Consider the following 230,686-nt stretch of genomic DNA (forward strand, 5'->3'; position numbering starts at 1 on the left):
GCTTCAACAAGTCCTGAGAAAGTTTCAATAAAATAATTTCCAGTAATATTAAATGTTAAATAACCAATAAGGCCCCCTAAAGCAGCTGTTCCTTGCCCAATTCTTGCAACTCCAATAGAAATTCCAATAGAAAAAATTAAAGGCATATTGAGAAGAATAGCATTACCTATAGCCTTCATTAAACCTAAAATATTTTGAATAAAAATTTTATCAACATAAACAACACTAGAAGAATTTGAAAATACAGATCCAATACCAACTAACAAACACGAAACTGGTAAAATAGAAATAGGCACTCGTAGTGCTTTAGAAAATTTTTGCAAACTTGAAAAGTTAATTATTTTAATAAAATTAATCATGCTAAGCCTCTCCAATGCTAATTTCAGCAAACACTATTTATTATAAAGCTTTTTTTGCAAAAAAAAAACTTTACCCATCAAACAAGCCAAATAATAAGACTGGATAAATCAAGTAAGATTTAATTTGATCTTGAGAAAAACTTACAATTAAAGTAATGTATTATATATTTTTATAAATAAATGATAAAACAACGGAGGTAAAGATGTGCTTTAAAGAAAACAAACTTAAAAATCATTCGTTAAGCGATGTTAATACAAGCAAAATACCAAAAAATGAACTCTTTAGTTCAATATCGCATCTTTTTGGAATTATTTTGTCTGTTATTGGAACAACAATTCTTGTTACAATATCTACTCTTAAGAAAAAAGATTTACATATACTTGTATTCTTTATTTACGGATTTTCAATGACCTTATTATATGTAATGAGCACTCTTTACCACATATTCCCAAAAGGAAGCAAAATAAAAAAAATATTTAGAAAATTTGATCATATTTCAATATTTATTCTAATAGCAGGAACATATACTCCTGCATGTGCAATTCTTGTACCAAACAAGTCGGGGCTAATAATCTTATGTATAGTGTGGAGTCTGGCTATAATTGGAATCATTTTTAAAGCAATATTTACAAATAGCCCTGGGTGGCTTAATGGATCTATATTTATAATCATGGGGTGGATTATCCTTTTTAAAATTAATCCCATCTACAAGGCCCTTAACGGAAAAGGATTTTTTTGGCTAGTTTTTGGTGGAATTGTATATACAATAGGCGGAATAGTATACATATTAAGTAAAAAATTTAATCCAATAATTAACATGAAAATGCATGATGTATTTCATATATTAATAATAATCGCATCAGCATCTCACTTTTGGCTTATGCTAAAATACATTTCTAATTTTTAATATTTAATTAAAATATATTTAAAAAACCTTTCAAATCGTTAAAAAGGCCCAAACCAAAAAGAAACATTCCTAAAAAAATACCAAAGCTATAAAAAGAATAAATGGTTTTGGCCTTAAATCTTTTTCCACGTAAAAGTTCAATAAAGCTGATAAAGATTTGTCCCCCATCAAAAACAGGTATTATAATAAAAAACAGATTCATACCAGCAAGAATTAAACTCAAGAAAGAAATGCTATTAATCCAATACAATAACCCCAAAGAATAAGATGAAGAAAGTATACTTACAATTCCAACAGGGCCTGATACACTCTTAGAAGTATTTAAAAAATTTGTTATTAATAAAAAAATAGAATACAAAATGTCTTGCAAAGTATTTACAACCTTAAAAAAAGAATTTTTAATGGCACTTGAAACATTTTCTACTTTAACTATCCTTTTTAAAGGTGGTGAAAAATATATGCCAATAATCTTATTTTTATCATGAAATACTAATTTTGAAGAAAAAATCTCTCCATTTCTAGAAAACTTAATCTCTACAACATCCGAATTTAAATTCTTAAGAAAATCATCTAAATCTCTTTTATTTTTCAAAAGAATATTATCAATGCTAATTATTTCGTCACCCGATTTCATTCCCGCAATCTTAGCAGGAGAATTTAAAACCACATCTGCTATTACAAGATCAACCCAGGGTCCAATTTCTTTTAAAAAATCTTGCAAACTAATAGTCTCTTCAAAAGTAATATTTTCATTTTCTCTTAAAACATCAAAAGTAACTGTAGATTTTCCATCAGGAATAATTTTTCTCAAATCAGAGAAATATTCAATTTTTTTATTATTAACCTTTAATATAACATCACCATCTCTAAATTTATCTTTTAAAAAAGAATCTTTATTAAAAATACTAACCCTTGAAGAATAATCAAAATACATAACACCCATCATACTTATAAAAATGAAAACAACAAATGAAAAAATCAAATTAAATAAAGGACCTGCAAAATATATTAAAATTTTTTTAAAATGTGAAATTCCAAACAAAGAATCTTTATCTGCTTCTAATTCTTTATTTGCTTTAAGTTCCTTTTCTAAGTGATCAAACCCCTTAAGCTTACAATATCCTCCTAGAAGGATTGGAGAAAGTCTATACTCAGTATTATTAATTTTAAACTTTAATATGCTAGGGCCTATACCCACAGAAAAAACTTCAACCTTAACTTTAAAAAGTTTAGCAAATAAAAAGTGCCCTAGCTCATGAATAAATATTATAAAACTAAGAGCCAGCACGCTAAAAAGAATATACATAAATTCCCTCCAAAAATCACTAAGATAAGTATAAATAAAATATTGGGCCTGTTAAAAGAAAAGAATCAATAGAATCAAGGGCCCCACCTCTGCCAGGAATGATTTTCCCAGAATCTTTTACTCCAGCACTTCGTTTTAGCCCAGATTCAAACAAGTCGCCAATAATGGTAAAGACTCCAATCAAAATGCCAAAAATAATAGATTCTCCATAGCTTAAATTTATTAATCTAAAAACTACAGCAAATATAGCAGTAAACACAGAAAACAAAATGCCCCCAAAAAAACCCATTAATGTTTTATTTGGACTAATAATAGTGGGGCGATAACTGTTTTTCCCTAAAAAATAACCAAAAAGATATGCAAAAGTATCGTTTCCACTTACCATAGCAAAAAGTATTAACATTAAAAATGGCGCCTTAGGCAAAGTTGTAATAGAAACTGTAAAAGACATTAATGTCCCAGGATATATAAGTATAAAAAGTATTGAAGTTGCTTGAGACAAAAAATTTCCAATCTCATGTTCTTTAATAAACACCAAATTAACAATCCAATTGCTAAAAACTAACGCTATAGCCAGGTAATATATTACATTCATACCTAAATAAAAAACATTAAAATGAATATACGTTAAAATTGGGGGAACAAGCCCTAAAAAAAAAGATAATATACTAGAAAGTCCTGATGATTTGAATTTTAATTTTATTAAATCATTAACTTCTTTTGCCGCAAAACCACTAAATATAAAAATTAAAATATTAAGGAATAAATAATTTTTAAAATCTAAAAATATTAAAAATAAAATCAAAGGAACAAAAAATAAAAATGTTCCCAACCTTGCAAAAAAAGCGAATCTCTTGGCATTACTCAACAAATCATCTCCCAAAATTTCTTCTTCTAAATTGGAAACATTCCAAATCCTTGCCATATCTATTGTCATAATATTCAGGCCACAAAACATTTGAAAAAATTAATTCAGAATAAGCAATCCTCCATAAAAAAAAATTACTTATTCTAATATTTCCACCTGTACGTATTAAAAGATCAAGATCGGGCAATTCTGGATTGTCCAAAAAATTGGAAAAAGTATTCTCATCTAAAGACTCTAAATCAAAATCGCTTAAAACAAATTTTTTAACAGCTCTAACTATTTCATTACGGCCCCCATAATTGATTGCCAAATTTAAAATAAGGTTGTTGAAATTTTTAGAAAAGCTAATAGAATCTTTTATAGAACTTTTTACTTCTTCACTTAAAAATTCAACATCTCCTGAAACTATTATTTTTATTCCATTTTTTTTGTAAAAATTAAATTCGGTTCTCAAATAGTTAGCAATTAAAAACATTAACTTTTCTATCTCACAGTCATCCCTTTTCCAATTCTCAGTAGAAAATACATAAAAGGATAAATATTTAATACCCATCTTTAAAGAATGCTTAACTATTTCTTTTGCTCTTTTAAGGCCCTCTTTATAACCCTCCAAAGAAGACAATCCTTTATTTAAAGCCCACCTTCTATTGCCATCCATAATGATTCCAACATGACCTGGAAGAGAACCTTTATTCATGGGCTTAAGCTTCCATTATTTCTTGAATTTTAGATTCTAAAATAGAATCTATCTTTTTAATATAAATATCTGTAGATTTCTGAATATCATCTAAAATTCTTTTTAAACTATCCTCAGTGATTTCAGATTCTTTTTCTTGCTTTTTAATCCTGTTGTTTAAATCCTGTCGTATATTTCTAGTTGAAATTTTATGTTCCTCTGCTATTTTTTTAGCATGCTTTACAATTTCTTGCCGCCTTTCACTGGTTAAAGTTGGAACCTTAATTCTAATAACTGAACCATCACTTGAAGGGTTCATAGAAAGATCAGAATTAAGTATGGCTTGCTCTATTTTATTCAAAATACTTTTATCCCAAGGCCGAATAACAACAAGCCTTGCCTCAGGAATTCTAATACTTGCTACCTGAGTTATGGGTGTTCTTCGATCGTGGTATTGAATACAAATTTTATCAAAAATATTACTACTAATTCTACCTGTTCTTAACGTTTTATATTCATTATCAAGTGATAAAAGAACTTTGCTCATCTTTTCATCTAGAAAAGCCTTATAATCCTCCATATAAACTACTCCTTGCTGATAAAAAGCAGCGCATTATCTACCCTATTCTCAAATACTTAAACTCAACTAATTCTATCTTGCTTGAAATTGCTTTTGAAATCTCTTCTAGCATTTCCTTTACAGTGATTTTATCATTTTTTACAAAACTTTGTTCAAGAAGAGAAATCTCAGCAAGATGTTTTTTAATTTTTCCCGCAACTATACCTTTGACTATATTTTCTGGCTTACCGCTAGATTCTAATTGTTTAGCAAATATCTCTTCTTGCTCTTTAATATAATTTGGACAAACATCATCATTTCTCAAATAAACAGGAGCAAAAGCAGCTACATGCAAAGCTAAATCCATAGCAAAATTTTGAAACACTTTATCTTCAGTTTTAGAAAAATCATCTACTTTTAATTTAACTAAAACACCTATCTTAGATTGTTCACCATGCAAATAAATTTTTACAAATTCATTAGATTGAATTTCAGTAATAAAAATTTTTTTAACCTGAATATTTTCTTTTATTGTAGCTGCTAAATTTTTAAGCTCTGACTCTTGAAAAGTAGTTAAAGAATTTTTTCCGCTTTCTACTAATTCCTTAATTAAAGAATTGCCCAAATTAACAAAATTATGATTTAAAGCAACAAAGTCTGTTTCACAAGAAACAAGCAAAAGCCCAGCATGAACATTGTTTGAATATGAGAATACTCTACCTTCTTTTGCATCTCGGTCAAGTCTTTTCTCAGCAGATGCGATTCCCATTTCTCTAAGTTTCTTTTTAGCTAATTCAAAATCTCCACAAGCAGCAGACAAAGCTTTTTTACAATCTCCAAAACCAGCATTGGTTTCTTCTCGAAGCTTTTTTACATCTTGAGGACTAATAATGCTCATAAATTACTCCCCCCTTTCTTCAATAGAATCACTTTTATCATTTTTAATTTCAATTTCTTTCATCAAATCTTCTTCATTTAAATTTTCAATTATTTGAATACCAACCTCTTTATCACTTTCTAAAATAGCATCGGATATTATTTTGGTAAACAAAGCTACAGAACGAATCGCATCATCATTACCAGGAATTGGACAATCAATAACATCTGGATTACAATTCGTATCAACCACAGAAATAATAGGGATCTTTAATTTTCTAGCTTCATTAATAGCTATCTGCTCTCGATTAGGATCAATGATAAAAATAGCACCAGGAAGTGTTTCCATATCCTTGATACCTGTTAAATTCTTAGCTAATTTTAATTTTTCACGATTAAGCTGTGAAATCTCTTTTTTACTTATCATATCAAAAGTTCCATCAACTTCCATCTTTTCTAGCTTTTTTAATTTTTGAACAGATTTTCTAATCGTATTAAAATTAGAAAGCATGCCCCCAAGCCACCTATTGTTCACATATGGCATATCACTTCTTCTTGCTTCTTGTTCTATTATCTCGCTAGCTTGCTTTTTAGTTCCAACAAAAAGCACCTTTTTACCATCTTTTATTACCCTTTGAACAAGCTCATAAGAATCTTTAATGCCCTGTAAAGTCTTTTGAAGATCTAAAATATGTATTTCATTTCTCTCAGAAAAAATAAATCTTTTCATCCTAGGATCAAGCCTTTTTACTTGATGGCCAAAATGAACCCCGGCCTCCAACAAGCTTTTCATCGTAACAATTGCCAAATCAACCTCCTATTATCCTTCTCTTTTACTCACCATGAAAACACACGGCGGAAATTATTCCCTCTTTTATAAGAATATAATAAAACAATCCAATTAATAAGTCCACCTATTAAAAATAAACATCATTCTCTTTAATAAAATTATTAATAAATTTTTTTAATAAAAAATATTAAAAGCAGAAATTAATATCTAAATCTTTAAAAAATGATTATTTTACAAATCGTTCTTATTTCTTTCAGAGAATTTAATCAAACCTATTAAAATAACTGACCCCAAAATAGGAAACAAATAAAGAATAAGATCTATTTGTCTTTCATAATAATCTGAATAGAAAAAAGGGATAAAAAATAGAAATACAATTCCGCCTAAAAAACTTATTAAATAAACTACTAAAAACTTAAAATTCAATATGTTTAAAAACATAACAAAAAAGCTTACCAAAAAAGAAATAACAATGTTTGTTAAAATCAAATGAGAAAAAAATACTATCATGCTCCCCCTTAAAAACAACTAATTAGATAAACTAAATCCCGACAAATCCCCAAGATTAATAAGAACACTATAAGCATCATCAACAATGCTGCCCACACTCATAACAAAAATTGCCAAATTATACTTAGGGGCAATATCTTTTGTAAAAAAATCGTCATTTATATGTTTTAGATCAATTGGCCTTTTCTCTTTGTCTGAAAAATTAGACTTTTTAATAGATTTTGAAAAACCTATATATTTCCCTTTGTCAATATAGGACCTATATATATTTTTCTTCTCAAGAATAACAGATGAAGAAGTGTTTCCATTTCTCACAATAATGAAAGCCTCACCGGGAACATCTTTTCTTAATTCTCCAAAGTTTATTTCAAAATATAAAGGCAATTTATTATCGACCCATTCTTTATTTAATTTAAAAACAGGTTTACCTGAATAAATAGTAGAACTCAAATTTATTTTATAAAACCCTCTATTATTAAATTCACTAACATTGTCAAAAACACCCTTTAGGGCTTCAAAATCTTTTTCCACGCTTTTTTGGAAACTGCTTACGTGATAATTAGCACCTTCTGGATAAAACTTGTAATATATATCAAAACCTCTTAATTTACCAGCTGCTTGATTAGAAAAATAACCTGCTGGTAAAAAAAAAGCCACAGAATCTCTTGAAATTCTATTATCAACTTTTTCTGGTGAAGGAAGTATTAAAATATTGTCAAGACCACAGCCAAAAAACCCCATACAAAATACAAAATATAAGATAAAAAAAATTATAAAACCTCCCCCAAAAAATATAAATTAATTTTGCTTAAGTTCTAAAATTTTATTATTTGCTATATTTATATATAAATTATTTTCATACGGAAACTTAACAATCTCTTCATATACTTTTACAGCAAGATCCTTATCTTTTTCTTCAATCAATATTGCCTTACTCAAAAGAGCTCTTACCTTTAAAAAATCCAAGCTAGTACTATTAATAAGATCCTCATAAACTAATAAAGCATCTTCTTTTAATCCCATTTTTTCATAAACTGCAGCTTTATTAAGAAAAGCAATCTCACTTTCAATACCTTTTACCTTAATAACAATATCTAAATCTTTAATAGCCTCATCATACTGTGCTTGACTTTGCAAATAAACAGCTCTGGCCAAATAAAACCTTGAAATAAAATAAGATGAAATTTCTTTTTCCTTTAAAATAAGTTCCTTTATCCTAAGAGATATTTTTTCCCTCTCTTTGATATCATTTTCTTTTAAATAATCATTTAAATCCTTTTCAAGATTTTCTACTATTTCTCCACCACTCTTTATATAATCTTTACCCAAAGAATTATAAATAATAATAATAGATACAAACACAAAAATAATAGCAATAAAGAAAACTAAAAGTTTATTCTTAGCCATTACTCATCCCTCTTTAGTAAATTTTCAAATGGCTTATAAGATTCCTCATCATTGCCCTTAAATAAATAAGAAGAAATCTCTTCTCTTGATCTTTGATTTTCATACTCCCTATAAGAGAGCAACACTGACTTGTCTTTAGAATCAATGCTTGTTATTACCACTTTAAGCTTATCTCCAACGCTTAATTTCTCAAAAGTTTCTAAACTAGATTCTTTTGTATCTCCTAGTTGAATTTTACTAATAAATCCCATTATTTTATTATAAACTCTTACTTGAAAGCCTTTTGACTTTTTCTCTACAATTTCAACTTCAATAGCATCGCCTTTTTTATAACTTTTAGAAAAATCTTCCCAAGGGCTCTCTTCTAGCTGCTTGATTCCTAATCTAACATTTCTCTTTTGCCTGTCAACCTCAAGCACTTTCCCATTTACTAAATCACCTATCTTGAAATATTCTTCAGGATCAACCTCTTCAAGCCAAGAAATATCAAACTTACTAACATAAGCATCTATACCTTCTTCAATATTTACAAAAGCGCCTGTTTTTGTAACATTGATAACAACTCCTTGAATAACTCTCCCAATAGGATATTTCTCAGTTAATCTCTCCCAAGGATTTTCATTAATCTGTTTAATACCTAGCGATATTTTTTGATTCTCTTTATCTATCTCTAAAATCTTAACTTCTACAATCTGACCAAGCTTTACTAATTCTTGAGGACTTTTTATTACTCTTATCCAAGAAAAATTACTTATATGTAAAAATCCTGACAATTCGCTGTCAAGTTCAATAACAGCCCCAAAGGGTAAAATTTTTACAACTTTCCCTTTTACAATGCTATCAATTTTATATTTAATATCCACAGAATCCCAAGGATTTGCTTTTAAGGCCTTAAGGGATAATTCCATTTTGCCTGTTTGTGGATTTATCTTAATAATTTTCAACTTTAATTTATCACCAACTCTAACGAAATCTTCAATATTTTCAACTTGATTAAAAGCAATATTTCTTTTATGTAAAATTCCTGTAACAAAATTTTTAATTTTTACAATCGCACCATATTCTGTAATACGCTCAACCACGCCATCAACCACATCGTCTTCATTATAAGAACTTACTAGCTCTATTCTCTTAGCAAGATCTTTTTCTTTTTCTAAAGTGCGCCTATCAAGAATAAGTCTCAAACCGTCTGCTTCACTTGCTTCAAGGATATAAAATTCAACAATAGACCCTCTTTTTAATTTCTCATCCTTAGATTTAGAGCTTAAATAAAAAGGCATAAAGCCAGAAACATTTTCATTAATTTGAATCTTATAGCCATTTGGAAGCTCAACCAACACCTTGCCTTTAATTACTTTTTTATTTTGAATATATTCATATACTTTATCTTTAAAATTTAAAGAATCAAGCTTTTCAACACTCAAAATAAGACCCAATTCTCCACCTATTCTTGCAACGATTGCTTCAAGTTTATCACCAATTTTGGGAACATTTTCAAATTCTTCAATCTTGATAAAGCCTTCCGATTTATAACCAATATCTACTAGAACATAATCCTTCATAATATTAACAACCGTCCCAGAAACACGACTTCCAAGCTCTACTCTTTCAAGCACTTTCAAATAATTTTCTTGTAAATCTTTTTGATTTTCCATTCTCACCTCTCTCTTACTTTTTTCAAATTAAACTTTTCTATTATAATATTACATACATCGTCTAATCCTTTATAGCTTGTATCAAGGTAAAAAACCCCTTTTGATAATTTCAACTTACCATATTGTTTTCTCTTGTCAACATCATCTCTTCTTTTAAGAGTACGCTCTAATTCTTCTAAAGTCTCATTCCCATTTCTTTGTTTATATCGCCTCAAAGCTCGAACTTTAACAGAAGCATCAAGATATATTTTAAATTCAGATTCTGGAAAAACTACAGTAGTAATATCTCTACCTTCTATTATATAATTATCATCGCTAAATTTAACAACCTCTCTTAATTTTTTATTCACAATGTTTCTTATTCCAACATAAGAAGAATAAAAAGAAACTTGAAAATCAATCTTATCGTTTAAAATTTGACTTTCTACATTCTCTCCATTAAGCAAAAAGGTGGAATTATTAAAACTTATATCATTCTCAAGAATCAAATTTAAAAGACTACTCTCACTAATAAAATCGCAGCTACTCATAATAGATCTTTGAGCAATTAAAGTTATTATTCTATAAAGATGACCAGAACTGATAAATTTATAGTGCAGCTTCACACCAAGCTCTCTTGCAATTGAACTTTTTCCTGATGCCGAAGGCCCATCAATTGCTATTATCATTTAACTTCTCCAGCCTGGATTTCAACCTATTTATCTTAGCCAAAGGAACAATTTTTACTTGACCTTCCTTTAAACTATCCAAATTAATATTGCCAATTCTAATTCTATGAATTTTTTTTAAAAAAATATTTTTACTTAAAAACACTTTTCTTATTTCCCTATTTTTTCCTTCATCTAAAATCAATCTAGCAGAATTTTTATTTAAAATTTCATAAGATTTTAATTTAAAAAATTCTTTTTTTACCTTTATACCCGATTTAAAAAAAATAAGCAAATTTTCATCAATATCTTTTTTTGATTCAATAATATATTCTCTTTCAACTTTTTGCCTTGGATGAATAATATCGTTTGCAAATTTACCATCATTAGTGAATAATAAAAGTCCAGAGCTCTTAAAATCAAGTCTACCAATTGAAAACACACGCTCTTTAAATAAAGGCTGAACTAAAGATATTGCCAGCTTTCTTCCATTAACATCAAAATTGGAACATAAATAATTTCTAGGCTTGTTAAGAGCCAGATAAATTTTATTATTACTTTGAAAATCTTTAAAAACAAAAATCTGTTTCTTATAAATTATTCTGTCTCCTAAAGCTACTTTATCTCCAAGCTTAGCAATAGATTCATTAACTCTTACAAGCTTCTTTCTTATCAGCTCCTCACAAAATCTTCTTGACCCTACTCCCTTTTCAGCTAAAAAAACGTGAACTCGTGGGGTTTTAAGTGCAATCATTAATTTTACAACCTCGATATAATACTAATTTATTATTTAAATATCCTAAATTTACAATATTAAGCATTTTGCACTCAAGAGATACCAAAAAATAAGAAAATCTCTCAAAAGAATAATTATCGGCATTAAAATCTAAAAGAGAATCAAAAATTAAGCTACTCTCTTTATTTAAAATAGAAATAATTTTCATCTTTTTCTCAAAAATTCTCAATTCATATTTATTACAAACGGCTTTAAATTTTTTATCACACAAAAAATTTTTATTAACAACTTTTTTCTTTAATGTACCAGACTTTCTCTTCAAATTTTTCTTTTTATTATTATCATTAGCAATAGCATTAATATTTTTAACAAAATTACCACTATCGCTAAAAATAAAATCTTCAATAATTTTTGAGTCATAGAATTTAAAATTCTTTGCTTGATTTAATTGTAATTTTTCATTTTCTCTATTCTTACTATAATATATTAATCTTTGCACAACTTTGTGTTCCGCTTTATCTTTGCATTCAGGCTTCGGTAGAGATAAAATTTGAGTTTTCCAATAAAACAAATTATTAGCAAAATAAAAAAAATCTATCAATCCTCTAATGCTTATATTAAGGGCACCTGAAGCGACTACAAATTCTTCAATTATTTGATTTAAACTTAAAGATCTCAGAACATGTCTATTCATGCTAACATATTCAAAAAAAAGCTCTATTCCGCCTGTAAAATTATCAAGGCTAATAGAGTAACTACTCAATTCTGACATTTAAATTTTTCCTACTGCTCAGATTTATCTTCTTTAAATTCAATAAAATTATCATCCTCTTGATCAAAATTATTAAAAATTATTTTTCTAAGCCTCTTATCCAAATCATTTGCAAGTTCTACTTCTTTTGCTAAGATACTCAATAACACTCTCTCCCCCTTGTCCCAACTTATTATCTCCTAATGAATACCAAGAGCCTGTTTTTTGTATTAAATTATGCTTAATAGCAGCATCTAAAATACCAGCTTCTCTTGAAATACCTTTCCCAAAATAAATTATCAATTCTACTTTACGAAAAGGTGGAGCAACCTTATTCTTCACAATCTTAACTCCAATCTTATTACCAATAACATCATCACTTGAGCCTGATCTAGTTACTTGTTCAATCCTTCTAACCTCAAGCCTAAGAGATGCATAAAACTTTAAAGCATTTCCACCAGCAGTAGTCTCAGGATTGCCAAACATAACACCAATCCTCATCCTTATTTGATTAATAAACATAATGCAAGTATTGGATTTAGAAAGTATACCAGTAATCTTTCTAAGAGCTTTGCTCATTAATCTCGCTTGAAAACCAATCTGAGAATCCCCCATTTCTCCATCTATCTCTAATTTAGGGGTTAAAGCTGCTACAGAATCAACTACAATCAAATCAACACCACCACTTCTGATTAAATGCTCAGCATCAATAAAAGCGGCTATTCCGCCTTCTTTTTGCACCTCAGCAATCGCTTGAAGAGTCAAAGTAGTCTTGCCAGACGACTCAGGACCAAAAATTTCTATTATGCGCCCCCTAGGATATCCACCAATGCCAAGAGCTTCATCTAATACAATAGATCATCCGCTTGACATACTCTTTATACCTTTTCCGACAGGAGATTCTCCCATCTTAATAAGACTTCCTTTTCCAAAAGCTTTTTCTATTTGAACTCTTGCAATTGCAAGCTCAATAGCTTCCTCTTTGCTTGCTCTTTCTATAATAAAAACAGCTTTTTCTCTTTTTTCCTTTAACTTTGACATTCTTAAATTTTTCCTAGTTAAATTTTATGGGCTCTATTTTCTTTACAACATATCTAAAATTAGTATTATTTATAACAAAATTGAGACTATCCCCTTCCCTAGAATCAAGCAAATTTTCTCCAAAAGGTGATTTATATGAAATAATGCCTTCATCAGGGTTTGATTCCCAAGGTCCAAGTATTAAATAAGATTCATCTTTGCCTGTAAATTCATTTAAAATGACAACCTTCGTCCCAAAACCAACAACAGAACTTTGAAGATCCTTGGTGTCTATAACTTTTGCATTCTCTATTTCCAACATTAAAGAGTTTAATCTTTTTGTTAAAAACTGTTGTTTTTCTTTAGCAGAATGATATTCAGCATTTTCTTTTAAATCGCCAAGTTCGCGAGCTTTTCCAATTTCTTTTGAATTTTCTGGAATTTCAACTTCCTTTAAATGCTTAAGCTCTTTTTGCTTTTTATTCAAAGAACTCAATATAGTTAAAAATCCAATTTCCATTCTATCGCCTGCAAGCTGCATCTTTTCATCTTCAAACTCAACAGAATCAAATAATTGCCTTATTATAGATTTAATCTCTAAAAGATCCTTTGGAGGGAAATCTTTTACATAAAAACAAGTCATATACACTCTTTTTGCAAGCTCTTCATCTCTCATGCACCCTAAAACCGATTTAAGATATCCATCTTTAATTAAAAGATTAATTACCATTTTATAAATTCTTTTACTTGCAACAGAATTATTTTTATTATTAATTTTGATAACACTGTCAGTTAAAATTTTAATCAAATTGGATAAAAGATCTGAATCTGAATAACTTAGTTCAATGGAATAAGTTTTAGAGTGCTTCAAAATCCAAATATAAGCATCTTTATAGATCTTATAATTTTTTATAACATAATTAAATAATTTTTCCACTTCTCTGGGATCTTCTTTGTAAAGTGATTCAACCAATCTCTTGTTAACAGAATGAGGAAAAAGTTCTTTGTAGTACAAAATCCAATTGCTAAGTTCTTTCTTGATTAAAACAACTAATTCTTTTTTGATTTCTGCATTCAAAATTGAATCAAAAAGATCCACTATTCCTTTTGAATACTCCTTTAAAAGAGATTCTAAATTAACATCTTTTTCTATATTAACTTTTGATGACAATTCTTCAGAAAAATTACCTAAAGATTTAAGAATAACGTAAGAACTTATAACATGATGATCAACCTTTGTAAAATTATTAACATAAATTAAAAAATAGTTAAGCATCTCTTCTTCAATATGCAAATCCTTAACAATTCCCTTGACATTACAATAGTTTATAAATATCTCGTACCTTTTATAAAAATCTTTTTCAATCTTAAATTTATCATACATCTTTTCATTCAAATTAGAAGATCTCTCATTATATATATAACAATCAAGCTTACCAGAATCCATAACAAAATGGGGATTATCCTTTAAGATTTGCTTTGCTTTCAAACTCCATGAATTCCACGAACTTTGAGTCATCAAGCTTGGGACCAACTCTTTTTTTATTCCCTTTAAATCAATAGCTTTATAACTTTTTATAATAACCTTTATAGCCCACTCAATATCTTTTTTTACTCTATCTGCAAGTTCCTCTTTAGGAGTTATAGCCTTTAATACTCTAATATCCTCTCTGCTAAGAGGAGACAAAGCCGACATCGCCATATCAAAACCAATAAAATGACCTCTTTTAGAAACAAAATCAACAGTAATGCCATGATCATTTACATCCCTTACTATTCCAACAGACCAAGTCTGATGATAAACAAAATTACCCTTTGCAAAAAACAAATATTTTTCAAAGTCTGAATATACATCAACAAAATTTTTATCTAAGTTTTCAATATTTGACTTTACAAGATAATCCTCAATATTCTTTACATCTTTATATCTTTCTCTTAAAAATTTAACTAAATTTTCTCTTGCCTTATGATTTTTATTGTCAAGCTTTAAAATACCTTTTAAAATTTCTATTGTCTCATCAATATTATCAGTCAAAGAGTAATGATCAAATAAATCCTCATAAAGAACTATGGCCTTTTTAAATCCAAGATCTTTTTCAATTTTTTGTAAAATAAGCAAAAAAGAATCAAAATCATCTGAAACATAATGAATAAGCTTAGCCCATACCTCTCTGATTCCTGACATTTGTTTTTTATCAATAAAACGATAAATAGCCTTTCTAAAATAGAATATTGATTTTTGCAAATCAATATTTTCATAATAGGTAGCAAGCTGTCTTACAAACACAGTGTCATCAATATCCGCTTCAACAATTCTAGTCCAAATGCTTGGAAGCTTATCATTTTCATTATTCTGAGCATATATTTTTGCAAGAGTATAAAGAGCATGTTTATTCTCAGAAATTAAAAGCATTTCATTACATATATGCTCAACAAGAGCCCATTTTAAATTTTGAGAAAACAAATCAATAACGGCAAGCAAATTCATATCATTTAAAGGTCGCCTACTATATATAAGCATTCCAGAAATATAAAGACCTGCTATGCTTTTTTTAACATCCTTTAAATGCCTTCCGCAAATATCAAGCACATCTTCTGTTAATCCCTCATCAATTATATTATCTATCAAATCATCCAATTCTTTTATTTTGGCAAGAGAATAATTATTAACAATTGTTCTTGTCCACTTATCTTCTTGTAAAATACTATCTAATTTCTCTATGGTAGTAACATTAGACATCAAACTCTCCTAATATCGATTTTTTAGCATCAAGCAACTAATTTACATACTGTTGATAAATACCTAGGTCTATTTCTTTTATGTATAACAAAATCTCATCAATACGTGCTCTATCTTCTTTTATCCTTACATAATGATCAATAAGCCAAAAATATTTATTAATAAGCCTTGGGAGTAATATGCTCTCATTTATTGATCTATAAGACTTTTCTTTAAGTTCATTGCGCAAACTGTAAACAGACTGCTTTAGCTGTCCAAGCTCTATAGGCCTTAACTCTCTTTTAATATTAAAAACACCATTAAGAGAGCCATAAACAGGAATCCATTCTTTTATAAGATCATCTGAAATATTTCTGTCAGACTTAATAAGATCTATTAATCTTAAAATCATATCAGACTCAAGAGAATATATATCTATCTTTTGAGGATTAATAAAAAAAGCCTCTCTGAATAAGACTTTAGCCTCTTTAATTTCATCAACCAACGCATAAGAATCAGCAAGCTCTGCAACAACATCTGAGTTATCTTTAAAATCTCCTAATATTTGCAAAAAAACATTAATTGCTCTCTCGTAATTTCCCATACCTTTATAAGACTTAGCAATTTTTATTAAAAGGTCCAAATTTTCTGGATGCATTTTGTATATATTTTTATATATATAAAGACAGGTCTGAAACACAAAATATTTTATAGAATTGCGACCTTGCAAAAAATTACAGCCCATCTTTTTCAAATATCGTCCTGCAAAATTATTCCACTCTCTTATTAAAAATTCTGCCTTTTCATAATCCTGCCCTATTCTATCAAGGCTTTCAACTTGGCCATTCCAATACACAGAGCTTTTCAAAGCTGTTAGAATTTCAATATTATCAAAATCAATAGAATGAGCCTCTTCGGATTTTACTAAAGCTTCTTTGAAATTGCCTTTTCTAAAATCTAAATAAATCTCTTTAATCAATTCAACGATTCTTTCTGATGACACATCCCCACCATTTTAAACAATATATACAAACCCTCGTTACACTTTATATAATTATATCATTTATCAATTTTTAGTCAAACAAGAAATTAAGGCAAAATAACAATATTTTATTTATTATTCTTTTAAAATAAAATCTTATATTATAATATTAAAAAGAAAATTGTGGGGTCGAATTCTAGCTATATGGAACCTAATAAAATTATTAACAAGTCTATTTATTACTATAATTCAAAAAAATATTCACAAGCAATAAAACTCCTAGAAAAAGAAATCTTTTTCTACAAAAATTACTACTTGTACCACTATGTTTTAGGAATGTCTTATCTTCGCATTGGGAACCTTAGCAATGCTCAAATATATCTTAAAAAAGCTTACACTTTAAACCCAAACGAATCAAATATAAAACAAGCTATTGCTATACTTTTAGTAAGCCAAGGCAAAGAAGAAAAAGCTATTCAGATATGGCTTAAAATGATAGAAGAAAATCAAGAAGTAGATCGATCAGAGCTGTCTCTTGAAATTATTCGAAAAAATCCTATCAAAGGTTCTGCTTTTTTTAAAAATAACAACCTATATGAAAAATTGTTCCCAACAATTAAGGCAATACCCGATAAAAATTCAACAAAGTTCATCATAATAATTACCATTGGAGCAATTGTATTTATTTCAATATTGGCAATCTATTTTATTTTTTATAGACAAAAAACAACATCCGCAAATCTAAAAGCAGAAATAAACAAAAATTTAAACAATATTGTTGCTTACATTGATGACATTAAAATAAATAACAAAGAAAAAATAAAAAATGAAGAAGGCCAATTCATATTAATACTAACCAGCGACGAAATTAAAAATTCTTTCGAAAAAATCAAAATTTATTTAAAAAAGGGAAAAGATAATTTTGCAAGAGTAGAAATAAATAAAATATTAAATTCAAATGCATCAGAGTCCATAAAACTAAAAGCCAAAAATCTTGCAAGTTTTATCTCAAGACCAGATTTTATTAGCTTTAATGAACATCTAAGCTTAAAAGATATTAAAAAAGATCCATCAATCTATTCAAACGTATATGTAAAATGGGAAGGAGTAGTAAATAATATCGAAAAAAAAGATAACATAATTCAGTTTGACTTTTATGTAGGATACAACAAAAATGTACTCTCAGGAATTATACCAACAAAAACAACCTTTGATATTGATATTGATTTTAAAGACAATGTTGAAATACTTGGACAAATAGAATACAAAAAGAACAAACTTGCCCTAAATGCAATAACAATTAGAAAAATAGATAAAAATTCAAATTGATCCAATATCTTTGCCAAAATTTCAAAAAATAATTAACATTTAAGATTAAAACGGGGTGCATAGTAACTTTTCATTACATTTGATAAGATTTATTGATTCTTCAAAAGAAAGCAGCAACTCTTCTTTTTTTGTCAAATCTCTTACTTTCATTTTATTTTCTTTATATTCTTCTTGACCAACAAAAATTAAAAATCTTATTTCTTTGCTTAAAGCATATTCTATTTGCTCTTTAATATTTTTACCATTTTTGTTTTTAAAATAGACTTCACAAGAAATATTTTTAACCTTGGAATAATCATGATTTCTAAACCTAGTAGCAAGCTCATAATAATAATTTTGCAAAGCACTATCTAAATTTACAATCAAAACTTTAGATCTAGCCTTAGTGACAAATATTTTAATATAACTAAACTTTTCAAGATCAATTATATCCTTTATTCTGTCAACACCAAAAGATCCCCCAACTCCTGAAACTTTTTGAATAGAGTTTGAGAACGAAGAAATCAAATTATCATATCTTCCCCCACTACAAACACTACCCATATTGCTACCAAACACCTCAGATTCAAAAACAATCCCTGTATAATAATCAAGCCCACGCGATATTTTAAGATTTAAGTTAAAAGAATCCTGAATTTTCAATAAGCTAAGATGTTGAAAAACATCTTCTACTCTCTTGACAGACTCATTATCGCCTAAAATACTTTTTAAAGCTTGTATTTTATCTTTAAAAGTACCTTGCAAGTTCACTAAACTTAAGATTGAATCTACTGCTTCTTTTTCGATCTCAAGAAGCAACCCTTCTTTAACCTTATCAATTCCTATTTTATCTATTTTATCAATATTTCTTAAAATAAAAAGAGACTTTTCTTTAAGTCCTAATTTTTCAAAAAAAGAATTCAATATGCCAAGATGAGAATAATGGATAACAAATTTTTTATTAATGCCTTCTATAAAATTCAAAAAAATCTCTTCAAGTCCATAATACACAACAGAAAGAATCTCAGCATCACCCCTAAAACTATCCTCTCCAACTATATCAAAATCGAATTGCATAAATTCTCTGTATCTACCCTTTTGAGAATTTTCTCCCCTAAAAACTTTTCCAAATTGAGAACGTCTGAAAGGAAATTTTAAAGCAGAAATATTTGTAGCAACAAATCTGGCAAAAGGAACAGTTAAATCAAATCGCATGGAAACATCTCTGCCTCCATTATCTTTAAACCTATAAATTTGCTTTTCGGTTTCATCCCCACTCTTTTTCAAAAGCAAATCTGAATATTCAAGAACTGGAGTATCTATTAGATCAAAATTATAAGAATTAAGAACGCTAAATATCTGCCTAACAATATGAATTCGAATCAAAGAATCCTTTGGCAAATAATCTTTAAAGCCTTTTAAAGTTTTAATGTCCATTATATTATACCCTCTGCTATATAGTAATTTACTTTTTCAGAATATAATAACATATAATAATATAGATGCAAAAAAAAATGAATAATTTTTTATTTCATATAATCATAAAATAATTTAAGAGGTCCAAAATTCATGACCAAAAGAATACTTAATAACAAGTATCGAATAAAAATAATATTAACAATCTTCTTGGGTATAACTTTGCTAACTATTTACAAATATTTCACACTAATGGTCTTTAATAATAGTCCAGACAACATGATATCTTTAAAATCAAATGATATTGCCAAAAGAGGAACAATTTATGATAGAAATGGCAAACCAATAGCATTCTCTTCAAAGTCCTACTCAATCGGAACAAATCCTCAAAAAATAGAAAATATTGTCAGCACATCTGAAACTCTTGGCGCAATACTCCAAATTGATTCAAGAACTTTAAAAGAAAAGCTTTCTTCTAATAAAGGATTTTTATATATAAAAAGAAAAATAAAAAGGGAAGAATCAGATTTAATTAAAAGAATCCAAGCCGAAGGCAGACTTTCAAATATTGCTTTATACCCTGATTACACAAGAATTTACCCCTTTAGACATGCCACAAGTAATATTACTGGTTTTGTAGGAACAGATAATCTTGGCCTTGAAGGCATTGAATTTTCTCTAAATAGCATATTAGGAAAAGATAAAACCAAACAACAATTTTTAAATGAAGAGTTAGAAACAAACAACATCTACTTAACAATAGACATGGATATACAACAAGGTGTTAGCAAAATAGCTAAAAAATACTTTAAAGAAAATAATCCTGAAAGTTTAATTACTTTGGTAATGAACTCACAAAATGGAGAAATATTGTCCATGGTTCAATTTCCTCAATATGATGCAAACTTTTATTATGAATATCCTGAAGAAATACGAAAAAACTTTTCTTCATCTCTAACCTATGAACCTGGCAGCATTAATAAAATTTTTACAGTTGCAATAATATTAGAAAGTGGAAAATTAAATTTAGAAGAAAAATTTTTAGACAATGGAATATATCAAAAACAATTTTCATCAGGAGAAAAAATTACAATCAAAACATTAAATCCTCCCTATAAATATATCGATTCTACAGAGATTTTAATTTATTCATCAAATGTTGGAATAGCTTACATTACTGAAAAAGTTAGCAATGAATACTTTTACAAAAAACTTTTAGATTTTGGATTTGGAGAAAAAGTTGGATTTCCATTTCCCGGAGAAACAAAAGGATTGTTAAATCATTATTCAAAATGGTCAGGACGAAGTAAAGCTACAATTGGATTTGGACAAGAAATAGGAGTGTCAGCAGTTCAAATATTACAAGCTGCAAGCATACTGGGCAATAATGGAATAATGTTAAAACCTAGAATAATAAAAAAAATAAGCAACGATAAAGGAGAAAATATTAAAGAATTTGATAAAGAAGAAATAAGAAAAGCAATATCCAAAAGTTCAGCACAAAAAGTTTTAAAAATGATGAGAGAAGTTGTAAATAAAGGTGGAATTCCAAATCTTAAAATTAAAAATCTTGACATTTCTGCAAAAAGCGGAACATCTCAAGCCATTGATAGAAAAACTGGCAAATACTCAGAAGAGGACTATACATCCTCTATATTAGCAATATATCCCACAGAACAACCCAAATATACTATTTATATTGTATACAGATACCCCAAAAAAATAATATACGGAACAAGAATAGCAGCTCCAATGGCAAAAGAAATAATAGAATTTATTGAGCACCAACAAAATACCATCACATATAAAAAAATCAAAATGCCATCAAAAATCAAGATCCCTAAAACTGCCACCAATTATAAAAACAAAACATACTTGCCAAATTTTATCAACCTTTCCAAAAGAGAAGTAATAAACATACTAAAGCACTATAAAAACACCATGAAAATAAAAATAAATGGCGACGGATTTGTTTACAAGCAAAGTATATCTCCCAATACAAAATTAGAAGATATAGCAGAGCTTGAACTGTATTTGAAATAATTAGGTTTAATTAGATAAATAAATTTTTAATTTCATTTTTATAAAAATTTAAAATATAGCTTCGCTTAATGTCCATTTTAATCGATATTTCTTTACCAACTTCAAATGGTTTTTCTAAAAGAGCAAACTTTAATATCTGCTCAAAAGGCTTAAATCCATTAGCTTTATTGATTAATTTTTTTATTTCATCATTTATGGCCTTAAGAACAATATTATTTGCAATAATTTGACGCCTATTATTAGCATCAAAAATTTTTTGCCCAACACTTTCTAGATATTTATTTATTTCTTCAAAATTTGGAAGAATAAGAGCGCCTAAGAATTTTTGATCTTGACCTACAACAACCGCTTTTTCTATTAATACTGATTCTTCAAGCTTAATCTCAATTGGAGCAGGCTCAACATTCTCTCCATTATTCAAAACAATTGTATCTTTTTCGCGACCAATAATTTGAACAACATTATCCTTAGATAATTTTGCAATATCACCTGTGTTTAAAAACCCATCAGAACCAATAATTCTACAGGTTGCCTCTTTATCCTTGTAATATCCAAGCATTACTTGAGGCCCTTTTACAAACAAAATCCCCTTTCCAGGCTTTTTAAGTTTATTACCATCAGCATCTCTAATCTCAGCAACAGTTCCGGGCAAAATTTTACCACAAGTTCCAATAATCACCTTTTTATACTTATTAGAAGCCACTCCGGGTGAAGTTTCTGTCAATCCATAAGCATTGGCAAGTTCAATGCCAATTGAATTAAAAAATCTAACAGCAGACAACGGCATACTCCCCCCACCAGTAATTCCAACAACAAAATTATTACCCAATATCTTATTTATTTTATTAAAAATTAAAATATTCCCCAAAGCCTTAAAAGGAAATAAACAGATTAATCCACATACTCCTAAAATTTTCTTTATAGGGAAAAATAAACTAACCCCATTATCTGGATAAAGCCCCATTATCACTCTATAGCAAATATCATTAAGAAATGCCGATTTTACAAAAAAATGAAAAATCATTCTAGAGATAAACGGCTTCTTAGAAACTTCTTTGTAAATATTTTGTCTTATTGCAATCCAAAGCCTAGGAACAGCTGCAATATAATGAGGATTAATATTTTTAATATCATCAAGCATTGCCCTTGGAACAATGGTAGAAAATAAACAAACCATACCCTTGAGGAAAATATTGTAAGAAAAAGACCTTTGAAAAGAATGCCAAATTGGCAAAATGCACATAAATATTTGTCCCACTTGCGTATCAACCATCAAACTAAAACTAGAAACCTGATAAAGAAGGTTAGCATGGCTAAGCATTACTCCTTTTGGATGGCCTGTTGTTCCAGAAGTATATATTATTGTTGCCATATCATTAGAATCAACTTTACTTGCAATCTCAATAATTTCTGAATCTTTTCTTAAATTGTCTCCAAATAAAATACAATCGCTATAAGTATAAATTTCAAAATCACTATATTTTAGTCTATCTTCTTGATTTAAATTTTCAATAATAATAAATATTGGCTTTACTGTAAATTTAATTTGAACAAACATATCAAGGAGATTTAAATTTTCCAAAACAACTACACTTGGAAGAACAGAGTTAAAAATAATTTCAGCTTCAAAAAGAGTAACATCAGAGCCCTTTGGAACATCAACAGCACCTAAAGATAAAATTGCAAAATCTATCACAGTCCACTCGGCCCTATTTTCAGAACAAATAAATATTTTATCTTGATGCTTAATATTGATTGACTTTAAAAAGGAAGCAAGCTTTAAAACATTGTTTTTTAAGTCGCCATAAGTAACATGGGCATATCCATTGCAAACTTTATATATTTGAGCAATTTTATCTTTTTGCTGATCAGCCACTTCAAAGAATGCCTTTGCTATTGACATATAATCCTCCTTTTAACAAAGTTAAGATGATTTATTATATCATTATTAACCATAAATTCATAAAGATTATTTATAAAGCCTCCCTACTGTAAAAAGCATACAGAAAACCAATAAAAATAAAAATCTAAAAAAGCAAAACAAAGTTTAAAAAAATATTAAAGAAAAGAATAATTGAAGATCTAAAAATAAATTTCAATTTTAATATCTTAGCAAGCAATATTTTTTCTCAAAATACCTAAAACATTAAATATCATCCAATTATTTTCACAAATATAAAAACAGTGTTTAGACCTATTTTATAACTTTTAAATAATCAGTTATTCTTTCTGAAAAATTTCCTTATTTTTTCTTCAGAAATAAAAGAAATATAATTTTCATAGTCTTTGAAATTATATTTATCTGATTTTGCTTGAATGCGATGAATAAGTTTATAAAATATGCTTACCCTAGCTTTAATAAAAGAATGAAAAGGAGAAATTTCTGTAACTATTAAAATAAAATGGTAAAATTTATTTTGCAATAAATATTTATCATTGTTTATCATTTAAAACAAAATGCCTGCAGACCCATCAACATAAATTTAACAGCCTGTCTATAATATTCTAAATTTTTTTGAAATATTGCCACCTTTTACTTCTAGTATTGATAACTTTAAAAAAATAATTAGATACTCCTGTTAGCCAAAATAGCAAATAAAATTTTACTCTTAAGCATTAATTTTTCAAAACAAAAAAATTAATCCCTTCTGTAGGGTAAGAACGATTCAAATCATCTACAATGTCCTTTAATCTATTAACAATAGATTGATTGGAGGTATAAATAATTAAAATAAAATTTTCTTCAGGCCAAACGCCATTACCATGCTTTTCTCCCTTCTTACCTTTTCCATAAACATTTTCTATCTTAGAATAATATATGGACTCTTCTAACTCTTGCTCTATTTTTTCCATACATTCAAAAACATCAAGCTCTAAAGATAAATTAGAAATTATTTCAATCCTATACCTATAAAATTTAGTCATATCATTCTCCATCTTCTTCAAATAGATTATCATAACTACTTTTAGCTGAATTATTAATTTCGAATGATTTTTCAAAATCTATATTAGGCGCCACTCTTTTTAGCCTAGATTTGAAACTTGAAACAATATTGGAAAAAATTTCAAAAAGCATGGGAATAAAAAATAAAGTAAGAAATGTACTAGCTGTCATTCCACCAATAAAGGTGAATGCAATTGGCTTTACAAGCTCAATCCCACTCCCACTAGAAAATGCCATTGGAATAAGCCCTATTATTGAAGTCAGAGAAGACATTAAAATTGGCCTAAACCTTGAACGACAAGATTCAATAATTGCCTCTCTAAGACCAAATCCCCTCTTGATCAATAAACCAGTATAGTCCACAAGAACAATTCCGGTATTCACCACAACACCAACAAGCATAAGCATTCCAATCGCAGCAAAAATAGAAAGTTTTTCTCCCGCAAGAAAATGTATAAGAACAACTCCTATTGCTGTTAAAGGAATTGTAAAAATAATAATAAAGGGTTTTAAAAAAGATTCAAATTGAGAAGCCATAATGCCAAGCACAACAATAATAGCCATCAAAATGATTATTTTAAACTGATCCATGATATTTGAAAATTCATTATATTCTCCTTCAACCTTAAGCGCTATACCTTCTTTATGCGGTAACTTATTATTAATAAAATCTATAACTTTCGCAGTTACTTGAGTTAAATTATCATTTGGAGAAATGCCTGCATTAAGATAAATAGTTAAAGCTTGATTTTCTCTGTAAATAGATTCGGCTTTATTGGTTTTTTCAAAGGTAGCTATTGATGAAAAAGGAATTTTAACTCCAAATGAATTTATAATAAATATTTTTTCTAAATCTTTTAAATTTTTAACATCCATTCTATCAAGTTTAAGAACAATATCATAATTAAGCCCATTCTCCACATATTGCCCAGCAACAACACCATTAATACTGGCTTTAAACTCATTTAAAATGGTATTCATGTCAATGCCATAATTATAAGCTAGCGCTCTGTCTATTTTAACACCAATTTGAAGTTGGGAATCATTTATACTAAGTCTTGGATTTACAAGTTCAGGAATTTCCTTTTTTAACATAGAAACTAAAATTTTTCCATAATCTTTTATATATTCGAAATCATTAGCTGAAATTTTAATTTTAATAGAATCTCCACCACCTAAAGCATTGCCACTGGAAGGCTCAACATTAAATTCGGGATAAAGATTTCCAATACGATTCATAATTTTATATTTAATAGCATCGTAATCTATGCTTTGGGTCCTTGATTCTTCTTTTAGAGGAAACAATACATTAAAAATTATTCTATCAGCATGCAAAGTAGCAATAATACTTTTGTATCCTTTAGCTTCACTTTTTACAATGTCTAAAAATCTATTAGAATAAAATTTTGCATATTCCAAATTAGTTTTATGGGGAAAGTTCAAATTAATAGTAATTGAATTCTCTTTGCCTCTAGCAAAAGTTGTAACATCTAGCAATAATCCTAAAAACAAGCTACCAATAAAACTAAAAAAAACAAAAAGCCCAAAAATTAATTTATGATTTAAAACTATATTTAATAAATTGATATACAAAAATTCTAAAAAATAATAAATACTAGCAAAAAAAACATCGATTTTCCTAATAAAAACATTCTTAATATTTTTTTGAAAACTTGTGTACAAACCGACATAATGGCTTGATAAAACAGGAACCAAAAAAATCGCAACTAAAAGAGAAACTCCTAAGGAAATAACAATCGTAAATGCAAAATCTTTAAAAAAATCTCCATATACCCCAAGTTCTGATTTGAAAATAAGAAATGGACCAAAAACGCAAATAGAAGTAAAAGTTGAAGATGTAATAGGCAGCATCATCTCTTGGGCTCCAAGAATGGAAGATGAAATAAGCTTTGCTCCTTTTTGCCTATATTTATATATATTGTCTATTACAACAATTGAACAGTCAACAACCATTCCAATCCCAAGCGCAAGACCTGCAAGGCTCATAATATTAAGGGAGATATTTACAAAATACATTAAACAAAAGGTCAGAACAATTGCTATTGGAATAGAAATTCCAATAATTATTGTAGCTCTAAAGCTCCTTAAAAAGAAAAATATAACAAATATTGCAAGCACGGCTCCAAAATAGGCTGAATTTACAACTGTTGAAATGGACGCTTTAATAAAATCAGTACTATCAGAAGCAATCTCCAATCTCATATCTTTAGGCATAGATAATTTCAATTTTTCTATTTCACTCATAACAGCATTAGAAACTGAAATAGAATTGGCATCGCTACGTTTTTGAACCGACAAGGAAATTGAAGGAAACCCATTATATTCAACATATTCTGACAAATCTTCAAAATCGGTTTTAATATTAGCAATATCTTTAAGCTTTATCTCAATAGGAGATGAATTTATCCCAGAAGAAATGTCAGGCATCTTATAAGCTATTACCACATTGCCTATCTCTTCAATTGATTTAAATTTTCCAGAAACCTCAACCAAATATTCCAAGTTATTCTCTAATATATTACCAGCTGAAAGTTCCAAATTTTGAGATGCTATAATTGAAGATATTCTTGACAAAGAAAGCCCATAAGACTCTAATCTGTTTTGAGAAACTTCAATTAAAACGCGCCTTTTACTTCCACCATTAACAGTAACGATTGCAACTCCATCAAGCCTTTCAAGTCCAGGCTTAATGATTTCATCAGCATATCTTTTAAGCTCAGAAACTGGCCTTACAGAATTAATAACAATTTCCATTACAGGAATATTTTTAAGATTGTATCTAAAAATTCTAGGCGTCTGTGATTTACTGGGCAATAAAGATTTTGCCAATTCAAGAGCATCTCGAATTTCATTTAAAACCAAATCTAAATCGGTTCCATGATAAAATTCAAGTGAAACGGTACTACTTTCTTTAGAAGAAATGCTATATATATTTTTTAAATTCTTTACCGAGCTCAAACCACTCTCAAGAACTCTAGAAACACTCTCTTCCACTTCTCTAGGAGAAGCACCAGGATAAACAGTATGTATACTTATTTGAGGAATATCAATCCCCGGCAAAAGGTCTATTTTTAATCTTGAAAAGGTATATAAACTTATCATCATTAACAATGAAAATAAAATCAGCATTGTTATTGGTTTGCCAACTATTCTCTTTACCAACATAACACATCCCCCAATAAATTAAATATTGCTTTCAACTGAAAGACCCTCTTTGGTATCTACCAAATTTATTAGAGTTCCATTAGAAAGAGCAGACATACCTTCTACTACAATTAAATCATTCTCTTCAATCTCGCCCGAAAGAGCTACAATGTTATCTATTTCAAAAAGCACTGTAATGGGCAACATTTGAACACTTTTGCTCTCTAAATCAAGCTTAAATACAAATTTCTTGCCTTCTCTCTCAACAACAGCCTCTCTTGGAATCTTAATTACATCTCTAAAACGTTTAGTAATAAGTTTGATTTTAGAAAACATACCAATAATCAGTTTATCTAAATTACTGCCAATAGGCGTAAGATATACTTCGATAGTTCGGCTTTTAGAATCTAAAATAGGAGATATTTCTGAAATTTTAGCTTTAAACTTTTCATTAGGATAAGCTCCAACTTCAATAATAGCATCATTTCCAACTTTAATATTTGAAATGTATTTTTCAGACACATAAGTTAAAATTTGCTTTGTATCTATTCTTCCTACTACTGCTATGTTGGACTGAAGATTAACTGTTTCACCAATTTTTTTTGTAATATTTAAAATATATCCTGAGATTGGCGCTCTTACCGGACTTTTCAAATATATAGAACCAGGCCTTGAAGGATCAAGAGTTGCAACTATTTGTCCCTTTTGAACATAAGCTCCGAGTTTTATTCTCAAAGAAGTTATTTTGCCTACAGCATCTGGAAAAATATCTGCCTTAACTTTTGTATCTACATCTCCGTTTAAAGACAAATAATCACTCAAGATTCCCTTTTTAACTTTCATAGCAATTACTGGAAATCTATAAGGACCTTCTTTCTCCTTATTGGCGTCATCTAGCTTGTTCTTACTCACACAAGCAACTAGGATCAAGAATAAAACTAAAAAATATTTTTTTAAATATAAGTTAATATTAAAAATCAAATTCATCAAAATACCTCTTAGTCTAATGAATTTATTAAATTCTTATATTCTAGTATAGAATTAGCATAATTTAATTTATCTTCAATGAACTTCAAATCGCTTTGCTTGTAAACAAGCTCAATATCATTCAATTTAGAAAGATCCATGACCCCGGAATTAAAAGCATTAAATGCCATTTGATAATTTTTATTAGCTAATTCTACATTAATTTTAGAAGCATCAAGAATCGCTTTATATCTTCTAATATCCTTTCTTTTTTGCACAATACTAGATTTTAAATTCCTAATTCTACCTTCAACATTGTTCTGTAGTATTTTTAGCTGATAGTTGTTATCTTGTATTTTTGTAAAACTCTTTGAAAATGGAAACATTTCAGTTAAGCTATAATTTAAACTAAAGGATGCTAAAAATCCAGTTGAAAAGCCTTTAGAATCTTCATGAAATGATTTATAAGGAGAGTAAGAAAATGATAAAGAAAGGCTTGGCAAATAAGTATCTAGCCAAAGCGAACCAATAAGCTGCTCTGTCATCTTTAAACGCATATTCAACTCTTTAATCTCTAATGATTCATTAAGATTTAATGCCTCATTAAATAAGGAAAAATCTATTGTCTCATCTGGCAATTCTCCAATAATTTCAAAATCTTGATCCGGATCTAATCCTATTAATAATTTGAAAATTTCTTTTGATTTTTCAAAATTAATAATCTGACCATCTAAATCTGGTTGAGATTTTTTATACTTAAGCTGAGCATCAAGAAAATCTATTTCTGATATTATTCCATTATTATAAGCAATTCTGGCTTGTTCAAATTTAAGTTTACTATTTTGTATTTGGCTCTCAAAAACTTTCAAGGTACTCTTTAAAGCTATCAATTGATTGTAAGACTTAAGAACATTTAGCTTGATATTACGAACAGCGCTCTCCCTCTCTATTTTTGCATTTTCATATTCCAACATAATAAGTTGCATTCTTTTTAAAACAGAAGGTGACAAAGAAAGATTAATCCCAACTCCAAACCCCAAACCCCAATAATCTCTCTCAAGCTCACTCAAAACAGAAGGATTTCTACTAAGTGTAGAGCTAAAGCTAACGTTTGGAACAAAAACATTCCATGCATTATTTTTATAAAGTTTTTTTATATTTTCTTTGTACAGAGCGTTTTCTGAATCCAAGCTATTTTCTAAGGCCATATTTACAGCTTGTTTGGGTGATATTTGAATAACTTCAGCAAAAGAAAAAGAGACGGTCATAAAAATTAAAAAAATTTTTTTAATTCGAGGCCCCCTTACAATAAAAATCAAAACTTTAAAGCTATAAAACTTAATTAATATTTTCAATTCATTTGATTAATTATTATAATTAATTATAATATAATACAATTCTAAATATGAACATTTTCAAAATTTTATTTATCTTAAATTATGCTCTTATTTTTTTAATAAAAATTTACCAACATACTTTCTCTAAAATATTTGGATTACAATGCATATACAAACCTACTTGCTCAAAATATTCAATTGAATGCCTTAAAAAATACAATTTTTTAACAGCCTTAATACTAATGACACTAAGAATAATAAGATGTAATGCATTATTCAAAGGAGGAAACGATTCTATTCCTAAATACAACCCTATTTCAAAATCTTTAAAAGAATTTAAAAAAAGATTAATCAAATAAAGGCTTATATTTTTCTGGAACCCACGTCTTTACAACTTCTTTATTCTTTTCAACAAATTCAACTGCATTGCGGTACTCTTTGCCTGGCTCTTTATCATTTCTATCCATTAAAGGCAATATTAAATCATCACTCCAATAAAAATGATCAAAAACATAATATGCATCATAATCATCATTTTCAAGACCAAGTCTAACAAGAGTATGTACACTCTCAATTCCCCCCATAATTAAATCAGGATCATCAAGAAACTTAATATCATACCTAGAAAAAGCCCAATGAGGCTTCCACAAAGGAACTAAAATCCATTCGTTTCTTTTTATTGAAGAGTCCAAACTTGCAAGCATAACGCTCTCACTTGAAGGAACTAGCTCATATTCTTTACTTAATCCATAATAATCAAGCGCTTGTTCTGTAACAATTTGAGTTCCCGCACCAGCATCTATACCAATCATTTTGTTTTTAAACGCAGCACCTTTACCCTTAAGCTCACTAATGCTAGAAATTGGAACATAACTTGGCACCACGAAACCCTGAATGGTGCCTTCATAATTTGCACCAAGATCAACAAATTTTGTTTTCAGCTTTTCGTAATAAAATTTATCAGCTGTAGGAACCCAAGAAGATACCGTACCATCTACCTTTCCAGATGCTAAGTATTGATACATTATAGATGTGGTAACTGAAAATATTTCTGCATTGTAGCCCATTTTTTCAAAAACAACCTTCAATACATTTGTAGCTGCTGTTTCTCCGCCCCAATTCACATATCCAATTTTTACAGATTTCAAATTCTTTGAACTCTTTTTTCCATCACAAGACAAAAAAATAAGAAAAATACAAATTCCAATGAATAATTTATATATAAAATTCATAAAATAATCTCCATATCATAAAATGGCCTCCAAATACAAAGTCCAATAAATATCAATTTATTTATTATATATTTCTAAAAATCTTTTAAATTTATTTTCTCTCTTTCCGCCATAATGATCTGTATTTAAATAGCTAAATTTAATAAAGATAGATTGCATAATCCTATCTAAAATAATAGCTATAATAACAACTGCTAATCCAGATATTAAACCCTCGCCAAAATTTAATCTTTCTATAGAGTAAATCACAGTCCTGCCCAAACCAGACGATCCAACCATTGCAGCAATTACTATCATAGATATCGCCATCATTATTGACTGATTAATACCTTCAATTATGCTCTGAAGAGAAAGAGGAAGTTGAACTTGAAAAAGAATGCGCAAATTACTACTACCAAAGGACTTAGCCGCCTCTATTACTTCATCTGAAACTTGAACAATTCCCAGCCTTGTATATCTAATAACAGGAGGCATAGCAAAAACTATTGTAGCAAAAATAGCAGAAGCTGTGCCCATTCCAAAAAAAGGAATAGCAGGAATCAAGTAAATAAAAGGGGGCATGGCTTGCATCAAATCTAGAATAGGTTTTAAAAAAACATAAAACCTTGGGAAATATCCCCCCAAAATACCTATAGGAATTCCTAAAATAACAGAAACTAATACAGAAACAAATATAATAGCTATTGTATCCATTGAAGCTTCCCAAAGATTAAAATACAAAATAAAAAAGAATCCGGGTAAAATTAAAAATATTAATCTCTTTTTCAAGAAAACAAAACTTAGCAAGCATACAGTCAAAATAAAAAAAAGTGGATTAACAAAAAGAAATAAATTTTTCAAATTTTCATATAAAAAAATTATACTTTTAGAAAAACCTACCCCATCAGAAATTGAAAAATTATCAACCAAAAAATCAAAAAAATTATCTATTTTTAATATAAAAAAATCTTTATTCATAAATTCCTATCTTGATAATAAATCAGAAATTTCATTTAAACTAATATATCCAACAATAGTTCCCTTTTCTTTTATTATTAAATAATCTTGCTTATTCAAATATTCAACAATTTTTTTTATCTCGTCATTTAAGTCTAAATTTAAGGATACAAGATTATCATACCTTTTATTAAGAACTTTGTCATACAAACTAAAATTTTCACCTTGACATTTAATAATAACATTTAAACCATTATCACTACCAGAGTTTAAATCAAAATCATATTTTAAAATATCTTTTATTTTTAAAATATTTAAAACAGGTAAATTTTTAATAAAATCAGATATAAAATCTGTACTAGGATTGGCTAAAATTTCTAAAGGTTTGCCAACTTGAATAATTTTTCCATCTCTCATAAAAGCAATTCTATGCCCCAATTTAAAAGCTTCAATTAAATCGTGAGTAATAAACACAACTGTTTTTTTAAGTTTAGCTACCAACCTTAAAAGTTCTTCCTGCATTTCTCCTTTAATTAAAGGATCAAGTGCTGAAAAAGCTTCATCCATTAAAAGAATATCTGGATTAACCACCAATGCTCTTGCTATTCCAACTCTTTGCTTCATCCCTCCAGAAAGTTCATTAATATATTTATATTTTGAATCCTCAAGCCCCACAAGATTTAACACCTCAATAGCAAGCTCTTCTCTGATTTTCCTGGGAATATGCTTGACTTCAAGCCCATAAGTAACGTTTCTCAATACATTCATATGGGGAAAAAGTCCAAAGTTTTGAAAAACCATTGCAAATTTATCTTTTCTTAAATTAGAAAGATCTTTTCGATTTATAGCATTCATTTCCATGTTATTTACCAAAATAGATCCTGAATCTATTTTATAAATGCCATTTAAACACCTGACTAAAGTAGACTTACCACAGCCTGACATACCCATAATAACTAAAATTTCATTTTCATAAACATCAAGATTAATATTAGCATTTGCAATAAAAATAGAAGATTCTTTGTAGATTTGCATTCTATCTTTGCCATTTTCATAGTCTTTTATAGCTCTACTTATCTGCTTTTTGTCAACATAATACGAAAACACCTTATAACAATCTTTAATTTTAACAGCAACCCTACTCAAAGCAAACTCCTCAATAAGCCTGCATTATACTTTATAACACATCATTATAAATTATACTAAAATTATTAAATTTTTGCCGATCCGAAATAAAAAAACAAAAGATCCTTTAAAGGATCTTTTGTTAATAATTTATTATACTAATTAAATTAAAATTTTATCTAAGCAATGACAAAACATACTGAGGAACTTGATTAGCCTGTGCAATCATTGCCATTGCAGATTGTGTTAAGATACTATTAGTTGTTGCAGCTACAACCTCATCTGTCATTGTAGCGTCTTTTATTTGAGCATAAGATGCTTTTAAATTTTCAATTGCATACTCAGTACTATTCTTTATAGATTCAAGTCTATTTTGGAAAGCACCTAAATTTGCTCTTTGATCACTTATCATTCTAATAGCATTTTCTATTTTAGCAAGTGATGTATTAGCATCAACTGTAGTTGTAACATTAACAGGAGAATTAACTCCGCCTTGAGAAGGTGCTGTAGCAGGTGCTGGCTGTTGAGCTCCTTCCTGTTGAGCACCTTCTTGAACAGGCGCAACCTGAGCAGTTTGAGTTCCCTCACCAGAAAAAAGATTTGCAACATTAGCTGCATAAATATTTACAGCAATAGCTTCATCTTGATTTGCTCCAACATGAACTCTTAAGGTCCAAGAAGCTTGAGACCCTGAAAGTGATGATGGTGTGTTAATTTTTGCAGGCTGCATTCCAAGCTCTTCAGCTGTTCTTACATTTTGAGAAGCAGATTTGTTTGACAACATGTGCATTTGGTTATATTGAGCTTGATCAGCAATTCTATTAATTTCGTCTGTAAGTTGCTCTATTTCAATTTGTATAGAACCTCTGTCTGCATCTGAATATGTGCCGTTACCTGATTGAACTGCCAATTCTTTCATTCTTACTAAAACTTTTTCTACTTCATTCAAATTCCCTTCTGTTGTCTGAATAAAATTAATGGCTTTTGAAGTATTTCTAGAAGCTTGTGACAAACCTCTTATTTGAGCATTAATCTTACCAGAAACTCCCATACCAGCAGCATCATCAGAAGCTCGATTAATTCTGTATCCACTAGAAAGCTTTTCTTGAGTTTTGCTAAGATTAGCAGCATTAATACCATTATTTCTTGAAGCATTAATAGCTGATGTATTATGATTTATAATCATATATCATTCCTCCATGATAAAATTTAATTATTTATTTTTGGCAAATCCTTTTGCCTGTTAAAAAGAATAGCACAAAAAATTAAAAAAAAGAAACGCAGAAAACAATAGCATTAAAAATAATTACTATTATTTATTTCTTTGATTAAAATCAAAAGCCTTTAATGTGTTTTCCTGATCTTTCATGCGCTTAACAGTAAAGTCTAAGGTATTAAGTTCACCTTCCACTTTTCTCTCTCTATCATCATACTTCTTTTTATAATCTTCAACTTTATTTTTTTGATTAAAAATTTTCAAGTCGTAATTTTTTATTTTATTATAAAAAACTCCTCCTGAAGCCACAAGAGGAGACAAACAATCTCCTAGCATTTTAGCAATTCCATTATCATATACTCTGTCACCATTAAGGTCGAATAAAAAAAGCTCTCTAACATTATCAATGTTATTACGAATTGATTCATCAAACTTTTTCTCATCAAGCCTTAAATATCTAGAAAGTCCACCAGAAGAAGAAATGGAATTGGTAAACACTCCTATCTGATTAATTATTGAAAAATTAGGATCACTAGTAGCATAGGGCTTAAAAATTATTGACTCTAGTCTGGATTTAAGATTTTTCAATAAAAATTCAGACCGCAGAATACCTAAATTTTTATAAGCCTCTTCTTTTTGAGAATCACTAAGATAGGTCAACTCTTCAACTATATTAGATTTTTGATTGCTAAGTTGATCTTCATTGGAACTTACAATATTAATCTCAGCAAGAACCTCATTATAAGCACCAATAAAATCCAAAAGAACTCTCTTAATCCCCTCATAATCAGGCTCAACCTTAGCTTCAACCATATCGCTTGAGGCTTTTTTTAAACTTAATGTTACATTTGGAACTAAATCATTAATAACATTTGAATCCCTCTCAACATCTACTCCATCAAATTTTATTTTTGCATTCTCAGCAAAACTTTTAGCATTTATTGGCAAATGACCATCTCTATTTTTTGGATCAAAAATTTCAACATTGCTAATCACAATTACTTTATTATTTGCTTTATTTTCAATATTTATTTCTTCTAGATTAGAAAGAGCTCCAACATCAATCTCAACCTCTTCAAAATTATTTGAAATATTTACTAAAGGAAGCTCTAAAGAACCTTCCTTGCTACATATCTTAACCATATTCATTTGAATATATTTTTTTTCCAAAGGAGTTTTTAAATCAGATCCAAGATCAACTACACTATCTTCACTATCAACTTTTGCATCTTTAAATGTAGCCCCTCCAGGATTAAAAATAATCTTACTATCAGGCTCTTCTAAACCTGTATCAAAATACTTAACTTCAAATTTAATCTTACTCCTAGATGTAATTTCAATATCTTCAGGAATTTCAATTGATACTTCTGAAAGCGGATTGAGAATAAGGCTATTATTCTCAAAAGCAAGTCTATTATTGCTGCTAGATTGATTTAAAGCAATATCTGAAAGATTAGGATTAAAATTGGTTTTAAGTTCGCTTAAAATTCCAATTTGCTTAGCAAAAGACAATCCTTCTCCCTTGATAACAAGTTTATTTTCTTTGCCTTCCTTTAAGGATTGCAAAACAAAACGACTATTTCCATTTTTATCACTTTTTACTATTTTTGCAGATAAAAAGCCCTTTCCCTTGTTATTAATATCTCTCACAAGTAAATCAATGTTACCATTACTTTTTACATTAATTTCCTTCTTGCCAACTAAAAATATATAATCTCCCTCTGGGATTGTAACTTTTTTAGGATCAAAGTTTGAAGACAAAAAAACATCGGCTGAGGCTATTTGATCAACAATTAATTTGTGAGTCTCATTTTTAGATCCATATCTAGTAGACAAGGTTAAAACTTCGCTATTACTAGAATTTCCTGACATTAGATTAAAAGGACTGTTAAGTGACGTAATTTCTTTTGCAAGAGAATTTAAAGTAGAGATTTTCCTATTAATTAACTGCCAAGCACTTTTCTCTTGCTCTAAAGATTCAAGTTTCTTAAAAGAAGAATCAATTTTAGCTTTATCGGACTTAAGCATGGATTCACGAATTTCTTTAGTATTATATTTACTCTCAAGTCCAGGAACAAAAAATCCCGATGCCAAAATAATGCCCTCCGGGATAAATTATATCATTAATAAAATTGAAAATAAAATACAATATAAAATAAATAAAAAACATAAACTTTAAGCATCTAAACACTTTAAAATAAAAAAGTATAAAAAGTAAAAACTTTAAAAAAAATTAATGTTTATAGTAAAATAAATTAAAAGGAGCATAAAAATGCCAAATTTTTGCTTATTCAACTCAAAATCCGTTTTAACTGGAAATGATAAAATAGATAATTCAGCGGTTCTGATTAAAGATAATAAAATTTTTGATATTGTAACGTCTGATAGGCTTAAAAAAATGGATCTGGGAGAATACAAAATGATTGATACAAAAGGCAATTATATAACTCCTGGCCTTTACGACAATCATATTCACGGATTTCACGGTCATGGAACAGACCAGTGTTCAACAGAATCAATACTTAAAATGTCAGAACATTTAGCACAATACGGCGTAGTAGGATTTTTACCAACTCTTTATCCAAGACCAATAGATGAAATGATTGAAGCAATAAAAGCCTGCACAGCAGCAATTGGCAAAGAAAAGGGAGCTAAAATTCTAGGACTTCACCTTGAAGGACCTTTTTTTTCTCCTGAAAAAAAAGGAGCTCACCCCGTTTCTCATCTTCATGAACCTAGTATTAAAGTTATGCAAAAACTAATAGATGCAGCTGGTGGGGTATTTACAGAACCAAACGGCAAAAGAAAAACACATATAAGCACAATGACTGTTGCTCCTGAGCTTAAAGGCATGAGAGAGCTTGCAATATTTTGCCTTGAAAACAATATAAACCTTCAAGCAGGACACACAAATGCAACATATGAAAATATGATAGAAGGATTTCAAGTTGGAATACTCCATACAACCCATTTTTTCAACGCAATGTCAAAACTTGATCACAGAAATCCAAATGCAATAGGAGCAGTATTAATACACGGCGATGTTTCTTGTGAAATTATTGCAGATGGCCACCATATACACCCAAAATTAGTTTTAATGCTTAGAAAGCTTAAGGATATAAGTAAAATAGTCCTTGTAACTGACGGGCTTACTCCAAATTGTCAAACTTGTGGAAAACTAATTGCAAATGGAGATGAAGTTTATATTGCAGAAGATGGATTATTCCATAGCGTGAAAAGCAACACGATAGCTGGATCAACACTCACAATGATACAAGGTCTTAAAAATTTAGTAGAATTCGGATACAGTTTAAGCGATGCTGTTCAAGCAAGCTCCTACAATCCAACAAGAATCCTCAATATTGATAAAAAGGGATTAATATGCCATGGATATGATGCAAACATCAATGTCTTAGATAAAGATTTTAATCTAAAGTTAACAATGATAGAATCTAAAATAATTTTTAACAATCTCTAACTTTAAACTATTTTAAGGAGATAGCAATGAGATTAATAATCAGGCCTACATATGAAGAGATATCAAGGTGGGCAGCCAATCATGTAGCACAAAAAATTAAAGAATTTTCTCCAACAAAAGAAAAGCCATTTATCCTTGGGCTTCCAACAGGAAGCTCTCCAATTGGTATGTACAAAAATTTAATTGAATTAAATAAAGATAAAAAAATTTCATTTCAAAATGTCATAACTTTTAACATGGATGAATATATAGGAATTGAAAAAAATCATCCTCAAAGTTACCATTCATTTATGTGGAAAAATTTTTTTTCTCACATTGATATTAAAAAAGAAAACATAAACATATTAAATGGAAATGCTTTAAATCTTGAAAAAGAATGTGAAGAGTATGAAAAAAAAATGAAAGGTTTCGGAGGAATCATGCTTTTTGTAGGTGGAATTGGGCCTGATGGTCACATTGCTTTTAACGAACCTGGTTCCTCCCTAACATCAAGAACAAGAATTAAAACTTTAACCCAAGATACAATCATTGCTAATTCAAGATTTTTCGAAGGCAATCTGAACAAAGTTCCCAAAAGTGCACTAACTGTTGGAGTTGGAACAATTATGGATTCACAAGAAATTTTAATAATAGTAAACGGACATAGTAAAGCAAGAGCATTAAAGCATGCTATTGAAAAAGGCATTAATCATATGTGGACAATTAGCGCGCTTCAATTACATAAAAATGCAATCATAGTATCTGACAAAAATGCAACTTACGAATTAAAAGTCGGAACGGTAGAATACTTTAACGACATAGAAAAAGAAAACTTTAATAATGACTTAAAATAAATTACTTAACATTTTAAAGTAAAATACTAAGCCTAAAATTGAAAATCTTTACAAAAATAAAGGCTAATTGTTAACTTCATTGTAAATTTTTGAAACTTCTTCCCAATTTAAAGCCTTAAAAAATGCATCAACATATTCAATTCTTCTATTTTGATATTTAAGATAATAGGCATGCTCCCAAACATCAATACCTAAAATCGGCTTATAAGACTTCATTAAAGGACTATCCTGATTAGGCATTGAAATAACTTTAAGCCCACTATCAGGACACAATACTAACCACGCCCAACCACTTCCAAAAATTTTCATCGCGGTATCTTTCAAATTAGCCTTAAGAACATCTAGGCTCCCAAAAGCCGTATTAATATCATCTTTAAACTTTTCAAAAAGATTACTCTTATTTCCTGGCCTTAAAGTTCTAAAATATAAAGTATGGTTCGAATAGCCCCCAGCATTATTTCTTATTAAAGTTTGAAATTCCTCTGGAAAATCATGAATATTTTTCAATATGTTTGACACATCTGTTAAATGAATTTTCCCCATTTTTTCAAAAATAGAATTCAAGTTCACTACAAAACCATTATGATGTTTGCTATGATGAATTTCCATAGTTTTAGCATCAATATAAGGCTCAACAGCATCATAATCATAACCAAGTTCTGGCAGCTTAAACATAAAACCCCCTGTTTTAACTTTTACCATGACAATTTTTATATTTCTTCCCACTTCCACAATAACAAGGCTCATTTCTACCTATTTTAGGAGAGCTTCTAACCACTTGAACATTAGAAATGCTTTTATTCTCATTAATAACAATTCCAGAAAGTTCTTTATGAATTGGTTTAACATTCCTAGACTTCTTTGTTGGCTTAAAATCGGAAGAATTTTTGCTATCCAATTTTAACTGAAGAACACGCCTTATAGTAGAAACTTTAATGTCTTTAATAAGCTCGCTAAATATTGAAAATCCCTCTTCTTTGTATTCTGTGATTGGATTTTTATTAGCATAAGACCTTAAATAAACAGCCTCTCTTAAAGAGTCTAAATTTGCAAGATGTTCTTGAAATTTAAAATCAATATTTTTCAAATATTCATATCTTAAAAATCCATTAAAAAGATCCCTACCGATCAAATTTTCCTTTTCATCTAAATTTGCCTTTGCTATTTGCATTAGCTTAGCCTTTAAATCAAGAGAATTAATATTTTCAATAGAGCCAAGACTCTCAAACATATAGGCAAAAATTGAATTTACTTCATTTAAAAAAACATTTGAAACTGCATTACTTTTTGTCCCCTCAAGTAAAAAACTAAGATATTCTTCTAAGGAAACAAGAATACGATCCTTAAGAGCCGTATCTTCAAGAATAGAGTTTCTCTGGGCATAAATAAAATCTCTCTGTTTTGTAATAACATCGTCATACTCTAGTAAATGCTTTCTAATTTCAAAATTTCTGTCTTCTACTCTTTTTTGAGCATTAATCAAAGATTTGGTTAAAAGAGAATGCATAATGGGCTCTCCTGTTGCCATTCCAAGCTTGCCCATTAACGACCTTAGATTGTCTCCAGCAAAAAGCCGCATTAAATCGTCCTCAAGCGACACATAAAACCTTGAGCGCCCAGGATCACCTTGTCTTCCACTACGCCCACGAAGCTGGTTGTCTATTCGCCTTGATTCGTGACGTTCACTACCAATAACATAAAGCCCACCAAGACTTTTAACCTCATTATAGTCTTTCAGGTAATTTTCTCTCTCATTTTTAACAGCCTCTTGAAATTCTTCAAGGCTTACATTAGTCCCAATTTTTTTTCTAACCCTGTGTTCAATATTGCCTCCAAGTTTAATATCCGTACCACGACCAGCCATATTTGTTGCTATTGTAACCGCATGTTTTGCTCCAGCTTCAGCAATAATAAATGCTTCTCGAGAATGATTTTTTGCATTAAGAACTTCATGCTTAATCCCTCTATTTTTAAACATGGCTGATAAAATCTCAGATTTTTCAATAGAAACAGTTCCCACTAAAACCGGTTGGCCCTTTTTGTAAGTTTTATAAACCTCATCTGTAATCGCATTAAACTTAAATTCTTCTGTATAATAAATAGTATCATCTTCATCTATTCGTGCTAACAATCTATTTGTTGGAACTACAACTACATCAAGATTATATATTTTATGAAATTCCTTAGCTTCTGTATCAGCTGTACCTGTCATACCAGAAATTTTATCAAACATTCTAAATAAATTTTGAAAAGTAATAGTTGCCATAGTCCTATTTTCATTGGCAACTCTAACTCCTTCTTTAGCTTCAATAGCCTGATGAAGTCCATCAGAATATCTTCGCCCTGTTAAAACTCTCCCGGTAAATTCATCTACAATCTCAACCCCAGAATCCCCAACAATATATTCCCTATTTTTTAAAAAAAGTAAATGTGCTTTTAAAGCTTGGGTCATATAATGAACATAATTAAAATTTGAATCGGTATACATAGACCCACTAATAATACCTTTAGAAACTAAAAGCTGTTCAAGATTATTAAGCCCTTTGGCAGTAAAAGAAATTCTTTTAGCTTTTTCATCAACAGTATAATCGCCATCAAGATCATCTATTTCTAATGGATAATCACCTGTTTTGGGATCCTTTGAACACTCTTTTAAAAAAGATACAAGAGAATTAACCTCAAGATAAGCATTGGTGTTGCCCTCAGTAGGTCCTGAAATAATCAAGGGAGTTCTTGCTTCATCGATCAAAATAGAATCAATTTCATCAATAATACAATAATTAAACTTTCTTAAGGATTTCTCATTCAAGTCATAACGCATATTATCTCTTAGGTAATCAAATCCAAGTTCATTATTTGTAACATAAGTAATATCTTTAGCATATTGAGCCTTTCTTAGCTCATAATCCATATTAGATAAAACAACCCCTACGCTAACGCCCAAAAGATCAAAAACTGGCCTCATCCAATTGGAGTCACGCTCTGCAAGATAGTCATTAACAGTAACAATAATAACCCCATCTCCTGTCAAACTATTCAAATAAGCCGCTTGAACTGAGGAAAGAGTTTTTCCTTCTCCTGTTTTCATCTCTATTATTTTGCCTTTATGAAGAGCAAGCCCTGCAATAATTTGAACATCATAAGGCCTTTCTTTAAGGCGCCTTCTAGCAGCTTCTCTAGACAGAGTAAAAGCTCGCTCTAAAATATTCTCTAAAGAACTACCCGATTTTAATTCATCTTTAAGCTTTTCCGTCTCCTTTGAAAAATCTTCATCTGCCAACAATAATGCCCAACGCTCAAGCTTATTAATATTTCTTAAAGTTGGAAGATAATCTTTTAAATCTCTTTTACTTTTTGAGCCAATGGTCGTCTCAAGTACCGCTTTTAACATGTTAGGCATTAATTCTCCTAAATAATTGACTTAAAGTCATTTTAAATAATAATATAAAAATATGAAAAAACACTATAAAGCTCTTATATTAAGCTTGCTTTTTGCAATTATATCATGTAATACTAAAACTTTAAACGAACTAGGAGAAGAACAATTCAAAATACCATTTGGAACACTTCCTGGTGCAATAATGCCCCTGAATAACAAATTTACAAATTCAAAATTTGATATCAAAACGTATAACGGGCTAGTGTACATTGCAGAAATAAAAACAAATAAATTAATGATTTTTAACTCATACGGAAAGCTAATACAAACCTATCAAAATGGAATATTTAAAACAAATCCCAATTTAAAAATAAAAAAAATAGATTTTGAAGGAATTCAAGCAATATACCCGCTAAAAGATTTCATTATTGTCGCAGACAAACTAAATAATAAAAAATCAAAATTAAATCAAAAAGAAAATATTGCCTACTTCATGAGAATACTAATACTAAACAAAAACTCGTCTGTAGAAATTTTGGGTCAAGAAGGTTTAAATGGAATACCATTTCCACAAATTTACGATGTTAATGTTGATGAAAATGGCAACATTGCAATAATATCAATATATAGCGAAGGATATATAATATATTCTTATAATAAAGACTTTTCTCCACTTTATAAAATTTACGTCAATAAAAACCTACTAGAAAAAATAGAAAATCAAAAGAAAAAATACAATATTTCAATAGACAAGGTTTTTTTTGAAGTTAACAAAAAAACTCTTTATGTAAAAACTACTTACTATGAAAACATTGGTGACAATGAAAATATAAACGATATTGGAATTAAAATTAAAGATCAATATATCTATAAAATGAGTTTGAAAAAAAACAAAGAATTAGAAGTAATAAGTAAAATAGCTCTTCCTAAAAACTTACTAGATGATAAACAGGAGAGCTTTATCAACATTATAAAAATACAAAAAGACAAAATAATAGCATCTACTAACATGAAAAATCTATCTAACAATTTAATATGGAAATTAGACAATAAAGGCTTAATTAAAGAACAAATAGCTTTAATTGAGCCTGCAAATTTAATGTTTCTCTCTGAGAGTTTATCTAAAGATGGAATACTTAGTATACTTTATGGCGGAAAAACTGGTGTTAGTGTTTACTGGTGGAATTTAAATGAGTTATTAAAATTATAATTATAAGAAGGTTGAATTTGCAAATACAATGAAAAAAATTAATTGCAATCAACAAATAGAAATTGAATACCAAAAAAAATTGAAAAAACATATTATTATTGGAATAATTTTTGTTATAATTCTTTTATTTTTTAAAATTTTATTAATTCCCAGAATTCAAAATCACGAAAATAATAAAACCAATATCAAAATGATAATAAGCCACAAACAAGACAAAAACAGATTATCGCTAAAAATAAACATAAAAACAAAAAAAATTACCAACCTAGGAAAAGCTAAGCTAGACATTTATCTAGATAATAGATTAATTGAAAGCAATATGTTTTATATAAACAGAAAAAACTTTACAACATATGCTAATATAATCTATCAAAATGAAGGTTTATTAAGTATAATATTAAAGAGTAATGGCAATAATAATGTTTTTTATACTAAAAGAATAAAACCTAGAGGATAAAATATGATACAAATATACTTCATGTCTGTTTTGCTTAACATCTTAGGGGGAATAATACTTGCATTTCCAATATTAATAGAAAGAATAAGTTTTTTTAAAATTTTTGAAGATTTTGTAAATTTAATAAACGATAACAAAAAGGTAAAAAGCATTTTTGGATTATTATTTTTAATAACCAGTGCCCTTGAAATAATCAAGCCCTACAAATTGCCAATAATTGGAAATTTGATTCCAGCTATAAGTTTATTTTTAATTGGATTTATCTTGTTTTTAAAACAAAAATTACCAACAGAAGTTCAAAATAATAAAAAATATGGAAAATTTAAATCAATGCTTGAGAGCAATCAGCAGCTAATTGGCATTATATCAATAATTATAGGAATAATTCATTTTTTAGCAGCAGAAATACCTTTATTGTAAGATGTTGCAAGGTTAAAAATAAAGATACAATTTTAAAAAACTACTAAAAAGCAACTTGACTTTAACATAAGCATTCTATATTATTACTATAATTTAATATAAATTTTAATTACTGGCCCAATAAAAGCCATAAATGGTATAAAGGAAGAAGATATAATGTTATTTAGAACATATAAACATTTGAAATTAATAATACTGCCCATGTTAATGCTGAGTTGCGTTTTTTTTAAAAAGCCACAATCTGTACATCAAGAAAGCAGTACTGGCAAGCCAATAATCGACGGGAAATTACATTTAAAAAATTCACAATCTACACAACAAGAAAGCAGTACTGGCAAGCCAATAAGCGATGAAAAATTAAATTTAATATCAGGCAAAATTTCAAATAAAAAATTGCCAATCATAAATGGTAATCATGACGTAACTTGGATAAAAACAAGGGCAATGACAATCTTAGATGAATATGGAAAAGAAATACCAGAATTTAAAAACAAATTTGGATATTCTTATATACTATCTCCTATAAAAATGGATAATGAATATAGTTATTACACATCACTATTAATACTTTTTGAAACCACTAAAAATGGAGACAAAGAATATGAAATCGAAGATATTAAATTTGTAACAGCTGGTTCCAACCTAGAGCTTAAAAATTCCCTTCTAATTATTGAAAATTCACAAGAAGAAGGATATGTTACTGCATACCCATTTGGAATATTGATGAGCGACGAAATTAAAAATGCTTTTAAATTAACATATCAAAATGGTCATTGGAATTATATGCTTGCAGATTTAACTGTTAAAAACAAACTTACCCAAGAAACTAAAATTTATAAAATTTCTCTTAATTCAAAATTAATTATTGAATTTTTAAAAGAAGTGCTAAAAGAAAATTCCATATTAAAAGACATAGCTGGAGATCTATTTGAAGATATATAAATACACAAAAGGAAACATCTTATGAGCATTAGAAAATTTATTTTAACCTTGATAATTCTTTCTCTAGCTCAAAATATTTTTTCTAAAAACGAAATTAATATCTTAGAAAATGAAAATTATATTGTAAAAGAAAATATAAAAACAGAAATTAAAAAACTAAAACAAAGTTTTTTACTTGCATCTGTTGATGTCGCCATTAGCCAGCCCTACATAGAATTATTAGATTTAAATGGAGACCTGATACAAGAACTTGTTGGCATTAGTTATTCATTTATAAATGTATTTTCAAAAATTGGATCTTCTGCTATTATTTCATTTGACCTATCAAACGAAGCTTCAAAAAAATACAAAATCACAAAATTAGAATTTTTAAGTTCAGATAAAGGCAATTTTATTAATAGTCTAAGTAGTCTTACTAGTGGAAAGCAACAATCAAAAAAAGAGCTTGCAAAAGATGCTTATTCATTTGGCACATTAAGAACTGAATCTCTTTCAAAAACAATTGCAGAATATTACAAAAATAATAACTGGTATTATATTTTAGCAGCAATAACAGTAGAAAATAATATAAATAAAGAAACTAAAAAATACGAAATTAGAATTAACCCTAAAATATATAATGATTTCCAAAAAAATTTGAGATTACATTTTAAAGGAAACCAAACAAAAAAGTTCCCAATACCCATTATAGAATAAACCAAAAATTAATATAAAAAATATTTTTACTTCTCTAAGAGAGCTAAATATATGATAATAAAACAATGAGCAGCAACAAAACAATAATAATAAATTTAAATAATTTAGAACATAACCTAAATTTAATTAAAAATAAAATTGGTGAAAAAGAAATAGTGGCCACCTTAAAAGGCGACGCATATGGTCACGGGCTTATAAATATCTTTAAATTTTTAAAATCAAAAAAAATAAATTATTTTGGACTCTCTAGCATTGAAGATGCTAAAACACTTAAAAAAATTGATAAAAATATAAAAATATTGATGTACATTAAAGTGGATAAAAAAGAAATTAAAAATTTGATTAAACTTGAGTTATTACCATTTGTTGCTGATTTTGAATATCTATTTTTAATAGAAAAAGAATGTGCATTGCAAAAAACTAAAATAAAAGTCCACTTAAAAATTGATATTGGAATGAATAGATATGGAATAAAAATAGATGGTGCCCTTGAAATAGCCACATACATTCAAAATTCAAAATTTCTAGAACTAGAGGGAGTTTGCTCACATCTCCCATCAACAGAAAACTTTAAAACCACACAAAAACAAATAGAACAATTCTTATTTTTTTTGGAAACGCTAAAACAAAAAAATATTAATCCCAAATTTGTCCATATTTCTAATTCAGGACACATTATCAACTACAAACTAAGTCCACAATTTAATATGGTAAGACCGGGTCTTATTCTTTACGGTTATTACCCATCGCTAAAAAACAAAAAACCTGCTTTAAATTTTAAGCCCGTATTAAGTTTATTTTCAAAAGTAATATTTATCAAAAATATAAAAAAGGGTGAAAAAATTTCATATTCAGGCATATTCCAAGCAAAAGAAGATATGAAAATAGGAATTATTCCAATCGGATATTTTGATGGAATACCTCAAAATATAAGTAATGATTTTTATTTTTTAATAAACAATAAAAAATGTAAAATAAAAGGAAAAGTTTGCATGAATCTAACAATAGTAGAAATTCCCAAAGACCTAAAAATTAAAACAGGTTCAAAAGTAGAAATTGTATCAGAAAAATTAAGTATAGATGAAATGAGCAAATTTTCTAAAAGAAGTAATTATGAATTACTATGTAATATAGGAAAATATGAGAATAAAAAATACTTAGATTAAATTGCCCAAAGAATCAAATTTTTGAAAATCTATCAAATTACCTCTAGAATCATAAATCCACTTATAAATTGAAAATCCCCCAACATCATCTCTTAATCTCAAATCCGGACCATAATTTGACTGCTTTGATATTTTGCCAAATTTATTGTATTCATATTTATAAACACTAACTCCATGAATATCCTCTTGCAATTGTCCCAGGCTGCCAAAATTTTTTTGAGAAATAAGCCTATTTTGTTTATCATATTCATATAAATATTCAAAAACAAAATTAAAATCAGCAACCAAAACTCCATCCTTAGAATAATTTTTCTTTGAAATCATATTGCCATTAGAATCATAACTAAATTTATACTTTGAAACTCCTTCAAAATCATCTATTGGATTAACAAAATCCCCGCCAAAATGTTCTTGAGCAATCAAAAATCCTTCTTTGTCGTAAGAGTACCTGTAAATCATCACGCCTTTAACATCAGCTATTAAATTAAAATTTTTATCAAAAAAAATATTTTCTATTAGATAAAAATTATCATCATATTTATAACTATAAATAGCAATGCCTTTAAAATTATCCATTATTTCATACTTTTCCTCATAAACAGTAGGAATATCTCTATTATAGTTTTTATTAATCTTATTACTGTAGTTTATTATCCTTTTTTCATTATTTTGGATATAAAAAATAGTCTTCTTCATGGCATACCCATTTTGACTGATTGTTAAATTATTATTATTGTCATAATTATATTCTTTATAATAACAATCTTTCTCTTTAAAATAATATTCATAACGATAAATTGCTACATTATTTTCATCAGGAGTTAAGTTGTTATTAATATCATAATTTAAAATCTCAATAACTTTTCCATCAACATCATAATGATATATTTTAGTAGCTACAGAAAATGGATTTGAAACAGTGTGAGCTGATTTATCAAGATATTCCTCTTTAATAAGATTATGATTAGCATCATAGGTTAATCTAAACCCACAAGTACCATTTTTTGATCTTACAATATAACCATTCTCATCGCAATACAAAACCGTTTTAACAAATTTGTCATGATCATAGCTGATCTTTGTAAAATATACATTATTTAAATCTTTAATTTGAATCCCTGATTCATTAAATCTGTAAACACTAAACTCTCTCTCATTATCGTATAAAAAATGGTAATAAGAAACACCATATTTATCCCTAACCATTTCATTAGACCTATTATAATTAAAAATATTTTTAATCCTGCCATCACTCATATACTCTATATGTTCAATGTAAACACCATTATTATTTTTAAAAGCAAATCCCCTATTTAGAAATATGCGCCTCTCACTGTGCTTGGATCTTTCTATTTTAATTTGGTTTGCATTAAAAAAAGAAGGCATTAAAATACTAAGCTTACCAATATAATCAACTAAAATAAGATTATTATTGCGATCATAAGTAAATTTATATCCGCACTCTTCCTCAGACTCTTCTTTTGTAATCTCATATTTGCCTACTATACTGTAATTAACAGAATAATCTGCAAACTTATAATAAACTTCTTTTGAAAAAAGAGGAGCACTAATAAAAAAAATTATAAATAACATGAATAAATTCCTTGATAAATCAACCCTATTTTGATAGATTTATTATACAATAAATCTATCAAAAGGAGCTTAAAATGGCTAAAATTTCTAAAAACGCTCAAAGATCGGGTTCAAAAGAACTAATAAGTCGATGGGGAGGGAAAATTATAATGAAATCAAAATTTGAAAATGGAAAAATAAAGCATTATGCAGAATGTCAAACTTCAAAAAATATAGCAAGAAAGCCAAGGGATTTATTTTAACAAATAAATCCACTTACCTGTAAACGCTATTTTTTTTGCATTCTATCACTAAATTTAACCCAAGCTTCATCTTGCTCTTGTTTTGTATAGTTCTTATTTGTTACTTGCTTAAAAGCTGCGCCTTTTTTTGGGAAAGAATTTCTAACCTGTTCTTTTATTTCCTCTCTTTGCTTTCTAATTTTTTCCAATTGCCTTTTAACTCTTTCATTTGAATCAAAAAGGCCGCTTCCACTTTTATTCAAACCAGCTCTAAAATCCAATCTAGACAAAGCTTCTTTATAGCTTTGATGCTTGCCTGTCAAAAACAAAACAATTCTTTTAAACAAACTTAAATCCTTATAAGCAGTATTCAAAAGCGAATACAAGTCAAGTTTATATATTTTATATAAAGGCAACAGTTCATTACTATTTTTAAAGTATTTAGCTGCTTCAACTTTAATCAAATCTTTAAGATGAACTTGAACACTTTGTGTTTTATAAATTCTTCTGTAATGAGAAACAATAAGGTCAAGAAACTTGACTTTATTTTTTAAGCAATACTCATTCATAATATATCTAGATACTAATCTATTAAGAAGCTCTTCTAAGCCTTCTTCTGTGAAAATAGAAGAAGGATCATCTCCAAAGCTAAGAATTTTAAATATACTAGCTCTTAATTCACTATTAAGAAATTGCAAAACCTTTTCATATTCTTCTAGAAAAAACTCATATGCAAAAGGCTTGTACAAATAAAAATTTTCTTTTACTTGAAATATTTTTGGCAAAATATCATTAATTTTAGATTCAAAAAAATACATATTAGCAACTAACAAAAAATTTTTAGGATCACTCAGCCCTTCAGAATAAACTTTTAAAACCCCAAAAAACTCTTCTGTATCAATTGAACCTTTTTTAAACTCTAAAGTCTTTTCAATTGCTTTTAAAGATTCATCAATTTTAATAGCTTCTATGGCCTTAAGCTCTTCTAAGTCTTTTTCATTTTTAATAAAAAGATTAAGAAACTCCAAAAAAACAAAATAATTTTTTGAAAAAGTAATTCCTTTCTTACCAAGAACTTCATCCTTGATTTCAATTATGCCATAGAGAATCTTGGAAATAGCACCAATAATATTCTTGCCCTCTTCTAAAACCCTCTCATAATCAATAAGTTTTAATCCTTTTATTCTAACAAAAACATCTTTTACAACATTATTAGAAGCAATATTAAAAAATATTTTTTTAACAAACTCAATAAAATATAAAGCCCTGCTAGATGGAATTATCAATGATTTCCAAACTAATATTTCTTTTAATTGTGATTTTGTTTCAAAAAATTTATAGTTAATATCTGAATCTGCAATAGTTATAAATTCATTCTGAAAAACCAACAAACTAGATTCTATATTCTTAACAGTAAGCAAAGAGCTAAAAAGCTCTATTCCTATATAAGTTTTCAAAAATAAATCATCAATAGAATAATAATAAAAATCATAACTGGCCTCATCGGTTAAAATTATGCTATCTGGCAAAAATTCTCCATCTGTTGCTATTTTATTAGTAACTATTCCTCTTCTAACTTCATAAAGTTTACGAAATAAAAAATCAAGCTCCCCTTTTAAACCTCGTATTCTTACAGAATGCTCTTCTATAAAAGAAGAATAATCTATAGCTTCCTTTTTATAAGACAAAATCGTTTTCAAAATTGATTTTTGGGTATCAGAAGATATTCCTAGTTGAGAAATCAAAATATCTAATTCTTTGCTACTCATATAAAAAATTTCTGGTAATTTTTTCATATTGTTCCTTATATTACATTTAAATAATAAAACATATTACATTAAAAATATATTAACAAGCCAAAATTAAGATCAAACAATCAATAAAAGTTAAATAACATTAAATTATATAAAAAATATAAAAGCAAAAAAATTAAAGAAATGCCCCTACTGAAAACTCCTTTAAATTTAACCACTAAAAATAAAACTAAAGTTATAAATACCATTATACTAAAATCTAAAATATAAATATCTTGCAACAAGATAGGTCTGAAAAAACTACTACTAGCTAAAATAAACCCAATATTAAAAATATTGCTACCAATAATGTTGCCAAATGCAATGTCTGATTCTTTTCTAATTATTGCAAAAAGAGATACAACAAGCTCAGGAACACTTGTCCCAAAAGCTACAACTATAATTCCAATCAACTTTTCACTAACATTAAAAACATTGTTGGCAATGTAAAGAGCCCCATCTACCAATAATTTCGATCCTAAATAAAGAAAATACATGCTAATAAAAAAACTTAAAGAATTAAAAAATACAAAATTTAAACTCTGATTTAAATTGCTTGCACCTTCTTGAAAAGAATTTTCCAAGCTGGCATGCTCTTTTTCTTCTTTATAAAAGAATAACAGATAGGATAAAAACAAAATTAAGATACTAAATGAGCTAAAACGATTATAAGGTGTTACAAAAAAAGAGTAAGATCTAAAATCAAATGAAAGCAATAAAAGAAGAAACATTAATAAAAACAGAAACATAAAAGAAAGCTTAAGTCTTTTAAAATCTGCCTTAATCTTTAAAAAAAATCCCGCTAAAGGTAGAGCAAGCAATATATTAATAATATTGCTGCCAATAACATTAGAAACAACAATTTCATTTTTACCCTTAAAAGCTGCCACCAAACTTGTAAAAAGCTCTGGAGCACTTGTTGAAAAAGACACTATTGTAACTCCTATTAAAAGTGTTGGAACTTTTAAATAAGTAGCAATACCAACTGAACTTTTTAAAAGCAAATCACCACCAAGATACAATAAAAAAATCCCAAATCCTACATAAAAAAATTGAATTAAATGTTCCAAATGAATCTCCTTTATAAGAAACAACAGTTTAAAAAGAATCTAAATATTCTTTTAAACTGCCTTTAACCATATAATAAACATTAGATGCGTTCCAAAGACTAAAGCCACTACCAAATGACTCTTTGACCCCTTTAAGCTGAAACTTTAAATACTTTAAATAAATCTCATCATTCACAAATCTTTCTTTTCCTAGCAAAAAAGCTTGAACATAAGGCCTAATGACAGCCCTATCTAAAGAAAAAGCAAGTGCTCTATCGCTTCCCTCTTTATAAATTCTATAAGCTCTTTTTGTATAATAAAAATTGCTTGGCAAAAAATCATCAGTATAATGCGAAGGATAAAACATAGGAGATATAACATCAACATAATCTGATAACATTGCAATATTTTGCCCAATACTGTTAGTAGGAAACCAGCCATTGTACCCATAAATATCAACAGAAATAGGAACATAAAGATGTTCTCTTGCCATAATCAAAAAAGATTCAAGAGCATCAACGGGTTGCATCTCATACTTATTCATTCTTGAGACTGCAAGAGATACAGGCCCATCTGATGGAAATCTGATATAATCAAATTGTATCTCGTCAACTCCAAAAGATTGTATTTCTTTTGCAATAGAAATATTATACTCCCAAGTAGCAGGAGAAAAAATATCTACCCAATGCTCTACTTGCACATATTTCATAAGACCACTAGAATCAACTTTTTCAATAAAATAAGCCCAGGGTTTATTGGTCTTTTTATTCCAAAGAGCGTGCTTAAAATTATCATGATAATACAATTTTGCATCTTTAAATACAACACATCTAGCAATAACATAAATTCCAAGCTCTTTGGCTTTTTTAACAATATAAGAAACATCAATAAAGTTTTTAACAGATCTCAACTTATTGGGCAAAGAAAGCTTGCTAGAATAAGTCAAATTACCATTATCATCTTTAAAATCAATTACAACGGCATTCATACCCGAATCTTTAATAAATTTAAATCTTTCATCAACTGCTCTCTTATTACGCAATGTATATGCTGTTAAATAAATAGACCCCTTATTTTTAGCAAGCTGCATCCTTTGTGATTTTTCAAAAAAATCTTGATCCTGTAAAGATAATTTTCCAATAAATACCCATTGCCCATTAAAATAAGAATAAAAATGATTATCATATGTTCTAACTAAAATTTTTTCTACATTCTTGCTAGATAAGTCTAAAATACGTATTATTTGCTTTTTAAAAGGAAAAGAAATTTTTTTAATAAATCCACTTTTCTGACTAATTAAAAAAATATCTCCATAAACTCCAGAAGAAAAATATAAATTATTTGTCTCTTCTTTTGAAAATTCAATAGCGCTAATAATGTCATAATATCCTGCGCCTAAATAAATCTGTGGAATTAAACGATTTAAATTTTTAAAACTAACAGCTCCATTAACACTAAGATAAATGCCATGAATCGCAGTTCCAATAGCAATGCGTTTATACTCTCCTTGAGAAAAGGCGCTCGATGTAATATACGCACTACTGTTAAATTTGTCAATTCCCACTAATTTTTTAAAATTTTTTGAATAATCATAAGAAACGTAAAGATTGTTACTTGTAGTCAAAAAGGAATTTGAAGAATAAACATCTTCATAAATAGAAGTAATTCGACTAGGAATAAGTTTATGAAAAGGATAAACCCACCTAGAATCTATCCCATTAACTTGAACTTTGGTTATTTTCCCATTAACATTTTTACTCAAAAATCCTTTATGAACAAAAAATAAACTATATTTTTTAAAAAATTCTTCATCAATTAATGAATATATAGTAAAAACTTTAAAAACAAAAAAGAAGAAAATAACTATCCAATAGATAAAAATCTTCATATACATTAATACATGATACTTGCAAATCAAAAAATATTAAATAACAATGATCTTTATTTAACCAATTGAATCTCAATTAAATTCAAAAATATTAAAATATTGTAACAAATTTGCTCTTAAAAATCTTAAGCCCTGCCATAAAGCCTTGTAATAAAACTTATATTTTTACTCAAAGCAGTATCTAAATCACTTTCTAATAATCTAAAAATACAATTATCTAGAGTACTTTTTGGAATATTTACTCTAAATTCATCTCTTAAATTAATATAATCTTGCATTGGCACTATTACATTGTTAGAAACGCTATTCATAGCACTTCTTATCATGTCCCAAACAACAAAATTTTCATTTGTATTTAAATAATCAAAAATGTACTTTTTATGCAAATCATCTAAAGAGTCAACAAATCCTCGTATTGTATCATTATCAGTAATTCCTGTATAAACTATACAATTTTTGATATAATTATGAGGAAGGTTCTGATTGTCTGAATCAAAATCAAAGGCAAGCTTCATCATTTTCATTCCTGGAAAATTAAAAAAATCTCTTAGTCTTGAAACATCTTCAAGATCATTTTCAAAATCTTCAACCCAAATTTTTAAATCTTTAATTTCATTTAAAATAAAATTGAAAAAATCCCGTCCTGGTGACTTTACCCACAACCCATTAAGAGCATAAGTCTCACCGGCACTAACTTCCCAAGTAGAAACAAAACCCCTGAAATGATCAATTTTAATTATATCTGCACACTTTCTTAAAATCCCAATCCTTTTGGCCCACCATTCATACTTAAATTTCTTTAAAACATTCCAGCTATAAGCTGGACTATCCCAAGCTTGCTCTTGTTCTAAAAAATAATCTGGAGAAATTCCTGCAACCTTATCTTTGCTTGCATCAAATCTCAGCTTAAAATATTTTTGATGTGCCCAAACATCAGCAGAATCATAAGCTATAAAAAGAGGCATATTAATAACTAACTCAATCCCCTTATCATTTGCATAGCGCTTTAAAGCTTGAAACTGTGAAAAAAAGAAATACTGCAATACCTCTTGCACTTTAATCTCTTTTGAAAGAAGATTTCTCAATTTAAACAAATCTTTTTCATTTCTTTTAAGAATTCCTCTATCAAAAAGAACATTAAAAGCATCCTTTGACTCTTTAAAAAAATATTCTTTAAATACAACAAAACTTGCAAAATCTAAAAGCCAATAAGAAGAGTTTTTTTTAAATTTTTCAAAGCTTCTAACCTCATCAACCGAAGCTCTACTAATAAAATTTAAAGCAGCTTCTTTAAGAAATTTATCTTTAAAGCTCAATTTTTTTAAATCAGAATATCTAGTTTCATTTCCCTTTAAAAGACTCAAATCCGAATCTATAAATTTATCAATTGCCTCTAAATCAATATAATAAACATTACCAGCAAAGGCTGAAAAAATTGAATAGGGAGGGGATCTTGTAAAATCAATAGGAGAATAAGCAAACATTTGCCAATAACTTTGAGAAGATGCAAATAAAAAATCTATAAATTTATAAGCCCCTTTGCCCAAATCTCCAATGCCATATTTAGATGGCAAAGAACTTATGTTAAGCAAAATACCGCTTTTTCTTTTTAAATTTAAATTAATTCTTATTTTTTCATATTTCATATAAAACCTCTATTAATTAATAATTTAAATAATTTCTTACTGTATTATAAATTATAATCAATATCAAATCAGAACAACATATCAAATAGCAATTTTAAAAAAAATTTAGAAATTAAATACTTTTATGATAAAATCTATTAATGAGTACCAAGTTGACTACACTATTGTTGCTATTATTTTTAGTCCAAAGCTTGGCTTTTTCTTCTGAGATCTTTGAATTCAAATACATCAAAGGCTCAAAGTTTAGATTAGAAGGTATAGATAATCAAAAAATATATTTAAACGGCCATTATAATTCAAGCTCTACGACCAATATTCAGATTTCAAGTGAAATAAAAGACATAAAAGAAAAATTTGCAAACATTAAAGCTTTTTTTAGAATCTTAAAAAGAGAAAATATTAATGAACCTTACCTATTAGATGAAGAATTTGAAGAAACCTTCATCGTAAATAAGCAAGGAGAATATGTAATAGGAGCAAATCAAAAAAGACCCTCTGTTAGAGGCATTCCAAGATTTCCAAAAACACCAATCAAAATAAATGAAAAATGGACATATCCTGCAGAAGAATATATAGAAGCATCAAAAATAGATAAAAGCATAAAAGATTTCGTTGTAAAATTTAATGTTAACTACGAATATAAAGGCAAAGAAGAATACAATGACAAGCATTATCACATAATTCTTTCGAATTATGAATCACAATATAATGTAAAAAACATCTCTTTCTATCAAAAAGTAGACCAAAAAATTTATTTTGATAATGAAATCGGCAATACATATAAATATAGCGATAAATATATATTTGAAATAAATCAAAACAACAACCAACATTTTAAAATGATTGGGAATTCTATTGGAAGAATAGTTTCAATTGAACTTCCGAATGATAATCTTATTGAAAATGAAGTTGAAAATTACATTCAGGAAAAAAAAATAAAAGCTATTGAAGTTGAAAAAAATAATAAAGGCATTAATTTAAGCTTTGACATTGAATTTTATCCTAACTCATTCCAAATACTACAAAAAGAATATAAAAAACTTGACCTTATAGCTAAACTTCTTGAAAAATTTAAAAAAAATAACATATTAATAGAAGGGCATACTGAACAATTTGGATTAGAAGAAGAGATGCACGAGCTCTCTGAAAAAAGAGCTCGTGCAATTGGAAATTATTTAATAAAAATGAAAGTAAAAGACAAAGACCAAATACTATTTAAAGGATGGGGATCTCAAAAACCAAAATATCCTAAATCTTCCCCATTAAAGGCTAAAAATAGGCGAGTAGAAATTACAATATTAAATAACTAGCTTAAGATGTATCATCTTTTTTTCTTTTTTTCTTTTTTTGTCTGACAACTAATACATAAAAAAGCATAAGGAATTGCTAAAAGCCTCTCTCTAGCAATCTCTTTTTCACAAGCCAAGCACTTACCATAAGAATTTTGAGAAATTCTATAAAGAGCTTGATTTATTAAATTCAACTTTCTCTTTTCAACAAAACCTAATGCTTCAAGATTATTTCCATCCATATTATCAAAAGCAATATCTACAACATCCTTTGGATACATGTCATTATTAATTATTTCCTTTTTGCTATTTTCTACAGACTTAATAGAATCTAATATCTCTCTTTTTTCAGCCGAAAGAAATTTTTTTATCTCTTCGATAAACTCATGCTCAGAAATAGCTTTTTGCATGATACCTCCCTATAAATTACATTTTTAAAAAACTTCGTGTAATTATATAAACAATTTCTTATAATGTAAACAAAAAATAATGCTTTTATTCTTAAAAAGAATAATTGAAATGATATGTTTAATCATGTAAAATTTATCCTATTAGAGAAAATTATGGAGGTTGTCTTGAATATTAAAGAAGAAGCTATTGAAACCGAAGGAGTTGTAAAAGAATCCCTTCCAAATACCATGTTTAGAGTAGAGCTTAAAAACAAACATATTGTACTTGCCCATTTATCTGGCAAGATGCGAAAACATTTCATAAAAATAGTTCCTGGTGATAAAGTAAAAGTTGAACTATCTCCTTATGATCTTACAAAAGGTAGAATAGTATACAGGGAAAAATAAAATTAACCCCCCCTAAAAAACTTTCAAGTGTTGTAAATATTGATCTTTTAGATCAAATTATCTTTTAAGGACACAATAAAATTCTTATGAATCCAACCTTGAAGTCCATAACTTGTTTCAATAAGAACAAAATCGTCTTTGCTGTCAAGAATATAAACACTTGCATTTCCTTTTAAAAATCTCCAACTCCTTGAAAAGTTGTCAGGAACTTTATAAAGAGAGACTAAATCACCCTTAATTATTCCTACCTCAGATTGTTGCTCAGAATAAAAATAATATGTTTCAAATATAGTAAAACAAACTGAAGAAAAAAGTAAAAATATAATTATTTTTTTCAAATTTTTTGCCAAAAATCTATAAGAAATAGATACGACTAAAAAATTTATCAAAAATAAGCTAATAATAAAAAAAATGTTGGAAAAAATAAAACTATTGTTACGAATATTATCTGTAACTCCATTTTTAGCTTCAATTAAATCAATAACCTTATAAGAGGTTTCATTATTTGGAGAAGCCAAAAAGGCCTTATAAGCTGAATAAATAGCATCAAAATCTCTGTCCATTTTACTTAAAACAAGAGCTCTATTTAACCAAAGTCCTGAATAATTTGGATATTTTTTAAGAATATTATCAATCTTAATAAGTGCAGCATCATAATTTTTAGTATTATAGTTTTCAATTAAATCATTTATATTTTTTTCCGACAATAAACCATCATTTACAGCATTTAAACTAATGCCAACAGCTAATATTAAAATAACCAGCCCAAAACTTGATGCTGCAAAAAATTTTTTATAGTTAATTAAAATAACTAAAGATAATAAAAATCCTGGAATCAAAAGTAAATAATAGTATGAAACAAAAAACAAAAAAGTTTTATTTTTGTAATTCAAAATATCAGCATAAGATAACAGTTTAAAATCAGAATCTACATTATTTTGTACTCTGTTTATATTGTTAAACTCTCCTGAATATTCGTACTTCAATTTTTTCCCTTTAAGGGTATAAACTGTATCATTATCGGGATTTAAATAATTAAAATCACCAATATTCAAAAATACACTGCCTTTAGTGTCAGGCTTAACTGTATAAATTTGAGAAATACTGCCCTTGTATCCACTTTTAGAAGGCTTAAAACTATAATTCTTCTTTTTATTAAGAATTTTAGAATTGTAAGTTTCAATCTCTGGAAAGTAAAAATGTGGAAAATTCCCTTGACCTGTAATTTTTATTAAAATAGTAAATATATCTTGCTCAATTGTAGAATAAGTTGGAGCCTCATAATCAATTCTAAAAGTTCCCACTGCTAAAGATTTAACCTCTTCAGGAATTGGTTTAACCTTTAATAAAAGCTCAGGAGCATTCCTAACAAGGCCAGAATCAATATTAAAAGAAAAACTAGGAATCAAAACATTTTTTGAACCCTTAAGAGGAGTTAACACAAAGTTATAAAAAGGCATATCTAAAATTTCTTTATTATGAAAAGTTCTATATTTAATATCCCCAAATATAGGCATCTTTTCAACCATTGCATCCTTAATAGCAGGCAAAAATCCAGACATTTCATTAGAATTACTATCTGAAAGCCAATTTGAGCGCAAAACAAGCCCAATACTTTGATATTCATAAACTTCTCTTTTATCAAGATCCCAATATAAATCAACTGGTAAACCAAAAGAATTTATTTCATCAGCCCTTAGCACACTAACTTCAACTTCCGAAGATAGATAAAAATCACCCTTATAAATTACTTTTAATGGAGGAATCTTAATAAATCCTAGGCTCTCAAAAAGATATTCAACTTTGATCTCAACAAAAGAAAAGTTATTATTATCTGTTGTTCTAGATATTGATAAAACATTGGAATTGGATTGAATTTCTTTATTTATTTCAACTTTTAGCAAACTTGCGTCAATATCTTGCAAAGGATTGTTAAGCCTTACGATCTGAATAAATTTGTCGCCCTTTAAAACTTTAACATTCTTAACAAAATCAATACCCGTAAGCGAATAAAGTCTTGCGATTGAAAAAAAATAAATAAAAAATATTACCAATCTTCTTTTGGAGCAACTAGATCCTCGTCTATTTTTCTCAACCATACAACCCTCTCAAGATTTTCAATATACCTTAAAAAATTTTCATTGCTTTCAACAAAATTTTTACTTTTTTCTACACTTAAAGAATTCAAACTATCACGCACCGTTCGTTTTTTTATTATTGCAAGTTCAAGATTATATTTAGCATTATAACTGCTAGGATTAATCTTTAAAGCTTCCTTAAAAGCCATTTCAGCTTTATGATAAAGTCCTTGATTATAGTATATTATCCCCTCGTTATAATTGACATTAAAATTTAAAAAAATATCATTGGTCTTCTTTGCATAAGAGAATATTCTAAGAGAACTTTCATACTCACCTAAAGAATAATATACAACACCAAGATTGTAATATCCCCAAGCAGAATATTTTTTATCCTCTACAAGATTATAATAATTTGAAATTGCATTTTGATAATTTCCTCTAACATATTCGTAATTGCCAATAGCCATTAAAGACATGGACTTGACATTTGAACAAGACAAAAAACCTAACCACAAAAAGCAAGAATATAAAACTACTAAAAAGTTTCGTCCCACTTTATCATCCTGACAAATAAATACATAAAAATAAACAACAACGAAATAACCAAAAAAATTTTATATCTTGATACATCAACAAGTATAATATCGTTTGACGTTCTTCTTATTATACCATTTCTTATATCATTGACAACAAAGTTAATCCCTTTTAAATACAAATTATAATATGATCCTTTAAGAGAAGAGGCAAGAAGAAGTAAATTTTCTTCATTTATCCCCGTTTTAACAAGATTCCCATTTTTATCTTTAATGCTTGAATTTTGATTAAATAAAACGGGATTACTCCCTCCAATCCCAACCACAAAACTTTCCAACTTTAAATTATTGACAAATTTAGAAAACCTATAATAATTATTTTCTCCCCAGTCATCGCCATCTGTTAAAATAACTAAAAAATTATAATAAGAGTCATCCTTAACACTAGAGATTACACTAAAAACAGCATCTCCTAAAAAACTCCCCGGGGAGCTTATTAAATCAGGCTCTATATAATTTAACATCTTGTTTAAACTGTTTTTATCCTTAGAAAAAGGTAAAACCAATACAGACTTTCCTTTAAAAATAGTAAGAGAATATTCTGCATTCTCAAAATTACTTAAAATTAAACTAATCATATTTTTAGCACTCTCAAGCCTATTAATAATTTTACCTTCATCCACACTTAACATGCTAAGAGAAATATCAAAAATAAAAGAAATTCTTAATTTACTTCTTTCATCCTCAACAGCTTTTTGTCCCCAAGAAATATCCAAAATGGATAAAATTAAAAAAATCAAGCTCAAAATAAAAAACATTGTCATGAGAACTTTTTTAATGTAATAATTTTGAATATAGGAATTGTCTGCATACATAAAGCTTAAGGTTTTAAAAAACGGAATATTTCGTCTAAAATCAAGCACACATACAAAAAAAATAAACAATAAAATTAAAAAAAAGTATAAAGCACTATAATTATTTATACTCATAGTATCTCTTTTAAGAAAATTTTTGAAAAAATAAAATAAATAAGCAATAAGCAAAGCGCTAAAACTAAAAATTCTTTATAAATATCTTTATTGTCAACAGCTATTTTAATTTTTCTCTCCAAATTTTCCTTTTTTGAAAAATCTTGAATTGCAAATTGAAAAGAAAAATCATCATTAACCGAATAAAAAAGCCCCCCCGTTTTATTTGAAATCTCAACAAGCATACTAGGATCATAAACCTCTTTAAGACTTCCTTGATAAAATTTTCCAGATCTTAATTTAAACTCAGCACTAAATTCCTCAGAACTTCCAATACCAATAGAATAAATCTTAACATTTAAACCTTGAGCAAGATTGATCACTTGATCTTTATAAATCTCATCTGAATTAACAACCCCATCTGTTAAAACCACTATTGATCTTTTAAGAGCTTCAGAATACTTTAAATGAGATAGCGCAATAGAAATACCTAACCCCAAAGCAGAACCATTGCCAAGATCCATAATATAAATATCATCTAACTTTTTATTAAAAAATTCTCTATCTGTTGTTATAGGCACTACTATTGAAGCATCTTTTGCAAAAGCTACCAAACCAATATTATCATTTTCACGTTGAGAAATAAAACTTCTAATCAATTCTTTTGAAAACTCAAGTCTATTCTTAGAAGAAAACTCAACAGCCCCCATACTAGGCGATATGTCAAGAACAATAACAATGTCAGCACCAGCGCTAAGATGTATCATCTTCTTTTTTGAAACTGAAGGACCTGCTAAAGCAAACACCATAACCATTGCAGCTAAATATAAAAAAGAATAAGTAAAAAAATACATCAAATTTAATCTATAATCCTTAAGTTTTAAAGAGTTGAAATTGCCGTAAAGTGATATTGGAAACTTTATCTTGCCCCCTCTATTTTTAAAAAAATGATTAAAATAAATTATTAAAGGAAAAATTATTAATAAAAACAAATATAAAGGCTCATTAAATGTTAACATTGGCGCTCCTATTAAATTCTTCAAAATTCGATGCTGCGGTTCTTAAATCCTCTAAAACAAAAGACAAGCTATCGAATACTAAATCAACACCACTAAATTTGCTAAAATCAGAAAGCCTTAACGTATTGATAAAAGTTGAACGAATCTCGTAAGGAACCTTAAGATCTTGCAAAATTATAGAAATTTCTGTTGTAGTAATCGCATTAAAATCAAAACCTGTTTTTTTAGATAAATAAACTCTTAAAGAAGAATTTATTAAATTATAAAATGTACTTTGATCTCCACCTTCTCTAACATACTTAGATAAAATAGTAAACTGCCTTTGCAATACTTTATAAGGCTTTCTAAGTCCGTGCTTAACTATCAAGTAAATCAAAAGCCGATTTAAAAGCTTTAAAAGCTTAACAATCAAATAAGGAATCAAAAACAAAACAAGAATAAATAAAAAGAAATAGGTGTTTGTTCCAGGAATAAATAAAACGCCTTCTATATTTTTAATTTTAAAATCAGAATCATTAGATACTAGTTTATCTGTATTGATTTTTATATTCTCTAGAATAACCTTGTTTTTCTTGCCATTACTAATTACATCCCCAATATAAATAGAAGGAAGAGAGCTACTTCCAATATAAAAAGAAACAAAATTAACTATTATTTCATTTGTTGTGTCATTAAAACTAATTGAATTTACTTCAACAAATTCATCTTTAATATTAATATCTTTAAAATCTACAGGAAAAAACTCTTCACCATCATTTAAGATTAATGAAACTTTAAAATCAACAGAATCACCTACATAATAACGAGTCGGCATAAATATTTCATTTTTTATTTCATAAGAATGCAAAGATAAGGTTAAAAAAAGAAAAAGATTTGAAATAACTCTCTTCAAAATCTATTATCCTTTTTTAAGAAGAATTTTAAGTTTTTTAAAAACATCTTCTTTAGTATCAATCTCAATAAAACTAATATTTTTTTTAATACATTCTTTTTTCCATTTTATTTTATCAAGCGTCCAATAGTTTTTATAATCATTTAATGTTGGCTTACTAAACCCTGAAACTAAAAAATTTTCCCCAGTTTCAATATCTTCACAAATCAAAGTCCCAATTTTAGGAAAATTTTCATCAAAAAAATCTGAAATTCTTATAGCAATAACATTATGTCTCTTGCTTAAAACATTTAAAGATTTAAAATAAGCATTCGCCTTAAAATCAGAAATAATTATAACTAAAGATCTTTTTTTATAATATTCTGCCGTATTTTTAAAAATATAAGCCAAGCTGCTACCTGGCTTAAGATTTCTATTAATCGTTTCACTTAATATCAATCCCAAGTGTGAATGACCCTTGCTAGAGGGTATAAACTTGTCTGTTCCACTTGAAAAAAAGGTAACGCCTATTTTATCATTATTAAAAAATGCCATATGTGCAAAAATAGAAACCAACAAATCCTGAACATCCTTTTTATTTACCTTGTCTCCCAAGCTCATAGAAAGCGAATTATCAACAAGAAGATGAAGATTCATCCCCCTATCTTCTTTGAAAACCTTTGAAAAAATGCTATCGGCTTTTGAGCTCACATTCCAATCAATAAATCTAGCGTCATCAGAATCCTCATACGGCCTAAATTCATGAAATTCAAGACCAAGACCTTTAAAAATTGAACGATAACCACCAAAATTAAGCTCTGAAAGCATTTTCCTTGAAAAGAACTTTAAAGCTTTTATCCTAGTTTTAGTACTGCTACTTATCTCATTATCTTGTATCATTTCAAAATTATTTCCTAAGGAAGCGCTACAGCAGAAAGAAGCATTCTAATAATATCATCAATGCTCATTTCCTCTACCTCTGCCTCATAAGATGGTGTAATTCTATGCCTTAACACACTGTAAGCAACAGCTTTGACATCTTCTGGCAGAACAAATATTCGCCCCTCATAAAGAGCATTAACACGAGCACATTTTAATAAACTAAGAGAAGCCCTAGGAGATGCGCCAAATTCAATATATTTGGCAAACGGATAAGTTTTCTTATCTCTCTCGCGAGATGCTGAGATTAAAGTAACAATATAAAGCATTATTTTGTCATCAACTTTTACTCTACCAACCGTTCTCTTAATATCAGCTAACGAATAAGCATTCATCACCTTTGCAACTTTAATATTTTCAAGACGTCCATCTACTGAAAATATTTTCAAAAGTCTTACTTCATCTTGCACTGATGGATAATGAACATTAACTTTTAATAAAAATCTATCAAGTTGAGATTCTGGCAAATTATAAGTCCCCTCTTGCTCTATTGGATTTTGAGTAGCAAGAACAAAAAACGGATCCGGAAGTCTATGGGTTTCGTCTCCAAGAGTTACTTGTCTTTCTCCCATAGCCTCTAGAAGAGCCGACTGAACTTTTGCAGGAGCCCTATTAATTTCATCTGCTAAAATAACATTTGAAAATACTGGACCTTTTCTAACCTTAAAAGTGCTTGTAGCACTTTTATAAACCATATTACCAGTAAGATCAGATGGTAAAAGATCTGGGGTAAACTGTATGCGCTTGAACTCAAGATCAAGAACATCAGATACAGTTTGAATTGCAAGAGTCTTGGCAAGGCCTGGAACTCCTTCAAGCAAAACATGCCCATCTGTTAAAAGACCCATTAAAATAGCATCTATCATTTCTTTTTGACCAAGAACTCTGCTTGCAACTTCTCTTCTAAATTTATTTATCAAATGTAACGCATTCTCTACTTCTGAATCTATTTGAAAACTACTCTTCATAATACTCCTAGTCAAAATCACTCTAAAATATAAATTGCACTTAAACGATAATAATATTATCTGTAAAGCAAAACCAAATTTCTGTCTACTCTTAATCTTGAATTTAAAGACTTTACTTCTATTTTACTAAATAAATCTTTAATCTGATTGACTTCAAGGTTAATTCTATCAAATTTACCCTTATATGCCATAATCAATCCCCCTCTCTTTAAAAGACTCTTTAAAATTAATGCATATTCATTCATACTTCTAAAAGCTCTAATTGTAATAAACTCATACTTCTTTTTTTCTCTTTCAATCTCATATTCTAAAATTTTTACATTTTCTAAATCAAGTTCTAATTTTATCATTTTCAAAAAAGTAGACTTTTTTTTACTTCTCTCTAAAAGATAATATTTTCTAGAAGTGTCAAAAATAGATAAAATAATACCTGGAAATCCAGCACCACTTCCAACGTCAAGAATTTCAGAAGGATTAATCTCTTTAACAGTAGACAATCCTAAAAGAGAGTCTATAACGTGTAGATTAAGAATAGAATTGAAATTGCTATTACTATTTGAAATTAAATTAAATCTGGTATTTAAAAGCAAAATTCTCTTTATATATAAATTTATTTTCTCAAGATCTTTGTAAGTAAACTGAAAATTATGTTGTGATAAGGCAAATTCAATATCACTTATCATAAAGAAAAATTTATAACTACCTTATTTTTAGGATTTGAAAAATATATTAACAAAACAGTAATGTCTGTACTTCTTATTCCAGGAATTCTACTTGCTTGAGCAAGGGTAGCTGGTTGAACTTTAGAAAATTTCTCTCTAGCTTCTCTTGAAAGACCTTCAATAATCTCATAATTAAAATCAAATGGCAGCTTAACAAGCTCTAGATTATCAAGTTTTTTAATCAAATCTTTTTGTCTATTAATATAACCTTCATATTTAATATCTAGTTCAACTTGTTCTAAAATTACTTTTGAATCACTTAAACTAGGATCAATCTTTATAAGATTATCTAAACTAATAGAAGGATCTTTTAAAATATGGTAAAAATCTTTACTAACATGTTTTTTTAATTGCTCATCAACAACATCTTTTAAACTAAGGCGCCTTTGCTTTAAAAGCTCCTTTATCTCTTCAACTCTCCTCTCCTTAAAAAGATATCTTGAATATCTCTCCTCATCAACAAGTCCAAGATCATATCCAATCTTAATCAAACGTTTGTCACTAGTATCGTGCCTTAAATTAAGTCTGTGCTCAGCTCTAGAGGTAAACATTCTGTAAGGCTCTTTAGTGCCTTTAGTAACAAGATCGTCAATAAGCACTCCAATATAAGAACTAGTTCTTGTTAAAATCATTGGCTTTTTATTTTGAAGCCTAAGAGCAGCATTAATTCCAGCCATTAACCCTTGAGCTGCTGCCTCTTCATATCCTGAAGAACCATTGGTCTGACCTGCTATAAAAAGTCCTTTAACTCTTTTGCTCTCAAGATTTGGGTAAAGTTCAATTGGATTTATATAATCATATTCAACAGCATAACCAGGCCTTGTAATAACAGCATGCTCAAGGCCTTCAATACTGTTAATCAATTTTTGCTGAATATCTTCGGGCAAAGAAGAGCTAAGACCATTAAGATACATTTCTTCGGTATTAAACCCTTCAGGCTCAATAAAAATTTGATGCCTATCCTTATCTTTAAATTTTACTATTTTATCCTCAATAGAAGGACAATATCTTGGGCCATTACCCACAATCTCGCCAGAATAAAGGGGTGACAAGTGCATATTCTCGCTAATTATTTCATGAGTTTTTTTATTGGTATAGGTTACATAACATGAAAGTTGAGATTTGTCTAACTTAGCATTTGAAAAAGAGAAGGGAATAATGTCTGAATCTCCAAATTGAACCTCTATCTTTGAAAAATCCACACTTTTTTTATGAATTCTTGCCGGAGTGCCCGTTTTAAGCCTGCCCATTTCAAATCCAAGACCAAGTAAAGTTTTATCAAGCCCATAAGCAGAAAATTCAGCAAGCCTACCCATATCAGCTCTATACTCACCAATAAATATTTTACCTCGAAGAAACGTACCCGTTGTAAGAACCACAACGCTTGATCTAAACTTATTGCCTCTCTCTGTAACAACACCTTCAATTTCATTTCTCATAGAATTAAGAATAAAATCAACAACTGTATCTTGAAAAAGATCAAGATTACCTTGACGCTCTAAAGTTTCTTTAGCCTTGGTTTGGTACATTAATTTATCAGCTTGCGCGCGTGGAGCTTGAACTGCAGGACCACGACTTTTGTTTAAAACTCTAAACTGAATCATACTAAAGTCAATAATACGACCCATTTCACCACCAAGAGCATCAATTTCTCTAACCATATTGCCCTTAGCAAGCCCACCAATAGCGGGATTACAAGAAAGCTTACCTATTGTATCTAAATTTTGAGTAATCATTAAAGTTTTAAAATTCAACCTTGAAAGAGCAAGGGCAGCTTCAATCCCCGCATGCCCTCCTCCAATAACAATCGCGTCAAAATCCATATTTATTTCCCCAAACAAAAATTCTTAAACATATTGTCAAGAACATCTTCACTGCTAACTTCTCCTGTTATTTCCCCTAAACAGTTAATAATCTCATAAGCATCAAATGCTAACATATCATAACTTACTTGGTGATCAATTTTACTAAGTAAATCTAAAATCAAAGCATAAGCTTTCTCTAAAAGCTGCACCTGACGACTTGATGATATTATTATATCATCAAGCCCAATCTCTACTCTCTCATAAGAGATTAAATCCTTTATTTTTTCATAAAGAATATCTATTCCTTCTAAATTTTTAGTACTAATCATTATTAAATTTGAAGAATTTAAGACGTTTGAGCGAACAAATTCCTCAGTGGATTTATTTATCTTTAAGTCTATCTTATTCAAAACAAACAATATTTTACTATTAGATTTATTTGAATCAATAAATAAGAAATCATCTCTTGTTAAATCTGAACTAACATCAATCACATAAATTACTAAAGATGCTTCCTTTATTAAAGAATTACTTTTTTCAATTCCTAATCTCTCAACAAAATCATCAGCATCTCTGAGTCCTGCTGTATCAAAAAGATTAAATAAAATACCATCAAGCTCAAAACTTGCTTCAATATAATCTCTTGTAGTCCCTGGATATGAAGAGACAATTGATCTATCTTTTTTGAGAAACAAATTAAATAACGAAGACTTTCCAGCATTAACAGAGCCTGCTAAAACCAAAGCAACACCACGATCAATTTTTTCATAAACCTTATAAGAATTAATTAATTTTTTAAGCTCAGCTTTGCTACTTAAAATTAAGTCAAAAGGAATGCTAATCTCATGATCATCAACCTCATAATCAAGATAAACACTAACAGCTGAGAGAAAATCTAAAATACATTTTTTTATTGCATCTATTTTAACAAACAAAGCTCCAGAAAGTTTATTAACTGCAAGAGAATAAGTTTTATTAGTCTTGGCAAAAATAATCTCATGAATTGCTTCTGCCTTTGTAAGATCAATCTTTTTAGCAAGAAATGCTCGCAAAGTAAATTCGCCAGGCTCAGCCATCCTAAACCCACTTTTTAAAAACAAATCTATAATCTTTTTAATCCCAATCACAGAACCATGTGCCATAACTTCAATAGCATCTTGCCCCGTAAAGCTTTTTGGTGCTCGATATAAACAAACAACAACTTCATCTACCTTGCAATCATTCTCATTATCTAATATATAACCATAATGAATCGTATTTCCAGGTGCTGAATTGAGAGCTGAAGGATTTGAAAAAATTTTAGAAAATTTAGATATAGAAGAAGAACCACTGCTACGAATCACACATAAGGCGCTACTTAAAAAAGGTGTTGCAAGAGCTACAATATCATCATCTCTCTCAAAAAACTTACTCATACTTTAATGTATTATAACATAATAAAAAAGACAAAATTGATTTGTAAATATGTTTATAATAGCTTATAATTAATTTTATAAAAATGAAAACAAAACTTGAAACTGAACTAAAAGAAGTCTTAAAAAAAGAACTTCTCTTGGTAGAAGAAATATATAATTCATACTTAAAAATAAAAGAAAATATCGAAAATAAAAATGAAATAGAGCTTAAAGAAGTTGCAAACAAAACAAAAAAATTGCTTGAAAATTTTAAAGAAATTGAAAGCAAAAGAGATGAAATTTGGAAAAAATTTACCAAAAATGAAAACTTTAAGTCAACTTACGAAGCTGTAGAAAAATTGACTACAATTTACAAAAAAGAAATATACGACTATCTACACAAATTGAAAATTGGAATACTGAATATTAAAAATTTAAACTACATAATACAAAACTATGTAAACACGTCCCTTGACATGTTATCAATAATATTCCAAGATATCCAAGAAAGCGTAGAAAATGTAACTTACAAAAACCCTTACGGGCCAAAAATTGGACGCTTAAACGAAGCTTCCGTTTTAATAAATAAAAAACTTTAAAGGAGTTTAGAGTGGATTCAACATTTTCAGGAATAGAAATTGGCAAAAGAAGTTTATTTGCACATAAAGATGCTATGAATACAGTTGGACACAATTTATCCAATGCTACAAAGCCTGGATATTCAAGGCAAAGAGTAATAATGAAAACCGAAACTCCTCTTTATGCTCCACAATTAAACAGAGCCAAAAAACAAGGACAATTAGGCCAGGGAATCGTGGTTCAATCTATAGACAGGGTAAAAGATGAACTGCTTAATACAAGAATTATTGAAGAATCGCACCGACTAGGATACTGGACTTCACAAGACAAGTTTATATCAATATTAGAAGATGTTTATAACGAACCTGAGGATCAATCAATAAGAAAAAGATTAAATGATTTTTGGGAAAGTTGGCACGATCTAGCAAATCAACCACAAGGTTTAGCAGAAAGAAAAATAATTCTAGAAAGAGGCAAATCTTTTTGCGAAGGAATAAGAAATAGATTCCATTCGCTTGAAAGAATTTACATAATGGCAAATGATGAAATAAAAATTACAACAGATGAGGCAAACAATTACATTAGAAACATTGCAAATCTTAATAAACAAATTGCAAAATCTCAAGCAATGAAAGATAATCCAAATGACTTAATGGATGCAAGAGACTTAATGGTTGAAAAATTAGGCAATATAATAAGTATATCAATTGAAAACAAACAAGATCCCAATGAATTTTTAATCCACTCAGAAGGAAGACACCTTGTGCAAGGTTCAATTGCGAATGAATTTAAACTAGAAGCTACAAACGGTCCCACCAGAACTAGATGGAACATTTTGTGGGCAAATAATGACAAAGCTTACCTTAAAACGGGAAAGCTGGGATCTTTGCTTAACATAAGAGATGAAGGGGTTAAAAATGAAATCAATGAACTAAATAATATAGCTGTCAACATTATAGAGATTGTTAACGAAATACATGAAGCAGGACATGGAATGGACAAAAAAAATGGAAGAAGCTTTTTTTCTCAAGAACTAAAACTAACTGATGATCGAGGCAGATATGATACTAACGGAAATGGCCAGTTTGATTCAGTTCATATTTTCAAAATTAACAGCACAAACGAAATATTTCCAGAAGAAAAATTAGGATTTTATGGAACTCTTAAATTTGGGGCTACAAATAGCAATGAGATTATAGAAATACCCTACAATGCTCCAGATACGGTTCAAGATGTGATAAATAGAATAAACAATTCCGATTCACAAGTTACAGCAAGAATTAACTCAGAAGGCAAGCTTGAAATCAAAGCAGTTAAAGAACAAGAAGATGAGAACATAACATTTAGAATTAAACATATAGAAGATTCTGGATTATTTCTAACAAAATATACAGGAATATTAAATACATCTGGACCTGAAGGAGCTTATGATTATAAAAATATTGACACAACAGGCAAATTGGCGCTCAAATCAACTTATTCAATCTCACCTCTAAAAAATCCTGCAGCATGGATAAAAGTTGCAGACACAATAGACTCAGATCCCTCAAAAATAGCATCAGGAATTAGAAATCCAACAAATGAAATATCTATTGGAGATAACCAAGCAGCGCTAAGAATCTCCTCTTTTGGAAATTCTCAGATTATGATTGGCAAAAATTTAACACTAAATGATTACTTTGCAAATACAGCATCAAATATAGCAATAAAAGGACAAATTTCAGAAATCACAAAAGAAAGCCAATCTCAAATACTAAAAGATTTAACAGATCTAAGAATGTCTATTTCTGGAGTAAACAAAGATGAAGAACTTGCAAACATGATCGAATTTCAACAGGCATTTATTGCAGCAAGTAAATTTATCACTGTTTCTACTGAACTAATAGACACAGTAATAAATAAAATGGGAGTATGAGCATGATAAATAGAGTAAGTCATCCATTAACATATGAAAATTTTAAAACCTCTACAGCAGAGCAAGAGTCTAAAATTACAAAACTTTTAGAAAACTTATACAAAGGTAAAAGGATTATAAAACTAAGAAACGATCCAACAGGTGTTAATCACGCAATAAGGCTAGATAACGACATATTTAAAATTAATGTATACATAAAAAATATTGGTATTTCTAAAGGCAACCTAAGGTATACGGAAGGATATTTACAATCTCTTACAAATATTTTAACACGAGCTAAAGAAATTGCCGTTCAGGGAGCAAGCGGAACTTATGAAGCAGATGATAAAAAAATGATATCAAAAGAAGTAAATGCTTTGCTTGAAGATGTTGTTGCAATAGCAAACGCCAAAGGACCTGATGGATACAGCATATTCTCAGGGACTAAAATTGATAGCGAGGCGTTTAAGGTGACTAGAGAGAATAAAATAAGCAAAACAAGCAAAGACGGTGCAGGCCCCCAAATAATCAAAGTAGAATACAATGGCAACCAAGCTGAAAAAAAAACAGAAGTATACAATGACGTGTATATGTCAAATAATTATCCTGGGAATACAATATTTTTCTTACAGAACCAAAATATTATCTCATCAATAAACACTAATGGATTTGCCGTAAAAGAAAATACAAAAATTTATATTGACAATATTGAGATAGGACTAACAAAAGGAGACACTGCTCTTGATATTGTTGCAAAAATCAATGAATCTTCAGCACCTGTTGAAGCAAGCATTGATCCGATTTTAAACTCATTGTCAATCAAAACTACAACTCCACACCAAATTTGGATAACAGAAGAAAAAGAATCAAATGTTTTACAAACACTTGGAATACTTACTAAAAACAATGACACCAAACTACCTCCTTACAACCTTTCTAGTAGTACAGAAGTTAGAAGCAGGTCTATTTTCGATGCGCTTATTGAGCTTAGAGACACACTTTACAATAACAAAGAAGAGCTTGTTGGAAGTAGAAGCCTGGCAGAAATTGACGAAAGCTTAAAAAGATTACTTACATCCGTTGCAGATCTTGGAGCAAAAGAAAATAGACTTGATAGAAGCTATGAAAGAATAAGCAAAGAGGCTGCAGACATGAAAGAAGATATGGTCCAATACACCGATCTTGACGTAACAAAAGCAATAACAAATTTAAATATGGCAAGCTTAGCTTATCAAGTATCTATAGGAATCTCTGCTAAAATAATGCAAACAACTTTATTGGATTTTATAAAATAGAATGATAAATGAAAAAAGCATAGAATTTGATTTTCCCGAAGGAATACTTGGATTTGAAAACATTAAAAAATTTATAATAAAAGACTCTAAATACAAGCCTTTTTCTATTATGCAATCCATCAATAAAGACGTAAGTTTTTTGGTGACATCTCCTTTAAACTTTTTAAGCGAATACTTGCCAAATATCCAGGAAAAGGATTGGTTGGACATTAAAGCAAAAGCAGAAGATGAAAAAGTTATACTATGCATAATTAATATGCATGTTAATGATTATAAAGACATTACAGCTAACCTAAAAGCACCAATCATAATAAACAAAAAAAAATTACTTGGAAAACAAGCTATATGCACAAATGAAAAATACTCACTACACCATAAAGTTTTCAAGGAATAAAGATGCTAGTATTGTCAAGAAAAGTAAATGAAAGTATTAAAATAAACTCTGATATTGAAGTTTTAATATTAGAGATAAAAAAGGATACTGTTAAAATAGCAATTAAGGCTCCTGAAAGCATTAAAATATTTAGATCTGAAATTTATGAATTTATTATAGAAGAAAATAAAAAATCACTACTAAAAGACAAACACAATATAAGCAAAATTAAAAGCCTATTCAATCATTATTTCAAGAATGAAAATTAACCTCTGCATCACTTTGTCTTATGTAAAGAGGTCCTGACAAAATATCATCACTTTTGCGATTTTTTAAATATTTAGCTATCCCAAGTTCTGTCAAAATTCTTCCAAACGAACCTAAATTTTCAATGATTTTAAATTTATAATTAAATTCTTTGAAAAGATCATCAAGATTGTTCCCAATAAGTACTGAATTTGGATTAATCTGATTTAGATATTCAAACAAATCTTCCTTAGAAAAACACAAAATCTTCCCTATCAATTCGCAATTTTTATAATACCCAAGAAAATATTTACCCGCAGTAAAAGTTAATACAATTACACTGGGGCTGTTTTTAACTAAATTTGCAAAAACATCTAATGTGGAAATATTGACAAAAGGAATAGAAAGACCTAAAGAAAGACCTTTGACAAAACTTAAACTAATTCTAAGGCCAGTAAAAGAACCAGGGCCACAAGAATTTATAATTAATTCAATTTGATTAAGATCAATATTATTTTTAATTACAAAATCATTGAAAATTTTTGGAATACTAAAATTAAAATTTGATTTAAGCTCAACCAATGAAAAATTTTTATCATTAATTTTACAATAAACTATTAATGCTTTATATGAATATTCAAATGCAAGTGTATTAATCATTAAATTCTACAGCCCTGCCTGAACCGACTATTTTGAAAGTTAAAGAAAATAATCTGTCTTTTGGAATAATACTTAAAACAATTTGTGGCCATTCAATAGCAATAATTGAATCAAGATCCATAAGTATTTCCAATCCCCCAATAAGCTCAAATTCTTCTAAAGAAAACACCCGATATAAATCAATATGATAAAATTTAAAATCTATAAAATCATAAACATTAACAATGTTGTAAGTTGGACTTGTAAAATAAGAAATTCCAAGATTAAGGGCAAGTCCTTTCAAAAAACTAGTCTTTCCAGATCCCATATCACCAGTTAAAACAAATATCTTACCAATTGGCAAAGGATAAAAAAAAGATTTGGAAAAATTTATCATTTTTTTTTCTGATTTAAATTCTAAAATCAAGGAAGCTTACCTTTAAACTCCAAATCAATTACACGTCTTTTAATTGCAACCATTAGCTTTAAAACAGGATAATTTAAAAGATCTATAAAATCAATGGTGACATGCTTTTCTCCTAAGGGTGTAGCCTCAATTATAAACTTTACTTTTTTACTTTCTAAGGTGTCATTATACTTATAAATAGCATCAGCAAAATATACATTTCTATAATAGATAAAACTCTCTTGCTTTTCAATATTATTAAGAGAAATAAGCTGCACAATAATAATCCTTAAAATAAATTAAACTCCCAAAAAGCCAACATAAGAACATTTTTATTTAGCGCTATTTTTCAAGGCGGAATTTTTATTCTCAACCTCTGAATTGCCTTTGGCTATCATTGACTAAAAATCTTCAAATTCCTAAATTTTATGAGATGTCGCAAAAAAATAACTCTAATTCTTAAAATTAAACCTCCCAGGAGTTTTGATTTTTCATTTTCTTATTTCTAAAACAATTTTTTTAAAAGCTTCAACATCTTCAATCGCCAAATTAGACAAAATTTTTCTATTAATTTTTATATTAGATTTCAATAAACCCTCAATAAATCTTGAATAACTAATCCCAGTATCACTTAAAGCAGCCGAAATTCTTGAAATCCACAAGCGTCTAAAATCTCTTTTTCTAGCCTTCCTATCTCTTGTAGCATACATCATACCCTTTCTCAAGGTATCCTTAGCTTTTTTGTAGTTACTCTTTTTTGTACCCCAAAACCCTTTTGTTTTCTTTAAAATTCGCTTACGCCTTGCAACGTGAACTGTGCCATTTTTAGCCCTAGCCATATCTATCTCCTAAAATTATTTTAACCATAAGGTAATAAAGTTTTAATTCTTTTAACTTCAAAACAAGAAAGATTGCCCGATTTCCTTAAATTTCTCTTACGCTTAGAAGATTTTTTTGTCAAAATATGCCTTAAATTTTGTTTTTTATACTTAACTTTACCATTTACAGTAACAGAATACCTTTTTTTTGCACTTTTGCGTGTTTTCATTTTATTTGCCATTTCATCCCCTTTAATTTAATATTTATTTTTTAAACTTAGGCGCTACAATCAAAAACATTGTTTTTCCTTCCATTTTAGCCGCAGATTCCAAAACATAATTCACATCCCCTACCTTTTCAAGAATGCTATTTAAGATACCATATCCTAAATATGTGTGGGCAAGTTCACGACCTCTAAATCTTATTGTAACCTTAACTTTATTACCATCTTTAAGAAAGCCTAAAATATTTTTTGATTTAAAATCAAGGTCATGAGCATCTATCTTTGGCTGCATTCTGACTTCCTTAAGTTTAATTACTTTTTGATTCTTTTTTTGCTCTTTTTGACGCTTTTCTTGATGGAATTTATATTTCCCATAATCAATAATCTTACAAACCGGAGGAGATACATTAGGAGAAACCTCAACCAAATCAAGCCCAGCTTCTTTTGCTTTTTTAATAGCATCTTCAATTGATAAAACCTCTTGTGTTCCATTTTCAAAAATAACTCTTACCTCACGAGCCTTAATTCTGTAATTAATTTTCAATTCCTTGTCATTTGATCTGGACCTATCCCTATCTCTATTGGCATTTCTATTTATCATCTAAAAAATATATACTCCTAAATCAATTAATAATTAATCTTAATACTTAATTTTAATATACATTCACTAAAAAGTAAATTCTAAGAATAATGTTTGCAAAAAGTAATAAAATTACTACCACTGATAAAATAAATATCCAAATCACACAAGTTTTTAGTCAATCAATTGATTTAAAAAACGTTTAAAAGTAAAATTATACTTACAATGAGTTTATTTTTATTAACAAGTCTACCACTAATATTAAAAATATATATGAATGTTCATTTAAAACAAAGCCAAGCAAAAAATATCCAAGCTCATGTTTTAGTAATATTTCTTGCAATAACAATGTTTTCTTTTCTTTATTTAACTCAGGAATTTATTCTATACAGATCATTTGAATTAGATTACACATCAAGAATAAGCCTGGGGATTTCAATATTCATCAAAGAACATTTATACTACTATATATTCCCATTATTGATATTTATATTTTTTTTTACTCTAAATGAGAATTCTTTATTTCAAAAAAATTTAACAATTCTTATATATTTCGCATTTGGACTAATATTTTCTAAAAACTTAGAAATAATAATTTTAAATAGCAAAATTTTTGGAATCTATGAATATATTGAATTACCAATACTTAATGCAATAGAGCTAATATTTTCAGCCAAAATCTTTGAAAAGAAAATTAAAAAATGCCAAAAATACTCCGCAAAAGAATACAAGATCATTCTTTCTCCTATTCTATTTTTAGGATTATTCATTGCAGCTTTAAAAACATTAATTCTAACTAACATGAGCATCTATGCACTAATAATACTTGGATTGGTTTTAATATTTATAGCCATCAATAATAAGCACACTAGGAAATAAAATGTCTGGCCAAAAAACACTTGCTATAATGGCGATCTTAGCAATTTTAATACAAGGCTGCAAAAAATCTTCCATTATTGAAAAACAATTTAATTATGCAATAATTTTCTCAGATGCAACTGAATATTTTTTTGAAATTCAAAAAACTCCATTCATAAAAAACGAAATACTATTTATAAATGACAAAAATTTAGAAATTATAAAAGACAAGCTTAAAACAACAAAAAAAATGCTTTTGACCCACAAATCAAATAATGAAATACTGAATAACGAAATCCTAAAAGAGAAAATTTTTTATCTATCAAAAATAAAATTTTCTCTAAAAAAATCTATTGATTTTCTGCTTAACGAAAAATCAATAAACTTCCAAAAGACATTACTATTTAGAGACAAATCTCTAAATAACGAAGACCTTGAATACTTGGAAAAAAAGGGCAAAGAAAAAAATGTTAATATTACCCTAATAAACGAAAAAAACATATCTTATATGCAAACATTCATTACTCCTCAAATAAAGACAATAATATTATTTTCTTTAAGGGATAACAATATTATTTTAAAAAAGATATCAAATTCGCCTTTTTTCAAAAATATAAAATTTATATTAATTGGCAATACAAGAAAAGACTTAAAAATTATTAATCTAAAATATCTAATCAGCCTTAAAGAACCTGATTTGATAAAAATAGTAAAAGAAGTTGAAAAAAATTTTCAATATGAATTTAACATATATAAACAATAAAAATAATTAAATTTGCAACTAATAATAAAACAAACAAATAATTATAAATAAAATTTAATGCAACAATAAAAGATCTTTAAAGCTATTGTATACAGCAATAGCAATATCATTAACAGAGCAATTTTTAATCCTTGCAATCTCAAGGCATACATATCCTAAAAACAAAGGTGAATTTATTTTACCTCTCAATGGCACTGGAGCTAAAAAAGGACTATCGGTTTCTATTAAAAGATCGTTGGTATTTAATTTGCCAACAAGAATCCTTAAGGGTTCTGCATTTTTAAAAGTTATATTACCTGAAAAAGAAACTTTAAATCCCAAATCAATAAATTTTTTAGCATACTCATAAGTTCCTGAATAACAATGTAATATGCCCCTATTTAAAAAATTTAAAGACCTTACAATATTATAGGCATCATCATACGCATCTCTTATATGTAAAATAACTGGCTTTTTATATTTACTAGCCAAATACAATTGCTCTTCAAAAACTTTAATTTGAAATCCCTTGTTATCTGCTTTAAAATAATCAAGACCTATCTCGCCAACAGCAACAACATTTTCACTAATCAAAATCTTTTCAAGCTGCTTAATATCATCTTTAAAATGATCACTTAAATTTAAAGGATGAATACCTGATGTTAAAAACACATTAGAATAAGGACTTAAAAGATCTTTTCTATCATTAAAATCACTAGGGTGCAAGCCAACATCAAGAAAATAAGAAAAGCCGTTTTTAAAACATTCATTAATAATGCAATTGACATCCAAAGATCTTTTCTTTAATTCATAAAAATGAACATGGGTATCTATTAATTTATCAAAAAAAATAGATTTTTCAGCTTCAAGCAAGCAGTCCGTCATTCCATTTTTTTCCTAAGAGCCGCAAGATAGTCAATAACAACAATATTTTTCATGCCAAGATGTAAAAAGCTTGACAAAATATCAACAGCATTTCCAATCTGACCTAATGCTTCATAGCATTCAGCAGCACTGACATATAATGCTGAATTTTTAGGATTGTTTTTAATTAAACTTTTAATAGCCATTAATGCTTCTTCATATTTACCCTGTTCCTTTTGAAGAAGAGCAAGTCCAAGTATGGCAAACATATCAAAATCAACATCAAGTGCCTTTTTATAATAAATTTGAGAATTTTCATAATCATTCAAATGGCGATAAGCATCTCCCACTCTTGTAAGAACCAAATTATTTTTTGGATCTTTTTCGATAATATCAAGCCAATATTTTAAAGCCTCTTTGTACTCCTTATTCCCCCTATAACAATCAGCAAGTCCAAAAACAGCATAAAAATTGCTAGGTGAAATTTCTAAAGCTTTTTTAAAAAAATAAATTCCTCTGGTAAATTCCCTAAGCTTACGATAACAATTGCCAATTGAAGTTAATACTCTAACATCAACCTTGGATTGATTTAATTCATACATTTTAAGCCAATACTTTAAAGCCTCTTTATATTCTTTAAAGTCATAATATAAATGGCCAATACCTACAAGCGCATAATCATTCTCAGGCATCAATTCCATTACCTTAAGATAAGTTTGCTTAGATTTTTGAAAATTTTTTAGCTTCCTGTAAGATGCCGCAACTCTTGTTAAAACTGTTATATTCTCAGAATCATATTTTAAATATTCTTCCCATATGTCTGTGGCTTTTTTATAATCATCTAAATTTTTGTAACAATCTCCAAGTCCAAAAAGAGCATAATTATTACTTGGATGCTTTACAAGACATTTTTGATAATAAACTATTGCTTTATCGTAATTATTCTTTTTCCTTTCAATGTCCCCAAGCCCAACAAGAGCATAATTATTCTCATTATCCTTTTCAAGAATATCGGAAAATAAACTTTCTGCTTCAGAAAGTCTTTCTTCTTTGATCAACTGATACCCTCTTTTTGATTTCTCAGTGACATCAAGAAGTTGATCATCAGAAATACTCGAGAGATCTTCTAAAACATCCAAAATTTTTTCATTTAACATAAATACCCCTTTTAAATCGGTTTACCAAAGATATAACTTTAACTACTCTTAAACACACCACAAATAATAATACGTAAAGCTCAATTTATATACAAATACAACAAAATTTAATCTAACTTTAATATCCAACTTAATAACATTCATTATATAAAAAAACATGAAAAAATATAATTGATTTTTTAATCAAGCTTATTATATTTATTTAATAAAGGCAGTTTTAAAAAATATTAAAATAAAACATAAACATGGTCATTCGCACAAAACTTATTAAAAAGTCTAACAAAAAAATCTAAAATTAATATAAACTATTACTATCTTTCAGGAGAAATCATAATGCTTTTAGAAAAATTAAATTCAGCAACAAGTAAGATTAAGTTGATAGAAGAGAAATTGCAAGATATAAATCTAATTAAAGATCAAAAAAAATATTCAAAAATAATAAAAGAATATACATATTTAGAAAAAATAAATAAAATAAAAATTGAATACGAAAAAATACTAAGTCAAATTAATGATAACAAAACCATCTTGGAAGAAGAAGAGCAACAAGAAATGAAAGAACTAATAAAACAAGAACTAATTGATCTGGACAAAAAAAAAGAAGATCTTGAACATCAAATAAAAATACTACTTTTGCCTCAAGATGAAAATGATAGCAAAAATATAATAATTGAAATTAGGGCTGGAACAGGTGGAGAAGAAGCTGCTATTTTTGCAAATAATCTTTATAGCATGTATATAAAATATTCAGAGAAAAAAAAATGGAAAACAGAAATCATAAACTTCAATGAAACAGAACTTGGGGGATTTAAAGAAATAATATTTGAAATTAAAGGAAAAGATGTATTTAAAAAACTAAAATACGAAAGTGGAGTTCACAGAGTACAAAGAATTCCTATAACAGAGTCTAACGGAAGACTTCAAACCTCGGCTGCTACTGTAGCAGTACTACCTAATATTGAAGAAACTGAAATTGATATCAATGAAAAAGATTTGAGAATTGATGTTTACAGATCATCTGGAGCTGGTGGGCAACACGTCAATACAACTGATTCTGCAGTCAGAATAACGCACCTGCCAACAGGAATTGTCGTGCAGTGTCAAAACGAAAGAAGCCAGCATAAAAACAAAGATCAAGCAATGAAAATATTAAGAGCAAGGCTTTATGAATTTGAAGATTCCAAAAAACAAAAGCAAAGATCAAGCAATAGAAAACAACAAGTCGGCTCAGGAGATAGATCTGAAAGAATTAGGACCTATAATTTTCCTCAAAATAGAATAACAGATCATAGAGCAAACATCACTCTTTATAAATTAGAAGAATTTATGCAAGGAGAACTTGATCCACTTCTTGATCCTTTGATGATAGAGCTTCAAGAACAAACATTAAAAAGCAACAACGTATAGCAATGAATGTAAACGAAGTTATAAATTATGCTAAAAGTAAAAATTTAGATACAATAGAAGCTCTACTAATACTTGAATTAATTTTAAAAACCAGAAAAGAATTAATAATTGCAAATATAAAAAAAAGCTTAACAAAAAAAGAAAAAAAACTTTTTTTTGATCAAATAGATAAAATAAAAAAAGGAACGCCTATTCACTACATACTTCAAAAAAAAGAATTCATGGGGATTGAATTCAACCTAAACAAGCATGTATTAATCCCAAGATTTGATACAGAATGTTTAGCTGAAGAAGCCTTAATTCAAATTCAACAAAATGGTTTTAAAAAAATATTAGACTTATGCTGCGGTAGTGGGTGCATAGGGCTTTCTATTGCCTATTACATGAAAAAAAAAGTAATACTCTCAGATATTTCAACAAAAGCTTTACAAATAGTCGCAAAAAATACAAATAAGCTCAAACTTGAAAAATTTGTAGAAATAATTCACTCTAATTTGCTAGAATGTATAAAGGGAAAGCTTGATATAATTATTACAAATCCTCCTTATTTAAATAAAGAAGAATTAGAAATAAAAAATAAAATAAAAAAAGAACCCACAAAAGCTCTTTTGGGATTTGGAAAAGATGGGCTTAATATTTCTAGAAAAATATTAAGCCAAGCAAAAGAAAAGCTTAACCCAAATGGACTAATAATAATAGAATCGGCTCCTTGGCAAATAGAAAGTTTGAAAGATTTTGCAATCAAAAAAGGATTTTCACATTTAAAAACTATTTACGATCTTGAAAAGAGAGCAAGGGCGCTGATATTGGGACAAAAAGATGATACAAGCATACGAGATTGCACATTTAATAAAAATAAATGATCTTGAAAAAGCTAGAAATATTTTTAAAAAAACTGTTGAGAATACTTACAAAGATGAATTTGAACGAAAAAACATATTCAAAGCTCTAGAAATAGCAGAACAGCTACACTATGGCCAATACAGAGAAAGTGGAGAGCCTTACATTATTCATCCAATAATGGTTTCATTATTTCTTGCCAAATTTCAACTAGACTTTAAAGCAACTATTGCTGGACTACTACATGACGTACTTGAAGATACAAATATTGAAAAAGAAGAAATAGTAAAAGAATTTGACGAGGAAATTTTAAGCCTAATCGACGGTGTAACTAAAATTCACGATTTACATAATAAAACAAGAAGCATAAAAGAAGCCAATACTATCTCAAAAATGTTTTTTGCAATGACACATGACATTAGAATAATAATAATAAAACTGGCAGATAAACTTCATAATATGACAACTCTCTCTTATTTACCCAAAAACAGACAAGACAGGATCGCAAAAGATTGCCTTTCAACTTATGTTCCAATAGCAGAACGCCTTGGAATCTCATCTCTTAAAACATATCTTGAGGATCTTTCATTCAAACATCTTTATCCTAAAGATTATAAAGAGATAAAAAATTTTTTATCTGAAACAAAAATAGAAAGAGAAAAAAAATTATACAAAGGTAAATTGTCAATAGAAAAAGAACTTCAAAAAAGCGGGATTGAAGCAGAAATTACAGTAAGATCAAAGCACTTCTATTCAATATTCAGAAAAATGCAAACAAGAACAAACAAGCTTACTCAAATTTTTGATACTCTAGGAATAAGAATAATTTGTAAAAAACAAAAAGAATGTTATGAAATACTAGAAATTGTTCACAGAGTGTGGAAACCAATCCCAGGAAGACTTAAAGACTACATTGCAAGCCCAAAAGAAAATAAATATCAATCACTACACACTACCGTAAGAATACCTGAGGATAACCAACTTATTGAAATACAAATTCGAACAGAAGAAATGGACAGAATTGCTAATTACGGAGTTGCAGCCCACTGGATATACAAAGAACAAATTGCGCTTAAAGCTGATGATCTTTCATTTATAAACCGAATAAAAAAATGGCAACAAGAATCTGCCAACAAAAATCAATATTCAATGAATGATATACACAAAGAGCTGTTAAATACATTCATATATGTTTACACCCCAGAAGGAGAAGTAGTAGAACTTCCTTTTGGATCAAATTCAATTGATTTTGCATACATAATCCACACAGATATTGGAGACCAAGCTCTTTATGCAAAAATAAATGGAAAAATAAGTTCAATCACAAAACCACTTAAAAACGAACAAATTGTTGAAATATTCACATCAAAAGACTCAAAACCAGATGTAATATGGCTAAACAGCGTAAGAACAAAAAAAGCCCGATCAAAAATTAGATCGTGGCTTAACAAAAATGACAACACAATTTTTGTAGACAACAATATTATTGCGTATCTTGTTGGAGCAAACAAAGAACAAAGAAAGCTTTTTAGCTTATTTAAAGCTTATACCAAAACCAAAATAAAAAGAATCGCAATAGACCCTGAATGTAGTCCAACAACAGGCGAAGATATTATTGGAATAATACATAAAGATGAGATAATAGTGCACAATGAAAATTGTCAAAAGATCAAATCTTATAAAAAAAATCAATTAATTGAAGTTGAGTGGGAAGCAACGCCAACTAGAAAAGTGCATCACATTATTTTGCTTTTAAAAGAATTGAAAGGAATATTTAGTTATCTTGAAAACATTTTCACAATCAATGACGTAAGACTTATTAGCGAAAAAATAGAAGACTGTGGAAATGGGCATGGAATAACAAACATAATAGTCTCATCAAATACTAAAAATATAACAAAAATTATTTCTGCTTTAAAAGAAAACCCAAATATTTTACAAATAATGCAAATAGAAGAAGACATTAAAAATTATGACAATTAAGATATTGTTATCATTTTTATTAATTAACTCAACAAGCTCAACCATTGTGCCACAAAATAAAATGGAAAAAAATGTATCCAATTCAAGCAATAATATTGCAAAAATAGAAACTGAAAAGAGTATAAAAACTCATATTAGAAAAATTAATCAACTAAATGAAAGACAAGAAAAAATAATAAACACTTTTAATTATATAAAAAAATATTTTAATACAAATGAAATTAAATATGTGGAATATTCTTTACAAGAAATTGGATTTATTGGATATTCACAAAAAATAATACATTCTAAAATCAAAGGGAAAAACGCAGATATTTATAATATAATCGTCCCAATTAAAATACTAAATAATTTAAAAAATAATTTAGCAATTGGAATTGCAATTGAGCTTTTAAATAAACTTAAAAATACTAACCCTAAAAACAACATAAATTTTTTTTTTGTTGAGGACGACTCTTTAGAGCAAAATACAATAATTAGTAGCAGAATTTTACTTAGCAATAAGTATTTAGGTAAAAATACAAATACAATATACTTATTGCTAAACGAAAACAAAATAAAAAATAAAATTTACTTAGAAAATGAATCTTTCATAATAAATTCAAAAACAAATTTGGGATTTTTAAAAACTATCATAAAAACCTTTGAAAAAAATAAACTTGATTTTAATACATCAAAAATAACTGAAAAAAAACTAAACAACTTATACAATCTATATCGGGATGAATCTATACCCTTTTTAATAATAAATAATAATTTAAATACCAAATTAACTCAAAATAAAAATACTATTTTTGAAATTTACAAATCAATCGAAGAAGCATTAACTAATCAAAATAAAAATACCGATGAAATACACTATATTATCATTGATGCGCCTTTTAAAAAAATAATAATCAATGAAATTGCTTTAATAGCATTAATCTACGTTTGTTATAACTTAATTATAATTGTATTTATTAGAAAATTTAAAGAAGCTGGACTAGTCATGAAAAAAGTAAAAAATAACTACTATAAATTAGTAAGATTATTTTTTACTTTATTTTTAAGTACGTATTTATCCTTATTGCTTACAAGTAAAATATTTGCAGACTATGAAAACACAGTAGTTTACAGCATAGCAAATCCCAAATATCTAATAACTTTTTTTGCAACTTTACTCATACATAATCTTTTATCTCTTTTTACATATAATTTCACAATATATTTAAATTACAGGCAACTTAAATACCTAGCAATATCAACCTCTATTATTGAGCTAATAATATTAATGTTTATTAAAATAGAATTTATCTTAATAATTATCATAAAAAGCATTCTGTTATTAATAAAGCCAAATAAAAATACTATTATTCGAAAAATAATAGTATTAATCATTTGGATAATCAATTTTATATTAATAACATTAATACAAAATACTACATCAATCACAAATACACTCACACTAAGCTATCTAACATCAATTTGTCTTTTCTCTACCATATTTATTAATATCTCAGAACATTTAAAATCTAAACTCTCAAAAATTAAACAAAATTTAAAAAAAGCTGAAAAACTGAGTCTTGTAACTTTTTTTTTAATAACCGCAATCATAATATCTAGCAATATTGATAAAGAAGGACATACAATACAAATAGAACAAACAGTTAGCTTTCCAGAAAAAATAAATAAAATAAAAATTGAATACCCAAAAGGCAATAAAAATCCTATTCAAATAATTTCAAATGATTTTAACCTAACTTTAAAAGCAAATGAAAAAACATTAAAAACTAACATTAAAGCCAATGATGAACTAATGAATATTGATTTTAAAAAAATAGATATAGCAGAAAGAGCTGTTTATAGAATCGATTTGGTTACTCAAAAAATTGCAAATCAAATCGAGCTTCACTTTAAAAACGCATCTAAACTAATAATTTATCAAAGCAATACCCCTTATAAAATATTAGCCAATAAAATTATCTTTTCGCTTAAAAACATTAACTCTAAAAAAACAACAATTGCATTTACTCTTAAATCTCAAGAAGACATAGCATATGAAGCATTTGCAAATCTTCATATTAAAAAAAATCAAGTTAAAATTTACAATAAAACTAATAATACAGAAGAAAAAAAAATAAAAATAAATTACTCTTACAAAATAAAATATTCAGGAATATTGCCTAAATCAGAAAAATATAAAAATCTTGAATACTTTAAACTAAAAAATGATAAAGAGATTGAAAATCTAAAAACTTTAAAATTAAATTAATCTAAATTACTCATCAAAATTAATCCTTTTTTTTCTATTAATGTAACTTTGAAAAGCATAATCGATTAAATTATCTACCAAGTCTTTAAACTTAAGGCCATCATTGCTGCACATTTTAGCAAACATAGATATATCAGTAAATCCCGGAATAGTATTTATCTCATTAAGATAAATTGTTCCTGATTTTTTTTCAACAAAAAAATCAACTCTTGCCATACCTCTGAGTTCTAAATTCTTATAAGCAAGAAAGGCATATTCTTTAATACTTAACAGCTGATTTGTCTCAAGATGTGCAGGAATATTAAAAATAATAGAATTTCCAGGAATAACAGAATATTTAGCATCATAATCATAAAATATAAAATCTTGCACAACAACTTCCCCAGGAGAAAATATTTTCATCTTTTCATTCCCAATAATAGAACATTCGATCTCTCTAGCCTCAATAAACTTCTCTATTACAATGGTAAGGTCATACTTTAAAGCTTCCTTAATAAAAGATTCAATCTGATTTTCACTGTAAGCCACATTTATTCCAATTGAAGAACCTAATACTGCAGGCTTAACAATAACAGGATAGCCCAAAATCTCCTTTACATTTCTTTTTACTTCCTCTTTATCTAAAAAATAATCATGTTGTCTAAATCCAATAAAAGGCACTAAGGGGATATCAAAACTTTTAAGCAAAAGTTTGCAAAAATACTTATTACTAGAAATAGCGCTCCCTATAATACCAGCACCAACACAAGGAATGTCCATAACTTTTAAAACACCCTGAATAGCACCATCCTCACCAGTTCTTCCATGAACAACGGGGAAAACAACATCAATCTCAAGATTTTTGTTATTTGAAAAAATTCCAAGACCTGGCAACAAACTAACAATAGGCAAAGCATCTATATTAATGGGTTTTGGAGGATTAGAAACAGAATCTAATAAATACCAAACACCTGTGCACCTATCAATATAAACAGGATAAATATTGTATTTATTTAGATTTAAAAGGGCTAAATAAATACAATAAGCAGATTTGCAAGAAATTTCATGCTCAAAAGAAACGCCACCAAATATTAACATAAGATTTTTTTTCACATCACTTCTCCTTTTCTAATTTTTTTAAACTTAAAATAGCATTTTTAACTACCTCTTGCTCATTCCAAAAAACTTCTCTATTTTTATAAATTATTGAACTTTCATGTCCTTTACCCAAAGCCACAACCAAATCTCCTGCCTTTGCAAGACTTATTGCTTTTTCAATAGCCTGTCTTCTATCAGGAATAAAAAATAAATCTTGATTTACAACTTTATTCACAATTCCTTTTGCAATGTCTTTAATTATACACATGCTATTCTCGCCTCTTGGATCTTCATCGCAAAGTACTATTAAATCAGAATAAATATCTGAAATTTGCCCTTGCAAAAATCTTTTTTCAATATCTCTTTCTCCCGCAGAACCAAAAACAGAAATCAATCTATTGGTAGTAAATCTTTTAAAAATAGGAAAAAGCTTAGAAAAAGCACCGGGAGTATGGGCATAATCAATTATTACAGAAAAATTTTGTCCTAAATTAATACTATCCATACGCCCATCAAGACTTTTAATGCAAATAAGCTTGTCAACAATGCCTTGAATATCGCTATTTAAAATTTGAGAAACTAAAATAAGAGCAGCCATTACATTCTCAACATTAAAACTCCCTAGCAGGTTAACATTAGCAAAATATTTAACCCCCTTATGATAAAATTCAAACCTGGTAGAATCGGTTTTCTCATCAATAAAACTGACAAAAAAATCTGCTTTACTGCTTTTTAAGCTATAAGTAAAAGATTTTTTAACAGCATTCTTAAAATCAGAAGAATAAAGATCATCAAGATTAATAACGCCAAAACCAGCATCATCACTAACAGCCCGGAAAAGACCTAGCTTAACATTTAAATAATTTTGAATTGTACCATGAAATTCAAGATGCTCATGTCCAATATTGGTAAAAACAGCTGCAAAATAATTAACATCAATAAGCCTTGCTGTTTCAGGGTCAAGTCCATGGGAAGTAGATTCAAGAATTGCATATTGAGCTTTATTTTTAACCATGTTGCTTAAAAATAAATGTATTTCTGTAGACTCAGGAGTTGATTGTCTGTAAGGATTTTTAATTAAGCTCCCGCTCCCATCATCAAAAAATACCGTCGATATAAAACCTACTTTAATGCCTTTTTTTTTTAAAAGCAAATATATATAATAACAAACAGAACTTTTACCGTCAGTACCAGTGACTCCAATAACTTTTAATTTTTTTGAAGGCTCATCATAAAAAATATTTGAAAAATTAGACATAAATTTTCTTATGTTAAAGTTATCTACCTTAATATAAGTAACATTAGGACTGTAAAAATCCACATCTTGTGAACACACAATAACATTACTGCCCTTTTGAATTGCGATTTCAATAAAATCATGCCCATCAAAATGAATTCCTGGAAGAGCGAAAAACACAAACCCGGGCAAAACTAACTTAGAACTATAAGTAACTCCCGATATTTCTAAATCAAGAGAACCTTTTACGCATTTTATTAAATCTTGATCTAATTTTAATAAAACGTCATTAAGTTTTTTATTCATACATTAAAATTTTACATAAAACTAATAAAAATATCTAAGAAATTCAAAATTATGCTTCAATAGAAAATATATTTACAATTTTCTATTTTTTTAATAAACTAAGCAATGTTAAAAGGCGCTGTACCCAAGTGGCTAAGGGAGAAGTCTGCAAAACTTTGATTCGCCGGTTCGATTCCGGTCAGCGCCTTCTAAGGTCAAGTCAAAAATATTTTTATACTTAAAGGCATAATTTAAAGCATTTTTATTAAAGATAAATTAAAATAATACATATATGTTAGAATTAATCACAATACTACTATTTATAATATTATCTGCTATTTTCTCAGCATCTGAAACAGCTTACACTTCATTAAGCATAATTCAGATACAAGACATAAGAAAAAAAGGAAAATCGGGGATATCGGTGTACAATTTAGTTCAATCTCCTTCAAAATTAATTACTACCATTCTTATCGGCAACAATATATCAAATATTGCAGCAAGTACACTTACAGCAAAATTTGTACTTGAAAAGTATGGAAACAACTCACTTGCAATATCAACAGGCCTAATAACAATAATCGTTCTAATTTTTGCAGAAATACTTCCAAAACAAATTGCAATCCTAAATAATGAAATCATTGCTCTATCTACTTCATTTTTTCTAACACCATTAATTTTTATATTAACTCCACTAATATATATAATAAACAAAATAATAAAAAAAATATTAAATCTCTTTAAAGTTAAGACTAGTTACCAAATGACTAAAGAGAGCATAAAAAATATGCTCTCTTTAGCAGGAAGTTTAGGAATTTTAAAAAACGACTCTAGAATATTTATGCAAAAAATGTTAGACATAGATCAAGTAAGAGCTTCTGAGATCATGACTCATAGAACAGAAGTTTTTTCACTCTCAAGTTCATCAAAGCTAAAAGATGTAATCAAATTGATCAAAGAAGAAGGATACTCTAGAATTCCTATATATAAAAGACAAAGCAGAGAACAGATAATTGGAATTTTAATAGCTAAAGATCTCATAGAAGTCAATAAAAAAGATATGAATAAAAATGTTTCTCAATTTATTAAACCAGCTGTATTTGTACAACAAAACAAAAGAATAAAAGACATACTAGATATTATGAGAAAAAAACAAAAAATAATGGCAATCGTAATTGACGAGTACGGTGGTTTTTCAGGAATACTTACAATAGAAGACATAGTAGAAAAAATTTTAGGAGCAATATCTGACGAATACGACATTAAAGAGGAAAAGCCTCTGATTACCCAAATCAACGAAAATACTTACTCAATACTTGGAGAAACTACCTTTGACGAAATTGAAGAGACAATTGGGATATCTATTAAACACAAAGAATATACAAATACAATTGGGGGATACTTAATAGATCTACTTGACAAAATACCAACAAAAAACGAAACCGTAAAAACAAATGATGGAGAATATTTTATTAAGGAAATTCAGAATAATAAAATCGAAACAATAACTTTTATCAAATCCAAAAAGTAGTGATAAAATTCGCTTACTAAAAATAATTTAAAACATTAGGAGAAGCAAATGTTTGACATAAAAAAATTTTTTAATAAAACTTACGAATATTTAATAATTATTATTACCTTAATACTAATATCAATAATAGTTATTGCAAACATATTCATAGTAGGGCCATCAGAAGAAGCAATTGTGCTTCGTCTTGGCAAGCTTAACAGAACTCTTGATTCAGGAATACATGTGAAGATTCCATTAATTGAAGAAAAATTTATTGTACCCGTAAAAATAGTCCAAGAAATTAAATTTGGATTTATAATATCTCCAAACGATATTAGAGAAAATAATAATGCAAGCGACGAAAGCATGATTATTACTGGAGATTTAAATATAATAAACATTGAATGGTTAGTGCAATACAAAATAAGAGATCCTTACTCATTCAAATTTAAAGTAGAAGATCCTGAGACAACAATTAAAGATATTGCAAAGTCATCAATGAATAGATTGATTGGGGATAATACTATTTTTGAAATAATAAATGACAACAGAGTGGGAGTAACAGAAGGGGTAAAATCTTCTATGAATGAAATAATAGATAATTATAATTTGGGCATTGATGTAGTACAAGTGCAAATTAGAAATGCCCTACCCCCAAAAGGAAAAGTTTACGAGGCTTTTGAAGATGTAAACATTGCCATTCAAGACAAAAATAAATACATAAACGAAGGGAAAAAAGAATTTAATCAAATAGTTCCCAAAATTAAAGGTGAAGCATTAAAGGTTATTGAAGAAGCCAGAGGATACAAAGAAAGCAGAATAAACAATGCATTAGCAGACACAGAAATTTTTAATGCCATACTAGACGCTTACCTGAAAAATCCCGATATTACAAAAGAAAGGCTTTACAATGAAACCATGAAAGAAATACTTGAAAACAAAGATAACATTGAGCTAATTGACAAAAACTTCAAAAATTTTCTACCATTTAAAGAGGTAAAATAAATGAAATTTATAATAAATCTTTTATTATCTGCTGCAAAAATTATAACCTTTACAGTAATAGTTTGCTTGACTATTTTGTCTATTTTTCAGCCAATTTATATTTTGAAAGAAAATGAAATTTCAATAACCACTCGACTTGGAAAAATTCAAAGAACTGAAAGTTTAGCTGGACTTAAATACAAAATCCCATTAATTGAAAATGTGCAAATATTTCCCAAAATCATTCTTAGATGGGATGGAGAACCTCAAAGAATCCCAACAGGGGGTGAAGAAAAGCAATTAATATGGATTGATACAACGGCTAGATGGAAAATTGCAGACATAAATAAATTTTATACAACAATAAAAACAATGAGCAGAGCTTACGTTAGAATTGACGCAGCAATTGAACCCGCTGTTAGAGGAGTTATTGCAAAATATCCTTTGCTTGAAATTATAAGAAGCTCAAACGATCCAATTCAACGTTTGTCTAATGGAGTGCTAACGCCACAAGAAACAAAAATTAATGGTATTTATAAAATAACAAAAGGAAGAAAAATAATCGAAAAAGAAATAATTCGTATAGCAAACAATAATACTAAAGATATCGGAATTGAAATTGTAGACGTACTAATAAGAAAAGTTACTTATGATCCAAGCCTTATTGAATCTGTAAACAACAGAATGATTTCAGAAAGACAACAAATCGCAGAAGAACAAAGAAGTATGGGATTAGCTGAAAAAACAGAAATTCTTGGAAGCATAGAAAAAGAAAAACTAAGAATATTAAGCGAAGCAAAAGCCACTGCTGCAAAAATAAAAGCTGAAGGAGATCGAGAAGCCGCAAAAATTTATTCAAATACATATGGCAAAAATATTGAATTTTACAAATTCTGGCAAGCATTAGAAAGCTACAAAACAGTATTAAAAGATAAAAGAAAAATTTTCTCAACAGATATGGATTTCTTTCAATACCTTCATAAAAGAAATTGAAAGTTTATTAGTATAAATTTTTCTTTAAATACTTTTAAAACATAAATTATAAAGTTCTGTTATTACAAGTTAAATAATAATGCAAATCTTTATTTAAATTTAAAAAAAATAAATAAAACCATTTAAAAAAATCTTCAAAAATATATTACTGCAATTCTAAAAAATTAATTAAATTTTTTAGAATTGCCCATTTTAAAACCCAAAAGCTAGCTGTAAATAATTTTTAGCACTAACTTTAAAAGCTAAAATTTAAAAAGAGTTGACAAACATATATACTTATGAAAAAATTAAGGTACTAGAATAAAAATGCTGCTGTAGCTCAGTTGGTAGAGCATAGGACTGAAAATCCTTGTGTCAGGAGTTCGATTCTCCTCGGCAGCATGTTAATTGAATTACAATTGTCGCTGTAGCTCAGTTGGTAGAGCATAGGACTGAAAATCCTTGTGTCAGGAGTTCGATTCTCCTCGGCGACATTTATTTAAAGATTAAAAGGATCTCAAAGTGATACTTAAAGAAATAAAGCAAATAAAAGATCTCAGCGAACAAGACATAATTTTTTCAAGAATAGGAAACTTATCAAAACTTGGCACAAGAGTAAATGAAAAAATCATTAAAATACTTTTTAAAGGCAATACGCCGTACATTCCTGTACTTAAAAAAGAAGAAGATAAATCATATGGGGACCTGATAAAAAAAATAAATGAAGAAATTTTAAATGATGATCTTAACTATTTAAGAGAAAAGCTAATAGATAATCTAAAAGACGTATATAAGCCCTTTAAAGAAGATGACCCAATATTTATTAGCAAGGGTAAAAAACCGCTCATGAAAATAAATACATTAATGGAGGCTGAGCCTAATCAAATTTATTGGAAAGAAATATTAGAAGGAAGCTTTAAAATACTTCCAAGACATAAAATAATATCTTTGCAAAAAATTTTATTAGAAATATACCATTATTTTGATGTTCAAAAGCTTAGGACAAAAGAAAACCTTAAAGATAAAAAAACTTTAAAAAAATTATATTTATATTCTGCTAGAAGGGACTATGAATTTTTTAAGGGAAAAGTCAAAACAGAGGGTGATTCAATACTACTACATTCAGTCGACACAACAATTTACTTTTTAATTACAATTGCAAATTTAAACAAAATAAGGTCTTTGAAAAATGCACCTCGTTCAACTATAAAATTTTTTCTTGATAAAACTGAATATACCGAATTTACAGAATTTTTTTATGCAGAAGACATGATACTGCAAGCCGCACTTGGATCATTGATACACTCAATAGGATTAATGCATACAACAATATTGGAAAATATAGGGAATAAAATAAGCCTTAAAGACAAAAATTCAAAAGAACAGCACAAATTAAAAATAGAACACTTAGAAAAAAATATTAACATTGCTAAAAATTTGTTTAGAACAAGGGAAGATATTTCAGCTATTACAAAAATGATAATCAATGGGCAAAAAGACTACCTTGATGCTACTGGACATCCACAGTTAAAAATCAACAAATTTATTCATGAACTTGTTAGAATTTTCTGCATAGTAGATACTTACGATGAATTGGTAAATCCCATAATAATAAAAGAAAGCGCCAACCCTTTAGAGGCTATTAAATTCCTAATAGAAAATAGTGGAAAATACTACTGGAGCAGAAAAGAGCCAAACGAGCAAACGAAAAACAAAAAATTTGACATTAAGATGCTAGAAAATTTTTTAACAATACTTGCACCTTTTGATTATGGGCAAATAGTAGATGTAAACAAAAAAAATAATAATGAAAATCTTTTTCAAGCTGCTGTTATTGAATACAAAATGAGCATTATGCCAAATCTGTCTATAATAAACAAAAAAAACCAAACTTACAAAATAGGAGAAATAATAATGGATCTTGAAAACAAGGAAATTTTAATAAAAGATGCAAATGGAAATTACAAAAAAAATACATTAAAAAATGTGGATGATTTTTTAATAAAAAACAGTATTTCAGAATTAAATAAAAATGAAATTCAATTAATTCTCTTTAGCTATGAAAAAAAATAAATACTACAATATTCTCAAAAAAATAAGTTTTGATCCTCCATACCTTTTTAAATTATAAACTGAAAATTTTGATGTATTTATGTCCAAATCTTCACCAGAAGGATAATGCATAATGATATTAACTTTATCATTTAAAACTTTACCTTTTAAAATAATCTCAAGCAAATTAATCTTATTTTTATAATTAAAAGGGGGATCAAGATAAATAAAATCATAAAAAAGATCTTTTTTGCCCAAAAAATCCTCTGCTCTTTGAAAAAAGAATTTATAAAATTCCTCAACAAAACTAAAATTTTTAACTAATGTAATTTTAATTTTTTTATCACATTCAACAAGATGGACAAGACTAGCCCCTCTGCTAAGAGCCTCAATAGACATTATGCCAGTACCCGCAAAAACATCCAAAAATTTTGAATTAACAATATCCTTGAAAATAATAGAAAAAAAGGCCTCTCTGACAAGAGACATAACGGGACGAACAGAACCATTTTTGGGAAACAAAATTTTTTTACCTTTATATTTACCCGAACTTACATACATAAATAAAAATTTTAAAACAATTTTAAAAAACAATGAATATATAAAATTAAATTTTTGCTATAATCTTATTTCAAGAGAGAAAAATATGAAAGGCATTATTCTGGCAGCTGGGTATGGAACAAGATTTTTGCCAATAACAAAAACAATTCCAAAAGAAATGTTGCCAATTTTAAACAAACCAGCCATAGATTATATTATTCAAGAATTTATCGATTCAGGAATAAAAGACATTTTATTAATAAGCTCAAGACGAAAAAAAGTTCTTGAAGATTATTTTGACAGAGAAATTGAACTTGAAAATGTTTTTTTAAAAGAAAATAAAAAAGATGAATTAGAAAAGATTAAAAACAAAAAAATTAACATAAGCTTTATAAGGCAAAAAGAAATGTTGGGCACAGGAAATGCGTTACTTTATGCAAAACCCTGGATAAATAAAGAACCTGTAATTGTGGCTTACCCTGACGACCTTTACATTGGAAATCCACCATTAAGCTTGCAATTAATCAAACTTCATGAAAAAACTGGAAAGAATATAATATCTATAATTGAAAATCCAGAAAATATAAACAGATACGGAGTAATAGATCTCTACAAAGACGAAATCCATGTAAAAAACATTGTTGAAAAACCAAAAATTGGGAGCGAGCCTAGCAATAAAGCATCTATTGGAAGATTTTTGTACAATTATGAGTTTTTTGAACATTTGGAAGAAGGATTTAAACTACATCAAAAAGGTGAATACTATCACATTTATGCCTTAAAAAGGCTAATGGATCAAAAAAAGGTATTATATAAAAATATTAAAGGGAAAAGAATTGACATAGGAACTCTTGAAGGTTATTTAGAGGCAATAATAAATTCTGTAAAAAAAGATAAAAATTTAATGGAAATTATAAAAAAAGGAATAAATGAAAACGATTAAAAGGGATTCAGAATTTTATGACTTCCTTGCCATATTAAAAAAGTATATAAACAAATATATAGAAGAAAAAGTTTTAAAATATAGCATTTCTTCCCAGCTTTACAAATTAGAAAAACCTAAAATAATTGAACTTATAAAAATTAGCAATGATTATGAAAAAGAAAAAAATGTATTAAATACTTCACTTGAAGAATACTACTACAAAAAAACTCAAAATGAAGCAATTAAAAAATGGATATTAGAAATAGTAAGAAGCAAAAATTTCACTCAAATAAGTAAGGAAACCAGTATAAACACCAAAAAACTAGGAACAACATATAAACTAAAATCTAGCAACTTTTTAAAACTAATTGCAATACAAAATAACCCTTATTATTCTCAAGAAAAAAAAGATATTTACAAGCAAATTATATTAAATTTTTCCAGCAATATTAATATTGAAAACTTAGAACAAACAATAGACATTCTGGTAGCTGTAAGAAACAAAAATAAAAATGAAATATTAAATATTTTAAATAAAAATTTAAAATATCAACCGGAAAATCAAAAAGTTTTCAAATCAAGCTTAACCAACAAAGAAAGCAGACTAATAAAATTAAAAAGAATACTAATACTTACATATTGGCCGGTTGGGTGTTTGAGTAAAAACATTTTTATCAAAATTTTAATAAAACATTACAAATACTTGGAAGAAGAAATTCTAGCATTAAAATATAATGAAATTTTAAACTACTTACGTGCATTAAAAACTTTAAGTCTTAATGAAATTTTTTATAAAGGCTCGAGTAAAAACATTAACTTTAATTATTTTTTTAGCGATTTTACACAATACACTCCAAAGAATTTTCAAGACGCATTAAAGTGCTATTTATATGTAATTGAAAAAACAATAACAAAAAAATATTTAACTTGGTTTTTCAAGGACAAAATATCTAATAATTGGGAATCTTTCATAAATGCACTTGAATACATTGAAAAACACAAATTAATTAACATAAAAGAAAAAATAAAAGAAATTATAACTGCAAAATTTCAAACAGAAGATTTTTTTATATCTTTTGACAAAACAAATTTCAACCCTTACGAAAGCTCAATATTTAAAGAAAGATACATTAAAAATGCATTCTTAAAAAGTATTATGAATTATGTAAAAAAAAATTCTCAGAATATAGAAACTTATGGATGGATTGCATTCTATATTTATGCTGATAAAAAGGATGAAAAAATTTTTTGTCAACTCATGAAAGAATTTTTCAAAACTAAAACCTTTGAAATACAAAATCAAATATTTGTATATTTTTTATCTTTTTACCCAAATATTGAAAATAAGCATTTCAAATTTATATCAGACATACTACTTTACCTTGACGAAAATAAAATTACAATACCTAAAAAGATAATAAAAATACAAAAAATAAATCCCAACCAACTAGATTACCAAAGATCATATCTTTTAATAAAATCACTAAAAACAAGATCAAGAATTTTAAAAATCATTCTCAAAAATATAAGATTTAATCTTATTGAAAAATTGGAAGATGAAAATGAGAAAAAATTACTACCTGCAATATGCTATTTAATATATTGTGAGAATCTGGTAGAATTAAAAAGCAATAAAAAGATAAAATCTAATGAAAAAAATAATTTATTAGAATTTATTTCTTTTTTCAAAACAAAATTGAAGCAAAAAATAAATTTTAAAAAAAGAGCTTATGAAAGCTAAAGACATTTAATCTAAATTAAGTAGAATGGGAAAAGAATGAGGATTTATTTATTTTTAAATAAAAATTGCAAAATTTTTATTTTATTTTTAATTTTAATATTTAATTCAAAATTGGCATATTCTCAAAGGCTAATTAGAATCGGCAAAGAGGAGATGAAAAACAAAAATTACATTCAAGCAATCGAAACACTAAGCGATGCCATTAAAAAATACCCCAAAGTACAACTCGGCTATTACTTTTTATCAATAGCATACAGAGAAAATAACCAACTAACAGAAGCAGAAGGAGCATTGCTTGATGGAATTGCAGTAGGGGGTGAAATCGATTACATACTATATTATGAATTAGGCAATATAATGTTTAACAGAGGAGAAGGTTACTATCCCCTAGCAATAAAATATTATTCTAATTCTATTAAAAGTAGGCCTAATTATGACAGCGCCCTACTAAACAGAGCTAATGCCTATGTTCAACAGGGCAAAATAACATCTAAAGAAAAAGAATACCAAAAGGCTTGGGACTCTTATACTATGGCTATCCATGACTACTCGCAATTTATTACCCTTAGATCAAAAACAGAAAAAAAAGATAGCATTTTACTTATAATAAGTTATTTAAGAAATGAAAAAATTAATCTTGAAAAACTTGACAAAAGTTTAAAGGGACGAACCGAGCATATTGTATACGCAAAAGAAGATAAAAATCAAATACTTAAAGATAGTTTTAAAGACAACCTAGAAACAAATTCTTTAATTGAACTAGAAAAACTTAATTGGCAAGAGGAGTTATATATAGATGAATAAAAAACATACAAATTTTTCGGTATTATTGCTTTTAATTTTCTTACTTATCTTATCATTTGGAGGCTTTGGTTACTATATATATCAAAGCAAATTAAATGACAAAAATCGAGAAATAATGCTAAACGAAGTTAAAAATAGTGTAATAGATCGAAACTATAAAAAAGCATACTCTGTTGCAAAACTTTTGCAAGACAAATACCCTCAAAATGAAGACATTGAAATGCTTACAAATACACTAGCAGAAATTGCCAACAGTAGTCCTTTTGAATCAAACGACTTACAAAGAGATTCTGCGAATCAAATCTTAGACAAGATTAAAGGTCAAGACAATACAAAAACAAGTGTAAATGAAAATTTTGATATTGCATTTAATAATAGATACATCAAAGACAGCACAATAACAGAAAACTACTCTGACAGGAACGATGATATTGGCATTGAAGATGAAGACATATCTGAATTTAAAAAAAGCAAAATCCCAGAAAAAATAAACCAAAATACAAACCCAAAAGAAGAAGAGCAAACGGTACAATCTTCAAATCCTAAATTAAGCGTTAATGACCAAAAAAATTTATTTAATTTGGAAAAACTAAAAAAAAAATTAAGTGAAAAATCAAATAGTGAAAATATTTTAAACAACTCTCAAAAAATAGAAAATGACAAGCAAAACACAAATTTTTCCAAAGAAAAAAATTCAGAGCATATTTTAAAAACCCTAGACAACAGTAAATATTTAAATAATAATGCTACATCTTTAAAAAAAATTCCTTCAAATTCCCAAAAAGAAAGTGAAGTTTCTCCGCCTAGTCAAACAATAATAGGAAAAATTCATAGGCCATATAATTATTTAATTAAAAAAGAACTCTATGAAATATTAGACGATATTAATACCGGGAGAGCCACACTTGGAAAAAACAGATTAAAAGAATTAATTAAAAAAGGACTAAGCAATAAATTTCAAAAAGTAAATGAGTTGATTGAAAGTTTTAAAAACAAAGAAGCCTCAAATTTACTATTAACTTTAATAAAAAAAGATATTGAGCCAAATCTAATTAATATAACAAAAGATCCTTATAAAAAAGATATTTTTCAATTAAATAAAGAAGACAAGAAACCCCAGGACTTAGAAGAACTTAAATCTAAGGTTTATTCAATAAAGCCTATTGATCTTGAAAATCCAAAAACACGTCAACAAGCTATTAAAAATTTAAACGAATTCTTGACAACCAATCCCAATGACACACATGCCTCTAAAACTTTAGCTCAAGCTAATAAAATACAGCGCCTAGAAGAACTTAAATCTAAGGTTTATTCAATAAAGCCTATTGATCTTGAAAATCCAAAAACACGTCAACAAGCTATTAAAAATTTAAACGAATTCTTGACAACCAATCCCAATGACACACATGCCTCTAAAACTTTAGCTCAAGCTAATAAAATACAGCGCCTAGAAGAACTTAAATCTAAGGTTTATTCAATAAAGCCTATTGATCTTGAAAATCCAAAAACACGTCAACAAGCTATTAAAAATTTAAACGAATTCTTGACAACCAATCCCAATGACACACATGCCTCTAAAACTTTAGCTCAAGCTAATAAAATACAGCGCCTAGAAGAACTTAAATCTAAGGTTTATTCAATAAAGCCTATTGATCTTGAAAATCCCAAAACACGTCAACAAGCTATTAAAAATTTAAACGAATTCTTGACAACCAATCCCAATGACACACATGCCTCTAAAACTTTAGCTCAAGCTAATAAAATACAGCGCCTAGAAGAACTTAAATCTAAGGTTTATTCAATAAAGCCTATTGATCTTGAAAATCCCAAAACACGTCAACAAGCTATTAAAAATTTAAACGAATTCTTGACAACCAATCCCAATGACACACATGCCTCTAAAACTTTAGCTCAAGCTTATGAAAACAATGGAGATTTACTAAAAGCAGAAAATGTATACGAAAAAATTACCAAACTCACAAATACCCAAGAAGATCACTATAAACTTGGAATCATTAGATTCAAGGTTAAAAAGTATGAACACTCAATCGTATCATTTGATCAAACAATAAAGCTAGACCCAAAACATAAAAAAGCACATAATAACAAAGGAATAGCTTTAATGATGCTAAATAAAAACAAAGAAGCAATAGAATCTTTTGAGAAAGCAATACAAATTGATAAAAATTATGACACTGCCTACTACCAAAAAGGAATAGCAGAAGAAAAAAATGGCGATATGCAACAAGCATTTGCAAGTTTTAGAAATGCCTACAATCTCGACAAAAAACCTAATTATGCATTAAAAGCTGGAATAATATCAAACAACTTGGGAAACTTCAAACAAAGTGAAGAGTATTTAAATTTTTTTAATGACAATGCAAAAACCCCTAACGAAATTGCTATTTACAATCTATCAATAGCAAAATTTGAGAACAATAAACTTGAAGAATCTCTTAAAACAATAAACAAGGCCATCAATTTAAATCCAGAAAAAAGCGAATATTTATACTTAAAAGCATCTATAAATCTTAAAAAAGGAAATTATCAAAATGCTATATCACTTTACAGCTTAGTAATTGAAAAAACCCCTGAAAATACTTCAGCCTATATAAACCTAGCAAAAGCATACGAAAAATCAGGAAATAAGAGTCAAGCAATCTCAACTCTTGAAAAGATAATAAACAAAAATAATAAATTAGCCTTAAATAATCTTGGAATACTTTACAAAAAAGAAAAAAATTATAAAAAAGCAATTGAAATTTTTGAAAAAGCAATAATCAATTCAGATATTGAAGCAAAATATAATCTTGCAACCACTCTAATTGAAATTAATGATAACACAAGAGCTAAGGACCTTCTAAGAGAATATACAAAATTAAAACCAAACAATCCAGAAGCATTACATGCACTAGGAATAATAGAATATAATGAAAATAACAATGATCAAACATTAAGAGAACTTGTAAAAAAATTTCCAAATTACAAAAAAAATGAAAATATTAAAAAAATAATAGGAATATAAATCTCAATGAACAAAATAAGATTCTTAGATAAATACTTGGTTCAAAAAATAGCAGCAGGAGAATCAATAGACAGACCATGTTCAATATTAAGAGAATTGCTAGACAATTCAATAGATTCTGGAGCTACCAAAATTGAAGTCTTTCTTGAAGAAGGGGGAATTCACAAAATCTTAATAATAGATAATGGAAGCGGAATAAGCAAAGAAGATTTAAAAATCTGCTATCTACCACACACTACTTCAAAAATATCATCAGAAGAAGATTTAAGAAAAATAGAAACTCTAGGATTTAGAGGAGAAGCTCTCTCCAGTATTGCAATTTGCTCCAACATTTCAATAACAAGCTCAACAAATAGCAATGAAAGCTATCAAATAGAAGTAGAAAATGGAATTGAAAAATGCTTTAAAAAACAACCCGCCATAAACGGAACAATAGTAGATGTAACAAAAATATTTCACAACTTCCCAGCAAGGAAAAGATTCTTAAAGCAAGAACCCATTGAAACAAAAATGTGTCTAAAAGTTTTAGAAGAAAAAATAATAACCCACCCCGAAATCAATTTTGAAATCAATTTAAATCAAAAGCTAAGAAAAATTTACTTTAAAGAATCATTAATTGACAGGGTTCAAAATGTATATGGAAATATAATAGAAAATAATAAATTTAGGGTCTTAAAAAAAGAACATGACAATATAAAAATAGAAATATTTTTAGCACCAGATAACTTTTCTAAAAAAAGCAAAAGACATATTAAAACATTTGTCAACAGAAGGCCTATTGATCAAAAAGATCTCTTAGAGGCAATAACTAATGGACACAGCAGAATACTTTCTCCTGGCAACTTTCCAATATGTTATTTATTTTTAGAAATAAACCCTGAATATATTGACTTTAATGTCCACCCTCAAAAAAAAGAAGTAAGATTTTTCAATCTTCCATTTTTATTTAAACTAATATCTGAGAATATTAATAATTTTTTTGATAAAAACATAAATAACTACCAAGACATAATAATAAAAAGACAATTAACAGAAGATGAGCATTTAATAGAAATGATAAACCAACAAGAAAGCTTTAATAAAACCAGCACATATGATATACCACAAAACAAAAATTTAGAAACAGAAGATAATGTAAACGAGCCAAACAAAAACATAATAAAAAACGATATTGGCCTTATAAAATACAATTCAATTGTACAAAATAGACCAACACTTAAGGAAAACATTGCAAACATTTTCTCTGACAAATTTTTAGAATTTGAAGAACCTCCAAACAAAAATGAAAAAGAAGAAATAAAATTTAACTATATTGGTCAAATATTCTCTGAATTTTTAATCGTTGAAAAAGTAAATGAAATTTACTTCATAGATCAACACGCAGTCCACGAAAAAATAATATATGAAAAACTTAGAAATTCAAAAAAAACTGTTCAAAAACTTCTAATACCAATTGAATTTGCAGTAGTTGATAAAAACATAGAAGAAATTATAGATAGTGAAATTGAAGAATACAAAAAATTGGACATTATAATCTCTAAAATAGGCTCTAAAAAATATCAACTTGAATCTATTCCTAATATTTGCAATCAATATGAAAATACTCTTATTAACTTTTTTCAATCAAGAAGAAGTAGAACAATAAATTCTCTTGAATCTGATTTATATGCAACTATTGCTTGCAGAAAGGCTGTTAAAACAAACGACATATTAAGCATTGAATTTAGCAAATTTTTAATAAATGAATTTTTTAAACTAGAAATCAAACATTGCCCTCATGGACGAAAAATTTATTACAAAATATCTAAATTTGAGCTTGAAAAAAAAGTTGACAGAGCATAAAATAAAATCAGAGTTCCCATGATAAAAAAAATCAAATCCGAAATCAACTTGTTAAAGATAGAAAAAGAAAAAAATTTAATTGAACTTGGAAAAATATTAAAAAATAATAACATAGTAGAATTAAAAAATTTAAACCACTATCCCAATTTAAAATTAGTAGAAAAAGAATTGTACCAAATGAAAAGCAATTTAAGCAAATCAGAAGAAAATGAAAATATATTAAAAAATTTAAACAAAAAAAATTATATTCTTAAAAAAGAATATAAATCTACTAGTAAAGCATATAAAAAAAACCTTAAAGAAATTGCTAAAACAATAATCAAAATTTATCCTCAAAATCTAGAATTAATATCAAAATACAATATGAATTTTTCTAAATTGAAACTTGAAAAATATAAAAAAATAGAATTAGTAAGTGATTATAAAACAAAAAATTATTTACAAATAATAATACTTAAAGTCGACTCAGTAATAAACAATATTATCAACATGATACATGTATATAAAATATCAAAAGAATTTGAAAAGCAAGTATTTACAAAATATTGCCCTTCTGAAAACCTTGAAAGCATAATAAATGAATTTTCATTAAATAAAAAATTAAATAATGTAATTGTTAAAGAATTTAAAATAATAAATGAAATCAAAAAAAATATAAAAAACATAAAAGAAGAAATAATATCTACAAGCAAAAAAGAAAAAATATACAAAAAGAATAAAATAAAAAATGAAATTAATGTTATTACAAAAAACAAAGAAAATATTTTAAAAAAAATTGCTGAAGAGTTTATTGAAACAACAAAAAAAGATAAAAATACAGCCAAAACCAATACAATCAGCTCAATAATCCAAAAAATAGAAAAAACAAATCAAAAAATATTAAACTTAAATAATGATTTAATAAAAATAATAAAACAGGAAGAAATAAAAAACATTCAACAAAAGATGCAAATCCTAACAAAAGAAAAAGATAAAATTAATAACAAATTAGATGCATTAACTTCTAAAATAGAAGTTATTCAAAATGAACTTGACAACGAATAAAAAATAAATATAATAAATTAAAGCTAAGGGCCCATAGCTCAGTTGGTTAGAGCACCCGACTCATAATCGGTAGGTCCCAGGTTCAAGTCCTGGTGGGCCCAATTTAGTCTTTTTAATTAACCTTAAAAAAAAGATTTGAATTTTTTTCGACATAATAAAAACTTATATAATTATCAAATGTTTTATCAATCTCTAGGGTATCTATTGAATCAATTCTAACAACTGAAGAGATAGGATATAGTTTATCTTTAAAAGTTTTAACAAAAAATACTTTAGAATTGCTTAACTTGTTTAACATTGCCATATCTTTAGACTTATATACATAATTGTGAACATCATCTAAATCATATTTTGACATGCCTAAAGAAATAACAAGCTCTCTATTGTAAACCCTCATGCCCTTATCAAAAAGACGAACACACGAAGTAAAATCTTCAAAAGTTTTATCAAAGAAATTAAACCTCAAATCCCTACAATATAGAATATCTTTTCCAAAGCTAGAATCAATAAAAAAAGAACTATAATTATTATTAATCACTTGAATAAACTCATTAGTGTCCTTATTCTCTATTGATAATTTAAAAACATCTTTTGAATTTAGAACTTTAATTGCAAAATCAAAACTCATAAAATAATCTAAACGATTCTCAGTAAAATAATAATTTATCTTATAATCAAGCTCTTTTATTTCTGGATAATTTATTTCGCAAGAACAAGCAAAATAACAAAAAAATAATATTAATTTAGTTTTTAATACGTTCTGCATACTCTTTAGTTTCAGAATTAACTAAAACTTTATCTCCAACGTCAATAAAAAGTGGAGCTTTTACTACAAGCCCTGTATTAAGAGTAATATTTTTCATTGCATTTGTTACGGTGTCGCCTTTAACAGCTGCCTCAACTTCTACAACTTCAAAAGCAATCTTTGGAGCCAGCTTAATATCAATAACCACATTGTCAAAAGTTATAAGAGAATAGATTTCAGATTCCTGTAAAAAAGGCACCTTATCTTGGAAATTAGCACTTTCTTTTAAGTCTAAACTAACTTGATCATAAGTTTCTAAATCCATAAAAACCAAAACATCTTTATCTTTGTATAAATACTGAGCACTAACCTCATGAATTTCAATAGCTTCTGCAGTATCTGCCCCTTTTAAAGTTTCTCTAATAACAAGTTTGTTTTTTAGGTTCTTAAGCTTTAACCTTACTATTGCTCCTCCCCTACCTGTTTTTGAAAATTCTCTTTCAAGAACAATATGGGGAGCTCCTTTGATAAGCAAAAAAGAACCTTTTTCAATCTCACTAGATTTCACTACTGCCATTTAAATACCTCACAAAACTTAACATACAAATCTAGTAGTAATTTATACCAAAAAATTAAAATATTTGCTATTATTCCCCCAATTATAACTTAATCAATAAAACTTATTTACAATTGACTTATTTTAAATTAATGCTATTATATACTTAAACAAAGGAGTTTGCTTGATGAAAAAATTTATTATCTTAATTTTTATGCTATCAACAAGTTTATTATACAACTGCAAAAATCAAGACAATGAAAAAATTGTATCAATTGGGGGATCTACAACTGTAAGCCCAATACTAGACGAAATGATTTTAAGATACAATAAAATAAACAATAATACTAAAGTAACATACGATGCACAAGGAAGTAGTGTTGGCATAAACGGGCTATTTAACAAAATATATAAAATAGCAATATCATCAAGAGATTTAACAAAAGAGGAAATTGAACAAGGAGCAAAAGAAACAGTATTCGCTTATGATGCTTTAATCTTTATTACAAGCCCTGAAATAAAAATTACAAATATTACAGAAGAAAATCTAGCTAAAATAGTAAATGGAGAAATTAAAAATTGGAAACAAGTAGGAGGTCCTGATGCTAAAATCAACTTTATTAATCGAGACTCTTCTTCTGGCTCTTATTCGTCTATAAAAGATCTACTTCTAAATAAAATATTTAAAACTCACGAAGAAGCTCAATTTAGACAAGACGGAATAGTAGTAAAATCCAATGGAGAGGTAATTGAAAAAACAAGCCTTACTCCGAATTCAATAGGATATATAGGCCTTGGATACGCAAAAAATTCAATAGAAAAGGGTTTAAATATACTTTCTGTCAACAGCACATACCCTACAAAAGAAACAATAAATAGCAATAAATACACCATTAAAAGAAATTTAATAATAGTTACAAATAGCAAATACGAAGATAAAAGCGTAACTCAATTTATTGATTTCATGACAAGCTCAACTGGACAAGATATTGTTGAAGAACAAGGTTTTTTAGGGATAAAAACATAATCAAATTAAAGAAAAAAAAACTTGACTTAATATTAAGTCAAGCAATACAATTTAACACTGACATGAGCTTTAAGGGATTCTTTTAAAAAATGCATCTAAGCTTAAAGACAAAAAGAAAAATAATTGAAATTATTTTCAGATCTTTTATTCTTATATCTGCAATAATAAGCTCCCTATCGATATTGTTTTTAGGCATGTTTATATTAAAAACCGGAATAACACCATTTATTAATAACAAAATTAAAATTTTAAACTTTTTATTTAGCACAAATTGGGATCCTACTAGCAATCTACAAAAATCTTATGGTATCTTAGCATTCATTATTAATTCCTTTTTAACTACGCTTTTTTCTATTTTAATTGCTTTACCAATTGGATTGGGATTTGCAATATATTTACTTGAAAAAGCAAAAGGATTTTATAGACAATTTTTACAAACAGTAATAGAGCTTTTAGCAGGAATTCCTAGTGTGGTTTACGGATTTTTCGGAAGCACATTTATTGCCACCTTGGTAAAAAACATTTTTCAAAGAGAAGACAATTTGGGATACAATTTAATAAGCTCATCACTCATATTAAGTATAATGATAGTTCCCACAATAATTAGCGTTTGCTACTCATCACTTAAAGCCGTTCCCAAATCATATAAATTTGCATCTCTTGCATTAGCAGCAACAGACTGGCAAACAATATATAAGATAACAATACCATCAGCTAGTCGAGGTATTTTAGCAGGAACAATATTGGCAATAGGAAGAGCAATTGGAGAAACAGTGGCAGTATTAATGGTCGGAGGGGGCTCTCCTCTTTTTATAAAAAACGTATTTTCCCCCATTAGAACGCTAACCGTAAATATTGCTATGGACATGGGATACGCTTCTGGTGTCCACAGAGAAGCTCTCTTCTCTACAGCTCTAGTGTTATTGCTATTTTCAATAATTACAAATTTACTCAAAAATTTTATACTATCTTCAAATAAAGGGTTAAAGAAAAAGTGACCAAAACTCAAATAAATAAATTGATTAATAAGTTCTATTTCTTTATAATCAATTTTATTGCATATTTTTTAACAACGGTATTAATTTTTCTAATAGCATATGTATTGTACAACTCTTTATTTTATTTCAAAAAAAAACAAACTTTATTTTTAAACAAAACTCAAAATTTTGTGCCATTTAAAACAGAAGACAACAAGGAAATAGAAATTGCTTTTATTGTTAACAAAAATATCAATATAGATAAAATCTCAATAGAAGACATTTACAATATATATAATAACAAAATTTCACACTGGGGAAGCATTTCAGATCAAGGGATCGATATTATACCTATTGCCAATTCGACTAACAGCATATCTAACAAAGCTATTCTAAGAACACTAATCAAAAATAATGTATTTAATAAAAGATACATAAAAATAGAACCATCTACAAAAAAAATACTTCAAACCATAAATAGCACAATAGGCTCTGTAAGCTATTTAACAAAAGAAGAATTCGAATCACTAGATTTTAAATTATATCCAAATATTAAAGCTTTAAAAATAAAAACTATGTCTGTCTTAATAAGTAAAAAAACTTTAACAAAAAATGAAAATGAAATAATCAATACATTAGGTATTGATGAAGTTGAAAAGCTTATTAAAGGCAAAGAAAAATGGATCAATTTAATATCAAAGGATATTAAATTAAAAATAATAAAATATCTTGATCAAGAAGAAAAAATAATACAAACTATAGAAAAAACAGAAGGCACACTAGCAATTGTGCCTTGGCATTATTTTCAAAATCTTAAAGCACCCTTTATTAAAATGCATTACTTTGATAAAAGTAGTCCTTTGAATTTAAATTTCATATTATCTATTCCAAGAGATTCTGGTGCATATGGTGGAATTTCTTATTTAATATTAAATACTTTTTATGTAATATTGCTAACAACTGCTATTTCAATATGCATTGGAATAGGAACTGGCATAATGCTTGCCGAATACACTTCTAGTAAAATATTTTATAAAATACTATCTATGAGCGTTGACATTCTTTCTTCAATTCCTGCAATAATTTTTGGACTTTTTGGACTGATATTTTTTGTGCCAATTTTTGGGATAGGAATACTCTCAGGAGCAATAACAAGCTCACTAATGATATTACCAATGATTGTTAAAACAACCGAAGAAACATTTAAAACAATCCCAAAATCATACAAATATGCTTCATTCGCCTTAGGGGCAAATAAAACAGAAACTATAATTAAAGTTAGTATTCCAGCAGCTATTCCTGGAATACTAACAGGAATAGTTCTTGCAATAGGAAGAGCCTTGGGAGAAACAGCCGTATTGCTTTTTACAATGGGAACAAACTTAGGGCTTGCAACAAATTTAAATGAACCAGCAAGAACATTAACTGTACACTTACTGATGTTATTTCAAGAAGGACACCTAGACAAAGGATTTGGAACAGCCTCAATACTTGTAATAATGGTGCTCATAATAAATTTAACATCAAAATTTTTAATAAACAAATTATATAGGATTAAATAAGTGATAAAAAATAAACCAAAAAATGAAATTATAATAGAAACAGAAAATCTAAATCTATTTTATACAGACTTTAAGGCTTTAAACAAAATAAATATTAAAATACTAAAAAATAGTATTACCGCCTTAATAGGCCCATCTGGCTGCGGCAAATCAACATTCTTAAGAACTCTCAACAGAATGAATGACCTTGTTGAGGGCATTAAAATAGAAGGCAATGTAATATATGAAGGGAAAAACATTTATTCAAATAATTTCGATATCTTGGAGCTTAGAAGAAAAATAGGAATGGTATTCCAAACCCCCAACCCATTTTTAATGTCTATCTACGACAATATAAGCTATGGCCCAAAAATTCACGGAACAAAAGATAAAAAAAAACTAGACGAAATAGTAGAACAATCACTAAAAAAATCTGCACTCTGGAACGAGGTTAAGGACAAGCTTAATACAAATGCCTTAAGTCTCTCAGGAGGTCAACAACAAAGACTCTGTATTGCAAGAACTCTTGCAATAGAGCCAAATGTAATATTAATGGATGAACCTACCTCTGCCCTTGATCCAATATCAACAGGCAAAATTGAAGAGCTAATAATAAACTTAAAAGAAAGTTACACAATAATCATTGTAACTCACAACATGCAACAAGCCGGAAGAATATCTGACAGAACAGCATTTTTCCTTAATGGATGCATTGAAGAAGAAAACTCAACTGATGAACTATTCTTCAATCCTAAAAATACTAAAACTGAAGAATATATCAGCGGAAAATTTGGATAATTTTAACCCAGTGAAACATCAAGAAACATCATTAATGTAAAACCAATAACACCAAATATACTTGGCACTTTATTGTCAATGTCTTTTCTCTTAGCCTCAGGTATTAATTGTTCAATTGACACATAAATCATAGCTCCTGCAGAGAAAGCCAAAGCAAAAGGTAAAATTCGAGTAAAAGAATAAACCGCATAAGCACCCATAAGACCCCCTACAATCTCTACCAATCCTGACATTTGACCATAGTTAAAGCATTTTCCTAAAGCAACATTACCTCTTCTTAAAGGTAGAGAAATAGCTGCTCCTTCAGGAATATTTTGAATGCCAATACCAAGCGTAAGAAGCATAGCTCCAACTAAAGTTTGAATATCTGGATTAGATGCCAAAGCTCCAAAAGCAACTCCAACGGCTAACCCTTCTGGAAAATTATGTAAAGTAACAGCAGTAAAGAGTAAAAAATCTTTTTTACCATGTTTGGTTAAGTCTTCATCAATAAAAGTAAGTTTATCAAGATCTGGAACAAATACATCTACAATATATATAAAAAATGCTCCAACAAGAAATCCAAAAACAGCTGGCACCCAAGTAATGTATCCAAGCTCTTCAGCTCTTTCTATAGCAGGCTGAATAAGCGAAAAAAAACTGGCCGCTATCATAATACCCGCTGAGAAACCAAGCATAGCGTCCATTATTTTATTATCTACCTTTCTAAAGAAAAAAACTGCTGCTGCTCCAAAAGCCGTGGTAAACCAAGTAAAAGTAGAACCCAAAAGTCCTAATAATACAGGATGCAAAGTCAATAAATAATCTAAAATTGATTTTATCATAAAGCCTCCTATTAAAAATAAATCAACAAATAATAAACAATTTTACTCATCAATCAAAATAGCTTTTATTCTTCTTATACCTGAAGATGAGGATTGTTCTTTTTGTATTTTAAAAGTACCAAGTTCATTGGTATTCTCTACATGAGGGCCTCCACAAACTTCGAGTGAAAATCCATCTATCTCATAAACACTCACCAAATTGTCATATTTTTCTCCAAAAAGAGCCATGGCACCTTTTTCTCGAGCCTCATTTAATTCCATTATAATTTTTTTTACAGATAAAGATTTTTTTATCTGTAAATTAACAATCTCTTCAACTTTTTTTATCTCATCCTCTGTCATCTTTTCAGAATGAACAAAATCAAACCTTAATCGCTCAGCAGTAATATTACTTCCTTTTTGTCTAACATGATCACCCAGTACTAATTGAAGTGCCTTATGCAGCAAATGAGTCGCTGTATGCAACTTAGTGGTCTCATAAGTATAATCAGCAAGCCCTCCTTTAAAGACTTTGTCACCCCCTTTCTTTGAAGTCTTTTGATGCTTTTTAAAATACTCATCAAAACCCAACTTATCAATATTAAAGCCATATTCAAGAGCAAGCTCTTCTGTTACTTCGTATGGAAAACCATAAGTATCGTATAGTTTAAAAGCAATATCGCCAGGAATAGTATTGGAGGGCAAATTTCTTGTTATTTTAATAAATTCTTGCTCGCCTTGAGATAAGGTTTTAAAAAACTTTCCTTCTTCTGTGCTCAATTCCTTTTTGATAAAATCTTTTTTTTCTGTTAACTCATTATAAAAAGATCTATAAATAGTTTCTACAGAATCAACAATATCAGCCAAAAAATAGGATTTTATTCCAAGCTTCTTTGCATATCTGATAGATCGCCTTATTAGTCTTCTTAAAACATACCCTTGACCCAAATTGGAGGGGAAAACAACAGAACTATCAGCAAGAATAAAGCAAGCTGCTTTAACATGATCAGAAATTATTCTAATATATCTATCATCGTCTTCTTTTTGTCCATAAATTTTACCAGAAATAAATTCTATTCTCTTTATTATAGGCATAAATGCGTCTGTATCATAAACTGAAGATTTGCCCTGCAAAAAAGCAATTGTCCTCTCAAGACCCATCCCCGTATCAACACATTTTCGATCCAATTCTATGTAATTACCATTTTCATCTTTATTGTATTGCATAAAAACATTATTCCAAATTTCAAAATACTTGCCACAAGAACATGTAATATTACAGTCAAGAGAACACTTAGGTTTTCCAGTATCCACATATATTTCAGTATCTGGCCCACAAGGCCCTTTAGATCCAACAGGGCCCCAAAAATTATGCTCCTTAGAAAGGTAATATATTCTATCTTTAGGAATGCCCAAACTTTCCCAAACTTCAGCCGTCTCTATATCACGCGGAATCTCTTGATCACCTTCAAATACGCTCACATAAAGACTATCTTTTGGAATATTTAAATAATCAGAAGACGTCAAAAATTCAAAACTACACCTTACAGAATACTCTTTAAAATAAGCTCCAAGAGACCAATTTCCAAGCATTTCAAAAAAAGTCAAATGGCTTAAATCTCCAACCTCATCAATGTCACCTGTTCTTAGGCATTTTTGAACATTAACAAGCATATTCCCTGATGGGTGTACTTCCCCAAGAAGATACGGGATAAGAGGCTGCATGCCAGCTGTATTAAAAAGAACTGTGGGATCATTTTCAGGAACCAATGATTTACCCATTATTTCAAAATGTTTTTTTGATTTAAAAAAATCAATATATTTTTTACGCAACTTATCAAGTGTCATTAAATAAATTCCTCATTTTTTCTATATATTATTAAATCGCCTTTTAAAGTTAAATTTTTAATATAATTAACAAAAGATGTTGTCATAGTTTTTAAATCTTTTTTACTTATTTTCCCTAAAAAAGCTTCTTCATCTAAAATAATTTCTTTACGCCTTTTTGAAACATTTGAAAGCATTTTATCTCTAACCTCATCAGTTTTATCCTTAATAATAATTGCAATCTCTTTGTCTGTAAACTCTCTTAAAATATTGTGAAGGTCATTATCCATAATTCTCAATATTACATTGATATCAAATATTTTTTCTCTAATTTCATTATCCACAACAGGATTTAAATCCCGCATATTAATATTATTAAGCAAATTTTTCTCTTCATTAGAGTCCATATAGCTTAAAATATCAACAAGTATCTTAGATCCGTCAAGTTTGTCTGTCTTGAGCTTTCCCTGCATCTTAAATCTATCCTTAAGCTTATTCGAAATTGCCTCTACGGTCTCCATGCTCAATTGCCTTGGCTTAACAAGATCTTTTACAAATTCTCTTCTATCTTCTTCTTCTAGCATTGAAAAAACATACTTTTTTTGATCTTTATTTAAATAATTATATAATATAACAAGCGTTTTAATATTCTCATCTTTAATTAATGCCCAAAGTTGTTCATGCTCAATTTGAGATAAATAATCAAAAGGAACAAAAATATCATTGCCAGTAACTTTTTTATAAATTGATTTTGCCTTAGATTTTCCTAACGTTTTATTTAATAATTCATAAGCAAAATTATCATCAACCTTAACATACCTTTTTTCATTTCTTAGCAACTCTTCAAATTCTTTAATAATATGCTCTTTTTCTTCTGGGGCAATATAACTAATCTTTGAAATTTCTCTGGTAATTAAAATTATATCCGAATCATCAAGCTCAGACATAATCTTTGCAGATTTTTCAAGCCCAATAGCCAAAAAATATTTTGCAATCTTTGTGACCTTGCTCTCTTTGCGAATAAACCCTGGATTTAAATCATTAATATTATTGGATTTGGACTCAACAGATAATTTATTTTTATTACCCTTAATAAGACTTATCCAAGATCTAAGCATAGAGCCTTGAATCTCTGAATCGGAAAAATTTTTATTTAAACTCAAAGTATCAATTTCTTCAACAGTCTTTTTGCTTAAATTTTTAGCATTTTTATATTTAGAAAGCCTAGGATCCTGCATAACTTTAATCTCTTTTAATGTTTGTAATAACTAGTAAATTGGGATGCTCTTTGAGAAGTCTTGCTGGACATTCATTAATAGAACTATTAGAACCTAGAAAATTTTCTAAAGCACACTTTTTATCAACACCCATAAATAACAAAACAACAGCTTTTGAATTAAACAAGGATTTCGGAGTTAAGCTTATTCTTTTACTAGGAAATTTGGGAGAATTGTATTCATACTGATAACCTTCTACATCTGAAAACAACAGTTTTTTTGAAGGGAAAAGCGATGCTATGTGGCCATCCTCACCAACAGAAACTAAAACAAAATCAAAAATATTAAACCTAGAACTAAATTCAATATTATAGTCATGAATAGCTGTGGTTTCGTCCATTTCGCTATAAACAAAAGCATGAAATTTGGAATTACTTATTAAATTTTTATCAACCATTTTGGAAAAAAAATTTTTATTTAAAAGATTATAATTACTATTCTCATCATTTAATGGAACACACCGCTCATCAACTAAAAAAAAATGTGTTCTTCTGAGAGAAAAATTTTGTTTAAGAAAAACACTTAAAAAATTAACTATACTTCGACCACCGCAAATTCCAATACTTGTATATTTATCTTTATCTACATTTATATTAAAAAAATCAAAAAATCTATCTTTTAAATAATTCTCTTCATCAGAATATAAAAACTCCATTTAATTTCCCTTAATACATATTAATCTAAATAATAATAAATAGTTGAAGCAATCCTTAACATTTTTTGAGGATAAAACTTTTGGTTGACAAATTTTCTATTAACTAGAAAAAATTTAAAGTATTCTTGATTTTCATTTTTAATTTTATTTAATTTGGAACCAAAATGTTTTTCAAATTCCAAAGCTGCTAGCTCCGTATTTCTGATTAAATCTGCTAGCATTTCAGACTTTATATCATTAATTTTATTAAAATAATATCTTAAACCTACATTACTGCTAATTAACAGGCCTTGATTATAAAACTCAATAATATTTTTTTCTAGTTTTTTCATTTTTTCAACATCAATTGTACTAGCAATTAAATAAACACACATACATATTAAATAAAAAAGTTTTAATCTTAGATAAATTTAAATTATTTGCTTTAATGCGGCCATCAACCGAATCCCCATTATACTGTAAATTCCAACTCAAAAATGCCAAAAAGATTTCTTCTTCGCTTATACCCTTAACCGAAATATAATCACCATTTTTAATGTCAACGTTTTTTATTCTGCAAAAAATTATAATTGACAATGATAAGAAAAGTATTAAAAAAAATAAATCTTTTCTTCCAGACATATAACAATTCCCCCTAAAAACAAGAACAGATAATTGTTAAATTAGCTCGTTTATTCTAACATATTATGTAATGTTAATGAATCGTAAAATATCAATAGCTCCAATGGTAAACATTACAGACGAGCATTTTAGATATTTAATAAGACTTTTATCAAAAAAAGTTACATTATACACCCCAATGATTTCCGCAAAGTCAATAATTATGGGTGATATAAAAAAAATTGTAAAACAAAAACCCTTAGAATCTCCAATTGCAATTCAAATAGCAACAAACTCCAAAAATGATGCTCTTAAAGCCATTCAAATTCTTGAAAAACACTTTAATTTTGATGAATACAATCTTAATGTTGGATGTCCATCTCTAAAAATCCAAAATGCAAATTATGGAGCTTGTCTAATGAGCAATGCTAATCAAGTAGGTGAAATTTTAAAAACGATGAAAGAAAACACAAATAAACCTATTTCAATTAAACATAGATTGGGTATAAGGCTTTTACCCAGTGATTACAAAAATGAAAGTTATTCTGAGGTAAAAAACTTTGTCAAAATAATCTCAGATTTTGGTATCAAAAATTTTATTATACATGCAAGGATTGCAATATTAAAAGGGTTTTCTCCTAAAAATAATAGAAATATCCCAAAATTAAGACATGAATTTGTATATAATCTCAAAAAAGAGAATAAAAATTTGTTTATTGAGATAAATGGAGGAATCAACAGCTCAGAGCAAATCAAAAAACACTTGTCTTTTGTTGATTCTGTCATGATTGGAAGAAGTGCGTTTGAAAATCCATACTTTATTGCAAACGCCTCAAGAGAATTTTTAAACGAAGCTAATGAAATTCTCACAAGAAAAGACTTATTAATGCAAATGGTAGAATACATTAAAGAATATGAAAATTATTTGTCAATAAATATATTATTTAAGCATCTTATGGGAATAACATTCTCCAAAGAAGGAGCTAAAAAATTTAGGCAAAATTTAACAGCACCATTTCCCAAAAACTTTAAAAAACATGAAATATTGCTAAAAGCTATAGAAACATTGCCAGAGAAAATACTAAATTCTAATTCTTAAAAGGAATGTAATCAAAGCCTGTATACTTAACCAAACTTTTAGGAATTCTAACTCCTCCCTTTTGATCCTGAAAGTTTTCAAGTATGGAAATAATAACCCTTGTTGTAGCTATTGCTGTTCCATTTACCATGTGTGCAAATTTATTTTGCCCATCTTGATCTTTATATCTAATCTTAAGCCTTCTTGACTGATAATCTGTACAATTTGAAGTTGAGGTAACCTCCCCGTAACTACCTTTTCCATCTCTTCCAGGCATCCAAGCTTCAATATCATACTTTTTATAAGCTGGAGCACCAAGATCAAAAGAACAAATATTTAAAACCCTATAAGGAATTTCAAGCTCAGTAAAAATTTGCTCTTGAATGCTTAAAAATTCGTCATGAATAACCTCAGATTCTTCTGCTTTACAAAAACAAAACATCTCCACCTTGCTAAACTGATGAACTCTATAAAGACCTTTTGAAAGCTGGCCATATGCTCCAGCTTCTTTTCGAAAACAATGTGAAAATCCTGCCATTCTTATTGGCAAAGCGAGATCTATTATTTTATTATAATAGTAACCACCAAGCGTAATTTCAGAAGTCCCTACAAGATATTTATCTGTATCTTCAATCTTATAAATATTGCTTTCGTTGCCACGAGGATTAAAACCAATTCCATCAACTATAAACTCTCTTGCAACATCAGGAGTAATAAAAACATCAAAACCCTTTTCTCTTAATTTATTTAAAGAGAAATTAATCAGAGCAATTTCTAAAAAAACTGCTTCATTTTTAAGATAATAAAATTTACTTCCGCTAATCTCACGCGCTCTGTCAAAATCTAGAAGATCTAAATCTCTGCCAAGCTCTAAATGATCTTTTGGCTTAAAATCAAACTTTGGAACAACTCCTACTTTTTTTATTTCAAAATTATCTTCTTCACTGCTACCAATAGGCACATCAGGTGACAAAATATTGGGTACTCGCTTATTTTCAAAATCAAAATCAACAGATACTTTTTCAAGCTCTTCTTCTAAATCAATAATCTGTTTTTTTAAAATCTTTCCGGTTTCTATTAAAGAGATTTTTAAAACCTTGTCAAGATTTTCTCGCATTTTAGAAGAATTTTCATTTCGTTTTGCATTAAGCTCATCAATTTTGGTAATTATTTTTTTTCTCTTATCATCAAGATAAATTAACTTATCAATATCTAAAACAAGGCCCCTTGCTTTAATACTTCTTTTAACAAGATCAAGATTATCTCTAATAAATTTCAGATCAAGCATCCTATCTCCTAAGATATGTCTTAAGTAAAATTTTTAAACAAAATTACAAATAATATTAATTCATATCAAGGTTATTATATAATATCTTATAGCAGGATTAGAATAAATATTGCAGGGAGAAATCATCGCATGCTAAGTCCAAGAACAATAAAAACAACTTTTATATTAATATCTACATTAATGATTTTTAACGGATGTACAAAAAAATTAACCAAGATCAATTTTAAAGATATTAGCTCAAATAGTAACAAAATGAATTCTTTAATAATAAATTCAATGAGTTCAAAAAAAGAATCACAATTTTATGAATACAATATTAGAATACCTAAATTAATAATTGAGGGAAAAGAAAAAGGAAATCTTGAAGAATTAAATAATGAGCTTAATGAATACGTGAGCCAAATTGTAGCAAAACTTGACATTGTTAGTAAAGAGCTTAAACCTGAGAATAAAAAATTCAGCTTAAAAATAGACTATGAAATTTACCACGGACACAATATTTATACAATAATACTTATTGCAACTCAAGAAATCAATGATAGCCCTATTACAAATTACAGAAGCTATTACATTCAAGATAAAGTAAATTATATTCATAATATTGATGACATAATTAAAACAGATGAAGCTTTCCCTTTTTTTATAAAAAAAATTAAAGAAAAAATTTTGCCCAACGAATTATTATTTGATTTACAGCAAGCAGTGATTTACTTTGAAAACAAAAAAATTATTATTAAATTCCCCGAATATACATTTAAACTAGACGACACAGAGGAGCTACCAAACATATTTGAATTTAATGAAAGTGAAATAGCACAATTTGTAAAATAAGGATTAAAGACATAAATGAAAAAGAAAAAAATTTTCAAACTAATTTCAAAAACTTATTTAGAAGAACATGATGCAGAAGGATATTATTTTAAACATGAAAGCGGTCTTGAAGTATTTCACTTAAAAAGTGATTCTTTTAAAGAACATGCATTTTGCATAGCTTTTAAGACAATACCTTCAAACAATACCGGAGTTGCACATGTTTTAGAACACACAATCTTTTGCGGCTCTAACAAATATAAAATAAAAGATCCATTTCTTTACCTATTAAAAGGAAGTCTAAACACATTTTTAAATGCAATGACATTCCCAGACAAAACCATTTATCCGGCAGCATCAACAATTGAAAAAGACTATTTTAATTTATTTAATATCTATGCCGATTCTATATTTAACCCATTGCTCAAAAAAGAGTCATTTATGCAAGAAGGATACAACATAAATCCGAAAGATTTTAAAGTATCTGGAATTGTCTTTAATGAAATGAAGGGTAGCTATTCAAATAAAAATTCTATAATAAACGAAATAGCAAGTATTTCTCTTTTTGAAGAGGGAGTATATAAATATGATTCAGGCGGGATCCCAACAAATATTATTGATCTCACCTATGAAAGTTTTTTAGATTTTTATAAAAAATATTATACACTTGAAAACTGCAAAATATTTTTATGTAGCAACACGCAAACTGAAAAAAATCTAAATTTCATTGAAAAATATATAATAAGGCCTTATAAAAAAGAAAAAAGCAATATTAATATTGACATAGAAAAAGTTAAAAGATGGGAAAAGGGAAAAAAATTAACATACAAAATTCCTAAAGAAAACGATAATTCTCTTGGGGTATATACAATAAATTGGCTTTGCGCAGAAATTAGCAATATTGAAGACAGCATTGGCCTTGAAATTCTCTCAGAAATACTCTTAGACGATTCTTGTTCATTCACAATTAATATCTTAAAAAGCGGGATAGGTGAAGACATAGCCCATATTAGTGGAATCAATACAGATTTAAAAGAATCTATTTTTTCATTTGGACTCCAAAATGTTGTTGAAAACAAAGAAAAAGAATTTAAAAATTTGGTTTTCAGTGAGCTTAAAAATTTAGTAAAAAATAAAATTCCAAAAGAGTTAATAAAAGGAATTCTTTTTGGCTACGAATTCGCCTTAAAGGAAGAAAAAGGACAAAATTTCCCTATCGCTTTAATGATAAAAAGTTTAAAAGGCTGGCTAAATGGACTGCATCCAATCAAAACATTACAAACAAGCTACTATATAAATGAAATTACAAATAAATTGGAAAAAGGAATTTATTACTTTGAAAATTTAATTGAAAAATATCTAATATTTAATAATCATTATACATTAATAAGCTTTATTCCATCACAAGACACAGAAAAGGAAATGGAAGAAGAAATTGAAAAAAAATTAATGGCAAAGGAAATTGAAATCAAACAAAATCCAGAAGAATTTTTACAATTTAAAAAAGACTATAATCAGTTTAAAAAATACCAAAATAAAAAAGACTCTAAAGCTGATATAGCAAAACTTCCCTTGCTAAAAATAGAAGATTTACCAAAACAAATAGAAAAAAGCTTAGATCTTAATGAAACAAAAGAGCTAAATCTACATTCTTTTAAATTTAAGAATAACAATATTTTTAATGTAAATTTATTTTTTAAACTAAATTTTTTAGAAAAAGAAGATTATATATACCTATCTTTATTCAAAAGAGCTCTTCAAGATCTATCTACAAAAAACTATTCTTACATAGATATTAACAATAAAATCCAAAATACTTTAGGACAAATAAATATATCTGAGAGTTACGACGAAGATATTGATGGAAACATTTTAAATTCACTTAATATTAGCTTTAAATCTTTTAACCATAAGGTTAAAGAATCATTTGAACTGATAAAAGAAATTTTAATTAATATCAACTTTCATGATTATGAGAGATTAAGAGAAATAATACTAAGCTTGAAAAACGATTTTAAATCCTTATTAATCCCTAAAGGACATCTTTTGGCAATGTTAAGGTCTAAATCAAAACTCAAATTAAATGAGTATTTAAAAGAATTACAAAATGGAATAACAGGTAGAGAATTTTGGCAAAAAGCAAAAATCGATACAGAATCTTTAAAAGAAATTGCAAATAAATTAGACAATTTAAAAAATAAAATAATTTTAAAAAACAATCTATCTGCACTAATAATGGGGAATAGTGATGATATTCTTAAAAACTTAGAAAATGAATTTTTTAATCTAAAAGAAAGCCTAGAAGAGAGTAATCATTACGATAGATTGCTCAATCTTGATACAAACAACAAAACATTAAGAGAAATAATAATTATCCAATCAAAAGTAGCTTTTAATGCTATATGTTTTCCTAGTTACAAAATCAACGATGAAAATTATCCAAAAGCAAATTTTCTAGAGCATATATTAAGAAGTGGAATTTTTTGGGAAAAAATAAGGGTAATAGGAGGTGCGTACGGAGCAAGCGCATCGATCGATAATGGAATTTTCTCTTTTGCGTCCTACAGAGACCCAAATTTCATCAAAACGTACCAGGCTTTCGAAAACTCTTTAGAAGAATTAGCTAATAATAAAATGACAAATGAAGAGATTTATACCTATTTGATAGGTTTAATAGGAACTAACATCTATGTAAAAACTAAAGCTACAGAAGCTTTGCAAAGCTATAGAAGAAAAATGCTAAATATTAGCGATAGCTTAAGACAAGCTATTCGAAATGCCTATTTTACAATTACACCGCAAGACATTAAAGAAATATCTGCAAAGATTCTAACGCAAATAAGACAACACAATAGCATTGCATCTTTAGTAAATAACCAAACATACGAAGAAGAAAAAAACAATCTAGAAAAATTAATAGGAAAAGAATATAGCGTAAAAAAAATTTATTAAAATCTTCTCAAAATTTCATACAAAAAGATAATTTATTTTTAGGACTTTTTATACCTTTTATTAAATTTATCAATTCTTCCTGCTGCATCAACAAACTTTTGTTGGCCAGTATAAAAAGGATGCGATTTGCTTGTAATCTCCACAGTAATCAACGGATATTCCTTTCCATCAATATATTTAATAGTTTCCTTTGAATTCAAAGTAGACCTGGTTAAAAACATTGCTCCATTTGATCCGTCTTTAAATACCACTAAATTATTTTTAGGATGTATACCTTTTCTCATAAAACCTTCCTCTTAATCTTCAATAAAGTTTAATTTACATTAGAAATAATGTCAATTTATTTAATTACCATTGCTCATTGTCTTTAAGAAAATCTCATTATTTTTGCTTTTTTTCATCTTTTCTATCAGAACTTCAACTCCCTCATAATCATCAACACCTCCGAGTATTCTTCTAATAAGCAAAATCTTAGAACGTTCCTCTTCGCTAAGAAGTAACTCTTCTTTTCTGGTACCTGACTTTTTAATATTAATAGCAGGAAAAAGTCTTCTGTCTGCTAAACTTCTATCAAGAATTAATTCCATATTACCAGTACTTTTAAATTCTTCAAAAATAACTTCATCCATTTTACTACCAGTATCAACCAAAGCAGTAGCTATAATAGTTAAACTTCCCCCTTCCTCAATATTTCTAGCAGATCCAAAAAACCTCTTTGGCTTATGAAGAGCATTAGAATCTACCCCACCCGATAAAATTTTACCAGAAGTTGGCATGGTTTGATTATATGCCCTTGCAAGCCTTGTAATAGAATCAAGCAAAATAACAACATCTTTTTTGTTTTCAACAAGTCTTTTTGCCTTTTCAATAACCATCTCTGCTACCTGAACATGCCTACTAGCCTGCTCATCAAAATTAGAGGCAATCACTTCGCCTTTAACACTACGAATCATATCTGTAACTTCTTCTGGCCTCTCATCAATAAGCAATATCATTAAAATAACATCTGAATAATTAGTAGTTATTGCATTAGCTATTTTTTGAAGCAAGGTAGTCTTTCCCGCTTTTGGAGGAGAAACTATTAAAGCCCTTTGTCCCTTACCTATAGGTGAAAAAAGATTAATAAGCCTTGTAGAAATATTGCAATTTTCATATTCAAGATTCAATTTAATATTGGGATAAAGGGGCGTTAAATTATCAAAAGGTATTCTGTTTTGAGCAAAAGTAGGATCCTGATCATTAATAGATTTAATTTTAACCATTGCAAAAAATCTTTCACCATCTCTAGGCGATCTAATTTGGCCATATAAAATATCGCCTGTTCTTAAATTAAAAAGTCTAATCTGAGAAGGAGAAACGTAAACATCATTGCCTCCTGAAAGATAAGAATTTGATGCAGTTCTCAAAAAACCATAACCATCACTAAGCACATCAAGCACACCTGTAAATAAAACATTAATGTTATTCTCACTTAATATTTTTACCAATAAAAATATTAATTCGGCTTTTTTCATTGTTACAGCAATAGTATGATTGGTCCCAAGGCCTTCAACAATTTTTCTAACCTCTGTAATTGGCTTATCATAAAGTTTTTCAATCTCTACATAATCTTTACCATTAAAAAACTTGATGATATTACTTTGCTCTAAATTTTTAATATTATTTTCTAAACCTGAAGAAGAAATATCATAATCAAATTCAGGAAATACCAAACCGTTTGAATCCTTTGCACTACTTAAATCTGCAGATTTTGTCACGTTAGATGCAGAATCCTTTTTAGCAACAACTTTAACCACTTTTTTTTTCAAATTATCTTCAATCTTAAACTCTTTAGAAACATCTAATCGCCTTATTTCATCTTCTAAATCAAATCCACCATTTTTTTTGTCCATATTTTCCTCTACAAATTAAATTTCTGAGAAAGGATTTTATAAAAATCTACTTATTATTAATTAATAAAAACACTGACCTTATTGCAAAGTATCTTTTATTTGTGAAACAGTAAAAGAAAATAAATCTATAATTTCATTAGACTTTATCATTTCACATTTACCATCAAAAATTATATTATCATTAATAAATATTTTTTTTGTTTTTACATCCCCATATATTTTACAACCGCTGTTTAAATAAACTTTATTAGCAGCATTTACATTGCCCTTCAAAATTCCTTCTACTATTAATGTATCACAAATTACCACATTGGTAATAACCTTGCTGTTCTTACCAATAAAAAGCACACCCCCTTTCGAAGATATTTCACCTTCAAAAGAAGAATCAAGATACAAAGTCCCTTCAAATTTTAATTTTCCTCTAAAAGTTAAACTAGAATCCAGCTTACAATCCCATTTATAAGAATCTACAATATTAATCGGCATTTAACCTTTAATACCCCACACTCTCTCTTTCAAATCTTTGCCTGGACGAAAATATGCAACATGATGATCTAAAACTTTAACATATTCCCCTGTTTGAGGATTACGAGCATTTAAACGTCCCTTTCTTTTTCTAACTTCGAATGTACCAAAAGATCTAAACTCAATAACATTATTCGAACAAAGATTGCTTTTAAGCTCTTCAAAAAAAGCATCTATTACAAGTCTTATGTATTTTTTTTCTAATTTTAGATTATTATTTCTAATATTCAAAGATATTTGATCAACAATGCTTGACTTAGTAACCTTTGGTCTTCTTGAAAAAGACATAAACTAATTTCCTTGCTTTAACAGCAAAATATTTAAACGAGATTTTTTTCTAGCAGCCTTATTTTTATGAATTATTCGCTTTCTAGAAGCAGTATCTAGTTTTTTTGCAACAAACTTAAAAAATTCAATAGCTTCGTCTTTTTTGCCCGCTTTTATCATATTGATACAGCGCTTTTCTATTGTTTTTAATTCACTTTTTACACTTACATTTCTAATCTTTCTTTTTAAATTTTGACGAGAGCGCTTCAATGCAGATGCATTTTTTCTCAAGTTATACTCCTTAATATTATTAAACAATAATTTTAATATACCAACTAATTTAAATATAGTCAATCAAAGCTTTAGGTTAATTTGGTATAATAGTTTTGATTAATATATTCAAAAACCTTTTGCATGGAATAAGAAATTTTTTTATTCAAAATATATACTTTTTTTGTCTGATGACTTCCTTTATACAAAAAGCATAAATAATTTTTATTGTTAAATTCAAATTCTCTAGCAACAAAAATTTTTTCAAAAAATTCATAAAAATAAATTTCACTTTTAAAAATTTTCCTTTCACAAATTGAATCTTTCCTAAACTCGTAAAACAATACTATATTACTAATAACTGAAAAATCCCCCAACAAAACTTTAATGTCAACAAAACAAATAAATAAAAAAATAAATATATTACTTAATGAAATATAATAAACGAATAAAGCAATCATAATGCGAGCTAAAAACATGCAAAGATAGGTATAAGACAAATAATATCTTATTGGAAAATTTTCCAATTTTGGGACAAACAAATCTTTTCTTTTAATTTTAAGCTCTTTGAATAATTCGCTTGAACCATTGCCTATCCAAAAACAAACCTTAATCTTTTTTTTATTTTTTAATTCCAAAATCAAAACATTATCTGACAATCTTTTTTCAAACGAAATAATATCATCAAAATCAAAATTACAACTTAAAAAAATACCCTTATAATAAATCTTAGAGCCCTTAAAAAAGATAGAAGAAAAATATCTTAAATAAAAAAAAAATACAAAAAAATTTACCAAAAGAAGTGCTAAAACAAAGTAAAAAAAACTTGTGTCATAAAAAAACAAATAAAGCATACAAATCACAATATCAAAAACAAACAAACTAATTAATTTTACATTATTGAAAAATAAATTACGCATAATATAAAAATAAATCTATACATTAAATTTAAAAAAGATTACATCTCCATCTCTTACAATATATTCTTTGCCTTCAATTCTAACAAGTCCTTTTTCTTTTAGCTTTTGAACACTTTGAAATTTAAACAAATCCTCACAAGAATAAACTTCTGCTTTAATAAAACCCCTCTCAAAATCACTATGAATTATTCCAGCAGCCTTAGAAGCTCTCATGCCCTGCTTAAATGTCCAAGCTCTAACTTCTTGCAAACCTGCTGTAAAATAAGTTCTAAGTCCCAAAGTATAATAAGCTTTTTTAATTAAATTACCAAGGCCACTATCATTTATTCCAAATAATTCTAACATTTCATTTTTATAAGATATATCCTTTATTTGGGCAAGCTCAGCTTCAATTTTGGCACATAAGATTAAAAAATCATTCCCTTCTTTCAAAGCAATATTTTTTACAATATCTGTATATTTATTACCACTAAGTGAATTTTCATCGACATTACAGACATATAAAACTTTTTTAAAAGTCAAAAGATTTAATGATCTAATAAAGTTGTATTCAAAATCATCAAATTTAAACTCAACAGCAGGATTCATATTGCTTAAATGGGCTTCAAGTCTTTTTAGCATTAAAACAATTGCCCTAGAAGATTCACTAATTTTTTTATCGGTGCTTTTAACATTTTTTTCTTGTTTTTGAAGACTTTTTTGAACAGTTTCAAGATCAGACAGACAAAGCTCAACATTGATTGTAGTTATATCTTTCTCAGGATTAATATCATCATTAATATGAATAACCTCTTTTTCTTCAAAACATCTTACAACATGAACAATAAGAGAAACTTCCCGAATATTAGCTAAAAACTTATTACCAAGCCCTTCGCCTGTTGATGCTCCTTTAACAAGGCCTGCAATATCCACAAATTCCATAACAGCAGGAATGATTTTGCGTGGAACAATGCAATTTGAGATTTTTAAAAGCCTTTCATCAGGAATTTCTACTATTCCTATATTTGGCTCAATGGTACAAAAAGGATAATTCGCGATCTCAACCTTGGATGATGTCAAAGATGAAAATAAAGTAGATTTACCCACATTGGGAAGCCCCACAATCCCAGCATTAAGTCTCATAGCCTAAGCCTCCCCTTAATAAAATCAAAAAGCAATCTAATTAATAAAATATGCAAACTCCCCTCTTCCTGTCTGTTGATTTATATTTGCTTCAACAGATAAATTAAAATATTTATTGGGCTCTTGAGGGCCTGGATAATAATATTCTAGCAAATAAGTACCTGTTTTTTGCTCTAAAATTAAATCATAAACTTTGGATACTCCCTCATAGGATGAAAAAGGAATTATAGCACCACCTGTTTCATCAACTAAATATTGAAGCTTGCTATTAACAGGATCATTACCAAATAATATTAAGTAAAACCTTATATCATTATTTTTATAATAGCTTACTATTGTATCCAAAGAATACTTTTCAAAAGCTTTACGATTTAAAATACCACCACTAAAATAAACTACTGCTCTTCTTGAGCTTTTTGACATAAGCCCAGAACCTGCTAATTTCAAACTAACGTCTGTTTTTACAGCATCTGTGCTATAAGGACCAAGAGAACTTGTGTTTCTAATACTATTTGTCAAGCTTTCAATATTATCTATAATAGGCACACTTGTTGCATTTATAAAACTAAAGTTTTTATTTTTTGACAACTCTATTAAAGCATTTAAACCTACGATTTGATCTAAATCATAATTTTTCATATAAGAAGATTTATCAAAAACAACTGCTATATTAATGTCTTTTGAAGCATTTACATTATATGCTACCTTAGGATTGACAATATAATAATTTTCATTTGAAATTGAAAAATTTTCACTTTTAAGCCCAACAACTGGTAATCCGCTTTTACTGCTAACATTAAGCTCAACATAAATTTTAGGCCCTCCAAGCCTAACTATTCTTCTAACATCAACATTTAAACTATCATAAAGACTTGAATCACTCTTGTAAACTGAAACCTTAGCATTATTAAAATCTGAGACAATCATCTGATTATTGGCATCCAAAATAGATGAAGAAATTTTAGAATTTATTTTATCTGCTTTTAAAATTTTTGTAATTGTCTTTTTAGCAATATTATATTTATAAACACCATCTTTTGAAGATATTATAACATTGCTGCCAATAGAATCACTACTAAGCCCCTCTATTCCTTCAATGGAAGTAAAAACTGAATACAAATGATTACCACTGGTATCAAAAACTTCAATGGTATTTCTCAGAGAATCTGCAACATAAATGTTTTCATTTAAATAAGTAACGCCCGTAGGACCTAAAAGCCCCTTATAACCTGAAGTCCTAGAGCCAAAATGCAAAATAAAATCACCTTCAAGTCCAAATTTACTCACTCTTTTATTTCCCCACTCGCTTACATAAATATAGTTCCTCTTATCAATGGCCATATATTGAGGAGCTAGCAATTCGCCATCTTTTGTACCTTTTTTTCCAATAGATCTCCTTTTAACTCCAAGAACTTTATCATAAACACCAATTTCATCGCTTGAATAAAGAGTCACATAAAGTAAATCATTAGCTTCAATAACATCATAAGGCGATTTTAAGTAGTTAAATCCATCTTTAACTAAAGCATTAACATTATTATTAACATCAAAATACAATATTTCATTACCTAAAAAATTAGCAGCATAATATCCGCCGTATTTATCAGCCCGCAAAGATGTAATCTGATACCCATGTGGCCTTTTATAAATAGAATTATCAAGAGAAGCAACTTTTACAAGTCTTTTAAAATTAAGTTCATAATTTGAAAAAATGCCTCTCCTTTGCTCAATAGTAGAAATCAAATGTCTAAGATAGGGAACCTTATAACCTTGATCTTTCAAATTTCTCCACTCCATTAAAGCTTCTTCAACATAACCCAGTCTATAATAAACATTACCAGTCCAAAAATGATAATCAAGATTATTAGGATCAAAGCTTAAAATTTTTTTAAAAGATAAAAGAGCATCATCATAAATTCCATTATTATAAGAATTAAGAGCCCATTTAAACTCTTCTTGAGCATCTTTATTAGTAACTATTCCTTGGGCATGTAAACTAAAAATATTTAAAAAAAACAAACCAATAAAACCAAAAACTAACATAATCCTCTTTACTCTTTAAAGACCTATTATAAGCATAAATTTTCCAAAAAATAATACAAAAAAATTAATGCTATCATATAAAATTATTAATGATAATGTTAAATATATTACACCATTATGTTACTAATAATAGTAAAAAAGAGGAAAAATGAAAACTAGATGCTTTTGCCTAGCCGCATTTTCAGGAATTCTTACAACACTTGCAATTCCAAATGAAATTAAAGAAACTGGATATTCAATCCTAGGATTTGTTGCTTATGTACCACTTTTTATAGCCTTAAACAAACTAGAAGATAAAAAAACATTAATAGGATTAACAGTATTTTACTTCATAATAGCCAACAGCTTGCAAAATTTTTGGCTTGGATTTTTTCATGCATTTGGATGGATTACATTCATCGGAGTGGTAATAGGATACATTCCATATTCATTAACTTTAGGCTATTTTCTTTATTACTCTTTAAAAAGCTTTAAAAATAAAACGATGACCATAACAACGCTTTTTACATTTTATGATTACTCAAGATCAATTGGATTTTTAGCATATCCCTGGGGGCTTGCAGCTTTCACTGTAAATAACTTCAATAACTTAATTCAAGTAGCAGACATTTTTGGTGTATTTTTTGTATCATTTGCAGTCTACTTTTTAAACTCGGGAATTGCAGACTTTTTAATACATAAAAACAAAACAAATTTGCTAAACATAGCATTTCCAATATTACTAATAACAACATCTTTTACTTACGGAATGCTTAAAAAAACAGAACTAAAAAGCTTATTAGCAAAAGAAATAGACAGCATAAACATTGCAGCTATTCAGATTAACACTGATCCCTGGTTGCCAGGAAATGACAAAAAAGGAATAAGGGATTCTATTGAAATTACAGAACAAGCCTTAAAAGAAAATACAAAAATAGAATTTGTAATCTGGAGCGAAGGGGTACTAACCTACCCTTTTAGCAAAGAAGACCAGCACTTTAAAAGCTCTGACTTACATAATGAGCTTAAAAATTTTATAAAAGAACAAAAAATCCCATTTGCCATTGGAGCTCCCTCAAATGTGGACAAAACTATAGGGATTCAACAAAATTCTATTTATATGATAGAGCCAAACCTCAACATTGCAAACATATACTCTAAAATATTCTTAGTTCCTTTTGCAGAAAAAATTCCATTTTACGAATATGAATTTGTAAGAAACTTTTTTTTTAAAAATTTTAGAATCTTAGGACAGATTGAAGGAAATAAAATTGAAATATTGAAATTGAAAAAGTTTAAATTTGCTCCCTTAATATGTTATGACGATGCATTTCCAGAACTTTCAAGGTTTTATAAAACCCAAGGTGCTAATGCATTGTTAAATTTTTCAAACGACTCTTGGTCAAAAACAAATTCAGCAGAATGGCAGCACTTTGTTGTGGCTAAATTTAGAAGCATTGAAAATGGAATCAAAACTATTAGAGCTACAAATGCAGGAATTACTGCAATCATCAACGAATATGGAGAAAGCATTAAAAAACTAGAAACTTTTACAAAAGGATACCTATTATCAACGGTAAAACTGTCCCCAACATTTACAACCATTTATGAAAAAATTGGAGACTCGTTTATACATATATTAGTGATAATGTTTTTAATCACAACGCTAAGACTTCAATTTATTGAAGACAAAAACCAATTAGTATCATCCTCTTTAGTAAAAATTAAAGTCTGACGTTCTTTCCAAAATGGAAAATTTTTAGTAATATCATTTTTTTTGGCATTCACATTAACAGCAAAAGAAGTATCGTTGGATTTTGAAATTTTCAAAGATTTTAAATCATAATAATCATCAACTGATAAATACTCTAACTCATCAGCGTCAGCCTTAGATGAAGCGCTTGATAAAGTTGATATAAAATCATTTTTTGATTCAAATTGGCCCATAACATTAACCTTATCTGCAACAACAGAATCAAACAAATCAAAGTTTCGAGAAATTAAAGCTCTTGCAAACTTTTCAAATTGAAACTTAATAATTTTATCTTGATTTTTGCTTCTCTCTCTTTGAGCAATATATTCTATTTTAGGAGCATTTGTAAAATCATTAATTTCTATTTTTTCGTGCACTATTCCAGGTATCTCCTCAAGCTTAACATCCTCAAGCATAACAACCTTGGAATTGTCATCCTTAATCCTAGCATCAAGCTCTTTAACTGCAAGCTTTATATCAACTCCCTTTTTCAAATCTGGATAAATCTTTAAAGCTTTTGCTTGAAAAAGCTTTCCCTTCTTAACTTTACCAACTTTTATATATCTTTGACCAACCTCATAATAAAAAACAGCAAGCTCTTTTTGCTTATCAACATAAGAAGAACTACCTTGAGCAAATAAATTTAAAAAAACAAAAGAACATAAAAAATACAGAAGAAATAATCTTCCCATAAGAACCCTCCATTAACACTCAACCTTAAAATAAAACAAAAGAATGTCAATCTACTATAAATAATTATAATACAAGTTTATCTCTAATTAAAGAAATCACTTTATTCTTATCTTCTTCGCTAAAAATATTTATATTATCGTAAGAAAATTTTATTTTTGACGATAAGTTATATTCATCATACCACTTTAAATATTTTCTATTAAGACCCTCAAGATAATCTCTAGGAATATTCATCTCAAAGCTTCTATTTCTATTTTTAATTCTGCGCTCAACCTCATCAATACTGCAATCAAGATAAACAAGCAAACTTGGTCGCTGAGAATGTTCAAGCATATTATCAAGAAGTTCAATATATATTTTATACTCCTCATCAGAGATATGCCCATCACAATTTAAAAGAGATGCAAACACACAATCACCATAAATAGATCTGTCTAGTATGCCCCCTTTTGTTCTAAATACACCTTTTATTAACTTAAACCTCTCATTAAGAAAATTAATTTGAACTGGGAATGCCCATCTGGATTTATCCTTATAAAATTTATCTAATACAGCCAAAGTAAAATCATTATTCAGTTCACTGTAAAAAGGAACTTCCAACTCCTTTGATAAAATATTTCCAAGAGTAGTTTTTCCTACCCCAATTAAACCTTCTATTACAATCACCAAGTCTACCTCCAAAAATAACTTAAATAAATTTACATATAAGCTAAAAAAGAATTGCTAAAACATAAAACTTAATTAATCAAAAATCTAATGTAAAAATTTTAATATAAAATAAAAAATCCTTAAACAAATCTTAGAAAAGAAATCAATAATTTATAAATTAAAATTCTTAAATTATTGACATTAATCTTATTTAAAAATAAGATATTAAATATAATTTAAATAAAGCTTTTATTAAAAATATTAATTATTTTCAATAAAAGAGATAAATTCTACCAAGCTTGCAAAAAACACAATAAAATTTAATTAAAAAATTTAATATATTCGGATTAAAAAATCAAAAATTAAAACTTTTTAATAAAAATAAAATTATTATAAAAATAAGGAGATATAATTATGAATTATACAAAATTCCAAGAATTTATATCGGAATTTTTGGGAACATTCATCCTATTAGCTTTAGGAACTGGATCTGTTGCAATGACAGTATTATTTCCCTCAAGCCCTGAAATACCAGGAGAAATAATAAAAGGGGGATATACCAATATAGTATTTGGATGGGGATTAGGGGTAACGTTTGGTATTTATACAGCAGCAAGAATTAGTGGAGCACACCTAAACCCAGCTGTTAGCATAGGATTAGCAAGTATTGGAAAATTTCCCGTTTCAAAACTTTTACATTACATTGTAGCGCAAATATTAGGAGCATTTACAGGCGCATTAATGACGCTTGTCGTATTTTATCCTAAATGGATAGAAATGGATCCTAGCCTAGAAAATACTCAAGGAATAATGGCAACTTTCCCCGCTATTCCTGGCTTTTTGCCTGGGTTTATTGATCAAATTTTTGGAACTTTTTTGCTAATGTTTTTAATTTCCGCTGTTGGAGATTTTACAAAAAAACACAGTGATAATCCATTTATTCCATTCATTATAGGAGCAGTGGTTTTATCAATAGGAATAAGTTTTGGGGGAATGAACGGCTATGCTATTAATCCTGCAAGGGATTTAGGGCCAAGAATTTTACTCTTACTTACTGGATTTAAAAATCATGGATTTAACAACCTAAGTATATTTATTGTACCAATAATTGGCCCAATAATTGGAGCAATTTTGGGAGCTACAATTTACGAATTTACACTAAAAAATAACAAAGACTAAAAGAAAAGATATTTATTTTTATTAAAGGAAAAGGGAAAAATTATGAAATACATTTTATCTATTGATCAAGGTACTACTAGCTCAAGAGCAATGGTATTTGATAAACATGCAAACATAAAAGGGCTTGCTCAAAAAGAATTTACTCAAATTTACCCACAACCAAGTTGGGTGGAACATGATCCTACCGAAATATGGGGATCACAACTTGGAGTTATAACAGAAGCTATGGCAAATTCAAGAATTTTACCAAATGAAGTTGATGCTATTGGAATAACTAATCAAAGAGAAACTACAGTTATATGGGAAAAAAATACAGGAAAGCCCATCTATAATGCAATAGTATGGCAAGACAGAAGAACTGCAAAAATTTGTGACCAATTAAAAAAAGAAGGAAAAGATAAAATTATTTTGGAAAAAACAGGCTTGGTGATAGATTCTTATTTTAGTGGAACAAAAATAATGTGGATCTTGGATAATGTAGAAGGAGCTAGAAAAAAAGCTGAAAATGGCGAATTGTGCTTTGGAACAATAGATACATGGCTATTGTGGAATCTGACTCAAAAAAAAGTACATGCAACTGATTATTCTAATGCTTCAAGAACATTATTATTAAACATTAAAACATTAGAATGGGACGATGAGCTTTTAAGCATATTAAATATTCCAAAAACAATTTTACCTGAACTTAAAGAAAGTTCCACAATATATGGCAAAACAGACAAAGCGCTATTTGGAGCAGAAATTCCTATTGCAGGAATTGCTGGAGATCAATTTGCAGCAACATTTGGACAGGCTTGCCTTAAAAAAGGTATGGCTAAAAACACTTATGGAACTGGTTGCTTTTTAACAGTAAATATAGGTAAAGAACCAATTATTAGCAATGACAAACTTTTAACTTCAATTGCATGGGGAAGAAAAAAATCTGTAACTTATGTTCTTGAAGGAAGTGTTTTTATTGGTGGAGCCGTAATCCAGTGGCTAAGAGACGGTCTTGAATTTTTCAGAAAAAGCTCAGATGCAGAAACATTGGCAAGCTCTGTCTCAGATAATGGCGGAATTTATTTTGTTCCAGCATTTGTTGGGCTTGGCGCACCTCATTGGGATTCTTATGCAAGAGGAACAATCATCGGAATAACAAGAGGATCAACAAAAGCTCACATTACAAGATCTGCTCTTGAAAGCATCGCATTTCAAAGTTTTGATATACTAAATACCATGAAAAAATCCGTTCCCAACTTTGAAATTCAAGAATTAAGAGTAGACGGAGGAGCAAGTCAAAATAATCTATTAATGCAATTTCAAGCTGATCTTTTAGAATGCAGAGTTGTAAGACCAAAAATAACAGAAACAACCGCTCTTGGAGCAGCTTATCTAGCGGGGCTTGCAACAGGTTATTGGCAAAGCGCTGAAGAAATCGTAAGCCTTTGGCAAGTAGATAAGATATTTACACCTTCAATGCCAAAAAATCAAAAAGAAAGGCTTCTTGAGAATTGGAACAGGGCAATTGAAAGATCAAAATCCTGGATACAGAATTCTAATAATCTATAAAAGTTAAAAATAGGGCTTTAAAGATTATAACAATAATATGCCGGTAGCAAAATTATGCACAATTTATTTAATTTTTTAAAAATAAAACAACATATAATAAAAATGTTTAGCAAGCAAATAAATCAATTATACAAACAGCTCTTAATTTTTTTCATCTTATCTATTGATATTGTACATGTATTCAAGAAATAAGCTGTCTAAAATTTACAAAAAGGTGTAATTATTGGAGCAATAAAAAAATGGTTAATAATATATTAAATCTAAAGAAAAATCACAAAAAATTGAAAAATTTACCAGCGAAATTGGTCTATAGTACTAATTAAAATTAAAACAAATGGACTTTTCGAATTTTTTAAATCTAGTATTTAGCTAAAAAGAAAAGAAATCAACTAAAATGGAGGAATATTTAAATTTCATGAATAATAACAAAGAAACAAAATTAAAAGATCTTGAAAATCAAGAATTTGATCTTATAATAATTGGAGGAGGCGCAACAGGTCTTGGCATTGCAGTAGACGCAATCACAAGGGGATATAAAACAATACTTATAGAAAAATTTGATTATGCAAAAGGAACTTCCTCTAGATCAAGCAAATTAATTCACGGCGGAGTAAGATATTTAGCCCAATGGAATATTTCTTTAGTTAAAGAAGCTTTACAGGAAAAAGCCATTCTTGAAAAAAATGCACCTCATTTAATTAACGAGTGTGCGCTTATCACTCCTATTTATAATATTTTAGAAATACCTTATTATTATTTTGGATTAGTTTACTATCACAATCTTATGGGCAAAGAAAAAACTGCCAAATATAAAACTAAATTACTATCCAAAACATCTACCATCGAAAAAGCTCCTAATATTAAAACAGAAGGTCTTAAATGCTCTGTTCTATATTACGACGATTCATTTGATGATGCTAGAATGGCAATAACATTACTAAGAACTTTTACCGAAAAAGGAGGTATTGCACTTAACTATACAGAACTTAAAAAATTCAACAAAGAAAACGGAAAACTTTCAGGAGCTCTCATACAAAATAAATTTTCAAAAGAACAAATTTCATTAAAAAGCAAATGCATAATAAACGCAACAGGAATATTTTCAGATGAAATAAGAAAATTGGATGATGAAAAAGCTTTAAACATCATTAAACCTTCCCAAGGTAGCCATTTAATAATCAAAAAAGATAAATTTCCCAAAAATCATGCAATATTAATGCCTAAAACTAGTGATAATAGGATTTTATTTGCTATTCCTTGGCATGATAGTGTTGTTTGCGGAAGCACTGATATTCCAATAAAAGAAATAGAAGAAGAACCTAAAAGATTTGACGAAGAGATTGACTTTATAATAAATAATTTAAACAACTATTTAAATATTAAAATAGACAAATCAGATGTAAAAAGTGTATATACCGGAATAAGACCATTAATAATGGACCCAAAAGCTGAAGGCAACACTTCAAAAATCTCAAGAAATGAAAAAATATTTATATCAGATTCAAATCTTATTACAATAGCGGGAGGCAAATATACTACATATAGAAAAATGGCAGAAAAAACTTTGCTCAAGGCCATAGAAAAAAATTTAATACCAAATTGCAAACCAACTACAGAAAATTTAAAGTTGCACGGCTACCTTAAAAAAGAAGAGGCAATGAAAATTCCTGAACCTTTTAGAGCTTATGGCAGCGACTTTGAAATTCTAAAAAATATGGAGGGTTTTGACAAAAAGATACACAAAAACTTGGATTTAAATGAAGCCCAAATAGCTTTTTCAATTGAATTTGAGCAAGCCAAAACTATTGAGGATGTTTTAGCAAGAAGAACAAGATCGCTACCCTTAAATCCTCAAGCTACAATTGAAGCCGCTCCAAGAGTTGCTGAAATAATGATGAAAAAATTAAATAAATCTGAAGAGTGGAAAAATGAACAAATAAAAAACTTTTTAGAAATAAGTAAAAAATATTTAATTTAAAATTAATTTAATTTTTACTATTAAACAAAGGGATTGTTAAACAATCCCTTTTAATTTAAAACTTAAAACATTGAAAAAATCTAAAACCCAATTCACATTAATAAATTCACAAGTAAACCTTGAATCTCTTCAATGCTATCTAAAAGTTTAATCTGAGTCATTTGATTTTGTAAAACAGAATGGGCAAGTTTGTCTAACTTATCGTTAATAATCTTAATAATTCTATACTTGGGTCGCTTAGAATCTCCCAAACTTCCCCCTTTTTGTTCTTTCAAACAAACAGAAGATGATATAATAATAGACATAAACTCTGAAATAACTTTTTTATAAAAAATCACATTTTGCCTAGAAGGCTCACTCAAAAGCCTCTCACCAGTCTCATTAATTCCATCCAACATGCTTTTAATTAAGTCGAGATTAAATTCTCCATTTTCAAGCAAAATAAAATGCTTATCCTCTTTAGCGCTTTCAATCTGAAAAACCGAAGAAAAAACATTGCTTTTATCAAAAAATACCTTTTTGCCACTTTTTTTATAATCTTTTGAATTAAGATTTAATGCCCCAGCAATCAAATTATTTACTTTCATCTATTTTACTCACAACACTTGAAAAATATTTATCATCTTCACCTTCTAAAAGTTGAAAAGATTTTTTTTCTTCTTGATGCTCCTTATTGATTTCAATTAAAAGATCTTCATTAACCTTATAAGAGCCAGTATAAAAAAGGGTGTTTCTTTCAGGAGCTCTAAGGTATTCAGAACCAATATCCATATACCCATCAATAATAGCACCCTCTTCAACTTCAATCGACTTACAAGAAATATTCCCAATAACACACCCTGATGCAAATATTTTAATCTTGCTTTTAGCATAAATATTGCCCACAACCATTCCAGAAATAACAAGTTCATTAGCATCAATACTAGATTTAACTCTGCCACTCTCTCCAATAATTACTCTTTTCGTAGAGCTAATAGTGCCTATAAAATCACCATCAAGCCGAATAAAATTATTTGAAACTAAATCTCCTTTAAAAAAATCACCAACACCCACTATTGTTTTTATTTCGTCAAAAATAAACAAAGGAGAGGCTTTTCTTTCTTTTTTCACATTCAAAAAATTTAACATCTATTTCGAAGCTCCTGTTGCTAAATTCAAATACATATCAGGATTAATAACTTGAGAACCTACACGAACCTCATAATGAACATGTGGGCCCGTTGCATAGCCTGTCTGCCCCATAAATCCAATTATCTGCCCCTTTTTGACATAAGACCCTTTAGAAGTATTAAGACGCGACATATGCGCATAAAGAGTAGCAAGTCCATACTTATGCTTAATTTGAACAAAATTGCCATAGCCTGCTGATTGATAGCTTGCTCTAACAACTTCCCCATCAGCAGTTGCAACAATAGGAGTTCCAATTCTAACTCCTCCAAGATCTATGCCTTTGTGAATATACCACTGCCTAGTAAAAGGCTCAATAGCTGGACCAAAATGCAGGGTAATAATTCCAGATCCACCCGCAAGAGGCCAAAGAGAAGGAATATCATTTAAAAGCTTGTCCTGAGCGTGCAATACCTTAACTATGCTTTTAAGAGGAGGAATTGAACTTTCTATTTTGCTTTTAATATTTTTAAGATCGCTAAGCTCTTTTATTGAATTAGCTTCTAAAATTTGCAAATCAATAAAATCAGAAAGATCTCCATCTAGTTTATTTTTATTTAAATCAACACCATTAGAGTTGATTTTTAAAGAAGTTTTAAGCTCATCTAAAATTTTAGAAAAATTTTTTGCAACAGAGTTAATTTCTACAACTGTATTTCTAAAATCTTCAATCTCAGATTCTGCCAAAGAGTAATTTTTCTCTGTGGATTTCACAATTGATGAGAGAGTAACATAATTAACAGCAAGCAAAACAAACCCTATAAAACCGCCAAAAAAAAAAGTAGCAAAGAAAAATAAAGTCAAAAAAGAAATTTTAATATTTTTTACATTCCCTTTAACATGGGGAATAATCATAAAACTAATATTTTGCTTAAAAAAAGAATGTACAACCTTAAGGGCTATAAACAAAGAATTATAAATAGCTAAAAAAAACTTTAAAATTCCTTTAAAACCCAAAATAATCTTAAATTTAATTCTTTTCTTCATAACAAACCTTACCAAAAATTACCATACTAAAACAAAAAAATTAAAAATTTATTTAAATACCTTAGACAAAAATCCAAATTTTTCTATAAAAACCTAGTACAAAAATGCTCAACAAATATAAAAAATTAAAGAGAATAATATTTAAAACCAATACGATTATGAAATTAAACTCATAAATACTTTATTATTATATAGATGAAAACACTATTTTTTGCAACAACAAATGAAAATAAAATAAATGAAGTAAAAAATATATTAGATATACCTAATTTAAACTTAATAGTCCCCCAAAATTTTAATATAAAAGAAACAGGAAAAACATTTAAAGAAAACTCTTTGCTTAAAGCAAAAGCACTGTTTGAAATTTTAAATAAAAATCAAAATGTTTTTGGGGAAGATTCTGGGTTGTGCATTGAGGCACTAAACTTGGAGCCTGGAATTTACTCCAAAAGATATGACATTTATAAGCTATGTAAAAAATTAAGCACTAATGAAAAAAACCAACTAATTTTAGACTTAATGAAAAATGAAAAAAACAGAAAAGCGTATTTTATATGCAACATAAGCTATATATCAAAAAATAAAAAAATATTAAATTTTGAAGGAATTATTAAGGGAAAAATTGCCTTAAGTTTAAATAATGACAAAAACTATGGATTTGGCTATGATTCAATATTTTTAACTAAAAATAATAAAAAACTTAGCGATCTAACACTTGAAGAAAAAAACAAAATATCCCATCGAGGAATAGCATTTTTAAAATTTAAAAAATTTTTATTAGAATCTTTATTCAACAGCTAAACTTAAAGGCTTTTTATATATAAAGTTTAGACTTTATTGTAAAATAAAAAGCACAATGTTTATAAAATTTCGACTTATTATTTCTTTCCAAACAATAAAAAAAGGAAGAGGAGAATTTAGTGATAAATAGAAATGAAATCAATGAGAATGATAAATGGGATTTATCTTTTCTATTTGAAAATGAAGAAGAATATGCAAAAGCAATCAATGCTATTGAAATCAAAACCAAAGAATTTAAAAAATATGAAAAATTGGAATTAAATTTTGATTTGTTTAAAGAAATTTTAAACAAATATTATGAAATCATGGAAGATTTAGAGAAAGTCTCTTACTATGCAATGCTTCAATTAGAAACAGATGTAACAAACAAGGATTCAAATAAAATATATTCTATATGTGTTAACTTAGCTACAAAAGTATCTAATACTACCTCATACTTCATGCCGAAAATACTAAAAACAGACGAAAAAAAAATTCAAGCTTGGATAAATGAGCCAGAACTTAAGGATAAAAAGATTGCAATTGAAAAAATACTAAGAGAAAAAAACCACATTTTAAGCGAACAAGAAGAAAAAATACTTGCCAACTACACACCTATTTACTCATCTTATCAAAACATATTCTCAGCATTAACAAATGCTGATATGGAATTTGGAGAAATCAATGGTCGCCCTTTAACCAATTCCACTTACACACTATTTCTACAAAACGAAGATCAAAAAATACGAAAAGAAGCTTTTTTAAAATTTTATCAAAAATACAAAAATAATGAGAATACACTTGCTAATCTTATTATTTCAGACTTTAAGAAAAATCACTTTATTGCAAAGACAAGAAAGTTTCAAAATACTTTTTCAATGCAACTCTTTTCAAACAACATTGACAAAAAAGTTTATACAAATTTAATCGAAACTGTCAATGAAAATTTATCTGTGCTTAATGACTATTATGAGTTTAGAAAAAAAGTTTTAAACCAAGAATATCTATATCACTATGATGTTTACGTGCCATTAACAAAAGGAATAACATTTAAAAATTCGTTTGAAGAAGCTTGTGAGAAAATATTAAAATCTTTAGAGATACTAGGAAATGAATATACAAAAACCCTAAGAAATGGTCTTTTAAAAGAAAGATGGGTTGATAAATACGAGAATACTGGAAAAAGATCAGGGGCTTTTAGCGCTGGATCATACAACGGAAAACCTTACATACTTCTTAATTACAAAGACGAATCAATAAGAGATATGTTTACACTTGCACACGAAGCAGGACATTCAATGCACTCTTACTTTAGTATAAAAAACAATCAATTTCCACACTATAATTATTCCATTTTCGAAGCAGAAATAGCATCAATAATTAATGAACAAATATTAGCAGAATATTTGCTTAAAAACGAAACCGATACTAAAAAAATAAAATATATAAAACTCACACAAATTGACGACATGATTTCAACATTCTTCCGACAAACAATGTTTGCTGAATTTGAGTACATTATTCATGAAATGATTAGCAAGGAAGAATCTGTTATAAAAGAAACACTAATAGAAACTTATATGAATTTGCTAAAAAAATACTTTGGACCTAGTCTAAAATTTGATGAATTAAGTCCACTTGAATGCCTTAGAATTCCTCACTTTTATTCACCCTTTTATGTGTATCAATATGCTACAGGCATTGCAGCTGCTCTGTCAATATACAAAGATATTAAAGAAAATAAAAAAGATGCAGTAAAAAATTATATAAAATTTTTAAAAACAGGTGGTTCTAAATATCCACTAGATTCCTTAAATATTACCGGAGTAGATTTAACAAAAAAAGCAACAATAGAAAACACTATTAATATTTTTAAATGTAGACTTGAAGAGATAAAAAAAATATTCCAATAAAAGGAGATTTACTGTGAAAAATATCAATTTGATTTTAGCTTGGCTTGTACATATTTTTACAGCATCTGGCTTGATTGTAGGACTTTACTCAATAATTTCAATTGTAAATGGTGATTATTCTCTTCTTTTAAGGTTAACAGTAATAGGGCTTATAATAGATGGAATTGATGGAACTATGGCAAGAAAGCTTAAAGTGAAAGAATTAATACCTGAAATTGATGGCACTCTACTTGATAATATTACAGACTACATAAACTATACATTCATACCTGTTATATTTTTTTATTTAGGAGAATTCATTGAAGAAAAATATAAAGTCGCCATTTGCATTGGAATTTTACTCTCATCAGCATACCAATTCTCAAGAACAGATGCAAAAACAAATGATAACTACTTTAGAGGATTTCCTTCTTTATGGAATCTCTTTGTGATATTAAACATAATCTTTAAAATAGAGCAAATAACAAATTTTATTGCAATGTCAATATGCATTATAACAAGCTTTATCCCAATAAAATTTATTTATCCATCAAAAACTAAAGAATTAAGGAAAATTACTATACCAATAACAATAATAAGCTGCCCAATATTTGTTGTATCAATATTTTCAGAACTATCCACAACAACGTTAAAAATAGCAAAAACGGTTCTTATCCTTTACTTTGCATATTTAACTTTAGCAAGCATATATTTAACCTATAAAACAAGAAATAGATGACAAAAATGTATATAAACACAATAATAGAATATATTGATTCAAATATAGCTTATTCCCCAATAGTATTTTTTTCTTTGCTAATTTTAGCAGGGCTTAATGTCCCTATTTCTGAGGATGCAATAGTACTAATGGGTGGGATTTTATCTAGTAGAAAAAATGAATATACTGTATTAATATTTTTGGGAATTTTTTGGGGAGCCTATATTGGGGACATAATATCTTTTTACATTGGGAAATTAATGGGGAATAAATTGTTTAAAAACAAAAAAGACAATAACCTGCTTGACAAAATAAATTACTATTATGGTCAATACGGAGTATTAACTTTATTTATAGGAAGATTTATACCCTTTGGAGTTAGAAACGCAATATTTATATCAGCGGGAATGGGAAATATGAAATCCAATTTATTTATTGTTTCTGACTTTTTTGCAACTTTGCTCTCAATAATGGTTTATTTTACTCTAAGCTTTAAACTAGGACAATCATTTGAAATAATATTTTCAAAAATAAAAATAATTATATTTACAATATTTATTATTGTAATAGCTACAACAATAATAATCTACGTAATTAAAAAAAATAAAAAAGTTGACAAAAATTTAAAATAAAAAATATAATGGTTAACAGCGCTGTGGTGGTGGAAGTGGTAGACACGCTAGCTTGAGGGGCTAGTGGGTGCAAACCCGTGCTGGTTCAAGTCCAGTTCACAGCATCAAAATTGTTAGCAGCTTATTGAATAAAATTAGAAAAAATGTGATTTAAAAAGATACTAGAGAATAATTATAGGTTGATTTTCAAGAGGACAAATGTCTAAATACGAATTCATAAAAATTGAAAAAAAATGGCAAGAATTTTGGGATAATAACAAAACATACAAAGTAGAAGAAGATCTAAGCATTCCCAAAGAAAAAAGATTATATATACTTGACATGTTCCCCTATCCTTCTGCCAACGGACTTCATGTTGGCCATCCAGAAGGATACACAGCAACTGATATATTTGGAAGATACAAGCTTTTGAATGGATTTAATGTGCTTCATCCAATGGGATTTGATAGCTTTGGACTTCCTGCTGAAAATTACGCATTACAAACAGGAACTCATCCTCAAAAAAGCACAGAGGAAAATATTAATAAGTTTAAAAAACAAATAAAAGCTTTGGGATTTGCCTATGATTGGGATCGAGAAATTAGAACACATGAGGAAAATTACTATAAATGGACACAGTGGATTTTCTTGCAATTATATAAAAAAGGCCTGGCTTATGCAAAAGAAATGCCTGTATGGTACTGTCCTGAGCTTGGAACAGTATTAGCAAATGAAGAGATTATTCAAACTCCAGATGGACCAAAATCTGAGAGAGGATTTTACAACGTCGAAAAAAAATATTTAAGACAGTGGGTTCTAAAAATTACAAAGTATGCTGAAAGATTGTTAAACGACCTTGGAGAATTAGAATGGCCTGAATCTGTAAAAGAAATGCAGCGAAATTGGATTGGCAAATCAACAGGAGTTGAAATTGAGTTTGAAATTGAAGGCCACAGCGATAAAATCAAAGTCTTTACAACAAGGCCAGATACAATCTTTGGTATCACATATTTAGTGATCGCACCAGAAAATAAACTAATAGAAAAAATAACAAAAAATAACTTTAAAAAAAATGTCTTAAAATATGTAAAGCAAGAAGAACTCAAAAGTGATCTTAAGAGAACCTCTCTTGAAAAAGATAAATCAGGGGTTTTTACAGGATCTTATGCGCTTCATCCAATAACAAATGAAAAAATTCCAATTTGGGTTGGAAGCTACGTACTAGGAACTTACGGAACCGGAGCTGTAATGGGTGTTCCAGCGCATGATGAAAGGGACTTTCAATTTGCTAAAAAGTATAAATTAAAAATTTTACCTGTAATATCAAAATCAGGAAAAAATGAAATATTAGAAAAAGCATTTCTTAATGACGGAATTTCAATAAATTCTCCTAATGAATTTAATAATCTTAAAAATTCTGAAGTAAAAGATAAGGTAATAGAATGGCTTACTAAAAACAAAAAGGGGAAAGAAAAAGTTACCTACAAGCTTAGAGATTGGATTTTTTCAAGGCAAAGATACTGGGGAGAACCTATACCCATTTTGTTTGATAAACTTGGAAATGCAATACCCTTAGAGGAAAATAATCTTCCCTTAAAGCTTCCAGAAATTGCAAACTATAAACCTTCTGGAACAGGAGAATCTCCTTTATCAAGGATTAAAGATTGGGTAAACGTAAAAGATACGGGTTTTACAAGAGAAACAAATACAATGCCTCAATGGGCAGGCTCTTGTTGGTATTATTTAAGATACCTCGACCCTAAAAACCCAAAAGAGTTTGCAAGCAAAAAAAAAATTGAATATTGGATGCCGGTTGACCTATACATAGGTGGGGCTGAACATACAGTATTACACCTGCTTTACTCAAGGTTTTGGCACAAAGTTCTTTATGACCTAGGATATGTAAATACCAAAGAACCTTTTAAAAAGCTAATAAATCAAGGCATAATAACGTCATTTTCTTATCAAAAAGAAAATGGAGTTTTAATACCTAATGACCAAGTTATAGAAAAAGATAATAAATTTTTTGACAAAAAAGATAACAAAGAAGTAACCCAAGTAATTGCCAAAATGTCAAAATCTTTAAAAAATGTAATAAACCCAGACGACATTATTAAGGAATTTGGAGCAGACTCAATGAGAATTTATGAAATGTTTATGGGACCACTAACAGATTCTAAGCCTTGGAATACTAAAGGCATTATTGGCGTTTTTCGATTTTTAAATAAAATTTGGAGCTTAAGAGAAAAAGAACTATCAAAAGACAATCCTCCAAAGGAAATAATATCTAAACTACACAAAGTAATAAAAAAAGTCACAGAAGACACAGAAAAACTAAATTTCAATACTGCAATCTCCGCCATGATGATATTTATAAATGAACTTCTAAAGTATGAAAAAAATTATTTAAACATATTTAAACCGTTTATCGTTATTTTATCCCCTTATGCGCCACATTTAGCAGAAGAGCTATGGGAATATATTGGGGAGCTTCCTAGTTTATTTAAAAATTCAAAATGGCCAAAATTCGATGAAAGCCTTATTATTAAAGACGCAAAAGAAATTGTCCTACAAATAAATGGAAAAATAAAAGACAAAATTTTACTAAACAAAGAAACAGGTGAAGAAGAACTAAAAGAAATAGCAATGAAAAATAGTAAAATACAATCAAACTTATTCAATAAAAAAATAGTAAAAATAATTGTAATTAAAAACAAGCTTGTCAACATAGTAATAAAGTAAAAAGAGGCATGATATGGACTTTGAAAGTCTAAGCATTAGATATAAAGGAATTATATTCACAATATTTATCTTAATTACTATTTTTTTAGGATTTTTTTTTAAAAATCTTAAATTCGATGCAAACATCTTAAAACTTATACCCAAGACCAAAGAAACTGAAAGTTTAATAGACATTGACAAAAGTAATTCACTTTTATCCACAATAGTAATATTTCAAGATAAAAAAAATATTTTCAATAAAAAAAATTTTGAAACAATAAACAGCGTAATCAATGAAATAACTAAAATTTTAAAAGTATCTCCAAATGCCGTTACAAGCATATTTTCTTATTTTCCACAATTTAAAAAAGAAGTCTACACAGATAAAGATATAGAAGAAATAAAAAATAAAATAAAATCAACTCCATTTGTAAAAAACACATTCTTAGGTAACTCAGAAAATTTAATATACTTCATAATAATCCCATCAGAAAGTGATAAAATAAACTTCAGTAGAAATTTAAAAACTGAACTTGATGAGATGGAAAAAACAATCAAAAAATATGAAACAGACGATCTAAAGTTGTATCTTACAGGAGATTTAATAGTAAGAGAAAAAATCTTAAACTACATGGTTGAAGACTTCAAGATCTTAGGACCTCTTGCTACTTTTGTAGTAATAATTTCACTTTATCTTATTATAAAAAATCTAATTGGAGCATTAATTCCTATTTTTATTGCATTATTATCATTGATTTGGACTTTTGGAATTAAAGGACTTATACAATCCCCTATTACAGTGCCAGAAACTTCAATGATTGTTTTACTTATTTCAATCGGATGCGCCAATGCTGTACACATAATAAATGAAATATTTAAATTAATAAAAAAAGAACAACTCTCAAAAGAATCCATAAAAGCAACAATTAAAAAACTTAAAACACCCATCCTGCTAACATCTCTTACAACGGCATTTGGATTTTTATCTCTTACAACCTCTTCAATTAATGCCTACAAAACAATGGGTATTTTCATGTCAATTGGAGTAATTATCTCGATGATAACCTCATTAACCGTTTTACCTGGAATAATAACATTAATCCCATTTGCAAAAAAAAAGTCTTTTGAAAAAGAAAATAAACTAAATAAAATATTTTTCCTTGAAAGACTTGCCAAACTAAATACACAAATAACAAAATCTATATTAAAAAGAAAATATATATCCTCTATAATAGTCCTCATTATACTTGGAATTTCTTTTATAGGTCTTTTAAAGATCGAAATCAATTTTGATGAAAAAGATTACTTTAAAGAAAGCACAAGTGTAAAAAAAACATTAAACTTAATGCAAAAAGAAATGGGGGGAATATCAATTTTCAAAATAGAACTTGAAGGCAGCCCTGGTGAATTTAAAAATGCTAAAGCAATGCAAATCTTAGACTTAATTACAGACAAACTTGATGCATTTTCTGCAAAAACTCAATCTAGCTCTATTAATGGAATTTTAAAATTTACAAATTTTAAAATTAAAAAAGAATCCCCACTAGAGTATAAACTGCCTGAAAACAAAATTATACTAAACAAACTAATAAATTTGGTAGATAGAAGTGATTGGACTAAAGATAATAAAAAAATGTACATTAATGATGATTGGTCATTAATATCTATCATGGTCAGAATTGAAGACAACTCAACCGAAGGAATAAAAAAATTTGAAAAATATGCTATTAAAACAATTAATGAATATATGAAAAATAATAAATACCATTTCTCAGGAGTTTATGATAAGGTATTAATAGCTAAAACAATGGTAAAAGAACAGGTTATGAACATTATAACAACTCTTGGATCAATAACACTACTACTTATGTTTTTCTTTAAATCTATAAAAACCGGAATAATTATTGCAATCCCAGTAGCATGGTCAGTGTTTTTAAACTTTGCTGTAATGAGGTTATTTGGAATAACCTTAAACCCTGCAACAGCAACAATTGCATCTGTAAGTATGGGAGTAGGAGTAGATTATTCAATTCATTTTTTCAATACGTTTATTTTAAAATACCAAAAAAATCAAATCTACAAAACTGCCCTTCTTGAATCAATACCCAGCGTATTTAATGGAATATTTGCAAATTCTATTTCTGTTGGAATAGGATTTTTAACTCTAACATTTTCGTCTTATAAAATAATATCAACTCTTGGAGCAATAATTGCTTTTACAATGCTAACGACATCTCTTGCATCGCTAACCCTTCTTCCATTATTAATTCATTTGTTTAAACCTAGAGTAAAACTAGTCTCAAACAACAATTTAAAAAAATTAAAACAATAATTTAATGACTTCGCGCATATTATCTACAAGATAAAAATTAATACCGCTCCTAATATTAATAGGAATCTCTTCTAAATCCACTCTATTTGCTTTAGGAACAATAATGTGTTCTACGCCACTACGCTTTGCTGCAATTATTTTTTCTCTAAGACCCCCTATCATCATTACATTCCCAGTAAGAGAAAGTTCCCCTGTCATAGCCAAATGGGGCCTAACAACCTTATTAAGAGCAAGAGAGATAAAAGCACTAGCTATTGTAATTCCTGCAGAAGGTCCATCTTTTGGAGTAGCTCCTTCTGGAATATGTAAATGAATAATATTTTTTTCAAAAAAAGATTTACTAATATTTAGATCTCCTTTAATACTATTAACATAAGTATAGGCAATATTAGCAGATTCTTTCATAACATCCCCAAGTCTACCTGTTAATTTAATTCCGCCCACCTTGGATTCCGTCTTTACAGTCTCAATCATTAAAGTTGAACCTCCATAATTTGTCCAAGCAAGGCCCATTACCATCCCCGAATACATAGCATTGGGCATGCTTTCCTTTCTAAAAACAGGCACACCAACATATTCTTCTAGATTGTCATTGGAAATTTGATAAGATTTAACCTCAGCATTCTCAATAAGCTTTCTAGCAACCTTTCTTACAATTTTGTTTAAATATTTTTCAAAATTTCTCACTCCATTATCTCTTGCATACTCTTGAGCAATTTGAACAAGGGCTGAACTTTGAAATTTTAAAGAATCTTTATCAACTCCGTTTTCACTCAAAACTTTGGGAATTAAATACTTTCTTGCAATCTCTATTTTTTCGTTATCAACATATCCAGAAATTTCAATAACCTCCATTCTATTTAACAAAGGTCTTGGTATTGTTTCAACAGAATTAGCAGTTAAGATAAAAAATACATTTGAAATATCAAAAGGAAGGTCAAGATAATGATCTCTAAATCTAACATTCTGTTCAGGATCTAAAACTTCAAGAAGAACTGAAAAAGGATCCCCATAACTTGAAGCAGAAATTTTATCCACCTCATCAATTAAAAAAACAGGAGAATTTGTCTTAGTAATTCTTAAGCCCTGAATAATTTTTCCAGGCAAAGCACCAACATAAGTCCTTCTGTGCCCCTTGATCTCTGACTCATCACGCATTCCACCAACAGAAAATCTAAAAAACTTGGTACGCAAAACCTTTGCAATAGCTGCCCCAATAGAAGTTTTCCCCACACCAGGAGGTCCCACCAAGAGAATAATAGCCCCCTTTTGAGTCTTTCTTAATTTCAGAACAGAAATATATTCAATAATTCTATCCTTAACTTCGTTCATTCCATAATGAGTTTTATCTAAAATTTTTTTAGATTTTTGCAAATCTAATTTATCAAAATTAATTTTCAAATCTCGCCAAGGAAGCTCAGTAATAAGTTCAAGATAATTTCTAACAACAATATATTCAGCTGAGCTTGTCTCAAGAAGTGAAAATTTTTCCAACTCTTTTTCAACTACCTCTAAAGACTCTCCCTTCAGCTCTAAAGCCTTTAGCTTAGTTTTAAGCTTTTCTAAATCACTGTTTTTTTTATCTCCTATGCCAAGTTCAGCTTTAATAGCTTTAAGCTGTTCTTTTAAAAAAAACTCTTTTTGTTGTTTCTCTAATCTCTCTTGAATGCCCTTAGCAATTTTATTTTGAATTTCAATTAAATTAAGCTCTTCATAAATTAGCTCTAAAACTTTCTTAAGCCTATCTTTTACATTTAAAGTTTCAAGAACTATTTGATGATCATTTTTTGAAGATGAAATAGTGCTGGCCACAATATCACATAGCTTTCCCTTATCCTCAATATTAACCATATTTAATTGAACTTCCGGCATTTTTCTATGTGTAAATATCTCTTTGGTTCTAAGCAAGATACTACTGTAAACCGCTTTTGATTGAATATCATCTTTTCTAACCGGAATTTGCTTTAAATAGTCAATCTCAATTATAGGAAACTTGTCATTAAGAACAACTTTAACAAATTTAATCCTATCAAAAGTTGAAACAAATATATTGTAACCACCATCTGGAAGATTAATTTTTTTTATTATCTTTCCAGTAACTCCAACAGAATAAATATCTTTACTATAATCAATAATTAATTTCTGTTGAGCATTATTATTGTTTTTTCCTAAAAATTTATCATTCAAAACAAATAAGGCAATGATTCCATTGCCCTTCATAGCATAATCGACTGCTTTCATATCAGAATCAGAGATTAGAACAATCGGAATAAACATCCCTGGAAAAACTGGATGAGAAGGAACCGCTATTAAAGGCACTCTTGCGGGTTTATTAGAATGAGGCAAAATCCCAGCTACGGCTTTTTCTTTCTTTTTATCTCCTAGCCTAGCTTTTTTAGATTCATCCATAAAATTTGAAATCTCCTAAGCTAATTATAACAAAACAAATATTTTATGGAAATTCATTTAATAATATTTTCTTTTATTATAAAATGATAAAATGAGAATTTTCACAGTTAAAATTATAAATATGAATTTGGATTATGACAAAAATTGCAATCCACTAAAGCTAAACCATTCAACAATAAACACAATAACTACTACTTAAAATTAATTAATCTATGGTGAAGCTAATAAAGAAGAATCCTTGAAAAATCGATTAAAAATGAATTCTAGAGAAGTAAATGAAAATTTGGAAACAAAAAGAAACTAACATACAAGCCCAAAAATTAACTCGCATTGCTAAGCAATATAATATCAATACCTTTGAAGCAACTTTACTTATAAAGCGAGAAATCAAAGAAGAAGATTTTATGTTTTTTCTTGAAGACAGCGTAAATTTATTACACAACCCATTTTTATTAAAAAATATAAATAAATTTATAAAAAGAATTAATAAAGCAATCAAAAATAATGAAAACATATTAATCTTTGGAGATAAAGATGCTGATGGAATTACAGCAACAATAATAATGTATGAAACTCTTAAAGATTTTGGACTTAATGTGAGCTATAAAATACCTTCAAATGGAGAATTTTATGGACTTTCAAACGAATTAATCAACATAGCTTTAGAAAAAAAAATTTCTTTAATAATAACTGTTGATAATGGTATTTCTAGTATTGAAGAAATAAATTATGCAAATTCAAAAGGAATAGAAATAATAATAACAGACCACCATCTTCCAAGCGAAGATTTCAAAACTGAAAGCATAGTTATAAATCCTCATCTAAAAGATGACAAATATCCATTCAAAGAAATAGCAGGATGTTGTGTAAGTTTTAAAACTTGTCTTGCTCTTAGCATATCCTTTACAGACCTTTATTCTAAAAGCCTTGTATTTTTATTTTTAGAAAAAACAAAAAATGAAATTATTCTTCATGCAATAGAAATAAACAACTATATTTTAAAACAATATCTAAGATTAAATAATAAAAATGACCCTTTAATTAACTCAAACAAACTAGAAAAATTCGTACAAAACAAATACATAGTAATCTTTAATAAAGAAGATCAAGACCAATTATTGAATAAACACTTTGCAAGAAGCATAAAGATGAACACAATTGATATTAGTGAAAATTTTATAAAAAAATATCCAAATTTTAGAAAAAAAACATTAAAAGAATTAATCCAATCAATTAAATATTTCAGATATAAAGAAGTTGAGATTAAAGACAAGCTTTACTACATATTTTACAACGTAATTTTTGAAACTAATAAAAATTTGCTCCAAAAATGCTTAAAAAGACTTAGCTTTGTTGCAATAGGAACAATAGCAGACAATATGCCTATTATCAATGAAAACAGAATAATCCTAAAAGCAGGACTTAAAGAAATTGCACTAAGAGAAAGAATGTCTATTAATTATCTATTAAAAGATGCAAACATATTAACAAAACCAAATATAACTTCAATGGATATTGCATATAAAATTGCACCAATATTAAACTCAACAGGAAGGCTTGAAAAAGCAGAAATTGCAATAAATTTTTTATTAACTAACGACATTAATCAAATAGAAAATAAATTTAAAGAAATAAAAGAAATCAACAAACTGAGAAAATACAAAGAAGAAAAAGCTTGGAATTCGCATAATAAAAATACTATTTTTAAAAACGATAAATTCATAGTTTGCTACGATAAAAATACCCCAAAAGGAATAAGCTCTAGAATTGCAACTAGACTTTCTGCTTACTACCAAAAAGTTGCTATTTTTTTAACAAAGCAAGATAATATTATTAAAGGATCAATTAGATCAAACAATAAAATCAATTCAAAAACACTAATATCAATAATACCTTCCCATTTAGTAATAAATTCGGGGGGACATAAAGCTGCTGCTGGATTTACGCTGCATGAAAATTTACTTGAAGACTTTATTAAAGAATTAGAATATGCAACTACAAAAGTTAAATATGATACTACTGATGAAAACAAATCAATATTAATAGATGCCATTCTTCCAAAGAATTTAACAAAAGATTCTCTTTTCAAAACAATAGAAATGTTCGAACCTTATGGATATGAATTTAGAGAACCAATATTAATGATGGAAAATGTTTATCTTCAAGAACTCAAAATAATTGATAAAAATCATAGCTCAAAACATATAAACATGAGAATTAAATCACAAAACGATTACTATAAAGCTATTTTTTTTAACGGAACAAAAAAAATAGAAGAATTGAATATAAAAGAAGATCAATATTTAGACATCATTTTTACAGTTAATGAAGATTTTTATTATCCTAAAGAAAAAATTTTGAAAATCATAGACATAAAAAAGAGTGCTCAAATCAATGTATAGAATACAAAAAATCTTACTTATATTGTGTATTATAGGAATAGAAAATATAAATTCAGAAATAACAAATACTATTCCTAAGGTCCAATATAAAAAAGAAGCATTTCAAGGAGATTACATATATTTTGCAAGTAATCAAAACTTTAAAAGTTTGTCGCTTTTAAGCACAAATAAAAATCCAATCATAAGCTCTTATCCATTTAAATTTACAGTAGGAAGTAAAATTTACTACATAGCATTTATAGGAATTACACCAATGATAAAAGAAGGTAAAAGAAAAATTCAAATAGAATTCGAAAATAAAAACTATATCAAAGAAATAGAAATAAAAAAATTTAACTTCAAAAGAACAAAAATTAGTTTTAATAAAGAAAAAGCCAAGCTTATCACCCAAAAAAAATCAATAAAACAAAAAGAACAGGCCTTGGTTTTGTGGAATATTATTGGCAATACTGGAGACACAACAATATACCACTATGATGCCTTAGTTAAGCCAATAAAAGATCAATACATTGTAACAAGCCAATACGGAGATTTAAGACTTTACATGCAAGGTGACAAAAAAATTTCAAATTATACAATGCACAATGGAATTGATTATGCCCCATTTAAAAGAGAAAATACTCCAATTTTTGCTGCTGGTAAAGGAAAAGTTGTATTTGCACAAAATAGAGAACTAACAGGCAATACTCTTATAATACAACATTTGCCAGGCGTATTTACAATTTATCTTCATCTCTCAAAATTGGGAATAAGTGAAAATAAAATAGTTAGTGCTGGAGAATATATTGGACATACTGGCAATACAGGCCTTTCAACAGGTCCTCATTTGCACTTCGAAGTAAGAATTAATGGTATAGCAATAAATCCAAATTTCCTTTTAAATGGCATGCTTATTGACAAAAATAAAATAATAAATAATATTAAAAGAATAGAATAAAAGGAGGTGATTTTTTGGTAACAGTCACTGTGGATAAAAATGAAAATCTTGAAAAAGCATTGAAACGTTTTAAAAGAATGATTGAAAAAGAAGCAATTATTCGCGAATGGAAAAGAAGAGAATACTATGAAAAACCATCCACAATACGCGTAAAAAAAGAAAAAGCTTTTAAAAGAAAACAAGCAAAAAAAGTAAGAAAATTGAAACAAAAAACTAATAGATAGATCACAAGAGATGTTCAAATGGATATCTCTTTATTTTAAATTAATACCTCTCTTGGTTTTGACCCATTAACAGGCCCTACGTATCCCATATCTTCCATAATTTCAATAATTCGAGCTGCTCTATTGTAACCTATCTTCAACCTTCTTTGCAGATAAGATGCTGATGCTTTTCTTGTGGATTTAACAATTTCAAGAGCCTCGTCAAACATTGGCTCATCAGAAGGTCCAAGAACAACTAAATCTGGCTCTTTCACACTATCAATAAATATTTCATCATCAATATAATTTGGAGAACCAAATTTTTTAACCTCTTCAACAAGCCTATAAACTTCTCTTTCCTTTAAAAATCCGCCCTGAATTCTTTGAGGAAAAGGATTTGAAGAACTAATATAAAGCATATCTCCCTTTCCTAAAAGCTTTTCAGCACCAGAAGATCCAAGAATTATTCTTGAATCCATAGAGCTGGCTACCATGAAAGAAATCCTTGAAGGAAAATTAGCTTTTATTACTCCCGTAATAACGTCAACTGAGGGTCTTTGGGTCGCAAGAACCAAATGAATTCCCACAGCTCTAGCCATTGCCGCAAGTCTAGAAATTAAATTTTCCAAATCTTTTCTTGCAGAAAGAATAAGATCTGCAAATTCGTCAATAATTATTACAAGATATGGCAAGATCATTAAATTCAAATTCTCATCTTTTATTTTTTTATTATAAGAAGAAATATCTCTTACCAATAAATTATCAAGAAGCACATACCTTCTCTCCATTTCATCAAGACACCATCTAAGAGCCTCTAAAGCTCTCTTTACATCTGTAATAACTGGAGTTAATAAATGAGGAATATCATTGAAAAGTTTAAGCTCAACTATTTTGGGATCTATCATAATCAATTTCACTTCATCTGGAGATTTTGAAAAAATAATTGAAGCAATTAAAGAGTTCACACAAACAGATTTTCCTGCCCCAGTTGCACCAGCTATTAATAAATGTGGAGAATTAACAAGATCAAAAACAATATTTTCTCCACTAATCTCTTTTCCAAGAGCAAAAGGAATTCTAAAATCACCTCTGAATTCCTTGCTGTCTATTATCTCTGAAATCAAAATAAACTCACGCCTTTTATTAGGAATTTCAATCCCTACAGCTTCTCTGCCAGGAATTGGAGCAATAATCCTGACCCTAATAGCCGCAAGCCTTAAGGCAATATTATCAGAAATAGAAGTAATCTTAGAAAGCTTAATTCCCTTATCCGGACGAACAGCATACATTGTCACAACAGGCCCTTTAATAATATCAATTAATTTAGCATTAATATTAAACTCTTTTAATGTCTCTTGGAGAATAATTGATTGCTTTTGAATTTCTTTATCATATTCAATATCCTCTACATCATTTTTAATCTCTTTCTGGTCAAAAACTGAAATATCAATAAAATAAAAATCACTTTTTTTACTTGAAGCTACATTTTTATTATAAACATGAGGAATAGCAACCTGACTAATTATACCCTTAGTCCTTATCTCACAGGCTTTAACCTTTCCACTAATAATTAACCTATTATACTCAAGATTGTCCAAATATTTATACTCACAAGATTCATAAATTTTATCTACATTTTCACCTGCATTTAAAGCATTATCATTTAAAATATCCTTATTTAAAGAGCTTGCTTCTCCGGGATCCGAGTCTTCAAAAACAGTTTTGTCTAAATTAATATTGGAAGGTTTTTTATTGTTTCTTAAAAAAGCGCTAAATGACCATAGGGCTTGATATTCCTCATCATTAATAATATTCTTTTTCTCATAAAAAACTTGAGAATCTTTTAAATCCTCTACAGAATCTCCATAAACTTTAATATCTTTTTTTACAGACAATGAATTTGAAAAGGGAAAATAACTTAATATATTTTCAAACAAAATTTTAATCTTAAACTCTAAAAATTTAAAAGAGTCTAAAATAAAATTAACATCTTTGAAAAAGACATAATTCAAGTAAATCCAAACAACAAATTCTAAAATCAAAAGAGTAAAAATAAAAAAATTTCCCAATACTATACCAAAATTAATAAGAAATATCTTAATAAAATAAGACTTTTCAACATTAGAATTAATTTTTATTAAAAATATTAAAGTAAAAAACAATATTACGGTATAATTCCAATTAAATATAAATCGTTTAGTAAAAATATGTTTTTTATAAGCGTACCAATTAACAATTGGATATAATATTAAATAAAATGACAAGAATGAAAAAACATTAAGAAGTATTTGTCCTAGTAGATTGAAAACAAAAAATATAAATACATTGCTCAAAGGAGTCAATGCTACAAAAAGAGAAAAAGAAATAACTGAAAGCATAAAAAAAAACAAAAATTGAAAATACTGATAAAAATCTTTCATATTCTAAAAAAAATAACAAACTATAATTGAAAGTGTAAATAAATATATCGAAAAATAATACAACTTTTTGTTATTAAGCATTTTAAAAAAGAAATTTATTGAGAAAATACCAACAACAAAAGCAACCAATGCTCCTAAGTTTATTTCAAAAAAATTTAAAACCATAAAAATATCATAAAATTCTTTATGTTTTAATAAAATCGCTCCAAAAACTATTGGAATTAAAGATAAAAATGAAATTTCAAATGCACTTTTTCTATTAAATCCCATAACTGACGCAGAAAAGATCGTAACTCCCGAACGAGAGATTCCTGGAAGCGCACCTAAACCTTGCATCAGTCCCATAAAAATTCCTACTAACAAAATATTGCCTTTAAAATCAATTTTTAAAAAATTAAATTCTAACATCAAGATTAAAATCCCTGTTATAATAAAATTAATTAAAACAAAAGACAATGTAAACATTCTCTCGTACTTTGAAATAAAAGTCCCAACAATTCCGGTAACAATAGTTATTATTAATATTAGCAACATTAATTTTAAATTTGTTAAATCGGATTTATTAGATTTTCTTAAAGTAAATCTAATAAAAGTTAAAAAAAGTTCTAAAATCCTTTTACGATAGTAAATAATAATCACCAAAACTGTTGCAAGGTGTAAATAAATATCAAATATTATTGAAAGCTTTAAATTCATAAAATGCCTAAAAAGTAATAAATGACCCGAACTAGATATTGGCAAAAATTCTGTAATGCCCTGAACAATACCCAAAATAATTGCACTTAAAATATTTGTCATTAAATGCTCCAATACTAATTTTTGGGAAATTCGCCCATAATTTTAACTATTACCGAATCTATTCCCTTCTTTTCATACAAGGCATCATAAAATACCGAATAAACTAATATTTTTTTAATATAATTTCTAGTCTGACTAAAAGGAATTGCCTCGATAAAAAGCTCTTTTGATAAATGTCCATAACTTTTTTCCCACTTTCTAACATTACCAATACCCCCATTGTAAGATGCAAGGGCCTTATAAAGACTGCCAGTTGTAGATATTCTTTTTTTCAAATAATATGTCCCAATTATTATATTATCTTTTGGAATCTTTAAATCATAATTAAAATACTTAAGTTCTTTAGAAATATCATTTGCTGTTGATGGCATAATCTGCATAAGGCCAACAGCGCCAGGTTTTGAGACAGCATTTTTCTCAAAGCTACTCTCCGCTTTTATTAAAGAAAATACAACACTGGTTTCAAGTCCACGCCTTTTGGCCCAATATTCCACTAAAGATCCATACAAATAAGGGTAAAGCCTTTTATAATCATTCTCCATTAAAGCAGATTCATCTTGATTTACAAGATAATTAATCACAAGAGTTGCATCATAGTAATTTTCACTCTTTAAAAGTTCGTCGTATACTTTTCGATAAAAATCGAGTGAAAATTTATATCCATTCCTAAAATCCTCAGAAATAAACCCTCTAACATAATTACAAAGATTAAATTTTAAAAACCCTTCCAAAAAAATCTCATAATCAGATTGCTCATATTTAAAATCAGACCCACCTGTAAAAAATTCATCAATATTTTGATCTAATAAGTACCTGCTCATAAACGAAGAATAAGACCATTTATCATAATTAACAGAAGAATGCAAAAGACTCTTATATTCTCCGCTTACATTAGGTTTAATTAATTTATGATATATAAGCCTTGCATTAATAAAAGCAAGTTTAGATAAAATAGAATTAGAAATAACTTTTTGAGCATTAGAATAAAGCTTATAAAGATTGTCATAGTCTTCAAGCTGAATTGATTCTAAAATATAATCTTCTAAAATCTTAATAAAAGTAGAATTTTTTTTATCGCCCTTAGTATAAAACTTGGCTACACTTTCGGCAAAATAATCTCTTGCGCTCTTAGTAAAAATTAAATTACTAAAAGCCGTATTAAGCAAAGCAAGCCTGTTAATCTCATTATTAAGATTTAAACCTTCAAGATATTCTTTTAAAAGAAGAAGCCCTAAATTATTTTTTTCCCTAAGATTTAGAATACCTAAATAATAATTCTTATATTTGCTCCTTATTTTACTAAAAAATGTTAAAGCATTTGAGACTTTACCAGAACTAATAAAAGCCTTATAAGCATCGCTTAATACAATATTGTTGTCATAATAGTCATTTAAACCATTTTTATTTAATATATTTATTGCACTATTAAAATTACCATTTGCCACTTCATACTTAAATCTAACAAGATTTAAAAAATTTGCACCAAAGTACTTAGACTTATTTTCAATAATAAAGTAATCATAAGCTCTTACATGTAAATAATTTGCAGGTAAATTCTCAAAAAGCTTATTAAAATAAATTTTTGACTCACTTACATTAGAAAGATTAAGATAAAGAGCTGCTTTTAACAAAATATTTTCATTTTCCTGATAATCAGGAAATTTCATCTTATCAAGCTTATTTAAAAGACTAAGTGCCTTATCGTTTTTCTTTTGCCAATAAAGACTTTTAAAGTAACCTAGTATAATAAATTTATTATTTTCGTATTTTTTATAAAGCCTCTCTCCAATCAATTCAGATGCAAAATATTCTTTTATTGAGTTAAAATATTCAATAAGCTTAATTCCAGCAAACTGGGATGCAATACTATCCCCATTAGCTATGGCCTTTTTCATATACTCTACAAATTTCTCTTCAAATCCTATTTTTTTAAACAAATAAGCAACATATATATAAGAACTTGGATCTATATTAAAATGCTTATCAAAATTTTTTTTTGAATAATCAAAATTCCATAACCAATTCAAATTATTTAAATCAAACTCTTTTGAATGCGCCCTAATAAAATCACTACCTGAATTTTCTTTTTTTGCAAAGCAAGAAACTAAACTTAAAAATAAAAAAAGAAAATTTTGTAATACACAAGAACTTCTATTAAACATATTGATCTTTTTCAAATCTCTCAATTCTCTTTTTACCATATTCAAAGTAATATGAAACAAAATCTCTAGGCTTTAAAATTTTTGAAAAAACTAAAAACAAAGAAAAAAATATCAAAAGAAAAAGAGAAATAAGACTTAAATACAGCATAGGAGAATGAACCACTCCTTCACTTGAATTTAATTTAAAATTGTTTTTCACCACATCATTCTCAAAATCTTCCCTAAGATCTAATTCAACATCTTCATCTGAAGTATCTATTAAATCTTTGTCAATATCTGCAATAATGTCTTCAACGCTTAAATCACGCAAATCTTCTTCTAAAGAAGATTCTTCTAATTTTTGAAGATCAAAATTATTAAGATTTAAAGACTCTTCATCAATATACTCAATTTTTTTATTTTCTAAATTAAGCTCTTTAGAATCAACATAGCTATCATCATTATCATCGAAACTTTCAAAATCTGAATTATTTGTCTCAATTTTTTGATCTTCTTCGGTTTTTAGATCTAAAGAATTAATAGTAGGCAAACTTATATCAGAAACATCTTTTTTGACAAAATCATCTTTTTTTTCAAAATTTAAATCAAATTCAGAACCCAAATTTTCAACAGATAAATCATTACCAATGCCACTTTTAAAATCATTTAAAAGGTTATCCCTATTAGATCCTTTAAAATTTTGATTATAATCTATAAGACTTAAATCAAACTTCGATTTATCTTGAATCCCATCAGATTCACTATAAACATAAAGTATTTCATCTACAACTTTAAAATAAACATTGACGCTCACACTTTCCTTTTTTAAATTATCCAAGAAAAAAGAACCAACTAAAAAAGGAACCGAAAAATCTTCATATTCACTAAAATAAAAATTCAACTTAATGCTGGTATCACCCGCAACTTTGCCCAATATTATTTTCTTAACAGAATTATCATCTAAATTTAAAACTGAATAATACTCATTGTTAGATAATTTTATCGCCAAAAACCCTTTCAAAAATTATAACCTCTTTGCTTTGTTAATTTTATTAAAACCAAACTTATATAACAATTATAGTTATCATTATTATTATAACTATAATATAATATAAATAATATGATATTCAACTTACAAATTACTTTTATTTCAAGTAAATAACTTTTATTAAAAGTAACTATGATGATGTAAATTAATGGGATATTTTAAATTTAGGAGCAATACGAGTGTTGTCACTATTTATAGTAATCTCTTCGTTGATAGTATTTATTTTAGTATTTTTATTTTTTAAAATAGCACTAAAACTTACAATAGACAAAAATAGAGGGAAAATCAAAAAAGATGACGAGAGAACACGAAAATTAATCGAAAGAGCAATTTCTATATTAAAAACAAATCCAAATGAAACAGGCGCCCTTGAAATTTTAAATAATTACTACTATAAAAATAAAGACCATGAAAATGGTATAAAATATGCAAAAAAACTATGTCAATTAATAGAAGACAACCCAATAAGCCAAGAAATAAACACATTTAAAGCTTTTTTAAGCTATGGATTTTATAATCTTAAAAGAAATTTTAACAGGGAAGCCTTAGAATTTTTAAAAAAAGCTTATCTGATAAAAAAAACAGATGAGGATGCAAATTATTATCTTGGTATAGCATTCTTAAAAAACGAAATGTACAAAGAAGCTTTATACTATCTTAAAAAAGTCTACAAGTTTAATAAAAATAATAAAGATGTCCTAAAACACCTGGGAATAACTTTATTTAATCTAGAAAGCTATAGAAAAGCTGCTGGAATATTTAATAATATAAAAAAATACATACAAGGCGACATTGAAGCTCTTTTGGCATATGCTAAGTCTTTGTCAAAAATGAATCAAGACAATCTAGCACTAGAGATTGCTAACAAAATAAAACAAAAAGACGGAATGATTTATGAGGCTTTGTTGATTACAACTGAGATTCATTCAAAAAATAAAGAATTAGAAAAATTAGAACAAAATATTAAAGAAATAATAAAAGTAAAACCTGATTTACCTAAAAAAATTTTCCTTGAATTATTTTATAATCTTGGAGAACTCCAAATCTCTGTTGAAAATTATCAAAAAGCTACAGAAGCTTTTACCAAAGTTGAAGAGATTGATCCAAATTACAAAAATATTAAAGAAAAATTAGAATTCAGTAAAAGGTTAAACGAAAACATAGCCCTAAGAATATATTTGCGCAGCTCAAAAGAAAATTTTGAAAAAATAGCAAATGAAATTATTTTAAAACTATATTTAAATAAATTTCAAATAAGAGATTCTAAAATAAATGAAATAACATCACAATTTATTGATATAAACTTCCACTTAGCTAACAATCAGTGGGAAGAAAATTTAATAGTACGCTTTGTAAGAACTGAACAAGATACTTTTGGTGAATTATTCTTAAAAGATTTCATTTCAAAAATAAAAGAAAATAAAATAAAAGGACTCTGTATTGCTCCATCAAAATTCTCTTTAAAGGCTAAACAAATGATTGAAGGAAGGCTTATTGATCTAATAGAAGGCAAAAAGCTAACTCAAATACTTAAAAAAATTAACATATCCAAATACACATGAAAAACATTATCTTAAATATTTCATAGGATTTTCAGTTTTGCCATTCTTAAAAATGGTAAAATGCAAATGATTGCCCGTACTATAGCCAGTACTTCCCATATAACCTATTACCGCTCCCCTTGAAACTTTTTTCCCAACCTTGACAGCAAAAGAATTCAAATGCGCATATAAAGTTTGAAATCCGTTGCTGTGAGAAATAACAATATATTTTCCATACCCCCCCGCATTAAATCCCACAGTTACAACAATACCTTCTCTTGAGGCTTTAATAGGGGTATTAGCTAAATTTGCAATATCTATTCCATTGTGAAAACTAATAACTCCTGTAAACGGATCCGGTCGATAACCATATCCTGAAGTAATAATACCCTGCACAGGATAAATAAAAGTCTCTCCTAAAACCTCTTTTAAAAAATCTTTGGGCAATCTTCCTCCAGGAATAAACAATTTTTGCCCCAAAAATAAAACTTCATTATCAAGGTTATTAGAATCTAAAATATCAACCTTGGGGACATTATAAGCACTAGCTATAGATGAAATAGAGTCATTTTTTTTAACAACATAAACAATTCCTTTCATATTGGGAACTTTAATAATTGAATTTGGCTTAATACTTCTTACATCTTTAATTTCATTAAAAGAAATTAAAGTTTCACTGGTTATTTGATATCTAGCTGCAACATGTGAGAGCGTTTCTCCAGGCTTAATTTTATGATCAAATACCTTTAATACAAAATTTTTTTTAAATCCAGGAACATTTGTAGAAACATTGAATTCAGGTAAATAACTACTAATTTGCGCTATATCTTGGTCGCTATAATATAAAAATGTATCAATAAAATAATCTTTGGGCAAAGCAAGCCTATTTAAAAAAACATACGAATTGTAATAAGAAAAAATGTTAATATAAAATGTTAATATAAAAATAAAGATTATTGCATTAAGCTTAAAAACAAGCTTATAATCGAATTTTACACTAAAGATATCAAAAACTTTTTCTCTCAAGCTCCTATAATAATATTTATATTCATAATGATTAATATTTTGTATTTTAAACTTATAGAAAAATAAAGAAACTTTTTTTAAAAAATTGATTTTTTTTTTAAAGAAGTTCTTAAAGTTGAAAACTTTTTTTCTTCTTTTGCCAATATTAGAAATATTGGCAAAATCTTTTAATTCAAAATTAACATTCTTTTTACTATTAAATAAAAAATTTTTTTTACGTTTTTCTACCCTTTGCTTTTTTTTTGGTATAATCATAACATGCTATTTCATTATACAATAGAAAATTGCATTTGAATGAAAGCATCTTTTAAAAGTTATGAGAATATTTAAAGCTCGCAAATATGAACTAATGTCAATTTTAGCCGCCTGCTTATTTTTAATAACCTTAATAAAGTTATTCTTATCATTTTACATAGTAAAAGGCGAATCAATGACCCCAACAATATTGGAAAAAAATTGGATTGTAAATCACAAATTTGCATATGGACTTAGACTTAAAAATCGCCAAAAATACCTTTTATTATGGAAAACCCCCCAAAAAAATGAAATGGTGCTTATTAAAGATCCTATAACAAACAAAATTGCCATTAAAAAAATTTTTGCAATTCCGGGAGAGAAATTTAAACAAATAGAAAAAAATAAAATATGCATAAATGACTTAAACTTTAAAATAGATGAAAATATTTTAAAAAAAAATGCTAAAAAAATTCCTAATGACCACTATTTAGTCATAGGAGAGAACAAACAGACTTCATTAGACTCAAGAGATTACGGATTTATAAAAATTGACAACATATTGGGAAAAATAATTTATTACTTTTAAAAAATATATTTATTTCTTCAAACATTTAATCAATAATACTTGTAAAAGTGCTTGAAAGACTTTCTTTTACTACATTGTCAGATGAACTTGTAATCTTTATTTCAATAAAATTAGAAGAATTAGTCTCTAAATCCTTAGCATTAACACTCAAAATACCACTTTCATTTAAAGTAAAAAGCACCTCTATTTTAGGAATCCCTTTTAAAGCTTTTTGAATATTGCCAAAGGAAAACCTACCTATAGAATAATTCAAAGAGGCTTTTTTATATTCACCTTGGAGTATGTGAATCTCAATTTCATCTTGATAATCATTGGTAGTTGTAAATAGTTTACTCCTAGAAATTGGTAAAGCAGCATTTCTCTCTATTAAAGTAAAAAATTCATTATCCCTTATTTCAAGTCCAAGAGAATAAGGAGTTACATCCTTAAACTTGATAACAGAGTCATTTCTAGAAAGACTACAAGCATGAATACCTGCGCCAATAGCTACAACTTCATCTTGATTTAAAGCATCTAAAATTGAAACAGAGGGAAAGGTTTCCTTTAAAACTTTTTTAATCAAGGGAATCCTTGTTGAACCACCAGAAAGTATGATTTTTGAAACACTATCAATATCAGCTCCAGAATCGGCAATACATTCCATAGACAACTGAACAGTTTTGTTAACATATTCACTTATCATTAAATTAAATTCATCCCTTTTAAGATTATAATTTAAATGCTTGCCATCAAGGAAAAGCAAAGTAATGTCAACCTCTTCCATAACGGATAAATTTTTTTTACCCTCTTCAATTCGTTCTCTTAACTGTTCTATAAGAAAAATATCTTCTAGATTAAAATCGGGGTATTTATTTTTGAAACTATCTAAAACATGCTTTTCAATTATTTTATTAAAGTCATTACCTCCAAGTCGACTTTGCCCTTTAACCGAAAGAACGGTATAGGTGTCACCTTGTTTTTCCATAAGAGTTACATCAAAAGTTCCGCCCCCAAGATCATAAATAAGAAAAATTCCATCAATCTGTCTTTCAAAGGCATAAGCAATAGCAGCTGCGGTTGGTTCATTAAGTATGGCCTTACAATTCAAACCAGCAATGTTTGCAGCCTCAACAACGCCTCTTCTTTGAATCTCGGAAAAATATGCAGGAACTGTTATTACAGCATTTTCAATCTCTTCATCTAAAAATTTTTCAGCGTTCTTTTTAACATTAGATAGCAAATGTGCTGAAATATTTTCTGCTCTATAAAATTCACCATCTACTTTATAAAAATTATCAGAACCTATGTTGGTCTTAAAATCATAAAATGTTTTTTGAGGATTAACTAATATTTGATTTTTAGCAGCACTCCCAACAAGAACATCCTTATCGGAGAAAGAAACAATAGAAGGGGTCATTCGCTCACCCCTTTCATTTAATATTATCTTAGAGCTAACATCAAAATACGATGCTACAGTATTTGTGGTTCCAAGATCAATACCTATCCATTTTTTCATGAATACCTCCCCTATGTATTGAAATAATTAACTCAACCTCACCTAGATCTAACTTAAACTTTTTAGCAATAGCCTCAAAAGACATACCTTGTTCATGAAGTAAAATAATCTGATTGCGAACGTTATAACTTTCTTTTATTATATTTTTTTCAATAGTAGGCATAGAATAATCCAGATTGCTTTTATAAATTCCGTCACTTTTCGATCCAAAACTAGAAGAACTATTCCCAGGAATAGAAGTGTTGTTAAACCCTAATAACCTCTGGTCAAGAATTTCAATTCTCTCGTCAACCTCTTTAATGATTCTATTTAAACTTTCAATTTTTATTTCAATAATATTTATATTCCTATCCGTAGCTTGATTAATTTCAATAATTGTCTTATCTACCTCACTTTTAAACTTTTTAAGTATGCTATTAGATTTTATTTTCAAATTAATATACACATGAAAATATATAAAAATAAATATAATTAAAATAAGATAAAAAACAATAAACATATAAAAGCCCTAAAACATTTTATCTCTTAATATTAACATTTTTACCAATTTTAGGATCTTCAAATTTATCAGAATATAAACCAAGCATTACCTTCTCTTCATTTTTATTTTTTTTAACTGGAAACGAAAGCAAATAATTATCCTCAACTTTACTAATTGCACATACATTGCTAACCTCAGAATCAGTATGACAATCTCTTAAAAATCTAAATCTAGCATTTTGATTAATTTTTAATCTTTTGCGCTTTTCACTTTCACTTAAAAATTGTCTAGCTTTAAAAGATCCAACAACGGACATTTTAAAAACTTCAAATGTATCCATATACAAATCCTTATATTAAAGATCATTCAACTAGACTTAAAAGGAATATAGGTCATAACTTTAATATAATTATCATCCTCTACAAAAGTAACATTGTTGTAATCTTTTGAAAGCTCATAAAAAGCATTCTTAATATAAAGCTTAACACCTGAACAAGCTATATTTTCAACAGAAACTTTACCCTCTATCTTAGTATTTTCAAGCTCATTTTGCAAATCAATTCGCTTAGCCTCTATCATTTTTATTTCCATTCTAAGAATTTTACTCTCATTAACAAATTCATTGTAACTATCAATCTTTAGGGATTTTTCTGACTTATCTGTAATAAGCACAATATTCTTTTTTAAAGCAACAACATCTTTAGTTAAAACTTCTAATCGCTTTTCAATCTTTTCAAGATGGCCAGTAAACCTATTTAGTAAATCTTTAATTTCAGGATCATAGCCAACATCAATGCAAGTTTCACAACTTCTATCAGAGCCTATAGAATAAGCCCTAACCTCTTCTTTGGCATAAACATTAGAACCAACTATTTTTGATTTTTTACCGATACAAAGAACTCTCTTCTTAGAAGAAACTGAAGAATTCACAATGCCTCTTAAAACTTCAACTTCACCACCACAATTTAAAGTAACATTTTCTAAAAACTTAGCCCTAACATTACCCCGAGCATAAATTTTAGAATCACCTTTACCATTCACACCGCTATGAAAAATAATAGACCCATCCGTTTTTAAATTACACCGACCCACTAATCCTTTCACTTCTATTCCACTTTTGGCCATAATATTGTATCCATCTAAAACATTGCCTTGTACAAGAACCATTCCATTATTTACTATATCACCAGTAGCAGGGCCAACATCACCTTTGACCAAATAAATATTATGAACAGATATTACACCATCTGAAACAAACATATATCCATTACATTTTGAGCGAATTTTATAACCATCTCTAAAGGTATTTTCACCCAAAACAAAATTAATATCCTGTCCACTCTCTGATTTTAACACTTTACCAAAAACAGTATAGCCATCTACACCTTTGCCAAAAGGAATAATTCTAGCCAACTCCTCACCTTCAACAACATTTCTAAATCCTATGCTTGAAACCTCATACTCACCAAGCCTATTATTTTCATCAACAATAAAATCAATATAAGAATCCTTGCCCCTTACTGGCTCTAACCCTTTTGCAAGTTCAATAGGCTCACCATAAACAGGATAATCCACAAATCTTGCTACTTTATCCTTAAGTATTGCAATATCTATTACTCCATATTTTCTAAGAATATTGAAAACATCTTGTGCAAAAATTTCAGCCCCATTAATTCCGGGCGCGGTAAATTCAATGGTAACTGACATTGAATTTTCTGATATTTGAACCATCATTGTAACGTTTTCAGAAGGATCAGATTCAAAATCAGCAATTTTTTCATAATATCCACTAGCATTCTCAACTATGCCCTTTACAATGTCTTTATTGAAATTTTCAATATTACTATGTAATTCTAATTTGGAAATAACATCTTGATACTTAATAGGAATTCCTTGTCCTTTTGGTGAGACAACCTTTAGAAATACACCCTTTGAAGATTTCCTGATAAAAAATTCACCATCTGATGAAATTACCTCTTTTTCTCCTGAATCATTTTTTGAATCAAGAGACACTTTAGGCTTGCTAGAAGAATTCCTATAGGCAACTATTTTCCATTTTCTCTTCCCATATCCTAATATACCATTACTACCTTTTAACAAAATCTCATAGTCTAATTCTTTATAAGGCACAGAAAGCTCTAAAGAAGCATCATTTAAGGCTTCTTCAAGAGTATCTGCTTCTATTTCCATCAAATCAATATGACTTTCTCTTTCCAAATAAGATCGCATCTTATCACAAAGTTCAGAAAAATTTATGGCCCTGTCATTCATACTTATTCCTTCTTGCTCATTAAAGTTTTAATAGCATCTGCAACAACTTTTGGATCATTGTCCTCAATAAATGACATTTTTTTATTTTTGTCATTTCTCCTACTCATGTCTTCAGTCTCAAATTTATACTTTTTGACCTCTTCTATAAAATCAACAATACCATCATTATTTTGAGAGCTCTCATAAAAAGAATTTTTATTTTGAAAATCAAGATTCTCGTTAAAATCTTTATCACCCTTCTTATCATCTTGAAGCTTATTTTCCATATTGCCAGACAATTCTGCTAAAAAAAGATTCGATAAATATTTCTTATAGATAAACTCAATTAAAAGACCAATAACAAAAAAAAATACAAACTGCAAAAAAGATCTCATTAAGATTGTAAAAAATGATAAACCACAAAACAAGCCCAAAAGTGCTGAAATAAACAGTGCTGACACACTAGCTAATAAAATATACTTTAATTCCCTACTTACAAACATAATGTCTTATTCCACACCAAAAAATCTTAATATAAAACCTATAACCCCTCTTCTTTTTCTGTTATCTAGAGAAACCTCCTCAAGGGTGGCAACAATAGAATCAAGACAATAGCTAGCCTTGCTATTTGGATTTACCAAAACAAAAGGCTTTTGCTTAAAAACAGAGCTTCTAATGTTTTGATCCTCATAAATATGACCCAAATAATCAATATTTAAATTTAAAAATTGCCCCGAAATATCTATAACCTTTTTAGCAACTCCCTTAGCCTCACTAACATTAGCTACTCTATTAACAATAAGTCTTAAATTTTTTAAATTCTCCATCTTATAAGACAAAACCTTTATTATTCCATAAGCATCGGTAATCGAAGTAGGCTCTGGAGTAGTAACAATAACAACATCATCACTAGAAAGCAAAAACGAAATAACTTGCCTTGAAATTCCAGCACTAGTATCTATCACAACTATATCATATTCGTATATTTTTAATAATTCTTTTATAAATTTATTAACATCAACATCAGAGAGATCTAAAAGCTCCATTGTACCAGAAGCACCGGCTAAAAGATCAATATTGTACTCTGTTTTTGTTATTACTTCTCTGATATCACGACTTTGAGCAATCATATGATATATACTATACTTGGGAATAACTCCAAGCAAAATATTGACATTGGCCATTCCAATGTCAGCATCAAGTATTAATACTTTTTTGCCAAGCTCAGAATATTTAAGAGCAAGCCCAATTGCAATATTGCTTTTACCAACACCGCCTTTGCCACTACTAACAGCAATAAATCTTGTTTTACTGTTTTGAACTTTCTCATCAACTGAAAAATTAAATTTACCATTTAATCTCATCATATCTCTTAAACTTTGAGCTTGATCTTCCATTATAACTTTCCTTAATAATAAGATTTACTTTTTATCTTCTTAATAAACTCTGAATCATCGCTTATTCTGTAGCCATTTATTCTTCTAATAAAAGTAAGTGGTTCTGCAACACTGATATTATGAGGAACAATTTGCCCATCCGTAACATAAGAAACTACTTTTTTCATTTCATAAATCAAACTTATCAAATTTCCAACACAAGTGGTTTCATCCACTTTGGTAAAAATCACGGTTTTATAATTAAAAGGAGAAAATTGGTGAAATATTTCTTTGACATCTGATGTTTTCGTGGTAGAACTCACAGCCAAATGAAATTCGGCATCCCTTCCACAAGCATTAAGAAGTTCTTTCATCTCAGCAAGCTTCATGAAATCTTTAGGACTTTTTCCAATTGTATCAACAAGTATAAGATCAAAATCCTTTGAATCAGTAATTTCATCTTTTAAATCTTTAAAAGACTCAATTGCTCTAACCGGAATGCCCATAATATCACCATAAGTTTGAATTTGTTTTTTAGCTCCAATACGATAATTATCAATAGTAATAATTTTAATATTTAAATTCTTAGATTCTCCATTAATACCGTAAATTGCTGCAAGTTTTGCAATTGTAGTTGTCTTTCCAACGCCTGTTGGACCAACTAAAATAAAAACCCTTTTCTTAAGATCATCAATAATAGATCCTGAACATTTAATTGTCTTTGCAATATATAAAACAACTTCCTCTCTAACCCTCTCATAATCATCAAGATCTGACAAACTAAATTCTCTCTTAATAAACTCATTAATGTCTTTAATATAGCTTTCAGAAAAATCATTTTCTCTTAAAATGTCTTCAATTTTTGTAATTGTTGGATGATTAATATTTTCTTTTTTATGAGCAAGTTCTGTTTTAAGAGACTTAACTTCTTTAAGCACATCTTCAATTGAAGAATTTTCTTCTCTTTTAATGCTTTGAAGAATCTTTCGCTTTTCATCTTCAACATTAATCTGTTGATTACCAATGTCATATCTAACATAACCTGAAACTTCAACCCAATCTTTGCTAAACAAACCTAAAATCCCTCCATGAGGAACGGTTTTATAAGTCATAACCCTAGCATTCTTACCATATTTTTTCTTAATTATTTCTATGACTTCATTATAAGTTGGACCTTTTTCTGTAAAATATTGAACCATATATTATTCTTCAACCTCTACTGTTTTAAGAACATTAACTTTAATATTTTGGGGAACCTCTAAAACAGACATAACAACAAGATCTGGAATCTCTCTGCTTGTTATCACTTTTATTATAGGTCTTGACGATTCGCTTGAGAGAACAACCGGATAAAACCCTTCTGCTTGAACCTCGTTTACAATTTTGAAAAGTTCATAAATAAATTTAGTTTTCAAATTAGGATCAATCGAGCTTATAAGATCATGATTGGATTCTACACGAGAATCAATTATTATTTGCTCAAAAACAGGATTTAAAGTTATTACATTAAGCTCAGAATTTAAATCTAAATACCCACTAGCTATTTGCCTTCCAACTGATTGCCTACATTTTTCAATCAAGAAAAATATATCCTTAGTAATACTTGTGAAATCTGCAATTGTTTCAAAAATTGTAACCAAATTGCGAATTGAAACTTGTTCTTTTAAAAGCCCTTGTAAAACTCTTTGAATCTCACCAACTGAAAAATTCTTAAGGACCTCTTCAACAATAGCTCCATAATCTTTTTTAAAAACATCAAGAGTATTTTGAACATCTTGACGAGTCAAAATTTCGTAAGAATGTCTTTTAATAAGCTCTGTCATATGAGTAGCAATAATCGAAGGGGGATCTACAACAGTATATCCTAATTTTTCAGCAGTTTCTCGTCCATCATCATTTACCCAAAGAGAAGGAAGCCCAAATGAGGGGTCTTTAACAAGATCTCCATCTATTCCAGAATCAACTCCAACATTTATCACCAAAAATTTGCCAAGCTTAATCTCTCCTCGCCCAACCTCAACTCCTCTTAGCTTAAAAGAATAAGCATTGGGCTCAAGCCGCATATTATCAACTATTCTAATCTTGGGCACAACTATTCCAAATTCAAATGCAATCTCACGCCTTATCTTAACAATACGATCAAGCAATTCAGAGGTTTTTGTATCATCAACTATTGGAACAAGATTATATCCAATCTCAAGAGCTAGTGAATCAAGAGGAACAACAGGAGAAACATCTTTGTCTGAATAAATTGACGCTTGCTCTTCTTCAAGTTTCATTTTTTTATTTATTTCTTCTTTATGTCTTATTCCTGAAAGAGAATAAGCTAAAAATGCAATTAATAAACTTAAAAAAATAAGAATTAAAGTTGGAAATCCAGGAAGAAAAGCTAAAAAAAACAAAAACCCAGAAACAATCCAATAAATTCCTAAATGATTTGTAAATTGCTCAAAAATCTCGCCACCAAAACTATTTTTTGAAATCGACCTAGTAACAATCAAGCCTGTAGCTGTTGAAATTAAAAGAGAAGGCAATTGAGACACAAGTCCATCACCAACTGTTAATGAAACATAATTATTAAGGGCTTCGTTAAAGTTAAGACCTTGCAAAGTTATCCCCACCAATAAACCACCAAGAATATTTATAAGAGTTATTAAAAATCCAACCTTAACGTTTCCTGATACAAATTTAGAAGCTCCATCCATTGCACCATAAAAATTTACTTCTGATTGTAAATCGTTTTTTTGCCTTGTAGCCTCTTCTTCTGTCAAATTTCCAGAACTGTAGGCAGAATCAATGGCCATTTGCTTGCCAGGAAGCGCATCAAGAGCAAACCGAGCTGCAACTTCAGCTACCCTTGTTGCTCCTTTGGTAATTACAATAAATTGAACAGCAATGATTATTATAAATATTATAAATCCAATAACAAGTCCTTGAATTCCAGAACTACCTACAACAAATGTCCCAAATGTTCTTATCATTTGCCCATCAAAATTTATACCTTTAGTTAAAATTAATCTAGTAGAAGAAATATTAAGAACAAGTCCAAAAATAGTCATTACAAGCAGCAATGTGGGAAAAACAGAGAAATCTAGAGATCTCTTAGAATAAAGAACAATTAAAATAATTAAAAGGCTTATTACCAAATTAACCGTAATCAAAACATCTAAAATAAGCGCAGGAAGAGGCAAGATAAATCCAGCAACAACAAATATCAAACCGACTGAAATTATTAAATCAGACTTATTATTAAGCCCCAAATACCCTAATATAGAATTTTTTCTAGCATCCAACAATAGAACCTCTAATTAAACTTTTTAGTAATAGAATATACTCTCACAAGAATTTTTGAAACAACCTCCCAATATTCTCTTGGAATCTCTTCATTAACCCTAACATTAGCATAAAGAGCTCTTGCAAGCAGCTTATTTTCCATTAAAGGGACATTATTTTCTCTTGCAATTTTTTTAATTGTGATAGCTATTTCATCTTGACCTTTTGCAAGCACCCTTGGAGCTAACATTGTTTTGCTATCCCACTTAATAGCAACTGCAAAATGTTCTGGATTTGTAATTACTACATCTGCTTGAGGAATAGCTACTCTTAAATTGGTACTTAAAATAACCCTCATTCTCTCTTTCATTCTAGATCGAAGTAAGGGATCACCTTCCATTTCTTTTCTTTCCTGCTTTACCTCTTCTTTTGTCATTTTCAAGCTCTCAATATACTGAGATCTTTGAAATAAATAATCAAACACCCCTACAATTGCCAAAAACATTACTGAGAAAAAACATATCTTATAGGCAAGCATCAACACAATAGAAATCCCAGACTGAAGCGTATACTCCGAAAGCTTAGAAATTTTGCCTATATTGTTTTCTATAATAAAATAATATATCAAGCATATTATAACAACTTTTAACAAACTTTTAAACAAATTGAAAAAAGCCCCTGCTGAAAAAAAAGAATTTTTTGCCCACCTGGAAAAATTAAAACTAATTTTATCCCACCTTGGCTCCAAAGATTTAAAAGTAATAAAAAAGCCCACTTGAATAATATTAACAAAAAAATTAACAGCTAAGGATGCAAAAAAAAACAAAACGACATACCCTATGATAGATCTAATATATGCAAAACCCATAGCATAAACACTCATACGCATAACTTCAGGAAGCTTGCTAGTCTGTTCTTTAAAAACAGCTACTAAATCTAAAGCAAAATAAGAAAGCATGAAAAAAAACAATGCAAATAACAACAAAAGACTAACAGCGGTATTAATTTCAGTAGACTTTAATACACGCCCTTCTTCTCTTGCTTTTTGCTTTTTCTGGTCAGTAGGTAATTCGGTTCTTCCCTCATCATCTGCAGAAAAAAAATCAAGAGGAATATACCAACTTTTAATCAAAAATTCATCTTTTATCATTATTTTAAAACTCTATAAAACAATTTTAAAAAACTAGCAAGAGAATCTAAAGAAAGTTCAATTACTCTTTTTGAAGACATTGCTAAGCTTGGAAATCCAATATACAAAATTAACAACCCTAAAAATAGAGAGGTTGAAAAACTAATTATTAATAAATTAATCTGAGGCGATGCCTTTGAAAGTATTCCCAACACTAGATAAAAAAGTAAAAGCAAAGACAATATTGGAAACGAAATTAATAAAGCTTTTTCAAAAAGAAATCCAAAAGACATAAGCAAAAGCTTGACAAATTCTGAATTTCTCATATTGACCAAATGCTCAACCCTAATGTTTAAAACAGAATCATGTATGCCAATAACAAAAAAACGAAGTAAAAAATCGCTTGATAAGAACAAAAGCAAAAACAAATAAGCAAAAATTTGTGAAATAATCATGCTATCTTCTTCTGAAAAAACATCAAAAATATTTGCATAAGCAAGCCCAATTTGATTAGAAAAGAAAAATCCAACTAAATGAAAAACACTAAAAATTATATTAACGAAAAATGCCTGAATAAGGCCTAAAATAGCTTCTCCTAATAAAATTAACGTAAAAGAAAGTATATTATCTAAAGGATAAATAATTTTAATCTTTTCAACAATAATTACAGAGAGAATCAAAGAAAAGAAAAAATTAAAATATCCAATTTTTATTGTTGAAAAAAATGGAGAATATTTTAAAAACATAAAAATTCTAACCAATACAGGTAAAATTGTAAAAGATTTTAAAACTAAAAAACTCAAATTCAAAATTTCATCCAAATGGCACAATTAGTCATAAATTAAACATTTTGCAATTGACTAAAAATCATATAGGTAAACTGCATAAGCTTATTTAAAATCCAAGGACCAAAAATCACAATAGTTAAAAGTATAACAATAATTTTTGGAATAAAACTTAAAGTTTGATCTTGAATTGAAGTAATAGCCTGAAAAATTGAAATCAAAAGACCAACTATAAGAGCTATAACTAACATTGGAGCTGATAAAATAATAATATTTTCAATAGAAATTCTAATTAAATAAAGAATGTGTCCTGCAGTCATATATAACCTTACATAAAACTTTTAATAAGACCACTAGTAATTAAAGTCCAGCCATCTACCATTACAAAAAGAATAAGCTTAAAAGGTAAAGATATCATTACAGGAGGCAACATTATCATACCCATAGCCATTAAAACAGAAGCAACAATAATATCTAAAACTATAAAAGGCAAAAATATTAAAATTCCCATCTTGAAAGCCACTTTAAGCTCATGCAAAATGAAAGCTGCAATTAAAACATGTGTTGGCACTTCGCTAAAATTTTTTGGTCGATCATAATTACTCATACTCATAAATAATCTAATCTCTTCATGACGCCCATCAGACATCTGCTTATACATAAAAATTCTAAGAGGAGCAATTCCTTTGTTATAAAATTCATTAAAATTTATTTTTGACTCTTTAAGAGGTAAATAAGCTTGTTCATATATAGAATTAAAGGTTGGCCACATGGTAAAAATGGTTAAAAATAAAGCTAATCCCATTACTATCTGAGTAGGAGGAGATTGTTGAAGAGATAAAGCACGCCTAATAAAATCCAAAACTATAGATATTCGCAAAAACGAAGTCATTAAAACTAAAAATGCTGGAGAAAGAGTAATAATGGTTAATAGAATTAAAAGCTGTAAAGAAAAAGCTATCTCTGGGCCACCAATATTTTCAAAATTTAAAAACGGAAAATTAAGACCATTAGTGGTCTGTAAAGATTTTGTTTGAGCAAAAGATAAACTTGTTACACTAAAAAATAAAAAAAAAATAAAACACTTTCTCAAAATAAACCCTCTAAAATTTTCTTAATCTATCTTGTTTATCCTTAAGTGAAGTCTCAATTTTCTTCTCAAGTTTAACATAATCATTACTAGAAAAAGGAACCTCTTCTTTTTTGAGCAACATTTTCTTAAAGATTGATTTAAAAGAATCTTTCTTATCAGAATCATTAATTTTGCTAAGCCTAAGCTTTAAATCTTCCAGCTCTTCTTTGGATTTAATCTCTTTAAGCAAGGTAGAAGAATTACTAGAAACTAACAATATATAAACATTGTCTAATATGTTTATAATTCTTATTGAATTTTTAACATCTATTTCGTAAAAAAGAAGCTCCTTAACTAAATTGGAATTTTGTTCATATTTGCCTTTTTTAGAATTAAAAATCATCTTCTTGAATAAGAAAAAGATAAAAAAAGCAATAAGTAAAAATAAAACTATCTTAACCAAATCTAAAACATTAAAAAGAGAGACTGGCTGAGTAATACTTTTATTAGTAAGATTTGCCTTATCTTCTTCAAAGATTGGCAAGCTAGATTCATTTTCTAAATCAACAGATACTAAATTTACCTGCTCTTGCGAATTAGCATATGTAAAAAAATTAGAAAACGTTAAAAAAACTAAAAATAAAAATTTATTATTCATTTTTAGTTTTAATTATCTCAGTAATTCTAACTCCAAAATTTTCATCAATTACAACTACTTCTCCCCTGGCAACTATTTTACCGTTTACTAAAATATCTACAGGCTCACCGGCAAGTTTATCAAGAGTAATAATTGTCCCCTCAGACATGCCAAGTATATCCTTTATTTTGCGCTCTGTTCTTCCAAGCTCTACAGTAAGCTGCATAGAAACATCCATTAAAAGCCCAAAATTACTAGGATCAACCCCTTCTGGCAAAGTATCAATTAAATCAGGAAGCTTAACTCCTTTTATTTCTGGCTTTTCTACATTATCACTTTTTTCATCTACACTCATAATTTAACCTCTTAATAATTTAAGTTATATAAAAAATTACTATCACTCAACCTCTTCTGTAAGCTCTTTTAATAAATCAAAACCTTTTATATCTCCAATTTTTTCTGTGATTTGTACTGAAACTTTATTTCCCATTAAGCCCATTCTACATTTAAACTTTTCTTTAGTGCCAACTTTTAAAGTTAAATCTTTATTTATTAAAGAAGATTCAAGATTTAAAACATCCCCCTTGTCAAGCGATAAAATTTCTCTTACCTTAAGTTTAACTTCCCCTATTTCTGCTACCAAAGGCATCGCTGTATTTTCTAACTTTTCACGCAAAGCATCAAGATTCTCACTGGTAGTTCCAACTCCAATCAAAGAATGCCAATATCTTGTTGATAATTTTGAAACAATAGGCTCTATAGTAATATAAGGCAAACAAAAATTCATAAGCCCTTCTACTTTTCCTATTTTAACCTCAAGAGTTACTAAAATAATCATTTCTGTAGGAGGAACTATCTGGGCAAACTGTGGATTGACCTCAATATGACCAAATCTTGGCCTTAAATCAACTACTTGAGACCAAGCCTCTCTCATATTGGCAAGTATACGAATAATAACGCTTTCCATGACAGACTGCTCAATTTCTGTTAAATCTCTACTTTTATCTTTAATCGTATCTCCATCTCCCCCAAAAAGCCTATCTACTATAGCAAATGCTATGGTTGGATCAACTTCAAAAATAGCAGATCCTTTAAGTGGATCCATGTTTATTATTGCTAAAGTTGTGGGGTTGGGTATTGACCTAATAAACTCTTCATAAGTTAATTGATCAACTGAAGCCACATGAACATGAACCATTTTTCTTAAAAGAGCAGAAAGTGAGGTTGTGGTATACCTAGCAAATGCCTCATGAAAACTTGAAACTGTTCTAACCTGCTCTTTTGAAAATTTATCTGGTCTTTTAAAGTCATAAACCTTAACTTTTTGCTTTTTACCTGTAGGACTAGATATAACATTAGAAAGGGATTCGTCTAAGGATAAACTTTCAGACGAGTTGATAGACTCTAAAAGACTATCTATATCATCTTGAGATAAAGCTCCTGGATTGTTTGCCATTTAAAATTCCTTTAAATTTAAAATTCTTTTAAATTTATTACATATCAAAAATATCAATTTGGGTTAATGCTATTTCTTTTATTTCTCCATTTCTAAGAATACTATTAATTCTTGCCTTAATTTCTGCTTTTATTTGACTTTCATTCTTTATTTCCTGACCAGTCCTTTGGCTAAAATATTCTCTAATAATATCCTTTAAGCGCACTTTTTGTCTTCCAAGCTCATTAAGAATATTAACATTATTCTCTGCATACCCTAAAGCAAGCTTTACAACAAAAGTTTTTGGAGGAACATCTAAAGTGTTACCTCTAATCTCATCTATACTCTCATACCATATAAGCATAGGTGGCTTTCCTAAGTATTCATTAGAAAAAACTGGAAAATCACTAGGAGCTCCACTTTGGCTTACCACCATTTTAGATACAAAATAAGAAACAATTATCATTATTGCAACAGTAAATATTCCTATTGCAAGTATCTGTAAAATTTTTATTATAATATCAGGCAACAAACCACCTTTTCTGCTAGCATTAGAATCCCCCATATCTAAATTTTCATCGTCCTTATTAGGCATAAAAAATTCCTCCTATTAATTTCTTCTTTACAGTTAAAAAGAATTATCTACTGCTTAATTTCCTTAGGGAAACTTAAAGATGCATCCGTAGTAATTAATATATCAATTCTTCTATTATAAGCTCTACCCTCAGGGGTGTCGTCTGTTGCAATAGGCCTACTTCCGCCAAAACCAGATACTTCAAACTTATTTTCAATGCTTTTAACATTAGATTGATCCAAATAGTTCAAAATATGTTCTAGCATATTAACAGATCTAGCAACCGAAAGATCCCAATTGCTTTTCCAAGGTCCATTTACATCAGTATCAATATTGTCTGTATGCCCTTCGATTTTAAAATTATAACCTCTAGAACTTAAAGCACCAATAAAAGATGCTATTTTTTGAATAGAATCTCTATTCTCTTCAAGCTTAACATCTGCACTAGCAGAATCAAAAAATGCATCTGCTGCAAGAGATATCACAATCCCTCTTTCTTCCTGTCTAACTATAATATTTTTAGACTGAATTTTTTCAATAAATTCAATCATAGATTTATTTTTAGCAGTTTGAGATGCTTGTTTATTGCGCACAGTAGAAGGCAAAGACATAAAACTATTGCTCAAATAAGATAGTTTACTAAAATCTAAAGTTTTACCACCTTTAAAAAATCCCGCACCTGTGAAAGAAGCAGACATTATCCTTATCACATTTTCTTGAAAAATAATATCATTTAATGAAAACATTGTAACAAAAAACACAAGCAGTAAAGTAACCATGTCTCCATAAGTCAACATATAATCTGGAGATCCTTCATCACATTTTGAAGGTTTTTTAATTCGCAAAGCCATTATTCACCCCCAATGCTACTACTAAGCTGACTTCGATCTTTGGGAGTTAAAAACGTCATTAATTTTTGCTCTAAAATTCTAGGATTATCTCCAGACTGAATTGATAAAACACCCTCAATTATCATTGTCTTTGCCGCAGCTTCCTCAGAATCAATTTTTTCTAACTTAAGTTGGACAGGAGTAAACATTAAATTTGCCATTATGGTTCCATAAAGAGTTGTAATAAGAGCAACAGCCATAGAAGAACCAAGCGCAGACTTATCTTCTAGATTTCCAAGAAGAGCTACAAGCCCAATAAGGGTGCCCGTCATTCCAAAAGCTGGAGCAAGCTTTGCCCAAGTTTTAAAAAGATCTGAACCAACCTTATGTCTTTCTTGCATTTGATCAAGCTCTAAATAAAGCATAGTTCTAATTACCTCAGGATCTGCACCATCAACAACAAGCCTCATTCCTGACTTAAAAAATGGGTCATTAATTTGCTCAAGTTCATCATCAAGAGATAAAAGACCTTCTTTTCTAGCCTTTTCTGAAAGCTCTACTAATATTTTTATAATAGAAATCTTAGCATATGAATTTCTTCTAAAGAAAAATCCCAAATACGTTGGAATTTTTTTTACAGCAACAACTTCTGAAGAAGCCATAAGAGCAGAAAAAGATCCAACAACAGTAATAAAAACAGAACTTAAATCCCAAAAAACACCAAGTCCTGTAGGAGTAAATGCCATAGAAATTAAAATAGCTCCAAATCCAACTCCCCACCCAATTATACTAGCTAAATTCATAATTCAACGCTCCCATTTCCTTCTCCTAAAATTTTTTCAAAAGAAGCAACTTCTTTTCTATATAACTTAATCCTATTGACCACCTCTTCAACTTTTTCTTTTACAATTAACTTCTTACCATTCATAAGAAGAATTGTAGTATCAGGATTAGCCTCAATACTTTCAATATGATAAGGATTTAAATAATATCCATCACCATTAAGCTTAGTTACAAAAATCATATGTTTAAAAACAATCTTAGATTAATTTTTCAATCTTACAAGTTCTTGCAATAATTGATCAGAAGTAGTAATAGTTTTAGCATTTGCCTGAAATCCTCTTTGGGTCACTATCATATCTGTAAACTGCTCTGCAAGATCAACATTAGCCATTTCTAAAACACCAGATCTAATATCACCAAGTCCAGCAAGTCCAGTTTCGCCTATTCTAACTTGACCTGAATTGCTTGTTTCTACAAAATTAGTATCTCCTGATTTTGCAAGTCCTCCGGGATTCATAAAAGAAGCAAGAGCAATCTTACCAAGATCTCGTCTTATGCCATTTGAATAAATTCCAACTATAACGCCATTTTGATCAATTTCATAATTTTCCATATATCCCATGCCATATCCATCTTGAATAATAGCCTTTGTGCTACTAGAATCAGCAAACTGAGTTATTGAATCGGTGTAGCTTCCAACTGTTCCCAATTTCAAATTTACAGTTTGTTGCTCACCAACTTCACCTACATTTGCGCCCAAAACATTAAATGTTATAGGAATTTGAAGAATATCTCCTTTTTGACCTGGTTGACCATTTAAAGACGCCAATGCTCCTTCATTGTCAAACCCAAGTGTAAAATTTGAATTTTGCTCACCATTTATTAACACTGTTGCATTCCATAAATTAGGAGTATTTAAATCTTTTACAACCCTAAGTTCAAGAACACTAACATTTCCAAAACTATCATACAATGACTTATTAACAACCCAAGTTCCACGCGCAATATCTGCAGGACTTGCGCCTTCTTGAATTAAGGGCAATCTCTTATCAAGATTACAGGCAAAAGTAACGTTTTTAGTAGCTTTTGCCCCCTCTTTATCTCCAATCGGAATAATCAAATCCTCAATATCAGAGGCTGTATTAATAACCTTTTCACCTTCTAAATCTCTTGCCATCCAGCCTTGAATTCGCATTCCATTTGCAGGGTTTACAAGATGTCGATCAGAGTCCACATCAAAAGCACCGGCTCTTGTATAAAACAAATTTTTACCTTCTTTTAAAATAAAAAATCCATTGCCACTAACCCCAAGATCAGATACTTTTTGAGTACTTTGAAAAGCTCCTTGGGTGTGAATAGTATCAATTGATGCAACATTCATGCCTAATCCAACTTGCTTAGGATTAGTCCCACCACGAGCATCAGTAGGGCGAGAAGCTCCAGAAATAGACTGCGATATCATATCCTGAAAATTTACTCTTCCCTTTTTAAAACCAATTGTATTTACATTTGCAATATTGTTACCAACAACATCCATTCTTGTTTGATGATTCTGAAGACCAGAAACACCAGAATATAAAGACCTCATCATATAATTACTCCTCCAAACCTACCGATAATATGTTTTTATACACATAATAATTACCATTAACCATAACTTGAGGTATTGCGCCTGTCTTAATGTTTGTGACACGACCTTCAACAATCTCCCCATCACCATGCTGAAATTTAATTACTTTACCTAATAAATCCAAATCTTTTCTTATTCCTAAAGAAGATGAAAGTTGTTCAAATGATTTACTCATATTAGTCATTTGCTCAAGAGCCGAAAATTGCGCCATTTGAGCAATAAATTCTTTATCCTTCATTGGATTTGTAGGGTCTTGATACCTAAGCTGAGTAATGAGCAATTTTAAAAAATCATCTTTGCCAAGATTAACCTTATTAGATATATTATCAACATTAAAATCTGTTTTTTTTTTAACTTTGCTACTAATATTTAAATTAGAAACATTTTCAACACCGTTCATTTTATTCATTTAACTCCACCCTCTAAATAATTAAATTAACATTTTTATCTACATCATAAGAAAATTCAACTTCTTCTTCAATTTGAAAAAATTTACTATAACCAAAATAGGAATTTTGATCCTTAGAGTCATCTTTAAAATCTTTAGAAAAAGAATTTAAATTCTCACCCGCAAGAAAAAGATTTAAGCTAGCATTAAAACCACTCTCACCAAGCATTTTATTTAATGAATGCATATTTTGATCAAAAAGCATTTTAACATTTTGATTATCCACTACGATCTTTCCCAATAAATTATTATTTGAATCAAGGTTTAAATTAATTCGTATACTACCAAGCTCTTTGGGCTTTAAAACCAACTTAATCTCTCCTGTATTATTCGATTTTAACACAACTTTAGCTTTATCCACAATATTTTTATTAATCTTAAGATTCCATTCTGGCTTTAAACTGCTGACAAAATCAAAACTATCAACCTCTTTAGAGTTTTTTATGTTATAATTAGCAAATTCTTCAACAAAGCCTTTTAAAGAATCGTTTGATATTTCTTTAACTTTATACCTATCAACAAAATTTTGACCATCAATTGCATTTAAGCTAAACTTTGAAAAAACAAAATCATTATGATCACCATTATTCTTTTTAAAATTTTTCACATCAATGTTAATAACATTCTTTTCTTCCTTTTTATCATTCAAGCTTATATGATTATAATAATCATCAATCAAAGCAGTTAAAAAATCAAACCCCAAAAAAGAACTCAAATCATTAAAAGCCAAACAAAGTCTTTCGATTTTTTCAAAAAATTTTTCTTTGCCTAAAAAATCAAAATTAGATGATAAACTTTCTTTAATGCTATTTAAACCTTCAAAATCTAAAAAAACACTCATTCTAGCAATCAAGGATTTCAAATCGGAAACAAAAGCCTCATTTTCAAGTTTTTTTATAAAAAAGGATTTATTTAAAGGTGATTTTTTTAAATTTTTAGCAATAAGTCCATTATCTTTAAAAAAATTAAAAAAATCAAATATCATAAATTTTGCCTTAGCTAATTTTTTAGATTCAGAAGACATAATATTTAAAAAAGAAATCGAATTCTCTCTAGATTCCACTTTAGAAACATTTAAATTTAATCCTTTAATTGCATTCAAAAGATTTAATTTGTTACCATAAGCTTTACTTAAATTTAATAAACTACTCATATAAACACTACTCCAATGAACTAACAGACATTTTTCTAATCAATATAGCAGCTTTTTTAGAATCCATAAGAGATAACCAATAAGGAACAATTGATAGACGGCCTTCTTTTTTAGAAAGCTCTTCAATTTTCCGCATATAAGATATTGCAAGCTCAGGATTTAAATCCTCAAGCCGCTTAACAGCATCCTCTGGTGGCATATTCATTAAATATACAGCTGTTTGCAAAATATTTGCTTCCTCATCATTATATTTATTTATAATGTCATCTATTACCTTTTGTTTTAAATCGAGATCTTTCTGTTTTTGCTTAAGCTCAAATTCAAGCTTATTTAAGCTGTCTTCTTTTAACTTTAGATCTTCTTTAAGCTTTTCAATCTGCTGATTCTTAATATCAATAGCTTCTCTTTCCTTCACAAGTCTAGCCTCATCAAGAATTATATTAGAATTATGATCAAAGACTAGAGAAGTTTCTCCTAAAAACTTAGTTCTTACAAACTCAGGAAAATATCTTTTAGTATTATACATTCCAATAAAATCAATAAAGAATAATACAAATAAAAATAAAATAACAATTAAAAATAACAAAAAAAATGCCCTAAAAAAAAACGATAAAAAACTATTCACTTTCATTCCTCAAATTTTGGCAAACTTTATAATTTACATGCTCATCTAGCAGCAAGCTTTCTTTTTTTTCTCTATTTTTAATTATAGAATTATTTAAAGTTTTTATTAATGTTTTAATCTTTTTTTCTTCCCGATATTTATCCACATAAATATCATAACACTCGTTATAATGCTTTCTAAGCTCTTCAAGAATTTTAAAATTTTGAGTTTTTTTATAATTTAAACAGTCCATATAACCTCTTATGTAAAGATTATCAAAACTATTCAAGTTTTTTAAAAGATTAGGAATTCCATCTGAAAATTGATTTATTTTTGAAATTTTTTTATTTATACTCATTAAGTCTCTCTCGCTTAGCTTTCGAAAGTGAGTTCTAATCGTTAATATTCTATTAAGCTTTTGTTTTCTAAAGTTTAAATCATTCAAGATAATATTTCCCTTATTTTATCTTCTAAATTTTCAAAATCAAATGTTTCATTTATTCCTTGAGAAATAAAATCAATAATCTTAGGATACTTTGAAATTGCAAAATCAACATCCTTATTGGATCCTTTAAGATAAATTCCTGTTCTAATAAGATCTTCATAATCTTTATAAACAGACAATAAATTTCTAGCCTTCATTATTAATTTTTGTTTTTCTAAACTTATTATTCTATGAATAGATCTTGAAGTTGAACTTAAAATATTTATTGAAGGATAAATCCCCCTGTCAAACAAATCTCTGTCTAAAATAATATGACCATCCAAAACAGCCTTAATATTATCAGCTACAGGCTCTGTAAAATCATCCCCCTCAACAAGAACAGTATAAAATCCAGTAACACTTCCCCCATTACCATTAAAGCCTGATCTCTCAAGCAAAATTGGAATTTCAACAAAAACAGAAGGTGGATAACCTTTGGCTACCGGAGGCTCTCCTAAAGAAAGAGACATCTCTCTTTTAGCATTTGCAAACCTGGTAATAGAATCAAAAAGCAAAACCACATCTTTACCTTGCCCCCTAAAGTATTCTGCTATCATGGTAGCAACATAAGCTCCCTTATACCTTGATATGGGCGATTCATCAGAAGTTGAAACAACTAAAACACTTTTTTTTAAACGCTCTTCACCAAGTTCATGTTCAATAAACTCATTAAGCTCTCGACCTCTTTCCCCAATAAAAGCGATAACGTTTACATCTGCATTTGAATTTTTTGCAATCATGCCAAGCAAAGTAGATTTGCCAACGCCAGAACCAGAAAAAATACCAACTCTTTGCCCTTTTGCGACTGGCAAAAACCCGTCAAGAACTTTAACTCCTGTTAATATTTGCTCTTCAAAAATACTTCTATTAATTGGATTAATTTTTTCAAAAATTAACTCTTTATAACTATTGTTCAAAAATGACCCTTTATTATCAATAGGTCTGCCAAGAGAATCAATAACTCTTCCTAAAAGCTCATCACTAAGATTTATTTCTAGCCCTTTGTTTAAAGAATAGACTTTATTTCCAACTTCAATCCCATCAAATCCTTCATAAGCCATAAGGCTAACATAAGGACCATTAAACCCCAAAACCTCAGCACATACCTTTTTATCATTTCTTTGATCAATTAAACACAAATCTCCAATAGCACACTGAGGCCCCAAACTTTCAACTAAAAGACCTTTTATTTTTTGTACTCTGCCAACAAAAGAAACAGTTTCAATATCATCTACTTGTTTTAAATAATTTTCAAAAAAATTGCTCACTAAAATTCCTTTAGATACTTAACTTAATAACGAAAAATTTTTGAACTTTTCCTCTATTTTATCAAGTTGAGAAGAAATGCGCGCATCAATCTCTCCAAAATTAGTTTCAATTATACAACCACCTTTGCCTATGTTGGGATCTTCTATGATCTCTAAATTTTCTATAATATCAAATCTAGAAATAAAATCACTCTTTTTATGTCTAACAATATCTAAATCATCAAGATTTACGCGAATGGTAATCTGTGTTTTATCTTTTACCCTTTTTAAAACCTCATTAACATTTTCCAAGACAATATCTTTTTGAGAATCTGTGATTCTCTTAATAACCTTAATTGCAATTTGCATAACAAGACTTACTATCTGAGCACTCGAGGATTCAAGAATACTTTTCCTTTCTGCAATCAGAGATGCTATTATAGCATGCAATTTCCTCATAACTTTATCAAAATCTTCAAAACCACTTTCATAACCTTTACTGTATCCTTCTTCCCTGCCTTTAGCTGTTGCTGTCTCAAGATCTGTTTTTAATTTTTCCTCATACTCTCTTGCCAATCTTTCAATCTCAGCATTAGATTCAGCCTCAATAGATTCTTTCTTATAAATAGCCTCTCTTTGCAAAAGATCTGCTTCTTGCTTAGCTGCCTCTAATACTTCATTAGCCTTTACCTTGGCTTCTTCAATAAGCCGCTTGGATTCAATTTGAACTTCCTCTTTGGCAAGTTCTTGCCTTTTGGCAAGCTCTTCCTCAAGTCGTAATTTTTCATCTCTTAAAAGTTGCAACTCTTCTTTAAGAGTGGCGATTTGACTGTCTATGTCGTAAACCTTGCCTTCCTTCTCCTTGATTTCCAGAGATTCAAAAACAGGCTTTGCTATCTCAACAAACTCAAACTTTACCAAATTATCAACTTCTGATGATTTATATAAAACCTTAGGCAAACAAAACTCCTTTATCAGACAAGCACATCTTCCTCACCCCCTCTTGAAATAACTATTTCTCCCTGTTCTTCTAATTTTCTAATAAGAGAAACAATTTTTTGCTGGGATTCCTCAACATCTTTTCGCCTAGTAGGTCCCAAAAATTCCATATCCTCCTTAAGCATTGAAGCTGCTCTTTTTGACATATTTTTGAAAATTTTTTCTTGGACAGGAATATCTACAGATTTTAAAGCTTTTGCTAACTCTTGACCATCTATTTCTCTTAAAACCCTTTGTATAGATCTGTCATCAAGCAAAACTATATCCTCAAATACAAACATTTTCTTCTTAATCTCTTCTGCAAGCTCTGGATCTTCTTCTTCAAGAGATTCAATAATAAACTTCTCTGTCTTTCTATCAGCCATATTGATTATCTCAACAACATTATCAACTCCTCCTGCTGATGTGTAATCTTCTGAAGAAAGAGAAGCCAATTTTTTCTCAAGAACTCTCTCAACCTCTCTTACAACCTCTGGAGAAGTTCTATCCATTAATGCAATTCTTCTTGCAACATTAGTTTGTACCTCTGTGGGCAAACTAGAGAGAATAAAAGAAGCCTTTTGGGGATCAAGATATGAAAGTATTAAAGCAATTGTTTGCGGATGTTCTTGTTGGATAAAGTTTAAAATATTTGCAGGATCTGCTCTTCTAACAAATTCAAAAGGTCTAGACTGTAAAGCAGAACCCAAATTATTAATAATATCAACTGCCTTTTGAGTTCCAAGAGATTTTTCAAGAAGCTCTCTTGCATAATCAATTCCACCCTTTTGAATAAATTCTTGAGCCATCATTAATTCTTTAAACTCTAAAAGAACATTATCTTTAAGCTCAGAAGTAATTGTCTCAAGTTTTGCTATCTCAAATGTCAAAGACTCTATCTCTTCTTGAGAAAGATACTTAAACACTTTAGAAGAGATTTCAGAACCTATTGAAACCAATAAAATAGCGGCTTTTTGCTTACCTGTTAAAGCAGAAACATCCAAAATCTCCTTTTCTTTTTTTTCTTCCATATCAATTACTACCTTTTACGCGTTTTTCAAAAGCCATGTTCTTATAAGCTTAGCAACATCTTCTGGCTTTTCTCTAGCTAAAAGCTCAGCATTACTTTGAAGCTCATCGCCCTCTCTAACCCCACCAACAACATCGTCAACGCCAATATCTTCACCACCATCCATTAAAGCTTGTTGACGCCTTAAATGCGCTTGCTTTGCTAATTCCTCTTCTCTAAGACGTCTTCGCCTTTCAAGCTCTCTAGAAATAGCAAAAAATATCGTAAATACTAAAATTAATAATGAAAATACTATACTTGCAATAAATAAAAAATATTTAAACCTTTCACTTGCAAAATAATTTTCATCTATTTCTCTAAATTCATTCATGCGATCAAAAGATATATTTCTAACTGTTATTGAATCACCTCTTTCTGGCTTATATTCAAAAGAACTTTGCAAAACATCTTCAATATTTTTTATTTCTTCTAATGCCATAGGCTTATATTCTCTTTTTCTCATTCCATTTTCTATTACGAAATCTCCCTTCTCATCATACACAAAATTCCAAATACCATCCACGAAAATACCAAGAGAAACACCTACAATCCTAGCGGGCTCTTTTTCACTTGTAGATTTTTTTTCATTTAAAGCAACATTTTTGATTTCTTGAGACTCATTATATTTACCAGTAATATCACTTAAATCTTGATATTCAGGAGGAGTATTGCCTTCCTGCCCAGGAGGCCCCCACGGACTATATCCTTGACCCTGATATTCTTTTTTTTGAGTCTGAGAAGATATAATAGTTGAATCGCTTACTTTTCTAGTGTTATAAGAAACTTTTGGATCTTGGGATTGAAGCTCAATAGGAGCATATTCTTTAGACTCTGTAGTTTCTTTTGAGGTGTCAAGTTTTACATTTACTCTAGCTATCATAAATCTATCAACAGACAAAACCTTGCTTAATGCAGAATCGATTTCACCCCTAAGCATAGCTTCATACTTAAGCTTTAACTTGCGCTCTTTTTCTGCCAAGTCTATTCTATCTATCCCATCTAAATTAGAAAAATCATTTAAAATAGTTCCACTATTATCAACAATAGCAATATTATCGGATTCAAGACCTTCAATGGCATACTGAATAAGCTTAACAAGTCCTTCAACTTTTTTTCTATTGGTAATAATATCAGAACCAGGTCTTGGGGTAATTCTAACAGATGCCTTAACAGGCTCTTGAGACTCTTTAAAAAGAGCTTTCTCGGGCATAACAAGATTCACACTAACAGCATCAACATCATCTAAAGCTACAATATGCTGTTCAACCGCCCTTGTAATAGATCTTCTAAGATTAATGCTTCTTTCAAAATCAGTAATAGTCCACCTATCAATATCAAACAAAGCCCATGGATCCATATGAACGGGCACAAGTTCTTCTCTGACAAGAATTGCTCTCATTTTTTTTGCAAGCTTTTCATCATCTAAATAAATTCTTCCATCGGAACTCAAAAAATACTTAACATTTTCTCTATCAAGTCTTTGCGATATCCTATCTAAGAGATATTGATCTTTAATTTCAACTCCAAAAAGAACAATACTTTGGCTTTTAGTAGAAAAACTTATTAAAAAAACAAGCGCAAGAATCACAAAAAAAATAATCAATCCTAAGGCTATTTTCTGAACCGTACTAGCTTTTTTGAAGATTCCTTTTGCTGAAACAAAAAAATTAGTAAAAAAATTGCTCAAAATTTTATGGCTCCTTAACGAATGTTGATTATATCTTGATAAGCCTTCACACCTCTCTCAACAACGGCCTTTAAAATGCTTAAATTCATATTCGCCCTAGACATCGCTATTACAACATCATGAACATCAATGCTACTGGGCCTAAGAACAGCTTGTTCTATAACTTTAGAAACATTTAATTGGCTTTTGTTGACATCAGTAATCGAATTTATTAAAACATCCTTAAAAGTTCTAATATCATTATCTTTGGCATTACTTTTAGAACTAAAAAGATTCACATCAAAATGCAAAGAATTTTTTTTAGCCAAATTAATATTATTCTCTTTTAAAAAAGCATCAGTTCTCAACAATGATCTCTCCTTTAGCCTTGAAGTATAGCTAATGCGCTTCTAAACATAGACTTACTACTATTGATGACAGTAGAATTTGCCTCATAAGCACGAGAAGCTGAAATCATATCTACCATTTCTTCAACTAAATTAACATTAGGAAGCTCTACATAGCCTTTTTTATCTCCAGAACTTATTGAATCGGGATGAGTTGGATCATATTTTAACTTCAATGGAGATTTATCTTTTTCAATGCTAGCAACCCTAACTCCTTGGCCAATACCATTATCAAGATAATCTGGAATAAAAGGCCCTTTCCAATAAGGATTATTAACCCTTGGTTCAAAAATAATCCTTTGCTTTCTATAAGGTCCACCATCAGGGGTCCTAGAAGTAGAAACATTTGCAATATTATTAGAAATAACATCAATCCTCAACCTTTGTGCTGTCAATCCTGTTGAAGCTACGTTAATACTTGAAAACAATCCCATTTTATATTCCTTAAGATATTAATTTATTTTAATACAATATTTATACTTTTAAAATAATGCGCCTGAACATTAGTCATAAGATGATACATCATTTGGTTTTGTACAAGCGCCTTAATCTCAGAATCAATATCAACATTATTGCCATTATTATTCATAGTTGAAAGATGGTCAAGAACTCTGTGAGGCTTGACATCTGAATACTTTAGATTTTTAAGTCCAGACAAATGCTTATCGCTAGACTTAGTTAAGCTTAGATCATTTTTATCTTTATTTAAAAAAGCTTTTTCAAACTCTGACTCAAAAGAAATTTTGCTTCTTTTAAAATTTGGAGTATCTACATTTGCTATATTATCAGAAATAACGCTTTGTCTTAAGCTTAGAACATCTAAATACCTATGTGAAAAATCTACAGATCTTTCAAAATCATTCAAATTAAAACCCCCCTCTGTTTAAAATTGCTTTTAACTAAATTATATAATAATTTAAATCTTTTTGTTCGTTAATTTGTATTTTTTTATTAACATAGTCCAAGTTTATTTCAAATTTCTTTAACTTACTACCAGGCACTTCAAAAAAAAGATCTGCAAGCACTCTTTCCATAACGCCGTGAAGTCTTCTGGCGCCAAGATTTTCATTCTCAAGATTCATATTAAAAGTAAGCTCTGCAATTCTATCTATAGCCTCTTCGCTAAACTTTAAATCCAAATTATAAACCTTAAACATAGCAACATATTGCTTTATTAAAGAATTTTTTGTTTGTTTTAAAATTTTTTTCAAATCATCTATGCTTAGACTCTTAAGCTCAACCTTAATCGGAAATCGTCCTTGAAGCTCAGGTATTAAATCAGAAGGTTTAGCCAAATTAAATGCCCCTGCTGCAATAAATAAAATATGAGAAGTATCAACTATTCCATATTTTGTATTAACTTTAGAACCTTCAATAATTGGCAAAATATCTCTTTGAACACCTTCTCTGGACACATCATTGCCGCTCCTATTCTTAGCAGCTATTTTATCGATCTCATCAATAAAAATAATTCCCATATTTTCAACTTTAGATTTTGCAATATCTGAAATGTTTTCGTGATCGACCAATTTCTCAAGCTCTTCTGCTAATATTATTTCCTTTGCCTTTTTAATCTTCAATTCTCTTTTCTTTTTTCTATCAAATATATTACCCAGCAAACCGCCAATTCCCATATCAATCTCTTCAAAATTACCACCTGTAAATATTTCTATTGTAGAAAATGGCATTTTACTAGAAATTTGTATTTCAATAGTAGTATCATCAAGCTCACCCGCTCTAAGCTTTTTTCTAAGCTTCTCTTTTACCTTTTCTTCCGCCTTTATTTCATTTGAATCCATATTCTCAGAATTACTAGATCCCTTAAAAAGACTCTCAACTATTCTCTCCTCTGTTCTTACCAAGGCATCATCTCTTACAGTGCTATACATCTCTTCTTTTACCATATTAACTGCAATTCCCATTAAATCTCTAACCATAGATTCAACATCACGACCAACATAACCAACCTCAGTATATTTTGTAGCCTCAACTTTAATAAAAGGGGCTTTAATTAATTTAGAAAGTCTTCTTGCAATCTCGGTCTTTCCAATACCAGTTGACCCAATCATAATAATGTTTTTAGGCATTACCTCATCTTTTATTTCTTTGGGAAGCCTGGACCTTATATATCTGTTAACAAGAGCAATTGATACTAATTTTTTAGCTTCGTCTTGGCCTATTATATATTTATCAAGTTCTGCAACTACATCTTTGGGAACTATATAGTGCTCTTCTAATTTATTCATTTTCAATCTCCTCAAGCACAATATTAGAATTAGTATATATACATACTCTTGCTGCTATTTTTAAAGATCTAAGTGCAACCTCAAAAGCACTTAATTTTTTATTCTCCATGTAAGCAAGAGCTGCTGAATATGCATAATTACCACCACTTCCAATTGAAATAACGTCCTCTTCAGGCTCAACAACATCACCGGTACCAGAAATTAAAAGAATATTGCTAGAATCAGCAACAAGCATCATAGCCTCAAGCTTATGCAGTATTTTGTCAGAACGCCAATCTTTTGCAAGGTCAACAGCAGCCCTTTTAATATCAATCAAACCATCACCTTTTGCTTTGATTTTTTCTTCAAATTTTTCAAAAAGAGTAATTGCATCAGATGTTGAGCCTGCAAATCCTGCCAAAATTTTCCCATTAAGCAATTTACGTATTTTAATAGCATTACTCTTTAAAACAGTATGTCCAAAAGTTACTTGTCCATCTGCTGCCACCACAGTCTTACCATTTTTTTTTATTGCAATAACTGTGGTTCCTTTAAAACCCATATTACCCCCTATTTATATACCTCTTTTAAAAGTTCTCCAATAAGAATATCAGATACATTTTTACAATCACAACACTCTTTAGGATCATCTTCAATATTATTAGAATCTACATATTTAATATTTAATAAAGCATAAAGATCCTTAATGGTTTTTATCTCTTGAGCACCAAAACTATGCAATTTTACGGCTCCAACACCACAAAAATCTAAATCATAAACATAAATGTCAAGTCCCAAGTCAAGACCAAGTTCAGCTGTAATTAAAGCTCCTGATTTTAAGGGCTCATAAGTTATAAAAATAGCATCAGACAGACCTGAGACCAATCTATTTCTTTTGGCAAAAAAATAATTTTGAATTTTATCAAATGGCAAAGTCTCAGTAATTATTCCTCCACCTTGTTCTAAAAGCTTGAAAACATATTTTCGATTTTGCTTAGGATAAATATTATCAATATCTGTTGGAATAACAGCAAATGTCCTCTTATTCTCATTTATTGCTCCTATATGAGCTTCAATATCGGCACCAATTGCAAATTCAGAAACAATCTCTACACCATTTTTTGCAAGATGTGAAGAAAATTCTCTTGTTATCTCAGCAAGAGCTTTACTAATTTTTCTAGAACCAACAACGGCCCAAGACAATGAAGAATAATTTGGTAAATTACCTTTGTAGTAAATAGCAAAAGGAGGGTCATAAATTCTTTTAAGTTTATTAGGATAAAACTTAGACCCCAGAATAGCAACTTTGGCCTTTGTCCTTCGAATAACTTTTTCTTGCAATTCTACTAATTTTAGATCGGGCAACCTAAACAATCTTCTAAATGATTTTAGAAAATAAGACTCAATATCCTTTTGAGTTAATTTAATAATATTATTAAAATTAAAATTATTAAAAAGTTTTAATTTTTCTTTGCCTTTTAAAAATTTCAAATTATCAACATAAAGCAATTTCATCATAAATAATTACTTCAAATTACTCATGATCTTAGAAACACTTTCTTTTTGCTCTTCAGTTGAAGCCTTTTTACTAGCTTTATCGTAAAACAATATAGCATTACCAAGATCACCTAGCGAATAATAATTTGCACCTCTTAACATGAAAAACTCAAAATAATCCTCACCCATATCATCAAGTTTATTTAAATAATTTTTAGCTTCAAGCTGTTTGTCAAGATCATATACATACATATTAGAAATGGCAAAAAGGGAATCTTTAAAATCATCTCTAATTGAAAGTGATTTTAAAAAAGAATTCTCAGCAAGAATTATGTATTTTTCAACTTCATCTTTTACTCTTAAATTTTTAGCTAAATTATAAGAAGCAACGCCTATATAAAAATGAGACAAATAATTATTGGGGTTGATTTCTAAATTTTTAGCAAAATATTCAATAGCAGGTCCGTACTGGCCAAGCTTAAAAAATTCAAGACCAATCAAATTAAAAAATCTTGCTTTCTTATCGATAGAATTAACTATCTTTAAAATATTTTTATCTTCTTTTTCAATAAATTCCTTATAAACTTCAATCTTAGATTCAGATCCACCGCCTGAAATTTCCAATTCTCTTAATCTAAGCCCAAGATTTGATTTTTCTTTAGATTCACTACCACAAGATAAAAATAAATTAACAAAAATTATTAACGACAAAATTTTCATCTAATCATCGCTACTTTTTTTATTTAAATTTCTAAGAAATGTTGGAACATCAATGTCATCATCAAAATAATTAACATTTTTAGACTTAGCTGCAAAAGAAGAATCTTGTTGCTCATAAGATCCAGAAGGAATATTTTGATTGCCTGACATTAAGGTATCAAACTCTTTAGAGCTTAAAGTATTATTTTCTGGCGCACCAGATATTTCTTTTTGCTTTTTAGATGCAAAACCTGTAGCAACAACTGTAACGTAAATCTCATCTTCAAGATTTGAGTTAATAGCATGGCCATATATTACAGTAGCCTCATCATCAACACTAACCGTAATTATACCCATAATCTCTTCAAGTTCAAGCAATGAAAAATCATCTCCACCAGTAACATTAACAAGAAGTCCTTTAGACCCTTCAATACGAACTTCTTCAAGTAGTGGATTGCTAATAGCAGAAGTTGCAGCATCAACAGCTCTGTTTTCGCCCTTGCCATATCCAATTCCCATTAAGGCATCGCCTTGACCTTGCATAATGCTTTTAACATCAGCAAAATCAATATTAACCTCTCCGTGCTCAATAATAAGTCCTGCAATACCTTGAACACCCATTCTAAGAACATCATCTGCACGCTTAAAAGCATCTTTAATGGTGGTCCTTTTATCAACAACAGTTAAAAGCTTTTGATTTGGAATAATAATCAATGTATCTACGGACTTCCTTAAGTTATTTATTCCTTGTTCAGCAAGTCTCAACTTCTTAGGACCCTCAAACTTAAAAGGCTTTGTTACAACTCCAACTGTTAAAATACCAAGCTCTTTTGCAACTTGCGCAATAACAGGAGCAGCCCCGGTCCCTGTACCACCTCCCATACCAGCAGTAATAAACACCATATCAGCACCAGAAAGATGGTTGCGTATAACATCTATATCTTCCTCTGCCGCAGCTTGCCCAATCTCAGGCTTTCCTCCAGCACCAAGCCCTGCTGTAACCTTTGCTCCAAGGGCAATTTTTATGGGAGCAATAGAGGTTTGGAGAGCCTGAAGATCAGTATTAGCCACAATAAATTCAACATCTCTTACTCCATATTCAATCATACGATTAACAGCATTACTACCTCCTCCTCCCGCACCAATCACCTTAAGAATTGTAGGATTTGTAGTAGAATCAAATCTTCTTGTATGGCTATCAATCATATTATAATCTTTCATTAACACTTCCTCCATGATTGGTCAAAACCATTCTTTCAAAAACCAACCTTTCAACTTTGAAGATATTTTATTTTTTCTTTTAACTTTACTGCTTACCTTCTTTAATTTATTGAATTTTTGTTGCTCGTGCTTATAAAGAACAAGACCAAGAGCTGAAGAAAACTTAGGATCTATGTGCTCTTCTCCAATTCCATTAATACTCATTGGTAAACCTATTCTTGCAGGATAATTAAATACTTCTTCTATTAAATTAGAAATACCTGGGAATAAAGCTCCTCCACCCGTTAAAACTATCCCACCATTAATTTTATTATAAAGTCCGCGCTTAAGTATTTCCGCTCTCATCATTTCAAAGATTTCTCTTAATCTTGAATTAATTATTATAGACAACTCCTTTCTGCTTTTCTCTTGAGGAGGTCGAGTTCCAAGATTTGGAATAATTACAGTTTCCATTTGACTCTCAAGAACAGATGGATGAGCAATGCCAGCTGTTATTTTAATATTTTCAGCAACATCCTCAGGAACCTTCCAAACTTGCGCAATATCAAGAGTCACTCTATTAACACCAATAGGAATTACACCTGTATAATAAGGAGAACCGTCAATATAAAGAATAATATCTGTTGTCCCTTTGCCCATATCAATAAACAAAACACCCATCTCGCGCTCTTCTTTAGAAAGAGTTGCATAAGATGAAGCCAAACTTCCAAGAACAACCTCATCAACAGCAAAGCCTGCTCGATTTACGCATCTGACTAAATTCTGACTAGAAGAACTAGAACCCGTAATAATATGCACCTCTCCTTCAAGGCGAATGCCCATCATGTCTATTGGGTTTTTTATATGGGGTATTCCATCTACAATAAATTCTTGAGGAATAACATGAAGAATTTCTCTATCCATTGGAATAACAATTGCCTTTGCTGCTTCGATTACCCTATCAACATCTTCTTCGTTAATCTCTCTTGTTTTTGAATTTATTGCAACAACACCACGTGAATTAGTCCCCTCAACACTACTTCCAGACATAGAAACTGAAAGTGATGTAATGTCACATCCTGAGATGAGCTCTGCTGCCTCAATAGAATTGGATATTGAATCAAGAGCCGCTTCAATATTTATTAGAACTCCCTTTCTAACTCCTCTTGATATACTAGTGCCTATTCCAACTATTTCTAATTGATCATTTAAATTTACCTCAGCAACAACAGTACAAATTTTTGAAGTTCCAACATCTAAACCTACTATCAAATTCCTAGACACTAGCTTTCTCCTAACAAAATGATATCACCACTTCTTAAATCTATAACGCCGGGTTTTCCTTTAAGTAAATTAACTGCAAGAAACATTTTATGCATCACATCCATTAAATCCATATCAACTGTTATCAATATTTTATTATATATACTTTTAATATACAAAATTACATTATAATCATAGAAATTCAATTTTAAAAAATTCACCTCTGATATTAAATTATACAAATATTTTTGATTTATTTTAAGATAATCAAGGCCTCTTAAAACATTAAGCATTCTATTTTCTAGAAAATCTCCTACATTATTGTCATTTAAAACTAATCCGCTAATTATAGGTAAATCATAAATTAAATACTTACTTTTTTCCAAAATTACACCATCTGATGCAATATAATAATAAGTAATATTACCATTTACGTTTTCTAAAGCAACAGCAACCGGTATTCTTTTTTCTATTTTAATATTGATTTTATTGGGAAACTTAAGATTAACTTTAACATTCTTTACCCTTAAATCTCTTTTAAGATTCTCCTCATATATTCTAACATTAGCATTATAATAATATGTATTGGGCTTGATTCCCGAAATCTTGATTACATCCTCTTTAGAAAGAGAAATATCATTATTGATACTAATATACCTAATTAAAAAATAAGGAGACGCAAAAATAATAATTATTATTTCAAAAAAAATTAAAGAAGTTGAAAAATATATATACTTAATTAAAAATTTTCTCTCAAAAATCATAAACTAACCCAATCTACATTGCTAGAAAAACCCAATCAATTATTACTTAAGTTTTTTGAAACATTTGAAATAAGACCAGAAAGTGCCATGGTAACAATAATAGAAGATCCTCCAGATGAAAAAAACGGCAAATTTATCCCAGTGGGAGGCAAAAGACCAATTGCAATTAAAATATTCATTATGCTTTGAAGAAAAATTGCAAGACTTGAAATAAATGCAATAAAAAATTTAAATCTGCTATTAGAATGAATAGCTATTTCATAGCCAAGATAAAAAAACGAAAAAAATAAGCTTATGGCAAACAAAACACCTAAAAACCCCAATTCTTCTCCAAGAACTGAAAAAATAAAATCAGAATTAGCCTCTGGCAGTTTCCCAAGTTTTATCTCTCCCATTCCCAGACCTTTGCCTAAAATTCCTCCACTTTTTAAAGCATTAAGAGATGCTATTATTTGGTAACCTTTACCAGAAGGATCCTCGTAAGGATTGAGAAAAGCAAAAATTCTAGAAACTCTATAAGGTTCAAGCATTAAAAATATAGCAGAAACTGGCAAAAAAGTAATCACAATAGCAAAAACATAACTAAATGCCATATTAGAAACAAACAAAACAATAAAAAAAAGAATAGCAAAATAAATAGCTGTTGAATAATCGTTTTGCAAAATTATTAACACCCAAAAAATTGCAAAAATTAACATTGGCTTTAACCAGTATGCAATACTATTGTTTTTTCTTGGGTCAAATTTACTCAAATAAGCTGAAAGATAAATGGTAAAAGATATTTTAAAAATTTCAGAAGGTTGAATACTGATACCTTGAAAAAATATCCATCTCTTTGCCCCAGAAATACTTGGAGATAAAAAAGTTGCCATAATTAAAAAAAGAGTTATAATCAATACAGGAAATATTGATTTTTTTAAAAAATTTAAAGAAATTCTCTCAAAAACAAGAAAAACTATAAAACTTAAAAAAAGATAATTAAGTCTTGTAAAAAATAAAAAATTTGGATTACCTGTCAATTCTAAGCTTAAGAAAAAGGAAGAAGTATAAAAAACTACAAGCCCGTAGGCTGCTAATAGTAGCAAAACAAGCAAATAACATGTCCTAAGTGAACTTATATCTATAACCATAATAAATTATCTGATTTTTATCGTACTTAAAGCAATTATAGCAAATATTAGCCCTATTATCCAAAATCTAATAACAACTTGCATTTCAGACCACCCAAGTTCTTCAAAATGATGGTGAAGTGGAGCCATTTTAAATACTCTTTTTTTGGTCTTTTTGTAAACCAGGACCTGAATAATTACAGACATAGTTTCAATAATAAAAACACCTGCAAGAATTGAAAAAAGTATTTCACTTTTTAAAATCAAAGCCGCCATTCCAAGAATGGCACCCAGAGCCAGACTACCTGTATCTCCCATCATAATTTTAGCAGGATAGGCATTAAACCATAAAAATCCAAAACTACCCCCAAGCAAAGCCCCAAGAAATATTACAAGCTCTTCAGAGCCTTTAATATTTGGAATATACAAATAGGCTGCAAAATCAGCCCTGCTTGTAAGATAAGCGATTATTATTAAAGCTCCTGTTATAACTATACTCAATCCAATTGCAAGCCCATCAAGCCCATCTGTTAAATTAAAAGAATTAGAAGCAGAAATTAAAATAAACATGCCAAAAGGAATGTAAAACAACCCCAAATCTATTTGAAAAGACTTAATAAAAGGAAAATAGATTATACTAACATGCTCGCTACCAAAATAATATAAAATGCCAACAGAAATAAAAGAAAATATTATTTGTCCATAAATTTTAAATCGAGCCTTAAGTCCATCTGAGGTTTTATTTTTGATTTTTAAAAAATCATCTATAAATCCCAAAAAAGCAAATCCAAGCATAACAAAAACCATAATCAAAAAATAAACATTTAAAATATTGCTCCAAAATACTAAAGAGATAAAAACACAAAAAAAAATAAGAATGCCTCCCATGGTAGGAATTCCTGCTTTTTCACTCAAATGTCTTTTAGGGCCATCTTCTCTTAAAATCTGATCGGCCCTTAATTTTTTTAACCTTAAAATAACATAAGGACCTACAATCAAAGAAAGTAAAAATGCAAAAATTGTAGCATAAGCCATTCTAAAGGTAATATATTTGAGTAAGCGCAAACCTAAAAGGTAAAACATAAAAACCCCATTATCATCTAAATGTAATTTAAAATTCTCTCAAGCCTATTAAACCTTGAGCCCTTAATGACAATAAAAACTGAAGGTTCCAAGCTTTTTAAAAAAAAATTAATAAATTTATCAAACTCGCTAAAGTAATATAAATACTTTTCAACTAAATTCTCAGAATCTCTAACATCTAAAAATTCTTCGCCAATTAGAAAAATTTTATCAAAATTCATTAAAACAGCCTCTTGAATTAAATCTTTGTGAGTTTTGTATGCAAATTCCCCAAGCTCTTTAAAAGACCCAAGAACTATAAATTTTTTGTTTTGGATATTAAGATCCAAAATCATATTTTTTAACGCCATAAAAGAACCCATATTGCCATTGTAAGAATCATTTAAAATCAAATATCCATTTTTTGTTAAAATTTCTGCCCTACCCTTTTGAAAAGCAGTTTCAACAAGGCCCTCTCTTATTTCTTTTTCTTTCATTCCTAAAAATAGGGCTAAATTAATACACCCTATTGCATTAAAAATATTATGTCGCCCCAGTAAAAAAATAGAGTATTCAAACCCTTTGTAAACAAAATCAAAAGAAAATTTCCCTTCCAAAAAAGAAAATGATTTGATATTAAGATTTTCAAAATCAAAATAAACAATTTTAACATTTGGATTTGCGATTTTTGCTCTTTTTTCAAGATAAACACAATAATCATTCATTTCATTTACAACAAAAATTTTAGTGTTTTTGCCAATTATTTTGCTCTTTTCAAAAGCAATAGCTTGTAATTCCTTGAAAGCTTGCATATGTGCACAGCTTATATTCGTAATAATAACAATTTCTGGTTTTAAAATTTGAGATAAAAGATCCATTTCTCCAACATAACTAACTCCAACTTCAAAAACAGCATATTCTTCATTACCATCTACCCTTAAAATACTAAGAGGAAGCCCAATGTCAGAATTTAAATTGCCCCAAGTTTTGTAAGTTTTATATTTTTTTGAAAGTATGCTATAAAGCATCTCTTTGGTTGTGGTTTTACCATTACTACCTGTAATAGCAATTCTTTTAAAACTTGTTCTTTCAATTAAAAAAGATGCTAAAGTTTGAAGAAGTTTTATTACATTGCTTGTAAGCAAAAAAACTAACTCTTCATCGTCATTCAAATATTTAATACACTCAGATTCATGATCTTTTGAGCATACAAAACATTTAACACCCAAATCAATTAAATATTTAACAAAAGAAAATCCATCTACTTTATTTCCCTTATATGCAAAATAAAGACTAACATTGATATTCTCATCCTTTATTTCGCGACTATCTAACGAGTAAAAAGATACAATTCTTTCAATATTTTTTATATTCCCCACAAACTTCACATCTTTAGAAGAGATTAAAATATCCTTAATCTTTATACGCACTCAAACCTCATTCTAAAATCTTTTACTCAATAAAAATATTTATATCTTTATTAGCTTTTTTTTCCAAATTTAATTCTCCAAAACAAAAACTCTCTATTCTATCAATATTTTCAAGTTCATATATTACTGTAAGTAGTCTTAAATTATCATCAATAATATTTTCCTGTTCATTGTCTAGGTTATTAAATTCTCTAAGCTTTACAACATATCTAAAATTTAAGTAAATATTAAAACACAATATCACTGTTAGTATCAAAATTAAAATACAATAAACTTCAAATTCAATCTTACTTATAATATTCATAATTTTTTTATAACTCTAAGTTTTGCGCTCCTTGAAGGTTTATTTTTTTTTATCTCATCAAAACTTGGAATAATGGGCTTTTTTGAAATCTTGGCATACAAATTGCAGCTTAAACTTCTAAAAAAATCTTTTACAATACGATCCTCTATTGAATGAAACGTAATAATAGCTAAAATTCCATCTTTGGCTAAATTTTCTACCCAAAAGGGCAAGCTCCTTTTAAGCCTAGCAAGCTCATCATTTACATAAATCCTTAACGCTTGAAAAGTTTTTGTAGCTGGATTTATTTTAACTTTTGAAAGAGGATAAACTTTGCTTATTATGGATTGCAACTCTTTTGTGGTTTGTATTTTTTTAGTTTTTCGATATTCTACAATAGCTTTAGAGATCCTTCTAGAATAATGCTCATTGCTTAAATTATAAATTAAAGCTTCAAGGTCATATTTACTAAAAGTGTTTACAATCTCAGCCGCACTGATTTTACAAGAAGAAGAACAAAGTCTCATATCTAAAGGCTCATCTTCAAGAAAAGAAAATCCCTTTTTACTACCCTTGTAATGAAACATAGAAATACCAAGATCAACTAAAATAAAATTGGCTTTGACATTTAAAGGGTAATTGACAAAAAAATTATCAAACCAATCATTAAAATATGTAATTCTCTCTTCAAAAATAAGAAGAAACTGCTTCGCTCTTTCTAAAATTTGAGGATCTCTTTCAATTCCAACCAAACTTAAAAAGTCATATTTCTCAAGAATCGCTTTTGCATGAACACCTTCTCCAAGAGTAGAATCAATATATATTAAATCACTTTTTACAGGTAAATCTTCTATAAGCTTAAAAATTGCATCAAGAAGCACTGGAAAATGAAAAGCATTATTATTCATTTAATTTAAACCTATAAATTATTTTTTTTTCATTTCCATAAACATCGCCATATTTTATTTTAAGCTCATTCCTACCCTTAATAAAATTAAGATCATTTATCTTAAGACATCCCCCATCTTTTTTAATATTCAAAATATCTAATCTATAATTTTTCTCTTGAGCTAAAGCATATGTATTATTAATCAAAAAAATATTTTGGAAATCTGAACGAAGAATGCTTTTATTATTCAAAATAGCTTCAAAATAATAAATTCCTTTAAGAGAATTCTCAAAAGATTCTACTTTTTGGGTATTAAAATATAACAAAAGACTGTATTGACCAGAATCAATATTTAAATTTATATTTTTTGATAATTCTAATCTTTCATCATCGCCCTTTCCTTTTAAAAAAACCCTGCCTAAAGTATAAACCGTCTCAGCAACTAAATTGTTCCTATTTTTGATAACAAACAAAGGATTGATAATCTTTTTAGCACCAGGATCATTAACTACTAAATCAATAACACTCTTTTCATCTTTTAAAAAGATCTTTCCAAGCTTATAAAAAAAACTCCCCAAAATCTCTAAATTTAAATTTAAATCATTATCAAAAATGATTAAAATACTACCATCCCTATTTAAACTATTTTTTGAATATAAAATTTTATAATTATTGGAAAAAACAGATACGGTCTTTTCCAAGGGTCTTAACCTTACTCCAATATTCAATTTATTATTATCCAACACACCAAAATCTTTAATTAAAGCAAACTTTTCATTATTTTTAAATTCCAAAAATGGATATAAATTTAAAATATTAAAGAAAAATATAAAAACAATTAAAATCACTGCGCCAATCCTAAATATTTTAAATCATTATTACTATTAAAATACAAAAGTCCCTTTCCAAATTCAACAAAAGAGCTTATTTCATCTTTAATAAAAATATTATCAAACAATTTAAAAGAATTTGCAGAATAAGTTTTTATATTAATAATTTTTTCATCCTCAGAATAAAAATATACTCTGTAAATATTTTGAAAATAATCATATGATGCTCTTAAAACAGAATTTTTATTTTCAACTTTAAATATTCTGCCACTTTTAATATTTATCACCACAAGCGAATTTTTTCCTTCAATAAACAAATTATGATAATCATCTATTTTTATAAAAGTCTCAAAACTATTAATAGCTAAATTGTTTAATTCTAAAATTTTTTTATAATTATTCTCTAAATCAATTATTTCTAAAAAATACTCAGAATTACCTTTTAGCGAAACCAAATATTTATTATCAGAACTTAATTTAACAAAACATGTTGGAAATTTTCTCTCTAAAAAATTTTCCATATAAATTATCTTACCTTGTTTGTATATATAAATCTCACCATTAGAAAGCCCTAAAACCAAAATCTCATTATTATAGTCCACACTTAAAATTGAAGACAAAAAATTGAGCATTAGTATATTATTTCCACTAGAATCATAAACCTCTAAAGTTTTATATAAATTGTTTAAAGTAAAAATTAAATTATTTATCGCAAAAACAAAATCCTTTAACTTGAGTGTAAATAAAAATTTATTGTTTTTAACAGAAAAAACAGAATAATCCTCACCAGAATTAAAAAGCACATAATAATAACCTGAATAACTTATTAGGTTATCACTTAAAAGAGAATAACAAGATTCTCTAAAATTAAGACTTAAAACCTTATTTGATACAAAAACATTCTTGCTTAAATTTATATTTTTACAATCAGATTTATTTTCAAAATTCTTAAAATCATAAAAATTAGATACATTCATAGTAGATCTTATAAAAAAATCAATCAAAATTATAAATAATAAAAACAAACTCAAGATCAAAAAAAATTTTAATTTCTTAAATTTAATAGTGCCCTCTTCTACATTAAAACTCAATATAACTACTTTCCCCTACCTTAATTTATCTATTTTACTTTAATTAAATCTGAGCTAAACTTTGAAGACCAAACTCCATGAAACCTTGAAAATTTTTCAGCAGCTTCTTTTTGAGAGGCTATGGTAGCCAAAACTCTTCCAGCTTCAAGATATGCAAGAGAATGAAGTCCAAATTCATGAGATCCACTAAGCTCATATTTGCTCCTTAAAATAAACGCCCCTTCTTCTAAAAGCTCCAACACTTTAATAAGATGTTCAAATTGAAATTTATAATAAGGACTCTCAAGTTTTAAATTTTTAGAAAAATCTCTAAAATCAATAATATTTTTAGAAAAAATAATAAACTTGAGATACATATCTTCAAGGAAAAAAAGCGTTTTAGAATCTTTTTTGCTAAAAATTTTAGCCAAATCAATTAAATAGCCTAATTTTTTAATAATTAAAAACCTCTCTTCAGGATTTAAATTAAGAGCCTGGGGCATTTCAATTAACTCTCTTGGGGTAATACTAAGAACAGGACTAATAACCAAACTAAAATCAGAAATCAATCCGGACAAAATTTTTTTTATAGAATAATTTACTTTCAATCTAGGCCTAGTATAAAAATAATTTAAAGAAGAAATATAGCTTAAAACATTTAAATTGAAATCAATAAGATTAAATGAAAGTTTAGCATTTGATGTAAATTCGCCAGTCTCCTTTATAGATGCTATATCATTTAAAGTTCTTAAAACAAGATCATTAATATACACTATTTTTTTATAATTTTCATTATCAATTAAATCCATAAACACCTGCCTAAAACTCATACAAAGGTGATTTATCAGCTATCTAATATATTGATTTTAGCAAAAAACATATTAAATATTTTAACAAGTTATAAATTTATAAAAAATACCCTTGAAACATTCTCTATGAGAATAAACAAAACATTAAAATACTTATAATAAATTATGTAGAATTCTAACTAATTTTTAAAATTACTAAGTCTTAAAACATACAAAATCCTCTAGCCTTATTAAAGATTAGATTAAATCAAACATTCAAATAAAAACCAAGAAAAATTTTTATTTAAAAGAACACTGCTTTAAAAAACATTAAGCTTACAATAATTTGTTTTTCAATCTTTTAACAAAAGTATCCGTACAAAATGAAACAAAATTTAAGCTTTGAGAAGAAATTTCAAATTCAAAAACAGCATCAACTCCAAAAGAACCAAAATTAATTCCATCTAAAAAAATTGATGCTGCTGCTATAAAATATTCTTTTGAAAAAGAAACAGAAAGTTTGCTTAATTTAGAGAACACAAAAGAACGATTATAAAGAGAATGGGGAGAAATAGGCGTAAGTAAAAATCCCTCAAGATCTGCTTCTAAAATAGGACCCCCTGATGAGAAGGAATACCCTGTTGAGCCTGTTGGAGTAGATACAATTATCCCATCACTTTTATATGATAAAAAACTCTCAGAATTAACCCTAAGATCTACATAAATCATTTTATTAAGAACACTTGAGCGAATAATAATATCGTTTAAAGCATATTTAGAAATAAAATCTTTGCCGTGCTGATAAACTGTTACATGAAGTAAAAATTTCTTATTAATAACCAAAGAATTGTTAAAAAATCTATCTATGACTTTTTTAAAATCTTCAATCTTAATATCTGCTAAAAACCCTACCTTGCCCATATTAATTGAAATAATTGGAATATTAATATTTCTATTTTCAAGAAGCAAATTAACAGCCAAAAGAACTGTCCCATCTCCCCCCAAAGTTATCAAAAAAAGAAAATTTTCTTTTGGGAAAGAAAATAACGGCCTACCAACATCTATTAACACTACCTCAACAAAATACTTGGTTTCCAAATAAACTTTAACATCATTGCCTAAAATACTAGCTCCCGACTTTAAAGTATTAATGCAAAGAAGAACTTTATTCTTCATGTTGATCTTTATAGGGAATATCGTCAAATTCGCATTTATCAAAAATTTTTGCAATATCAATTAGCACTAAATATTCACTCTCAAGATTATCAGCCTCGTCAAGCTTTACAACTCCGGATATATATTTTCTATCTAAAGTTTGCAAAGTGGCAGGAGGTTCCTGAACCCTAGAATCATCAAAGCTAATAACTTTAAGAACTCTATCAACAAAAATGCCTAAAAGTTTATTTTTAATTTTAACTATTAAGTATCCTGTTAAAAGCATATCTTCTTCTGTTATTGAAATAGAAGGAACCCCAAATTTAATATTTAAATTAATTAAAGGAATAATACTGCCTCTAAGATTATAAATACCTATAATATATTCAGGAACATTTGGTATAGCATAAACTCCTTCTGGTGGAACTTTAATAATTTCTCTAATATGCTCTATTGACACCCCATAACTTTCCTTGCCTATTTTAAAACCCGCAACTTGAAGCTGGGATTTACTGTCTTTAGAACTTTCTTTTCTAAACATATTTTATACCCTTCAATTAATGCTTATAACAATTTGATTAAATTACTACTTGCCAAAATTTTTACCTAAAAAATAAATTTCAAAAGAATTTTTCCTTACCGCCCTAGGTCTAATTTTTTTTACAAATTTAAAATATTTTTCAAACTTTTTAAAAATTTGCATCTCGTCTCCTCCCTGGAAAACTTTAACAAGCAAATTTCCTTTTTTAAGTAAAACTTCAAGAGATAAATCTATTATTCTCATGCTTAAATTAAAAGAATTGCTGGTATCTACAAGCCTATTTCCAGTAGTTTTGGGAGCAACATCGCTAATTATAAGGCTATAAGGCCTAAACGCATTAATTTTAAAAACTGTATCATCTAAAAAGATATCTCCCTTTATAAAGTAAAAATTATCAACGTAACTAAGACTAATATCATTAATATCAACAGACACCAGAACTCCTCTTTTAAGCTTTTTATAAGCATATTGAGAAAAGCTACCAGGCGATGCACCAATATCTAAAACATTCCCATAAGAAAATAAAGAAAACTTTTCATTAATTTCTATCAACTTGTACACAGATCTTGCCAAATACCCTTCTCTTTTGGCTTTTCTAGAATATTCATCATCCAAGCGATACACATTAATCCCTTTAATACACTTTATTATACTTTTTCATTATAATTCTTATTATGCAAAATAAACTATTTTTAAAAAATATTGAAAAAAATATTAATAAAATCTTTTCAACAACTAATTTTCTAAATTTATTTAAAGATAAAGATTTAAAATTTACTTTTAAAATAAAAAATGAAACCCTTGATTATATTAAAGCACCAGCAATTGAAATTATTAATAGAGGCGGAAAACGAATAAGGCCAATGATAATGATTCTTTTAGCATATGCATTGGGCTTAAAAGAAAAAAACACTAAATTAATATATAAATTAAGTTTACTACTTGAACTTCCCCATTCTGGAAGCTTGATTATTGACGACATTGAAGACAATTCGCTAAAAAGACGAGGCACATCTGCAATACATTTAATATATGGAATAGATAACAGTATAAATGCTGGAAATTTGATTTATTTTTTACCTGCAAAATTAATAGAAAAATCAAATTTAAAAGAAAATCAAAAATTACTAATTTATGAAAATTTCTTTACAACTCTTTCAAATCTTCACCTAGGACAAGGAATTGATATTAAATTTCACAATGAATCATACATCCCAAGCATTAAAGAATACATTTCTTTAGTAGAATTAAAAACAGCTTCACTTTTTGGAATGGCTAGCTTTTTAGCTGCAATACTCACAAATAATGAAGATAAAGCTAAAAAAATTTACAGTACATTTTTAAAGCTTGGTGTTTATTTTCAAATAATAGACGATATTAAAAATATTAAAAACAAAATTAATGGTAAAGAATTCGGAGATGATTTGCTTGAAGGGAAAAAAAGCTTGCCAATAATTTATTTTTTACAAGAAAAAAAATTTGAACCAAAAATTATTTCAAAATTTAATCAAATAAAAAATACCAAAAACACTAAATCAAAAAAAGAAATATTTAAACTAATAAAGATGATAAATTCATCAAAATCAATAAAAAACTCAACTATTATTGCCTTAAAATATTTAAACGAGTTTAAAAACGAACTCAATTTATACCCACTAACAAATAGATATAAAAATCTACTAATAGATACTATTGAACAAATAAAAGAAGGAATATGATGAGAAAAACAATAATAATGGCGCTTTTCTATGGCTTGATCACAAATATTTATCCTACAATAACATCAACATTAAAACTTGATGAACAAGAAAACAAATATACAATAGAAAAACTTTACCAAAAATCAATGTTGCTAAAAAATTCAAAAAAATATAAAAAAGCAATAGCAAGTCTAAAAAAAATAATTAACATGGATCAAAATCAAGTTGATGCTCATCTTTTACTCTCAGAATTAGAATATTTAAATAAAAACTGGAAGAAAGCAATTATTAAATCTCAAGATTACTTAAAAATAATAGACTTTAAAGATAAAAAGAACTTTTTAGATATCTCTTGGGCATACTTTTTAATAGGAGAAGTTGAAAATTCAATGGACTATATAATTAAATTTTTCCAAAGCGGCAAAGAATTGTTCAGGGAAAATATATTTATAGCAATTGATGCTCTTTTTAAAAAAAGTATTTATCATTTTATAAACAATGAAAATGCAGCATTTAATACAATATTATCCTCAACGTTTCAATTAACACTCAATGACGACACCTTGTTTATAATTTTTTTAAATAATTTAGAAATAATAAAACAAATACCTTTCTATTATTTTAATAGAAAAAAATTAGAAGAATTATATCTGCAAATCAGTACCCTGAAAAAAATTCAAAACACAATGTGCAGAACTTAATACTAATATTTATCTTTTCTCTTAATCAAAGAAACTAATATATTTATTATTATTGCTACATAAAATTGAAAAGAAAGAGAAAAATAAGAATTTATATACTCTTGAGTGCGAAAAAATTGATATTCAAAAAAAACTATCAAAAAAGAAATTGGAAAAATTAATAAAGGATTTGAAAATGCAATATAAAGAATGCAAATAGCAAGCCAACCATTGTTTAATCCTAAATTATAAGAGTAAGCATTAAGACTTACCGCAATAAATGAGCCGGCAATACTTGCTGCGAAAATTGATACAAAAATTGCAAAAGATTTAAAGAGATTGCTTATTTTCTCACCCAAAATGTCTTCATAATTCCCCGAAGAGATAAATTCAAAAACTGCTCTAATTCTTGAATAATTTATAACATAAACAGTAATAAATAAAAAAATGAAAAAAATAGCAATAAAGGCAATAATCTTGAAATTTCCAGATAAATTTAAAGTAAAGCCAGGAATAAAATTAAAATTACGCTTCATCAAATAATCAACAAAAAAATAACAAAAAATATTAATACCTATTCCTGCTATAAAAATATCATAATTTTTCTTTACTACAAAAGATAAAAAAAATCCAAACAAAAAGCTAATAAAAAGAGTGAAAATAATTGAAATAAAAATTCCATATCCTAAATAGATAAAAAAAGATGTTAAAAATATTGAAAGATACGAAATACCCTCAATAGATACATTTAAAAATCCTATTTTCTCTGTATAAAGAGCTCCAAGTGCTAAATACGAAAATACAAGAGCCTGCTCAAAAATACCAAACATCTACTTTTTCCTACCCTTAATCAAAAACAAAGAGATAAAAATTGCAATAGATTGACACAGCCCAATAAATTCATACTTAAAGTCATAATTTATATTAATAAAATTATTAAATTCGATTAATATTGAAAACAATAGGCTAAAAAACAATACATAAATATAATTAAATCCTGAAATCACAGCAACAATTAGACTACTCCAACCAAGCCCTGAGGTTAGCCCTAAAACCAAATACGGCTTAAAAAACACTACAAACATAGAGCCTGCAAGACCATTTAAAAAGGCGCTGCCAAATACAGCGAAAAACTTATATTTAAATTCATTTATATTAAAAAAAATATCTATCTTTTTTTTATTGCTTAATATTTCAAGCTGAAGTCCATAAATAGTTTTTTTATGCATAAAAACATAAAAAAGCCAAACTGACACACCAAGCAAAACCAAGTAAATAAGTGATGAATCTAAAGCAAATAAACTATTAATCCTTTTTGTCTGATTAGAAAAACTATCTGTTTTTAACATATTTAAAATAAATCCATCTACCAATCTTTGATTTCCATAAGATATTAAAAGACCTGTTAAAGCTCTATTTAATCCAAAGAAAAAAGTAATAAAAAAGGGAATAAGCCCTAAAAGTCCTACAAAAAAAGAACTTAAAAATATCAACCATATAAAATTAAAATAGGTTAATCCAAAAAAGCTTGAAAATATATAAACGAAAAATGCTCCAAAATAAACCTGACCCTCATTCCCAAGATTTAATGAATTACTCTTGGCGCAAGTGGCAATGCCAGTGGCCATGATTAAAAATAAAATAAAGCGCCAAGATATCATCTTGATATAAGAAAATTGAAAAAAATCACCAAAAAAATAGCTAATACTCAATATTGAAAAAGAAAAAATTAATGCCATAAAGCTATTTCTAAACAAGGTCATAAAAATAGCAATTCCTTTAATTTTTCTTTACTAATCTTTTCTCTAGATACGTTTAACAAAATTTCTCCCATTTTCATTGCTAAAATATTATCAGAGAGCAAAAGCAATTCATCTAAATTGGAAGTAATCAAAAGAACTGGCTTTTCTTTTGAATAATTACGAATAGCAACAGACATTTCATTATAAGCTTTGTGATCTAAATTACTCAAAGGAGAAAAACAAATTAAAAAACTTTTTGCAATATACATCTCTCTATAAAGAGCAAATTTCTTCAAAGTTCCTCCAGAAAATGCCAAAGATTTGGAATAAAGAATTTTATATATTTTCTCTTCGCTGTAAAATTCCATTTTTTTTTTAAAAAAATCTTTAATCTTATTAATGTAAGATTGCCTAATAAAAATTTTATTTTCAAAATTCATAAATTTAGCCAAAAAATTATCTAATATGCTGCTATTGTCGGGAAATAAATTGCCAATACCTAGGGGCAAAAATCCCGCTTTACACTCAAAAATATTTATTTGCTCATATCTAATGCCATCAATTTTTATGCATCCAACAAAAACAAGCTCTCCTAAGAATAATTTCTCCCAAGTTTTAATTACAGCTTCTTCACCAATTATTCCTAAAACACCCCTTTTATTTAAAGAAAAACTAACATCATATTTCCAAAAATCTTCGAAAAACAGATTAAATTTAATAGAATCTTTTTCAAATTTATTAAAATTAATATTTGCAAAAAATATTTTATCACTAGCGGATTCAAGTTTGCTTAAAATTGATTCTTTGTTTATCGTTCTAAAACACTTTCCATCTTTTAAAACAATAAACTCGTCGCTAAATTTTACAGCATCTGTGATCTCGCTATGAGTAATAAAAAGAGACGCAATTCCTGATTTTTTAAGCAATACAAGCAATTTTATAAAAGCTTGTGCTTCTTTTTGAGAAAAATACGCAGCACTCTCATCAAAAATAATTATTTTTGCATTCTCTTTAAGAGAAGCAATAATAAGCAAAAAATAAATCTCTTTAATATTTAAATCTTTAATTTTCTTATCTAAATCAAAAGAAATATTATAAAATTGCATAAGCCATTTATAATATTTATAGGTCTTAGATTTATTCATTGGCATGAAAAATGCATAACCAAACCAATATATACTCAAATATTCCCATACTCTTAAATTCATTTTCAAATTAGGAACTTGAGAAACAAGATAAATGCCGTTATTTTTAGCTTTATCTACATTCCAAATTTTTTGCTTAATGCCATTTATCAATATTTCACCATCATCAAATTCAATAAGTCCAGCAATAATCTTGGCTAGAGTGCTTTTCCCTTCTCCATTTTTACCAATTACTGTAAAAATTTTAACTTCTCCAATTTTTAAATTAATACTGTCTAAAATAGGCTTATCAATATCTGGGAAATACTTAACTATGTTTTTAAACTCTACCATTAATTTTGTTCCAAATTAATTTTTATACCATTTGCACTAACCTCTTCTATTTTTTTTAAAAGATTTTCTTTTAACTTTTGACTGGTTCGCTCTAAATAAAAAACATTCGAAATATTAAACAAAACTCCTTTATGTTTTATGCCAAAAATATCAGAATTTCCATAGTTAATCTCTGACTTAAGAGCCTTATCTAAAATATATGAAACATAATATTTTTGATTTGTAATTCCTGAGCCAATAATATTTTCTTTATTGTCTAAATAATCTTCGCTATCAAAAAGAACTGCAGAGACATTATTCTCTCTAACAGATGAAAGCACTCCTTCAACAGCAGGCCCCACAATAGGAAGTATTACCAAAGCTCCCGAATCCTTAATCAAAGAGTCTGATAACAATTTAGCTAAATTGCTATCATGCCAATTACCCAAAACTCGATAATAAACTTCAGATCTCATGCCAGTATCAAGAATGCCTTTTTTGAAATAACGATAAATATAATCTCTCATAACAGGATAATTCTGACCTGCAATCAAAGCAGCATTACCAAAGCCAGATTTAATAAACTCATTCAAAAAAAGACCTACATAATACCCCAAAATATATGCCTCTTCTGCAACATTATAAGAAACTGAATAAACTTGATTGTTGGTGTTTTTAACTAAAGAATCAAAAATGAGAAACTTAGTATGAGGATAATTATTAGAAACACTGTCGACAATGTCTTGCATAGCATTATTTGTAGTTATTAAAAAATCATATTTTTTTGAAGTTAATAATTTTTCAAGCATTTCTATCCACTCGCTTTGATTAAATCCAGCCTCTAAAACTTTAATTTCAAGATTTTCATGCTTTTTTTTAAATTCAAACAAAGAGTCATACATTTCTTTATAAGATGGAGATCCTGAAATAACCCCAGGAATAAATAAAGCAATATTAGTTTTACCAGAAATATCAACCTTTCGATTCTTTAAAAAAATTAAATAAACAAATAAATATAAATGAAATATTGTAAATAAAATCCAAAATACTTTAAAAAATACTTTTTTACTCATAAAAATAAAACATCCTTTTATTAATTATTATTAAATTTACCTTAATGTCATAAATGTCAAATAAAAAAATCAATAACAAGCTATTAAAATAAAACTGCCAAAACTAATTAAAAAATTAATTATCCGAACATCTAAAGAACACATTTTTCCCCCTTATTATAAGATTTTGGCAAAAAAATTCTGAAACCAAATTAAAAATATTAAGCAAATTCTGAATGTGAATTTTAAATTCCGTTGAATAATATAATAAAATTTGAAAATTTTTCATTTTTTTTAAATACCCGATATTAATAGTTTTAAATGGCTGATAAAAATAAATACGTTAATTTCTTCTTCTATTTGAATTTTAAAAGAATATATCATTTCAACAAATAACTTTAACATAAAGCTAAATATGTAAAAATCAAAACTCTCTAGGACGCAATAAATGCAATTCATTAACATTTAAATTACTAGTAATATCATCATTTGAACGTCTTAAATACATCTTTAAAGAATGGATTGTTTTAATAAAATTGTTTTTTAAAACATTTTTATTAGCTTTGTAATCTTTTAAAAATTTTGAAATGGGCCCGTGAACAGTTGTTGAATTATCAAAAAAAGTAGAAAAATATTTCAAAACATCATCTACAAAATAAAACCTATTAGCCAAATCAACAAAATTATTAAAAAGCACTCCAATTCTACCCTTTAAATAATTAACATTTTTAATCATATCAACCCTGTTACCAAATTTATAATTTTTATCTTCCAGGCTCCATTTTGAATATATAGAATTAAATTTAAAATCTTTCATTAAATAATTATACATAAAATTAAATCTAAAACTATCTTCAATATATTTTAAAATGAAAAAATATAAAACCCTTTTATTTAAAGACATAAAATTATCTTTAGCCATCCTTATAAAATTTTGATTAACACCCTTTAAAGTACCTTCATTAACTTTGTGTAAAAAAGAATTTCCATTAAAAAGCAAAAGACTAGTATTGGGAAAAATTAAATATTCGGATTTATTAATGTGCCTGACGCTACCCTTGTAAACATTAATAAAACAATTATTAAAATAATCGCTATTGACATAAAATTTTGAAACATTTTCGGCTTTAAATAGATTATTGTCTATTATAACAGAGAATGAAGATCCTTTAACAATGTTATGAATTATAGCATCAACACTTCCTTTAAATAAATATACTTTTGCATCTTGCAAATCTTTAAGAGAAGAATAAAACACAAAACTATTTGTATTGGAATAAAAAATTAAATCTGCAGAAATACCATTTATTTCATATAAATTTATTTTTAGCTTTGAATTTTCTCCAACCTCAATAAAATCATACTCAAAAATTTCGTCATCTAAATCCAGCTTGACAGGAAATGTATTTCTAATAACACTAACTTTGCCTTCTATTTCTTTTACAACTGCCACTTGAGAAAATAAAGCCCTACTTGAAAGCAATATTAAAAGGATAAAATGATATATTCTAAAAATATAGTTCTCCTGATCTTTGAAAAACTCATAAATTTAATTATACCTTGTTTTACATAAATTTATTATACTTTGAACAATAATGAAAAAGAAGTATAATTTAATTTAAGAATTAAAAATATTAAGTTTTTGTTGACATACTATAATTGCTATGCTAATAAAATAGTAAAAGCTTTAATATTTAGAGATTCTTACTTTAAAGATTAATAGAAGCCAAGTTATTAGAAGGGTGTATTTATGAATACAAATAATAAATTAATATCACTGCTGCGCATTGTAGTAGTAATCTCTTTTATCGCATGCAAAACGCCTCCAGAATCAAGAGAGAGTAAAAATGCTAAAATTGCACAACCAGATAATAAAAATTTCCAATTAAGAGATATAAAAGACATTAAAAATGAACTAATAAAAGAGCGGGGACATCTTTTTTATTCCAAAGAGTTTAATGAAGCTGAAAGATTAGAAGAAGCAATGAAACAAAGTTTTTTTAAAAAAAAAGCAATAGAAGGAAATGAAATTGCACTAAAAGTACTTGAAAGATACAAAACTATAATAAAAGAAACAAGGGAAAAAAAAGAAAAAACAAATTATCTTAAAGAAAATATTGAAAAGTATCTAAACGATGCAGAAGCAAATGAGGCATATATATGGATTCCGCTAGAAATCGACGAAGTAAATAACTTATATTTTGAAGCAACAAGAAAATATAAAAATTATGATCTTGACAGTGCCCTTGACATGTATAGCAAGGCCTTTAACAGAGCACAACAAGCAGCAAAAAATGCCAAAGAAGCTAAAGCTTTAAAAGAAACTGATGAGAGAATGTATAAACAATTAAAAGCGCTTGAAGCGGCTTCCAACTTACCAATTTATAGCAATAATAAGCTTATAAAGCCATCTCCATGGAATGGTAGAGCATTTATTAAAGAAAAAAACAGTCACTTAAACCTTTTAAATGTTAATAAAAACAATTATCTTCTCGGAGAAGCAGAAACTCCAATTCCAATAGTACTAGCATACGAAGAAAGGGTGGAAATAGCAAAAAACTCTAAGCCACAAGAACAATTCAAAACACTAGAACTTATTGAACGATCTAGAAAATTATGGGAAAAAGGAGTTGAAGCTAAACATGTTAAAAACTTTAGACTTGCCAATGAATTATTTCTAGAATCTGCAAGATACCTTGAAGCTTATCAAAGCAATGCAAGCAGCGAGCTTTATGTAATAAAAATAGGCAATACCTTATGGGGCATTTCTAAAAAATTATACAACGATCCTTACTTATGGCCAAAAATTTGGTTTGCAAACAGACAAAAAATACAAAATCCAGATCTAATTCATTCTAACTGGAAGATAATAATTCCTGCCAAATAAAGCAAAAACAATCATATAGCAAAGCAAGGCTTAAAAGGCCTTGCTTTCTTGTTTTATATCTAATAAAATTAAACAATAAAAACATTCTAAAAGAGACAAAAATGAAGAAACTAATATTACTAAACTTAATATTTATTTCCTGCTATACAATTAACTTAAAAAAATTAACAAAACAAACTCCTTATGGAATTTATCTCAGAGAAGCTCAAAAAGCTATCAATGTTAATGATTATAACTCTGCTTTAAAAGCATACGAAAAAATGATTCAAAATTTCAATCATAATCCAAATATAGTTGCTACTGGTAAATATGAAATCGCATTCATATACTATACAACAAACAAAATAGAAAAAGCAAAAAAAATCTTTGAAGATCTAATAGAAAATAATATGGAAATGCCTAAATGGATCAAACCTTTAGCTAAAAAAATATTAAATAAAATAGAAAATAATAATTTAAAAAAATAAAAATTTTTACTGGAATATTATTCCATAAATTGTAATATCTTTTTCCTTTGCGGAATTGATAACGTCTTTATAAACAACAGACCCTCTTGGATACTCATGAGGAGGTGCATCTCCTATAACAATAATAAATCTTCTTTCTGCCCGCCAATCAAACTGAGTTATGGCAGCATCAATTCCCTCAAACACAGCCTCTGGATAATCTCCACCGCCACCAACATTAACATATTTAAGAATATTATTTAAATAAGGAATAGTATTAAAATCAAAAGCTTTGGTTAAAAAATCTTCAAGATAGTCCTTATAAAAAACAAGACCTATCCTGTAGGATTTAAACTTTTGAAGTTGAGGTTCTATTATTGAGAATAAATGCTCTTTTAGAATCTCAATATTACCTTTCATACTATCAGTAACGTCAACTACAAGCACTAGATCTAAATCATAAACTGAATCTTCTGAGTTTTTTAAAATTTTGTTTATTTTATCAACAATATCAATGCCATTATTAGCAACAATAACCTCATCTGAAAATTTTGTAAAAGTATCTTTTAATTCATTAAACTCAATTTTTCCTTGATTTTGGGTATCCTTGAAAAGCAATTCATAAGCATTATCTTGATACCTACCTAAATAATCATTATATTTTTTCTCAAAAGATCTTATAGAAAACCAAAAGGGCTCTTTTTTACTTTTTAATATTTCTAAGTCAATCTCACCACTTCTTGTTGAAAAATTTGGAAATCCATATTTTAATTTTTTTGGAATCAATATATGAAAAGCTTCTCCAAACTTTTTATTAGGAACAGGAGTGGAAGATGTTAATGATAAAAGTTCTTTATTCTTAATAACTCTTCCATTTAAAATCCGAATTTCATCTCCATTAACCTTATTATAACTTAATGTACGAAATGAATAAGTAGCCACATCTTTTTTCTTGTCAGGAATCTCAAAAGATTCTGTTAATATTACCGATTTGATTGAAGGTTTTTTTCTAATAAAAAGATGAAATCCTTCTTCATGAGCTTCAACATAAACATCATCAATACCTATTTTTAAAGAACTATCTTCAAGTCCAAACAAACAAAAACTAATAAAAAGAAATAAAAAAATTTTCTTCATAAGGAAAATACCCTCATAAATAACTCAAAACCAATAAATAATATCTATAATTAAAGTTTTTCGGATAAATTTTCATAAAACAAAACATTTGATTTAGAAAAACTATTCTTAAAAATATTTCTGAGATTTAAACTAGCAAGATCTTTTTTAACGCTTTTTACCATATCTTCATCTCTATTTAATATATCAAAAATCTTAGCTGATTCGCTTAAATTGCTAACTCCAGAATTAAAAAGCTTAGTATCTCTTATGGATGAAAAAGAAGCCATTACTTCTACAACTCCAAGATTATTATAAGTCTCAATTTCTTTTAATAAAAGAGTTTTATGATAATCATTTTCCTTGGGATTAAAATTTAAAACATTAGCCTTCTCTAGTTCTAAATTTTGCATAACCCTTAAATAATAACTCCTAGAAGCCAAAAAATCGCCTATCTTATAAAGAGTTAAGGCAATAGAATTTAAAACTTCATTACTACTTGAAAACCCCGCCATGCTCTCTACTTTAAATAAATATTTCAATGCATCATCATAATTATTTTCCTTGTAACTAAGTAGTCCGACCTTATAGTAAACATCTGGATAATCAACACCCTCATTTATTGCCAATTTGTAAGAAGCTATCGCAGACTTAAAATCATTTAAAGATCTAAGAATATCACCCTGCTTTTCATAAATTGAAGAAATCTCCTTAGATCCTTTTATAAGATTATGTTTTTTATAAAAAGAATAATCGCTTAAAGCTAAACCAATAATATTGCTAGCCCTAAGAGAATCCCGAGACTTTTCATAAATGTCTGCTAAAATTTTATAAGCCAATATCTTGTCCCCAGCATCTTCAATTAAATTTTTATGCCTAAAGCTATTTAATGCTTTAAGCAAATACACTTCAGCCTTCTTAAAATCCCCTATGTAATAAGAATATCTTCCACTTTCAAAAAGTGCCTTGTCGTAATTAGGATTTTTATCTAATATTTTCCTAAGAATGTATTCAATCTCTGAATTCATATTAACATTATTGTCAAACTTGAAAATAGTTCTGCCATCATTTCTTTTAAAATCAGAGAATTCCTTATTTAATAAATTCGTTTGCCCATTAAGATAATTTAAATTTATAGCAAGACTATTTGCCCTCTGATTATAAGTCACAAAAGAACTATACTTGTCTATCAGCTTTTTAGCATATTTTGTGTAAACAGCTTCATCAATATCTAGAATTTCATTTGACTTAATAAAATTATTAACATTGTCAGACTCAGTATCTAAATTAGCTTCAATATAAGCATTGAAAAGTTTAAATAAAATTTCCTTTTTTTGTCCATATTTAGAAAGCACAACCGTATAGCTATTAATACTATCTTTATAGTAGTTAGAATTTGTCTTAGCCCATTTAAAATAATTATCCCCCTTTAATACCAAAGCATCATAATCGTAAAGATCGTAAGATATAACCTCATCAAGTATTGAATTAGCCTCAGAATGTTCTCCAAGATTAATTTTCATAGAAGCATACGCAATATATCCTTCCTTATTAAACTTTTTTCGCCTTCTACTTATAAAATCTTTAGAAAAAGGCTCAATCGTAAACAATTCCTCATACTTCTCTTCAGCACTATCAAAATCTCTAACATCTTCAAACGCTTTAGCATAATTGACAAACCATTTATCATCAGGCCTAATATAATAAGCATCTCTAAAAATAGCTTTTGCAAGCTCTCTTTTATTTGCATATATAGATTCTATACCCTCTTTATACTTGCTCTCAGAAGCAACATAAAAAAATACCACATCCACTATAAGATACAAAGAAACCAAAACTAAAACAACAAAAAGAGAAGCTATTTTTATCAAAGGTAATAAAGCCCTTGAGACTCTATAGCTCAATTTCTGCTGAAGCTTGCTAAATTCTTCCGCCTTAAAATAAATTGCGGGCAATTTAATAGATCGCCCAACAATATCCCCTACAAATTTAGCAATAAATTTCAACCTTTTTGTATTTTTTTCAACAAGATCAACTAACGCTTCAAGTTTAAACCTTGAAACATTCTCCTTAGTTAAAGCCTCAGCAATTGCGATTCTTAAATTTCTCGGATAAGAATTCAAATGCTTTAAAAATAATGGATAATTAACCTTAAATTCAAAACGTTTAGAATTTTCATTTCGATCATACTCTAGAAATTTAAAATCATCTGCAACATTTTCAAAATCATCGTCATTAACACTTAAATTCAAACTATCTCCAACAAACATCTCTGCTTGTTCATCTGTTTGACTTTTGTCATTTACCGCATCACCAATATCAAATTCATTAGATTTATTAGATTGTAAAAAATCATCATCCTCTGAAACATAAGAATCATTGCTGGCTTCAAAAAAATTATTATTGCTTTGATTGTTAATTAATTCCTCAGAATTAAGTTTTGAAGAATTAATTAAATTATCAAAATCAAGCTTAGAAGCAATTTCTAAATCAATAGAATTATCATCAAGAACTTTATCAATATCATTTTCAAAAGAATCACTAGAAGAAACGTCAAAGTCATTATTCAAAGCTGAAAGCTCTGAATCCATATCAACCCTCAAGTCAGAACCACTTAAAGGTAAATTGTCATTAAAAATGTCAGAATAGGATAATTTATCCTCACTCTCAAGAGCATCAAGCATAAAATTTAAATCAAGCTCATCATCATTTTCCTCTAAATCAAGATCTTCACTTATCCAAGGAACAATACTCTCTCCAGGCTCAGGAAGCTTAACATCCATACTCACGCCAAAAGATTCTTTAGATAATCTTTCATTAGAAAGATTATCTAATATTTCTCTTTTAAACTGTTTTATCTTATCTATATCAGGCATATTGCAATCAAGTTCCTAGCTCATAAAAAGCTCTTTTTATACACTTCAAAACCTTCTGTATGAAGAACACTAAAACGATTTTCTAAATCTTCAGCAATTTTTAAACCCAAAACTTCCTTTGTAATCTCTGTCTGGGAATCTTTCAAAGTATTTAAAATTTTATCCCTATACTCAACAATACTTATAACCTTGTCAGCATTATATATAAGAGAATCTCTTTTAAAAACATCGTGAGACATATCTCCATCTTCAGAAACTTCTAAAACATTTCCATTGACTCCAATCATCAAATAATAATCAAAAATTTTAAAATAATTGCCAATTTCTAAAATTATTTTTTTTGTTTCAGGCCTTCCTTTTCTATACCTAGTAGCAGTAGGAAAAATAAGTATAATGTACCCACTATTTTTCTTTTCATAAATATACTTCATAGAATTAGCATTAAAAACACGCCTTTGCCTAGCATGCTCTAAACCAACCCCAACAAATGCGTGTGGTGGATAAACTAATATTGCATTGTATCCTAAAGAAAGAGTTTTAACAAATAAATTATCTCTGAAAAGCTTAACTCCAGCTATTGGAATAATATGATCTGCAATATCATGATAACCCATTTTGTAAAGTAAAAACTGAAAACAAGGAAAATCAAAATTACTATAATGCTCCATTAATATAATTGAAGACTTGCCCGATTTAGTCTTTTTATAAAGTTCTATAATATTTTGCATGCCAACAATGGTAGATCCACTCTCAAGAAGTCTCTCTATCATTCTATCTGCCAATCTTCTACTATTAGAATCCGCATTGCGATAAGATTTATCCAAATAATTAACATTTTCAACAGACTTAAATTGACTTATAAAGTCGCTTTCCATGTCTTTAAAATATTTATCAAAACTTTCATTTTGTACAAGCATAAAACCAGCACCCTTTAAATCATTACATGTTGCTGCTTAACCATTAGTTACATTATTTTATTTACTGCAGACAAACATCTATAAAACTAACAATAAATAACTAATATTAAACAAGCATACATTTTTGAAAACATTTCAAACCATTATACCTTATTTATTACACAAATTAAAGTAAAATTTTAGCTTGCAGCAATAGATAAAATAATACTAAAACCCATTTAAATTAGTAGACTTTTTTTATTGTAAGAATTAAAGTAAAATTTAAATATAATACAAATCAAAGTACTGGAGGCATACATCTTTATAAAATAAATATTCTTTATTAAAATTTATTAAAAAAGATTAATAAAGAATCAGCATAACAAATATATAAAAATATTGAAAAAGGAAAATCCCATGAAATACACAAAAATAGCCTTGATGCTAATCGCTTTCTCTTTAATAGCCTGCATTAATAATGCTAAAAAAGAAAAAATAGTTTTCAGAGTATCAAATTTAAGCGAGCCATCATCACTTGATCCTCAGCTCTCAACAGACCTTTACAGTAGCAATATTATTAAAAACCTATTCTTAGGCCTAGCAGTAAAAGATTCTCAAACTGGAAAATATAAGCCAGGACTTGCAAAAAGCTGGAATATTTCTGAAGATGGAACTATTTACACATTTAACCTAAGAGAAGATATAGTTTGGAGCGATGGAGTTGCCATTACTGCTGAGAATATAAAAAAATCATATCTGAGAATTTTAAATAAAAAAACAGCTGCATTGTATGCTAATTTAATAAAATCTACAATAAAAAACGCACAGGAATATTTTGATGAGACAGTATCTGAATCTGAGCTTGGCATAAAAGCTATTAACAGTAAAACCTTAGAAATAACACTAACATCTCCAAAGCCTTATTTTCCTGATATGCTAACAAACACAGCATACATACCAGTTCCAATGCATATTGTTGAAAAATATGGAGAAAATTGGACAAATCCTGAAAATATAGTTGTTAATGGTGCATACAAACTTAAAGAAAGATCAATTAACGATAAAATTGTAATAGAAAAAAATGACAAATATTATAATGTAAAAAATGTAGAAATTGACGAGGTAATATTTTACCCAATAGAAGGTAGCGTGGCTTATAATATGTACATAAACGGTGAAATCGATTTTCTACAGGGAGCAGAAAAAAATAATTTAGAAGAAATTAAAATAAGAGATGATTATTACTCTGGATTAAAAAATGGAATGGCATACATAGCGTTCAATACGACCATAAAGCCACTAGACAATTTAAAGGTTCGACAAGCCCTCTCACTTGCTATTGACAGAGAAACTTTAACCAAAATAGTTTTAAAAGGAAGTTCAGATCCAACAAGAAACCTAACTCCAAAATTTGATAATTATTCTTATGGAAAAAATTTAATACTATTTGATCCTGAGAATGCAAAAAAACTTTTAGCTGAAGCTGGATATCCGGATGGGAAAGGATTCCCCACATTAAAATATAAAATATCAGGAGGAAGGCCAATAACAGCAGAATTCTTACAAGAACAATTCAAAAAAATACTAAACATTAACTTAGAAATCGAGAATGAAGAATGGACAACATTTTTAGGAAGCAGAAGAACTGGAAATTACCAAATGTCAAGTGTGGGATGGATAGGAGACTATTTTGATCCTTTAACATTCTTAGACAGCCTATTTACAACAGAAAATCATTTTTTCGGAGCATACAAATATTCAAACAAAGAGTATGATGCTTTAATAAAAAAATCTAATTTAGAGTTTGATCCAATAAAAAGACAAGACATTTTAAGGCAAGCTGAAGAGATAATAGTAGAAAAAGATTTTCCTATGGCACCTTTATATATACCCAAATCCCATTACCTTTTCAGAAATGACAAATGGACAGGTTGGGCACCAAATATTGCAGAAAGCTATTTATATGAAGATATTAAAACTAAAAAATAATAAAGTTAAGTAAAATAAGTAATTTTAAAATTAAGATTTAAAATTAATATCTGCGGAAGGGTAATTATGAAATTAAGGTTAAATTTTAAAGCAAACTTTAAAATGGAGGTATAAAAAATTATGAAATTACAAAAGTCATTATTTTTAATAGTATTTTTTCTAGCTTTTCTTTGTTGTAATAACGAGAAAAAAAAAGAAGGAGTATCATTTAAAATAAGCTTAGGAGCAGAACCAAGCAGTCTTGACCCTCAATTAGCAGACGATAATGTTGCATCAAAAATGATAGACACAATGTTTAAAGGGCTTATTACAGGCGATCCTAACACAGGGGGAAACAAACCTGGACTTGCAAAAGATTGGAGCATTTCTTCTGACGGAACAGTTTATACATTTAATCTAAGAGAAAAAATCACCTGGAGTGATGGAGTTGCAATCACTGCAGAAGGAATTAGAAAATCTTATCTTAGAATTTTAAACAAAGAAACTGGCTCAAATTATGTTGAGATGGTTAAATCAACAATTAAAAATGGTCAAAAATATTTTGATGGAGAAGTGCCCGACTCCGAACTTGGAATTAAGGCAATTGACGAAAAAACATTAGAAATAACACTAGAATCGCCAAAGCCTTATTTTATTGACATGTTAGTACACCAATCATTTATTCCAATACCAATTCATGTTACCGAAAAGTATGGACACAGCTGGACAAACCCTGAAAACATGGTTACAAGCGGTCCTTTTAAATTAAAAGAAAGAATTCCTAACGAAAAATATGTCTTTGAAAAAAATGATAAATACTACAACTCAAATGAAGTAGAAGTAGAAGAGATTGCATTTTATACAACAAATGACAGCTCAACAGCATATAAAATGTATGAAAATGAAGAACTAGACGCAATCTTTGGATCCATACCGCCCGATTTAATCAAAGATCTAAAATTAAGAAGCGACTATTACTCATCAGCTGTTAATGCCATATACTTTTACGCATTTAACACGCACATTAAACCGCTTGATAACGTTAAAATTAGAAAAGCCTTAACTCTTGCTATTGACAGAGAAACACTTACATATAAAGTTCTTGACAACGGAACTACCCCTACAAGAAGAGCAACTCCCAACTTTAGCTCATATTCTTATGCAAAAAATTTAGAATTATTTAATCCTGAAATTGCAAAAACCCTTCTAGATGAAGCTGGGTATCCTAATGGCAATGGATTTCCAACTTTAAAATTAAAATATAATACAAACGAAGCAAATAAAAAAATTTGTGAATTTATCCAAAACCAATGGAAAAAAAATTTAAATATTAATGTAGAACTTGAAAACGAAGAATGGACAACTTACTTAAACACTAAAGCAAATGGAAATTACGAAATAGCAAGAGCGGGATGGATAGGGGATTATGCTGATCCTTCGACATTTTTAAAAATATTCACACAAGGATACACACAATTCTCATCTCACAATTACTCAAACCCAGAATACAACGAACTTATTAATAAATCCGATCTTGAACTTAATCCGATAAAAAGACAAGACATCCTAAGGCAGGCAGAAGAGATAATTATTGAAAAAGATTTTCCAATAGCCCCAATATACATATATGGAAATAGTTACCTTTTCAGAAATGACAAATGGACAGGATGGAATACCAATATTTTAGAAAGATTTGATTTGTCTCAACTAAAATTAAAAAATAAATAATTTAATATTTAATTTAATCAAATAAAAATCGTCTATTAATTTATTTTTTATAGACGATTTTTATTGACTTTCTCATAAAAAAAAGATAGCTTGAAATTTATAAATAATTTTAATTTGGGGAAAGGTTAAAATGAAATTTGATAAAACTAAAAAAATTGGTAAAAAATTTAAAATAGTAACACTACTTATGCTTGCCGTGTCTTTAATTACATGCAATAATGATTCAGAAAAAGAAAAATTAGCATTTAAAGTGTACATAGGGGGAGCACCTTCATCGCTTGATCCACATTTGGTAGATGAGACAATTGGAGCAAGAATTTTAGAACAAATATTTTCAGGACTTTTAACACTGAATACCAAAACAGGAAAGCTAAAGCCTGGACTTGCCAAAAATTGGAAAGTCTCAAAAGATAAAAAAACATATCAATTTTACCTAAGAGACAACCTTGTTTGGAGCGATGGCGTTGAAATTACTGCTGAAGGCATAAGAAAATCTTTTTTAAGAATTTTAAATAAAACAACAGGATCTACACATGTTGACATGGTTAAATCAATAATAAAAAATGGACAAGAATATTTTGATGGAAAAGTATCTGATTCTGAACTTGGAATTAAAGCAATTGATAACAAAACATTGGAAATATTACTTACATCTCCAAAGCCCTATTTTCTTGAATTACTTCTACATTACACATTCATGCCAGTACCTATTCATGTTATTGAAAAATATAAGGGAAATTGGACAAACCCTGAAAACATGGTTACTAGCGGTCCTTTTAAATTAAAAAAAAGATTGCCTAATGAAAAAATTATCTTTGAAAAAAATGAACGCTATTATAATGCAAAAGAAGTAGAGCTTGATGAGCTTGTCTACATTACGTCTGACAATGATCTGACTGTATATAATATGTACAAAAACAACGAAATTGATGCTATTTTTAACAGCATCCCGCCGGACATTGTAAATGAAATAAAACTACAAAATGACTATTATCAACACAAAAGTAATGCAATTTATTTATACTCGTTTAATACAAAAATAAAACCCCTTAATGATGTTAAAGTTAGAGAAGCTTTAACATTAGCTATTGACAGAGAAACTTTAACTTACAAAGTGCTAAATGATGGTACAGTTCCTACAAGAGAAATAACCCCTAATCTTGAAAATTACAATTACGGTAAAAAATTAGCTTTATTTGATCCTGAAAAATCCAAAAGGCTTTTAGCAAAAGCTGGATATCCCAATGGAAAAGGATTTCCAATGCTAACGCTAAAATATAATACAAACGAAACTCATAAAAAAATTGCTGCATTTATTCAAAACCAATGGAAAAAAATTTTAAATATAAATCTTATGCTTACTAACGAAAATTGGCCTGTTCTTACCAACAGCAGAAATACAGGCAATTTTGAAATAATAAGAATTGGGCGAATTGGGGAATATTTAGACCCACACACATACTTTACTATATTCACAAGCGAAAATTCACAACTTGCATCGTACGGATATTCAAACCTAGAATTTGACAAACTCATCAGAGAATCAGATCTTGAAAAAGATCCTATAAAAAGAAAACAACTACTCAGAAAAGCAGAGTCAATAATAATTGAAAAAGATTTTCCTGCCGCACCAATATACATATATTCTGGGCACTATCTTTTTAGAAACGATAAATGGACTGGATGGAGTCCTAATGTATCAGAAGTTTATTATCTTTCTGAATTAAAACCAATTAAAAATGAAAACCGCAATTAATTAATTCTTAAAAGGGCTTAATATAAATTAAAAACAATATTTAAGTCTAATATAAAAGCAAAGCTGAATAAATCTCAATATAAAAGCTTTGCTTAAAGCAAAAATACATAAATAATGTGTAAGATTCTACGATAATTTCACCTAGAATCTTACACAAAAAAATTCTTCTCAAATCAAGATAATAAAATTTTAAACAAAAAATTTAAAACAAAAAATACATTTTATTAAAAATTGAATTATTAATTATAATACAAACAACCTCCTATTCTATCAAAAATTATCAATTATAGCTTGAAAAACAATAAAGACTATATGATATAATTGACTAATATATAAGTTATCAATATCTATTTACAAAGGATCAAAAATGTTAAAGTTTACTTTAAAAAAAATAATAGGAATGATACCAACTTTAATAGTAATAATTTTTTTATGCTTTTTTGTAATGAGAATGGCTCCCGGAAGTCCATTTGACTCTGAAAAACCCATTGATCCTCAAGTAAAAGCAAGATTGATGGAAAAATATCATCTTGACAAACCTTTTTATATTCAAGCCTTTTATTATATTTCAAACGCACTCAAAGGAGATTTGGGACCTTCTTTGAAAAAGAAAGACCTTACAGTTAATCAATACATAAAATTAGGATTTCCAAAATCACTTACACTAGGAGTAATATCCCTTATTATATCACTATCAATAGGAATACCAATAGGCATATTGGCTGCTATTTATAAAAATACTTATGTGGATTATATAATAACATCAATAGCAATATTGGGGATTTCCATACCATTATTTGTAATAGGACCAATTTTACAATACTTTTTTGCAATTAAATGGGGCTTACTTTACACCTCCGGATGGATTACAGAAAGAGGAGGATTTTCAAATTTAATTCTACCAATAATAACTCTTAGCATGCCTAATATAGCTATTTTTGCAAGAATAATCAGAGGATCGATGCTAGAAATAATACAGAGTGACTTTATAAGAACTGCACGTGCAAAAGGACTAAGCTTTAAAAAGATAGTCATAAAGCACATGTTAAGAGGAGCAATGCTGCCTATAGTAAGCTATATAGGTCCAGCATTTGCTGCCATAATCTCTGGAAGCGTAGTTATTGAAAAAATATTTAGAATTGCTGGAATGGGAATGTTTATAACAGAATCTGCACTAAACAGAGATTACCCAGTATTAATGGGAGGGCTGTTAGTATATTCAATAATACTGCTTATTTCTATATTAATATCAGACATTATATATAAAATGTTAGATCCAAGAATATAAGGGGAAATCAAAATGAATAGCTTTGAAAAACAAAATGAGAAAAACAACTCTAAACTCAAAAGAAGAGCTTGGTCAAGATTTAAAGAAAATAAACTGGCATTTGGCAGTCTTTTTGTAATTGGATTTTATATCTCAATTGCCATTCTACAACCAATATTGCCAATATATAAATACCATACTCAAATAGTAGAACATTCTGATTTGCCACCATCTTTCCAGGCTGCTGGAGAACTCTGGTACAATAAAGAAAAAAAATTTATTGAAAAATTAGCAAAAAAAGAAAAAAGAGAAATAAATGAAGTCGAGCTAAAAAAACTCGAAGACATAAAAAGAAAAATAGAAAATGAAGTTCAAATAATAGATAAAAGGGAGGCAAAAATACATAAAAGAGTATATTTGCTTGGTACAGACAATCTTGGAAGAGACTTGCTTGCAAGATTAATACAGGGCAGTCAAATTTCTCTTTCTATAGGATTTATTGGAGCTTTTTTGTCTATGATAATAGGAACTATTCTTGGATCAATAGCAGGATTTTTTGGGGGATTGACTGACAAAATAATAACTAAAACAATTGAAATTCTTTATGCATTGCCCTATTTACTTATTGTAATAATATTAATGGCAATAATGGAAAGAAGCATAATAGGATTATTCATAGCACTTGCATTTGTATCGTGGTTAACAGTAGCTCGAGTTGTACGAGGTCAAGTACAATCACTATCAAGTTCAGAATTTATACAAGCAGCCAAAACCTTTGGTGCGACAAATCAAAGAATAATATTGAAGCACTTAATCCCTAATAGCATTGGAATGATAGTTATATTCACAACAATAAGAGTTCCAAGCTTTATTATAGCTGAAGCATTTTTATCCTTTTTGGGACTTGGAATTTCAGCTCCAATGACAAGCTGGGGAGAACTAGTGCAAAATGGAATTGCTACATTTGTTGAATATCCATGGAAAGTTTTTATTCCGGCTATAGTTATGACAATATTTTTATTATTTATGAACTTTTTAGGTGACGGATTAAGAGATGCATTTGATCCAAAAGATAGCATCTAAGGAAAAATTGAATGGAAAAAGAAAATATATTGGAAATAAAAAATTTAACAGTTGAATTTAGACTAAAACATACAACAATTCATCCCGTAAGCAATGTTAACCTATCTGTAAAAAGAGGAGAAATTAGAGCCATTGTTGGAGAATCTGGAAGTGGAAAATCCGTAACAAGCATGGCTATTTTAAAATTATTGCCAGAACTTACAACAGTATATAAAAGTGGAGAAATATTATTTGAAAATCAAGATCTGCTAAAACTTAGCGAAAAAGAACTTTTAAAAATTAGAGGTAATAAAATATCAATGATATTTCAAGATCCAATGACTTCATTAAACCCATTTTTAAGGATATCAACTCAACTTGAAGAAACAATAATTTTACACCAAGGATTAGGGAAAAAAGAAGCCAAAGAAAAAGCAATAGAAATGCTAAAAACTGTTGGTGTTGTAAACGCAGAAGAGAGAATAAAACATTTTCCACATCAATTTTCAGGAGGAATGAGACAAAGAGTTATGATTGCCATGGCACTTAGCTGCCATCCATCCTTACTAATAGCAGATGAACCGACAACAGCCCTTGATGTTACAATCCAAGAGCAAATATTATTATTAATCAAAAACCTATCTAAAAAATTCAATACTTCTACCATATTTATAACTCATGATCTTGCAGTTGTTGCTGAAATTTGTGATACAGTATCAGTCATGTATCAAGGAAAAATTGTAGAAGAAGGAACAGTAGAGGAAATATTTAACAATCCTAAACACCCTTACACTATTGGGCTTTTAAAATCAATTCTTACACTAGAACAAGATCCAAATAAAAAGCTTTATTCAATAAAAGAAAACCCTATCAAGATCACAAAAACCAGTGCCGAGGAGTTTTAAATGAGAAATAAAAAAGAAATAATTCTTAAAGTAGAAAACTTAATGCAAACATTCACAACGGGAGAAGATTTTTTATTTTGGAAAAATAAACAAAAAGTAAATGCAGTAAACAATATTAGCTTTGAAGTTGAAAAAAACAAAACTTTAGGACTAGTAGGAGAATCTGGTTGCGGCAAATCTACTACTCTTCGCTCAATAATGCAACTTTACACGCCAACTTCTGGAGGCATCTATTTTAACGGGAAAAACATAACTAAACTCTCAAAAAAAGAACTCTTAAAAACAAAAAAAGATATGCAAATGGTATTTCAAGATCCTCATACTTCACTTGATCCAAGAATGACAATAAAAGAAATAATAGCAGAACCGCTAGAAATATACAATGAAAACAAAATTCTTCCAAAAACAAAACAAGAAATAGAACAAAGGGTAAATGAACTAACAGATATTGTTGGATTACATAAAAGCATGTTAACCAGATATCCTCATGAATTTTCAGGAGGTCAAAGACAAAGAATAGGAATTGCTAGAGCACTAGCTTTAAATCCTAAGCTTTTGCTTTTAGACGAAGCCGTTTCTGCACTTGATGTATCAATCAGAGCTCAAATTTTAAATCTACTAAAAAATCTGCAAAAAGAATTCAATTTGTCTTATTTATTCATTTCTCATGATCTTGCTGTAGTAAAATATATGAGTGATAAAATTGCTGTAATGTACCTTGGAGTTATCCTAGAACTTGCACCTAGAGAAACGCTATTTTCAAACCCAATTCATCCATATACTAAAATGCTAATAGCATCAATTCCTGAAATCAACCCCGAAAAAAGAAAAAATAAAAATATAAAACTAGACGAACAAACTTTAGCAAATATTAGAAAAATTCATTTATCAACCCAAGTACACCCAAAACTTGAAGAAGTAGAAAAAGATCACTTTGTATCTAAATACCTTTTTGATGAGATGAACAAATAAATAATTTAAAAACTTATTTATGGTCAAAATAGGAGACTTCAAAATCTATTTTATTGTCAATTCCCTCAACAAAGTATAAATTAATTCTATTAACATTATTTTTATCTATTACCTTGTTACCAGAATCAATAAAATAATAATAAATTCTATCCTTGGGTAAATTTTTAAGCTTAATAGTATAAATTCCCTTATTATCCTCTTTTTCAATAAGCCTATTTAAAAAAGGATTAAAATTATTAAAACTACCAGCTATTGTAACTATTTGCCCAGGACGACCTATATAAAAAATTTCAATTTCATTATTATCATATGATTGTATTGGATTTCTCAAAGAAATATAGCTAGACTTCTCTTTAGCAACCTCAATTTTAGAAAATGGGATTAAATCCTCATTATAAACCACATTTTTATTATACTCATCATTAGTCCACACACCGTCTACAATAAGCCTATATTTTATATTGCTTGTACCATGAGGAATATTAACTTTAACAAAAAAAACTCCATGCTCATTTTTTTTGAATAGATATTTCTTAGAATACTGGTCAAAGTCAAAGGCAGCAAAAATTTTTCTAATTTCTTTATTGGGAGGATAAAACAACAATATACGATTGGAGTCAACCATAGGTTCAAGATTGTCTTTTCTTGTTGAAACTTCTAGAAATTCATTTAAACTTAAATCAAAATCACAAATTAAATAATCATCTGAAAAAAGATTGTTAACACATAAAGATAAAAAAAACAATAAACACAAACACCTTTCTTTCATAAATTATACACAAAGCTCATAATAATAATTCTTTTGGTAAAATACTACACATTTAGACTTTTTAACATTATACTAAAAACATACATTAAAGTAAATAATACGAGGAGTACAAAAATGGGTTTTCATATTTATGAAATCAAAGCCAGACAAATTATTGATTCTAGAGGGAATCCAACAGTTGAAGCTGATGTCATTTTAGAAGATGGAACTTACGGAAGAGCTGCCGTACCATCAGGTGCATCAACAGGAATCAACGAAGCTGTTGAACTTAGAGATGGCGA

212 protein-coding genes, 5 tRNA genes and 2 pseudogenes (2 of these 219 cut by a window edge) are annotated in these 230,686 nt (G+C 28.3%); 75 read left to right on the forward strand and 144 right to left on the reverse strand.

Annotated elements, in window-relative coordinates:
• A protein-coding gene (locus tag Bmayo_RS00575) for a PTS transporter subunit EIIC (protein WP_075551838.1) crosses the window boundary here: on the reverse strand, positions 1–359 show its 5' portion. It extends 1,336 nt beyond the left edge of the window; only the first 359 of its 1,695 coding nucleotides appear in the window; it begins with the start codon at positions 357–359; its stop codon lies off the left edge, out of view.
• A gap of 203 nt (positions 360–562) precedes the next feature.
• Here Bmayo_RS00575 and trhA point away from each other — a divergent pair, with 203 nt between their 5' ends.
• On the forward strand, positions 563–1,267 hold the full coding sequence (gene trhA, locus Bmayo_RS00580; protein ID WP_075551839.1) for a PAQR family membrane homeostasis protein TrhA: 705 nt from the start codon (positions 563–565) through the stop codon (positions 1,265–1,267).
• 7 nt (positions 1,268–1,274) lie between these two features.
• On the opposite strand, the gene rseP is transcribed toward trhA, so the two are convergent.
• The 16 genes and pseudogenes from rseP to Bmayo_RS00660 form a co-directional block, all read right to left on the reverse strand.
• Positions 1,275–2,573, reverse strand: coding sequence for an RIP metalloprotease RseP (rseP, locus tag Bmayo_RS00585; protein WP_075551840.1), 1,299 nt, complete (start codon positions 2,571–2,573; stop codon positions 1,275–1,277).
• 19 nt (positions 2,574–2,592) lie between these two features.
• Positions 2,593–3,498: a phosphatidate cytidylyltransferase gene (locus Bmayo_RS00590; protein WP_075551841.1), complete on the reverse strand. Its 906-nt coding sequence runs from the start codon at positions 3,496–3,498 to the stop codon at positions 2,593–2,595.
• Positions 3,446–4,138 carry a polyprenyl diphosphate synthase gene (gene uppS / locus Bmayo_RS00595; protein WP_075551842.1) on the reverse strand — a complete coding sequence of 231 codons (693 nt, stop codon included), beginning with the start codon at positions 4,136–4,138 and terminating at the stop codon, positions 3,446–3,448. The genes Bmayo_RS00590 and uppS overlap by 53 nt, the downstream gene beginning before the upstream one ends.
• Before the next feature lie 4 nt (positions 4,139–4,142).
• Positions 4,143–4,697, reverse strand: a complete 555-nt coding sequence (frr, locus tag Bmayo_RS00600; protein ID WP_075551843.1) for a ribosome recycling factor — start codon at positions 4,695–4,697, stop codon at positions 4,143–4,145.
• Positions 4,698–4,734: 37 nt separating this feature from the next.
• Positions 4,735–5,574, reverse strand: coding sequence for a translation elongation factor Ts (gene tsf / locus Bmayo_RS00605; protein ID WP_075551844.1), 840 nt, complete (start codon positions 5,572–5,574; stop codon positions 4,735–4,737).
• Positions 5,575–5,577: 3 nt separating this feature from the next.
• Entirely contained in the window at positions 5,578–6,360 is a 783-nt protein-coding gene (gene rpsB / locus Bmayo_RS00610) for a 30S ribosomal protein S2 (protein ID WP_075551845.1), read from the reverse strand.
• A 213-nt stretch (positions 6,361–6,573) separates the two neighbouring features.
• Positions 6,574–6,852: a hypothetical protein gene (locus tag Bmayo_RS00615; RefSeq protein WP_075551846.1), complete on the reverse strand. Its 279-nt coding sequence runs from the start codon at positions 6,850–6,852 to the stop codon at positions 6,574–6,576.
• A gap of 18 nt (positions 6,853–6,870) precedes the next feature.
• Positions 6,871–7,593 (reverse strand): hypothetical protein, encoded by a 723-nt coding sequence (locus Bmayo_RS00620; RefSeq protein ID WP_145924572.1) that lies wholly within the window; start codon positions 7,591–7,593, stop codon positions 6,871–6,873.
• A 57-nt stretch (positions 7,594–7,650) separates the two neighbouring features.
• Entirely contained in the window at positions 7,651–8,259 is a 609-nt protein-coding gene (locus tag Bmayo_RS00625; protein ID WP_075551847.1) for a tetratricopeptide repeat protein, read from the reverse strand.
• Entirely contained in the window at positions 8,259–9,914 is a 1,656-nt protein-coding gene (locus Bmayo_RS00630; protein ID WP_075551848.1) for a 30S ribosomal protein S1, read from the reverse strand. Before Bmayo_RS00630 ends, Bmayo_RS00625 begins: the two co-directional genes overlap by 1 nt.
• 2 nt (positions 9,915–9,916) lie before the next feature.
• Positions 9,917–10,582, reverse strand: coding sequence for a (d)CMP kinase (gene cmk, locus Bmayo_RS00635; protein ID WP_075551849.1), 666 nt, complete (start codon positions 10,580–10,582; stop codon positions 9,917–9,919).
• Positions 10,566–11,315 carry a pseudouridine synthase gene (locus Bmayo_RS00640; RefSeq protein WP_075551850.1) on the reverse strand — a complete coding sequence of 250 codons (750 nt, stop codon included), beginning with the start codon at positions 11,313–11,315 and terminating at the stop codon, positions 10,566–10,568. The genes cmk and Bmayo_RS00640 overlap by 17 nt, the downstream gene beginning before the upstream one ends.
• On the reverse strand, positions 11,302–12,069 hold the full coding sequence (locus Bmayo_RS00645) for a hypothetical protein (protein WP_075551851.1): 768 nt from the start codon (positions 12,067–12,069) through the stop codon (positions 11,302–11,304). Before Bmayo_RS00645 ends, Bmayo_RS00640 begins: the two co-directional genes overlap by 14 nt.
• Before the next feature lie 11 nt (positions 12,070–12,080).
• Positions 12,081–13,089, reverse strand: a pseudogene (locus Bmayo_RS00650) (recombinase RecA).
• 13 nt (positions 13,090–13,102) lie between these two features.
• Positions 13,103–15,808: a transcription elongation factor GreA gene (greA, locus tag Bmayo_RS00655; RefSeq protein WP_075551852.1), complete on the reverse strand. Its 2,706-nt coding sequence runs from the start codon at positions 15,806–15,808 to the stop codon at positions 13,103–13,105.
• Positions 15,809–15,845: 37 nt separating this feature from the next.
• Entirely contained in the window at positions 15,846–16,790 is a 945-nt protein-coding gene (locus tag Bmayo_RS00660; protein ID WP_075551853.1) for a tetratricopeptide repeat protein, read from the reverse strand.
• A 183-nt stretch (positions 16,791–16,973) separates the two neighbouring features.
• On the opposite strand from Bmayo_RS00660, the gene Bmayo_RS00665 reads away from it, so the two are divergent.
• On the forward strand, positions 16,974–18,098 hold the full coding sequence (locus Bmayo_RS00665; RefSeq protein ID WP_075551854.1) for a tetratricopeptide repeat protein: 1,125 nt from the start codon (positions 16,974–16,976) through the stop codon (positions 18,096–18,098).
• A gap of 45 nt (positions 18,099–18,143) precedes the next feature.
• On the opposite strand, the gene hisS is transcribed toward Bmayo_RS00665, so the two are convergent.
• On the reverse strand, positions 18,144–19,514 hold the full coding sequence (gene hisS, locus Bmayo_RS00670) for a histidine--tRNA ligase (protein ID WP_075551855.1): 1,371 nt from the start codon (positions 19,512–19,514) through the stop codon (positions 18,144–18,146).
• Between the two features lie 132 nt (positions 19,515–19,646).
• On the opposite strand from hisS, the gene Bmayo_RS00675 reads away from it, so the two are divergent.
• Complete coding sequence (locus tag Bmayo_RS00675; protein ID WP_075551856.1) at positions 19,647–21,536, forward strand: PASTA domain-containing penicillin-binding protein; 1,890 nt, start codon at positions 19,647–19,649, stop codon at positions 21,534–21,536.
• Between the two features lie 10 nt (positions 21,537–21,546).
• Here the strand turns inward: Bmayo_RS00675 and Bmayo_RS00680 are convergent, their stop codons facing one another.
• The 6 genes from Bmayo_RS00680 to Bmayo_RS00705 all read right to left on the reverse strand — a co-directional run bounded on the left by Bmayo_RS00680 (position 21,547) and on the right by Bmayo_RS00705 (position 29,879).
• Positions 21,547–23,439 (reverse strand): AMP-binding protein, encoded by a 1,893-nt coding sequence (locus Bmayo_RS00680; protein ID WP_075551857.1) that lies wholly within the window; start codon positions 23,437–23,439, stop codon positions 21,547–21,549.
• 313 nt (positions 23,440–23,752) lie between these two features.
• Positions 23,753–23,983 (reverse strand): hypothetical protein, encoded by a 231-nt coding sequence (locus tag Bmayo_RS00685; protein WP_075551858.1) that lies wholly within the window; start codon positions 23,981–23,983, stop codon positions 23,753–23,755.
• 169 nt (positions 23,984–24,152) lie between these two features.
• Positions 24,153–24,461, reverse strand: coding sequence for a PG0541 family transporter-associated protein (locus Bmayo_RS00690; protein ID WP_075551859.1), 309 nt, complete (start codon positions 24,459–24,461; stop codon positions 24,153–24,155).
• 1 nt (position 24,462) lies between these two features.
• Positions 24,463–27,666 (reverse strand): efflux RND transporter permease subunit, encoded by a 3,204-nt coding sequence (locus Bmayo_RS00695; protein WP_075551860.1) that lies wholly within the window; start codon positions 27,664–27,666, stop codon positions 24,463–24,465.
• A gap of 18 nt (positions 27,667–27,684) precedes the next feature.
• Positions 27,685–28,632, reverse strand: coding sequence for an efflux RND transporter periplasmic adaptor subunit (locus Bmayo_RS00700; RefSeq protein WP_075551861.1), 948 nt, complete (start codon positions 28,630–28,632; stop codon positions 27,685–27,687).
• A gap of 11 nt (positions 28,633–28,643) precedes the next feature.
• Positions 28,644–29,879, reverse strand: a complete 1,236-nt coding sequence (locus Bmayo_RS00705; RefSeq protein WP_075551862.1) for a TolC family protein — start codon at positions 29,877–29,879, stop codon at positions 28,644–28,646.
• A gap of 137 nt (positions 29,880–30,016) precedes the next feature.
• On the opposite strand from Bmayo_RS00705, the gene yidD reads away from it, so the two are divergent.
• Positions 30,017–30,307, forward strand: coding sequence for a membrane protein insertion efficiency factor YidD (gene yidD, locus Bmayo_RS07485; RefSeq protein WP_075551863.1), 291 nt, complete (start codon positions 30,017–30,019; stop codon positions 30,305–30,307).
• On the opposite strand, the gene Bmayo_RS00715 is transcribed toward yidD, so the two are convergent.
• The 5 genes from Bmayo_RS00715 to fliD form a co-directional block, all read right to left on the reverse strand.
• The gene (locus tag Bmayo_RS00715) at positions 30,296–31,180 is read right to left on the reverse strand and encodes a glycine betaine ABC transporter substrate-binding protein (protein WP_075551864.1); all 885 of its coding nucleotides are present in this window, start codon (positions 31,178–31,180) and stop codon (positions 30,296–30,298) included. The two genes, yidD and Bmayo_RS00715, sit on opposite strands and share 12 nt — an antisense overlap.
• Before the next feature lie 57 nt (positions 31,181–31,237).
• Positions 31,238–32,137, reverse strand: coding sequence for an ABC transporter permease (locus Bmayo_RS00720; protein ID WP_075551865.1), 900 nt, complete (start codon positions 32,135–32,137; stop codon positions 31,238–31,240).
• Between the two features lie 6 nt (positions 32,138–32,143).
• Entirely contained in the window at positions 32,144–33,262 is a 1,119-nt protein-coding gene (locus Bmayo_RS00725; protein WP_075551866.1) for an ATP-binding cassette domain-containing protein, read from the reverse strand.
• A gap of 154 nt (positions 33,263–33,416) precedes the next feature.
• Entirely contained in the window at positions 33,417–34,427 is a 1,011-nt protein-coding gene (flaB, locus tag Bmayo_RS00730; protein ID WP_075551867.1) for a flagellin FlaB, read from the reverse strand.
• A gap of 126 nt (positions 34,428–34,553) precedes the next feature.
• Positions 34,554–36,551 (reverse strand): flagellar filament capping protein FliD, encoded by a 1,998-nt coding sequence (gene fliD, locus Bmayo_RS00735; RefSeq protein WP_075551868.1) that lies wholly within the window; start codon positions 36,549–36,551, stop codon positions 34,554–34,556.
• A gap of 178 nt (positions 36,552–36,729) precedes the next feature.
• Here fliD and nagA point away from each other — a divergent pair, with 178 nt between their 5' ends.
• Both nagA and nagB read left to right on the forward strand, forming a co-directional pair.
• Positions 36,730–37,935: an N-acetylglucosamine-6-phosphate deacetylase gene (gene nagA / locus Bmayo_RS00740; protein ID WP_075551869.1), complete on the forward strand. Its 1,206-nt coding sequence runs from the start codon at positions 36,730–36,732 to the stop codon at positions 37,933–37,935.
• Positions 37,936–37,961: 26 nt separating this feature from the next.
• Complete coding sequence (nagB, locus tag Bmayo_RS00745; protein ID WP_075551870.1) at positions 37,962–38,768, forward strand: glucosamine-6-phosphate deaminase; 807 nt, start codon at positions 37,962–37,964, stop codon at positions 38,766–38,768.
• Between the two features lie 63 nt (positions 38,769–38,831).
• Here the strand turns inward: nagB and Bmayo_RS00750 are convergent, their stop codons facing one another.
• Both Bmayo_RS00750 and secA read right to left on the reverse strand, forming a co-directional pair.
• Positions 38,832–39,443 (reverse strand): superoxide dismutase, encoded by a 612-nt coding sequence (locus tag Bmayo_RS00750; protein ID WP_075552487.1) that lies wholly within the window; start codon positions 39,441–39,443, stop codon positions 38,832–38,834.
• Between the two features lie 13 nt (positions 39,444–39,456).
• The gene (gene secA / locus Bmayo_RS00755) at positions 39,457–42,159 is read right to left on the reverse strand and encodes a preprotein translocase subunit SecA (RefSeq protein ID WP_075552486.1); all 2,703 of its coding nucleotides are present in this window, start codon (positions 42,157–42,159) and stop codon (positions 39,457–39,459) included.
• A gap of 61 nt (positions 42,160–42,220) precedes the next feature.
• Between secA and Bmayo_RS00760 the strand changes: the two genes are divergently transcribed.
• The 6 genes from Bmayo_RS00760 to alr all read left to right on the forward strand — a co-directional run bounded on the left by Bmayo_RS00760 (position 42,221) and on the right by alr (position 47,038).
• Entirely contained in the window at positions 42,221–43,357 is a 1,137-nt protein-coding gene (locus Bmayo_RS00760; RefSeq protein ID WP_075551871.1) for an LIC_12708 family protein, read from the forward strand.
• A gap of 28 nt (positions 43,358–43,385) precedes the next feature.
• Positions 43,386–43,814 carry a hypothetical protein gene (locus Bmayo_RS00765; protein ID WP_075551872.1) on the forward strand — a complete coding sequence of 143 codons (429 nt, stop codon included), beginning with the start codon at positions 43,386–43,388 and terminating at the stop codon, positions 43,812–43,814.
• 3 nt (positions 43,815–43,817) lie between these two features.
• The gene (locus Bmayo_RS00770) at positions 43,818–44,234 is read left to right on the forward strand and encodes a hypothetical protein (RefSeq protein WP_075551873.1); all 417 of its coding nucleotides are present in this window, start codon (positions 43,818–43,820) and stop codon (positions 44,232–44,234) included.
• 156 nt (positions 44,235–44,390) lie between these two features.
• Entirely contained in the window at positions 44,391–45,176 is a 786-nt protein-coding gene (locus Bmayo_RS00775; protein WP_075551874.1) for a S2/P23 family protein, read from the forward strand.
• A 21-nt stretch (positions 45,177–45,197) separates the two neighbouring features.
• Entirely contained in the window at positions 45,198–45,872 is a 675-nt protein-coding gene (locus Bmayo_RS00780) for a S2/P23 family protein (RefSeq protein WP_075551875.1), read from the forward strand.
• A 47-nt stretch (positions 45,873–45,919) separates the two neighbouring features.
• Complete coding sequence (alr, locus tag Bmayo_RS00785) at positions 45,920–47,038, forward strand: alanine racemase (protein ID WP_145924573.1); 1,119 nt, start codon at positions 45,920–45,922, stop codon at positions 47,036–47,038.
• On the opposite strand, the gene Bmayo_RS00790 is transcribed toward alr, so the two are convergent.
• Positions 47,030–48,631: a hypothetical protein gene (locus Bmayo_RS00790; protein WP_075551877.1), complete on the reverse strand. Its 1,602-nt coding sequence runs from the start codon at positions 48,629–48,631 to the stop codon at positions 47,030–47,032. The genes alr and Bmayo_RS00790 overlap by 9 nt on opposite strands.
• A gap of 74 nt (positions 48,632–48,705) precedes the next feature.
• Here Bmayo_RS00790 and Bmayo_RS06985 point away from each other — a divergent pair, with 74 nt between their 5' ends.
• Positions 48,706–48,873, forward strand: coding sequence for a hypothetical protein (locus tag Bmayo_RS06985; RefSeq protein ID WP_145924574.1), 168 nt, complete (start codon positions 48,706–48,708; stop codon positions 48,871–48,873).
• A 26-nt stretch (positions 48,874–48,899) separates the two neighbouring features.
• Here Bmayo_RS06985 and Bmayo_RS00795 read toward each other — a convergent pair whose 3' ends face one another.
• The 4 genes from Bmayo_RS00795 to malQ form a co-directional block, all read right to left on the reverse strand.
• Entirely contained in the window at positions 48,900–50,648 is a 1,749-nt protein-coding gene (locus Bmayo_RS00795; protein ID WP_075551878.1) for a hypothetical protein, read from the reverse strand.
• 80 nt (positions 50,649–50,728) lie between these two features.
• Positions 50,729–51,715 (reverse strand): calcium/sodium antiporter, encoded by a 987-nt coding sequence (locus tag Bmayo_RS00800; protein WP_075551879.1) that lies wholly within the window; start codon positions 51,713–51,715, stop codon positions 50,729–50,731.
• 28 nt (positions 51,716–51,743) lie between these two features.
• Entirely contained in the window at positions 51,744–53,588 is a 1,845-nt protein-coding gene (locus tag Bmayo_RS00805; RefSeq protein WP_075551880.1) for a putative glycoside hydrolase, read from the reverse strand.
• Between the two features lie 119 nt (positions 53,589–53,707).
• Positions 53,708–55,228: a 4-alpha-glucanotransferase gene (malQ, locus tag Bmayo_RS00810; protein ID WP_075551881.1), complete on the reverse strand. Its 1,521-nt coding sequence runs from the start codon at positions 55,226–55,228 to the stop codon at positions 53,708–53,710.
• A gap of 140 nt (positions 55,229–55,368) precedes the next feature.
• On the opposite strand from malQ, the gene Bmayo_RS00815 reads away from it, so the two are divergent.
• Complete coding sequence (locus Bmayo_RS00815; RefSeq protein ID WP_075551882.1) at positions 55,369–56,538, forward strand: OmpA family protein; 1,170 nt, start codon at positions 55,369–55,371, stop codon at positions 56,536–56,538.
• A gap of 11 nt (positions 56,539–56,549) precedes the next feature.
• Here the strand turns inward: Bmayo_RS00815 and Bmayo_RS00820 are convergent, their stop codons facing one another.
• Complete coding sequence (locus Bmayo_RS00820; protein ID WP_075551883.1) at positions 56,550–56,927, reverse strand: TraR/DksA family transcriptional regulator; 378 nt, start codon at positions 56,925–56,927, stop codon at positions 56,550–56,552.
• A 165-nt stretch (positions 56,928–57,092) separates the two neighbouring features.
• On the opposite strand from Bmayo_RS00820, the gene infA reads away from it, so the two are divergent.
• Entirely contained in the window at positions 57,093–57,314 is a 222-nt protein-coding gene (infA, locus tag Bmayo_RS00825; protein WP_006433515.1) for a translation initiation factor IF-1, read from the forward strand.
• A 47-nt stretch (positions 57,315–57,361) separates the two neighbouring features.
• Here the strand turns inward: infA and Bmayo_RS00830 are convergent, their stop codons facing one another.
• Genes Bmayo_RS00830 through mnmE form a run of 10 tightly spaced genes read right to left on the reverse strand, consistent with a single transcriptional unit; the run spans position 57,362 to position 68,635 of the window.
• Complete coding sequence (locus Bmayo_RS00830; protein ID WP_075551885.1) at positions 57,362–59,368, reverse strand: SH3 domain-containing protein; 2,007 nt, start codon at positions 59,366–59,368, stop codon at positions 57,362–57,364.
• On the reverse strand, positions 59,362–59,949 hold the full coding sequence (locus Bmayo_RS00835; protein ID WP_075551886.1) for a tetratricopeptide repeat protein: 588 nt from the start codon (positions 59,947–59,949) through the stop codon (positions 59,362–59,364). Before Bmayo_RS00835 ends, Bmayo_RS00830 begins: the two co-directional genes overlap by 7 nt.
• Positions 59,931–60,917, reverse strand: coding sequence for a vWA domain-containing protein (locus Bmayo_RS00840; protein WP_075552488.1), 987 nt, complete (start codon positions 60,915–60,917; stop codon positions 59,931–59,933). Before Bmayo_RS00840 ends, Bmayo_RS00835 begins: the two co-directional genes overlap by 19 nt.
• Positions 60,914–61,915, reverse strand: a complete 1,002-nt coding sequence (locus tag Bmayo_RS00845) for a vWA domain-containing protein (protein WP_075551887.1) — start codon at positions 61,913–61,915, stop codon at positions 60,914–60,916. Before Bmayo_RS00845 ends, Bmayo_RS00840 begins: the two co-directional genes overlap by 4 nt.
• A complete protein-coding gene (locus tag Bmayo_RS00850; protein WP_075551888.1) occupies positions 61,902–62,807 on the reverse strand; it encodes a hypothetical protein in 906 nt (301 codons plus the stop codon). The genes Bmayo_RS00845 and Bmayo_RS00850 overlap by 14 nt, the downstream gene beginning before the upstream one ends.
• Positions 62,808–62,813: 6 nt before the next feature.
• Positions 62,814–63,686, reverse strand: coding sequence for a DUF58 domain-containing protein (locus tag Bmayo_RS00855; RefSeq protein ID WP_075551889.1), 873 nt, complete (start codon positions 63,684–63,686; stop codon positions 62,814–62,816).
• Positions 63,687–63,700: 14 nt separating this feature from the next.
• Positions 63,701–64,693 (reverse strand): AAA family ATPase, encoded by a 993-nt coding sequence (locus tag Bmayo_RS00860; protein WP_075551890.1) that lies wholly within the window; start codon positions 64,691–64,693, stop codon positions 63,701–63,703.
• Between the two features lie 56 nt (positions 64,694–64,749).
• Entirely contained in the window at positions 64,750–65,376 is a 627-nt protein-coding gene (rsmG, locus tag Bmayo_RS00865) for a 16S rRNA (guanine(527)-N(7))-methyltransferase RsmG (RefSeq protein ID WP_075551891.1), read from the reverse strand.
• On the reverse strand, positions 65,373–67,238 hold the full coding sequence (gene mnmG, locus Bmayo_RS00870; protein ID WP_075551892.1) for a tRNA uridine-5-carboxymethylaminomethyl(34) synthesis enzyme MnmG: 1,866 nt from the start codon (positions 67,236–67,238) through the stop codon (positions 65,373–65,375). The genes rsmG and mnmG overlap by 4 nt, the downstream gene beginning before the upstream one ends.
• A gap of 2 nt (positions 67,239–67,240) precedes the next feature.
• Positions 67,241–68,635, reverse strand: a complete 1,395-nt coding sequence (gene mnmE, locus Bmayo_RS00875; RefSeq protein WP_075551893.1) for a tRNA uridine-5-carboxymethylaminomethyl(34) synthesis GTPase MnmE — start codon at positions 68,633–68,635, stop codon at positions 67,241–67,243.
• A gap of 83 nt (positions 68,636–68,718) precedes the next feature.
• Here mnmE and Bmayo_RS00880 point away from each other — a divergent pair, with 83 nt between their 5' ends.
• From Bmayo_RS00880 to csrA, 5 genes are read left to right on the forward strand one after another with little or no spacing between them, the layout of a single operon-like run.
• Positions 68,719–69,213 carry a flagellar protein FlbF gene (locus Bmayo_RS00880; protein ID WP_075551894.1) on the forward strand — a complete coding sequence of 165 codons (495 nt, stop codon included), beginning with the start codon at positions 68,719–68,721 and terminating at the stop codon, positions 69,211–69,213.
• Between the two features lie 11 nt (positions 69,214–69,224).
• Positions 69,225–71,108 carry a flagellar hook-associated protein FlgK gene (gene flgK, locus Bmayo_RS00885; protein ID WP_075551895.1) on the forward strand — a complete coding sequence of 628 codons (1,884 nt, stop codon included), beginning with the start codon at positions 69,225–69,227 and terminating at the stop codon, positions 71,106–71,108.
• A 2-nt stretch (positions 71,109–71,110) separates the two neighbouring features.
• A complete protein-coding gene (locus Bmayo_RS00890; protein WP_075551896.1) occupies positions 71,111–72,382 on the forward strand; it encodes a flagellar hook-associated protein 3 in 1,272 nt (423 codons plus the stop codon).
• 1 nt (position 72,383) lies between these two features.
• Positions 72,384–72,776, forward strand: coding sequence for a flagellar assembly protein FliW (gene fliW / locus Bmayo_RS00895; protein ID WP_075551897.1), 393 nt, complete (start codon positions 72,384–72,386; stop codon positions 72,774–72,776).
• Between the two features lie 2 nt (positions 72,777–72,778).
• Entirely contained in the window at positions 72,779–73,024 is a 246-nt protein-coding gene (gene csrA / locus Bmayo_RS00900) for a carbon storage regulator CsrA (RefSeq protein WP_075551898.1), read from the forward strand.
• On the opposite strand, the gene tsaB is transcribed toward csrA, so the two are convergent.
• The 6 genes from tsaB to infC all read right to left on the reverse strand — a co-directional run bounded on the left by tsaB (position 73,008) and on the right by infC (position 75,689).
• Positions 73,008–73,661, reverse strand: coding sequence for a tRNA (adenosine(37)-N6)-threonylcarbamoyltransferase complex dimerization subunit type 1 TsaB (gene tsaB / locus Bmayo_RS00905; protein ID WP_075551899.1), 654 nt, complete (start codon positions 73,659–73,661; stop codon positions 73,008–73,010). The two genes, csrA and tsaB, sit on opposite strands and share 17 nt — an antisense overlap.
• Positions 73,654–74,067, reverse strand: a complete 414-nt coding sequence (gene tsaE, locus Bmayo_RS00910; protein ID WP_075551900.1) for a tRNA (adenosine(37)-N6)-threonylcarbamoyltransferase complex ATPase subunit type 1 TsaE — start codon at positions 74,065–74,067, stop codon at positions 73,654–73,656. Before tsaE ends, tsaB begins: the two co-directional genes overlap by 8 nt.
• Positions 74,064–74,324 carry a hypothetical protein gene (locus Bmayo_RS00915; protein WP_075551901.1) on the reverse strand — a complete coding sequence of 87 codons (261 nt, stop codon included), beginning with the start codon at positions 74,322–74,324 and terminating at the stop codon, positions 74,064–74,066. Before Bmayo_RS00915 ends, tsaE begins: the two co-directional genes overlap by 4 nt.
• 213 nt (positions 74,325–74,537) lie before the next feature.
• Positions 74,538–74,885: a 50S ribosomal protein L20 gene (gene rplT, locus Bmayo_RS00920; protein ID WP_075551902.1), complete on the reverse strand. Its 348-nt coding sequence runs from the start codon at positions 74,883–74,885 to the stop codon at positions 74,538–74,540.
• A gap of 20 nt (positions 74,886–74,905) precedes the next feature.
• Positions 74,906–75,106 (reverse strand): 50S ribosomal protein L35, encoded by a 201-nt coding sequence (rpmI, locus tag Bmayo_RS00925; protein WP_075551903.1) that lies wholly within the window; start codon positions 75,104–75,106, stop codon positions 74,906–74,908.
• A gap of 22 nt (positions 75,107–75,128) precedes the next feature.
• Positions 75,129–75,689, reverse strand: coding sequence for a translation initiation factor IF-3 (gene infC, locus Bmayo_RS00930; protein ID WP_002556788.1), 561 nt, complete (start codon positions 75,687–75,689; stop codon positions 75,129–75,131).
• A gap of 204 nt (positions 75,690–75,893) precedes the next feature.
• On the opposite strand from infC, the gene Bmayo_RS00935 reads away from it, so the two are divergent.
• Both Bmayo_RS00935 and Bmayo_RS00940 read left to right on the forward strand, forming a co-directional pair.
• Positions 75,894–76,547, forward strand: a complete 654-nt coding sequence (locus tag Bmayo_RS00935) for a hypothetical protein (protein WP_075551904.1) — start codon at positions 75,894–75,896, stop codon at positions 76,545–76,547.
• A gap of 1 nt (position 76,548) precedes the next feature.
• Positions 76,549–77,289: a hypothetical protein gene (locus Bmayo_RS00940; RefSeq protein ID WP_075551905.1), complete on the forward strand. Its 741-nt coding sequence runs from the start codon at positions 76,549–76,551 to the stop codon at positions 77,287–77,289.
• Positions 77,290–77,343: 54 nt separating this feature from the next.
• On the opposite strand, the gene Bmayo_RS00945 is transcribed toward Bmayo_RS00940, so the two are convergent.
• Positions 77,344–78,153, reverse strand: coding sequence for a TatD family hydrolase (locus Bmayo_RS00945; RefSeq protein WP_075551906.1), 810 nt, complete (start codon positions 78,151–78,153; stop codon positions 77,344–77,346).
• Positions 78,150–79,289 (reverse strand): tetratricopeptide repeat protein, encoded by a 1,140-nt coding sequence (locus Bmayo_RS00950; protein WP_075551907.1) that lies wholly within the window; start codon positions 79,287–79,289, stop codon positions 78,150–78,152. Before Bmayo_RS00950 ends, Bmayo_RS00945 begins: the two co-directional genes overlap by 4 nt.
• A 333-nt stretch (positions 79,290–79,622) precedes the next feature.
• Between Bmayo_RS00950 and prfA the strand changes: the two genes are divergently transcribed.
• From prfA to Bmayo_RS00970, 4 genes are read left to right on the forward strand one after another with little or no spacing between them, the layout of a single operon-like run.
• Positions 79,623–80,696: a peptide chain release factor 1 gene (gene prfA, locus Bmayo_RS00955; protein ID WP_075551908.1), complete on the forward strand. Its 1,074-nt coding sequence runs from the start codon at positions 79,623–79,625 to the stop codon at positions 80,694–80,696.
• A 2-nt stretch (positions 80,697–80,698) separates the two neighbouring features.
• Complete coding sequence (gene prmC, locus Bmayo_RS00960; RefSeq protein ID WP_075551909.1) at positions 80,699–81,559, forward strand: peptide chain release factor N(5)-glutamine methyltransferase; 861 nt, start codon at positions 80,699–80,701, stop codon at positions 81,557–81,559.
• Positions 81,516–83,519, forward strand: coding sequence for a guanosine-3',5'-bis(diphosphate) 3'-pyrophosphohydrolase (spoT, locus tag Bmayo_RS00965; protein WP_075551910.1), 2,004 nt, complete (start codon positions 81,516–81,518; stop codon positions 83,517–83,519). The genes prmC and spoT overlap by 44 nt, the downstream gene beginning before the upstream one ends.
• On the forward strand, positions 83,509–85,770 hold the full coding sequence (locus tag Bmayo_RS00970; RefSeq protein WP_075551911.1) for an RNA polymerase beta'' subunit family protein: 2,262 nt from the start codon (positions 83,509–83,511) through the stop codon (positions 85,768–85,770). The genes spoT and Bmayo_RS00970 overlap by 11 nt, the downstream gene beginning before the upstream one ends.
• A 6-nt stretch (positions 85,771–85,776) precedes the next feature.
• On the opposite strand, the gene Bmayo_RS00975 is transcribed toward Bmayo_RS00970, so the two are convergent.
• The gene (locus Bmayo_RS00975; protein ID WP_075551912.1) at positions 85,777–86,862 is read right to left on the reverse strand and encodes a D-alanine--D-alanine ligase; all 1,086 of its coding nucleotides are present in this window, start codon (positions 86,860–86,862) and stop codon (positions 85,777–85,779) included.
• Position 86,863: 1 nt separating this feature from the next.
• Positions 86,864–88,390, reverse strand: coding sequence for a UDP-N-acetylmuramoyl-L-alanyl-D-glutamate--2,6-diaminopimelate ligase (locus tag Bmayo_RS00980; RefSeq protein WP_075551913.1), 1,527 nt, complete (start codon positions 88,388–88,390; stop codon positions 86,864–86,866).
• Positions 88,391–88,504: 114 nt separating this feature from the next.
• On the opposite strand from Bmayo_RS00980, the gene Bmayo_RS00985 reads away from it, so the two are divergent.
• From Bmayo_RS00985 to Bmayo_RS01015, 7 genes are all read left to right on the forward strand, one after another.
• Positions 88,505–88,577, forward strand: a tRNA-Cys gene (locus Bmayo_RS00985).
• A gap of 84 nt (positions 88,578–88,661) precedes the next feature.
• Positions 88,662–89,900 carry a hemolysin family protein gene (locus Bmayo_RS00990; RefSeq protein ID WP_075551914.1) on the forward strand — a complete coding sequence of 413 codons (1,239 nt, stop codon included), beginning with the start codon at positions 88,662–88,664 and terminating at the stop codon, positions 89,898–89,900.
• A gap of 48 nt (positions 89,901–89,948) precedes the next feature.
• Positions 89,949–90,884 carry an FtsH protease activity modulator HflK gene (gene hflK, locus Bmayo_RS00995; RefSeq protein WP_075551915.1) on the forward strand — a complete coding sequence of 312 codons (936 nt, stop codon included), beginning with the start codon at positions 89,949–89,951 and terminating at the stop codon, positions 90,882–90,884.
• Positions 90,885–91,856, forward strand: a complete 972-nt coding sequence (hflC, locus tag Bmayo_RS01000) for a protease modulator HflC (RefSeq protein WP_075551916.1) — start codon at positions 90,885–90,887, stop codon at positions 91,854–91,856. It begins immediately after the preceding gene.
• A gap of 308 nt (positions 91,857–92,164) precedes the next feature.
• Positions 92,165–92,237, forward strand: a tRNA-Phe gene (locus Bmayo_RS01005).
• A 19-nt stretch (positions 92,238–92,256) separates the two neighbouring features.
• Positions 92,257–92,329: transfer RNA gene (locus tag Bmayo_RS01010), tRNA-Phe, on the forward strand.
• Between the two features lie 28 nt (positions 92,330–92,357).
• A complete protein-coding gene (locus tag Bmayo_RS01015; protein WP_076342427.1) occupies positions 92,358–93,908 on the forward strand; it encodes an HD-GYP domain-containing protein in 1,551 nt (516 codons plus the stop codon).
• 3 nt (positions 93,909–93,911) lie between these two features.
• On the opposite strand, the gene rsmD is transcribed toward Bmayo_RS01015, so the two are convergent.
• Entirely contained in the window at positions 93,912–94,481 is a 570-nt protein-coding gene (gene rsmD / locus Bmayo_RS01020) for a 16S rRNA (guanine(966)-N(2))-methyltransferase RsmD (protein ID WP_075551918.1), read from the reverse strand.
• Positions 94,482–94,533: 52 nt separating this feature from the next.
• On the opposite strand from rsmD, the gene Bmayo_RS01025 reads away from it, so the two are divergent.
• From Bmayo_RS01025 to Bmayo_RS01055, 7 genes and pseudogenes are all read left to right on the forward strand, one after another.
• Positions 94,534–95,370 (forward strand): UTP--glucose-1-phosphate uridylyltransferase, encoded by an 837-nt coding sequence (locus Bmayo_RS01025; protein ID WP_075552489.1) that lies wholly within the window; start codon positions 94,534–94,536, stop codon positions 95,368–95,370.
• Positions 95,357–97,103, forward strand: a pseudogene (locus Bmayo_RS01030) (BB_0208 family protein). Before Bmayo_RS01025 ends, Bmayo_RS01030 begins: the two are co-directional and overlap by 14 nt.
• Positions 97,104–97,129: 26 nt before the next feature.
• The gene (locus Bmayo_RS01035) at positions 97,130–97,897 is read left to right on the forward strand and encodes a tetratricopeptide repeat protein (protein ID WP_075551919.1); all 768 of its coding nucleotides are present in this window, start codon (positions 97,130–97,132) and stop codon (positions 97,895–97,897) included.
• Positions 97,890–100,922: a tetratricopeptide repeat protein gene (locus tag Bmayo_RS01040; RefSeq protein WP_075551920.1), complete on the forward strand. Its 3,033-nt coding sequence runs from the start codon at positions 97,890–97,892 to the stop codon at positions 100,920–100,922. Before Bmayo_RS01035 ends, Bmayo_RS01040 begins: the two co-directional genes overlap by 8 nt.
• A gap of 6 nt (positions 100,923–100,928) precedes the next feature.
• Positions 100,929–102,764, forward strand: coding sequence for a DNA mismatch repair endonuclease MutL (gene mutL, locus Bmayo_RS01045; RefSeq protein ID WP_075551921.1), 1,836 nt, complete (start codon positions 100,929–100,931; stop codon positions 102,762–102,764).
• 18 nt (positions 102,765–102,782) lie between these two features.
• Entirely contained in the window at positions 102,783–103,808 is a 1,026-nt protein-coding gene (locus Bmayo_RS01050) for a hypothetical protein (protein ID WP_075551922.1), read from the forward strand.
• Positions 103,809–103,835: 27 nt separating this feature from the next.
• Positions 103,836–103,909 (forward strand) — tRNA-Ile (locus Bmayo_RS01055).
• A gap of 11 nt (positions 103,910–103,920) precedes the next feature.
• On the opposite strand, the gene Bmayo_RS01060 is transcribed toward Bmayo_RS01055, so the two are convergent.
• Together Bmayo_RS01060 and efp are read right to left on the reverse strand one after the other, a co-directional pair.
• On the reverse strand, positions 103,921–104,574 hold the full coding sequence (locus Bmayo_RS01060) for a hypothetical protein (RefSeq protein ID WP_075551923.1): 654 nt from the start codon (positions 104,572–104,574) through the stop codon (positions 103,921–103,923).
• Entirely contained in the window at positions 104,552–105,130 is a 579-nt protein-coding gene (efp, locus tag Bmayo_RS01065) for an elongation factor P (RefSeq protein WP_075551924.1), read from the reverse strand. The genes Bmayo_RS01060 and efp overlap by 23 nt, the downstream gene beginning before the upstream one ends.
• Before the next feature lie 166 nt (positions 105,131–105,296).
• Here efp and Bmayo_RS01070 point away from each other — a divergent pair, with 166 nt between their 5' ends.
• The 4 genes from Bmayo_RS01070 to pstB all read left to right on the forward strand — a co-directional run bounded on the left by Bmayo_RS01070 (position 105,297) and on the right by pstB (position 109,452).
• A complete protein-coding gene (locus tag Bmayo_RS01070) occupies positions 105,297–106,136 on the forward strand; it encodes a phosphate ABC transporter substrate-binding protein (RefSeq protein ID WP_075551925.1) in 840 nt (279 codons plus the stop codon).
• A gap of 89 nt (positions 106,137–106,225) precedes the next feature.
• Positions 106,226–107,134 (forward strand): phosphate ABC transporter permease subunit PstC, encoded by a 909-nt coding sequence (gene pstC, locus Bmayo_RS01075; RefSeq protein WP_075551926.1) that lies wholly within the window; start codon positions 106,226–106,228, stop codon positions 107,132–107,134.
• A 104-nt stretch (positions 107,135–107,238) separates the two neighbouring features.
• Positions 107,239–108,675 (forward strand): phosphate ABC transporter permease PstA, encoded by a 1,437-nt coding sequence (gene pstA / locus Bmayo_RS01080; protein ID WP_083651418.1) that lies wholly within the window; start codon positions 107,239–107,241, stop codon positions 108,673–108,675.
• Positions 108,676–109,452: a phosphate ABC transporter ATP-binding protein PstB gene (gene pstB / locus Bmayo_RS01085; protein WP_075551928.1), complete on the forward strand. Its 777-nt coding sequence runs from the start codon at positions 108,676–108,678 to the stop codon at positions 109,450–109,452.
• A gap of 2 nt (positions 109,453–109,454) precedes the next feature.
• Here the strand turns inward: pstB and Bmayo_RS01090 are convergent, their stop codons facing one another.
• From Bmayo_RS01090 to Bmayo_RS01115, 6 genes are read right to left on the reverse strand one after another with little or no spacing between them, the layout of a single operon-like run.
• Entirely contained in the window at positions 109,455–110,276 is an 822-nt protein-coding gene (locus Bmayo_RS01090) for a ZIP family metal transporter (protein ID WP_075551929.1), read from the reverse strand.
• A 42-nt stretch (positions 110,277–110,318) separates the two neighbouring features.
• The gene (locus Bmayo_RS01095) at positions 110,319–112,103 is read right to left on the reverse strand and encodes an alanine--tRNA ligase (RefSeq protein WP_075551930.1); all 1,785 of its coding nucleotides are present in this window, start codon (positions 112,101–112,103) and stop codon (positions 110,319–110,321) included.
• Positions 112,103–113,320 (reverse strand): flagellar motor switch protein FliG, encoded by a 1,218-nt coding sequence (locus Bmayo_RS01100; protein ID WP_075551931.1) that lies wholly within the window; start codon positions 113,318–113,320, stop codon positions 112,103–112,105. The genes Bmayo_RS01095 and Bmayo_RS01100 overlap by 1 nt, the downstream gene beginning before the upstream one ends.
• A 4-nt stretch (positions 113,321–113,324) precedes the next feature.
• Positions 113,325–114,014: a 6-phosphogluconolactonase gene (locus Bmayo_RS01105; protein ID WP_075551932.1), complete on the reverse strand. Its 690-nt coding sequence runs from the start codon at positions 114,012–114,014 to the stop codon at positions 113,325–113,327.
• Between the two features lie 20 nt (positions 114,015–114,034).
• Positions 114,035–114,346 (reverse strand): SIMPL domain-containing protein, encoded by a 312-nt coding sequence (locus Bmayo_RS01110; RefSeq protein WP_235633170.1) that lies wholly within the window; start codon positions 114,344–114,346, stop codon positions 114,035–114,037.
• Between the two features lie 19 nt (positions 114,347–114,365).
• Positions 114,366–114,635, reverse strand: a complete 270-nt coding sequence (locus Bmayo_RS01115) for an SIMPL domain-containing protein (RefSeq protein ID WP_075551934.1) — start codon at positions 114,633–114,635, stop codon at positions 114,366–114,368.
• 70 nt (positions 114,636–114,705) lie between these two features.
• On the opposite strand from Bmayo_RS01115, the gene dusA reads away from it, so the two are divergent.
• The gene (dusA, locus tag Bmayo_RS01120; protein WP_075551935.1) at positions 114,706–115,713 is read left to right on the forward strand and encodes a tRNA dihydrouridine(20/20a) synthase DusA; all 1,008 of its coding nucleotides are present in this window, start codon (positions 114,706–114,708) and stop codon (positions 115,711–115,713) included.
• Here dusA and serS read toward each other — a convergent pair.
• On the reverse strand, positions 115,703–116,980 hold the full coding sequence (gene serS / locus Bmayo_RS01125) for a serine--tRNA ligase (protein ID WP_075551936.1): 1,278 nt from the start codon (positions 116,978–116,980) through the stop codon (positions 115,703–115,705). The genes dusA and serS overlap by 11 nt on opposite strands.
• Positions 116,981–117,109: 129 nt before the next feature.
• On the opposite strand from serS, the gene Bmayo_RS01130 reads away from it, so the two are divergent.
• Together Bmayo_RS01130 and Bmayo_RS01135 are read left to right on the forward strand one after the other, a co-directional pair.
• Positions 117,110–117,811 carry a hypothetical protein gene (locus Bmayo_RS01130; protein ID WP_075551937.1) on the forward strand — a complete coding sequence of 234 codons (702 nt, stop codon included), beginning with the start codon at positions 117,110–117,112 and terminating at the stop codon, positions 117,809–117,811.
• 15 nt (positions 117,812–117,826) lie between these two features.
• Positions 117,827–120,742 carry an insulinase family protein gene (locus tag Bmayo_RS01135; RefSeq protein WP_075551938.1) on the forward strand — a complete coding sequence of 972 codons (2,916 nt, stop codon included), beginning with the start codon at positions 117,827–117,829 and terminating at the stop codon, positions 120,740–120,742.
• A gap of 38 nt (positions 120,743–120,780) precedes the next feature.
• On the opposite strand, the gene Bmayo_RS01140 is transcribed toward Bmayo_RS01135, so the two are convergent.
• The 8 genes from Bmayo_RS01140 to Bmayo_RS01175 form a co-directional block, all read right to left on the reverse strand.
• Complete coding sequence (locus Bmayo_RS01140) at positions 120,781–121,026, reverse strand: type B 50S ribosomal protein L31 (protein ID WP_006433477.1); 246 nt, start codon at positions 121,024–121,026, stop codon at positions 120,781–120,783.
• Positions 121,027–121,086: 60 nt separating this feature from the next.
• Positions 121,087–122,634 (reverse strand): transcription termination factor Rho, encoded by a 1,548-nt coding sequence (gene rho, locus Bmayo_RS01145; RefSeq protein WP_075551939.1) that lies wholly within the window; start codon positions 122,632–122,634, stop codon positions 121,087–121,089.
• A 78-nt stretch (positions 122,635–122,712) separates the two neighbouring features.
• Positions 122,713–123,120, reverse strand: coding sequence for a bactofilin family protein (locus Bmayo_RS01150; protein ID WP_075551940.1), 408 nt, complete (start codon positions 123,118–123,120; stop codon positions 122,713–122,715).
• Positions 123,121–123,447, reverse strand: coding sequence for an HU family DNA-binding protein (locus tag Bmayo_RS01155; protein ID WP_075551941.1), 327 nt, complete (start codon positions 123,445–123,447; stop codon positions 123,121–123,123). It lies immediately after the preceding gene.
• Between the two features lie 3 nt (positions 123,448–123,450).
• Positions 123,451–123,717 (reverse strand): 30S ribosomal protein S20, encoded by a 267-nt coding sequence (rpsT, locus tag Bmayo_RS01160; RefSeq protein WP_075551942.1) that lies wholly within the window; start codon positions 123,715–123,717, stop codon positions 123,451–123,453.
• 71 nt (positions 123,718–123,788) lie between these two features.
• Entirely contained in the window at positions 123,789–124,616 is an 828-nt protein-coding gene (locus tag Bmayo_RS01165) for a hypothetical protein (protein WP_075551943.1), read from the reverse strand.
• A 15-nt stretch (positions 124,617–124,631) separates the two neighbouring features.
• Positions 124,632–125,738, reverse strand: a complete 1,107-nt coding sequence (gene ychF / locus Bmayo_RS01170; RefSeq protein ID WP_075551944.1) for a redox-regulated ATPase YchF — start codon at positions 125,736–125,738, stop codon at positions 124,632–124,634.
• Positions 125,739–125,774: 36 nt separating this feature from the next.
• Positions 125,775–127,781, reverse strand: coding sequence for a hypothetical protein (locus Bmayo_RS01175; RefSeq protein WP_075551945.1), 2,007 nt, complete (start codon positions 127,779–127,781; stop codon positions 125,775–125,777).
• A gap of 148 nt (positions 127,782–127,929) precedes the next feature.
• On the opposite strand from Bmayo_RS01175, the gene lnt reads away from it, so the two are divergent.
• Positions 127,930–129,495, forward strand: coding sequence for an apolipoprotein N-acyltransferase (gene lnt / locus Bmayo_RS01180; RefSeq protein ID WP_075551946.1), 1,566 nt, complete (start codon positions 127,930–127,932; stop codon positions 129,493–129,495).
• Here the strand turns inward: lnt and Bmayo_RS01185 are convergent.
• Positions 129,435–130,205 (reverse strand): hypothetical protein, encoded by a 771-nt coding sequence (locus tag Bmayo_RS01185; protein WP_075551947.1) that lies wholly within the window; start codon positions 130,203–130,205, stop codon positions 129,435–129,437. The genes lnt and Bmayo_RS01185 overlap by 61 nt on opposite strands.
• Before the next feature lie 64 nt (positions 130,206–130,269).
• A complete protein-coding gene (locus Bmayo_RS01190) occupies positions 130,270–130,872 on the reverse strand; it encodes a deoxynucleoside kinase (RefSeq protein ID WP_075551948.1) in 603 nt (200 codons plus the stop codon).
• Positions 130,873–131,268: 396 nt separating this feature from the next.
• Between Bmayo_RS01190 and Bmayo_RS01195 the strand changes: the two genes are divergently transcribed.
• The 3 genes from Bmayo_RS01195 to Bmayo_RS01205 all read left to right on the forward strand — a co-directional run bounded on the left by Bmayo_RS01195 (position 131,269) and on the right by Bmayo_RS01205 (position 135,559).
• Positions 131,269–132,033 (forward strand): MIP/aquaporin family protein, encoded by a 765-nt coding sequence (locus Bmayo_RS01195; protein WP_075551949.1) that lies wholly within the window; start codon positions 131,269–131,271, stop codon positions 132,031–132,033.
• A 42-nt stretch (positions 132,034–132,075) separates the two neighbouring features.
• Entirely contained in the window at positions 132,076–133,581 is a 1,506-nt protein-coding gene (gene glpK / locus Bmayo_RS01200; protein WP_075551950.1) for a glycerol kinase GlpK, read from the forward strand.
• 394 nt (positions 133,582–133,975) lie between these two features.
• The gene (locus Bmayo_RS01205; RefSeq protein WP_145924579.1) at positions 133,976–135,559 is read left to right on the forward strand and encodes a glycerol-3-phosphate dehydrogenase/oxidase; all 1,584 of its coding nucleotides are present in this window, start codon (positions 133,976–133,978) and stop codon (positions 135,557–135,559) included.
• 92 nt (positions 135,560–135,651) lie between these two features.
• On the opposite strand, the gene Bmayo_RS01210 is transcribed toward Bmayo_RS01205, so the two are convergent.
• From Bmayo_RS01210 to Bmayo_RS01220, 3 genes are read right to left on the reverse strand one after another with little or no spacing between them, the layout of a single operon-like run.
• Entirely contained in the window at positions 135,652–136,146 is a 495-nt protein-coding gene (locus Bmayo_RS01210) for a YaaR family protein (protein ID WP_075551952.1), read from the reverse strand.
• On the reverse strand, positions 136,133–136,687 hold the full coding sequence (locus Bmayo_RS01215; protein WP_075551953.1) for a bactofilin family protein: 555 nt from the start codon (positions 136,685–136,687) through the stop codon (positions 136,133–136,135). Before Bmayo_RS01215 ends, Bmayo_RS01210 begins: the two co-directional genes overlap by 14 nt.
• The gene (locus Bmayo_RS01220; protein ID WP_075551954.1) at positions 136,688–137,713 is read right to left on the reverse strand and encodes a M23 family metallopeptidase; all 1,026 of its coding nucleotides are present in this window, start codon (positions 137,711–137,713) and stop codon (positions 136,688–136,690) included.
• 195 nt (positions 137,714–137,908) lie between these two features.
• Between Bmayo_RS01220 and rdgB the strand changes: the two genes are divergently transcribed.
• From rdgB to Bmayo_RS01255, 7 genes are all read left to right on the forward strand, one after another.
• On the forward strand, positions 137,909–138,514 hold the full coding sequence (rdgB, locus tag Bmayo_RS01225) for an RdgB/HAM1 family non-canonical purine NTP pyrophosphatase (RefSeq protein ID WP_075551955.1): 606 nt from the start codon (positions 137,909–137,911) through the stop codon (positions 138,512–138,514).
• A gap of 119 nt (positions 138,515–138,633) precedes the next feature.
• On the forward strand, positions 138,634–140,406 hold the full coding sequence (gene pepF, locus Bmayo_RS01230) for an oligoendopeptidase F (protein ID WP_075551956.1): 1,773 nt from the start codon (positions 138,634–138,636) through the stop codon (positions 140,404–140,406).
• Between the two features lie 13 nt (positions 140,407–140,419).
• Entirely contained in the window at positions 140,420–141,124 is a 705-nt protein-coding gene (gene pcsA, locus Bmayo_RS01235) for a phosphatidylcholine synthase (protein WP_075551957.1), read from the forward strand.
• Complete coding sequence (locus Bmayo_RS01240; protein ID WP_145924580.1) at positions 141,121–141,735, forward strand: DedA family protein; 615 nt, start codon at positions 141,121–141,123, stop codon at positions 141,733–141,735. The genes pcsA and Bmayo_RS01240 overlap by 4 nt, the downstream gene beginning before the upstream one ends.
• Before the next feature lie 20 nt (positions 141,736–141,755).
• Positions 141,756–141,839 (forward strand) — tRNA-Leu (locus Bmayo_RS01245).
• 94 nt (positions 141,840–141,933) lie between these two features.
• Positions 141,934–144,456 (forward strand): leucine--tRNA ligase, encoded by a 2,523-nt coding sequence (gene leuS / locus Bmayo_RS01250; RefSeq protein ID WP_075551958.1) that lies wholly within the window; start codon positions 141,934–141,936, stop codon positions 144,454–144,456.
• Between the two features lie 13 nt (positions 144,457–144,469).
• Entirely contained in the window at positions 144,470–146,767 is a 2,298-nt protein-coding gene (locus tag Bmayo_RS01255; RefSeq protein WP_075551959.1) for an efflux RND transporter permease subunit, read from the forward strand.
• On the opposite strand, the gene lon is transcribed toward Bmayo_RS01255, so the two are convergent.
• Positions 146,756–149,176 (reverse strand): endopeptidase La, encoded by a 2,421-nt coding sequence (gene lon / locus Bmayo_RS01260; protein WP_075551960.1) that lies wholly within the window; start codon positions 149,174–149,176, stop codon positions 146,756–146,758. The two genes, Bmayo_RS01255 and lon, sit on opposite strands and share 12 nt — an antisense overlap.
• 275 nt (positions 149,177–149,451) lie before the next feature.
• Between lon and recJ the strand changes: the two genes are divergently transcribed.
• The 3 genes from recJ to rpsU are packed head-to-tail and all read left to right on the forward strand — an operon-like array spanning position 149,452 to position 152,739.
• The gene (recJ, locus tag Bmayo_RS01265) at positions 149,452–151,578 is read left to right on the forward strand and encodes a single-stranded-DNA-specific exonuclease RecJ (protein WP_075551961.1); all 2,127 of its coding nucleotides are present in this window, start codon (positions 149,452–149,454) and stop codon (positions 151,576–151,578) included.
• Complete coding sequence (locus tag Bmayo_RS01270; RefSeq protein ID WP_075551962.1) at positions 151,571–152,515, forward strand: M23 family metallopeptidase; 945 nt, start codon at positions 151,571–151,573, stop codon at positions 152,513–152,515. Before recJ ends, Bmayo_RS01270 begins: the two co-directional genes overlap by 8 nt.
• A gap of 14 nt (positions 152,516–152,529) precedes the next feature.
• On the forward strand, positions 152,530–152,739 hold the full coding sequence (rpsU, locus tag Bmayo_RS01275) for a 30S ribosomal protein S21 (protein ID WP_002656880.1): 210 nt from the start codon (positions 152,530–152,532) through the stop codon (positions 152,737–152,739).
• Between the two features lie 35 nt (positions 152,740–152,774).
• Here rpsU and Bmayo_RS01280 read toward each other — a convergent pair whose 3' ends face one another.
• Genes Bmayo_RS01280 through Bmayo_RS01295 form a run of 4 tightly spaced genes read right to left on the reverse strand, consistent with a single transcriptional unit; the run spans position 152,775 to position 159,098 of the window.
• The gene (locus Bmayo_RS01280) at positions 152,775–155,138 is read right to left on the reverse strand and encodes a DNA translocase FtsK (protein ID WP_075551963.1); all 2,364 of its coding nucleotides are present in this window, start codon (positions 155,136–155,138) and stop codon (positions 152,775–152,777) included.
• Between the two features lie 3 nt (positions 155,139–155,141).
• Positions 155,142–155,936, reverse strand: a complete 795-nt coding sequence (locus Bmayo_RS01285; RefSeq protein WP_075551964.1) for an undecaprenyl-diphosphate phosphatase — start codon at positions 155,934–155,936, stop codon at positions 155,142–155,144.
• 14 nt (positions 155,937–155,950) lie between these two features.
• Complete coding sequence (locus Bmayo_RS01290) at positions 155,951–158,098, reverse strand: flagellar assembly lytic transglycosylase (RefSeq protein ID WP_075552491.1); 2,148 nt, start codon at positions 158,096–158,098, stop codon at positions 155,951–155,953.
• A complete protein-coding gene (locus Bmayo_RS01295) occupies positions 158,091–159,098 on the reverse strand; it encodes a hypothetical protein (protein ID WP_075551965.1) in 1,008 nt (335 codons plus the stop codon). Before Bmayo_RS01295 ends, Bmayo_RS01290 begins: the two co-directional genes overlap by 8 nt.
• Positions 159,099–159,304: 206 nt before the next feature.
• On the opposite strand from Bmayo_RS01295, the gene Bmayo_RS01300 reads away from it, so the two are divergent.
• Entirely contained in the window at positions 159,305–160,687 is a 1,383-nt protein-coding gene (locus tag Bmayo_RS01300; RefSeq protein ID WP_075551966.1) for a tetratricopeptide repeat protein, read from the forward strand.
• A gap of 6 nt (positions 160,688–160,693) precedes the next feature.
• Here Bmayo_RS01300 and Bmayo_RS01305 read toward each other — a convergent pair whose 3' ends face one another.
• The gene (locus Bmayo_RS01305) at positions 160,694–161,947 is read right to left on the reverse strand and encodes a M23 family metallopeptidase (protein WP_075551967.1); all 1,254 of its coding nucleotides are present in this window, start codon (positions 161,945–161,947) and stop codon (positions 160,694–160,696) included.
• A 61-nt stretch (positions 161,948–162,008) separates the two neighbouring features.
• Here Bmayo_RS01305 and lepB point away from each other — a divergent pair, with 61 nt between their 5' ends.
• Positions 162,009–162,515 (forward strand): signal peptidase I, encoded by a 507-nt coding sequence (lepB, locus tag Bmayo_RS01310; protein WP_075551968.1) that lies wholly within the window; start codon positions 162,009–162,011, stop codon positions 162,513–162,515.
• Between the two features lie 25 nt (positions 162,516–162,540).
• On the opposite strand, the gene Bmayo_RS01315 is transcribed toward lepB, so the two are convergent.
• From Bmayo_RS01315 to Bmayo_RS01555, 49 genes are all read right to left on the reverse strand, one after another.
• Positions 162,541–164,010 carry an Hsp70 family protein gene (locus tag Bmayo_RS01315; RefSeq protein ID WP_075551969.1) on the reverse strand — a complete coding sequence of 490 codons (1,470 nt, stop codon included), beginning with the start codon at positions 164,008–164,010 and terminating at the stop codon, positions 162,541–162,543.
• Positions 163,988–164,509: a hypothetical protein gene (locus Bmayo_RS01320; RefSeq protein WP_075551970.1), complete on the reverse strand. Its 522-nt coding sequence runs from the start codon at positions 164,507–164,509 to the stop codon at positions 163,988–163,990. The genes Bmayo_RS01315 and Bmayo_RS01320 overlap by 23 nt, the downstream gene beginning before the upstream one ends.
• Before the next feature lie 19 nt (positions 164,510–164,528).
• The gene (locus Bmayo_RS01325) at positions 164,529–164,831 is read right to left on the reverse strand and encodes a hypothetical protein (RefSeq protein WP_075551971.1); all 303 of its coding nucleotides are present in this window, start codon (positions 164,829–164,831) and stop codon (positions 164,529–164,531) included.
• 26 nt (positions 164,832–164,857) lie between these two features.
• Positions 164,858–166,762 carry a FapA family protein gene (locus Bmayo_RS01330; protein ID WP_075551972.1) on the reverse strand — a complete coding sequence of 635 codons (1,905 nt, stop codon included), beginning with the start codon at positions 166,760–166,762 and terminating at the stop codon, positions 164,858–164,860.
• Between the two features lie 2 nt (positions 166,763–166,764).
• On the reverse strand, positions 166,765–167,244 hold the full coding sequence (locus Bmayo_RS01335; RefSeq protein WP_075551973.1) for a hypothetical protein: 480 nt from the start codon (positions 167,242–167,244) through the stop codon (positions 166,765–166,767).
• A gap of 6 nt (positions 167,245–167,250) precedes the next feature.
• Positions 167,251–168,138, reverse strand: coding sequence for a MinD/ParA family protein (locus Bmayo_RS01340; RefSeq protein WP_002556868.1), 888 nt, complete (start codon positions 168,136–168,138; stop codon positions 167,251–167,253).
• An 11-nt stretch (positions 168,139–168,149) separates the two neighbouring features.
• A complete protein-coding gene (gene flhF, locus Bmayo_RS01345; RefSeq protein ID WP_075551974.1) occupies positions 168,150–169,316 on the reverse strand; it encodes a flagellar biosynthesis GTPase FlhF in 1,167 nt (388 codons plus the stop codon).
• 3 nt (positions 169,317–169,319) lie between these two features.
• On the reverse strand, positions 169,320–171,413 hold the full coding sequence (gene flhA / locus Bmayo_RS01350; RefSeq protein ID WP_145924581.1) for a flagellar biosynthesis protein FlhA: 2,094 nt from the start codon (positions 171,411–171,413) through the stop codon (positions 169,320–169,322).
• An 8-nt stretch (positions 171,414–171,421) separates the two neighbouring features.
• Positions 171,422–172,540 carry a flagellar biosynthesis protein FlhB gene (flhB, locus tag Bmayo_RS01355; protein ID WP_075551975.1) on the reverse strand — a complete coding sequence of 373 codons (1,119 nt, stop codon included), beginning with the start codon at positions 172,538–172,540 and terminating at the stop codon, positions 171,422–171,424.
• Positions 172,540–173,328, reverse strand: coding sequence for a flagellar biosynthetic protein FliR (gene fliR / locus Bmayo_RS01360; protein ID WP_075551976.1), 789 nt, complete (start codon positions 173,326–173,328; stop codon positions 172,540–172,542). Before fliR ends, flhB begins: the two co-directional genes overlap by 1 nt.
• A gap of 32 nt (positions 173,329–173,360) precedes the next feature.
• Entirely contained in the window at positions 173,361–173,624 is a 264-nt protein-coding gene (gene fliQ, locus Bmayo_RS01365) for a flagellar biosynthesis protein FliQ (protein WP_075551977.1), read from the reverse strand.
• 8 nt (positions 173,625–173,632) lie between these two features.
• Entirely contained in the window at positions 173,633–174,397 is a 765-nt protein-coding gene (fliP, locus tag Bmayo_RS01370; RefSeq protein ID WP_075551978.1) for a flagellar type III secretion system pore protein FliP, read from the reverse strand.
• Positions 174,398–174,407: 10 nt separating this feature from the next.
• Positions 174,408–175,034 (reverse strand): flagella biosynthesis regulatory protein FliZ, encoded by a 627-nt coding sequence (locus Bmayo_RS01375; protein ID WP_075551979.1) that lies wholly within the window; start codon positions 175,032–175,034, stop codon positions 174,408–174,410.
• Positions 175,027–175,368, reverse strand: coding sequence for a flagellar motor switch protein FliN (gene fliN, locus Bmayo_RS01380; RefSeq protein WP_006068512.1), 342 nt, complete (start codon positions 175,366–175,368; stop codon positions 175,027–175,029). The genes Bmayo_RS01375 and fliN overlap by 8 nt, the downstream gene beginning before the upstream one ends.
• A gap of 42 nt (positions 175,369–175,410) precedes the next feature.
• A complete protein-coding gene (gene fliM, locus Bmayo_RS01385; RefSeq protein WP_002656446.1) occupies positions 175,411–176,469 on the reverse strand; it encodes a flagellar motor switch protein FliM in 1,059 nt (352 codons plus the stop codon).
• A 37-nt stretch (positions 176,470–176,506) separates the two neighbouring features.
• Positions 176,507–177,043: a flagellar basal body-associated protein FliL gene (gene fliL, locus Bmayo_RS01390; protein ID WP_075551980.1), complete on the reverse strand. Its 537-nt coding sequence runs from the start codon at positions 177,041–177,043 to the stop codon at positions 176,507–176,509.
• Between the two features lie 47 nt (positions 177,044–177,090).
• Positions 177,091–177,873, reverse strand: coding sequence for a flagellar motor protein MotB (gene motB / locus Bmayo_RS01395; RefSeq protein ID WP_075551981.1), 783 nt, complete (start codon positions 177,871–177,873; stop codon positions 177,091–177,093).
• Positions 177,873–178,655, reverse strand: a complete 783-nt coding sequence (locus Bmayo_RS01400) for a motility protein A (protein WP_075551982.1) — start codon at positions 178,653–178,655, stop codon at positions 177,873–177,875. The genes motB and Bmayo_RS01400 overlap by 1 nt, the downstream gene beginning before the upstream one ends.
• Positions 178,652–178,876 carry a flagellar FlbD family protein gene (locus tag Bmayo_RS01405; RefSeq protein ID WP_075551983.1) on the reverse strand — a complete coding sequence of 75 codons (225 nt, stop codon included), beginning with the start codon at positions 178,874–178,876 and terminating at the stop codon, positions 178,652–178,654. Before Bmayo_RS01405 ends, Bmayo_RS01400 begins: the two co-directional genes overlap by 4 nt.
• 21 nt (positions 178,877–178,897) lie before the next feature.
• The gene (flgE, locus tag Bmayo_RS01410; RefSeq protein WP_075551984.1) at positions 178,898–180,226 is read right to left on the reverse strand and encodes a flagellar hook protein FlgE; all 1,329 of its coding nucleotides are present in this window, start codon (positions 180,224–180,226) and stop codon (positions 178,898–178,900) included.
• 4 nt (positions 180,227–180,230) lie between these two features.
• Complete coding sequence (gene flgD, locus Bmayo_RS01415; protein ID WP_075551985.1) at positions 180,231–180,674, reverse strand: flagellar hook assembly protein FlgD; 444 nt, start codon at positions 180,672–180,674, stop codon at positions 180,231–180,233.
• Positions 180,675–180,687: 13 nt separating this feature from the next.
• Positions 180,688–181,866 carry a flagellar hook-length control protein FliK gene (locus Bmayo_RS01420; protein WP_075551986.1) on the reverse strand — a complete coding sequence of 393 codons (1,179 nt, stop codon included), beginning with the start codon at positions 181,864–181,866 and terminating at the stop codon, positions 180,688–180,690.
• A 7-nt stretch (positions 181,867–181,873) separates the two neighbouring features.
• Positions 181,874–182,491 (reverse strand): periplasmic-type flagellar collar protein FlbB, encoded by a 618-nt coding sequence (locus tag Bmayo_RS01425; protein ID WP_075551987.1) that lies wholly within the window; start codon positions 182,489–182,491, stop codon positions 181,874–181,876.
• Complete coding sequence (locus Bmayo_RS01430) at positions 182,484–182,915, reverse strand: flagellar FliJ family protein (protein WP_075551988.1); 432 nt, start codon at positions 182,913–182,915, stop codon at positions 182,484–182,486. The genes Bmayo_RS01425 and Bmayo_RS01430 overlap by 8 nt, the downstream gene beginning before the upstream one ends.
• On the reverse strand, positions 182,912–184,222 hold the full coding sequence (gene fliI / locus Bmayo_RS01435) for a flagellar protein export ATPase FliI (protein WP_075551989.1): 1,311 nt from the start codon (positions 184,220–184,222) through the stop codon (positions 182,912–182,914). The genes Bmayo_RS01430 and fliI overlap by 4 nt, the downstream gene beginning before the upstream one ends.
• An 18-nt stretch (positions 184,223–184,240) precedes the next feature.
• Complete coding sequence (gene fliH / locus Bmayo_RS01440; protein WP_075551990.1) at positions 184,241–185,161, reverse strand: flagellar assembly protein FliH; 921 nt, start codon at positions 185,159–185,161, stop codon at positions 184,241–184,243.
• Between the two features lie 14 nt (positions 185,162–185,175).
• Complete coding sequence (gene fliG / locus Bmayo_RS01445; protein ID WP_002556889.1) at positions 185,176–186,210, reverse strand: flagellar motor switch protein FliG; 1,035 nt, start codon at positions 186,208–186,210, stop codon at positions 185,176–185,178.
• Between the two features lie 15 nt (positions 186,211–186,225).
• Complete coding sequence (gene fliF, locus Bmayo_RS01450) at positions 186,226–187,935, reverse strand: flagellar basal-body MS-ring/collar protein FliF (RefSeq protein ID WP_075551991.1); 1,710 nt, start codon at positions 187,933–187,935, stop codon at positions 186,226–186,228.
• 14 nt (positions 187,936–187,949) lie between these two features.
• Positions 187,950–188,285, reverse strand: a complete 336-nt coding sequence (gene fliE / locus Bmayo_RS01455) for a flagellar hook-basal body complex protein FliE (protein ID WP_145924582.1) — start codon at positions 188,283–188,285, stop codon at positions 187,950–187,952.
• 11 nt (positions 188,286–188,296) lie between these two features.
• Positions 188,297–188,755: a flagellar basal body rod protein FlgC gene (flgC, locus tag Bmayo_RS01460; RefSeq protein ID WP_075551992.1), complete on the reverse strand. Its 459-nt coding sequence runs from the start codon at positions 188,753–188,755 to the stop codon at positions 188,297–188,299.
• Between the two features lie 23 nt (positions 188,756–188,778).
• Positions 188,779–189,186 carry a flagellar basal body rod protein FlgB gene (flgB, locus tag Bmayo_RS01465; RefSeq protein ID WP_075551993.1) on the reverse strand — a complete coding sequence of 136 codons (408 nt, stop codon included), beginning with the start codon at positions 189,184–189,186 and terminating at the stop codon, positions 188,779–188,781.
• Positions 189,187–189,220: 34 nt separating this feature from the next.
• Positions 189,221–190,567 (reverse strand): ATP-dependent protease ATPase subunit HslU, encoded by a 1,347-nt coding sequence (gene hslU, locus Bmayo_RS01470; RefSeq protein ID WP_075551994.1) that lies wholly within the window; start codon positions 190,565–190,567, stop codon positions 189,221–189,223.
• Positions 190,560–191,108 (reverse strand): ATP-dependent protease subunit HslV, encoded by a 549-nt coding sequence (gene hslV, locus Bmayo_RS01475; protein WP_075551995.1) that lies wholly within the window; start codon positions 191,106–191,108, stop codon positions 190,560–190,562. The genes hslU and hslV overlap by 8 nt, the downstream gene beginning before the upstream one ends.
• 8 nt (positions 191,109–191,116) lie before the next feature.
• On the reverse strand, positions 191,117–192,061 hold the full coding sequence (dprA, locus tag Bmayo_RS01480) for a DNA-processing protein DprA (RefSeq protein ID WP_075551996.1): 945 nt from the start codon (positions 192,059–192,061) through the stop codon (positions 191,117–191,119).
• Positions 192,062–192,070: 9 nt separating this feature from the next.
• On the reverse strand, positions 192,071–192,763 hold the full coding sequence (locus tag Bmayo_RS01485) for a tetratricopeptide repeat protein (RefSeq protein ID WP_075551997.1): 693 nt from the start codon (positions 192,761–192,763) through the stop codon (positions 192,071–192,073).
• A complete protein-coding gene (gene ftsZ, locus Bmayo_RS01490) occupies positions 192,764–193,963 on the reverse strand; it encodes a cell division protein FtsZ (RefSeq protein WP_075551998.1) in 1,200 nt (399 codons plus the stop codon).
• A gap of 21 nt (positions 193,964–193,984) precedes the next feature.
• Positions 193,985–195,226 carry a cell division protein FtsA gene (gene ftsA / locus Bmayo_RS01495; RefSeq protein ID WP_075551999.1) on the reverse strand — a complete coding sequence of 414 codons (1,242 nt, stop codon included), beginning with the start codon at positions 195,224–195,226 and terminating at the stop codon, positions 193,985–193,987.
• Positions 195,226–195,969: a cell division protein FtsQ/DivIB gene (locus Bmayo_RS01500; RefSeq protein ID WP_075552000.1), complete on the reverse strand. Its 744-nt coding sequence runs from the start codon at positions 195,967–195,969 to the stop codon at positions 195,226–195,228. Before Bmayo_RS01500 ends, ftsA begins: the two co-directional genes overlap by 1 nt.
• 35 nt (positions 195,970–196,004) lie before the next feature.
• On the reverse strand, positions 196,005–197,063 hold the full coding sequence (gene ftsW / locus Bmayo_RS01505; protein ID WP_145924604.1) for a putative lipid II flippase FtsW: 1,059 nt from the start codon (positions 197,061–197,063) through the stop codon (positions 196,005–196,007).
• 42 nt (positions 197,064–197,105) lie between these two features.
• Complete coding sequence (gene mraY / locus Bmayo_RS01510) at positions 197,106–198,161, reverse strand: phospho-N-acetylmuramoyl-pentapeptide-transferase (protein ID WP_075552002.1); 1,056 nt, start codon at positions 198,159–198,161, stop codon at positions 197,106–197,108.
• Between the two features lie 17 nt (positions 198,162–198,178).
• The gene (locus tag Bmayo_RS01515) at positions 198,179–199,570 is read right to left on the reverse strand and encodes a UDP-N-acetylmuramoyl-tripeptide--D-alanyl-D-alanine ligase (RefSeq protein ID WP_075552003.1); all 1,392 of its coding nucleotides are present in this window, start codon (positions 199,568–199,570) and stop codon (positions 198,179–198,181) included.
• A gap of 22 nt (positions 199,571–199,592) precedes the next feature.
• Positions 199,593–199,874, reverse strand: a complete 282-nt coding sequence (locus Bmayo_RS01520; RefSeq protein WP_075552004.1) for a hypothetical protein — start codon at positions 199,872–199,874, stop codon at positions 199,593–199,595.
• Positions 199,871–200,761 (reverse strand): 16S rRNA (cytosine(1402)-N(4))-methyltransferase RsmH, encoded by an 891-nt coding sequence (rsmH, locus tag Bmayo_RS01525; RefSeq protein ID WP_075552005.1) that lies wholly within the window; start codon positions 200,759–200,761, stop codon positions 199,871–199,873. The genes Bmayo_RS01520 and rsmH overlap by 4 nt, the downstream gene beginning before the upstream one ends.
• Positions 200,754–201,590 (reverse strand): hypothetical protein, encoded by an 837-nt coding sequence (locus tag Bmayo_RS01530; RefSeq protein WP_075552006.1) that lies wholly within the window; start codon positions 201,588–201,590, stop codon positions 200,754–200,756. Before Bmayo_RS01530 ends, rsmH begins: the two co-directional genes overlap by 8 nt.
• A complete protein-coding gene (locus Bmayo_RS01535) occupies positions 201,587–202,663 on the reverse strand; it encodes a TP_0783 family beta-propeller protein (protein ID WP_075552007.1) in 1,077 nt (358 codons plus the stop codon). Before Bmayo_RS01535 ends, Bmayo_RS01530 begins: the two co-directional genes overlap by 4 nt.
• 29 nt (positions 202,664–202,692) lie before the next feature.
• Positions 202,693–203,451: a TP0443 family flagellar-associated protein gene (locus Bmayo_RS01540; protein WP_075552008.1), complete on the reverse strand. Its 759-nt coding sequence runs from the start codon at positions 203,449–203,451 to the stop codon at positions 202,693–202,695.
• Between the two features lie 315 nt (positions 203,452–203,766).
• A complete protein-coding gene (locus Bmayo_RS01545; RefSeq protein ID WP_075552009.1) occupies positions 203,767–204,606 on the reverse strand; it encodes an NAD(+)/NADH kinase in 840 nt (279 codons plus the stop codon).
• Entirely contained in the window at positions 204,596–205,126 is a 531-nt protein-coding gene (locus tag Bmayo_RS01550; RefSeq protein ID WP_075552010.1) for a chemotaxis protein CheW, read from the reverse strand. The genes Bmayo_RS01545 and Bmayo_RS01550 overlap by 11 nt, the downstream gene beginning before the upstream one ends.
• A 45-nt stretch (positions 205,127–205,171) precedes the next feature.
• Positions 205,172–205,750, reverse strand: coding sequence for an SAM-dependent methyltransferase (locus Bmayo_RS01555; protein WP_075552011.1), 579 nt, complete (start codon positions 205,748–205,750; stop codon positions 205,172–205,174).
• Positions 205,751–205,800: 50 nt separating this feature from the next.
• Between Bmayo_RS01555 and Bmayo_RS01560 the strand changes: the two genes are divergently transcribed.
• Positions 205,801–206,844, forward strand: a complete 1,044-nt coding sequence (locus Bmayo_RS01560; protein ID WP_075552012.1) for a polyprenyl synthetase family protein — start codon at positions 205,801–205,803, stop codon at positions 206,842–206,844.
• A complete protein-coding gene (locus Bmayo_RS01565; RefSeq protein WP_075552013.1) occupies positions 206,844–207,527 on the forward strand; it encodes a tetratricopeptide repeat protein in 684 nt (227 codons plus the stop codon). The genes Bmayo_RS01560 and Bmayo_RS01565 overlap by 1 nt, the downstream gene beginning before the upstream one ends.
• A 2-nt stretch (positions 207,528–207,529) precedes the next feature.
• On the opposite strand, the gene Bmayo_RS01570 is transcribed toward Bmayo_RS01565, so the two are convergent.
• The 5 genes from Bmayo_RS01570 to Bmayo_RS01595 form a co-directional block, all read right to left on the reverse strand.
• Positions 207,530–208,336: an ABC transporter permease gene (locus tag Bmayo_RS01570; protein WP_075552014.1), complete on the reverse strand. Its 807-nt coding sequence runs from the start codon at positions 208,334–208,336 to the stop codon at positions 207,530–207,532.
• Positions 208,337–209,269 (reverse strand): ABC transporter permease, encoded by a 933-nt coding sequence (locus tag Bmayo_RS01575; protein WP_075552015.1) that lies wholly within the window; start codon positions 209,267–209,269, stop codon positions 208,337–208,339. It abuts the gene before it with no gap.
• Complete coding sequence (locus Bmayo_RS01580; protein WP_075552016.1) at positions 209,266–210,726, reverse strand: ATP-binding cassette domain-containing protein; 1,461 nt, start codon at positions 210,724–210,726, stop codon at positions 209,266–209,268. The genes Bmayo_RS01575 and Bmayo_RS01580 overlap by 4 nt, the downstream gene beginning before the upstream one ends.
• On the reverse strand, positions 210,726–211,778 hold the full coding sequence (locus Bmayo_RS01585) for a BMP family ABC transporter substrate-binding protein (protein WP_075552017.1): 1,053 nt from the start codon (positions 211,776–211,778) through the stop codon (positions 210,726–210,728). Before Bmayo_RS01585 ends, Bmayo_RS01580 begins: the two co-directional genes overlap by 1 nt.
• Positions 211,779–212,181: 403 nt before the next feature.
• Positions 212,182–213,240, reverse strand: a complete 1,059-nt coding sequence (locus tag Bmayo_RS01595; protein WP_075552018.1) for a hypothetical protein — start codon at positions 213,238–213,240, stop codon at positions 212,182–212,184.
• A 267-nt stretch (positions 213,241–213,507) separates the two neighbouring features.
• Between Bmayo_RS01595 and Bmayo_RS01600 the strand changes: the two genes are divergently transcribed.
• Both Bmayo_RS01600 and Bmayo_RS01605 read left to right on the forward strand, forming a co-directional pair.
• On the forward strand, positions 213,508–214,644 hold the full coding sequence (locus tag Bmayo_RS01600; protein ID WP_075552019.1) for a LysM peptidoglycan-binding domain-containing protein: 1,137 nt from the start codon (positions 213,508–213,510) through the stop codon (positions 214,642–214,644).
• Positions 214,645–214,745: 101 nt separating this feature from the next.
• On the forward strand, positions 214,746–215,111 hold the full coding sequence (locus Bmayo_RS01605; protein WP_075552020.1) for a tetratricopeptide repeat protein: 366 nt from the start codon (positions 214,746–214,748) through the stop codon (positions 215,109–215,111).
• Positions 215,112–215,117: 6 nt separating this feature from the next.
• On the opposite strand, the gene Bmayo_RS01610 is transcribed toward Bmayo_RS01605, so the two are convergent.
• The 3 genes from Bmayo_RS01610 to Bmayo_RS01620 are packed head-to-tail and all read right to left on the reverse strand — an operon-like array spanning position 215,118 to position 219,999.
• The gene (locus Bmayo_RS01610; RefSeq protein WP_075552021.1) at positions 215,118–216,227 is read right to left on the reverse strand and encodes a VWA domain-containing protein; all 1,110 of its coding nucleotides are present in this window, start codon (positions 216,225–216,227) and stop codon (positions 215,118–215,120) included.
• 50 nt (positions 216,228–216,277) lie between these two features.
• Positions 216,278–219,082 carry a periplasmic flagellar collar protein FlcA gene (gene flcA / locus Bmayo_RS01615; protein ID WP_075552022.1) on the reverse strand — a complete coding sequence of 935 codons (2,805 nt, stop codon included), beginning with the start codon at positions 219,080–219,082 and terminating at the stop codon, positions 216,278–216,280.
• Positions 219,083–219,102: 20 nt separating this feature from the next.
• Positions 219,103–219,999, reverse strand: a complete 897-nt coding sequence (locus Bmayo_RS01620) for a 1-acyl-sn-glycerol-3-phosphate acyltransferase (RefSeq protein WP_075552023.1) — start codon at positions 219,997–219,999, stop codon at positions 219,103–219,105.
• A gap of 396 nt (positions 220,000–220,395) precedes the next feature.
• Here Bmayo_RS01620 and Bmayo_RS01625 point away from each other — a divergent pair, with 396 nt between their 5' ends.
• From Bmayo_RS01625 to Bmayo_RS01660, 7 genes are all read left to right on the forward strand, one after another.
• Entirely contained in the window at positions 220,396–221,967 is a 1,572-nt protein-coding gene (locus Bmayo_RS01625) for a peptide ABC transporter substrate-binding protein (RefSeq protein ID WP_075552024.1), read from the forward strand.
• 120 nt (positions 221,968–222,087) lie between these two features.
• Positions 222,088–223,674: a peptide ABC transporter substrate-binding protein gene (locus tag Bmayo_RS01630; protein WP_075552025.1), complete on the forward strand. Its 1,587-nt coding sequence runs from the start codon at positions 222,088–222,090 to the stop codon at positions 223,672–223,674.
• Positions 223,675–223,804: 130 nt separating this feature from the next.
• The gene (locus tag Bmayo_RS01635) at positions 223,805–225,430 is read left to right on the forward strand and encodes a peptide ABC transporter substrate-binding protein (protein ID WP_075552026.1); all 1,626 of its coding nucleotides are present in this window, start codon (positions 223,805–223,807) and stop codon (positions 225,428–225,430) included.
• Between the two features lie 367 nt (positions 225,431–225,797).
• On the forward strand, positions 225,798–226,718 hold the full coding sequence (locus Bmayo_RS01645; RefSeq protein ID WP_075552027.1) for an ABC transporter permease: 921 nt from the start codon (positions 225,798–225,800) through the stop codon (positions 226,716–226,718).
• A 12-nt stretch (positions 226,719–226,730) separates the two neighbouring features.
• Entirely contained in the window at positions 226,731–227,780 is a 1,050-nt protein-coding gene (locus Bmayo_RS01650; RefSeq protein ID WP_075552028.1) for an ABC transporter permease, read from the forward strand.
• An 11-nt stretch (positions 227,781–227,791) separates the two neighbouring features.
• On the forward strand, positions 227,792–228,664 hold the full coding sequence (locus Bmayo_RS01655; protein WP_075552029.1) for an ABC transporter ATP-binding protein: 873 nt from the start codon (positions 227,792–227,794) through the stop codon (positions 228,662–228,664).
• Positions 228,665–229,636 (forward strand): ATP-binding cassette domain-containing protein, encoded by a 972-nt coding sequence (locus tag Bmayo_RS01660; protein ID WP_075552030.1) that lies wholly within the window; start codon positions 228,665–228,667, stop codon positions 229,634–229,636. It begins immediately after the preceding gene.
• Between the two features lie 13 nt (positions 229,637–229,649).
• On the opposite strand, the gene Bmayo_RS01665 is transcribed toward Bmayo_RS01660, so the two are convergent.
• The gene (locus tag Bmayo_RS01665; RefSeq protein WP_193402199.1) at positions 229,650–230,381 is read right to left on the reverse strand and encodes an early set domain-containing protein; all 732 of its coding nucleotides are present in this window, start codon (positions 230,379–230,381) and stop codon (positions 229,650–229,652) included.
• 138 nt (positions 230,382–230,519) lie between these two features.
• Here Bmayo_RS01665 and eno point away from each other — a divergent pair, with 138 nt between their 5' ends.
• Positions 230,520–230,686 carry the start of a phosphopyruvate hydratase gene (gene eno, locus Bmayo_RS01670; RefSeq protein WP_075552032.1) on the forward strand. Its footprint extends 1,135 nt past the window's final position, so the window shows 167 of its 1,302 coding nt (coding positions 1–167); the start codon lies at positions 230,520–230,522; its stop codon lies beyond the right edge, outside the window.

It is taken from the genome of Borreliella mayonii, from assembly GCF_001945665.1.
GTDB lineage: Bacteria > Spirochaetota > Spirochaetia > Borreliales > Borreliaceae > Borreliella > Borreliella mayonii.

What these genes read in the sequence shown, in the direction of transcription:
- trhA (WP_075551839.1), top strand. Translation starts at nt 563, where the DNA reads ATGTGCTTTAAAGAAAACAAACTTAAAAATCATTCGTTAAGCGATGTT.
- rseP (WP_075551840.1), bottom strand. Translation starts at nt 2,573, where the DNA reads ATGTATATTCTTTTTAGCGTGCTGGCTCTTAGTTTTATAATATTTATT.
- Bmayo_RS00590 (WP_075551841.1), bottom strand. Translation starts at nt 3,498, where the DNA reads ATGGCAAGGATTTGGAATGTTTCCAATTTAGAAGAAGAAATTTTGGGA.
- uppS (WP_075551842.1), bottom strand. Translation starts at nt 4,138, where the DNA reads ATGAATAAAGGTTCTCTTCCAGGTCATGTTGGAATCATTATGGATGGC.
- frr (WP_075551843.1), bottom strand. Translation starts at nt 4,697, where the DNA reads ATGGAGGATTATAAGGCTTTTCTAGATGAAAAGATGAGCAAAGTTCTT.
- tsf (WP_075551844.1), bottom strand. Translation starts at nt 5,574, where the DNA reads ATGAGCATTATTAGTCCTCAAGATGTAAAAAAGCTTCGAGAAGAAACC.
- Bmayo_RS00615 (WP_075551846.1), bottom strand. Translation starts at nt 6,852, where the DNA reads ATGATAGTATTTTTTTCTCATTTGATTTTAACAAACATTGTTATTTCT.
- Bmayo_RS00620 (WP_145924572.1), bottom strand. Translation starts at nt 7,593, where the DNA reads ATGGGGTTTTTTGGCTGTGGTCTTGACAATATTTTAATACTTCCTTCA.
- Bmayo_RS00625 (WP_075551847.1), bottom strand. Translation starts at nt 8,259, where the DNA reads ATGGCTAAGAATAAACTTTTAGTTTTCTTTATTGCTATTATTTTTGTG.
- Bmayo_RS00630 (WP_075551848.1), bottom strand. Translation starts at nt 9,914, where the DNA reads ATGGAAAATCAAAAAGATTTACAAGAAAATTATTTGAAAGTGCTTGAA.
- cmk (WP_075551849.1), bottom strand. Translation starts at nt 10,582, where the DNA reads ATGATAATAGCAATTGATGGGCCTTCGGCATCAGGAAAAAGTTCAATT.
- Bmayo_RS00640 (WP_075551850.1), bottom strand. Translation starts at nt 11,315, where the DNA reads ATGATTGCACTTAAAACCCCACGAGTTCACGTTTTTTTAGCTGAAAAG.
- Bmayo_RS00645 (WP_075551851.1), bottom strand. Translation starts at nt 12,069, where the DNA reads ATGTCAGAATTGAGTAGTTACTCTATTAGCCTTGATAATTTTACAGGC.
- greA (WP_075551852.1), bottom strand. Translation starts at nt 15,808, where the DNA reads ATGTCTAATGTTACTACCATAGAGAAATTAGATAGTATTTTACAAGAA.
- Bmayo_RS00665 (WP_075551854.1), top strand. Translation starts at nt 16,974, where the DNA reads ATGGAACCTAATAAAATTATTAACAAGTCTATTTATTACTATAATTCA.
- hisS (WP_075551855.1), bottom strand. Translation starts at nt 19,514, where the DNA reads ATGGACATTAAAACTTTAAAAGGCTTTAAAGATTATTTGCCAAAGGAT.
- Bmayo_RS00675 (WP_075551856.1), top strand. Translation starts at nt 19,647, where the DNA reads ATGACCAAAAGAATACTTAATAACAAGTATCGAATAAAAATAATATTA.
- Bmayo_RS00680 (WP_075551857.1), bottom strand. Translation starts at nt 23,439, where the DNA reads ATGTCAATAGCAAAGGCATTCTTTGAAGTGGCTGATCAGCAAAAAGAT.
- Bmayo_RS00685 (WP_075551858.1), bottom strand. Translation starts at nt 23,983, where the DNA reads ATGATAAACAATGATAAATATTTATTGCAAAATAAATTTTACCATTTT.
- Bmayo_RS00690 (WP_075551859.1), bottom strand. Translation starts at nt 24,461, where the DNA reads ATGACTAAATTTTATAGGTATAGGATTGAAATAATTTCTAATTTATCT.
- Bmayo_RS00695 (WP_075551860.1), bottom strand. Translation starts at nt 27,666, where the DNA reads ATGTTGGTAAAGAGAATAGTTGGCAAACCAATAACAATGCTGATTTTA.
- Bmayo_RS00700 (WP_075551861.1), bottom strand. Translation starts at nt 28,632, where the DNA reads ATGAATTTGATTTTTAATATTAACTTATATTTAAAAAAATATTTTTTA.
- Bmayo_RS00705 (WP_075551862.1), bottom strand. Translation starts at nt 29,879, where the DNA reads ATGACCGTCTCTTTTTCTTTTGCTGAAGTTATTCAAATATCACCCAAA.
- yidD (WP_075551863.1), top strand. Translation starts at nt 30,017, where the DNA reads ATGAACATTTTCAAAATTTTATTTATCTTAAATTATGCTCTTATTTTT.
- Bmayo_RS00715 (WP_075551864.1), bottom strand. Translation starts at nt 31,180, where the DNA reads ATGAATTTTATATATAAATTATTCATTGGAATTTGTATTTTTCTTATT.
- Bmayo_RS00720 (WP_075551865.1), bottom strand. Translation starts at nt 32,137, where the DNA reads ATGAATAAAGATTTTTTTATATTAAAAATAGATAATTTTTTTGATTTT.
- flaB (WP_075551867.1), bottom strand. Translation starts at nt 34,427, where the DNA reads ATGATTATAAATCATAATACATCAGCTATTAATGCTTCAAGAAATAAT.
- nagA (WP_075551869.1), top strand. Translation starts at nt 36,730, where the DNA reads ATGCCAAATTTTTGCTTATTCAACTCAAAATCCGTTTTAACTGGAAAT.
- nagB (WP_075551870.1), top strand. Translation starts at nt 37,962, where the DNA reads ATGAGATTAATAATCAGGCCTACATATGAAGAGATATCAAGGTGGGCA.
- Bmayo_RS00750 (WP_075552487.1), bottom strand. Translation starts at nt 39,443, where the DNA reads ATGTTTAAGCTGCCAGAACTTGGTTATGATTATGATGCTGTTGAGCCT.
- secA (WP_075552486.1), bottom strand. Translation starts at nt 42,159, where the DNA reads ATGTTAAAAGCGGTACTTGAGACGACCATTGGCTCAAAAAGTAAAAGA.
- Bmayo_RS00760 (WP_075551871.1), top strand. Translation starts at nt 42,221, where the DNA reads ATGAAAAAACACTATAAAGCTCTTATATTAAGCTTGCTTTTTGCAATT.
- Bmayo_RS00765 (WP_075551872.1), top strand. Translation starts at nt 43,386, where the DNA reads ATGAAAAAAATTAATTGCAATCAACAAATAGAAATTGAATACCAAAAA.
- Bmayo_RS00770 (WP_075551873.1), top strand. Translation starts at nt 43,818, where the DNA reads ATGATACAAATATACTTCATGTCTGTTTTGCTTAACATCTTAGGGGGA.
- Bmayo_RS00775 (WP_075551874.1), top strand. Translation starts at nt 44,391, where the DNA reads ATGTTATTTAGAACATATAAACATTTGAAATTAATAATACTGCCCATG.
- Bmayo_RS00780 (WP_075551875.1), top strand. Translation starts at nt 45,198, where the DNA reads ATGAGCATTAGAAAATTTATTTTAACCTTGATAATTCTTTCTCTAGCT.
- Bmayo_RS00790 (WP_075551877.1), bottom strand. Translation starts at nt 48,631, where the DNA reads ATGTTATTTATAATTTTTTTTATTAGTGCTCCTCTTTTTTCAAAAGAA.
- Bmayo_RS06985 (WP_145924574.1), top strand. Translation starts at nt 48,706, where the DNA reads ATGGCTAAAATTTCTAAAAACGCTCAAAGATCGGGTTCAAAAGAACTA.
- Bmayo_RS00795 (WP_075551878.1), bottom strand. Translation starts at nt 50,648, where the DNA reads ATGAAAAAATTACCAGAAATTTTTTATATGAGTAGCAAAGAATTAGAT.
- Bmayo_RS00805 (WP_075551880.1), bottom strand. Translation starts at nt 53,588, where the DNA reads ATGTATATGAAGATTTTTATCTATTGGATAGTTATTTTCTTCTTTTTT.
- malQ (WP_075551881.1), bottom strand. Translation starts at nt 55,228, where the DNA reads ATGAAATATGAAAAAATAAGAATTAATTTAAATTTAAAAAGAAAAAGC.
- Bmayo_RS00815 (WP_075551882.1), top strand. Translation starts at nt 55,369, where the DNA reads ATGAGTACCAAGTTGACTACACTATTGTTGCTATTATTTTTAGTCCAA.
- Bmayo_RS00820 (WP_075551883.1), bottom strand. Translation starts at nt 56,927, where the DNA reads ATGCAAAAAGCTATTTCTGAGCATGAGTTTATCGAAGAGATAAAAAAA.
- Bmayo_RS00840 (WP_075552488.1), bottom strand. Translation starts at nt 60,917, where the DNA reads ATGAGTATAAATAATTATAGTGCTTTATACTTTTTTTTAATTTTATTG.
- Bmayo_RS00845 (WP_075551887.1), bottom strand. Translation starts at nt 61,915, where the DNA reads ATGTTAACATTTAATGAGCCTTTATATTTGTTTTTATTAATAATTTTT.
- Bmayo_RS00855 (WP_075551889.1), bottom strand. Translation starts at nt 63,686, where the DNA reads ATGATACAAGATAATGAGATAAGTAGCAGTACTAAAACTAGGATAAAA.
- Bmayo_RS00860 (WP_075551890.1), bottom strand. Translation starts at nt 64,693, where the DNA reads ATGAAGAGTAGTTTTCAAATAGATTCAGAAGTAGAGAATGCGTTACAT.
- rsmG (WP_075551891.1), bottom strand. Translation starts at nt 65,376, where the DNA reads ATGATAAGTGATATTGAATTTGCCTTATCACAACATAATTTTCAGTTT.
- mnmG (WP_075551892.1), bottom strand. Translation starts at nt 67,238, where the DNA reads ATGGATTTTGACGCGATTGTTATTGGAGGAGGGCATGCGGGGATTGAA.
- mnmE (WP_075551893.1), bottom strand. Translation starts at nt 68,635, where the DNA reads ATGAGTAAGTTTTTTGAGAGAGATGATGATATTGTAGCTCTTGCAACA.
- Bmayo_RS00880 (WP_075551894.1), top strand. Translation starts at nt 68,719, where the DNA reads ATGAAAACAAAACTTGAAACTGAACTAAAAGAAGTCTTAAAAAAAGAA.
- Bmayo_RS00890 (WP_075551896.1), top strand. Translation starts at nt 71,111, where the DNA reads ATGATAAATAGAGTAAGTCATCCATTAACATATGAAAATTTTAAAACC.
- fliW (WP_075551897.1), top strand. Translation starts at nt 72,384, where the DNA reads ATGATAAATGAAAAAAGCATAGAATTTGATTTTCCCGAAGGAATACTT.
- csrA (WP_075551898.1), top strand. Translation starts at nt 72,779, where the DNA reads ATGCTAGTATTGTCAAGAAAAGTAAATGAAAGTATTAAAATAAACTCT.
- tsaB (WP_075551899.1), bottom strand. Translation starts at nt 73,661, where the DNA reads ATGATTAATACACTTGCATTTGAATATTCATATAAAGCATTAATAGTT.
- rplT (WP_075551902.1), bottom strand. Translation starts at nt 74,885, where the DNA reads ATGGCTAGGGCTAAAAATGGCACAGTTCACGTTGCAAGGCGTAAGCGA.
- rpmI (WP_075551903.1), bottom strand. Translation starts at nt 75,106, where the DNA reads ATGGCAAATAAAATGAAAACACGCAAAAGTGCAAAAAAAAGGTATTCT.
- infC (WP_002556788.1), bottom strand. Translation starts at nt 75,689, where the DNA reads ATGATAAATAGAAATGCCAATAGAGATAGGGATAGGTCCAGATCAAAT.
- Bmayo_RS00935 (WP_075551904.1), top strand. Translation starts at nt 75,894, where the DNA reads ATGAGTTTATTTTTATTAACAAGTCTACCACTAATATTAAAAATATAT.
- Bmayo_RS00940 (WP_075551905.1), top strand. Translation starts at nt 76,549, where the DNA reads ATGTCTGGCCAAAAAACACTTGCTATAATGGCGATCTTAGCAATTTTA.
- Bmayo_RS00945 (WP_075551906.1), bottom strand. Translation starts at nt 78,153, where the DNA reads ATGACGGACTGCTTGCTTGAAGCTGAAAAATCTATTTTTTTTGATAAA.
- Bmayo_RS00950 (WP_075551907.1), bottom strand. Translation starts at nt 79,289, where the DNA reads ATGTTAAATGAAAAAATTTTGGATGTTTTAGAAGATCTCTCGAGTATT.
- prfA (WP_075551908.1), top strand. Translation starts at nt 79,623, where the DNA reads ATGCTTTTAGAAAAATTAAATTCAGCAACAAGTAAGATTAAGTTGATA.
- prmC (WP_075551909.1), top strand. Translation starts at nt 80,699, where the DNA reads ATGAATGTAAACGAAGTTATAAATTATGCTAAAAGTAAAAATTTAGAT.
- spoT (WP_075551910.1), top strand. Translation starts at nt 81,516, where the DNA reads ATGATACAAGCATACGAGATTGCACATTTAATAAAAATAAATGATCTT.
- Bmayo_RS00970 (WP_075551911.1), top strand. Translation starts at nt 83,509, where the DNA reads ATGACAATTAAGATATTGTTATCATTTTTATTAATTAACTCAACAAGC.
- Bmayo_RS00980 (WP_075551913.1), bottom strand. Translation starts at nt 88,390, where the DNA reads ATGAATAAAAAACTTAATGACGTTTTATTAAAATTAGATCAAGATTTA.
- Bmayo_RS00990 (WP_075551914.1), top strand. Translation starts at nt 88,662, where the DNA reads ATGTTAGAATTAATCACAATACTACTATTTATAATATTATCTGCTATT.
- hflK (WP_075551915.1), top strand. Translation starts at nt 89,949, where the DNA reads ATGTTTGACATAAAAAAATTTTTTAATAAAACTTACGAATATTTAATA.
- hflC (WP_075551916.1), top strand. Translation starts at nt 90,885, where the DNA reads ATGAAATTTATAATAAATCTTTTATTATCTGCTGCAAAAATTATAACC.
- Bmayo_RS01025 (WP_075552489.1), top strand. Translation starts at nt 94,534, where the DNA reads ATGAAAGGCATTATTCTGGCAGCTGGGTATGGAACAAGATTTTTGCCA.
- Bmayo_RS01035 (WP_075551919.1), top strand. Translation starts at nt 97,130, where the DNA reads ATGAGGATTTATTTATTTTTAAATAAAAATTGCAAAATTTTTATTTTA.
- Bmayo_RS01040 (WP_075551920.1), top strand. Translation starts at nt 97,890, where the DNA reads ATGAATAAAAAACATACAAATTTTTCGGTATTATTGCTTTTAATTTTC.
- mutL (WP_075551921.1), top strand. Translation starts at nt 100,929, where the DNA reads ATGAACAAAATAAGATTCTTAGATAAATACTTGGTTCAAAAAATAGCA.
- Bmayo_RS01050 (WP_075551922.1), top strand. Translation starts at nt 102,783, where the DNA reads ATGATAAAAAAAATCAAATCCGAAATCAACTTGTTAAAGATAGAAAAA.
- Bmayo_RS01060 (WP_075551923.1), bottom strand. Translation starts at nt 104,574, where the DNA reads ATGCAGAACGTATTAAAAACTAAATTAATATTATTTTTTTGTTATTTT.
- efp (WP_075551924.1), bottom strand. Translation starts at nt 105,130, where the DNA reads ATGGCAGTAGTGAAATCTAGTGAGATTGAAAAAGGTTCTTTTTTGCTT.
- Bmayo_RS01070 (WP_075551925.1), top strand. Translation starts at nt 105,297, where the DNA reads ATGAAAAAATTTATTATCTTAATTTTTATGCTATCAACAAGTTTATTA.
- pstC (WP_075551926.1), top strand. Translation starts at nt 106,226, where the DNA reads ATGCATCTAAGCTTAAAGACAAAAAGAAAAATAATTGAAATTATTTTC.
- Bmayo_RS01090 (WP_075551929.1), bottom strand. Translation starts at nt 110,276, where the DNA reads ATGATAAAATCAATTTTAGATTATTTATTGACTTTGCATCCTGTATTA.
- Bmayo_RS01095 (WP_075551930.1), bottom strand. Translation starts at nt 112,103, where the DNA reads ATGACACTTGATAAGTTGCGTAAAAAATATATTGATTTTTTTAAATCA.
- Bmayo_RS01100 (WP_075551931.1), bottom strand. Translation starts at nt 113,320, where the DNA reads ATGCAGGATCCTAGGCTTTCTAAATATAAAAATGCTAAAAATTTAAGC.
- Bmayo_RS01105 (WP_075551932.1), bottom strand. Translation starts at nt 114,014, where the DNA reads ATGGAGTTTTTATATTCTGATGAAGAGAATTATTTAAAAGATAGATTT.
- Bmayo_RS01110 (WP_235633170.1), bottom strand. Translation starts at nt 114,346, where the DNA reads ATGAAAAAACTAGAAAAAAATATTATTGAGTTTTATAATCAAGGCCTG.
- Bmayo_RS01115 (WP_075551934.1), bottom strand. Translation starts at nt 114,635, where the DNA reads ATGTCTGGAAGAAAAGATTTATTTTTTTTAATACTTTTCTTATCATTG.
- dusA (WP_075551935.1), top strand. Translation starts at nt 114,706, where the DNA reads ATGTTAATGAATCGTAAAATATCAATAGCTCCAATGGTAAACATTACA.
- serS (WP_075551936.1), bottom strand. Translation starts at nt 116,980, where the DNA reads ATGCTTGATCTGAAATTTATTAGAGATAATCTTGATCTTGTTAAAAGA.
- Bmayo_RS01130 (WP_075551937.1), top strand. Translation starts at nt 117,110, where the DNA reads ATGCTAAGTCCAAGAACAATAAAAACAACTTTTATATTAATATCTACA.
- Bmayo_RS01135 (WP_075551938.1), top strand. Translation starts at nt 117,827, where the DNA reads ATGAAAAAGAAAAAAATTTTCAAACTAATTTCAAAAACTTATTTAGAA.
- Bmayo_RS01140 (WP_006433477.1), bottom strand. Translation starts at nt 121,026, where the DNA reads ATGAGAAAAGGTATACATCCTAAAAATAATTTAGTGGTATTTAAAGAC.
- rho (WP_075551939.1), bottom strand. Translation starts at nt 122,634, where the DNA reads ATGGACAAAAAAAATGGTGGATTTGATTTAGAAGATGAAATAAGGCGA.
- Bmayo_RS01150 (WP_075551940.1), bottom strand. Translation starts at nt 123,120, where the DNA reads ATGCCGATTAATATTGTAGATTCTTATAAATGGGATTGTAAGCTGGAT.
- Bmayo_RS01155 (WP_075551941.1), bottom strand. Translation starts at nt 123,447, where the DNA reads ATGTCTTTTTCAAGAAGACCAAAGGTTACTAAGTCAAGCATTGTTGAT.
- Bmayo_RS01165 (WP_075551943.1), bottom strand. Translation starts at nt 124,616, where the DNA reads ATGCGTAATTTATTTTTCAATAATGTAAAATTAATTAGTTTGTTTGTT.
- ychF (WP_075551944.1), bottom strand. Translation starts at nt 125,738, where the DNA reads ATGAGACTTAATGCTGGGATTGTGGGGCTTCCCAATGTGGGTAAATCT.
- Bmayo_RS01175 (WP_075551945.1), bottom strand. Translation starts at nt 127,781, where the DNA reads ATGTTAGTTTTTGGTTTTATTGGTTTGTTTTTTTTAAATATTTTTAGT.
- lnt (WP_075551946.1), top strand. Translation starts at nt 127,930, where the DNA reads ATGAAAACTAGATGCTTTTGCCTAGCCGCATTTTCAGGAATTCTTACA.
- Bmayo_RS01185 (WP_075551947.1), bottom strand. Translation starts at nt 130,205, where the DNA reads ATGGGAAGATTATTTCTTCTGTATTTTTTATGTTCTTTTGTTTTTTTA.
- Bmayo_RS01195 (WP_075551949.1), top strand. Translation starts at nt 131,269, where the DNA reads ATGAATTATACAAAATTCCAAGAATTTATATCGGAATTTTTGGGAACA.
- glpK (WP_075551950.1), top strand. Translation starts at nt 132,076, where the DNA reads ATGAAATACATTTTATCTATTGATCAAGGTACTACTAGCTCAAGAGCA.
- Bmayo_RS01205 (WP_145924579.1), top strand. Translation starts at nt 133,976, where the DNA reads ATGGAGGAATATTTAAATTTCATGAATAATAACAAAGAAACAAAATTA.
- Bmayo_RS01210 (WP_075551952.1), bottom strand. Translation starts at nt 136,146, where the DNA reads ATGAAAGTAAATAATTTGATTGCTGGGGCATTAAATCTTAATTCAAAA.
- Bmayo_RS01215 (WP_075551953.1), bottom strand. Translation starts at nt 136,687, where the DNA reads ATGTTAAATTTTTTGAATGTGAAAAAAGAAAGAAAAGCCTCTCCTTTG.
- Bmayo_RS01220 (WP_075551954.1), bottom strand. Translation starts at nt 137,713, where the DNA reads ATGAAGAAAAGAATTAAATTTAAGATTATTTTGGGTTTTAAAGGAATT.
- rdgB (WP_075551955.1), top strand. Translation starts at nt 137,909, where the DNA reads ATGAAAACACTATTTTTTGCAACAACAAATGAAAATAAAATAAATGAA.
- Bmayo_RS01240 (WP_145924580.1), top strand. Translation starts at nt 141,121, where the DNA reads ATGACAAAAATGTATATAAACACAATAATAGAATATATTGATTCAAAT.
- leuS (WP_075551958.1), top strand. Translation starts at nt 141,934, where the DNA reads ATGTCTAAATACGAATTCATAAAAATTGAAAAAAAATGGCAAGAATTT.
- Bmayo_RS01255 (WP_075551959.1), top strand. Translation starts at nt 144,470, where the DNA reads ATGGACTTTGAAAGTCTAAGCATTAGATATAAAGGAATTATATTCACA.
- lon (WP_075551960.1), bottom strand. Translation starts at nt 149,176, where the DNA reads ATGGATGAATCTAAAAAAGCTAGGCTAGGAGATAAAAAGAAAGAAAAA.
- recJ (WP_075551961.1), top strand. Translation starts at nt 149,452, where the DNA reads ATGAAAATTTGGAAACAAAAAGAAACTAACATACAAGCCCAAAAATTA.
- Bmayo_RS01270 (WP_075551962.1), top strand. Translation starts at nt 151,571, where the DNA reads ATGTATAGAATACAAAAAATCTTACTTATATTGTGTATTATAGGAATA.
- Bmayo_RS01280 (WP_075551963.1), bottom strand. Translation starts at nt 155,138, where the DNA reads ATGAAAGATTTTTATCAGTATTTTCAATTTTTGTTTTTTTTTATGCTT.
- Bmayo_RS01285 (WP_075551964.1), bottom strand. Translation starts at nt 155,936, where the DNA reads ATGACAAATATTTTAAGTGCAATTATTTTGGGTATTGTTCAGGGCATT.
- Bmayo_RS01290 (WP_075552491.1), bottom strand. Translation starts at nt 158,098, where the DNA reads ATGTTTAATAGAAGTTCTTGTGTATTACAAAATTTTCTTTTTTTATTT.
- Bmayo_RS01305 (WP_075551967.1), bottom strand. Translation starts at nt 161,947, where the DNA reads ATGATTATACCAAAAAAAAAGCAAAGGGTAGAAAAACGTAAAAAAAAT.
- lepB (WP_075551968.1), top strand. Translation starts at nt 162,009, where the DNA reads ATGAGAATATTTAAAGCTCGCAAATATGAACTAATGTCAATTTTAGCC.
- Bmayo_RS01315 (WP_075551969.1), bottom strand. Translation starts at nt 164,010, where the DNA reads ATGAAAAAATGGATAGGTATTGATCTTGGAACCACAAATACTGTAGCA.
- Bmayo_RS01320 (WP_075551970.1), bottom strand. Translation starts at nt 164,509, where the DNA reads ATGTTTATTGTTTTTTATCTTATTTTAATTATATTTATTTTTATATAT.
- Bmayo_RS01325 (WP_075551971.1), bottom strand. Translation starts at nt 164,831, where the DNA reads ATGGATACATTTGAAGTTTTTAAAATGTCCGTTGTTGGATCTTTTAAA.
- Bmayo_RS01330 (WP_075551972.1), bottom strand. Translation starts at nt 166,762, where the DNA reads ATGAATGACAGGGCCATAAATTTTTCTGAACTTTGTGATAAGATGCGA.
- Bmayo_RS01335 (WP_075551973.1), bottom strand. Translation starts at nt 167,244, where the DNA reads ATGTTTGTAAGTAGGGAATTAAAGTATATTTTATTAGCTAGTGTGTCA.
- Bmayo_RS01340 (WP_002556868.1), bottom strand. Translation starts at nt 168,138, where the DNA reads ATGGAAGATCAAGCTCAAAGTTTAAGAGATATGATGAGATTAAATGGT.
- flhF (WP_075551974.1), bottom strand. Translation starts at nt 169,316, where the DNA reads ATGGTTCAATATTTTACAGAAAAAGGTCCAACTTATAATGAAGTCATA.
- flhB (WP_075551975.1), bottom strand. Translation starts at nt 172,540, where the DNA reads ATGATAAAAGATGAATTTTTGATTAAAAGTTGGTATATTCCTCTTGAT.
- fliQ (WP_075551977.1), bottom strand. Translation starts at nt 173,624, where the DNA reads ATGACTGCAGGACACATTCTTTATTTAATTAGAATTTCTATTGAAAAT.
- Bmayo_RS01375 (WP_075551979.1), bottom strand. Translation starts at nt 175,034, where the DNA reads ATGAATAATAAATTTTTATTTTTAGTTTTTTTAACGTTTTCTAATTTT.
- fliN (WP_006068512.1), bottom strand. Translation starts at nt 175,368, where the DNA reads ATGAGTGTAGATGAAAAAAGTGATAATGTAGAAAAGCCAGAAATAAAA.
- fliM (WP_002656446.1), bottom strand. Translation starts at nt 176,469, where the DNA reads ATGGCAAACAATCCAGGAGCTTTATCTCAAGATGATATAGATAGTCTT.
- fliL (WP_075551980.1), bottom strand. Translation starts at nt 177,043, where the DNA reads ATGCCTAATAAGGACGATGAAAATTTAGATATGGGGGATTCTAATGCT.
- motB (WP_075551981.1), bottom strand. Translation starts at nt 177,873, where the DNA reads ATGGCTTTGCGAATTAAAAAACCTTCAAAATGTGATGAAGGATCTCCA.
- Bmayo_RS01400 (WP_075551982.1), bottom strand. Translation starts at nt 178,655, where the DNA reads ATGAATTTAGCTAGTATAATTGGGTGGGGAGTTGGATTTGGAGCTATT.
- Bmayo_RS01405 (WP_075551983.1), bottom strand. Translation starts at nt 178,876, where the DNA reads ATGATTTTTGTAACTAAGCTTAATGGTGATGGATATTATTTAAATCCT.
- flgE (WP_075551984.1), bottom strand. Translation starts at nt 180,226, where the DNA reads ATGATGAGGTCTTTATATTCTGGTGTTTCTGGTCTTCAGAATCATCAA.
- flgD (WP_075551985.1), bottom strand. Translation starts at nt 180,674, where the DNA reads ATGAATAAAATGAACGGTGTTGAAAATGTTTCTAATTTAAATATTAGT.
- Bmayo_RS01420 (WP_075551986.1), bottom strand. Translation starts at nt 181,866, where the DNA reads ATGAGTAGTTTATTAAATTTAAGTAAAGCTTATGGTAACAAATTAAAT.
- fliG (WP_002556889.1), bottom strand. Translation starts at nt 186,210, where the DNA reads ATGGAAGAAAAAAAAGAAAAGGAGATTTTGGATGTTTCTGCTTTAACA.
- flgC (WP_075551992.1), bottom strand. Translation starts at nt 188,755, where the DNA reads ATGGGATTGTTTTCAAGTATTAACGTAGCTTCAACAGGATTGACAGCA.
- hslU (WP_075551994.1), bottom strand. Translation starts at nt 190,567, where the DNA reads ATGAATAAATTAGAAGAGCACTATATAGTTCCCAAAGATGTAGTTGCA.
- hslV (WP_075551995.1), bottom strand. Translation starts at nt 191,108, where the DNA reads ATGGGTTTTAAAGGAACCACAGTTATTGCAATAAAAAAAAATGGTAAG.
- dprA (WP_075551996.1), bottom strand. Translation starts at nt 192,061, where the DNA reads ATGAAATTGCTTTATGTTGATAATTTGAAATTTTTAAAAGGCAAAGAA.
- Bmayo_RS01485 (WP_075551997.1), bottom strand. Translation starts at nt 192,763, where the DNA reads ATGAAAATTTTGTCGTTAATAATTTTTGTTAATTTATTTTTATCTTGT.
- ftsZ (WP_075551998.1), bottom strand. Translation starts at nt 193,963, where the DNA reads ATGAAAGATTATAATATGATTGATAGCCATACAAGAAGATTTGATTCT.
- Bmayo_RS01500 (WP_075552000.1), bottom strand. Translation starts at nt 195,969, where the DNA reads ATGATTTTTGAGAGAAAATTTTTAATTAAGTATATATATTTTTCAACT.
- mraY (WP_075552002.1), bottom strand. Translation starts at nt 198,161, where the DNA reads ATGTTTTACCTTTTAGGTTTGCGCTTACTCAAATATATTACCTTTAGA.
- Bmayo_RS01520 (WP_075552004.1), bottom strand. Translation starts at nt 199,874, where the DNA reads ATGAATATTATAAGTAAGATTGAATTTGAAGTTTATTGTATTTTAATT.
- rsmH (WP_075552005.1), bottom strand. Translation starts at nt 200,761, where the DNA reads ATGAATAATAATGCTTTTCATTTTCCAGTGCTTCTTGATGCAATTTTT.
- Bmayo_RS01540 (WP_075552008.1), bottom strand. Translation starts at nt 203,451, where the DNA reads ATGGATTTAATTGATAATGAAAATTATAAAAAAATAGTGTATATTAAT.
- Bmayo_RS01545 (WP_075552009.1), bottom strand. Translation starts at nt 204,606, where the DNA reads ATGAAGAATAAAGTTCTTCTTTGCATTAATACTTTAAAGTCGGGAGCT.
- Bmayo_RS01550 (WP_075552010.1), bottom strand. Translation starts at nt 205,126, where the DNA reads ATGTTTAGAAAAGAAAGTTCTAAAGACAGTAAATCCCAGCTTCAAGTT.
- Bmayo_RS01560 (WP_075552012.1), top strand. Translation starts at nt 205,801, where the DNA reads ATGCAAAATAAACTATTTTTAAAAAATATTGAAAAAAATATTAATAAA.
- Bmayo_RS01565 (WP_075552013.1), top strand. Translation starts at nt 206,844, where the DNA reads ATGAGAAAAACAATAATAATGGCGCTTTTCTATGGCTTGATCACAAAT.
- Bmayo_RS01570 (WP_075552014.1), bottom strand. Translation starts at nt 208,336, where the DNA reads ATGTTTGGTATTTTTGAGCAGGCTCTTGTATTTTCGTATTTAGCACTT.
- Bmayo_RS01575 (WP_075552015.1), bottom strand. Translation starts at nt 209,269, where the DNA reads ATGACCTTGTTTAGAAATAGCTTTATGGCATTAATTTTTTCTTTTTCA.
- Bmayo_RS01580 (WP_075552016.1), bottom strand. Translation starts at nt 210,726, where the DNA reads ATGGTAGAGTTTAAAAACATAGTTAAGTATTTCCCAGATATTGATAAG.
- Bmayo_RS01585 (WP_075552017.1), bottom strand. Translation starts at nt 211,778, where the DNA reads ATGAGTAAAAAAGTATTTTTTAAAGTATTTTGGATTTTATTTACAATA.
- Bmayo_RS01600 (WP_075552019.1), top strand. Translation starts at nt 213,508, where the DNA reads ATGAATACAAATAATAAATTAATATCACTGCTGCGCATTGTAGTAGTA.
- Bmayo_RS01605 (WP_075552020.1), top strand. Translation starts at nt 214,746, where the DNA reads ATGAAGAAACTAATATTACTAAACTTAATATTTATTTCCTGCTATACA.
- Bmayo_RS01610 (WP_075552021.1), bottom strand. Translation starts at nt 216,227, where the DNA reads ATGAAGAAAATTTTTTTATTTCTTTTTATTAGTTTTTGTTTGTTTGGA.
- flcA (WP_075552022.1), bottom strand. Translation starts at nt 219,082, where the DNA reads ATGCCTGATATAGATAAGATAAAACAGTTTAAAAGAGAAATATTAGAT.
- Bmayo_RS01620 (WP_075552023.1), bottom strand. Translation starts at nt 219,999, where the DNA reads ATGCTTGTACAAAATGAAAGTTTTGATAAATATTTTAAAGACATGGAA.
- Bmayo_RS01625 (WP_075552024.1), top strand. Translation starts at nt 220,396, where the DNA reads ATGAAATACACAAAAATAGCCTTGATGCTAATCGCTTTCTCTTTAATA.
- Bmayo_RS01630 (WP_075552025.1), top strand. Translation starts at nt 222,088, where the DNA reads ATGAAATTACAAAAGTCATTATTTTTAATAGTATTTTTTCTAGCTTTT.
- Bmayo_RS01635 (WP_075552026.1), top strand. Translation starts at nt 223,805, where the DNA reads ATGAAATTTGATAAAACTAAAAAAATTGGTAAAAAATTTAAAATAGTA.
- Bmayo_RS01645 (WP_075552027.1), top strand. Translation starts at nt 225,798, where the DNA reads ATGTTAAAGTTTACTTTAAAAAAAATAATAGGAATGATACCAACTTTA.
- Bmayo_RS01650 (WP_075552028.1), top strand. Translation starts at nt 226,731, where the DNA reads ATGAATAGCTTTGAAAAACAAAATGAGAAAAACAACTCTAAACTCAAA.
- Bmayo_RS01655 (WP_075552029.1), top strand. Translation starts at nt 227,792, where the DNA reads ATGGAAAAAGAAAATATATTGGAAATAAAAAATTTAACAGTTGAATTT.
- Bmayo_RS01660 (WP_075552030.1), top strand. Translation starts at nt 228,665, where the DNA reads ATGAGAAATAAAAAAGAAATAATTCTTAAAGTAGAAAACTTAATGCAA.